Raw genomic sequence first — 229,541 nt, forward strand, 5'->3', positions numbered from 1 at the left:
GCAGGACGCGGATCGGATGCGCGCCGTCGCGCCCGCTGCTCGTCATCGGCCGCTCGCCGTCCCGACGGGCGTGATCGGCAGCCTCGCGTGCACCTCGAACCCGCCGCCCTCGAGCGGTCCGGCGGTGAACTCCCCGCCGAGCAGCTGGCAGCGTTCGCGCATGCCGAGGATGCCGCGACCCGCCGTCAGCGCCCGATCGGCCGCGCCGCCGCCCCGCTCGAGCGCCACGCGCGGGGACGTCGTCCGGGGGCCCTCGTCGGTCACGCGGACGTCGAGGACCTCCGCGCCGTAGTCGAGCGCGACCGTCACCCGGGTCGGCCCGGCGTGTCGGACCACGTTCGTGAGCGACTCCTGCAGGATCCGGTACGCGGCGCGGCCGACCGCGTCCGACACGGCGTCGGGCACCGCGACCGTCGCCGGGTCCACGGTCACCGCGAGGTCGAGCCCGGCGTCCCGTGCCCGGTCGGCGAGATCGTCGAGCTGGGCGAGCCCGGCGTGGGGCACGCGGCCCTCGTGCTCGTCGCGCAGCACGCCGAGGATCGTCCGCATCTCCTGCAGCGCCCTGGCGCTCGTCCGCTCGATCGCGGTCAGCGCCGAGCGGACCTCGTCGGGACGCCGGTCGAGCACGTGCGCCGTCACGCCCGCCTGGACGTTGATGATGGCGATGGCGTGGGCGACGGTGTCGTGGACCTCCCGGGCGATCCTCAGGCGCTCCTCGTCGACGCGCGCCCGCGCCTGCTCCTCCCTGGCTCGCTCGGCGAGCTCCGCACGCTCGAGCGCCTCGTCCGCGATCACCCGCCGCGATCGCACCGATTCGCCGAGCGCCGCGCTCATGATCGTCCCGCCGATGCGGAAGAAGACCCAGCCGATCGCGGCCCGCGGCTCGATGTCGATCGCGGCGACCAGCCACACCGCCGCGAGGACGGCGATGCCCGCGCCGGCGATCATCAGCGACCGCCGGCCGTCGCCCGAGGCGGTGAGCGTGTACGCGGCGACGAACAGGCAGAGCCAGCCGGGGCCGTCGGGGAAGTCGAGTCCGTAGTACAGGGCGCTCACCGCGGCCGTGACGACGAACACGGTGACGGGCGCGCGCCGACGGACGACCAGCGCGAGGCCGCCCACCACGAGCAGCGCGTAGCCGAGGTAGCCCGGGTCGTCGAGCGGTCGGACGACGGTCGCGGGATCGGCGGCCTGCCGGGCGACGGTGCCCTGCACCTGCATGACCGTCACGAGGAGGGCGAGCAGGACGTCCATCGCCCACGCGGGCGGGCGGTACGCCAGCAGGTTCCTGCCCATGCGACGATTCTAGGTTCGCGCCGTCGCGGCGGGCGTGGTGCGGCAGGCGTAGGCGACTACGTCGCCGAGCGCGATCACGATTCGCTGAACCCGCGCCCCCCGTCCCGGCGGCACGCGACCCTCCGCCGACGCCGCTCGTCGGGCGGCTCGGAACGATCGGCACCGTCATCCGATTCGAATGCACGGGAGGTCCGCAATCATGACCGCAACACGTTCCGAGCCGTCCACCGAGCCCACGACGCGTCCGTCGAGGATGGAGCGGCTCGCGACCTTCGCCCTGCGACGGAGTTGGGTGGCGATCACGTGCTGGATCGCGCTGCTCGTGGCCGTCACCGCCCTCGGGGGACTCGTCGGGAGCGCGTTCGACGACGACTACGCCCTGCCCGGCACGCAGTCGCAGCAGGTCTCGGAGCGCCTCGAGGCCAGGTCGCCCTCGACGGCCGGCGACCGCGTGACCGTCGTCCTGCACGACGAGCGGGGCTGGGACGCCGACACGATCGTGCCGGACCTCGTCGCAGATCTCGCGACGATCGACCACGTCGCGGCCGTCGTCCCGCCGGACGCGGGTCGCGGCACCGTCTCCGAGGACGGAAGCGTCGGACTCCTCGACGTCGCGCTCGACGGACCCCGCAGCGACATGGATCCGGACACGTACCGGCGGATCGTCGACGTCGCGGACGCCCACCGCACCGATGGCCTCGACGTGGAGCTCTCGGGTCGAGGCATCCGCCAGGCGACGAGGGGCGGCGGCTCGACGGCCGAGTTCGCCGGGCTGCTGGCCGCCCTGGTCATCCTCGTCCTCATGTTCGGCTCGTTCCTCGCGGCGAGCCTTCCCTTGATCACCGCCGTGCTCGCGGTCGGCTCGACCGTCGGCCTCGCCTCGCTGCTCTCGCACGTGCTGACCGTCCCCGGTCAGACCACCGCGATGCTGGTGCTCGTCGGGCTCGGGGTGGGCATCGACTACGCGCTGCTCATCCTGACCCGGTACCGGGCCGAGCTGCGCTCGGGCGCCGATCGCTCGGCCGCCACGAGGACGGCGCTCGACACCGCCGGCCGGTCGGTGCTGTTCGCCGGCACGAGCGTGATCATCGCCCTGAGCGGGCTGTTCACCCTCGGGGTTGCCGCGTACGAGGGCACGGTGACCGCCGTCGCGCTCACCGTGCTGATCACGATGCTCGCCTCGTTGACGCTGCTCCCGTCGCTGCTGACCGTGTTCGGCCGACGCATCGAGCGCCGCGCTCGTGCACGCGATGCGCGAGGCGCCGGCCGGGCCGACGCCTGGTGGCGCCGGTGGTCCGACCTCGTGCAGCGTCGGCCCGTGGTCTCGCTCGTCGCCGCCGTCGTGGTGCTCGGGTCGCTCGCCGCGCCCGCCCTCGGGATGCGCCTCGGGTTCGGCGACGCGGGCAACGACGATCCCGCCACCACCACGCGCGCGGCGTACGACCTGATCAGCGAGAAGTTCGGCCCCGGCGCGAACGGCCCGCTCGTCGTGCTGACGCAGGGCACCGAGGCCGACGCCCTGGCCGCGCGTGCGGTACTCGCCGATGCCCCGGGGGTGGCCGCGGAGCGCCTCGGCCCACCCGTCCGGATCGACGCCGACCTCTACCTGACCCGCGTCGAGCCGACGACCGGACCCCAGGACGCGGCCACGGCGGACCTCGTCCGGGCGTTGCGCACGGACCTCGGCGACCCGCACCTCGTCGGCGGGGCGACGGCGGCCAACGTCGACTTCGCCGACGCGATGGCCGCACGGTTCCCGGTCTTCCTGCTCGTCGTGGTCGGGCTGTCCGGCCTGCTCCTCCTGACCGTGTTCCGGTCGGTCGCCATCGCGGTCAAGGCCGCCGTGTTCAACCTGCTCTCGATCGGCGCGGCCCTCGGCGCCACGACGCTGGTCTTCCAGGACGGGCTCACCTGGGCGGAGCCGGGGCCGATCGAGGCGTTCGGTCCCGTGTTCATCTTCGCCATCGTGTTCGGGCTCTCGATGGACTACGAGGTGTTCCTGCTCTCCCGCATGCGGGAGGAGTGGGTGCGGACGCGGGACCCGCGGGCCGCCGTGCGCGAGGGACTGGCGCGGACCGGCGGAGTGATCACGGCCGCCGCCGCGATCATGGTCGTCGTCTTCGGCTCGTTCGTGCTCGCACCCGACCGGATGCTGCAGCAGCTCGGGTTCGCCATGGCGATGGCCGTGCTGCTCGACGCGCTCGTCGTCCGCTGCCTGGCGGTGCCGGCGGCCATGGCACTGCTCGGTGCACGCGCGTGGTGGCTGCCGCGCGCACTGCAGCGGGCCCTCCCCGACGTCCACGTCGAGGGGCGTGCACGCATGGCCCGGAGCGCCCCCGGATCCGCCGTCGTGCCGTCGTCGGAACCCGTGGCCGACTCGGCCCGCGAGCCGCGCCGCTGAGGCCCGTGACGCCGGAAGGCCGGCCCCCCGAGGGGACCGGCCTTCCGTTGCACCTGCAGCGCGGGGCTGCGTGGCGACTAGTTGCTCGAGAGCTTCTCGCGCAGTGCCGCGAGCGACGCGTCGTCGGCGAGGGTGCCCGCGCCGGCCGAGTCGCTCGAGTAGGTCGAACCCGTGAACGAGTCGTCCTCGGCCTGGGCCGCGATGGTGGCCGCGACCTGCTTCTTGTGCGCCTCCCAGCGAGCCTGCGCGGCAGCGTACTCCTGCTCCCACGCCTCGCGAGCGGCCTCGAAGCCCTCGCGCCACTCGTTGGTCTCCGGGTCGAAGCCCTCGGGGTACTTGTAGTTGCCCTGCTCGTCGTACTCGGTGAGCATGCCGTAGAGCGCCGGGTCGAACTCGGTGCCCTCGGGGTCGACGCCCTCGTTGGCCTGCTTGAGCGAGAGCGAGATGCGGCGACGCTCGAGGTCGATGTCGATGACCTTGACGAAGACCTCCTCGCCCACCGACACGACCTGCTCGGCGAGCTCGACGTGACGGCCCGACAGCTCCGAGATGTGCACGAGGCCCTCGATGCCGTCGGCGACGCGGACGAACGCACCGAACGGGACCAGCTTGGTGACCTTGCCCGGGGTGACCTGGCCGATGGCGTGGGTCCGGGCGAAGACCTGCCACGGGTCCTCCTGGGTCGCCTTGAGCGACAGCGAGACGCGCTCGCGGTCGAGCTCGACGGAGAGCACCTCGACGGTGACCTCCTGGCCGACCTCGACGACCTCGGACGCGTGCTCGATGTGCTTCCACGAGAGCTCCGAGACGTGGACGAGGCCGTCGACGCCACCGAGGTCGACGAACGCACCGAAGTTGACGATCGACGAGATGACGCCCTTGCGGATCTGTCCCGGGTGGAGGTTCTGCAGGAAGGTCGAACGCGACTCCGACTGGGTCTGCTCGAGGAGGGCACGGCGCGACAGGACCACGTTGTTGCGGTTCTTGTCGAGCTCGAGGATCTTCGCCTCGAGCTCCTGGCCGAGGTACGGCGTGAGGTCGCGGACGCGGCGGAGCTCGATGAGCGACGCGGGCAGGAAGCCGCGGAGGCCGATGTCGACGATGAGGCCGCCCTTGACGACCTCGATGACCTGGCCGGTGACGACGCCGTCGTTCTCCTTGATCTTCTCCACGTCGCCCCACGCGCGCTCGTACTGCGCGCGCTTCTTCGACAGGATCAGACGGCCTTCCTTGTCCTCCTTCTGGAGAACCAGGGCCTCGACGGTGTCGCCGACCTCGACGACCTCGCTGGGGTCGACGTCGTGCTTGATGGAAAGTTCGCGGGAGGGGATGACACCCTCGGTCTTGTAGCCGACGTCGAGGAGGACCTCGTCGCGGTCGATCTTCACGACGGTGCCCTCGATCAGGTCGCCGTCGTTGAAGAACTTGAGCGTCTTCTCGACCGCGGCGAGGAAATCGTCAGCAGATCCGATGTCGTTGATCGCGACCTGCTTGGGCGCCTTGGTCGTTGCGGTTGTCATGTAGTGGATGCTCCGTAATGGACAAAATCAGGCCCGACGCGGAAAGATCGTTGTCTTGGTTGATCCGCGACGGGCAGGCGGACAGGGATGTCACACGAGTGACACTCAATCCTAGTGGGTTCGCGGGGCAACCGGCAACCGCCGGGCGTGTCGCACCGTCTGCGACCCGCTCGACTCCTCGACGCGCGTGGGGCGTCCGCCCCGTTCAGCCCGCCAGGGCCGACCTCAGGGTGTCCAGCCCGACCCCGCCGAGGCCGAGCGCCCGCGAGTGGAACGCACGGATGTCGAAGGCGTCGCCCTCGCGCCGGCGGACGTCGTCGCGCAGCTGCTCCCAGATGCGCTGGCCGACCTTGTACGAGGGCGCCTGTCCGGGCCAGCCGAGGTAGCGGTGGACCTCGAACCTCACGAACTCGGGCGGCATGTTCACGTTCCGGCCCATGAAGTCGAACGCGTACTCCCCCGTCCACGTGCCCTGCCCGTCCGGGCGCGGCTTGCCGAGGTGCACGCCGATGTCGAGCACCACGCGCGCCGCCCGCATCCGCTGTCCGTCGAGCATGCCGAGCCGATCGGCGGGGTCGTCGAGGTAGCCGAGCTCCTGCATGAGCCGCTCGGCGTAGAGCGCCCATCCTTCCGCGTGGCCCGAGGTGCCGGCCAGCTGCCGACGCCACGTGTTCAGGTGGCCCCGGTTCACGACCGCCTGCCCGATCTGCAGGTGATGCCCGGGCACGCCCTCGTGGTACACGGTCGTCTTCTCGCGCCACGTGTCGAACTCGGTCACGCCCTCCGGCACCGACCACCACATGCGGCCGGGGCGGCTGAAGTCGTCGCTCGGGCCGGTGTAGTAGATGCCGCCCTCCTGCGTGGGCGCGATGCGGCACTCGAGCGTGCGGATCTCCTCGGGGATGTCGAACTGCGTCGCCCCGAGCTCCGCGACCGCGCGGTCGCTGGTCTCCTGCATCCACCGCCGGAGCGCATCCGTGCCCGCGAGCCGTCGCGCCGGGTCGGCCTCGAGGTGCGCGACCGCTTCCTCGACGCTCGCGCCCGGCAGGATCTCGTTCGCGACGGCCTCCTGCTCGGCCACCATCCGGGCGAGCTCCTCGACTCCCCACTCGTACGTCTCGTCGAGGTCGATCGTCGCGCCCAGGAAGTGGCGGGACCGCAGTGCGTAGATCTCGCGGCCCACGGCGTCCTCCGTACCCGCCCGCGGCGCCAGCTCGTCCTCGAGGAACCCGGCCAGCCGCCCGTACGCGGCGGCGGCCTCCGCGGCGCCGGCGTCGAGGTCGCGACGCAGCGCGTCGCCCGCCGTGCCCTCCGACCCGCCGACGAAGGTCGCGAAGAACCCGTCCGGCCGCGCGTGCCGGCGGGCCTGCAGCGCGACTTCGCGGACCTGGCGGACCGCCGGGACGACGTCGCGCTCGATGCCGAGGCGCAGCGTCCCGACGTAGCCGTCGATCGCGGCCGGCACGGCGCCGAGACGCGCCGCGATGCGCGACCAGTCCGCGTCGTCGCGGGTCGGCATCAGGTCGAAGACCTCGCGGATCTCCTGCGCGGGGCTCGCGATCACGTTGAGGTCGCGCAACTGGAGGCCCGCGGCATCCCCCTCGAGATCGAGTTCGAGTTCGCTGCCGAGGTCGGCGACCGTGATCTCATCGACCTCGTCGACCGGCGCAGCGCTGCGGAGCGCCGTCAGCACCTCGGACATCGCGGCGACTCGCGCGGCATGACCGTCGGGCGAGAAGTCCGGCAGTCGGTGGTCCTGGTCGGTCCGGCCGATGTACGTGCCGACGGTGGGGTTCAGCTCGACGATCGTGTCGACCCACCCCTCCGCGATGCGATCGACGTCCGTCGGGGTCCGGTCTGCGATGGCCATGCGGGTGAGCCTAGACGAGCGGATGCCGCGGCCGCGAGACGCCGAGGCGGGCTCACGTCTCGCGGCCGGGATCAGTGCGCGGCGTCCTCCCAGTCGCGTCCGCGCCCCACCTGCACGTCGAGGGGGACGAGCAGGTCGGCGGCGTGCGACATCCCGTCGTGGACGATCGACTCGAGCTCGTCGCCCTCGCCCTCGGCGACCTCGAAGATGAGCTCGTCGTGGACCTGCATGAGCATGCGCGAGCGCAGGTCTCGCGCCCGCAGCTCCTGCTCGACGCCGATCATCGCGAACTTCATGATGTCGGCCGCCGAGCCCTGGATCGGCGCGTTGAGGGCCGCCCGCTCGGCGTTCTCGCGCAGCACGCGGTTCGGGCTGTTCAGGTCTGGGAACGGGCGGCGCCGGCCGAAGATCGTCTCGGTGTAGCCGTCGAGCTTCGCCTGGGCGACGACGCCGCGCAGGTAGTCGCGGACGGCGCCGAACCGCTCGAAGTAGTCCTTCATGAGCTGGGTCGCCTCGGCGCGGTCGATGCGCAACTGCTTCGACAGGCCGAACGCGCTGAGCCCGTAGGCGAGGCCGTACGACATCGCCTTGACCTTCGTGCGCATGAGCGGCGTGACATCGGCGGGGTCGACGTCGAAGATCCGCGCGCCGACGAACCGGTGCAGGTCCTCCCCCGAGTGGAAGGCCTCGATGAGGCCGGGGTCCTCGGAGAGGTGCGCCATGATGCGCATCTCGATCTGGGAGTAGTCGGCCGTGAGCAGCTCGACGTAGTCGGCGCCGTGGGTGAACGCCGCGCGGATGCGGCGGCCCTCCTCGGTGCGGACCGGGATGTTCTGCAGGTTCGGGTCGGTCGACGAGATGCGCCCGGTCGTGGTGCCGACCTGCACGTAGCTCGTGTGCACGCGGCCGTCGGACTGGATGGACTTGTCGAGCGTCTCGACGATCTGGCGCAGCTTCGTCGCATCGCGGTGCTCGAGCAGGAGCCCGAGGAACGGGTGGGGGTTGGTCTCCTGCAGGTCGGCCAGCGCGACCGCGTCGGTCGAGTAGCCCGTCTTGGTCGCGCGGGTCTTCGGCATGCCGAGCTGGTCGAACAGCACCTCCTGGAGCTGCTTCGGCGAGCCGAGGTTTACCTCGCGGCCGATCTCGGCGTAGGCCGCCTGGGCGAGGGAGGCCGCACGCTCCCCCAGCTGCCCCGACAGCTCGGCGAGCTTCGCGTGCTCGACCGTGACGCCGCGCAGCTCCATCTCGGCGAGCACGCCGACGATCGGGATCTCGATGTCGGCGAGCACCCGCCGCGAACCCTCGGACAGTGCCGCGAGCACGACGGGGGCGACCCGGAGCGAGTACCACGCGAACTCGGGCGCCCCGGCCGTGCCGTCGGCGTCGGGCACGAGCTGTGCCGGGTCGGCCATCGGCACGTCCTCGCCGAGGTAGCGCGAGACGAGGTCGACGAGATCCTTCTCGGCGAGGCTCGGCCGGATCAGCCAGCCCGCGATGAGCGTGTCGACGACGAGCCCGTCGAAGACGAGACCGGACCGCCGCATGGCCTTCAGCTGGGGCTTGGCGTCGGTCATCACCTTCGGCGCCTCGCTCGCGAGCCAGGCCTCGAACGGCGCCAGGCCGGCGTCGCCGGCCGTCCACTCCAGCCGCACGCTCTCGGTCGTGCTCGCGACGCCGGCTCCGATCACGCGGCCGTCGAGGACCTCGAGGCTCAGCCCGAGCCCCGCGGGCTCCGCGGACGTCGCGCGCGCGAACCAGTCCGCGAGGGCATCGCCGCGGAGCGACTGCGAGGTCGGCGCGACGACGGCGGGCTCGGCCTCGGCCGCCAGCGCGGCGGTGCCGTCGGCCGTGAGGCCGTTGGACTCGGCGGCCATCTTGGTGACGCGCTCGAGCAGGGTCTTGAACTCGAGCCGGTCGAAGAGCTCGCGCACCGCCGCCTCGTCCATCGGCTTCGCCGCGAGGTCGGGCAGCTCGACGTCGAGGTCGAGGTCACGCACCAGCCGGTTGAGGCGGCGGTTGCGCACGGCGTTCTCGCGCTCGCGGCGCAGGTTGTCGCCGACGACCCCCTTGATCTCGTCGATGTGCTCGAGGATGCCGTCGAGGCTGCCGTAGAGGCCGAGCCACTTCACCGCGGTCTTCTCGCCGACCTTCGTGATGCCCGGGAGGTTGTCGCTCGTCTCGCCGACGAGGGCGGCGACGTCGGGGTACTGCTCGGGCCGGACGCCGTACTTCTCGACGACGGCGTCGGCGTCGTAGCGCTTCAGCTGCGAGACCCCCTGCACGTTCGGGTAGAGCAGCGTGATGTCGTCGTCGACGAGCTGGATGGTGTCGCGGTCGCCCGACACGACGAGCACCTCGTACCCCGCCTCGGCGCCGCGGGTCGCGAGCGTCGCGAGGATGTCGTCGGCCTCGAAGTCCTCCTTGGTCAGCACCGTGATCCGCATGGCCTCCAACGCGTCCTTCAGGAGCGGGATCTGCCCCTTGAACTCCGGCGGCGTCGCGCTGCGGTTGGCCTTGTATTCGCTGTAGTCGCGCGTGCGGAACGACTCGCGCGACGTGTCGAAGGCGACGGCCAGGTGGGTCGGCCGCTCGTTGCGCAGCAGCATGAGCAGCATCGACAGGAACCCGTGGATGGCGTTCGTGTGCTGGCCGTCGCGGGTGCTGAAGCTGTCGACGGGCAGCGCGTAGAAGGCGCGGTAGGCCAGCGAGTGACCGTCGACGATGAGCAGGGTGGGCTTCTCGGGGGTGGGGTCCGGCACCCACCAAGACTACAAGCGGGCACCGACACGGATGAGCCGGCGGGCGCTCCCCGATCGGGGCCCCGACGGGTCGCCGAGACGACGGATGCCGCGACGAACGAGTCGCCGCGCCATCCCTCGACGGGCCTGCGGCCCGAGTGGATCCGGGGTCAGGACTTCTTCGGCGCCAGCTGCTCGATGATCGCCTGCGACACGTCCTTCATGGTCAGTCGGCGGTCCATCGACGCCTTCTGGATCCAGCGGAACGCCTCGGGCTCGGTGAGGCCCATCTTCTCGTTCAGCAGGCCCTTCGCGCGGTCCACGAGCTTGCGGGTCTCGAAGCGCTCGACGAGGTCGCCGACCTCGGCCTCGAGCGCGATGATCTGGGCGTGGCGGGCGAGTGCGATCTCGATGGCGGGGAGCAGGTCGTTGGGCGTGAACGGCTTGACCACGTAGGCCAGTGCGCCGGCCTCGCTGGCGCGCTCGACGAGCTCCTTCTGGCTGAACGCCGTGAGGAGCACGACCGGGGCGATGTGGCCCTTCGAGAGCCGCTCCGCAGCCGAGATGCCGTCGAGCTGCGGCATCTTCACGTCCATGATGACCAGGTCCGGCCGCAGCTCGGTCGCGAGCTGCACGGCCGTCTCGCCGTCGCCGGCCTCGCCGACCACCTCGTAGCCGTGGTCGCGCAGGATCTCGACGATGTCGAGGCGGATGAGCGACTCGTCCTCCGCGACGACGACGCGACGCGGGGCCTGCGGCTGGGTGTCTTCGGTGTCTGTCACGCTGGAAAGCCTACGGTATTCTGGCCGGGGCCTTCAGGCCGGTGTGGCGGAATGGCAGACGCGGAGCACTCAAAATGCTTTGCCCGAGAGGGCGTGTGGGTTCGACCCCCACCACCGGCACCAGTCGCCGCCGTCGCACCCCCCGCCGGGTACGCCGACGGCCCGGCCGCCATCGCGACCGGGCCGTCTCAACGGGTCAGAGCACCTCGCCCACGATGTGCACGCGCACGTCGTTGGTGGTGCCGGGGATGCCGGGAGGCGAACCGGAGATGATCACGACCTTCTCGCCCGTCGTGGCCTTGCCGGTCTTCTCGAGCACGTCGTCGACCTGCCCGACCATCTGGTCGGTGTGGGTGACGCGATCGACCACGAACGACTCGACGCCCCAGTAGAGCGCCATGCGGCGACGGATCGCCGGGTCCGGCGTGAACGCCAGGATGGGGATGACCGAGCGGATGCGCGCCATCCGTCGCACCGACTCGCCCGTCTCGGTGAACACGCACAGGTACTTCGCCTGGACGAAGTCCGCGACCTCGACGGCCGCCAGCGTGATCGCGCCGGACTGCGTGCGCGGCTTGGTGCCGAGCGGGGCGATCCGGTCGAGGCCGTGCTGCTCGGTCGAGGCGACGATGCGCGACATCGTCTTGACGGTCTGCACGGGGTACTCGCCGACACTGGTCTCGCCCGAGAGCATGACGGCGTCCGCACCGTCGAGGATGGCGTTCGCGACGTCCGACGTCTCCGCACGGGTCGGCACGGGCGCGTGGGTCATCGACTCCAGCATCTGGGTCGCGACGATGACGGGCTTCGCGAGCCGGCGGGCGATCTCGACCGCGCGCTTCTGCACGATCGGCACGGCCTCGAGCGGCAGCTCGACGCCGAGGTCGCCGCGGGCGACCATGATGGCGTCGAACGCCTCGATGATCTCCTCGAGCGCCTCGACCGCCTGGGGCTTCTCGATCTTCGCGATGACGGGGAGCCGGCGTCCCTCCTCGTGCATGATCTCGTGGACGCGGTCGATGTCGGCCGCGTTGCGCACGAACGAGAGCGCGATCACGTCGGCGCCGAGCTGGAGGGCCCAGCGCAGGTCGGCCTCGTCCTTCTCGGACAGCGCCGGGACGTTCACCGCGACGCCGGGAAGGTTGATGCCCTTGTTGTTCGACACCGGGCCGGCGACGACCACCTTCGTGGTCACGACCGTGCCGTCGGTGTCGAGCACCTCGACGCGGACCTTGCCGTCGTCGATGAGGAGGTGGTCGCCCGGCTCGACGTCGTGGGGCAGGCCCTTGAACGTCGTGCCGACGATCTCCTTCGTGCCGAGGATGTCCTCGGTCGTGATCTTGAAGATGTCGCCCTCGGCGAGCTCGTGCGGTCCGTCGGCGAACTTGCCGAGCCGGATCTTCGGCCCCTGGAGGTCGACGAGCACCGCGACCGCGCGCCCCGAGTCGTTGGCGGCCTTCCGGACGTTCTGGTAGACGCCCTCGTGCACGTCGTAGCTGCCGTGGCTCAGGTTCATCCGGGCCACGTCGACGCCCGCATCGATGATGGCGCGGATCTGTTCATAGCTCGATGTCGCCGGCCCGAGGGTGGCGACGATCTTCGCTCTTCTCATGTGTGCTGTGCTCCAGGGGTTACGCGCCGAAGCGCTGGATCAGGGTCTGCAGGCGCCGGGGGGCGCGGGATCACACGGCGAAGGCTCGCGCCGTCGCGGGGATCGGGCTCGGCAGCTGCGTCTCACCTTCAAGGTACCGGTCGACGGATGCCGCCGCAGCCCGGCCCTCGGCGATGGCCCACACGATCAGCGACTGGCCGCGACCGGCGTCGCCCGCGACGAACACGCCGGGCTCCGGAGTCGCGTAGTCGTCGGTGCGCGCGAAGTTGCCGCGCTCGGTGGGCCGGAGGCCGAGCTGGTCCGCCGCGGCCTCGGTCTCGGGTCCGGTGAAGCCGAGCGCGAGCAGCACGAGGTCGGCGGGGATCTCGCGCTCGGTGCCGGCCTTCGGCACCCGGCGCCCGTCGACGTACTCGGTCTCGGCGACGCGGATGGCCCGCACCTCGCCCGCGTCGTTCGCGAGGAACTCGACGGTCGACGCCAGGTACTGGCGCTGCCCGCCCTCCTCGTGCGCGCTCTGCACCTCGAACAGGGTCGGGTGCATCGGCCACGGCTGGTCCGCGCTCCGGGTCTGGCTCGGCTGCTTGCCGATCGCGAGGTTCGTGACCGACAGCGCACCCTGCCGGTGCGCGGTGCCGATGCAGTCCGCGCCGGTGTCGCCGCCGCCGAGCACCACCACGTGCTTGCCCTCGGCGCTGATCTGGTCGAAGACGTCGTCGCCGGCCCCGACGCGGTTCGCCTGCGTCAGGAACTCCATCGCGAAGTGCACGCCGGGCAGGTCGCGTCCCGGGATGGGCAGGTCGCGCGGGACGAGCGCTCCGGTGGCGACCACGACCGCATCGTACCGACGGCGGAGCTCGTCCCAGGACAGGTCGACGCCGATCTCGACGCCGGCACGGAACCGCGTGCCCTCCGCGGTCATCTGCGCGAGCCGCTGGTCGAGGTGCTTCTTCTCCATCTTGAAGTCGGGGATGCCGTAGCGCAGCAGCCCGCCGATGCGGTCGTCGCGCTCGTAGACGGCGACGGTGTGGCCCGCGCGAGTGAGCTGCTGGGCGGCGGCGAGGCCCGCCGGGCCCGAGCCGACGACGGCCACGGTCTTGCCCGTGAGCCGCCCCGGAGGCTGCGGCTGCACCCACCCGCTGCCGAACGCCTGGTCGATGATCGACACCTCGACCTGCTTGATCGTCACGGCGGGCTGGTTGATGCCGAGCACGCACGCGGACTCGCACGGCGCCGGGCACAGGCGGCCCGTGAACTCCGGGAAGTTGTTCGTCGCGTGCAGCCGCTCGATCGCGGCCCGGCCCTCGCCGCGCCACACGAGGTCGTTCCACTCCGGGATCAGGTTGCCCAGCGGGCAGCCCTGATGGCAGAACGGGATGCCGCAGTCCATGCAGCGGCCGGCCTGCCGACGCAGCTGCGCGGGGTCGCCCTGCTCGTAGACCTCTTTCCAGTCCATGATCCGCACCGGGACGGGGCGGCGCTTGGGCAGCTCCCGCTCGGTGACCTTCAGAAAGCCCTTCGGGTCAGCCACCCGTCACCTCCATGCAGTCGTTGGTCGCAGTGCGCATCCGCGGCGTCGTCGGCTCAGCCACCGGTCACCTCCAGGATGCGGGACCAGACCACGTCGCCGTCGGGGTCGAGTCCCTCGTCGACGGCGGTCTGGCGCGTGCGGAGCACCGCGGCGTAGTCGCGCGGGAGCACCTTCGTGAAGCGGGCGAGCGCGGCGTCCCCCTCGGCGAGGAGGGTCGCGGCGACCGCGGAGTCGGTGTGCTCGAGGTGCTGCTCGAGCAGGTCGCGGACGATCTCGTGGTCGGCGCTGCCGAGCTCGTGCAGCTCGAGCTCGCCGCCGGAGAGCGACTCGCGGTTGACCTTCGCCTCGGCCAGGTCGAGCACGTAGGCGGTGCCGCCCGACATGCCGGCGCCGAGGTTGCGGCCGGTGCCGCCGAGGATGAGCGCGAGCCCGCCGGTCATGTACTCGAGCGCGTGGTCGCCCACGCCCTCGACCACCGCGGTCGCACCGGAGTTGCGGACCAGGAACCGCTCCCCCACGATGCCGCGGATGAACATGCTGCCCTGCGTCGCTCCGTAGCCGATCACGTTGCCCGCGATGACGTTGCGCTCGGCGACGAAGCCCGCCTCGGTCGACGGCCGGACGATGATCTGGCCGCCCGAGAGTCCCTTGCCGACGTAGTCGTTCGAGTCGCCCTCGAGCTTCAGGCGGATGCCGCTCGGCAGGAAGGCCCCGAACGACTGGCCCGCGCTGCCGCGCAGCGTGACGTCGATCGATCCGGTCGGCAGGCCCTGCGCACCGTGGCGGACGGTCACCTCGTGGCCGAGCATCGTCCCGACCGCGCGGGCGGTGTTCCTGACCGGCAGCTCGATCTCGACGCGGCCGCCCTCCTCGAGGACGATCCCGGCGCGTCGGATGAGCTCGTTGTCGAAGTGCTCGTCGAGCTCGTGGTCCTGCGGCCGGCCGTTGCGGCGGGGCTCCGACGTGGAGAAGTCCGGACCGACGAGCACGGGCGTGAGGTCGAGGCCCGACGCCTTCCAGTGCCGGACCGCGCGGTCGACGTCGAGCAGCTCGCGACGGCCGATCACCTCGTCGAGCGACCGGTAGCCGAGCTCGGCGAGGTACTCGCGCACCTCCTGGGCGATGAACTCGAAGAAGTTCACGACGAACTCGGGCTTGCCCGTGAAGCGCTTGCGGAGCTCCGGGTTCTGCGTGGCGACGCCCACCGGGCACGTGTCGAGGTGGCAGACGCGCATCATGACGCAGCCCTCGACCACGAGCGGCGCCGTGGCGAAGCCGAACTCCTCCGCGCCGAGCAGCGCGCCGATCACGACGTCGCGCCCCGTCTTCAGCTGCCCGTCGACCTGCACGACCACCCGGTCGCGCATGCCGTTCAGCATGAGCGTCTGCTGCGTCTCGGCCAGGCCGAGCTCCCACGGCGTGCCCGCGTGCTTCAGCGAGTTCAGCGGGCTCGCCCCCGTGCCGCCGTCGTGGCCGGAGACGAGGATGACGTCCGCAAGCGCCTTCGCGGTGCCCGCGGCGACCGCGCCGATGCCCGACTGGCTCACGAGCTTGACGTGCACCCGGGCGTTCGGGTTCGCGCGCTTGAGGTCGAAGATGAGCTGCTTCAGGTCCTCGATCGAGTAGATGTCGTGGTGCGGCGGCGGCGAGATGAGCCCGACGCCGGCCGTCGCGTGCCGGGTGCGCGCGACCCACGGGTACACCTTGGTCGGCGGCAGCTGCCCGCCCTCGCCGGGCTTCGCGCCCTGTGCGAGCTTGATCTGGATGTCGTCCGCGTGCGTGAGGTACATGCTCGTGACGCCGAAGCGGCCCGAGGCGACCTGCTTGATCGCGCTGCGCCGCTCTGGGTCGAGCAGGCGGTCCAGGTCCTCTCCGCCCTCGCCGGTGTTCGACTTGCCGCCGAGCCGGTTCATGGCGATCGCGAGCGTCTCGTGCGCCTCCTTGGAGATCGAGCCGTAGCTCATCGCACCCGTCGAGAAGCGCTTCACGATCGACTCGACCGGCTCGACCTCGTCGATCGGCACCGGCGGCCGCACGCCCGTGCGGAGCGCGAACATGCCGCGGAGGGTCATGAGCTGCTCGGCCTGCGTGTCGACCATCGAGGTGTACTCGCGGAAGACGTCGTACCGACGGTTGCGCGTCGAGTGCTGGAGCCGGAACACGGTCTCCGGGTTGAACAGGTGCGGGGAGCCGTCGCGCCGCCACTGGTACTCGCCGCCCGTCATCAGGCGCTCGTGGGCGCGCACCGCGACATCCGCCGGGTAGGCCACCTCGTGGCGCGACCGGTTCTCGGACGCGACGACGTCGAGCCCGACGCCGCCGAGCTTCGAGGTGGTGCCGGTGAAGAACTCGTCGATGAACTCCTGCGAGAGTCCGACCGCCTCGAACGCCTGGGCGCCCGCGTACGACGCGATGGTCGAGATTCCCATCTTCGACATGATCTTCAGCACGCCCTTGCCGAGCGCGGTGATGACGTTGCGGACCGCCTGCTCGGTGGTGACGCCCGTGAGCACGCCCGACCGGACGAGCTCCTCGCACGTCTCCATCGCCAGGTACGGGTTCACCGCCGATGCGCCGTAGCCGACGAGCAGCGCGACATGGTGCACCTCGCGGACGTCGCCCGCCTCGACGACGAGGCCCACCTTCATGCGGGTCTCGGAGCGGATCAGGTGGTGGTGCACGGCCGACAGCATGAGCAGCGACGGGATCGGCGCGAGGTCCTTCGTGGTGTCGCGGTCGCTCAGCACGATGAAGGACGCACCCTCGTCGATCGCCTCGTCGACCTCGCGGCACAGCTCGTCGAGGCGCTCGCGCAGCCCCTCCGGGCCCTCGTCGACGCGGTACAGGCCGCGAAGCGTGCGGGTCGCCCGCGCGCCCGACGGCGCCGTCATGTGCACGATCTTCGCCAGCTGGTCGTTGTCGATGACCGGGAAGTCGAGCGAGACCTGCCGCGCGTGCTCGGGGCCGGCGAGCAGCAGGTTCCGCTCCGGGCCGAGCGACGTCGACAGCGAGGTGACGACCTGCTCGCGGATCGAGTCGAGCGGCGGGTTCGTGACCTGCGCGAACTGCTGCGTGAAGTAGTCGAACAGCAGTCGCGGGCGCTGCGAGAGCACGGCGACCGGCGTGTCCGAGCCCATCGCGCCGATCGGCTCGGCACCGGTGCGCGCCATGGGGGTGAGGAGGATCTTGACCTCCTCCTCGGTGTACCCGAAGGTGCGCTGGCGGCGGTTGACCGACGCCGGCGGGTGCACGATGTGCTCGCGCTCGGGCAGATCGGTCAGGCGGATGCGGCCCTCGTCGAGCCATTCGCCCCACGGCTCGGATGCCGCGAGCTCGGCCTTGATCTCGTCGTCCTCGATCAGCCGGCCGGCCTCGGTGTCGACGAGGAACATGCGACCCGGCTGCAGGCGGCCCTTGCGCACGACCCGGCGCTGCGGCAGGTCGATGACGCCGATCTCGCTCGCGAGCACGACGAGCCCGTCGTCGGTCACGAGGTACCGGCCGGGGCGCAGGCCGTTGCGGTCGAGGGTGGCGCCGACGAGCGAGCCGTCGGTGAAGACGATCGCGGCGGGGCCGTCCCACGGCTCCATGAGCATCGAGTGGTAGTCGTAGAACGCCCGGCGGGCCGGGTCGATCTCCGCCTGCTTCTCCCATGCCTCGGGGACCATCATCATGACGGCGTGCGGGAGGCTGCGGCCGGCGAGCGTCAGGAGCTCCACGACCTCGTCGAACGACGCGGAGTCGCTCGCGCCGGGGGTGACGATCGGCATGAGCGGGGCGAGGTCGCCGAGCGCCTCTGACTCGAGCTGCGACTGGCGCGCCCGCATCCAGTTGCGGTTGCCCTGGATCGTGTTGATCTCGCCGTTGTGCGCGATCATGCGGAACGGCTGCGCGAGCGGCCACGACGGGAACGTGTTCGTCGAGTACCGCGAGTGCACGAGCGCGAGCTTGGAGGCGAAGCGCTCGTCGGACAGGTCGGGGTAGAACGGCTCGAGCTGGAGCGTCGTGACCATGCCCTTGTAGACGAGCGTGCGGCTCGACAGCGACGCGAAGTAGAGCTCGAGTTCGCGTTCGGCGCGCTTGCGCAGCCGGAAGGTCAGCCGATCCAGCGCGATGCCCGTCAGGTGCGCACCGTCGGCCGTGTTCGCCGAGCTCCGCACGTAGAGCTGCTGGACGACCGGCATCGCGGCGCGGGCGAGGGTGCCGAGCTCCTCCGGGCGAACGGGCACCTCGCGCCATCCGATGACCTCGAGGCCCTCGGAGGCGGCGATCCGCTGCAACTGCTGCTTGACCTGGCTGCGCCCGGTCGGGTCGACCGGCAGGAAGGCGTTGCCGACCGCGTACGCGCCGGCGTCGGGCAGCGGGAAGTCCACGACCTCGCGCAGGAAGGCGTCCGGCACCTGCGTGATGATGCCGGCGCCGTCGCCCGTGCCCGCGTCGGAGCCGACCGCGCCGCGGTGCTCCAGGTTGCGGAGCGCGTCGAGCGCGGCCGTGATGATGTCATGCCCGGCGGTGCCGCGTAGCGTCGCGACCATCGCGAGCCCGCAGGCGTCCTTCTCGGCGGCAGGGTCGTACATGCCCTGTGCGGGGGGCGTGAGTCCGAACCTGGAGTGGGGAGGGGGAAGCGACACGTTGGACCGTCCTCGGTATCTCGGTGGCAACGGGGGACGTCGTCGGCCCACGAAGGAGGATTCGCGGCGCAAGGTGCGGCGCCGCGGTGGAGAACGCGGTGGTGGCGAGGCCCCTGCTACGAGGCTGAGCGGCTCGAGCTTGTGGCAGCCGGCTCGCCGTGGTCGTTCTCACCCTCGACGCCATCGTCGAGAGAGTCGGAGTCGGACTCGGTGTCGTCAGAGTCTACCTCAGCATCGGCGGGCGTCCATTCGCGCCCGGGCCGGTAGACGCTCGGCTCGATGCCGGTGTGCCGGCGGGTCTGCACGAAGATGATGACGAGGCCGATCGCGATCGCGAGGAACGACGCCCACACGTTGGATCGGATGCCGAGGAACATCTCGCTCGGGTCGACGCGGATGGTCTCGAACACCGCACGTCCCGCGCCGTACCAGATGAGGTAGGCGCCGAACATCTTGCCCCAGCGGAGGCGGAACGCGCGCTCGAGGGCGAGCAGGACCACGACGCCGAGCAGGTTCCACACGATCTCGTAGAGGAAGGTCGGGTGGAAGAGGGTGCCCTCCGGCAGGCCGGCGGGGAAGGCCGCGTTGTCGGCCTCGATCTCGAGGCCCCAGGGCAGGTCGGTCGGCCAGCCGAAGAGCTCGTGGTTGAACCAGTTCCCGAGGCGGCCGACGGCCTGCGCGACGAGCAGGCCGGGGGCGAGCGCGTCGGCGAAGGACCAGAAGCGCAGGCCGGTCAGGCGGCAGGCGATGATCACGCCGATCGCGCCGCCGATCAGCGAGCCGTAGATGGCGTTGCCGCCCTCCCAGATCGCGAAGACCTTCCACCACTCCTGGCCGGCGAAGTAGTCGTCGGGGTGCGTGACCACGTGGTAGAACCGGGCGCCGATGATGCCGAGCGGCACGGCCCACAGCACCACGTCGAGCACGATGCCCGGCTCGGCGCCGCGCTTGGTGAGGCGGCGCGACGTGATGATCGTCGCGAGGATGATGCCCGCGAGGATGCACAGGGCGTACATCTGGATCGGGAGCGTGCCCCACGGCAGGGGGATCTCGAGGGTGCGCCACTCCGGGTCGGGGCTCGGGATGCTGAGCGGTGCGATCACGCCGGCGTCTGCCTTTCGTCGATGGTGCTGGGGTGCCGTGGGACGGCGGCCCCGTCGAGACTACTTCACTGTCGGGCGGTGCCGCGCGCGAGCTCCGCCGCGAGGGCGGCGACCCCGTCGACCCCGCCGTCGGCGAGGGCCTTCACGAGCGCCGAGCCCACGATCGCGCCCTCGGCGTACTCCAGCACCTCGGCGACCTGCGCCGCGGTCGAGATGCCGACGCCGACGCAGCTGGCTGGCGCTCCGGCATCGCGCAGCCGGCCGACGAGCGTGCGGGCCGCACGGTCGACATCGCTGCGCGCACCGGTGATCCCCATCGTGGAGACCGCGTAGACGAAGCCGCGGCTGGCGTCGACGGCCCGCCTGATGCGGGCGTCGGTCGAGGTGGGCGCCGCGAGGAACACGCGGTCGAGCCCGGTGCGCTCGGAGGCGGCGATCCAGTCCGCGGCCTCGTCGGGGATCAGGTCGGGCGTGATGAGGCCCGCTCCCCCGGCGGCGGCGAGGTCGTCCGCGAACCGGTCGACGCCGTACTGCACCACGGGGTTCCAGTACGTCATGAGGAGCACGGGGGCGTCGACGCGCTCGGTGACCCGCCGCACCGCCTCGAAGCCGTGGGCGAGCCGGAAGCCGTTCGCGAGCGCCTGCTGGGTCGCCGCCTGGATGACGGTGCCGTCCATGACGGGGTCGGAGTACGGCAGGCCGAGCTCGAGCGCGTCCACGCCCTGCTCGACGAGGGCCACGGCCGCCTCGACGCTCTCGTCGAGGGTCGGGAAGCCGACCGGCAGGTAGCCGATCAGTGCCCCGGCGGCCTCCTCGTTGCGCCGCGCGATGACGGGCCCGACGTTCCTCACTGCTCGCCTCCGTCGTAGAGCCCGAAGTAGCGGGCCGCGGTGTCCATGTCCTTGTCGCCGCGACCGGAGAGGTTCACGAGGATCGTCGCGTCGCGACCGAGCTCCCGGCCGAGTTCGAGCGCGCCCGCGAGGGCGTGCGCGGACTCGATCGCCGGGATGATGCCCTCGGTGCGCGTGAGCAGGCGCAGCGCCTGCATGGCGTCGTCGTCGGTGACCGCGCGGTAGTTCGCACGCCCGAGCGCCGCGAGCCACGAGTGCTCCGGCCCGACGCCGGGATAGTCGAGCCCGGCCGAGATCGAGTGCGACTCGATCGTCTGGCCGTCCTCGTCCTGCAGCAGGTAGCTCCGCGCGCCGTGCAGGACGCCCGGTCGGCCCATCGAGATCGTGGCGGCGTGGCGGGGCGTCTCGACGCCCTCGCCGCCCGCCTCGAAGCCGTACAGCGCGACGTCGACGTCGTCGAGGAACGCGTGGAAGATGCCGATCGCGTTGGATCCGCCGCCGACGCAGGCCGCCACCGCGGTCGGGAGCCCGCCGGTCAGGTCGAGGACCTGCTGCCGGGCCTCCTCGCCGATGATCTTCTGGAAGTCCCGCACCATCTCGGGGAAGGGGTGCGGTCCGGCGACCGTGCCGAAGATGTAGTTCGTGCTCTCGACGTTCGTGACCCAGTCGCGCATGGCGTCGTTGATCGCGTCCTTGAGGGTGCGCGAGCCCGTCTTGACCGCGATCACCTCGGCGCCGAGCAGGCGCATGCGGGCCACGTTGAGGGCCTGCCGCTCGGTGTCGACCTCGCCCATGTAGACGGTGCAGTCGAGTCCGAACAGCGCGGCCGCCGTCGCGGTCGCCACGCCGTGCTGCCCCGCGCCCGTCTCGGCGATCACGCGCTGCTTGCCGATCCGCTTGGTGAGCAGCGCCTGGCCGAGCACGTTGTTGATCTTGTGCGACCCGGTGTGGTTCAGGTCCTCGCGCTTGAGCAGCACGCGCGCGCCGCCGGCGTGCTCGGCGAAGCGCGGCACGTCGGTGAGGATCGAGGGTCGCCCCGTGTAGCTGCGGCCGAGCTCGGCGAGCTCCGCGCCGAACGCCGGGTCGAGCTTGGCGAGGTCGTACGCCTCCGAGAGCTCATCGAGCGCGGCGATCAGGGATTCGGGCACGAAGCGCCCGCCGAACTCGCCGAAGTAGGGACCGGTCTGGGCACGAAGGGCCATGTCACACCGCCAGGAATGCTGAGAGGTTCGAGATGGGGTCGCCCGTGACGAGGGCCTCCCCCACGAGCACTGCGTCGGCGCCCGCCGCGCGGTAGTGCGCGACGTCGGCCGCCGACAGCACCGCCGACTCGGCGACCTTGATCGCGCCCTCGGGGAAGCGGTCGACGATGCGCCCGAACAGGTCGCGGTCGAGCTCGAACGTCGTGAGGTCGCGGGCGTTCACGCCGATGAGCTTCGCGCCGAGCCGAGCGGCGCGGTCGAGCTCCTCGGCCGAGTGCGTCTCGACGAGCGGGGTCATGCCGAGCTCGGTGATGAGGCCGTAGAGCTCGGCGAGCGTCGCGTCGTCGAGCGCGGCGACGATGAGGAGGACCATGTCGGCGCCGGCGGCGCGCGCCTCGAAGACCTGGTACGCCGTCGCGATGAAGTCCTTGCGCAGGATCGGCAGCGAGACCGCCTGCCGCACCGATTCGAGGTCGGCGAGCGAGCCGCCGAACCTGCGGCCCTCGGTGAGCACGCTGATCGCGCTGGCGCCGCCCAGCTCGTAGGTCCGCGCGAGCGCGGCGGGGTCGGTGATCGTCGCGAGGGCGCCGCGCGACGGGCTCGAGCGCTTGATCTCGGCGATGACCTTGATCCGCTCGGCGGGCGCGAGGGCGTGCAGCGCGTCGAGTGCGTCGGGGCGCGCGAGGGCGGCCGCCTCGACTTCGGCCATGGGCCGGTCGGCGCGACGCGACTCGGCGTCGGCGACGGCGTTCGCGGTGAGCTCGGCGAGCACGCGTCAGTGCGCCCTGGGCGCGACCTTGTCGCCGTCCACGCCGTAGCCGGCCCGGGCGAGGGCCCAGCCGGTGACGAGGCCGACGACGAGCAGGCCGACGGACGCCCACACCAGCCACTGCACGTCGAAGAAGAACGCGACGGTGCCGATGGCGAACGCGAGGAGCATGATCACCACGGCCGTCCACGCCGCGGGCGAGTGTCCGTGGCCGGGGTCAACGTGCTGCTCAGTGCTCATGGTGCTCCTTCTGTGCGGGGTCGGGGAAGAGTCTAGCGGGTGCGGTCAGGGTCGTCCGTCGGCATCGCCGGGCGCCGGGGGCTCGGATGCCGTCGGCGGTTCGGGTGCCGTCGGCGGCTCTGGTGCCGTCGGGTCGTCGCCGCGACTGAGGTCGTCCCAGTCATCGACGGCGCGATCCGACGGGACGGCCTCGCCCCGTCCGTCCGCGGCGAGCCGCACGCCGCCGCCGTACCGGCGCGACGTCGGCCAGGCCTTCGCCGTCACGACGACCGCGAGGCCGGCCACGACGACGAGCGCGCCGCTCGCGACCGCGATCGCCGGCCACGCGGTCGCCGCGGTCGCGGCGACGAGTTCGGCGGTCGGTCCCGCGCCGGCGACGCCGGTCGCATCGGCCACCGCGGACGAGACGGCGGCCACGGGGTCGGCGATGGCGATCGACGCGGCGAGCACGACGCATCCGCCCAGGACCGCCGCGAGCAGGCCCAGCACGATCCGGATCGCCGGACCGGCGATCGCCAGCGCGCCCGCGAGCGCGAGACCCGCGAGGGCCAGCGCCGACAGCGCGGGCGACGCCGTCTGCCCGCCCACCTCGAGCGCCGCCGGCCCGGTCGCCGAGCCGGCCACGAGGGTCACCGAGTACCAGGGCCGGCTCCACGCCAGCAGCGCGAGCCCGGATCCGACGAGGATGCCGAGGATCGCGGCGAGCTTCAGGCGGCCTCCGCGCACGCTCACTCCGACCGGACGCGGCGCATCGCGTTCGCCACCGCGACCGCGCGCAACGGCGCGGCCGCCTTGTTGACCGACTCCTGGTACTCCGACTCGGGATCGGAATCGGCGACCAGGCCCCCGCCCGCCTGCACCCGGGCCACGCCGCCGATGATCGTGGCGGTGCGGATCGCGATGGCGAGATCCGCGTCGCCGCCGAACCCGAAGTAGCCGACGACGCCGCCGTAGACGCCGCGCTGGGCGGGCTCGAGCTCGTCGATGATCTCGAGCGCGCGCGGCTTCGGGGCGCCCGACAGGGTGCCCGCCGGGAAGGTGGCCCGGAACACGTCGACCGCGTTGGCATCCGGGGCGAGGTCGCCCTCGACCGACGAGACGAGGTGCATGATGTGGCTGAACCGCTCCACCCGCATGAACTCGGTCACCTCGACGGTTCCGGCCGTGCAGACCTTCGCGAGGTCGTTGCGGGCGAGGTCGACGAGCATGAGGTGCTCGGCCTGCTCCTTGGGGTCGGCGATGAGCTCGTCCTCGAGGTCGGCGTCGTCCTCCGGCGTCGCGCCCCGCGGCTTCGAGCCGGCGATCGGGTGCGTGTACACGCGGCCGTCCTCGACCTTGACGAGCGCCTCGGGCGACGATCCGACGATCCAGTAGGGCTCGCCCGTGACGTCCTCGAGGTGGAGCAGGTACATGTACGGACTCGGGTTCAGGCTCCTCAGCACGCGGTACACGTCGATCGGGTGCGCCGACGCGTCCTGCTCGAACCGCTGCGAGACGACGACCTGGAAGATGTCGCCCTCGCGGATGTACTCCTTGGAGCGCTCGACCGCGGCGAGGAAGTCGGCCTTCTCGGTGCGGTACCGCGGGTCCGGCATGCGGGACAGGTCGATCTCGGCGAGATACGCCTCGGCGGGTTCGGCGAGCGCCGCCTGCATCCGGTCGAGGCGCTGCTGCGCATCGGTCCAGAGCTGCTCGGCGGGCTCGTCGCGGTCGTTGAGCACCGACGCCACCAGCTGCACGGTGCCGGTCCGGTGGTCCATCACCACGAGCTCGGAGACGAACGCGAACGCCTGCCCCGGCACGGCGAAGTCTGCCGGCGGGCGGTTCGGCAGGTGCTCGATCTGCCGGATCGCCTCCCAGCCGATGAACCCGACGAGCCCGCCGGTGAGCGGCGGGGCGCCGGGGACGTCCTCGGTCCGCCAGCGCTCGTAGAGCGCCTCCAGCGCGGCGAGCGGCGCGAGGTCGGCGGCGTCGGCGCCGAGCGCCCGATCGCGCGACATCCCGTAGTCCAGCCACTCGACCCGCCCCTCGCGGTCGGTGAGCACGCCGTGCGAGCCGGCGCCGACGAACGAGTAGCGCGACCAGATGCCGCCCTGTTCGGCGGACTCGAGCAGGAAGGTGCCCGGCCGGCCGCCGGCGAGCTTGCGGTAGATGCCGACGGGCGTCTCGCCGTCCGCGAAGAGCTCCCGCACGACCGGGACGACCCGGCGACCGGGCAGCAGCGCGGCGAACTCGTCGAAGCGGGTGGTGGCGCTGCGGGCGGCCGTCATCGTGCTCCTCCGGCGGACTGGTCGGGGTCGGGGGCACCGGCGACGACCTCGAGCGGGTCGCCGTCGAAGCAGGTGCGCGTGCCCGTGTGGCAGGCGGCGCCGACCTGCTCGACGCGCACGAGCAGGGTGTCGGCGTCGCAGTCGAGCGCGGCCGAGCGCACGTACTGCGCGTGTCCGGACGTGTCGCCCTTGCGCCAGTACTCCTGCCGCGACCGCGACCAGAAGGTCACGCGACCCTCGGTCAGCGTGCGCCGCATGGCCTCGCGATCCATCCAGGCGAGCATGAGCACCTCGCCGGTGTCCCACTGCTGGATGACCGCCGGGATGAGGCCGTCGGCGTTGAACGCGGCCCGGTCGACCGCGGTCGCGTCGGGCGTCCAGGACTCGGCGTCGCGCTCGAGCTCCTCGTCCTCGCGGTAGGTCATCGCACCGTCCTCCCGTCCGCGGCGAGGGCCTGCTTGACCTCGCCGATCGTGAGCTCGCCGTTGTGGAACACGGATGCCGCGAGCACGGCGTCGGCGCCCGCGGCGATGGCGGGCGCGAAGTGCTCCAGTGCGCCCGCGCCGCCCGAGGCGATGACGGGCACCGACGACAGCTCGTGCATGAGCCGGACGAGCTCGAGGTCGAAGCCCGCCTTCGTGCCGTCGGCGTCGATCGAGTTCACGAGCAGTTCGCCCGCACCGAGTTCGATGGCCTGCCGCGCCCACTCGAGCGCGTCGAGGTCGGTCTCCGTGCGGCCGCCGTGCGTGGTGACGACGAAGCCCGAGCCGGTGCGGTCGGACCGCTTCACGTCGAGGGAGAGCACGCACACCTGCGCCCCGAACCGGTCGGCGATCTCGGCCACCAGGGCCGGTCGAGCGATCGCGGCGCTGTTGACGCCGATCTTGTCGGCCCCGTGGCCGAGCAGGCGGGCGACGTCCTCATCGGAGCGGACGCCGCCGCCGACCGTGAGCGGGATGAAGACCTGCTCGGCGACCCGGCGCACCATGTCGTAGGTGGTCGAGCGGTCGTCGACCGTCGCGGTCACGTCGAGGAAGGTCAACTCGTCCGCGCCCTGCGCGGCGTAGCGCGCGGCGAGTTCGACGGGGTCTCCGGCGTCCCGGAGGTTCAGGAAGTTGACGCCCTTGACGACGCGGCCGGCGGCCACGTCGAGGCACGGGATCACGCGGACGGCGAGGCTCATGGGGCGACCTACAACCGGGCCGCGTGGATCGCGCTGACGAGGATCGCCCGGGCGCCGAGCTCGTACAGCTCGTCCATGACGTGGTTCGTCTCGACGCGCGGGATCATGACGCGCACGGCGACCCACTCCGGGTCGTGCAGCGGCGACACCGTCGGCGACTCGAATCCGGGCGCCGCGGCGGTCGCCGCCTCGAGCCGGGCCACGGGCACGTCGTAGTCGAGCAGCACGTACTGGCGCGCGACGAGCACGCCCTGGAGGCGCCGCACGAGCGTCTGCGTGCCGGGCTGGTCGACGCCGGAGCCGATGAGCACAGCCTCGGAGTGCAGGATCACCGGACCGAAGATCTCGAGGCCCGCCTTTCGGAGGGTCGACCCCGTCGAGACGACGTCGGCGACCGCGTCGGCCACGCCGAGGCGCACCGCGGACTCCACCGCGCCGTCGAGCTTGACGAGGTTCGCGGTCACCCCGCGCTCGGCGAGGAAGTCGCCCACGAGCCCCGGGTAGCTGGTCGCGACGCGCACGCCGTCGAGGTCGCCGAGCTCGGCGTGCTCGCCGGGCGGGCCGGCGAAGCGGAAGGTGGAGTCGCCGAAGCCGAGCGGGGCGATCTCGATGGCCTCGCTGCCCGAGTCGAGCAGGAGGTCGCGACCCGTGATGCCGACGTCGAGGGCGCCGGAACCCACGTAGGTGGCGATGTCGCGCGGACGGAGGTAGAAGAACTCGACCCCGTTGCGGGGGTCGGCGACGACCAGCTCGCGCGAGTCGCGTCGGCCGGTGTACCCGGCCTCGAAGAGCATCTGCGCGGCGGTCTCGGACAGCGAGCCCTTGTTGGGCACGGCGATTCGGAGCATTCCCTGGCTTTCGTGTCGACGGAACTGATCTGCGGTCATGGCGCGATCAGAGATGTCGGTACACGTCGGCCGGCGCGAGCCCCTTGGCGAGCATCAGCACCTGCAGGTGGTAGAGCAGCTGCGAGATCTCCTCGGCGGTCTCGTCGTCGCCCTGGTACTCGGCGGCCATCCAGACCTCGGCCGCCTCCTCGACGATCTTCTTGCCGATGGCGTGCACGCCGGCGTCGAGCTGGCGGACGGTGCCACTGCCCTCTGGGCGGGTCCGGGCCTTGTCCTGGAGCTCGACGAAGAGGTCGTCGAAGGTCTTCACGCGTCCAGACTACCGGTGCCGTCGGGGTCGCCATGGCGGTGTGACGCGACGGCGGCGCGGAGGTCTTCGATCCGGCTCGCGGGGTCGCCGCCGTTGTAGACGGCCGAGCCCGCGACGAACGTGTCGGCGCCCGCCTCGGCGGCGATCCCGATCGTGTCGGCCGTGATGCCGCCGTCGACCTGCAGCCACACGTCGAGGCCGGCCGCCGCGACGGCGTCGGCGACGCGGCGGAGCTTCGGCATGGTCTCGTGGATGAAGGACTGCCCGCCGAACCCGGGCTCGACGGTCATGATCAGCACCTGGTCGAACTCGGGCAGGAGGTCGAGGTACGGGGTCGCGTCGGTGCCCGGCTTCAGGGCGATGCCGGCGCGTGCGCCGATCTCGCGCAGCCGGCGCGCGAGCGCGACCGGCTCGCCCACGGCCTCGGCGTGGAACGTGACGGATGCGGCGCCCGCCTCCGCGTACCCCGGCGCCCAGCGGTCGGGGTCGTCGATCATCAGGTGCACGTCGAGCGGGATGGGCGAGACCTGCTGCAGTCGCTGCACCATCGGCAGGCCGAACGTCAGGTTCGGCACGAAGTGGTTGTCCATGATGTCGACGTGCACGAGGTCCGCCGTCCGGATCCGTCCCAGCTCGCGCTCGAGGTTCGCGAAGTCGGCGGAGAGGATGCTCGGGTTGATGCGCGTCGCCATGCGGTCAGACTATCGGGGCGCGCGGCGGCGTCAGCGCTTGCGGACGAGCGCGATGAACATCGCGTCCGTCCCGTGCCGGTGCGGCCAGAGCTGCACCGTCCGGCCGTCCCCGGCGAGGTCGAGCGGATGCCGCGCCACGCCGCCGACGACGGCCGCGGTGTCGAGCGGCTCGGCCGCATCGCCCCACCGCGCGAGCGCGCCTCCGAGGCTGCCGAAGGTCTCCGCGGTGTGCGGCGAGCACGTGACGTAGGCGAGGATCCCGCCCGGTGCGAGCGCCGCGAACGCGGCATCCGCCAGCTCGCCCTGCAGCTCCGTCAGCTCGGCGACGTCGGTCGGCGACTTGCGCCACCGCGCCTCCGGCCGGCGGCGCAGCGCGCCGAGGCCCGTGCACGGCGCGTCGAGCAGGATGCGGTCGAAGCCGCCCTCGGCGCCGAGGACCGCCGGATCGAGCTCGCGCCCGTCGCCCACGTGGACCGGGACCTCGAGGGGCACCGGTGCGACGGCGCGGCGCACCAGCTCGGCCCGCGCGGGCACCACCTCGTTGGCGACGAGCGTCGCCCCGCCGGCGAGCGCCTCCGCGGCCAGCAGGGCCGTCTTGCCCCCCGGACCGGAGCACGCGTCGAGCCAGCGCTCCCCCGGCCGCACCGGCGCGACGCGGCTGAGGGCGAGCGCGGCGAGCTGCGAGCCCTCGTCCTGCACCCGGACGCGTCCGTCGTGGTCGGCGACGATCCCGAGCGGGTCCTGTGCCGTGAGGCCGGTCGGCGAGAAGAGGTCCGGCTCGCCGAGGTCGTCGGGCGCCGGGGCCAGGCCGGGCAGCGCGGCGAGGTTCACCCTCGGCGACGCGTTGTCGGCCTCGAGCAGCGCGACGAGCTCGTCCGCCCGCCCCTCGCGCTCGAGCGCACCGCGCAGCGCGCGCACGACCCACACGGGGTGCGAGTGCACCACCGCGAGGGCCTCGTCCGGGGATCCGGCCCGCTCCGCGATCGCGTCGAGCCAGTCGTCGGCCTCGCGCCGCGAGATCGCCCGCAGGACGGCGTTCACGAAGCCCGCGGCCGACGGCGCGACGCGGCGCGCGAGGGCGACGGATTCGTTGACGGCCGCGTGGGTCGGCACCCGGGTCGCCAGCAGCTGGTGCGCGCCGAGTCGCAGCACGTCGAGCACGGGCGGGTCGACGGCCCCCGCCGGGCGGCCGGCCGCGAGCTCGACGATGGCGTCGTACCGGCCGCGGAGCCGGAGCGTGCCGTACGTCAGCTCGGTGGCGAGGGCCGCGTCGGCCGCGCCGAGTCGCGCCCGCTCGATCCGCGACGGCAGCAGCAGGTTGGCGTACGCGTCGGACTCGCGGACCGCCGCGAGCACGTCGAACGCGACGAGCCGTGCGGGCGAGACGCGGTCCGGTCGGGGGCGCCCACCGGTCCCGCGTCGACGGTCTCCCCCGCCGGATCGTCGGCCGGCGCCGCCCCGGCCGGCTCCGCCGGAACCGCGGTCGCCGGATCGGCCGCTCCCCCGCCGCTCGTCGCTCATCGCGCCTCCGCACGCGCGACGCCGAGGCCGCGCCACCAGTCGGCGGCACCCATGCCGGTGCGACCGGCCGGCTGCACCCGACGGAGCTCCATCGCGCCGTCGGACGTGCCCGCGTACACCCGCTTGCCGTCCATCCGCAGCTCGCCCGGTTCCAGCGCGGGCGCGTGCGGCGCGGGCACGGCGTCGAGGACCTTCACCCGCACGCCGTCGACCTCGGTGTGGGCGCCCGGCTCGGGGGTCACGCCGCGCAGGTGCGCGTCGACCTCGACGGTGGTGCGGTGCCAGTCGAGGCGGCCGTCCTCGATCGAGAGCTTCGGCGCGAAGCTCGGCTCGCCGCGCTGCGGCACGGCGACGGCCGTGCCGGCGGCGATCGCGTCGACCACGTCCAGCACGAGGTCGGCCTCGGTCTCGGCGAGCGACTCGAGCGCCAGTCCGGCGGTCTCGCCGGGCGCGACCGCGCGCGACCGGCTCGCGTAGACGTCACCCGCGTCGAGCTCGGGCACGAGCCGGAACACGCTCGCGCCGAGCTCCGCGTCGCCGGCGATGAGCGCGCGCTGCACGGGCGCGGCGCCGCGCCACGCGGGAAGCGTCGAGAAGTGCAGGTTGATCCAGCCGTGCGTCGGGGTCGACAGCAGCGGCTCGCGGACGAGCCCGCCGTAGGCGACCACGACCCCCAGGTCCGGCCGGAGGGCGGCGATCCGCTCGGTCGCGTCCGCGTCCAGGCGCGCGGCGTCGATCACGGGGATGCCGAGGCGCTCGGCCGCCTGTGCGACGGGCGACGGCGTGAGCACGCGCTTGCGGCCGAGCGGCGCGGGCGGGCGCGTGACGACCGCGACGACCTCGTGGTCGGACGCGGCGAGCCGGTCGAGGGTGGGCACGGCGACGGCGGGCGTTCCCGCGAACACGATCCGGAGGTGGGGCACACCCCATTGTCGCAAGGTCACGGGAGGTCCGGGTCGTCCATGCGCACGCGCAGGACCGGGGGTCGACCGGGGCGACGACCCGCGACCGGCCGGCGACGCTCCGTGGCCGCCCGGATCGCCTCGCCCTTCAGCCGCTGCGCCACCTCGGCGCCCGCCGCATACCCGAAGCGGACGACCGCACGCTCGAGCCCGTCGTCCACCGGCGTCGGGCCGAGCACGTCCACGCCGTCCATGCCGCGCAGGCGTTCCAGCGCCCCGCCGAGCCGCTCGCGCGAGGAGACGAGCGAGGCCATGCGCACCGCCGGAGGGAAGCGGAGCGCGCGCCGCGCCTCGAGCTCCTCGGCCGCCCACGCGGGCTGCCGCCACGTCGCGAGCGCGGTGCCGATCGCGCCGCCGACCCCGACGAGGAACACGGGTGCGCCCGGCGCCGCCAGCGCGGCCGCGTTCGACCACCAGCGCAGGCAGTCCTCGGCGACGCGCAGCGACTCCCGGAGCAGCATCCGTTCGCCGTCCAGGAGCAGCACGGCCCGGTACCCGCCGTCGGCGAGCGGCTCGGCACCGCGCGTCGCCACGATGAGCTGCGGCTCGTGGCCGACCCGCACGATCGGGCGCTCCCCGTCGGAGACGACGACCCGGGCACGCGGGAACGCCCGCCCGAGCTCCTCGGCCGTGCGGGTCGCCCCGACCACCGCGGCGCGCAGCGACGTTCCCTCGCAGACCGGGCACCGCCACCCCGAGGCGCGGGTGCCGCAGAGCGTGCACGCGGGGGTGCCTCCGGCCCTCGGGACCGCGAGCGCACCCCCGCAGGCGGCGCAGCGCGCGGGTTCGCGGCAGCGGTCGCACACGAGCATCGGCGTGTGCCCCGGGCGGGCGACCTGCACGAGCACCGGCCCCTCGACGACGGCGGCCTGGGCCTCGCGCCACGCCGCGGACGGGATCCGGGCGCCACCGCTCTCCGGGGCCGCCTGCTGCTCGGTCAGCACGACCTTCGGCCGCGCGCCGCGACGCAGCGGCACGTCGTGCACCCAGCCGAGCCCGACGAGCCGCTGCACGTCGACACTGCGGCTGTGCGCCAGCAGCACGAGCGCGGCGCCGGACTGCTCCTGCCGGACGAGCGCGGCGTCGCGGCTGTGGACGCCGGGCGCGAGCGGCTCCGACTGCAGCGCGTCGCCGTCGTCCACGACCACGACGAGGCCGAGGCGCGCGGCGGGCGCGTACACGGTCGAGCGGTTCCCGATGACGACGCGGGCGGCGTCCCCCGTCGCATCGAGGAACGCGCGGTAACGGGCGGGCCCGGTCTGCCGGGCATCGGTCCGGAGCACGCGCCGCGGGTCCACGAGGTCGGCGAGGGCGGCCTCGAGCTGCTCCTGGTCGCGGTAGTCGGGCACGGCGACGACGGTCGAGCGGTCCTGCGCGAGGGCGTGGGCGGCGGCCTGCGCGACCGTGCGCGCCCATCCGCCCACCCAGGTGCCCGACGAGAGGCGCACCGGTCGGGCGTCGGCGGCCAGCGCCATCCGCTCGCCGGCATCGATGCCGCGTTCGACGCGACCGGGCTCGTACCCCTCGACCGGGCCCGGCGCCGTCGGCAGCGGACCCGGGTCGGGCTCGGCGGCACGCCACGCGCGCTCCGCGCGCACGTAGCGCGGCGGGATGGCCAGTCTCAGCACGTCGCTCGCGTTCCCGGCGGCGCGGTCCGCCGCCGCGCGCGCGAGCCGCCACACGTCCGGGGTGAGCACGGGCACGTCGGAGACGACGTCGTCGAGCTCGCTGAGCTCGCCCGCGTACTCGGAGCGCTCGGCGAGCTCGACGAGCCACCCCGCGGCGATGCGGCCGCCGGTGCGCAGCGGCACCCGCACGCGGGCGCCCGCGACCGCGTCGCCGGCGAGCCGGTCCGGCACGCGGTAGTCGAGCAGCTGGTCGAGCTGCGGCAGCGGCGAGTCCACGAGGACGCGCGCCACGGGCCGTTCGCCCACGTCAGCGCCCGTCCGCCACGTCAGAGCCCGGCGGCCGCGCGCAGGTCGTCGACGCGGTCGAGTCGCTCCCAGGTGAAGTCGGGCAGCTCTCGCCCGAAGTGGCCGTAGGTCGCCGTCTGCGCGTAGATCGGACGCAGCAGGTCGAGGTCGCGGATGATGGCCGCGGGGCGGAGGTCGAACACCTCGCGGATCGCCTCGGTGATCCGCTCCTCGGGCACCTGGGCGGTGCCGAAGGTCTCGACGTAGAGGCCGACGGGCGCCGCGGCTCCGATCGCGTAGGCGACCTGGAGCTCGAGGCGGTCGGCGAGGCCGGCGGCGACCGCGTTCTTCGCGACCCATCGCATGGCGTACGCCGCGGAGCGGTCGACCTTCGACGGGTCCTTGCCGCTGAACGCGCCCCCGCCGTGACGGCTCGCTCCGCCGTAGGTGTCGATGATGATCTTGCGCCCGGTCAGCCCGGCGTCGCCCTGCGGGCCGCCGATCTCGAATCGGCCCGTCGGGTTGATGAGGACCTTCATGTCGGGACGCGCCAGCTCGACGGCGTCGAGCACCGGACGGATGACGAGCTCCTCGACCTCGGCGCGCAGCTGCTCGGTCGAGACCTGGGGCGAGTGCTGCGTGGAGAGCACGACCGTCTCGATCGTCTGCGCCGTCTGCCCCTCGTAGCCCACGGTCACCTGGGTCTTGCCATCGGGGCGGAGGTAGTCGAGCTCGCCGTCCTTGCGGACCGCGGCGAGCCGCTCCGCGAGCCGGTGCGCGACCCAGATGGGCACGGGCATGAGCTCGGGCGTCTCGCGCACGGCGTAGCCGAACATGATGCCCTGGTCGCCGGCGCCCTGGCGGTCGAGCTCGTCGTGGCTCGCGCCCTCGCGGGTCTCGAACGCGTCGTTCACGCCCTGGGCGATGTCGGGCGACTGCCCGCCGATCGAGACGGAGACGCCGCAGGACCGGCCGTCGAACCAGACATCGGACGAGTCGTACCCGATCGACGTGATCCGGTCGCGCACGATCGCGGGGATCTCGACGTAGCCCTCGGTGGAGACCTCGCCGGCGACGTGCACGAGGCCGGTCGTCACGAGCGTCTCGACGGCGACGCGCGACCGCGGATCGACCCGCAGGAGCGCGTCGAGGATCGAGTCGGAGATCTGGTCGCAGATCTTGTCGGGGTGCCCCTCGGTGACGGACTCGGAGGTGAACTGGCGCAGGGCGCTCATGCGGGGTGGGTGTCCTTCGTCGTTGGTCCGGAGCCGGACGCGAGGCGCTCGGCGATGAGGTCGAGGATGACGTGGGCCACCGACATCTTGCTGCCCGAGGTCTCCGCGGCGACGCCGTCGGCGGCATCGAGCACGGTGACCGCGTTCTCGTCGCTCGCGAAGCCGTGGTTCCAGCCCACTCGGTTCACGACGAGCAGGTCCGCGCCCTTGGCGCGGCGCTTCGCGCGCCCGAGCTCGAGCAGTCGCTCGTAGTCGGCCTCGGTCTCGGCGGCGAAGCCCACGAGCAGGATGCCGTCGTGCGGAGCCGCCCCCAGCTCGGCGAGGATGTCGGGGTTGCGCACGAGCTCGAGCGACATCCGCTCCTGGCCGTCGACCTTCTTGATCTTGGCGTCGCTCACGCGCTCGGGGCGGAAGTCGGCGACGGCGGCCGCCATCACCACGGCGTCGGCGTCGGCCGCGGCGGCGGTGACCGCCTCCTGCAGCTCGAGCGCCGTCGAGACGGGCACGACGCGGCATCCGCCGGGCGAGGCCACCTCGAGGTTCGCGGCGATGAGCGTCACCTCGGCGCCGCGCGCGGCGGCGGCGTCGGCGATCGCGACGCCCTGCTTGCCGCTCGACCGGTTGCCCAGGAAGCGCACCGGGTCGAGGGGCTCGCGGGTGCCGCCAGCCGTCACGACGAGGCGTCGACCCGAGAGGTCGCCCGCCGTCCTTCCGGGCGCGTCGGCGGCGCCGACGTCGAGCCCGTGGCGCTCCGCGACCTCGAGGGCCGCGCGCACGATGACGTCCGGCTCCTCCAGCCGACCGGGACCGGAGTCCGACCCGGTGAGCTGGCCGACCGCGGGGCCCACGATCGTGGCGCCGCGGTCGCGCAGCGTCGCGATGTTCGCCTGCGTCGCGGGGTGTCGCCACATCTCGGTGTGCATCGCCGGGGCGATGACGAGCGGCGCCTCGCTCGCGAGGACCGTGTTGCCGAGCAGGTCGTCGGCGAGCCCGGTCGCGAGCTTCGCGATCGAGTTCGCCGTGGCCGGGGCGATCACGATGAGGTCGGCGGCCTGGCCGATCGCGACGTGGCGCACCTCGGCGACGCCCTCGAACAGGTCGGTGTGCACCGGGTTGCGCGAGATCGCCTCGAGCGTGGGCCGGCCCACGAACCGCAGCGCCGACTCGGTCGGCACGACGTGCACGTCGTGCCCGGCGAGCACGAGCGACCGCACGACCGAGACGGCCTTGTACGCCGCGATGCCGCCGGTGACGCCGACGACGATGTTCAGCGGCATCCGCGCCTGCCGGCTACTCGCCGATCGGGCGGAGGCGCAGCTTGTCCTCGTTGACCTCGTGGAGCGCGACCGACAGCGGCTTGTCGTCGATCGACGAGTCGACGAGCGGCCCGACGTTGTCGAACAGGCTGCCCTCGTGGAGGTCGGCGTAGTAGTCGTTGATCTGGCGCGCGCGCTTCGACGCGAAGATGACCAGCTGGTACTTCGAGTCGACCTTCGACAGCAGGTCGTCGATCGGCGGGTCGATGATGCCGGACAGCTTCTCAGCCATGCAGGGACTCCTTCGAGTGAGGCGCACCCCCGGTGCGCGGAAGATCGTGGCGCGGGGCAGCATGACGCCGGCCCCGCCGAGGCCGCATCAAGTCTACGACCTTTTGCGCGGCCTCGCGGACCTCGTGGTTCACGACCTGGTGATCGAACTCCTCCACGGCCGCCAGCTCGACCTTCGCGGTCTCGAGTCGGCGCTGCTGCTCGGCGGGGCTCTCGGTGCCGCGCCCGACCAGCCTGCGGACCAGTTCGTCCCACGTCGGCGGCAGCAGGAAGACGAGCGTCGCCTCCGGCATCGCCCGGCGCACCGACCGCGCACCCTGGATGTCGATCTCGAGCAGCACGCTGTTGCCGGCCGCGATCGCCTCCTCCACGGGCCCGCGCGGCGTGCCGTAGCGGTACGCGTTGTGGACGGTCGCCCACTCCAGCAGCTCGCCGGCGGCGATCATGCGGTCGAACTCGTCGTCGGAGACGAAGTAGTAGTGCTCGCCCTCCACCTCGCCCGGCCGGGGCGCGCGGGTCGTCGCCGACACCGAGAGCTTGACGTCCGGGTGGTGCTCGCGGATGTAACCGGCGACCGTGCCCTTGCCGACCGCGGTCGGGCCGGCGAGCACCACGAGCCGGTCGCCCGTGCCGCCGTGGTCGGAGACCCAGTCGGCCGTGAACTCGCGGAGTCGCCGCCGCTGCAGCCGGCCGAGTCCGCCGAGGCGCTTCGATGCCGCGATCTGGAGCTCGTCCATGATCCGCGCGCACTTGGTCTGGCCGATCGCGGGGATCGAGGTCAGGAACTCGGTCACGCGCAACCGGCCCTCGACGCCCTCGGGGTCGTCGTAGGCGACGCGCAGCACGTCGAGCGGGCTCCGAGCGCCGTCGGCGACGTCGTGCTTGACGGCGGCCCGCGCGCGGCGCGCGGCGACCGCGGCGCGGGAGGCGGCGACCCGGTCGACCTCGGGCGGGGCGGATGCCGCGACGCGATCAGACATCGAGCGCCCCCACCTCGTCGGCGCGCCGCACGATCGCCTCGGCGATGCCGTCCGGGCCGGCCGCGAGCAGGCCGCGGCTGTCGGTGAGGATGGCGCCGGGTGCGAGCGCGCCGAGGCGCGCGGGCACGTCGCGGAGCTCGCCGCCCTGGAAGCCGATGCCGGGCACCAGCACGGGCACGCGCGGTCGCGCGTCGGTCGCGATGTCGATGCCGAACTCCTCCGGCACGATCGTGGCGCCGACCACGACGCCGACCGAGCCGAACGCGCGCTCCGAGGCGCCCTCGCGGGACCGGTTCCACGCGTCGACGCCGGAGACGATCGCGCCGGCGACCGACGAGCCCTCACGGCTCGAGCCCTGGAGCACGGCCTGCTGGATGGCGGCGGCCTCGGGGTTCGACGTCGCCGCGACCACGAAGAGTCCCGCGTCCGCGGCCTCGGCCTGCCGCATGACGGCCTCGATCGACCCGAGGCCCTGGTAGGCGTAGATCGTCATCGCGTCGGCGCGGAGCGGCGAGCCCTGCGAGAGCCACGCCTGGCCGTACGCCTCGACCGTCGAGCCGATGTCGCCGCGCTTGACGTCGGCGATCACGAGCAGCCCGGCGTCGCGCGCGAGGTCGAGCACCCGCTCCAGGGCGGCGTAGCCGGCCGAGCCGTGGCGCTCGAAGAACGACACCTGCGGCTTCACGATGCCGACGCGGCCGGCCGCGGCATCCACCACCCGGAGGCCGAACTCGCGCACACCCGCGCCCGAGTCCGGCAGCCCCCACTCGTCGAGCAGCCACGCGTGCGGGTCGATGCCGACGCACAGCCTCCCGCGGGTCTCGAACGCCCCCTCGAGGCGGTCGCCGAACGTCGTGCCGTCCGTCACGCGACCACCTCGGCCGCGCGACGGCGCGCGTACTCCTGCAGGCTGGTCACGTCGAAGCCGCCCTCGTCGGAGCCGACCGCGGCGACCGCCGCCGAGAGCTCGGCGATGGTCGTGAACAGCGGGATGTCGGCGGCCACGGCCGCGGCGCGGATCTCGTAGCCGTCCGCGCGGGCGGACCGGCCGCTCGGCGTGTTGACGACCACGTCGATCTCGCCGCGGTGGATGAGCTCGACCACCGAGACCTCGTCGCCGTGCTTCTCGCTGAACTTCCGCACGACGTCGGAGGCGATGCCGTTGCGGCGCAGCACCTCGGCGGTGCCCTCGGTGCCCACGAGCTCGTAGCCGAGCTGCTGCAGCCGCAGCACGGGCAGGATCACGGCGCGCTTGTCGCGGTCGGAGACCGACACGAAGACGCGGCCCGAACGGGGCATGCCGCCGTACGCGGCCAGCTGGCTCTTCGCGAACGCCTTCGGGAAGTCGCGGTCGATGCCCATGACCTCGCCCGTCGAGCGCATCTCCGGGCCGAGCACCGAGTCGACCATGATGCCCTCGCGGGTCCGGAAGCGGTGGAAGGGCAGCACGGCCTCCTTGACGGCGACCGGGGCGTCGAGCGGCACGCGGGAGCCGTCGAGCTCCGGCAGCATGCCCTCCGCGACGAGCTCGCGGATCGACGCGCCGACCATGATCCGCGACGCGGCCTTCGCGAGCGGGATGCCGAGCGCCTTCGAGACGAACGGCACGGTGCGGCTCGCACGCGGGTTCGCCTCGAGGACGTAGAGCACGCCGGCGCCGATCGCGAACTGCACGTTGAGCAGGCCCTTCACGCCGATGCCCTGGGCGATCGCGCGGGTCGCGTCGCGCACGCGGTCGATCTCGGCCCGGCCGAGCGTCACCGGCGGGAGCGTGCAGCTCGAGTCGCCGGAGTGGATGCCGGCCTCCTCGATGTGCTCCATGACGCCGCCGACATAGAGCTCCTCGCCGTCGTACAGGGCGTCGACGTCGATCTCGATCGCGTCGTCGAGGAAGCGGTCGACGAGCAGCGGGTGGGTGGGCCCCACGATTCCCTGGTCCTCGATGCGCGCGAAGTAGTCCACGAGCGACGGGGTGTCGTACACGATCTCCATGCCGCGGCCGCCGAGCACGAAGCTCGGGCGCACGAGCACCGGGTAGCCGATCTGCTCGGCGACCTGGACGGCGCCGCCGAGGTCGATCGCGGTGCCGTTCCGGGGCGCGAGCAGGCCCGCGCGCTCGAGGATGCCGGCGAACTGGCCGCGCTCCTCGGCGAGGTCGATCGCCTCCGGGCTCGTGCCGAGGATCGGCACGCCGGCCGCCTCGAGGCCCTTCGCGAGCCCCAGCGCGGTCTGGCCGCCCAGCTGGACGACGACGCCGACGAGCTCGCCCGACTGCGACTCCGCGTGGATCACCTCGAGCACGTCCTCGAGCGTCAGCGGCTCGAAGTACAGCCGGTCGCTCGTGTCGTAGTCGGTGGAGACCGTCTCCGGGTTGCAGTTGATCATGATCGTCTCGAACCCGGCGTCCGACAGGGCGAACGACGCGTGCACGCAGGAGTAGTCGAACTCGACGCCCTGGCCGATGCGGTTCGGGCCCGACCCGAGGATGACGACCTTGCGACGGTCGCTCGGCTCGACCTCGGTCTCCAGGTCGTAGCTCGAGTAGTGGTACGGCGTGAGCGCGGGGAACTCCCCCGCGCACGTGTCGACCGTCTTGAAGACCGGGCGGATGCCGAGGATGTGGCGCACCTCGCGGGCGTCGGCCTCGCCGAAGCCCCGGAGCTGGCCGATCTGCGCGTCGGAGAACCCGTGGTCCTTGGCGAGCAGCAGCGTCTCGGTGTCGAGCGCCTCGGCCGAGGCGATGCGCTCGGCGACCTCGTTGACCAGCACGATCTGGTCGAGGAACCACGGGTCGATCTTCGTGGCGTCGAAGGCCTGCTCGATCGAGGCGCCCTTGCGCAGCGCCTGCTGCACGAGCACGATGCGGCCGTCGGTCGGCACCGTGGCCGCCTCGAGCAGCTCGTCGACCGAGCGCGACTCGTCGCCCCAGTGGAAGCTCGACCCGCGCTTCTCGAGCGAGCGCAGGGCCTTCTGCAGCGCCGTGGTGAAGTTGCGGCCGATCGCCATCGCCTCGCCGACCGACTTCATGGTCGTCGTGAGCGTGGGGTCCGCCGCGGGGAACTTCTCGAACGCGAAGCGCGGCACCTTCACGACGATGTAGTCGAGCGTGGGCTCGAAGCTCGCGGGCGTCACCTTGGTGATGTCGTTCGGGATCTCGTCGAGACGGTACCCGATGGCGAGCTTCGCGGCGATCTTCGCGATCGGGAAGCCCGTGGCCTTCGAGGCCAGCGCCGACGACCGCGAGACGCGCGGGTTCATCTCGATCACGATGATGCGCCCGTTCGACGGGTCGACCGCGAACTGGATGTTGCAGCCGCCGGTGTCGACGCCGACGGCGCGGATGATGTCGATGCCGATGTCGCGCAGGCGCTGGTACTCGCGGTCCGTGAGGGTCAGCGCCGGGGCGACCGTGATCGAGTCGCCCGTGTGCACGCCCACCGGGTCGACGTTCTCGATCGAGCAGACGACGACCGTGTTGTCGGCCGTGTCGCGCATGAGCTCGAGCTCGTACTCCTTCCAGCCGAGGATCGACTCCTCGAGGAGCACCTCGGTGGTCGGAGAGTCGTGGAGGCCCTGCGTCACGATGCGGACGAGGTCCTCCTCGGTGTAGGCGAAGCCCGAGCCGAGCCCGCCCATCGTGAACGACGGACGCACCACGAGGGGGTAGCCGAGGTCGAGCGCGAACTCCTTGGCCTGCTCGAGCGTCGTGGCGACGTGCGAGCGGGCGACGTCGGCGCCGGCCTCGATGACGAGGTCCTTGAAGAGCTGGCGGTCCTCGCCCTTGCGGATGGCGTCCACCTTGGCGCCGATGAGCTCGACGCCGTGCTTCTCGAGGATGCCCGTGTCGTGCAGGGCGATCGCGGCGTTCAGCGCCGTCTGGCCGCCGAGCGTGGGCAGCACGGCATCCGGCCGCTCCTTGACGATGATCGACTCGATCACCTCGGGGGTGATCGGCTCGACGTAGGTCGCGTCGGCGAAGTCGGGGTCGGTCATGATCGTGGCCGGGTTGGGGTTCACGAGGATGACGCGGACGCCCTCGGCCCGCAGCACGCGGCAGGCCTGCGTGCCCGAGTAGTCGAACTCGGCGGCCTGGCCGATGACGATCGGGCCGGAGCCGATGACGAGGACGGAGTTGATGTCGTCGCGCTTGGGCATTACTCGCCGGCCTCCTGGCTGGGGTCGTTCTGCTTCGCGGCGATCACCATGTCGCGGAAGCGGTCGAAGAGGTAGTTGGCGTCGTGCGGTCCGGCCGCCGACTCGGGATGGTACTGCACCGAGAACGCCGGGATGTCGAGGCAGTTCAGGCCCTCGACGACGTCGTCGTTCAGTCCGACGTGGCTGACCTCGACGCGGCCGAAGCCCTGGCTGGACTCGCTCACCGCGTCGGTGGGGGCGGCGACGGCGAAGCCGTGGTTGTGCGCCGTGATCTCGACACGGCCCGTGGCCCGGTCGAGCACCGGCTGGTTGATGCCGCGGTGCCCGAACGGCAGCTTGTAGGTGTCGAAGCCGAGCGCCCGGCCGAGCAGCTGGTTGCCGAAGCAGATGCCGAAGTACGGCAGGCCGGCGCGCAGCGCGCTTCGCAGCAGCTCGACGTGGCGCTCCGACGCGCTCGGGTCGCCGGGCCCGTTCGAGAAGAACAGCGCGTCCGGCTCGAGCGCGAGCACCTCCTCCGGTGTCACGGTCTGCGGCAGCACGTGCACGTCGAACCCGCGCTCGGCGAGGTAGTTCAGCGTCGACGTCTTCACCCCGAGGTCGAGCACGGCGACCGAGCCCACGCGGTCGCCCGTGGCCGCCATCGTGTACCGGTCGGCCGTCGAGACCGCGCCGGAGAGGTTGCGACCGGCCATCTGCTCGCCGGACTGCACCAGGTCGAGCTGCTCGCCGGGCGAGAGGAACGCCTCCTCGCCCGAGAAGACGCCGGCGCGCATGGCGCCGAGGGCGCGGATGTGCCGCGTGACCGCACGCGTGTCGATGCCGCTGATGCCGACGATGCCGGCGTCGGCGAGGTCGTCGTCGAGGCTCCGCTGCGAACGGAAGTTCGACACCACGCGGGAGGGGTCGCGCACCACGAAGCCGGCGACCCAGATGCGGGAGGACTCCATGTCCTCGTCGTTCATGCCGGTGTTGCCGATGTGGGGCGCGGTCATGAGCACGATCTGTCCCGCGTACGACGGGTCGGTGAGCGTCTCCTGGTAGCCGGTCATGCCGGTCGCGAACACGGCCTCGCCGAGCGTGCGGCCGCGCGCGCCGTAGGCGCGGCCCTCGTAGCGGGTGCCGTCCTCCAGGACGAGCACGGCACGGTCGAGGTCGACCGCGACCGTGCCGGCCCGCTCGTCGACCGGGGTCGGGGTCTCAGTCATCCGAGGCCTCGCTCTCTGCGTCTGCATCCGGCTGCGGCGCCTCGGGCGCCGCAGCGATCTCGTTCACGGCGGCGACGAGCCGGGCGGAGTCGCCCGGGTATCGGCACCGCAGGTAGCTGTCGACCCGGGTCGGCACTTCGGGCTCCGACCGGTCGTCGACGATCCAGGTGAGGGCCACGAGGCCCTCGGGCTCGACCCCGCGGTCGATCGCGTAGGTCGCTGTCCCGGCGGCGGCGATGGCCTCCGCCGGGATGAAGCTCGGCGCCTCGCCCGCGATGCGCAGCAGCACGCCGGAGGTGTGGACCTCGACGCGGGCCGAACCGCGGAACGCGAGCCCTTCGACGGCGAGCCGTTCGAGCGGCTCCGCCTCCGGGGTGGTCGCGACGTACAGCGCCTCGACCTCGAGCGTCAGGGTGCCCGGCGCGGCGGGGGGCGGGTACGAGGCCAGCGTCTCGTCGCGCACCGTGCGGCGGCGCCAGGAGCGCAGCATCAGCCAGGCGGCCGCGCCGACGATCACGACGGCGACGACGACGCCGATCCAGCGACTATCCACGCGTCGCCTCCTCGGTCGCGCGAGCGGATGCCGCGGCCACCTCGTCGGCGGGACGGACCGCGCCGTCGAGCACGGTCGGCACGCCGCGGTGGAAGGTCGCGACGACCCGGCCGGGCAGCGTGCGGCCGAGGTAGGGCGAGTTGACGCTCCGGCCGGCGAGCCGCTCGGTGCCGAACTCGGCCGACGCGCTGGGGTCGACGAGCGCGAGCTCGGCGGTCGACCCGGCGGCGACGGGCTCGCCGTGCCCGGAGATGCGGCCGATCCGTGCGGGCGCGGCGGAGAGCACGCGGGCGACGTCGGCCCAGCCCATGAGGCCGGAGTCGACCATGGCCTGCTGCACGACCGAGAGCGCGGACTCGAGCCCGACCATGCCGTTGGCGGCGGCGTCCCACTCGGACTCCTTCGCCTCGACCGGGTGCGGGGCGTGGTCGGTCGCGACGATGTCGATGGTGCCGTCGGCGAGGGCGGCCCGCAGCGCCTCGACGTCCTCCGCCCGACGCAGGGGCGGGTTCACCTTGAAGCGCGGGTCGTAGCCGGCGACGAGCTCCTCGGTGAGGAGCAGGTGATGCGGGGTGACCTCGGCGGTGACGTCGATGCCGCGGGCCTTCGCCCAGCGGATGACCTCGACGGATCCGGCCGTCGAGACGTGGCAGACGTGCAGGCGCGAGCCGACGTGCTCGGCGAGGAGCACGTCGCGCGCGATGATCGACTCCTCGGCGACCGCGGGCCACCCGGCGAGGCCGAGCTCGGCCGAGAGCGCACCCTCGTTCATCTGCGCGCCCTGCGTGAGCCGCGGCTCCTGCGCGTGCTGGGCGATGACGCCGTCGAACGCCTTCACGTACTCGAGCGCGCGCCGCATCAGCATCGGGTCGAAGACGCAGAAGCCGTCGTCGCTGAACACGCGCACGCGCGCACGCGAGGCGGCCATCGCGCCGAGCTCGGCGAGCTGCTCGCCCTTGAGGCCCACCGTGACGGCGCCGATCGGCTGCACGGTGGCGTAGCCGGCGGCCTCGCCGAGCGTGAGCTCCTGCTCGACGACGCCCGCGGTGTCGGCGACCGGGAACGTGTTCGCCATCGCGAAGACCGCCGTGAAGCCGCCGGCCGCGGCGGCCCGCGTGCCCGTGAGCACGGTCTCGCTCTGCTCGTAGCCGGGCTCGCGGAGGTGCGTGTGCAGGTCGACCAGGCCGGGCAGTGCGACGAGGCCGTCGGCGTCGACGACGGTCGCGCCGGCGGCATCCACCCCGCTGCCGATCTCGGCGATCCGGCCGTGCTCGAGCAGCAGGTCGGCGCGCTCGCCCGTCGGGAGGGCGGCGCCTCGGATGACGAATCGCTCGCTCATCGGGCCTCACCCCGTTCGCCGGACAGCAGCAGATACAGGGCGGCCATTCTCACTGATACTCCGTTCGCAACCTGCTCGCGCACCGTGGACTGCGTCGAGTCGGCGGCACGGGCGGCGATCTCGAGCCCGCGGTTCATGGGGCCCGGATGCATCACCATCGTAGTCTCGGGCAGCCGGGCGAACCTGGCGTCGTCCAGCCCCCAGGTGCGGGCGTACTCCCGGCTGTTCGGGAAGAACGCGCCATGCATGCGCTCCGCCTGGATGCGGAGCATCATGACCACGTCCGGCGGCCCGGCGAGCGCGCGGTCGAGGTCGAACTCGATCGTCGCGGGCCACCGCGAGACGTCCACGGGCACGAGCGTCGGCGGGGCGACGAGCGTGACGTCGGCGCCGAGCGTCTCGAGGAGCCACACGTTCGACCGGGCGACCCGCGAGTGCAGGATGTCGCCCACGATGACGACCCGGACGCCGTCGAGGTCGCGCCCGCGCGAGGCGGCGCCGTGGAGGCGGCGGCGCATCGTGAAGGCGTCGAGCAGCGCCTGCGTGGGGTGCTCGTGCGTGCCGTCGCCGGCGTTGACGACGCCCGCGTCGATCCATCCGCTCGTGGCGAGCGTGAACGGCGCGCCCGACGCGTGGTGGCGGATGACGACGCCGTCCGCGCCCATGGCCTGCAGCGTCTGCGCCGTGTCCTTGAGGCTCTCGCCCTTGGAGACGCTGGAGCCCTTCGCGCTGAAGTTGATCACGTCGGCCGACAGTCGCTTCGCCGCGGCCTCGAACGAGATGCGCGTGCGCGTGGAGTCCTCGAAGAACAGGTTGACCACCGTGCGGCCGCGCAGCGTCGGGAGCTTCTTGACCTCGCGCTCCTGGACGGCCGCCATGTCCTCGGCGACGTCGAGCAGGGCGATGGCCTCGTCGCGCGACAGGTCGCGGGTGCTGAGCAGGTGCCTCACTGGTCCTCGCCCCCCTCGATGGTGACGGCGTCCTCGCCGTCGACCTCCACGAGGTGCACGTTGATGCGCTCGCGCGCCGAGCTCGGCAGGTTCTTGCCGACGTAGTCGGCGCGGATCGGGAACTCGCGGTGACCGCGATCGACCAGCACGGCGAGGCGCACCGCGCGGGCCCGGCCGAGGTCGGCGAGCGCGTCGAGTGCGGCGCGGATGGTGCGGCCCGAGTAGAGCACGTCGTCCACGAGCACCACGACCCGGCCGTCGATGCCGTCGCCGGGCACGTCCGTGGGGTGCGTCTCGCGGATGGGGTTGCGGCCCAGGTCGTCGCGGTACATCGTCACGTCGAGGGCCCCTGCGGGCACCTCGACGCCGGCGATCCGGGAGACGATCCGGGCGAGTCGCTCGGCCAGCGCCACGCCGCGCGTGGGGATGCCGAGGAGGATGAGATCGTCGGCGCCGCGATTGGCTTCGAGGATCTCGTGGGCGATGCGGGTCAGTGCCCGCTCGAGGTCGGCCTGCTGGAGCACGGTGCGCACAGCGATGCAGACTCCCTTCTCCGCCTCACGGGACGGACTTCAAGGTTGTCGGTCGATCGATCCTACCAGCGACGGGGCGGGGTGCCCGGCACCCCGCCCCGCTGGACGAACTCGATCGCGTCAGCGCGCGCGCGTCGACGGTCCGCGCAGGGCGCGGGAGGCGACGACGAGGGCCGCGGCGATGAGCACGACGTTCTTCGCGACGTACTGGCCGAGCAGCGTCGGCCCGGTCTCGGTGAACAGCTCGCCGGGGAAGAAGGCCGCGGGCGAGAGGATGCCGACGAACGCGACGGCGAGCAGCACGAGCCCGATCCGGGCGAACACGCCGGAGATGAGCGCGAGCCCGGCGGCGGTCTCGATCACGGCGGTCAGGACCATCGCGAGCGGCCCGCCGACGAGCCCGAAGCTCAGCACGCCCCAGGTGGCCTCGACGAGCGGCTCGAGCGGGCTCGCGCCCGGGATGAACTTCAGGGCGCCGAAGACGACGAAGACGGCGCCGAGCGCGACGCGCAGCGCCGGGATGCTCCAGCGCTCGAGGAACGCCTTCAGCGTCGCCTCGGCGGCGGCGAGGCGACCGGACAGCGGGATGCGGCGGCTCGCCGCGGGGCGGACGCCGGCCTGCGGGAGGCCGTGCGCGGAGATGGTGGTCATGTCGGGTGCTCCTTCCAGAGCGTCGGATGCGGGTGGCGGAGGCCGCGGCGAGCGGCACAGCCCAGTGAACGACCCGCCGCGGCGGTCCGGATCAGTGCCCGCGCGGGATCCCGCGGAGGGATCTCCCCGTTTCCGCGGCGGTGCCCACCCGGCCCGTCCCTCCGGGTCCACCCGCAGTGCGCCCCCGAACGGGGGCATCCGCGGTCGGGGGCTGGCTGCCGCACCCGGCTCCGTGCTGCAATGGCCCATGGCCGACGTCATGATCGCCGTGATGCCCTTCGCGGGCCACGTCGCCCCGCTCGCCGCGGTCGCCGACGCATTCGTGGAGGCCGGCCACCGGGTCCGCGTCTACACGGGCCGCGCCTACGCCGACCGGTTCGCCACGCTCGGCGCCGAGGTCGTCCTCTGGTCGGTCGCACCCGACTTCGACGAGCACGACATTGCCGCGACCTTCCCCGCCCTGCGGGATCGGAAGGGTCCACGACAACTGCTCGCCAACGTCGAGCACCTGTTCGTCGGCACCGGCGCGGCGCAGGGCGACGACCTCGTCGCGGCGTACGGGCAGCGGCCATGGGACGTGATCGTCGCCGACGGGCTCAGCCTCGGCACGCACTTCGCCGCCGAGCGCACGGGGACGCCGTCCGTCACGGTCAGCATCGTCCCGCTCTCGATCCCGACGCCGGAGCTCCCGCCGCCGATCCTCCCGTTCCGGCCGGCCAGGGGGCCGCTCGGCCGGATCCGCGATCGGGTCCTGAACTCGACGCTCGCGCTGGCGGCCCGTGGCATCCAGCGCGCGTACGACGCGCAGCGCGCGGCATCCGGACTGCCGCCGACCGATGCGCCGCTCGACGCCGCATGGCACTCCCCCGACCTCGTCTGCGCCTCCGGCGTTCCCGAGCTCGAGTTCCCGCGATCCGGCTGGCCCGTGCGCATCGAGTTCGTCGGCGCGCTCGCCCCGACGGGATCGATCCGCCCCGATCCGCCCCACTGGTGGACGCAGCTGCCCGAGGACCGTCCGATCGTGCACGTCACGCAGGGCACGCTCAACGTCGACCCCGACGACCTCATCCGGCCGGCGTTCGCGGCCCTCGGCCGACAGCCCGTCTCGATCGTGGCGACGACCGGCCGCGCGGACGCGCCCGAACTGCCGTTCCCGGCTCCGCCGAACGCGTACGTCGCCGGGCTCGTCGACTACGCGGAGCTCCTCCCCCGGACCGGCGCGATGATCACCAACGGCGGGTGGGGCGGCGTGCTCGCGGCGCTCTCGCACGGCATCCCGCTCATCGTCGCCGGCGGCGACATCGACAAGCCCGTCATCGCCGCACGGGTGGCGTGGGCTGGGGCGGGCATCGACCTCCGCACCGGCAGGCCGTCGCCGCGGGCGATCCTGCGCGCCTGGCGACGGCTCTCATCGGCCCCCGGCTTCCGGGAACGTGCCGAGGCGATCGGGCGCGCGCTGCGCGCGCACGACGGGCCGCGCGAGGTCGTCGCCCACACGATGGCGCTCGTCGACCGCCGCCGAGCGCAGCGCCCGGTCACGCCCGGGGCCTGACGAGTGCCGTCGGGCTGCCCGTCAGCCCTTCGAGTGCGACACGGCCGCGAGCAGTCCGTTGACGAAGCCCGCGGAGTCGTCGGTCGAGAGCACCGTCGCCGCCTCGACCGCCTCCGCGATCGCGACGGGATCGGGCACCTCGTCGTTGTAGACGATCTCCCAGACCCCGATGCGCAGCAGGGCGCGGTCGACCGCGGGCATCCGCTCGATGGTCCAGCCGCGCGAGTGCGTCGTGATGAGCTCGTCGATCTCGTCGCGGTGGTCGACGATGCCGTCCACGATCTCGCGCGCGTACAGCCACGACGCCTGCCGCTCGGGCTCGTTCACCGCGCGCTCCGCCTCGGCGGCGAGCAGCCGCTCGACCGGGACCTGGCGCAGGTCGGCCGCGTAGAGCAGGTCGAGGGCGCGCTTGCGCGCCTTCGTACGGGCGCTCACTAGTCGTTCACGCGGCCGAGGTACTCGCCGGAGCGGGTGTCGACCTTGACCTTGGTGCCGGTCTCGAGGAAGAGCGGGACCTGGATCTCGTAGCCGGTCTCGACCGTCGCCGGCTTGGTGCCGCCGGACGACCGGTCGCCCTGGAGACCGGGCTCGGTGTAGGTGATCTCGAGCACGACCGAGGCGGGCAGGTCGACGTAGAGCGGGTTGCCGTTGTTCAGCGCGATCGTGACCGCCTGGTTCTCGAGCATGAAGTTCTTCGCGTCGCCCACGACCGCGGCCGGGACGGTGACCTGGTCGTAGTCGGTCGTGTCCATGAACACGAAGCCGTCGCCGTCGCTGTACAGGTAGGTGAAGTCGCGGCGGTCGACGTTCTCGATGTCGACCTTGGCGCCCGCGTTGTACGTCTTGTCGACGACCTTGCCGGACACGACGTTCTTGAGCTTCGTGCGCACGAACGCACCGCCCTTGCCGGGCTTGACGTGCTGGAACTCGACGACGCTCCAGAGCTGGCCGTCGATGTTCAGGACGACGCCGTTCTTGATGTCAGCGGTGGATGCCATGGAAGTGCTTTCCGTTCGATGGTGAGGGGAAGTCAGCGGGCACGCCGGACGGGCGTGCGACTGGTCGAGTGTAGTCGACTCAGCTGGGCGATCGCAGGAGCCAGTCCACCGCGAGGCGGTAGGAGTCCGACCCGAAGCCGGCGATGACGCCCGTCGCGACGCCCGAGATCACGCTGGTGTGCCGGAACGCCTCCCGCGCGTGCGGGTTCGACAGGTGCACCTCGACGAGCGGCACGCCCGCCGTCTTCAGCTGCGCCGCGGCATCGCGCAGCGCGTAGCTGTAGTGCGTGAACGCCGCCGGGTTCAGCACCACCGGGAGCCGGCGGTCCACGGCCTCGTGGATCCAGCCGATGAGCTCGGCCTCGTCGTCCGTCTGGCGCAGGTCGACCTCGACGCCGTCCGGGACGGATGCCGCGAGGCTCGCGCCGATGTCGGCGAGGGTCTCGGAGCCGTACACCTCCGGCTCGCGCGTGCCCAGCCGCCCGAGGTTCGGCCCGTTCAGGACGAGGATCGTGGTCATGCCGGAAGCCTATCGGCGCGGCATCCGCCGGCCGCGGCCGGGACTCGCCTCAGGACGCGATCTCCTGGTACGCGGCGAACAGCAGCGACTGGTCGGGCGCGAGCATGACCGTCGGCTTGGCGAGGTCGTCGAGCACGATGAAGCGCAGCTGGCCCGCGCGCGCCTTCTTGTCGCGCTGCATGGTCGCCAGCAGCGTGCTCCAGCGCCCGGCCGGGTACGACGTCGGCAGGCTCAGCAGGTCGAGCACGCGCCGGTGGCGGTCGGCGACCTCGTCGGAGAGCCGCCCGGAGAGGCGACCGAGCTCCGCGGCGAACGCCATGCCGACGGCGACCGCCGCGCCGTGGCGCCACTGGTACCGCTCGGCGTGCTCGACCGCGTGCCCCAGCGTGTGCCCGTAGTTGAGGATCTCGCGCAGGCCCGCCTCCCGGAAGTCCTCGCCGACGACCTCCGCCTTCATGCGGACCGCGAGCTCGACCACGCGCCGGAACTGCGGCGTCGACGGGTCGGTCGCGGCATCCGGGTCGGCCTCGATGACGTCGAGGATCTCCGGGTAGCGGATGAACCCGGCCTTCACGATCTCGGCGAAGCCCGCGAGGATCTCGTTGCGCGGGAGCGTGTCGAGCAGCTCCAGGTCGCACAGCACCTCGGCCGGCGCGTGGAAGACGCCGACGAGGTTCTTGCCCTCGTTCGTGTTGATGCCGGTCTTGCCGCCGACCGCCGCGTCGACCATGCCGAGCACCGTCGTCGGGACCTGCACGATGCGCACGCCCCGCAGCCACGTCGCCGCGACGAAGCCCGCGAGGTCGGTGATCGCTCCCCCGCCGAATCCGACGATCGCATCGGTCCGCGTGAAGTCGGCCTGGCCGAGGATCTGCCAGCAGAACGCCGCGACCTCCACGCGCTTGGCCTGCTCCGCGTCGGGCACCTCGGCGAGCAGCACCTCGAACCGGTCGCCGAGCGACTCGCGCAGCTCGGCGGCACGGGCCCCGAGCGTGGGCGGATGCACGACGAGCACCTTGCGCGCCGCCGACCCGATCGCCTCGCCGAGGCCGTCCAGGACGCCCCGGCCGATGCGCACGTCGTACCCGTCGTCGTCGCCGACCCGGATCACGGTCGCCTCGTGCTCGCTCATGCGCGTCCTCCAGCCCACTCGGTGATCTGCGAGACGATCCGCGCGACCGAGCGGCGCGAGGTGTCGATGGTGAGGCCGGCGACCTCGTCGTACAGGGGGCGTCGCTCGTCGCGGATCCGGATCCAGCGCTCGAGCCCGCCGTCCGCGAGGAGCGGCCGCGTGCCGCCCGACAGGCGGGGCGCGACGGCGCCAGGGGTCACGTCGAGGCGCACGACGGCGAGGTCCGCGAGATCGGCACGGGTGTCGGCGTCGAGCACCGCGCCGCCGCCGAGCGAGATCACGGCCTCCTCGCGGAGCGCCTCGGCGACGACCTCGCGCTCGAGCACGCGGAAGCCGGCCTCGCCCTCGCGGGCGAAGATCTCGTCGATCGGTCCGTGGCGCTCGACGATCCGCTGGTCGGTGTCGACGAACGGCGCGCCGACGGATGCCGCGAGCCGGGCGCCCACGCGCGACTTGCCGGCGCCCATGGGGCCCACGAGCACGATCGGCAGCGGGACGCGACGCGCACCGCCGCGCGGACCGACCGCAGGGGACGCGTCAGGCACGGACCGCGCCGTCGGCGACCTCGCTCGCGAGCGCGTCGGGGATCGCCGCGAGGTAGCCCTCGAGGTTGCGCCGGGTCTCGGCGACCGAGTCGCCGCCGAACTTCTCGAGCACCGCGTTCGCGAGGGTCAGGGCGACCATCGCCTCGGCGACGACGCCGGCGGCGGGCACCGCGCACACGTCGGAGCGCTGGTGGTGGGCGGGTGCGGGCTCGCCGGTGGCGACGTCGATCGTCGGCAGCGCGTGCGGCACGGTCGCGATGGGCTTCATGCCCGCGCGGACCCGCAGCACGGTGCCGGTCGACATGCCGCCCTCGGTACCGCCGGCGCGCTCGCTCGCACGCACGATGCGACCGTCGGCGAGGTGCAGCTCGTCGTGCGCGGCGGAGCCGCGGCGGGTGGTGGTGAGGAAGCCGTCGCCGACCTCGACGCCCTTGATGGCCTGGATGCCCATGAGGGCCGCGGCCAGCTGCGCGTCGAGGCGTCGGTCCCAGTGGACGTGCGAACCCAGCCCCGGGGGCAGGCCGTAGGCCAGTACCTCGACGACGCCGCCGAGCGTGTCGCCGTCCTTGTGCGCGGCGTCGACCTCGGCGACCATGCGGTCGCTCGTCGCCGCGTCGAAGCAGCGCAGCGGATCGGCGTCGAGCGCGTCGACGTCGGACGGCATGGGCAGCACCGCACCCTCGGGAACGTGGACCGGACCGATGGCGACCGTGTGCGACACCAGCCGGATGCCGAGCTCGCCGAGGAACGAGCGGGCGACGGCGCCGAGCGCGACGCGCGCGGCCGTCTCACGGGCGCTTGCGCGCTCGAGCACGGGGCGGGCCTCGTCGAAGCCGTACTTCTGCATGCCGACGAGGTCGGCGTGGCCCGGGCGCGGGCGCGTCAGCGGCGCGCCCCGGCCGCGGCCGAGCGTCTCCGGGTCGACCGGCTCGGCGCTCATGACCTGCTCCCACTTCGGCCACTCGGTGTTGCCGATGCGCAGGGCGACGGGACTGCCGAGGCTGAGGCCGTGGCGCACGCCGCCGGACACCGCGAGCTCGTCCTGCTCGAACTTCATGCGCGCGCCGCGCCCGTAGCCGAGCTTGCGGCGCGCGAGGTCGGCGCGGATGTCGTCGAGCGAGACTGGGATGCCTGCGGGGAGGCCTTCGAGGATCGCGACGAGTTCGGGGCCGTGCGATTCCCCGGCGGTGAGCCAACGGAGCATGCCCACCATCCTCCCACAGCGGCGTCAGACGCTCCGGCGCATGACGTCGAGCACGCCGGCCTCGTCGGGCAGGGGCTCGAACGGGTCGCCGGCGACGAAGACGCGCACCTGCAGGAGCGCCTGGTGCAGCAGCATCCCGAGCCCGTGCGCCACCCGCCCGCCGCGGTCGATCCATCCCGCCGCCAGCCGCGTCGGCCACGGGTCGTAGGCGACGTCCAGCAGGAGCGCCGAGCCGACGAGGTCGTCGGACGGCGCGATGCCGAGGTCGGTGCCGCCGGGCACCGTGCTCACGACGAGCTCCGCGGATGCCGCCGCCGCGAGCTCCGCGATGGGGCGCAGTCGCACGACGAGGCCGACCCGTCGGCCGAGCTCCGACACGGCGACGGCCCGTGCCGGGTCGCGCACGAACACGTCGACCTCGGCGGCACCGAGCTCGGCCATGGCCACGAGCGCCGATGCGGCGGTCGCGCCGCCGCCGACGAGCACGCCGCGGTGGACGCGCTCGAGGTCCGCCTCCGCGAGCGTGCGCACGATGCCGCCGATGTCGGTGTTGAAGCCCTGCAGGGTGCCGTCGCCCGCGAAGCGGACGGTGTTCGCGGCGCCCGCGAGGTCGACCAGCCGGTCGGCCCCGTCGAGGTGCGCGAGCACCTCGTGCTTGAGCGGCATCGTGAGCGAGAGTCCGCGCCACGAGGCGTCCGCGTCCGCTCGCAGGCGGTCGAGGAACGCCGCCAGCCCTCCGGACGGCACCTCCATCGCGTCGTAGCGCCAGTCCAGTCCGAGGCGGTCGTACGCGGCCCGGTGCAGGGCCGGGCTCTTCGAGTGCGCGATGGGCGAGCCGAGCACCGCCAGCCGGACCGGCCGAGCCGTCGCGTCGGCGCCCAGTGCCTCCCGGTCGATGGCGTCGCCCATGCTCACCCGTTCTCGTCGAGGTAGCGCAGGAACTGCTCCACCGCCGCCTCGTGCTCTTCGAGCGTGGCCGAGAAGACCGTCTCGCCGGTCTCCAGGTTGACGGTGACGAAGTACAGCCACGGGCCGTCGGCCGGATGCTGCGCGGCATCGATCGCGACGTCGCCCGGATTGCCGATGGGACCGGGCGGCAGACCGGGGTGGACGTACGTGTTGTACGGGTTCGACTCGTCCGCCCGCTCCGCGTCGGTCGTCGTCACCACGGTGTCATCGCCGGTGCCGTAGTGCACGGTGGAGTCGAACTGCAGGAGCTGCGAGGGGAACTGGTTCTCGTCGAGGCGGTTCCGGATGACGCGCGACACCTTGTAGGCATCCGTCTCAGACCCCGCCTCGCGCTCGATGAGGGAGGCGATGATGATCGTCTGCCAGCGGTCCTCCGGCGCGACGCCGGCTTCGTCGAGCGCCTGGAAGGATCGGTCGACGAGCGTCTGGACGACCTCCTGCGCGGTCACGTCCGGACCGAACGTGTACGTCGCCGGGAACAGGAAGCCCTCGACGCTGGTCGCCTGCTCTGGCAGCCCGAGCGCCTGCGGATCGGATGCCGCGGCCTGCAGGTCCTCGAGCGGGATGCCGGTCGCGGTCGACGCCGCAGCGAGGGCGTCGCGCGCCCACAGGCCCTCCTGGATCACGAACGTGTTCTCGAGCTTGTTGTCGGGATCCAGCAGGGCGTCGAGCGCATCGGCGGCGCTCATCTGGTTCGCCATCTGGTAGGCACCCGGGTAGAACACGGGTTCGGGCGAGCGGCTCGTGACCTCGTCGATGAAGGCCTCGGCCGACGCGACGATGTCCTGTCCCTCCAGGTTGGCGGCGATGGCCTCGCCGCCGTCGCCCTCGTTGATCATGAAGACGACCTCGCCCGTGCCCGCGCCCGAGTAGTCGGCGGGCGGCTGGAATCGCTCGACGAGCGAGGTGATCGGCCCCTGCAGGAAGAACGCCGCGCCCGCCACGAGTGCCGCGAGCACGAGCAGGGCGATGAGGCAGCCCCACGCACCCCGACGTCGGCGGTTGGGCTCGCGCTCGTGCTCCTCGAGCTCCCACGACGACGCCGAACGGCGATCGGAGCGCGAGGGGCGCGACGGGTCGTCGTCCCAGTCCGCGAACGGGTCGGCCTCGTGCGGGTCGGCCTGCGCGACCAGTCCGGCGCGACCGGACCTGACGGCGTCCTCGGCCGCGTGGGGATCGCCGGGCTCGGCCGCGCCCCGGCCGACCTCCGGGTACCCGACCCGGTCGTCGGTCGCGTACGGGGCGTCGGCGCCGGGATCGTCGTGCGCCCGGTCCGGGTAGCCCTGGTCCGGCTGACCGCGGTCGTCGTAGCCCCGGTCCGGGTAGCCCTGCCGGTCGTCGTAGCCGTAGCCCCGGTCCGGGTAGCCCTGCCGGTCGTCGTAGCCCTGATCCGGGTAGCCCTGCCGGTCGTCGTAGCCGTAGCCCCGGTCCGGGTAGCCCTGCCGGTCGTCGTAGCCCTGTTCCGGGTAGCCCTGTCGGTCGTCGTACCCGCCGGGTCGGTCGCCGTGGCGCGGATCGTAGCCGCGCTGTCCCACGTCCCTCGGGTCGTGGCCCGACTGCGCGTCGGAGCGCGGATCGTCGTACCCGGGCTCCGCACCGTAGCGCGGGTCGTCGTAGCCGCCCTGCGTCGAATACCCGCGGTCGTCGGAGCCCGGCTGCCCGCCGTAGCGGGGATCGTCGTAGCCCGGCTGCCCGCCGTACTGCGGATCGTCGTACCCGGACTGCCCGCCGTACCGCGCGTCGTCGTACCCGGACTGCCCGCCGTACTGCGCGTCGTCATAGCCCGGCCTGCCGGCATCGCGGGGATCGTAGCCCGGCCTGCCGGCATCGCGGGGATCGTAGCCCGGCCTGCCGGCATCGCGGGGGTCGTACCCGGGCGACTCGGCATTCCGCGGGTCGTGGCCCGCGGCGTATCCGCGCGCGTCGCGGGCCCCGTCGTTCGACGGCCCACCCTCGTGCGGATCGGGCGCCCCGGCATCCGCCCCCCAGGCGTCCGTCGGATCCTCCTGCGCTGCGGCCCTGCGCGCCTCCGCTTCAGCGGCCTGGCGCTGCTCCATCTCCCGGAGCTCGCGTCGCGTGCGGGGGGCGCGACCCCCGCCGGGCGATGCGTTCGATCCGTAGCCGGCGCGTCGGTCGTCCCAGCGCTGCGGGTCCGACGGCGGCTCGGCGCCGCGGCGTCGCTCTGGGGGAAGCTGGGTCACGAGGTCAGGGGCCTTCCTCGACGGAGATCGTGCGTCCGGGGGCGGTGCCCGATGCACGTTCGGCATCGATGGCGTGTTGCAGAATGATAACGGCTGCGGCTTGATCGATGATGGGACGCTGCTTCCGCGACGACTTCCCCGCCGAGCGCAATGCCTGCTGGGCGCTCACGGTCGACATCCGCTCGTCGACCAGGCGGACGGCCGCGCCGGTCGCCGCGAGGCGCTCCGCGAACCCCACGGCATCGGCCGTGGACGCCGTCGACCCGCCCGACAGCGACAGCGGGTTGCCCACGACGAGTTCGACGGCCTCGTGCTCCTCCGCGAGCTCGAGCACGCGCCGGACGTCGGCATCCTCGCCGTCCGGGCTCCGCGGCACGGTCTCGACCGGAACGGCCAGGATCGCCGACGGATCGCACCGGGCGACGCCGATGCGGGCCCGGCCGACGTCGATGCCGAGTCGCGCGCCCGAACGCATGCTCAGGCCCCCGATGCGTCCCGCGCCGCGCGGAGCGCGGCCGGGATGGCGGACAGGTCCGAGCCGCCGCCCTGGGCGAGATCCGGCTTGCCGCCGCCCCCTCCGCCGAGCGCCGCGGCCATCGCCTTCGCGATCGTGCCCGCGTTCGCGCCCGCGTCCCGCGCGGCCGGCGAGGTCGCGGCGATCGCGAGCGGCTTGCCGCCCACCTCGCCGACGAGCGCCACGACCGAGGCGGCGTCGCCCAGACGCCCGCGCACCGAGGTGGCGAGCGAACGGAGCTCGTCGCCGGAGCCGAGGGGGCCCACGGCCTCCGCGACGACGAGCAGGTCTCCGACGCGATCTGCCTTCGACGCGAGGTCCGGCACGCGATCGCTGAGGGCCTTGGCCTCGAACGCCTGGATCTTCTTCTCGGCGGCCTTGAGGTTCGCGACGAGCTCGCCGACGCGATCGACGAGCAGCTCGGGACGCGTCTTGAGCGTGCCCGTGAGCTCCTGCACGAGCGCGCGCTCGGCGGCGAACCGACGGAAGGCGTCCTGGCCGACGAGCGACTCGACGCGTCGGTTGGAGGCGCCGACGGACGACTCGCCGACGATGTTGATCATGCCGATCTCGGCGCTGCGCGACACGTGCGTGCCCGCGCAGAGCTCGCGCGACCACGGACCGCCGATGTCGACGACGCGCACGATGTCGCCGTACTTCTCGCCGAACAGCGCCATCGCGCCGAGCGCCTTGGCCTCGTCGATCGGCATCTCGCGCGTCACGACCTCGAGGTTCTCGCGGACGGCGCCGTTGGCGACCTCCTCGATCTCGCTCCGGGTCTCGGGCGACAGCGCCTGGTTCCACCCGTAGTCGAGGCGCAGGTAGCCCGCCTTGTTGAACGAACCGGACTGGTGCGCGGTGGGGCCGAGCACCTGCCGCAGTGCGGCGTGCACGAGGTGCGTGCCCGAGTGCGCCTGCGTCGCGCCGCGACGGTAGTCGTCGTCGACGACGCTGGTCGCGGGCACGCCCACGCCGACCTCGCCGGCGGTCACCTTCACCGTGTGGCTGATGAGGCCCTTGACGGGCTTCTGGACGTCGAGCACCTCGAGCTCGAACCCGTCGCCGACGATGCGGCCCCGATCGGGCGCCTGCCCGCCGGACTCGGCGTACAGCGAGGTCTCCGCGAGGATGACCTCCGCGGTCTGGCCCGCGGTCGCCGACGGAGCCGGACGGCCGTCCACGAGGATGCCGAGCACGGTCGAGTCGGTGACGAGGTCGGTGTAGCCGGTGAAGACCGTCTCGCCCTTCGCGCGGAAGTCGCTGTAGACCGAGAGGTCGGCGAGCACCTTCTTCTTCGACTTCGCGTCGGCCTTGGCGCGCGAGCGCTGGTCGGCCATGAGCGAGTCGAACGCGGGGCGGTCCACCGCGAGGCCCGCCTCCTCCGCCATCTCCAGGGTCAACTCGATCGGGAAGCCGTACGTGTCGTGCAGCAGGAACGCCGTGTCGCCCGGCAGCGCGTCCGCCCCGTCGGCCTTCGTCTTCGCGACGGCGGTGTCGAGGATCGTCGTGCCGGCGGTGAGCGTGCGGAGGAACGCCGCCTCCTCGCCGAGCGCGAGCTGCTCGATCTGCGCGTAGCTGGTCGCGACCTCCGGATACGCGGCCCTCATGGCGTCGCGCGAGGCCGCGAACAGCTCGCGGAAGGTCGGCCCCTCGACCCCGAGCAGGCGCATCGCGCGGATGCTGCGGCGGAGGAGGCGGCGGAGGATGTAGCCTCGGCCCTCGTTCGACGGCGTGACGCCGTCGCTCATGAGCATGAGCGACGAGCGGATGTGGTCCGCGATGACGCGCATGCGCACGTCGTCCTCGTGGTCGGCACCGTACCTGCGACCGGAGAGGCGGGCGGCGGCGTCGAGGACGGGCCGGACCTGGTCGATCTCGTACATGTTGTCGACGCCCTGCTTGATGAAGGCGACGCGCTCGAGGCCCATGCCGGTGTCGATGTTCTTCTTCGGCAGTTCCTTCACGATCGTGAAGTCGGTCTTCGACCGCACGTCGGCGATCAGGTACTGCATGAAGACCAGGTTCCAGATCTCGACGTAGCGGTCGTCGTCCGTGGCCGGGCCGCCGTCGATGCCGTACGCGGGTCCGCGGTCGAAGAAGATCTCGGAGCACGGGCCGGCAGGCCCGGGCTGGCCCGTGTGCCAGTAGTTGGTGTCCTTGCCGAGGCCCTGGATGCGCTCGTCGGGGAGGCCGGCGACCCGGCGCCAGATCTCGCGCGCCTCGTCGTCGTCCTCGTAGACGGTGACCCAGAGGTCCTTCGGGTCGAAGCCGTAGCCGCCGTCGGCCTCCGGCGTCGTCAGGAGCTCCCACGCGAACGTGATCGCCCCCTCCTTGAAGTAGTCGCCGAACGAGAAGTTGCCGTTCATCTGGAAGAAGGTGCCGTGGCGAGGGGTCTTGCCGACCTCCTCGATGTCGTTCGTGCGGATGCACTTCTGCACGCTCGTCGCACGGTCGTAGGGCGCGGGCACCACGCCGGTGAGGTACGGCACGAACGGGACCATGCCGGCGACCGTGAACAGCAGCGAGGGGTCGTCCGACACGAGCGAGGCCGACGGCACGACCGTGTGGCCGCGCTCGGCGAAGAAGTCCAGCCAGCGCTGGCGGATCTCGGCAGTCTGCATGGTTCCGTTCTCGGGGTTCGTGGGAATGGTGGAGCGTCCCGCGGCGACCGCGGGATGGTGGTCGGCCGCGGCGGCCTAGTCCTCGGCGGCGCGGAGTTCCGCCTCGCGGGCGTGGTACCCCTCGGCGACGGCGCGGCCGAACGCGCGCGCCTTGGCGTCGAGACCCTCGAAGAACTCACGGCCCTGCGCCGTGCGGTTGACCTGGTGCGCGACCGCGAACCCGGCCGCGACGCCGACGGTGAACCACAGGATGCTCTTCACGTCTCACTCCTCGAGGGGTCGTCGCGCCGCGCCGTGCGCACGCGTCCTCCCAGTCTAGGGCGTCCGACGGATGCCGCGGGGAGGCGACGGACGGGGCCGTCGGGAGACGACGAACGGGGCCGCGGCGAACCGCGACCCCGTCCGGGAGACCGACCGACTAGCGGGCGGCGTAGTACTCGACGACGAGCTGCACGTCACACGTGACGGGCACCTCGGCGCGCTTCGGGCGACGCACGAGCTTGGCCTGGAGCTTGTCGAGCTCGACCTCGAGGTAGCCCGGGACCTTGGGCAGCACGTCGACGTGGCCGCCGGCGGCCGCGACCTGGAACGGCTCGGTGCCCTCGGAGCGCTGCTTGACGCCCACGACCTGGCCCGGCTTCACGCGGAACGACGGACGGTCGACGATCTTGCCGTCGACGGTGATGTGGCGGTGCACGACGAACTGGCGGGCCTGCGAGATGGTGCGGGCGAAGCCGGCGCGGAGCACGAGCGCGTCGAGGCGCATCTCGAGGAGCTCGACCAGGTTCTCACCGGTCAGGCCGTCGGTGCGGCGGGCCTCGTTGAACGCGATGCGGAGCTGCTTCTCGCGGATGCCGTACTGGGCGCGGAGGCGCTGCTTCTCGCGGAGGCGGACCGCGTAGTCGGAGTCCTGCTTGCGCTTGGTGCGGCCGTGCTCGCCGGGAGCGTACGGACGCTTCTCCATGTAGCGGGCGGCCTTCGGGGTCAGGGCGACGCCGAGCGCACGCGAGAGGCGGGTCTTGCTTCGGGACTGGTTGGTCACGATGTCCTTTCGGAGGATTCTCAAACGATGTGTTCCGGGCGCGCTCGGCGCCGGAAAGACGATGTTCAGAGGGGTTCGCCACGGGGCGACCGGCTACAGGTCGCATCCCTTCGCCGTGGAGACCGCGCAGCCGCACGCGAGAATCCAGCTTCAGGCCAGCGATGATCCTATCACGGACACGGGATCAGCGTTCGCCGCGCACGATCCGCCGGAGCTTCGCGAGCCGCGCCGACACCTCGCGCTCGTTGCCGTGCTCGGTCGGCGTGTAGTACACCGCGCCGCGCAGCGGGTCGGGGAGGTACTGCTGCGGCACGACGCCGATCGGGTCGTCGTGCGGATAGGCGTATCCCTTGCCGTGCCCCAGCCGCTTCGCGCCCGGGTAGTGCGCGTCGCGGAGGTGCTTCGGCACCCGCCCCGCGCGTCCGGCGCGCACGTCCGCGAGGGCGGCGTCGATGCCGAGGTACGCCGCATTGGACTTCGGTGCCGTCGCGAGGTGCACCACCGCCTGGGCCAGCGGGATGCGACCCTCGGGCATGCCGATGTACTGCACGGCGTCGGCGGCCGCCACCGCGACCCCGAGCGCCGTGGGGTCGGCCATCCCGATGTCCTCCGACGCGAGGACGATGATGCGTCGCGCGATGAAGCGGGGATCCTCCCCCGCCTCGATCATCCGCGCCAGGTAGTGCAGGGCGGCGTCGACGTCGCTCCCGCGGACCGACTTGATGAAGGCGCTGATGACGTCGTAGTGCTCGTCCCCGTCGCGGTCGTATCGCAGGAGCGCCCGATCGACCGCCCGCGCGACCACCTCGGGCGTGATGACCGGGACCGCACGCACGGCGGCTCCGCCGTCCGCGCCGCCGCCGGCCTCCGCGCCCGCAGCGCCGTCGCCGGCCTCCGCTGCCGCGTCGCCGCGCTCCGTCGTGTCGTCGGCCGCCGCGGCATCCGTCGTCGACGTGGGTTCCGCCGCCGCGCCCAGTGCCGAGGTGGAGGCGGCCTCGAGGGCGGTCAGCGCCCGTCGCGCGTCGCCCGAGGCCAGCCGCACGATCGCCGCCCTCGCCTCGGGGTCGAGCGCCACGCGCCCGTCGAGGCCGCGCGGGTCGGCGACCGCGCGGTCGACGAGCATCGCGAGGTCGTCGTCGTCGAGCGTCTCGAGCGTGAGCAGCAACGACCGCGACAGCAACGGCGAGATCACCGAGAACGACGGGTTCTCGGTCGTGGCCGCGACGAGGATGACCCAGCCGTTCTCGACGCCGGGCAGCAACGCGTCCTGCTGGGCCTTCGTGAAGCGGTGGATCTCGTCGAGGAAGAGCACGGTCGAGACGCCGTAGAGGTCGCGGTTGGCGCGCGCCTCCTCCATGACCTGGCGCACGTCGCGCACGCCCGCCGTGACGGCGGACAGCTCGACGAACTTCCGGCCCGAGGAGCGCGCGATCGCCTGCGCGAGCGTGGTCTTGCCGGTGCCGGGCGGACCCCACAGGATCACCGACACGGCACCCGACTCGCCCGTGCGGTCGGCCGCGAGCGCCACGAGCGGCGAGCCCGGCGTCAGCAGGTGCCGCTGGCCGGCGACCTCGTCGAGGCTTCGCGGGCGCATGCGGACCGCGAGCGGGGTCGCGCCGGCACGCAGTCCCGCAGCCGTGTCCACCATGCCGACCAGCGTAATCGCGGCCGCCGACAGCTCCGGACGCGTCATCCGCCCCGCGAATTCGCCCCGGTCGGCCGCCGTTGCGTAGGCTCTCCCCCGCAGGATCCCCCCGAAGGAGCAGCGTGGCATCGAACGACCGGCAGGCGCGCGAGGAGCGCACGCGCCTGCGCACCTACCAGGCCCGTCAGGAAGTCCACCGGCGCGCGGTGCGCCGACGCACCCGCGACAACGTCATCGCGGGCGTCGCGTTGGTCGTCGCCCTCACGCTCGCGACGGGCGCGCAGCTCTTCTACTTCGGCGGCGGTCCCGGCACGCCCGAGGCCGAGCCGACCCCCACGGCCACGCCCACGCCCACCGCGTCGGCCGAGGTGCCCTCGCCCGACCTCGCCGAGGACCGCACCTGGGTCGGCGAGTTGGCGCTCGACGACACGACGCTGTCGATCGAGCTCGACGGGCAGGCCGCGCCGCAGGCGGTCGCGAGCACGATCAGCCTCGTCGACTCCGGCTTCTACGACGGCCTCACCTGCCATCGGCTCACGACCGAGGGCATCTTCGTGCTCCAGTGCGGCGACCCGAGCGGCGACGGCTCCGGCGGCCCCGGCTACTCCTACGGCCCGATCGAGAACGCGCCCGCCGACGACGTGTACCCGGCCGGGACGATCGCGATGGCCAGGGTCGGCGGCGACGACCAGAGCCAGGGCAGCCAGTTCTTCATCGTCTACGAGGACTCGACGATCCCCTCCGACGCGGCCGGCGGGTACACCGTGATCGGCCGCGTGACCGACGGGCTCGATGCGCTGCGCGCCGACATCACCGACTTCGGGGTGGCCGACGACGGCACCGACGGGGCACCCGTGGTCCCCGTGAGCATCACCTCGTTCGTCGTCGAATGACCCGGCCCGCGCCGGGCCGCGGCCGACCGTCGCGCCCGTCGGGGGTGCAATAGGCTTGATGCCGTCTATCCGCCGCGCATGCGGCATCCGACCGACGACAGGGTGAGTCCGTGACCGATTCAGCACAGCAACCGTGGGGCCGCGTCGACGAGACGGGCACCGTCTTCGTGCGGACCAGCGAGGGCGAGCGCGAGGTCGGGCAGTACCCCGACGCGACGCCGGAGGAGGCCATGGCCTACTTCGAGCGCAAGTACGCCGACCTGGCCGGCGCCGTGGGGCTGCTCGAGCAGCGCGTGCGACGCGGTGCGCCGGCCGCTGACGTCGCGAAGGCCGTCGCCACCCTCCAGGCGAGCGTCGCCGACGCCCACGCGGTCGGCGACCTCGAGTCGCTGGCACGCCGCCTCGACGCGCTCTCGGGCACGACGCAGGAGCTCACCGCGCAGCAGCAGGCCGAGGCGAAGGCCGCCCTCGCCGACGCCATCGTCGAGCGCACGCGCATCGTCGAGGAGGCCGAGTCCCTCGCCGCGCAGGACCCGGCGCGGACGCAGTGGAAGCAGACCTCCGCCGCGCTCGATGCGCTCTTCGCGCAGTGGCAGCAGCACCAGCAGGACGGCCCGCGCCTGCCGAAGGGCGAGGCGAACGAGCTCTGGAAGCGGTTCCGCGCCGCGCGCTCGACCATCGAGCAGCACCGCAAGGCGTTCTTCGCCGAGCTCGACGCGCAGCACCGCGAGGTGCGCCAGCGCAAGCAGCGGCTCATCGAGCGCGCCGAGGCGCTCGCGCCGCGCGGCGCCGACGGCGTGCCCGACTACCGCGCGCTCCTCGACGAGTGGAAGCAGGCCGGCCGTGCCGGCAAGAAGGTCGACGACGCGCTCTGGGCCAAGTTCAAGGCGGCCGGCGACGTGCTCTTCCAGGCCAAGGCCGAGATCGACGCCCGCGACGACGAGGAATACCGCGCGAACCTCGAGCAGAAGCTCGCGCTCCTCGACGAGGCCGACAAGCTGCTGAAGGCCACCGACTCCCGCGCGGCGCGCTCGGAGCTCAACGGCATCCAGCGCAAGTGGGACGAGATCGGCCGGGTCCCGCGCGACCAGGTCCGGTCGGTCGAGGACCGGCTCCGCAAGGTCGAGAACCACGTGCGTTCGCTCGAGGACGAGCGCTGGGAGCGCGACGACCCCGAGAAGAAGGCACGCAGCGAGGGCATGCTCGGCCAGCTGCACGACGCGATCGCCAAGCTCGAGGCCGAGCTCGCCGAGGCCGAGGCCGCCGGCGACGCGAAGGCCGTCGCCGAGGCGCGCGAGGCGCTCGACGCCCGTCGCGCCTGGCTCAAGGCCGTCGGCGGCTGACCCGCCGCTCGTAGCCGAGCTCACGACCCGTCGCCGCATCCGCGGCGGCGGGTCGTTCGCGTCGAGGGCTCCACCGCCGCAGGGTGGTCGCGACCGACCGACGGCTCGCCCCGGTCGGCGCCCCTCCACGGGAGACCGGGGCGTCCCGCCGTCCACAAGGCAGGGGCTTCCGGCCCTGCGGGGGCGACGGATGGCGCACCATTGGTGCCATGACCCGACTCCCCGCCGTCCTGGGCGACGGCGACCTGCCGCTCGCCGAACTCTGCGCCGCGCGCATCGACGGCGAGCTCATGCGCATCGGCGACGGCTGGTGCCCGGTCGACGAGCCCGACCTGCCCGCGCTGCGGGCCGCGGCGGCGGCCGCCGCCATCCCGTCCGGCCTGATCCTCGAGCGGCGGACGGCCGCGTGGGTGCACGGCGCGCTGCCGTCGCCTCCGCCCGTCGTCGAGTGCTGCGTGTCGCACAGCGATCGGGTGTCGATGCGCGGGCTCTCCCCCGCCCTGCAGCTGCGCGAGGTCGCGATCGAGGCGCACGAGGTCGCCGTCATCGGCGGCATCCGCTGCACGACGCCCGAGCGCACGATCCACGACCTCGTCCGGGATCCCACGGCGGCTCCGGGGGTCGAAGAGCTCGTCCGCGGCCTGCTCGCCATCGATGCCGACGCCGGCGACCGCGCACGACGTCGCATCGAGCGGGCGCACCGGATGCCGCACAAGGCGCTCGCGCTGGCACGGCTCGACGCCGCCGTGCGCGCCGTCCTCGATCAGCCGTCGCTGACGCGGTAGACGTCGTAGACGGCGTCGATCCGGCGAACCGCGTTCAGCACGCGGTCGAGGTGCGTGGTGTCGCCCATCTCGAACACGAACCGGCTGATCGCGAGGCGATCCGTCGACGTCGACACGTTCGCAGAGAGGATGTTCACGTGGTGCTCGCTGAGGACCCGCGTCACGTCCGACAGCAGGCCGGCGCGGTCCAGCGCCTCGATCTGGATCTGCACGAGGAAGACGCTCTTCGAACTCGGCGCCCACTCGACGTCGATCATCCGGTCGGGTTCGCGCAGGAGCGACTGCACGTTGTGGCACGACGCCTGGTGCACCGAGACGCCCGAGCCCCGCGTGATGAAGCCGACGATGTCGTCGCCGGGCACGGGCGTGCAGCACCGCGCGATCTTCACGAGGATGTCGGGGGCGCCGCGCACGAGCACGCCCGAGTCGCTGGTCCGCGGCAGCGGACGGGAGCGGACCGGGATGGCCGGCAGCTCCGGCTCCTCGGACTCGTCGTCGTCGCGGACGAGCGCCACGACCTTCTCGATGACCGACTGCGTGGAGACGTGGCCCTCGCCCACGGCGGCGTACAGCCCCGAGACGTCGTCGTAGCGCAGCTGCGCCGCGACCTCGGCGAAGGACTCCTGGCTCATGAGCTTCTGCAGCGGGAGGTTCTGCTTGCGCATCGCGCGCGCGATCGCGTCGCGTCCGTGCTCGATCGCCTCGTCGCGCCGCTCCTTGGTGAACCACTGGCGGATCTTGCTGCGCGCACGCGGGCTCTTGACGAAGTTCAGCCAGTCCTTGCTCGGACCGGAGTCGGGGTTCTTCGAGGTGAACACCTCGACGACGTCGCCGCTCGTGAGCTCGCTCTCGAGCGGCACGAGCCGGCCGTTGACCTTCGCCCCCATCGTGCGATGCCCGACCTCGGTGTGCACGGCGTACGCGAAGTCGACCGGCGTGGCACCGGCGGGCAGGCCGATGACGCGGCCCTTCGGCGTGAAGACGTAGACCTCCTTCGCGCCGATCTCGAAGCGCAGGGAGTCGAGGAACTCGCCGGGGTCGGTGGTCTCGGCCTGCCAGTCGGAGATGTGGGCGAGCCAGGCCATGTCGGCGTCGCCGCGGGTCGAGGCGCCGTCGGTCCGGGTGGTGCCGCCCGAGGCCATCCGCTCCTTGTACTTCCAGTGCGCCGCGACACCGTACTCGGCGCGCTGGTGCATGTCGTGGGTGCGGATCTGGATCTCGACCGCGCGACCCTTCGGCCCGATCACTGTCGTGTGCAGCGACTGGTAGAGGTTGAACTTCGGGGTCGCGATGTAGTCCTTGAAGCGTCCGGGCACCGGCGTCCAGCGGGCGTGGATCGAGCCGAGCACGGCGTAGCAGTCGCGCACCGAATTGACCAGGACGCGGATGCCGACGAGGTCGTAGATGTCGTCGAAGTCGCGCCCGCGCACGATCATCTTCTGGTAGATAGAGTAGTACTGCTTGGGTCGCCCGACCACCTTGCCGCGGATGCGCCCGGCCTTGAGGTCCTCGGAGACCAGGTCGATCACCGACTGCACGTACTCCTCGCGCTGCGGGGTGCGCTGCTTCACGAGGCTCTCGATCTCGGCGTACAGCTTGGGGTAGAGCACGGCGAACGAGAGGTCCTCCAGCTCCCACTTGATGGTCTGGATGCCGAGTCGGTGCGCGAGCGGCGCGTAGATCTCGAGGGTCTCGGTCGCCTTCCGCGCGGCCGACTCGGCCGGCACGAAGCCCCAGGTGCGGGCGTTGTGGAGCCGGTCGGCCAGCTTGATGATCAGCACGCGGATGTCCTTCGACATCGCGACGATCATCTTGCGGACGGTCTCGGCCTGGGTCGAGTCGCCGTACTTGACCTTGTCGAGCTTGGTGACGCCGTCGACGAGCATCGCGATCTCGTCGCCGAAGTCGACGCGGAGCTGGTCGAGCGTGTAAGCGGTGTCCTCGACCGTGTCGTGGAGCAGCGCCGCGGCGACCGCCTTGGATCCGATGCCGAGGTCGGCGAGGATCTGCGACACCGCGATCGGGTGGGTGATGTAGGGCTCACCGCTGCGGCGCTTCTGGCCCTCGTGCGCCCGCTCGGCGACCGTGTAGGCCCGCTCGATGACCGTCAGGTCGGCCTTCGGGTGGTGCATGCGGACCGTGCGCATGACGCCGTCCACCGCGCCCGCCGGAAGCGCTTTCGAGAAGATCCGAGGCACGAGGCGGCGCAGTGACGCCGTCGAGTTGACACCGGTCTCGGTCATGGGCCCCGCACCTCCAGACCTCAATTATCACCGCTTCCGAGGCATGCGGTGACCACGGGGCCCCATCGACCCGCTCAGCCGATGGTGACGGCCTCCGAGGTGGACCCGCCCGCGCGCTCGCGCTCCTTCAGGACCTTCTGGTCGTGGCGCTTGATCGCCGGCTCGCCCTCGCGCAGCTGCGAGTACAGCGGCGACGCGATGAAGACCGTCGACCAGGTGCCCACGATGATGCCGATGAGCAGTGCGAGCGAGATGTCACGCAGGGTGTCGGCGCCGAGCACGCCCGCACCGATGAAGAGGATGGCCGCGACCGGCAGGGCCGCCACGACGCTCGTGTTGATCGACCGGACCAGCGTCTGGTTGACCGCGAGGTTCACCGATTCGGCGAACGTGCGTCGCGACTCCTGACCGTCCTCCTTGGTGTTCTCGCGGATCTTGTCGAACACCACGACCGTGTCGTAGAGCGAGTAGCTGAGGATCGTCAGGATGCCGATCATCGCCGCAGGCGTGACCTCGAAGCCGACGGCGGCGTAGACCCCCGCCGTCACGATGAGGTCGCCGAGGAGCGAGAGGATCGCGGCGAGCGACATCTTCCAGGTCCGGAAGTAGAGCGCCATGATGATCGCCGCCAGCAGCAGGAACGCCAGGAGGCCGACGATCGCCTGTCTCGTGACGTCCGCTCCCCAGCTCGCGCCGATGAACGAGGACGTCACCTCGGTCTCCGGGACGCCGTAGGCGGAGGCGAGCGCCGACGTGAGCTCGCGGGCCTGGGCCTGCTCGAGCTGGTCGGTCTGCACCCGCACGCCGTCCTCGCCGACGATGGTCACGCGCGCGACGGTCTCGGGCGCGACGTCGGCGACGGCGTCGATCGCGGGCTGCTGCGTCGCCTCCTGCACGCCGGAGATCTGGAACTGCGAGCCGCCCCGGAACTCGATGCCGAAGTTGAAGCCGCGCACGACGGGCATGAGCAGCGACAGGATGATCAGCACCGCGGCGATCGCGTACCACTTGCGGCGGCCGCCGACGAAGTTGAACGAGCGCTTCCCGGTGTAGAGGTCGTTTCCGAACGTGGTGAGCCGGTTGGCCATCAGGACTCCTTGCCTTCGCCGGCGCCGACGGTGGCGTCGGCCTGTGCCGCCTTGCGCTCCGCGATCGTCTGTCGCTTCTGCGCCTCGCGCGAGCTTGACGCGACCTTCTTCGCCGGGACGGCGACGGGCCTGCGGAACTCGGCACGGCCGCGGTAGACGGCGCCGAGCGCCTGCGGGTCGAGGCCGGACCAGGGGTGGCCGCTCGAGAAGAAGCGCGTCTGCGCGAGCAGCTGCAGCATCGGGTGGGTGAAGAGGATCACGACGATGACGTCGATGACCGTGGTCAGACCGAGCGTGAACGCGAAGCCGCGCACGCTGCCGACCGCGAGGATGAACAGCACGACGGCGGCGAGCAGGTTCACGCCCTTGGACGCGAGCACCGTGCGCAGTGCGCGCTTCCAGCCCGCCTCGACGGCGCCGACGAGGGGTCGACCGTCGCGGAGCTCGTCGCGGACGCGTTCGAAGTACACGATGAACGAGTCGGCGGTGAAGCCGATGGCCACGATCAGGCCCGCGATGCCGGCGAGCGAGAGCCGGTAGCCCTCGCGCCACGACAGGATCGTGATCGTCAGGTAGGTGAGGATGCCCGCGATGATCAGCGACGCGATCGTCACGGTGCCGAGTGCGCGGTACTGGAACAGCGTGTAGATCACGACCAGGAGCAGGCCGATGATGCCCGCGATGAGGCCGGACTGGAGCTGCGAGGTTCCGAGCGTGGCCGAGATCGTGTCGGAGGACTGGACCTCGAAGCTGATCGGCAGCGCGCCGAACTTCAGCTGGTCGGCGAGGGCCTTCGACGACTCCTGCGTGAAGTTGCCGGTCACCTGCGGGCGGCCGTCGGTGATGACGCCGTTCATCTGCGGGGCCGAGAGCACGGCCCCGTCGAGCACGAACGCGAACTGGTCGCGCGGCGTCTGGCCGTTGAGGGCGAACAGCCGCTGGCTGACCTTCGCGAACTCCTCGGTGCCGCGGTCGTTGAAGACGATGTTGACCGCCCACTGGCCGGTCGTGGCGCCGGTCTGGGTCTGCACCATGCCGTTGGTCGCGTCGACGATGTCCTCGCCGCTGACCTCGACCGGGCCGAGCAGGTACTTGATCGTGCGCGTCGTGTCGCACGTCACGAGCGGCTCGTCGGACGGCGCGACGTTCGTGTCGCCCTCGTCGAGGCTGCCGCAGTCGAACGTGTCGAACTCGTCCTGCAGCGCAGGCGTGATCCAGTTCGGGTCGCTGCCGTCCGTCGGCTCGACGGTCGGCGTCGCCGACAGCTCCTCGTCGGCGCCGTCGGTCGGCTCGGGGCTCTCGCTCGGGTCGATCGACTGGTTGGTGGCGGCATCCGCCAGCAGCACCGGCCGCAGTTCGAGCTTGGCCGACGACTCGATGCGGTTGCGCGTCTGCTCGTCGAGCTCGCCGGGGATCGCGACGACGACGTTCTCGCCGCCCTGCGTCGTGATCTCGGCCTCGGACACGCCGGACGCGTCGACGCGCTGGCGGATGATCGACACGGCCTGGTCGAGCTGTTCCTGCGACACCGTCTCGCCGTCGGCGAGCTGCGGCGCGAGGATGATCTGCGTTCCGCCCTCGAGGTCGAGGGCGAGCTTCGGCGTCCAGGAGCCGCCGCCCCAGATCACGCCGGCCGCATTGATGCCGAACAGCGCGACGATCAGGACGCCGAGCCAGGTCAGGGAGCGCACCGCCTTGCGGACGGGCGTCGGTCGCGAGGACCGCTTGGATGGTGCAGCCACGGTTGTGCCTTCTCTGCAGGGAGCCCGCGCATCATCGCGCGGGCAGAGCGGTGGGTGTGCCTAGTCGTCCGACTTCTTGGCGTCGGGCGTCTCGTCGTTCGGCGCGTCGTCGACGCGCTCGCCGAACTCCGGCTCGCCCTCGACCGGCGTCGAGGACACCGTGGGCTCCTCGACGGGCTCGACGACGCGGGAGATCGTCTGGCGGTGCACGGTGAGCACGGTGCCGGGCGACGACTCGAGCTCGACCTGGTTCTCGTCCTCGTCGATCGCGAGGATGGTCCCGAACACCCCGAAGTTCGTCATGACCTTCGCCCCGGGCACGACCTTCGTCTGCAGTTCGCGCGCCTCGGCCTGTCGCCGGCGCGAGTTCCGGAACATGAAGAAGATCAGGACCGCCAGGACGGCGAGCATGATGAGAGTCAGCGGATCAAGGGCCATGGGGAGGGAAACCTTCCAGTGTGCGCGCGGCGCACGATCAGGGGCGGGGCGGCCGGAGCCTCAAAGGATTATAGGTCATCGATGGGCAGCGTCGCCCCGGCGTCCTCCGACTCGCGCACGAGCCCGAAGTGACGCCAGGCCATCGGCGTGGCCATGCGACCGCGCGGCGTGCGCGTGATCAGGCCGATCCGGACGAGGAACGGCTCCACCACGGCCTCGATCGTCTCGGCCTCCTCGCCGACGGACACCGCGAGCGTGTTGAGGCCGACGGGGCCGCCGCCGAACCGCGTGAGGATGGTGAGCATGACCGCCCGGTCGAGCCGGTCGAGCCCGAGCGCGTCGACGTCGTACAGGTCGAGCGCGGCGCGGACCGCCTCGACGTCGGCACGCCCGCCGTGGACGAGCGCGTAGTCGCGCACGCGCCGGAGCAGTCGGTTCGCGATGCGCGGCGTGCCGCGGCACCGGCCGGCGATCTCGGCGATGGCGGGCCCGTCGATGTCGAGCCCGAGCATGACGGCCGCACGACCGAGCACCTGCTCCAGCTCGGCCTCGTCGTAGAACTCGAGGTGGGCCGTGAAGCCGAAGCGGTCGCGGAGCGGATTGGGCAGCAGGCCCGCGCGCGTGGTGGCGCCGACGAGGGTGAACGGCGCGAGATCGAGCGGGACCGACGTCGCGCCGGCGCCCTTGCCGACCATGATGTCGATGCGGAAGTCCTCCATGGCGAGGTACAGCATCTCCTCCGCGGAGCGGGCCATGCGATGGATCTCGTCGATGAAGAGCACCTCGCCGGGCACGAGCGAGGACAGGATCGCCGCGAGGTCTCCTGCGTGCTGGATGGCGGGACCACTGGACATGCGCAGCGGTCGGCCGCCCTCGTGCGCGACGATCATCGCGAGCGTCGTCTTGCCGAGGCCGGGCGGTCCGGCGAGCAGGATGTGGTCGGGCGTGCGCTGCTGCATCGCCGCGGCGGAGAGCAGGAGCTGCAGCTGCCCCCGCACGCGTGTCTGCCCGACGAACTCCCCGAGGCTCTTGGGTCGCAGCGCGCCCTCGAACGCGAGCTCGGCCTCGGAGGCGAGCTGGGGATCGGTCAGGTCGTCGTCGCTCATCGGGCGCGGGCCCCCTGCTGCGCGGGGCCGAGTCGCGCGAGCGTCAGGCGGAGGAGCACGGGCACGGAGGCCGATGCGCTCTCGTCGGCGGTCTCGAGCGTCTCGGCGAGCGCCTCGCCGGCGAGCTTCTCGGACCAGCCGAGGCCCGTGAGCGCGGCGAGCACGTCGTCGGCGACGCCGCCGGTGGCGACGGGCGCGCCGGGCGCCGCCGCGACGGGCGCGACCACCTTGCCCGCGAGCGAGACCGTGATGAGCTTGGCCGTCTTCGGCCCGATGCCGCTCACCCGCCGGAAGGCCGCGTCGTCGTCGGCCTCGACGGCGCGCGCGATGTCGCTCGGAGACATGGCGGAGAGCACGCCCAGCGCCGACTTGGGGCCGACGCCCGTGACGCCGATCAGCAACTCGAACACCTCGAGCTCGTCGCGCGTCGCGAAGCCGAAGAGCGTGAGCGAGTCCTCCCGCACGACGAGGGACGTGTGGACGAGCACCTCGTCGCCCTCGCGGCTCGCGAGCACGAACGCGGGCGTCGCGTTCACGAGGTAGCCGACGCCGCCCACCTCGACCACGAGGGAACTGCCGGAGGCCTGGAGCACGCGACCGCGGAGGGAGGAGATCACTCCCTCACCCTACGGGCTGCCCCCGACACGGTCGCGGCACGCTCCGCGGCGAGCCACGCACGCTGCGCAGGCGTCAGCGGCGCGCCCGAGCCGTCCGATCGCGACCCGCGGGCGGACCCCGCCGCCGCGTCCGCGACCGCAGCGCCGGCCGCACCTCCCGTGCGCCAGGCATGGCAGATCGCGAGCGCGAGCGCGTCCGCGGCATCCGCCGGCTTCGGCACGGCCTCGAGCCCGAGGATGCGCGCGACCATGGCCCCGACCTGCTTCTTGTCGGCGCGCCCGTAGCCCGTGATCGCCGCCTTCACCTCGCTGGGCGTGTGCAGGGCCACCGGGAGCACGCGACGCGACGCGATCAGCATGGCCACGCCCGAGATCTGGGCCGTGCCCATGATCGTCGAGACGTCGCTGCGCGCGAACACCCGCTCGAGGGCGACCGCGTTCGGCCGGTGCTCCTCCATGATCGCCTCGAGCCCGTCCGCGATGCGTTCGAGCCGTGCGGGCGTCGCGAGGTCGGCGGGCGAGCGCAGCACGACGACGTCCACGAGGCGCGCCGAGCGGTCGGGCGCGACGTCGACCACGCCCACGCCGCAGCGGGTCAGCCCGGGATCGATGCCGAGGACCCGCACCGCCGCTACTCCGAGTCCGCCTCGAGCTCGGCCTGCACCTCGGCGGTGAGGTCGAAGTTGCTGTACACGTTCTGCACGTCGTCGCTGTCCTCGAGGGCGTCGATGATGCGGAAGACCTTCTTCGCGGTGTCGGCGTCGATCTCGACCTTGAGGTTCGGCACGAACTCGACGTCGGCGGACTCGTAGTCGAGCCCCGCGTCCTGCAGCGCAGTGCGGACCCCGACCAGGTCGGAGGCCTCGGTGACGACCTCGAAGCCCTGCGCGTGCGGCTCGACCTCCTCGGCGCCGGCCTCGAGCGCCGCCATCATGACGTCGTCCTCGGTCGTGCCCTCGCCCGAGACCACGATGACGCCCTTGCGCGAGAAGTTGTAGGCGACCGAGCCCGGGTCGGCCAGGGTGGCGCCGTTGCGCGAGAGCGCCGTGCGCACCTCGGCCGCCGCGCGGTTCTTGTTGTCGGTGAGGCACTCGACCATGAGTGCCACGCCGCTGGGACCGTACGCCTCGTACATGATGTTCATGTACTCGACGCTCTCGCCGGAGATGCCGGCGCCGCGCTTGATCGCGCGATCGATGTTGTCGTTCGGGACCGAGGTCTTCTTGGCCTTCTGCACGGCGTCGTACAGCGTCGGGTTGCCCGCCAGGTCGGCGCCGCCGAGCTTCGCGGCGACCTCGATGTTCTTGATGAGCTTGGCGAACGACTTCGCACGGCGCGCGTCGATGACCGCCTTCTTGTGCTTGGTCGTCGCCCACTTGGAATGCCCGGACATGCCTCTCCCGTCACGGTGATCAGTACCACGACAGTCTAGGCCAGCACGCCCGTCGGCCCGGGGCGCGCACGCGCGCGGCCCGGGCCGCGGGACGACGGACGCCGGTGCCATCGGGCTCACGCGATGGCCGGCATGCCCTCCGGGAACAGGGCCCGCTGCCAGGCGGCGTATCTGCGTCGGAGCAGGATCGCCCAGAGCAGCCGTATGGGCGCCGGCAGGTGCTCGCGGGGCCAGTCGGCACGATCCGCCTCGGGGACGGCGTCGATCATGAGTCCGAGCTGGATCGGGATGCCGTCCTTGGGGAAGCTCTCCCGTCCGTGCTCGCCGATCGCGTCCCACTCGCGCTGGCTGAGCACCTCGGCGGCGACGGGGACGACCTCGTCCTCCTCCTGCCCGAGGTGGACGCCGAGGGCGACGCCCACGTCGTCGAGCGCCGCAGCGAGCGCCTCGGCGGCGTCGGCGTCCGCGCGCTCGCGCCAGTCGACCACGCGCGGGCCCACGCGGCCGAGGAGCGCCGCGACGTGCCGGTGCTGCTCGCGCATGAGGCCGACGGTCAGCGCGCACGAGGGGCGTCGCGCCTCGATCGGATCCCAGAGCATGGCGTCCTCGCCCTCGTGGTGCACGTGGAGTCCGAGGGTGACGAGGTCGACCGCGTCCGCGACGACCGTGGTGCGCGCGAGGTCGCCGGGCGTCGCGTCGCGGACGAGCCGCGGCATCTCCCGGAAGCCCCACCGGAAGATGCGGTGGACGATGAGGATGTCGGAGGTGTCGCACCCGGGTGCCTCGCCGTCGGGCAGGGAGTCGGAGGTGCTGGGCAGTCGCGTGGTCATGACGGCGATGCAAGCCGACGGCGAGGGTCGCGGCATCCGTGGCGTCACTGATCGCCGACGCGCCGGACGGAGCCGATCGGCCCGCGGACCGGCGAGACTACGCCGCCGCGGCGACCGCCTCGCGCACCTTGCCGAGGAAGTAGGCGTGGAAGCGGTGGTCGCCGAGGATCTCGGGGTGGAAGCTCGTGCCGACGAGGTTGCCCTGCTCGACGGCGACGACGCGGCCGTCCTCGAGCGCGGCGAGCGGGGCCGCCCGCTCCCCCACGGATTCGACGACGGGTCCCCGGATGAACACCGCGCGCACGGGCGGCTCGCCGAGCACGGGGATGTCGAGGTCGGTCTCGAACGACTGGTTCTGCGATCCGAACGCGTTGCGGCGCACGACGACGTCGAGGCCGCCGAGGTTCTGCTGCCCGGGGATGCCGTCGAGCAGCGTGTCGGCGAGCATGATGAGGCCCGCGCACGTGCCGTAGACGGGCAGGCCCTCCGCGATCCGGCGCCGCAGCGGATCGGCGACGCCGAACGATCGGGAGAGCTTGTCCATCACCGTCGACTCGCCGCCGGGGATGACGAGACCGTCGATGCCCTCGACGTCCTCAGGGCGGCGCACCAGCACGATGCGCGCCCCGAGGCCGGCGAGCACGCGGGCGTGCTCGCGGAAGTCGCCCTGCAGCGCCAGGACGCCGACGGTCGGGCCGGCGGCATCCGTCAGGCCCTGCGACTCGTCGCGGAGGGTCACCATCCGCGCTCGGCGAGGCGGTGCGGCGCCGCGAGGTCGGCGACGTTGATGCCGACCATGGCCTCGCCGAGACCGCGCGACACCTCGGCGATCACCTTCGGGTCGTCGTAGAACGTGGTCGCCTTCACGATCGCGGCCGCGCGCTGCTCGGGGTTGCCCGACTTGAAGATGCCGGAGCCGACGAACACGCCGTCGGCGCCGAGCTGCATCATCATGGCGGCATCGGCCGGCGTCGCGACACCGCCCGCGGTGAACAGCACGACGGGGAGCTTGCCGGTCTCCGCGACCTCGAGGACGAGCTCGTACGGCGCCTGCAGCTCCTTGGCGGCGACGTAGAGCTCGTCGCGCGTCATCGACTTCAGCTGGTTGATCTCGCTCGTGATCTTCCGGATGTGCTTGGTCGCCTCGGAGACGTCGCCGGTGCCGGCTTCGCCCTTGGAGCGGATCATCGCGGCGCCCTCATTGATGCGGCGGAGGGCCTCGCCGAGGTTGGTCGCACCGCAGACGAAGGGGGTCGTGAACGCCCACTTGTCGATGTGGTTGACGTAGTCGGCCGGCGAGAGCACCTCGGACTCGTCGATGTAGTCGACCTCGAGCGCCTGCAGCACCTGCGCCTCGACGAAGTGGCCGATGCGGGCCTTCGCCATGACGGGGATCGAGACCTCGGCGATGATCGCCTCGATGAGGTCGGGGTCGCTCATGCGGGCGACGCCGCCCTGGGCGCGGATGTCGGCGGGCACGCGCTCGAGCGCCATGACGGCGACGGCACCGGCGTCCTCGGCGATGCGGGCCTGCTCGGGCGTGACGACGTCCATGATGACGCCGCCCTTCAGCATCTCCGCGAGGCCGCGCTTGACTCGGCTCGAGCCGATCTCGGCAGTGCTCATCGTGATTCCCTTTCGACGGAGGACGCGCGATCGCGCAACTTCTCGGACAAGGCGCTTGCTTGGCCTAGGCCAAAAGATAGCATGGAGCGGACCCTGCAGTTCGACCCGTATCGGATCGTGACATGACCCTCGAGATCACCGGCCGCTCAGCCGCCGACATCGCCGCGAGCGTCCGCGCGCTCATCGAGCGTGGCGCCCTCCGGCCCGGCGACTCGCTGCCGCCCGTGCGCAACCTGGCCGACCACCTGGGCGTGAACCGCAATACCGCGGTCGCGGCGTACCGGCAGCTCACGTCGGCCGGCGTCGTCGTCACCCGCGGCCGCGGCGGCACGCACGTGGCCGATCGCTCCGCCGTGGCCCAGGAGGGCTTCGCCGCCGACAGCGTGCTGCGGGACGTCGCCACCGGCAACCCCGACCCCGAGCGCATCCCCGACCCGTCACGCGCCCTCGCGGGCATGGCGGGCCGGCCGGTGCTGTACGGCGAGCCCCTCATCGACCCGGGCCTCGAGCGATGGGCGCGCGAGTGGATGTCGGCGGACCTCATGCCCACCGACGTGCGCCTCACCATCACGAGCGGCGCGGCCGACGCGGTCGAGCGGCTCCTCGCCCAGGCCCTCGTCCGCGACGACGCGGTCGCGCTCGAGGACCCGTGCTTCCTGACGAGCATCCACACGGTGCGCGTCGGCGGCTACCGGCCCGTGCCGGTCCCGGTCGACGACGAGGGCATGACGGTCGACGGGCTGCGCGCCGCGCTCGACCAGGGCGTGCGCGCCGTCGTGTGCACGCCGCGCGCGCAGAACCCGACGGGCGCGAGCCTGACCGAGCGCCGCGCGGAGGAACTGCGCGCGGTCCTGCGCGACCACCCGTACGTGCTCGTCATCGAGGACGACCACTTCTCGATGCTGTCCCGCAGCCCGTTCCGCTCCATCATCGGGCCGGAGCACCGACGGTGGGCGCTCGTGCGATCGGTGTCGAAGTTCCTCGGTCCTGACATGTGCCTCGCCGTCACGGCATCCGACCCGGAGACCGCCGACCGCCTCGCGATGCGCCTGAGCCCGGGCACGACGTGGGTCAGCCATCTCCTCCAGCGGCTCGCGCTCGCCCTCGTCACCGACCCCGAGGTGGTCGCCGGGATCGCCGACGCCGGCGCGCACTACGCCGCTCGCAACGCCGTGTTCGCCGCCCGCCTCACCGACCTCGGCGTGCCGGCGGAGGCCGGCGACGGCCTGAACCTGTGGGTGCCGCTGCCGGTTCCGGCGCGCGACGTCTCCGAGCAGCTCATGCGCCGCGGCTGGCTGGTGCGCGCGGGCGACGAGTTCGCCCTGGCCGAGGAGCCCGCCGCCCATCGACTGCGGCTGACCGTGCACGACCTGTCCGACGCCGACGCGGAGCGGCTCGCCGCCGACGTCGCGGCGGCCGTCCGCGCCGCGGGCGGCCGGCTCGTCGTCGCGGGGATGGAATGATCGTCGGGTGAAGGTCCTCTCCATCCAGTCCGCGGTCGCGTACGGCCACGTCGGCAACTCGGCGGCCGTGTTCCCCCTCCAGCGCATCGGCGTGGAGGTCATGCCGGTGTACACGGTGAACTTCTCGAACCACACCGGGTACGGCGCGTGGCGCGGCCCGATGATCAGCCCGGACCACGTCCGCGAGGTCATCGACGGGATCGAGGACCGCGGGGTGTTCCCCGAGGTCGACGTCATCCTCTCGGGCTACCAGGGCGGCGAGGGCATCGCCGACGTCATCCTCGACGCGGTGGCCCGCATCAAGTCCGTGAACCCCGACGCCGTGTACGCGTGCGACCCGGTCATGGGCAATGCGAAGAGCGGATGCTTCGTCGCGCCGGCCATCCCCGTGCTGCTCCGCGAACGCGTCGTGCCGGCCGCCGACCTGATCACGCCGAACCAGTTCGAGCTCGGCTACCTGACGGGAACCGAGCCGGGCTCGCTCGAGTCGACGCTCGAGTCCGTCGACCTCGTCCGTGCCTCCGGCCCCCGCACGGTGCTCGTGACGAGCGTCGAGCGGCCCGATCGCGAGGGCGGCACGATCGAGATGCTCGCGGTCGACGACGACGGCGCGTGGATCGTGCAGACGCCGCGACTGCCGATGAAGGCGAACGGATCCGGGGATGTCACGGCCGCGCTCTTCACGGCGCACTCGCGTCGCACCGGCTCGGTGGCCGACGCCTTGGCGATGACCGCGTCGAGCGTCTTCGACCTGCTCTCGAACACCCACGAATCGGGGCAACGCGAACTGCGACTCGTCGAGTCGCAGGAGGCGTACGCCAACCCGCGGATGCAGTTCGAGGTCCGGCAGGTGCGCTGAGCCGGACGCCTCAGCGGGGCCACGCCTCCGCGATCTCCTCGCGCACCTCGCCGAGCAGGCGCGGCAGCGCCTTCGTGCCCGCGATGATCGGGAAGAAGTTCGCATCGAGCGCCCAGCGCGGCACGATGTGCTGGTGCAGGTGCCCGGCGATGCCGGCGCCGGCGATGCGGCCCTGGTTCATGCCGATGTTGAAGCCGTCGCACCGCGCCACCTCCTTGACCGTGCGCATCGCGACCTGCGTCAGCTCGCCGATCTCGGCGACCTCCTCCGGCGTCGCCTCGTCGTAGGTCGCGATGTGGCGGTACGGGCAGACCAGCAGGTGTCCGCTGTTGTAGGGGAACAGGTTCAGCAGCACGTACGCATGCGTGCCGCGCGCGACGATGAGCGACTGCTCGTCGCTCAGCTCCGGCGCTCGGCAGAACGGGCAGGAGTGCTCGTCGGGCTGCTGGCCGTGCTGGATGTAGACCATCCGATGCGGGGTCCACAGGCGCTGGAACGCGTCGGGCACTCCGGCGAGGTCGGCTGCGTCATCCGTCGGCACGCCGTCGAACTCGTCGGGCTGGTACGCGCGGGTCATGCGAACAGGTCGTCCCGGGTGGTCACCTGGCGGCGATCGGCGATCGCGTCGAGGATGCGCCGCTCGGCGTCGGCGATCGCCACGCCGTTCTCCTGCGTGCCGTCGCGGAAGCGGAAGCTCACGGTCTCGCCGGTGCGGTCGTTCTCGCCGGCGATGAGCTGGATCGGCACCTTCTGGGTCGTGTGGGTGCGGATCTTCTTCTGCATGCGGTCGTCGCTCGTGTCGAGCTCGGTGCGCACGCCGGATCCGGCGAGCTGCGTGAGGATGCCGCCGAGGTAGGGCGCGTACTCGTCGGCGACGGGGATGCCGACGACCTGCACGGGCGAGAGCCAGAGCGGGAACGCGCCGGCGTAGTGCTCGGTGAGCACGCCGAAGAAGCGCTCGATCGACCCGAACTTCGCCGAGTGGATCATGACGGGCTGCTGGTGGCTGCCGTCGGCCGCGGTGTACTCGAGGCCGAAGCCCTCGGGCTGGTTGAAGTCGTACTGGATCGTCGACATCTGCCAGGTGCGGCCGATCGCGTCGCGCGCCTGCACCGAGATCTTGGGGCCGTAGAACGCGGCGCCGCCCGGATCGGGCACGAGCTCGAGGCCAGAGCGTTCCGCGACGTCGCGGAGCACGTTCGTCGCGACCTCCCACTGCTCGTCGGTGCCCTTGAACTTGTCGGAGTCGGCGTCGCGGGTCGAGAGCTCGAGGTAGAAGTCGTCGAGGCCGAAGTCGCGGAGCAGGCCCAGCACGAAGTTCAGCAGGTGCTCGATCTCGGCGGGCGCCTGCTCGGGGGTGACGTAGCTGTGCGAGTCGTCCTGGGTCAGGCCCCGCACACGCGTGAGGCCCTGCACGACGCCGGACTTCTCGTAGCGGTACACCGTGCCGAACTCGAAGAACCGCAGCGGCAGCTCGCGGTACGAGCGCCCGCGCGAGCGGTAGATGAGGTTCTGCATCGGGCAGTTCATCGCCTTGAGGTAGTACTCGCTGTTCTCGAGCTCCATCGGCGGGAACATCGTGTCCTTGTAGTACGGCAGGTGCCCGGACAACTCGAAGACGTGGGCCTTCGTGATGTGCGGCGTCGAGACGTACTGGAAGCCCTCCTCGATGTGCCGACGGCGGACGTAGTCCTCCATCTCGCGCTTGATCACCCCGCCCTTGGGATGGAACACGGGCAGGCCGGAGCCGATCTCGTCGGGGAAGCTGAACAGGTCGAGCTCGAGGCCGAGCTTGCGGTGGTCGCGGCGCGCCGCCTCCTCGAGCCGGTGCTGGTAGGCGCGGAGCTCGTCCTTGGTCGGCCACGCGGTGCCGTAGATGCGCTGGAGCTGCGGGTTCTTCTCCGACCCCCGCCAGTACGCGGCGGCCACGCGCATGAGCGCCCAGCCGTTGCCGATCATGCGGGTGTTCGGCAGGTGGGGCCCGCGGCACAGGTCCTTCCACGCCACCTCGCCCGACTTCGGGTCCACGTTGTCGTAGATGGTGAGCTCGGCGCCGCCGACCTCCACGGACTCGTTGTCGTCCTGGCTGCCCTCGCCGCCGGTGGGGTGACCCTTCAGCCCGATGAGCTCGAGCTTGTACGGCTCCGCGACCAGCTCGGCCCGCGCCTCCTCGTCGGTCACGACGCGGCGGACGAACCGCTGCCCCGAACGGATGATGCGCGCCATCTCCTTGTCGAGCACCTTCAGGTCCTCGGGCGTGAAGGGCTCGACGACGTCGAAGTCGTAGTAGAAGCCGTCGGTGACGGGCGGGCCGATGCCGAGCTTCGCGTCGGGGTTGACCTTCTGCACGGCCTGCGCGAGCACGTGCGCCGTCGAGTGGCGGAGGATCGCGAGCCCGTCGGGCGAGTCGATCGCGACCGGTTCGACGACGTCGGCGTCGGTCACCGTCGTCGCGAGGTCCGTGAGCTCGCCGTTGACGCGCATCGCGACAACGGAACGATCGGTGAAGAGCTCGAAGCCGTCGGCCAAGTGGATCCACTCCCCTGCTGTGTGAGACGCAACCCCTCAACTGTAGTCGGGCCCGCGGGGCCCCGGCGCGCGGACCGGATCGTGGGCCGCGGGGCGCGGGTCCGCTTGCGCGCACGCTGCGCAAGCGGCGCCCTGATCGCGTCATGGCTTGCGCCGGCTTGCGTGCGTCTCTGCAAGAACACGACTTTTCCCAGACATTTCCTCGCACCGGCTTGTGACGTTCTCACGCAGCGTCATAGCCTCGCCTCACCCGAGGGCACCGCGACGCCCCGCCGTGCCCGCCGGCGTGCACAACGAGAGGAATCGAGTCGACGATGACACGTCCCACCATCCCCGTCCCTCCGCCGCCGCGCGGACCGCACCCGAATGCGGGGCGCGCCCCGCTCGCCGTGGCCGCGACCGCGGTGCTCGCCGTCGGCGCCGCCCTGCTCGGCCCCACGCCGGCCTCGGCCGCACCCGATCCGGTCGTCACGCGGGCCGGGCTCGACCCGGTGCTCGTGGCCGGGCGCGGCGCCGACGTGCCGTTCCTCGAGCAGGAGGCCGAGCACGCGACCACGACCGGCGAGGTGATCGGACCCGACCGCACTGCGTACACGATCGAGGCCGAGGCATCCGGCCGCTCGGCCGTGCGACTCGACCCGGGCGAGTACGTCGAGTTCACCCTCCCCGAGGCCGCGAACGCCGTCACGGTCCGCTACAGCATCCCCGACGCCCCCGGTGGCGGCGGGATCACCGCGCCGCTCGAGGTCTCGGTCGACGGCGGCGAGCCCGCGACGATGACGCTCACCTCCGAGTACTCGTGGCTCTACAACCAGTACCCGTTCACGAACGATCCCGACGCCGACCTCCTGCACCCCGACTGGTGGATCACCGAATGCGGCTGCGTCCCCGGCGAGGGCTACGAGGTGGAGAAGCCCTTCCGCCCGATGCACTTCTACGACGAGCAGCGGATGCTCCTCGGTGCGACCCACGAGGCGGGCAGCGTCGTCCGCCTGGAGGCGCCCCCGGGCACGGATGCCGCGTGGACCGTGATCGACCTCCTCGACTCCGAGCTCGTGGCTCCGCCTGCCGCGCAGCCGGTCGGCTCGGTCAGCGTGGTGAGGTTCGGCGCCGACCCCACGGGCGTGCGCGACTCCGCCCCGGCGTTCCGCACGGCCATCCGCTGGGCCCAGCGCCACGACGTGGACGTGTTCATCCCCGCCGGCGGGTTCCGCGTCAGCGAGCACCTCGTCGTCGACGACGTCACGATCCGCGGCGCCGGCAACTGGCACTCGACGGTCTTCGGCGAGGAGGTCGCGTTGAAGCGGCCGAGCGCCGACGGCTCCGTGCACACCGGGGTCGGCTTCTACGGGAGGGATGCCGCCGACGGCGGCAGCTCGAACGTGCACCTCTCGGACTTCGCGATCCGCGGCGACGTGCGCGAGCGCATCGACACCGACCAGGTCAACGGGGTGGGCGGTGCGATGAGCGACTCGACGATCGAGCGCCTGCACATCGAGCACACCAAGGTCGGGCTCTGGTTCGACGGGCCGATGGACGGCGTCGTCGTCCGCGACAACCTGATCGTCGACCAGGTCGCCGACGGACTGAACTTCCACACCGGCGTGACCGGCTCCGTCGCCGAGGGCAACTTCGTCCGCAACACCGGCGACGACGGCCTCGCCATGTGGTCGGAGGGCGTCGCGAACGCGGGCAACGCGTTCGCCCGGAACACGGTCCAGACGCCGACCCTCGCCAACGGCATCGCGATCTACGGCGGCGCGGACACGACCGTCGAGGGCAACCTCGTCGCCGACCCGATCCGCGAGGGCAGCGCCCTGCACGCCGGGTCTCGTTTCGGCGCCGAGCCGTTCACCGGGTCGCTCGACTTCACCGACAACACGACCGTGCGCGCCGGTACCTACGAGCTCAACTGGAACATCGGGCTCGGGGCGATCTGGCTGTACGCGCTCGACCGTTCGATCGATGGCGCCGACATCCGCGTGACCGGCGACCACTACCTCGACAACACGTACAACGCGATCATGCTGGTCTCGGACTGGCCCGTGAAGGACCAGGTCTCGATCTCCGGCGTGCACGTCGCCGACGTGCGCGTCGACGGCACCGGGACGTCGGTCGTCAGCGCCCGCGTCGCCGGCTCGGCCTCGTTCGAGAACGTCGACGCGCGCAACGTCGGCGCGGTCGGCATCAACAACTGCGGGTCGTTCAACTTCACGGCCGCGGGCTCGGAGTTCTCGATCACCGACCTCGGCGGCAACGACTCGAGCGGCATGAACACGACGGGGCCGTGGATGGCGCCGTGGGAGCTGCCGAACACGATCACGTGCGACGACCGACCCCCGGTGGTGCCGCCGCCGGCGCCGTCCGCCTGGTGATGCGTCGGGGCGTGCGGCCGCCGCGCGCCCCGACCGTCGCCCGGTTCATCCGGCCGCGCCGATGCGCACTCGATCGGTGAACGCTCCCACCGCGGGGACGAACTCGAGCTCGAGCGCCGCGTCCGTGACGCGAACCACGAGGTTGCCCCAGCTCGGTGCCACGTTCGCCCCCGACCAGGTCGCGAAGTACGGCGCATCCGGATCATCGGCATGCACGTCCCGGAGGGTCGTCCCGCCGGTGCCCACCGTCACGAACACGGTTCCGGCTCCCTGCTCGAGTTGGTCGCCGCCGTCGACCACGCAGGCCGGCGTGACGGCGACCGGCGCCACCGACGCGCAGTCCGCCCCCAGCGCCAACTGCGCCGTCCGCTGGTAGAGGTGCTCATGGCCCCCGATGACCAGATCGACGCGGCGCTGCACCAGCAGGTCGACGAGGTCCGGACCCGGATCGCACTCGTAGTTCCCGACCGAGAGGCACGGCTTGTGCATGCCGACGACGACCCATCGGATGCCGGCGCTCCGGGCGTCGTCGATCGCGCTCCGCGTCCACTCGTATCGCTCCGACCCGCGGGCGTACGACCAGGTGCCGTCGGGGAAGGTGATCCCGGGCGAGATCATGACGAACCTGACCAGCGGCGAGCCTGCGGGCAGGTCCACGCGGTACTGGCGCGCGTAGTCGCCCACCAGCCCGTCGACGCGGTTGGGCAGGCACTCGGCGAACGCCCCGATGTCCCCGTTCGCGCCATCCGACTCGTGGTTGCCGCTCAGCAGCTCGAACGGCACCGTGCCGCCGACCTGCCGGGCGACGAACTCGCACCATTCCCGCTCGGTGCCGACCTCCCCGTAGGACAGGTCGCCGAGGGCGAAGTGGACGTCCGGGTCCAGGCGCCGGACGTCAGCCAGGGTCGCCGCGGACTCCCCGGTCATGCCGATGTCGCCGGCGGCGGTGAACATGACCGATGAAGGCGGCGCGGGCTCGGCTCGTCCGCCCCCGGCATCCACGCGGTCGCACGAGGTGAGCAGCAGCCCTGCCGCAGCCACGAGTGCGGCGCTCGCCTGCCACGCCGCGCTGCGCATCCGACGCCTCCTCCGCAGCGCCGCTCGCACGGTCGGCGGGGAGCGCCGCTCCCGTGCAGCGTACCCCGCCGACGCGACCCCCGAACCGGGACGTTGCGGCCCCAGAAGGAGAGGCCGCGCACGTACCGGGAGTGCAACGGCGACCTCCGGGGCCTCGCCTCGTGGTGGGCCGACTCGTACCACCAGTCGACGCCCCTCCAGGAGCTCGACGTCACCGACGTCCCCACGGCGAGAACGTCCTGACCCACCTCGCCGCCCCGGACGTGCACTGGATCGAGTCCGACGAGGCCAACAACGTCACCTGGGTGGAGTTCCGTCTCAGCCGGACGAGCTCGAACGCGAAGGTCGAGGTGCTCGACCACCCGCCCTGCGTGCCCCCGGTCAGCTGCGGCTTCGGTGGCAACCCGTGAGTCGCTGACGGCATCCGCACCGCGCGCGGTTCGTCGCGGGAGACGACGAAGGCCCCGGCGTCTGCCGGGGCCTTCGTGCTGGTGGGCGATACTGGGATCGAACCAGTGACCTCTTCCGTGTCAGGGAAGCGCGCTACCGCTGCGCCAATCGCCCGTGCTCTGAGTCGAGCCCTTGGGCTCTGCTCGAGGTGGATACGGGATTCGAACCCGTGTATACGGCTTTGCAGGCCGCTGCCTCGCCTCTCGGCCAATCCACCGTTGCTTGGGTTCACCACCGAACGAACAAGAACCGGCTTGCGCCGGTTGCTTGATCAGAGCGGATGACGAGACTCGAACTCGCGACCCTCACCTTGGCAAGGTGATGCGCTACCAACTGCGCCACATCCGCGTTTGCGATCCGCATTTCTGCGTGCAGAAAGACGATAACCCATCCGATGAACGAATGACAAACCGAGCGGGTCCCCCTGGTCGTTCGGCCCGGTCACGGGGCCAATCCGACCCTGCCATCCGGGCGTGTCGCCGACCCTCGCGCTCGCCGCCCGCCCCGACCGCCCGAGCGACGGTGCGTCGATGTGCATTCGACCCTGCGCGTGGGCTAGTATCGATCCGCGGTCGCGATCCGATCGGGCCGCGAATCCCACATGGGCGATTGGCGCAGCTGGTAGCGCGCTTCCTTCACACGGAAGAGGTCGTCGGTTCGAGCCCGGCATCGCCCACCATCTCGAACGCCCCCGGTTCCCCCGGGGGCGTTCGTCGTCTCAGCCCCAGCCGTACCGGGCCTCGAGCGCCTCGACCACGCGCCGGTACCTCGCTGCATCGAGCGATGCGGCCTCGCGACGCATGCCGTCGGCATGGATCCGGAAGACGCGGTCGATCCGGGCCCAGCTCGGCCGTCCGTCGCCGTCCCACGCGCCGGATCCGAGCGCGACCGCGTCGGGATCGCCGTCCTGCGGCCGGCTCGTCAGCGGCACGGCCAGGAACCGGTCGTCCTCCCCCGCCGCGACGACGACCACCGGGCGGTCCTTCCCGCGTCCGTCGCGTTCCTCGTAGGGGACCCACGTCCAGACGACCTCGCCCGGGTCGGGCTCCCCGTCGTGCTCGGGAGCGTACGAGAAGCGGACGCGACGCACCCGCGCCGGATCGAGCTCGACCGTCGCCGCCGGCCCGAACCGGCCCGGGGATGCCTCGAGGTCGGTCGCGACGGGTCCGGGCGCGGCATCCGCCCTCGCCGTCGACACCGGAGACGGGCCCGCACCGCGGGCCGGCGACGGGCGGATGACACGCCGAAGGGCGGTGAGGAAGCGGCGGGCGTCAGGCACACCCGCACACTACCCTCACCGCCCTTCGCGGTGATCGCAGGATCAGACGGACTCGAGCTTGTAGCCCTCCTCGCCGTGGACGATCGTGTCGATGCCCGCGAGCTCGTCCTCGTTCTTCACGCGGAAGCCGATGGTCTTCTCGATGGCGAAGCCGACCACGAAGGCCACGATGAACGAGTAGAGGAGGACGCCGATGGCCGCGATCGCCTGGACGGCCAGCTGACCGGCGTCGCCGCCGACGAAGAGGCCGGTGCCGGTGGCGAAGAAGCCGAGGTAGAGGGTACCGATGAGGCCGCCCACGAGGTGGATGCCCACCACGTCGAGCGAGTCGTCGAAGCCCCACTTGAACTTCAGCTCGATGGCGATGGCGCACACCGCACCGGCCACGACGCCGAGGACCGTGGCCCAACCCGGGGTGAGGTTGGCACAGGCCGGAGTGATCGCGACGAGGCCCGCGACGGCGCCGGACGCGGCGCCGACCGACGTCGGCTTGCCGTCCTTGATCTTCTCGACGATGAGCCAGGCGAGGATCGCCGCGGCCGTCGCGACGAGCGTGTTCACGGCGATCAGGCCGACGCCGGGCATGCCCTCGGCGAGGAACTCGGCACCGGCGTTGAAGCCGAACCAGCCGAACCACAGGATCGAGGCGCCGAGCAGGGTCAGCGGCACGTTGTGGGGCTTGTCCATGCCCTTCTGGAAGCCGACGCGCTTGCCGAGGACGAGCGCGAGGGCGAGCGCCGCAGCACCGGCGTTGATGTGCACCGCGGTACCACCGGCGTAGTCGATGACGGTCGGGAGACCGAGGTTGTCGCCGAGGGACAGGATCCAGCCGCCGCCCCAGACCCAGGCCGCGACCGGGAAGTAGACGAGGGTGGCCCAGACGCCCGCGAAGATCATCCACGCGCCGAACTTGGCGCGGTCGGCGATCGCGCCCGAGATGAGCGCCACCGTGATGATGGCGAACGTCGCGCCGAAGATCACACCGAGCAGGTCGGCGTTGGCCGACTCACCGGACGCGATGCCCGCGAGCCCGAAGTCGGCGAAGGGGTTGCCCGAGAACTCCCAGGCGCTGCCGACCGCGCTCATGTTGAAGCCGTACAGCACCCACAGGACGCTGATCAGTCCCATTGCGCCGAAGCTCATCATCATCATGCTGACGACGCTCTTGGCCTTGACCAGTCCGCCGTAGAAGAACGCGACGCCCGGCGTCATGAAGAGCACGAGCGCGGATGCCGTGACGGCCCACGCGATGTTGCCGCTATCCATAGGTAATCCTCACACCTCAGGGTTTGCAGGGGACGTACCGCGAGGGGGATGAGACTGGGGCTCGTCTCGAGGTACGGGGATCAGAATGGTGCGGCAACGTTTCGACGACGGGCCACGGAACGTTTCACGACGGTTACGGAATCGCCCTGAATGTAACGAGCGTGTTTCCGGATGCCGCGACGAGCCTCCGAAATCGCCCGGACAGGGGTGCGCGCCGGGTCGCCGCGTCGATCGCGGGCGGGCGCGCCGGGGGTGGTGACGGGCCTCAGTCGTGCGGCGGCAGCTCGCCGGTCGTGAGGGCGATCATGCGCGACATCGACCGCAGGTACTTCTTCCGGTAGCCGCCCTCGAGCATGTCGCCGCCGAACACCTCGTCGAGCGGGACGCCGCCCGCGACGATCGGCACCTCGGCGTCGTAGACGCGGTCGATGAACGCCACGAGGCGCAGGGCCGCGTTCTGGTCGGTCAGCTCGTGCACGCCCGTGAGCGCGATGACCTCGACGCCGTCGATCAGCTTGATGTACTTCGACGGGTGGACGGTCGACAGGTGCGCCATGAGCGCGTCGAACGAGTCGAGCGTGACCCGATGGCCGCGACCGGCGAGCGAGTTCGCCGCGTGCTCGACCGACGCGTCGTCGGCGATCGAGGCGGCGTGCCCCTCGGTGTCGCGCCGGCGGTAGTCCAGGCCGTCGATCCGGAGCGTCTCGAAGTTCGACGAGAGGGCGTGGATCTCGCGCAGGAAGTCCGCAGCGGCGAACCGGCCCTCGCCGAGCGCGTTCGGCGGGGTGTTGCTCGTCGCGGCCACGCGCGTGCCGCCCGCCATGAGCTCCCCGAGGAATCGCGTCATGAGCATCGTGTCGCCGGGATCGTCGAGCTCGAACTCGTCGATGCAGACCAGCCGCGCACCGCGGAGGAGCTCGACCGCGGGCGCGTACCCGAGTGCGCCCACGAGGGCCGTGTACTCGATGAACGTGCCGAAGTACTTCGGACCGTGCGCGACGTGCCAGAGCGACGCGAGCAGGTGGGTCTTGCCGACGCCGAAGCCCCCGTCGAGGTAGACGCCGGGCAGCTCGATGCGCGCCGGCCGCTTGCGCGAGAAGAACCCGCCGGGCCGCTGCGCGGCCCGCCACGCGCCCGCGAACGTGTTCAGCCGGTCGAGTGCGGCCTGCTGCGACGGGAAGTCCGGGTCCGGTCGGTACGAGTCGAACGACGCGTGCTCGAACTGCGGCGGCGGGACGAGCTCCGACGCGATCTCGGCGCCGGTGATCGTCGGGTTCCGGTCGACGAGGCGCTCGGGCGCGGATGCCGCTGCAGGGGTCATGTACGTGGGGCTCCTGTTGCACCTGATGACGGGCGCGGTGACTCGGACCGGCGCGCCGCGTAGATTCGATGGTGGACGGGTGACCAGCCTAGTCCGCCCCGTATTCCGCCTCGCCCGACCGGGCGACCACTGGAGGTACCCCATGTCCGTCGAGTCCGACCCCGCCGCCGAGCTGGCCGAGTACGCGCACCCCGAGCGCCTCGTCACCACCGAGTGGCTCGCCGAACGACTCGGCGAACCCGGGCTCGTGGTCGTCGAATCCGACGAGGACGTGCTGCTCTACGAGGTCGGGCACATCCCCGGCGCGGTCAAGGTCGACTGGCACACGGAGCTGAACGACCCGGTCGTCCGCGACTACCTGACCGGCGAGCAGTTCGCCGAACTGCTCGGCCGCAAGGGCATCGCCCGCGACGACACGGTCGTCATCTACGGCGACAAGAACAACTGGTGGGCCGCGTACGCGCTCTGGGTGTTCACCCTGTTCGGCCACGAGGACGTCCGGCTCCTCGACGGCGGTCGCGACAAGTGGATCGCAGAGGGCCGACCGCTGACCACCGACGCGCCCGACCGGGAGTCGGTCGAGTATCCCGTCTTCGAGCGCGACGACACGACCGTCCGCGCCTTCAAGGACGACGTGCTCGCGCACCTCGGGAGGCCGCTCATCGACGTGCGATCCCCCGAGGAGTACACGGGCGAGCGCACGCACATGCCGGCCTACCCCGAGGAGGGCGCGCTGCGCGGCGGCCACATCCCGACCGCGGCATCCGTGCCGTGGGCGCGCGCCGCCGCGGAGGACGGCACGTTCCGCCGCCGGGCCGAGCTCGAGGCGATCTACCGGGACGAGGTCGGGCTCCGCGAGGGCGACGAGATCATCGCCTACTGCCGGATCGGCGAGCGGTCCAGCCACACGTGGTTCGTGCTGACGCACCTGCTCGGCTTCGAGCACGTGCGCAACTACGACGGGTCCTGGACGGAGTGGGGCAGCGCGGTGCGCGTGCCGATCGCCACCGGCCCGGAGCGCGGCGAGGCGCCCGCGCGGTAGCCGGAGCGCGGGCGGCACCGCGCCGATCGATGGGAGAATGGGTCGGATGGATGCCACAGCCCTGCCCCCGGCGCTCGCCGAGACGCGCGAGGACTTCCTCGCGCTCGGCCTGAAGGACCGGCTCACGCTCCTGCTCGACTTCTCGAACGAGCTGCCCGAGCTCCCCGAGCGCTATCGCGACCACCCGGACCTGCTCGAGCGCGTCGAGGAGTGCCAGTCGCCGGTGTACATCTTCGTCGAGGTCGACGGCGACGGACTCGTGCACATGCACGCCACCGCGCCCGCCGAGGCACCCACCACGCGCGGGTTCGCCTCGATCCTCGCGCAGGGCCTCGAGGGCCTGAGCCCCGACGAGGTCATGGCGATCCCGGCCGACTACCCGCAGTCGCTCGGGCTCAACGAGGCCGTCTCGCCGCTGCGCGTGCGGGGCATGTCGGGCATGCTCGCGCGCGCGAAGCGCCAGCTCGCCGAGCGCCTGGCCGCGGCCTGAGCCCACGGCGCCGCCGACTCGGGACCGGTCCGCTCGACGCGGCGCCGACTCAGCGCGCCGCGAGCCAGTCGCGCACCAGCATCGTCCATCGGCGCGGGTCGTGGTTCCAGAGCTTGGTGTGGCGCGCGCCCTCGAAGACCTCGAACTGCACGAGGTCCGGCCGCACCTCGGCCAGCCGCCGGGATCCGTCGATGGGCACGAAGCCGTCGTCCTCGCTGTGCAGCAGGAGGATCGGCACGTCGAGCTCGTCCGCGCGGGCGACCGCGTCGAGCGCCTCCAGGTCGATCGGCGCTGCGAGGCCCGTGAGCGTGCCGGCGATCGGCGCGCTCAGCACGCGGGCCACGGCACCGCCCAGCTCGGACGGCAGGCCGAGCGCACGGCCCTGGAAGCGGAGGATGTCCGGCCAGTCGACCGCAGGCGACTCCAGCACGAGGCCCACGAGGTGCTCGCGCACCTCCTCAGCACGCAGCACGGTCTGCAGCACGATCGAGCCGCCCATCGACCAGCCCATGAGCACGATCCGCCGCGCGCCGCGCTCCACGGCGAAGCGCACGGCCGCGACGACGTCCTCCCACTCGGTGCCGCCGAGGCCGTAGCGCCGGTCCGCGCTCGCGGGCGCCTCGCCGTCGTTCCGGTACGACACGAGGAGGCTCGACCAGCCCGCCGCGACGGCCGGTTCCACGCCACGGAGCGCCTCGTGGCGCTTGGCCCCCCGCCCGTGCACCTGGATCACCCAGTCCGACGACACGGAACCCGAGGCATCCGCGGCCGGGACGAACCACGCCGGTGCGGGCCCGAGCGGGGTCGGCACGCGCACGTTCTCGTAGTGGGGCGCGACCTCCCATGGTCCGAGGTGCATCCAGCCGCTGATACGTCCGCGCGCGGCCCGGTCGAGGCGCCCGAACTCGACCGACTCGACCACGCGGCGCACTCGGTGGCCGTCGTCGTGCAGCACGTCGCCGACCCGCGCATAGCCGGAGTCGCGCTCGAACCAGAGGCCGAACCGGCCGCGCAACCGGGCGTCCTCCGAACCGGACAGCACCACCTCGCCCGCCGCCAGGTCCACGCGCTCGATCCGGACGTCGTCCTCTCGCGCCGGCTCCGGGATGACCACGCGACGGGCGAACACGACGGCGGTCGTCGCGGTGGCCGCCACCAGCGCCGCGCCCACGATCGCGAGCCCGCCGAGGACCGCGCCGACCGGACCCACCGTGCGCTCGAGCCGTGTCATCCTGCCTCCTGGTCGGTTCGCCTGCCGGGGCCGTCGCGTGCGGCGCGCCGCCGTCTGCCCCCGTGATCGAGACTCTAGTCTGCGAAGGTGTCCGACTCGGCGACCACGCCTCCCCCAGAGTTCGCCGCAGCGCTCGAGTCGCTGCGGTCCGCGACACCGCGATCGGAACTGCGCGTGTCGGAGATCACCGCGCCCTCCTCGCTCGCGCCGTGGGCGGTGGCGCTCGCGGCCGACCTGGTGCCGGGCCGGCACGCCGAGGACTCCGAGCTCGGCACCGGCCGGTTCGTGCTCCTCTACGATCCGACCGAACCGGAGTCCTGGGGCGGCCGCTTCCGCGTGGTCTGCTTCGCCCAGGCGCCGCTCGAGACCGACATCGGCACCGACCCGTTCCTCGCCGACGTCGCCTGGTCGTGGCTGGTCGACGCGCTCGACGCGCGCGACGCGCGCTACGTCGCCGCCTCCGGCACCGTGACCAAGATCCTCTCCACGGGCTACGGCGAGCTCGCCCGGCAGGGCGACGGCGCGGAGCTCGAGCTCCGCGCCTCGTGGACGCCGCTGGACGCCGCGATCGCACCGCATGTGGAAGGGTGGAGTGAGTTGCTGTGCATGCTGGCCGGCCTGCCTCCGGGTTCGGAGGGGGTGACGGCCCTTCCGACACGGAGGAGGAGACGTGGCTGACGAGTTCCACGTGATCGACTCCCGCGAGGCCTACGACGATGCGGTCGAGGCCATCACGGGCGGCGTGGGCCCGGTCGCCGTCGACGCCGAGCGCGCAAGCGGGTTCCGCTACTCGCAGCGCGCGTACCTGATCCAGCTGTTCCGGCGCGACGCGGGGACGTTCCTCTTCGACCCGACCCGCATCGAGGGGTTCGGCACGCTCCAGGACGCGATCCGCGACGAGGAGTGGGTGCTGCACGCGGCCAGCCAGGACCTCGCGTGCCTGCGCGAGGTCGGCCTCGACCCGGCGCACGTCTTCGACACGGAGCTCGCGGCACGGCTGCTCGGCATGCCGAGGGTCGGGCTCGCGTCGGTCGTCGAGGAGCTGCTCGGCATCAGGCTCGCGAAGGAGCACTCCGCGGCCGACTGGTCGACCCGTCCGCTCCCCCAGTCGTGGCTCCGGTACGCGGCGCTCGACGTGGAACTGCTCGTCGACGTGCGCGACCGCCTCGCCGAGCGACTCGTCGACGCGGAGAAGGAGGAGATCGCGCGGCAGGAGTTCGACGCGACGGTCCGCCGCGCGGCGAAGCCCCCGGCGGCCGAGCCGTGGCGGCGGCTGAGCGGCATCCACGCGCTCCGCTCCCCTCGCAATCTCGCGGTCGCCCGCGCGCTCTGGGAGGCGCGCGACGCGCTCGCGGCCGAGACGGATGTCGCGCCGGGGCGGCTCGTGCCCGACGCCTCGCTGCTCGCGGTCGCCAAGACCCTCCCGGAGTCCAAGCGCGCGCTCGCGGAGCTCAAGGCGTTCAACGGGCGCGCGAGCCGGACGGAGCTCGACCGCTGGTGGGCGGCCGTGGAGTCGGCCCGCACCGCGGAGCCCCCCGCCTCGCGCGTGCCCAGCGACGCTCCCCCGCCGCCGCGGGCGTGGGCGGCGCGGAACCCGGAGGCCGATGCCCGGCTGCGGCTCGCGAAGGCCGCTGTGGGCGATGTCGCGGAGCGCTACGAGATGCCGATCGAGAACCTGCTCACGCCCGACCACCTGCGGCGGCTGGCGTGGCATCCGCCCGCCGATGCGACGCCGGAGGCCGTCGCCGGTGCCCTCTCGGACCTCGGCGCGCGTCCGTGGCAGGTTGAGGCTACCTCACAGATAATCGCGGCTGCTTTTGTACAAGCGGCACAATCGCTCGAAGACGCCGCGCACGAGCCTTCGTAGGAACCGACAGCCGATTCTCCCCCCGTGCGGGGGCGTTCCTACGATCAGGTGATTCCTCACTCGAAAGGGAGCTGCAGCGTGGCTGAACGAGCTGACGTCGTGTTCGTCGACGGGGTCCGTACCCCCTTCGGCAAGGCCGGCGACAAGGGCATGTACTGGAACACCCGGGCGGACGACCTGGTGGTCAAGGCGATCGTGGGACTGCTCGAACGCAACCCGAACGCCCCCAAGGAGCAGATCGACGACGTGGCCATCGCGGCCACGACGCAGACCGGCGACCAGGGCCTCACGATCGGGCGGAGCGCCGCGATCCTCGCGGGCCTGCCGAAGTCGGTGCCGGGCTTCGCCATCGACCGCATGTGCGCCGGCGCCATGACCTCGGTCGCGATGCTGGCCGGATCGATCGGCTTCGGGCAGTACCGCCTGGCGATCGGCGGCGGTGTCGAGCACATGGGCCACCACCCGATGGGCTCGGGCGTCGACCCCAACCCGCGCTTCGTCGCCGAGAAGATGGTCTCGGAGGACGCACTCGTCATGGGCGCCACCGCGGAGCGCATCCACGACCGCTTCCCGCACCTCACGAAGGACCGCGCGGACCGCTACGCGATGGGCAGCCAGCAGAAGACCGCGGCCGCCTACGAGGCCGGCAAGATCCAGCAGGACCTGGTGCCGGTCGCGATCCGCAGCGCCGAGGGCTGGGGCCTCGCGACGCGTGACGAGGTCATGCGCCCCGAGACCACCCTCGAGGGCCTCGCGACGCTGAAGACGCCGTTCCGACCGCACGGCCGCGTCACGGCCGGCAACGCGTCGGGCCTGAACGACGGCGCCACCGCCGCCCTCCTCGCCAGCGGCGACGCGGCCAAGGAGTACGGCCTGGACGTCAAGATGAAGCTGGTCAGCTACGCCTTCGCGGGCGTCGACCCGGCCATCATGGGCATCGGCCCGGTCCCGGCCACCGAGAAGGCGCTGCGACTCGCCGGCCTGAAGATGAGCGACATCGGCATCATCGAGGTCAACGAGGCGTTCGCCGTCCAGGTGCTGTCGCTGCTCGACCACTACGGCATCGACGACGACGACCCCCGCGTGAACCCGTGGGGCGGCGCGATCGCGGTCGGCCACCCGCTCGCCTCCTCCGGCGTGCGCCTCATGAACCAGCTCGCCAGCCAGTTCGCCGAGCGCCCCGACGTGCGCTACGGCATCACCACCATGTGCGTCGGCCTCGGCCAGGGCGGAACGATGGTCTGGGAGAACCCGAACTACTCGCGCAAGGCCGCGAAGAAGGCCTGAGGAGAGGCTCGATGACCGACTACACCACGATCGACTTCAGCGAGCTCGCGGGCATGTTCGACGACGAGGTCGTCACGCACTCGTACGTGCGCGACATCCCCCTCTCGGAGGGCCGCACCCTCGCGCTCGTCACGCTCGACAACGGCCGCGACCACACGCGCCCGAACACGCTCGGGCCGAACACGCTGCTCGAGTACGCCGCGACCCTCGACCGGCTCGCCGAGCGCGCCGCCGCCGGCGAGATCCACGCCGTGGCGGTGACCGGCAAGCCGTTCATCCTCGCCGCGGGCGCCGACCTCTCGAAGGTCTCGCAGCTGCCGAACCGCGAGGCGGGGCTGCGGATCGCGCAGCTCGGCCATCACGCGCTCGGCAGGCTCGCGACCGTGGGCGTGCCCTCGTTCGCCTTCATCAACGGCCTCGCCCTCGGCGGAGGCGTCGAGATCGGCCTGCACGCCGACTACCGCACGGTCGACGCCTCGATGCCGGCGCTCGCGCTGCCCGAGGTGTTCCTCGGCATGATCCCCGGCTGGGGCGGCGCGACCCTCCTGCCGAACCTCATCGGCATCGAGAACGCGCTGAAGGTCGTCGTCGAGAACCCGCTCAAGCAGAACCGGACCATCAAGGCGCCGGAGGTGCTCGAGCTGGGCATCGCGGACGTGATGTTCCCGTCGGTCTCCTACCTCGAGGACTCGATCCGCTGGGCCGACGACGTGGTCTCGGGTCGCGTGAAGGTCAAGCGGCCGAACGAGCCCGGCAAGGTCGAGCGCCTCGTCAAGTGGGACGCGGCGATCGGCATCGCGAAGAAGATGCTGCAGAGCCGCATCGGCACGGTGCCGAAGTCGCCGTACGCCGCCCTCGAGCTGCTGAAGGCCGCGAAGTCCGGCACGCGCGAGGAGGGCTTCGCCCGCGAGGACGAGATGCTCGCCGAGCTCGTCGCCGGCGACCAGTTCCACGCGTCGATCTACGCGTTCAACCTCGTGCAGAAGCGCGCGAAGAAGCCGGCCGGGGCTCCCGACAAGGCACTCGCGAAGCCCGTCACCAAGGTGGGCGTGCTCGGTGCCGGGTACATGGCCAGCCAGTTCGCGCTGCTGTTCCTGCGCCGCCTGCAGGTGCCCGTGGTCATCACCGACCTCGACCAGGACCGGGTCGACAAGGGCGTCGCCTACATCACCGGTGAGATCGACACGCTGCTCGGCAAGGGCCGCATCTCGTCCGACGAGGCCAACCGGCTGAAGGCACTCGTGCACGGCACGACCGACAAGTCGGAGTTCGCGGACTGCGACTGGGTGATCGAGGCGGTGTTCGAGGAGCTCTCGATCAAGCAGGACGTCTTCGCCGAGATCGAGCCCATCATCTCGCCCGAGGCCGTGCTCGCGACGAACACCTCGTCGCTCTCCGTCGAGGAGATCGGCGCGAAGCTGGCGCACCCGGAGCGACTCGTCGGCTTCCACTTCTTCACCCCGGTCGCGGTCATGCCGCTCATCGAGGTCGTGAAGACCGGCAAGACGGATGACGCGACGCTCTCGACCGCGATGGTGACCGCCGCGAAGCTGAAGAAGAACGCCGTGATCACGGCGGACACCCCCGGCTTCGTCGTGAACCGCCTGCTCGCGGTCCTCCTCGGCGAGGCGATGCGCGCGGTCGACGAGGGCACGCCCTTCGAGACGGTCGACGAGGCCATGGCGCCGCTCGGCCTGCCGATGGCGCCGTCGGTGCTGCTCGACCTCGTCGGGCTGAAGGTCGGCGCGCATGTGCTCGATACGCACCACGCCGCGTTCCCCGACCGGTTCTACCGGTCGGAGAAGCTGCACGAGCTCGCCGACTACGGCACGCTCCTCGAGAAGGACGACAAGGGCAAGGTCAAGGGCTTCGACAAGGGCGCGCTCAAGATCATCGCGGGCGGCACCGACCCCTCGTCGCCCGAGGAGATCCTCACCCGCCTGCAGGACGGCCTCGCCCGCGAGACCAGGCTCATGCTGGACGGCCAGGTCGTCGCCGCTGCGGAGGACATCGACCTCTGCATGGTCCTCGGCGCGGGCTTCCCGTTCCAGATGGGCGGGCTGACGCCGTACCTCGACCGCGTGGGCGCGTCGGAGCGCGTCTTCGGCGACACGTTCCACCACCCGCCGATCCGGGGCGTCGAGTCCTGATCGCGGCCTGACCCGTGCGAAGCGGCCCCCGACGAGATGTCGGGGGCCGTTCGTATGCTCGCGGGGTGACGCGCTTCCAGTACTACGTGGCCTCCACCCTCGACGGGTTCATCGCCGACGAGCACGACGGGCTCGAGTGGCTCCTGCAGTTCGGCATGGCCGACTTCTCCGAGCACTACGAGCGGTTCTTCGCCGAGGTCGGCGCGCTCGTGCTCGGTGCGACCACCTTCGAGTGGGTGCTCCGCGAGGGCGGCGGGTGGCCGTACGACGCGCTGCCGACCTGGGTGCTCACCCACCGGACCCTCGAGGCGCCGGACGGCGCCGACGTCCGCTTCGCCTCGGGCGAGGTCGGGGTGGTGGCCGATGCCGCTGCCGCGGCGGCCGGCGACCGCAACGTGTGGATCATCGGCGGCGGGCCGGTCGCGGCGCAGTTCCTCGCCGCTGCGCGGCTCGACGAGCTGCTCGTGACCTACATGCCCGTCGCACTCGGCCGCGGTCGCCCCCTGCTCCCGGTCGCGGAGGTCACGCCGACGCTCGAGCTCACGAGCGTGACGCGGCTCGGCGATGCGGTCGAGCACGTGTATCGCCTCGGTTGAGGGCCGACGCCATCGAGCGCCCGAGGGATACTCGGCGCGCCCCGGCGGGCGGGCTCAGACCCGGGGCTGGGCGCCGGTGTCGGAGGGCACGTCGACGCCGGCGTTGCGGGCGTGGGGAAGCTTGCTGCCGAGCACCATGGCGGTCACGTCCCTCGCGATGTGCTGCGGGGTGAGGCCCACGCGCTCGAGGATGTCGCCGCGCGCGCCGTGGTCCAGGAATTCGTCGGGCAGTCCGACCTCGGTGACCGCCGTGTCGACGCCCGCCTCCCGGAGGTCCTGGCGGATGCGCGTGCCGATGCCGCCGACGCGGATGCCGTCCTCGATGCTCACCACGATGCGGTAGTCAGCCGCGAGCGACACCACGCTCTCCGGGACCGGCACCACCCAGCGCGGGTCGACGACCGTCGCGCCGATGCCCTGCGCCTCGAGCCGCCGTGCGACCTCGAGGCCGATGCCCGCCATCGGGCCGACGGTGACGATGAGCACGTCGCGCCGCTCGGACTCGACGAGCACGTCCACCCCGTCGTGCGTGCGCCGCACCGCGTCGTACTCCGTGCCCACCGTGCCCTTCGGGAACCGGAGCACGGTCGGGGCGTCCGGCACGCGCACGGCCTCGCCGAGCTCCTCGGCGAGGCGGACGGAGTCGCGCGGCGCGGCGATCCGGATGCCGGGGACGACCTGCAGGATCGACAGGTCCCAGACGCCGTGGTGGCTCGGGCCGTCGGGTCCGGTGACGCCCGCGCGATCGAGCACGAACGTGACGCCCGCCCGGTGCAGGGCGACGTCCATCAGCACCTGGTCGAACGCGCGGTTGATGAAGGTCGCGTAGACGGCGACGACGGGGTGCAGGCCGCCGAACGCCAGGCCGGCCGCGCTCGTCACGGCGTGCTGCTCGGCGATGCCGACGTCGAACACGCGCTCGGGGAAGCGCTCGGCCATGCGGTGCAGGCCGGTGGGTCGGAGCATCGCGGCCGTGATGCCGACGAGGCGTTCGTCCCGCTCGGCGAGGGTGACGAGCTCGTCCGCGAACACGCTCGTCCAGGACGGTGCCGAGGCGGTGACGAGCGACTCGCCCGTCTCGGGGTCGATCTGGCCGACGGCGTGGAACTGGTCGGCCGCGTCCCGGCGGGCCGGCTCGTAGCCGCGACCCTTCTCGGTGATCGTGTGCACGATGACCGGCGCGCCGTAGTCCTTCGCCTGGCGGAGCGCCTCCTCGACGGCGCGTTCGTCGTGCCCGTCGATGGGGCCGATGTACTTGATGTCGAGGTTGGAGTAAAGGGCCTCGTTGCCGGACACGCGGCTGAGGAAGCCGTGCAGCCCGCCGCGGACGCCGCGGTAGATCGCCCGACCGGGCGAGCCCAGGCGATCGAACGCGCTCCGGCTCTTCAGGTGGAGCGAACGGTACGACTGCTTCGTGCGCACCGAGTTCAGGAAACGCGCCATGCCGCCGATCGTCGGTGCATACGACCGCCCGTTGTCGTTCACGACGACCACGAGGTTGCGCGTGTTGTCGTCGGAGATGTTGTTGAGGGCCTCCCACGTCATGCCGCCCGTGAGCGCGCCGTCGCCGACGACCGCGACGACGTGGCGATCGCCCTGGCCCGTCATCTCGAAGGCCTTCGAGATGCCGTCGGCCCACGAGAGCGAGCTCGAGGCGTGCGAGCTCTCGACGACGTCGTGCTCGGACTCCGCGCGCTGCGGGTAGCCCGCGAGCCCCCCGGTCTGGCGGAGGGTCGTGAGATCGCGCCGCCCGGTGAGCAGCTTGTGCACGTAGGACTGGTGCCCGGTGTCGAAGATGATCGGGTCCCGCGGTGAGTCGAAGACGCGGTGGATCGCGATCGTGAGCTCCACGACGCCGAGGTTGGGGCCCAGGTGGCCGCCGGTCTTCGACACCTCGGAGACCAGCACCTCGCGGATCTCGCGGGCGAGTTCCTCGACCTGGTCGTCGGACAGCGCATCGAGGTCGCGCGGTCCGCGGATCGTGTCGAGCAGGCTCATCCGTCGTGCCTCCGGGTGCATTGGGCGCCGGGCGCCCGGTTTCGTTCGAGTGTACGCCGGGCGACCTGTGAGCCCGGGCAGAGATCGGGGGCGGCGAGCCGTAGCCCGCCGCCCCCGACGCGTGCCGTCGTCAGACGAGGCTGCGCAGCACGTACTGCAGGATGCCGCCGTTGCGGTAGTAGTCCGCCTCACCGGGCGTGTCGATGCGGACGACCGCATCGAACTCGACCGTCTGCTTGCCCTCCGGCGAGAACTCGCTGGGCTCGGCGACGACGCGGACGGTCTTGGGCGTGGCGCCCTCGTTCAGCTGCTCGAGGCCCGTGATGGAGACCACCTCGGTGCCGTCGAGGCCGAGCGAGTCGGCGGATTCGCCCGCCGGGAACTGCAGCGGCACGACGCCCATGCCGATGAGGTTCGATCGGTGGATGCGCTCGAAGCTCTCGGTGATGACCGCCTTCACGCCGAGCAGGTTCGTGCCCTTGGCCGCCCAGTCGCGGCTCGAGCCCGAACCGTACTCCTTGCCGCCGAACACGACGAGCGGGGTGCCCTGCGCCTGGTAGTTCATCGACGCGTCGTAGATGAACGACTGCGGGCCGCCCTCCTGCGTGAAGTCCCGCGTGTAGCCGCCCTCGACGCCGTCGAGGAGCTGGTTCTTCAGGCGGATGTTCGCGAAGGTGCCGCGGATCATGACCTCGTGGTTGCCGCGACGCGAGCCGTAGGAGTTGAAGTCCTTCCGGTCGACGCCGTGCTCGGTCAGGTACCGGCCTGCGGGGCTGTCGGCCTTGATCGAGCCGGCCGGCGAGATGTGGTCGGTGGTGACCGAGTCGCCGAGCTTGGCGAGGACGCGGGCGCCGACGATGTCGGTGACCGGGGTGGTCTCGAGCGTCATGCCCTCGAAGTACGGGGGCTTGCGGACGTAGGTCGACTCCGCGCTCCACTCGAAGGTCGCGCCGCTCGGCGTCGGCAGCGTCTTCCACCGCTCGTCGCCCTCGAACACGCTCGCGTACTGCTTGTCGAACATGTCCTTGTCGATCGACGAGTCGATCGTGGCCTGGACCTCGGACGCGTCGGGCCAGATGTCCTTCAGGTACACCTCGTTGCCGTCGCCGTCCGTGCCGAGCGGGTCGGACTCGAAGTCGAAGTTCATCGTGCCGGCGAGCGAGTACGCGATCACGAGCGGCGGGCTCGCGAGGTAGTTCATCTTCACGTCGGGGTTGATGCGGCCCTCGAAGTTGCGGTTGCCCGAGAGCACCGCCGTGACGGCGAGGTCGTTCTGCTGGACCGCCGCCGAGACCTCCTCGATGAGCGGACCCGAGTTGCCGATGCACGTCGTGCAGCCATAGCCGACCGTGTAGAAGCCGAGGTCCTCGAGGTCCTGCGTGAGGCCGGACTTCTCGTAGTACTCGGTGACGACCTTCGAGCCGGGGGCGAGCGTGGTCTTCACCCACGGCTTGGCCTTCAGGCCCTTCTTGACCGCGTTGCGGGCGAGCAGGCCGGCGGCGAGCATGACCGACGGGTTCGACGTGTTGGTGCACGACGTGATGGCGGCGATCGTCACGGCGCCGTGGTCCAGCGTGTAGTTGGTGCCGTCCGTCGCCTGCACCGCGGTCGGCTTCGACGCCGTCGCGGGCGCGTGGCTCCGGTGGTGGTGCACGTGGTGGCTGTGCTCGTCCTCCGGCGTGTTGCCGGGCGGGTCGGAGGCCGGGAACGACTCGGCGACCTCGAGGTCGACGAGGTCGTGCTCGACGTCGGCGTAGTTCGTGAGGTCCTTCTCGAACTGCGACTTGGCCTCGGAGAGGACGATGCGGTCCTGCGGACGCTTCGGTCCGGCGATCGACGGGACGACGGTCGCGAGGTCGAGCTCGAGGTACTCCGAGTAGACGGGCTCGTTGTCGGCGTCGTGCCAGAGCTTCTGCTCCTTGGCGTACGCCTCGACGAGGGCGAGCTGCTCGGCGCTGCGGCCCGTCAGGCGCAGGTAGTCGATGGTGACGTCGTCGATGGGGAACATCGCCGCGGTCGAGCCGAACTCCGGGCTCATGTTGCCGATCGTGGCGCGGTTGGCCAGCGGCACGGATGCCACGCCGGAGCCGTAGAACTCGACGAACTTGCCGACCACGCCGTGCTTGCGCAGCATGTCGGTGATCGTGAGCACGACGTCGGTCGCGGTCACGCCGGCGGGGATCGAGCCGGAGAGCTTGAAGCCCACGACCTTGGGGATCAGCATCGACACGGGCTGGCCGAGCATGGCCGCCTCGGCCTCGATGCCGCCGACGCCCCAGCCGAGCACGCCGAGGCCGTTGACCATCGTGGTGTGCGAGTCGGTGCCGACGCACGTGTCGGGGTAGGCACGCGTGACGCCGTCCACGTCGCGGTGGTAGATGACCTTCGCGAGGTGCTCGATGTTGACCTGGTGCACGATGCCGGTGCCCGGCGGGACGACCTTGAAGTCGTCGAAGGCGGTCTGGCCCCAGCGGAGGAACTGGTAGCGCTCGCCATTGCGCTCGTACTCGATCTCGACGTTGCGCTCGAGCGCGTTCTCGGTGCCGAAGAGGTCGGCGATGACGGAGTGGTCGATGACCATCTCGGCCGGCGAGAGCGGGTTGATCTTGTTCGGGTCGCCGCCGAGGGCGACGACGGCCTCGCGCATCGTGGCGAGGTCGACGATGCACGGCACGCCCGTGAAGTCCTGCATCACCACGCGCGCGGGGGTGAACTGGATCTCGGTGTCGGGGTCGGCGGTCGGGACCCACGAGCCGAGGGCCTCGATCTGCTCCTTCGTTACGTTCGCGCCGTCCTCGGTGCGCAGCAGGTTCTCGAGGAGCACCTTGAGGCTGAACGGGAGCTTCTCGTGCCCGGCGACCGTGTCGATCCGGTAGATCTCGTAGGACGCGTCACCGACCTGGAGCGTGTCCTTCGCCCCGAAACTGTTCACTGCAGACACGATGTCCTCTCCTTCGCGGATGCCGCCGTCGCGGCCGTTCCCGGCGTCGCCCGTCGCCGTGTTCGGGGAGCCGCCCCAGCAAGGCTAGCCCACCCGCGCACCGCCCGACAGGCTCGCGCCGGCACCCGTGATTTATCTTGATGTCGAGATAACTGTATCACTCGGCGGCGCGCTTCGCGGGGTACACCGCGCGCACGACGAGCCACGAGAACACGAGCAGCAGGGCGTAGAGCGGCACGCCCATGAGCAGGCGGGTCGCACCGAGCGCCTCGACGTTGCCCGCGAAGTAGAACGGCACCTGCACGAGCAGCCTGGCCACGAACATGCCGAGCCAGACCAGCGTGAGGAACTGCATCGCCCGGTACTTCCGGCGCTGCGTGCGCCACGCGGTGCCGTCGCCCATCAGGAAGCCCACGATGAGCCCGACCAGCGGCCAGCGCACGAGCAGCGACACGAGGATCGCCACCGCGTAGGCGGCGTTCGTGTAGAACCCGATCACGTAGTTGTCCTCGGCGCGCCCGGTCCACAGCGAGAGCGCGGCCGACGCCCCGACCCCGATGAGACCGGCGATGGCCTGCGTCGGCTGGCTGCGAGCGAACAGGCGGGCCGCCGTGAAGACGATCGCGAGCCCCACGGACGCGCCGAGCGCCCAGCCGAGCTCCCGCGTGAACGTGTAGACCACGAGGAACACCAGGCCCGGCAGGATCGCCTCGAAGAGGCCGCGGATGCCGCCGAGCGCGCCGACCAGGTCGGCCGGCGTCAGCGTCTCGTCACGCGCGATCCGGCCGAGCCCCGAACGTTCCGCCGCGGCCGCGAGCTGTCGGCCGAACTCGCCCCCGGCGTCATCCGTTCCCGCCTCGGGCGTCGCCGCAGCGTCCGCGTCGCCCTCGGGCGTCGCCTCGGCGTCGGCGCGCCGCTCGGCGTCGCCGTCGACGGCGTCGTCACGGCTCACGCGGGCTGACCGCCGGGCGAGGAGGCCGGCATCCGCAGCGGGATGAGGTCGCGCGGCGGCATCGGCGTGTTGCCGCGCACGACCACGATCGAGCGGAAGAGGTCCTCGACCTTCGCCGCGGCGGTCGGGTCGGCGGCGGCCTCGCCGGCGATCACTCCGCGGAGGAACCACCGCGGTCCGTCGACGCCGATGAAGCGCGCGAGGCGCATCTGGCCGGCCTGGCCCTCGGCCGTCGTGACCGGGATCTGCGCGAGCAGCTCCGGCCCGAAGGTGCCCTCGCGGACCTGCGTCGAGCCGCCCTGGCGGGCGATCTGCTCCGCGATCTGGCCGCGGATCTCGTGCCAGAGCCCGCTCGAGCGAGGCGCGGCGAACGGCTGCACCTGCAGCGTGGAGTTCGCGTAGTCGAGCCCGACCGCGACCACGCGCTTGGAGCCCTCCTCCACCTCGAGGCGGAGGTGCAGGCCCTCGCGCGGCAGCACCTTCACGCCGCCCAGGTCGACGTACGGGCGGACCGGGTTCGCCTCGGACTCGTCGAGGGGACCGTTCGTCGCCCGGTCCTCGGGCGCGGACTTGGGGTGGTCGGCGGGGATGTCGTCGATGTTCTCGATGTCGCTCACGCGTGTGCTCCTGACTGGTTCGCCCCGAATCCGGTCGAGCCGAATCCGCCCTCTCCACGAAGGCTGCCGGGCAGCTTCTCGACTTCGACGAACCGCGCGCGACCGACCGGCATGACGACGAGCTGGGCGATCCGGTCGCCCTCCTCGATGCGGTGCGCCTCGCGGGCGTCGGTGTTCAGCAGTGCGACCTTGATCTCGCCGCGGTATCCCGCGTCGACCGTGCCGGGGGCGTTCACGATGGTGATGCCGTGCTTGAAGGCCAGACCGGATCGCGGGACGACGAAGGCGACGTAGCCGTCCGGCAGCGCGATCGCGACGCCCGTGCCCACGGTCGCCCGCTCCCCCGGCTCGAGCACCAGGGACTCCGCGGCATGGAGGTCGGCTCCGGCATCGCCGGGGTGGGCGTACGAGGGGACGCGGTCGGCGGTGATCAGCACATCGACGGATTCGGTCACCGTTCGAGGGTAGTGCAGAAGTCTGGTCTGATAGTTCCATGCCCGACTACCGCGAACGGCTGTGGCCGACGCCCTGGATCTACCTGTCCAGCCTCCTCCTCATCCCGGCGAGCATCCTCGTGCTCGCCCCGGTCTCCCTGCCCGCGGGGATCGTCACCGGGGTGCTGCTCTACGTGGCGATCGCCGGGTCGCTCACGCTGACCTCGCCCGTGATCGAGGTCGCGGACGGGCGGCTGCGCGCGGGGCGGGCGGAGGTGCCCCTCGGGCTGACCGGCGAGGCCGTCGCCGCGCAGGGCGATGCGGCGCGGATCGAGCGCGGCACGGGGCTCGACGCCCGGGCCTTCCTGGTGATCCGCGGCTGGATCGCGGACGTCGTGCGCGTGCCGATCACGGATGCCGCGGACCCGGCGCCCTACTGGCTCGTCTCGACCCGCCATCCGCACGAAATGGCCGCCGCGATCAACGGATCGCGACGGCCTCGTGTCGAAGGGGAGCCGGCCTAGGCGGCGCACTCCAGGCAGATCGGCCCGAGCTTGGTCTCGTGGTCGATCTGCGAACGGTGCTTCACGAGGAAGCAGCTCACGCAGGTGAACTCGTCAGCCTGCGGCGGGAGCACGACGACGTCGAGCTCGACGTCGGACAGGTCGGCACCCGCGAGGTCGAAGCTGCCGGGGTTGTCGGCGTCCTCGACGTCGACGTTTCCCGACATCTTGTCGGGCACGCGCTCCTTGATGGCCTCGATCGACTCGGAGTCGTCGTCGGTCTTCCGCGGCGCGTCGTAATCCGTTGCCATTCCCATCCTTTTTTCCGGTGCCGTGGATTCGGCGGCCATAGTCTGCACGAAATCAAGTGCGTAAGCAAACCACTCGCGGCCCATCCGATCCGGTGGAATGCACAACTGACGGCACGCCCGAGGTATTCCCGCCCGCCGCGATGCGGGCGTGGCATCCTTGGGCGGAGATCAAGGGCACGGAAGGGCTTCTCGTCATGCAGGAACTGAAGGTGATCGGGGTCGAGAGCGGCGCCCTCATCGCGGCCTCCGACGACGGCGCGCGATTCCGGATCGAGATCGACGAGGTGCTGCAGTCCCGGATCCGCCAGGCGGCGCCCGAAGCACGCACCGGACCGAAGCTGTCCCCGCGCGAGGTGCAGGCGCACATCCGCTCCGGGCTGTCGGCCGAGGAGGTCGCCGAACTCACCGGCGCGTCGGTGGACGACATCCGCCGCTTCGAGGGGCCGGTGATCGCGGAGCGCGAACACATGGTCACGTCGGCGCTCGCCGTGCCGGTCCACGCCGCCGATCACGCGGATTCCGATGAGCCGGGCTCGTTCGGCAGCGTCGTGCGCGAGCGCCTCGCCGGCCTCGGCGCCCACGGCGAACGCTGGGCGAGCTGGAAGGACGAGGAGCGCGGCTGGATGGTCAAGCTCGAGTTCACGGCGGACGGCATCGACCACGACGCCCGCTGGTCCTTCGAGCCCCGCAAGCAGGCGCTGCACCCCGTGAACACGGATGCGACGACCCTGTCGTCGCACGGGGAGGTCCGCGGCGGGATGATCCCGCGCCTCCGGGCCGTATCGGCGTCGGCGGACGAGTCCTCGCGCTTCGACAGCGGGGCTTTCACGTTCGAGCCCTCGGACAGCGCCGAGCAGGACACGGCGCCGCAGCCCGAGCTCGCGACGGCCCGGCCGGCCGCGACCGCGGCCGCGCCGTCGAGCCCCGCCGTCGCGCGCGCGGCCATCAAGCGGGCCGACGAACCGACCCCGCCGACGGGCGAGACCGCCGACCTGCTCGAGGCACTCCGCCGCCGCCGAGGGGAGCGCGAGGTCGGCACGGCCGGCCAGCTGCCGGTCCCGCCGCCACTGGCGCCGCCGACGCTCCCCGACCTCGAGGTCGAGTCCGCGGCGGAGGCCGAGGAGGAGGCCGTCGAGGAGCAGCAGCGCGCCGGGGCTGCCGCCCGCGCGCTCTGGGGCGGTGCCGCGAAGCCCGGCCAGCCGGCGAAGTCGAAGAAGGGTCGCGCGGCGATGCCGAGCTGGGACGAGATCGTCTTCGGCGCCCGCAGCGACGACGACCTGGCCTAGGACCACCCCGGACGGACCCGCGGCGCCACGCCCCGACCTCCCGCGAGAACGCCGGTGGCCGGTTCCGTGCGCCGTCGCGCGGTGCGAGCATTCGAACACACGTTCGAATGCCGGAGGTCGCGATGCAGCAGACGATGGAACCCGTCGAGGTCTGGACCGGTCCGTCGGGCATGCCGGAGCGGCTGGTCTGGCGGTCGCGCCGCTTCCGCGTCGACGACACGCCCACTCCCCTGGTCGGGCCGGCCGACTGGTGGCTGCCGTTCGCCGGCGGCGAATCGGGCGCGGGGCGGGCGCCGCTCGCGATCACCGGGTGGCGGTTCCAGGCGTCGAGCGAGGCCGGAGAGTCGCACGTGTTCGACGTCGGGCACGACGGCGCGCACTGGCACGTCCTGCGCGTGTTCGACTGAGCGCCGCCCACGGCGACCGAGCACGGTCGCCCGGCGTCGCGCGGGCTCGGTGCCGGGTCAGGCCGACTTCTCGGCGCGCCGCGGCTTCGAGGGCACGATGGTCGGGGCGGCGTTGTCGATCACGGTCTCCTTCGTGACCACCACGCGGGCGACGCCGCTCGTGGACGGCACCTCGAACATGATCGGCCCGAGCACCTCCTCCATGATCGCCCGGAGGCCCCTCGCGCCCGTCTGACGGAGCACCGCCAGGTCGGCGATGGCTTCGAGCGCCGCGTGGTCGAAGTCCAGCTGGACCCCGTCGAGCTCGAACATGCGCTGGTACTGCTTGACCAGCGCGTTCTTCGGCTCGGTCAGGATCTCCATGAGCGCCTCGCGGTCGAGCGGCGTCACCGTCGCGACGACCGGCAGGCGCCCGATGAACTCGGGGATGAGCCCGAACTTGTGCAGGTCCTCGGGGAGCACCTCGCTGAACAGCTCGGCCTCGTCCTGCTTGGAGTGCAGCGGGGCGCCGAAGCCGATGCCCCGCTTCCCGGCGCGCGAGGAGATGATGTCCTCCAGGCCGGCGAAGGCGCCGGCCACGATGAACAGCACGTTCGTCGTGTCGATCTGGATGAACTCCTGGTGAGGGTGCTTGCGGCCGCCCTGCGGCGGCACCGACGCGACCGTGCCCTCGAGGATCTTCAGCAGCGCCTGCTGCACGCCCTCCCCCGACACGTCACGCGTGATCGACGGGTTCTCGGCCTTGCGGGCGATCTTGTCGACCTCGTCGATGTAGATGATGCCGGTCTCGGCCCGCTTGACGTCGTAGTCTGCGGCCTGGATGAGCTTGAGGAGGATGTTCTCGACGTCCTCGCCGACGTACCCGGCTTCGGTGAGGGCCGTGGCGTCCGCCACCGCGAAGGGCACGTTCAGCTGCTTCGCGAGCGTCTGCGCGAGGTAGGTCTTGCCGCACCCGGTCGGACCGATGAGCAGGATGTTCGACTTCGCGATCTCGACGTCGTCGTGCGCGCGATCGGCCGCCGTCAACGCACCCCGGGCGCGCACGCGCTTGTAATGGTTGTAGACGGCGACGGCGAGCGCGCGCTTCGCGGCGTCCTGCCCGATCACGTACTCCTCGAGGAAGCCGAAGATCTCCTTCGGCTTCGGCAGCTCGAACTCGCCCGACTCGGGCTCGCCCGCCTCGGCGAGACGCTCCTCGATGATCTCGTTGCAGAGCTCGACGCACTCGTCGCAGATGTACACGCCGGGACCGGCGATGAGCTGCTGCACCTGCTTCTGGCTCTTGCCGCAGAAGGAGCACTTCAAGAGGTCAGCACTCTCCCCGATGCGTGCCATCGCTTCCTCCCTCGAACCGAGTCTGCTCCGAGCCTAGCCCGATGCGGGCCGAGCGTGGCCGATCCGCCCCGGTTTGGCGGAATCGGGACGAACGAGGGGCGGATGCGCCATCCGCACCCGCCCCTCGCAGTGGCGTCCGGCTACCGGCTGAGCGCCGGGAGCGTCTTGCGCGACGTCAGGACCTGGTCGATGAGCCCGTAGTCGCGGGCCTCCTCGGCCGACAGGATCTTGTCGCGGTCGATGTCGGCGTTCACCTCGTCCTTCGACCGGTTCGAGTGACGCGAGAGCGTCTCCTCGAGCCAGGTGCGCATGCGGAGGATCTCGGCCGCCTGGATCTCGATGTCCGAGGCCTGGCCGTGGCCGGCCTCGCCCATCGCCGGCTGGTGGATCAGCACGCGCGCGTTCGGCAGGGCCAGTCGGCGACCCGGCGTGCCGGCGGCGGCGATCACCGCGGCGGCCGACGCGGCCTGTCCGAGCACGACCGTCTGGATCTGCGGGCGGATGTACTGCATCGTGTCGTAGATCGCGGTCATCGCCGTGAAGGAGCCGCCGGGCGAGTTGATGTACATCATGATGTCGCGGTCGGGGTCCATCGACTCGAGCACCAGCAGCTGGGCCATGATGTCGTCGGCCGACGCGTCGTCGACCTGCACGCCGAGGAAGATGATGCGGTCCTCGAAGAGCTTCGCGTACGGGTCCTGTCGCTTGTAGCCGTAGGCCGTGCGCTCCTCGAAGCTCGGCAGGATGTAGCGCGAGCCCGGGGCCTGCCGGCCACCGGGGAAGGCGGTGCCGCCGAAGGCGGGGATGTTCATGCTCACTGTCTCTCTCTTCCTACGCAGCCTGGTCGGTCCCGCCGCCGCCCGAGACATCGAGCGCCGACTCGCGGATGTGGTCGACGAAGCCGTACTCCAGCGCCTCCTGCGCGTTGAACCAGCGGTCGCGGTCGCCGTCGGCGTTGATCTGCTCGACGGACTTGCCGGTCTGTGCCGCCGTGATCTCGGCGAGCCGCTTCTTCATGTCGAGGATCAGCTGGGCCTGGGTCTGGATGTCGCTCGCGGTGCCGCCGAAGCCGCCGTGGGGCTGGTGGAGCAGCACCCGCGCGTTGGGGGTGATGTAGCGCTTGCCCTTCGTGCCCGCCGTGAGCAGCAGCTGCCCCATCGACGCCGCCATGCCGATGCCGACCGTGACGATGTCGTTCGGGACGAACTGCATGGTGTCGTAGATGGCCATGCCCGCCGTGATCGAGCCGCCGGGCGAGTTGATGTAGAGGTAGATGTCCTTCTTCGGGTCCTCGGCGGCGAGGAGCAGCAGCTTCGCGGCGATCTCGTTCGCGTTGTCGTCGCGCACCTCGGAGCCGAGCCAGATGATGCGGTCCTTCAGCAGTCGATCGAACACACTGGGCTGCAGTGTCGGTTCGGCCATGGATATCGCTCCGTTTCGTTGCGTTCGTTGTGTCGAATCTATCCGGTGCAACACACGCGATCGGGGCTGTTCGCCGTCGGCGGAGGGCGCGCCCGGCGCCGGGCCTCAGGCCGTGCGGCCCGGCGTGTCGGCCTGCGGCGCGACGACGAGGTCCCGCGCGTAGGCGTCGACCGCGCGGCGGTACTGGGGCAGGTGCGGGGCCAGGGCGACGAGCGCGACGGATGCCGCGGCATCCGCCTCGCCCAGCGACGCCAGCGCCAGGGCGCGGAACGCGGCGACCGGGTCGGCCAGGTCGCCGGCCTCGGGCGCGATCGCGTCGAGGAGCCCGAGCGCCTCGCGCGGACGACCGAGGTTTCGCAGCGTGGAGGCCAGCTGCACGTGCGCCTCGACGCGGGCGCGCCCGGCGAGGCCGAGTCCCAGTGCGCGCCGGTAGCGCGGCTCGGCGTCGGCCTCGAGGCCGGCGGCGTCGCGCGCCCCGGCCGTCTCGAAGGGTCCGCGCGGATCGCCGGCCGGGAGCTCCGCGGCCAGGGCGTCGATGCGCTCGATGACCTGCTGCTCCCCCAGTTCGGATGCCGCGTCCCAGACCGCGTCGACGCGCGCCTGCCAGTCGTCCATGACCCCTCCTCGTCCGGGCGACTCCGCCCGGAGACGGCGGACGGGGCCGGGCAGTGCTGCCCGGCCCCGTCCGTCGACGTTCCCGACGACCTACTCGGCGTCGGCCTTCTTCGCGGTGCGCTTGCGCGCCGGCTTCTTCTCGGCCGGCTCCTGCTCGCCCTCGGCGGCCGCCTCGGCGTCGGCCTTCTTGGTCGAGCGCTTGCGCGCCGGCTTCTTCTCGGCGGGCGCCTCCTCGGAGGCCTCGGCCGGAGCCGCCTCGGCGGTCTCGTCGGCAGGCGTCTCGTCGGCGACGGCGGTGAACTCGGAGAGGTCGACGGCGTTGCCCGCGGCATCCGCCACGGTCGCCTTGCCGAGCGCGATCGCGAGCGCCTTGTTGCGCGCGACCTCGCCGACCATGGCGGGGATCTGGCCGTTCTGGCTCAGGATCTGGACGAACTCGTTCGGGTCCATGCCGTACTGCGAGGCGCCCTGCACGAGGTACTGCGTGAGCTCCTCCTGGCTGACCTGGACCTTCTCGGCCTCGGCGATCGCGTCGAGCACGATCTGGGTCTTGAAGGCCTTGGTGCTGGCCTCGGTGACCTCGGCGCGGTGCTCGTCGTCCTCGAGGCGACCCTCGGACTCGAGGTGGCGGTGCACCTCGTCCTCGATGACGCTGTCGGCCACCGGGACCTCGACGAGCTCGAGGAGCTTGTCGACGAGGAGGTCGCGCGCCTGGGTGCCCTGGCCGAACGACTTGTTCTTGGCGACCTGCTCCTTGAGGCTGTCGGTGAGCTCGTCGAGCGTGTCGAACTCGCTCGCGATCTGCGCGAAGTCGTCGTTCGCCTCGGGCAGCTCGCGCTCCTTGACGGCGCCGACGGTGACGGTGATCTCCGCCGTCTCGCCCTCGTGGTCGCCGCCGAGCAGCTTGGACGCGAAGGTGGTGGTCTCGCCGGCGGTGAGCGATTCGAGCGCGTCGTCGATGCCCTCGAGCAGCTCACCCGAGCCGAGCTCGTACGACACGCCGCTCGCGGTGTCGACCTCGGTGCCGTCGATCGTGGCGACGAGGTCGAGGGTGACGAAGTCGCCGGTCTTGGCCGGGCGGTCGACCGTGATCAGGGTGCCGAAGCGCGTGCGGAGACGCTCGAGCTCCTCGGCCACCTCGTCGTCGGCGACCTCGACCGAGTCGACGGTCAGCTCGAGGCCCGCGTAGTCGGGCAGCTCGATCTCGGGGCGAACGTCGACCTCGATCGCGAGCAGGAGGTCGCCGGAGAAGTCCGCCTCGTTCGGCCACTCGACGATGTCGGCCGACGGGCGGCCGAGCGGGCGCAGCTCGTGCTCGGTGACGGCGGCGCGGTAGAAGCCGTCGAGGCCCTCGTTGACCGCGTGCTCGAGGACGGCGGCCTTGCCGACGCGCTGGTCGATGACGGGAGCGGGCACCTTGCCCTTGCGGAAGCCGGGGACGTTGATCTGCTCGGCGATGTGCTCGTAGGCGTGGGCGATGCTGGGCTTCAGCTCCTCGGGCGTCACCGAGATGGTGAGCTTGGCGCGCGTCGGGCTCAGCTTCTCAACCGAAGTGGTCGGCATGGGGAAGATTCTCCTGTTTGGTGGAAGTACGTGGTCGAGCCGATGCGACTCGTCGGGGCGACAGGATTCGAACCTGCGACCTCCCGCTCCCAAAGCGGGCGCTCTAGCCAAGCTGAGCTACGCCCCGAGTCGCCGGCTTGACTCGCCGGTCCGGCGCGACGGCGCGACGGAGCACGTCGAAGCGCGGATGGACCCCCGAAAGTCTACTGCACACGCCGCGGTGCCCCGTGGACGCGTGGGCGCGACCCGTCCGCGCGGACTGTGGACGGCCGGATCTCGGTGTGGACACCGAGTCCCACGGGCCGCCCGGCGTGCCAGAGTGTGCGCATGACCGAGCCGACGCCCCCCGCAGCGTCCGAACTCCGCCGCTGGCCCAGCCATCCCGACCTGCTCGTCGACACCGGCAGATGCCCGGCCTGCTTCACGCCGCTGCAGGGCCCGGTGTGCGGGGCGTGCGGCCTCCGCCTCGACGTCCCGGAGGCCGCCGAGCTCCTCGCGGCCGGAGCGCGCGTTCGCGATGCCGAGACGGCGCGGCAGGCGCTCATCACCCGCCTGCGCGCCGCGCAGGATGCGACGGCGGCGGCGAGGCTCGCGCCGGTCGTCGCCGCCGCGGCGCCCGCGGTGACGGCACCGGTCGCGAGCCTCGGGTCGGAGTCGCCGCCGACGATGCGGCCGGTCGCACCCGCTGCCGGAGCGGAGGCGCCGGCAGCGGAGTCGGCGTCGCCGCCTCCGCCGACGCCGGGTCGGGCCGCGTCCGTCGTCGGGGAGCGCGACGCCGCCCCGCCGCCGGAGACGCGCGACGCGGGCACGACGCCCGCCCCGCGTCGATCGGGCGTGCAGGTGCTGCTGCTGGTGCTCGGCGTCGTGCTGCTCTCGGTCGCCGCGATCGTCTTCCTGGTCGTCGCCTGGGTCATCGCGTCGCTCGAGGTCCGCTCGGTCGTGATCGCGGCCGCGAGCGTGGTCGTGCTCGGCCTCGCCTGGCTGCTCCGTGCGCGCGGGCTGCCCGGCACGGGCGAGGGGGTGGCCGCGGTGGCCGCGGTGCTCCTGCTGCTCGACGCGTGGATCGTGCGCGCGAACGACGTGTTCGGCGCAGCCGCCGTCGACGGTGCGTCGTACTGGGCGCTCGCCCTCCTCGCGGTCGCGGCGGCCCTCGCCGCCGCGGGCGCCGCCGGTCGACTCCGCCTCCCGCGCATCGCGGCAGCGGCGCTGGCCCCGACCGGCGCGTTCGTCGGCGGCGTCGCGCTCGCTCCGGACGACGAGCCCGGGACCGCGGCGTGGCTCGGCGGCATCCTGGTGCTCCTGCTCGCGACCGCGTCCCGGGCGCTGCCGGACGTCGAGCGGACGATCGTGCGCTCGTTCGGCGCGGCGGGCGGCGGCGCGGCGATCCTCGCTGCGGCGTTCGCCGTACCGGGCGCCGAACCCGTACCCGTCTGGTCGTTCCTCGCCGTCGCGCTGTCGTGGGCGGTCCTCCTCGTCGCGACGCCGGCGCCGAGCGCCTGGCGCGTCGCCGCCGCGGCAGCGGTGGGGCTCGCCGTACCCCTCGGGCCCGTGCTCTGGGTCGCGGCGGACCTCGAGGTGGGGCACGCCGTCTGGGCGGCGCCCGCGATCGCGGGCGCCGTCGCCGTCGCCGCCGCGCTGCTCACCCGCGTCGGGTGGGCGCGCCGCGACGCGCGCCCGGCGTTCCTCGCGTCCGCGGTCGTGCTCGCCGTCGCCGTCGTCCCGGCGCTCGTCGTCGCGGCGGGCACGGCCCTCGACCTGCAGGCGTTCGTCGTGCGCTCGTGGGGGTTCGCGGCGACCTTCCCGTCCCCGCGACCGTTCGACGACGCGGTGACGCTCGGGGCGACGATCGGGGTGCTCCTCGGCGCCGTCGCGACCACGGCCGTCCTGTGGGCGTTCCGGCGGATGCCGCGGCTCGTCGCCGCGGCCATCGCCGCGTGGCTCGTGGCGGGGCTGTCGGCGGCCGTGCTCGCTCCCTCGCCGATGGCCACCTCCGCCGTCCTCCTCGTCGTCGCCGCGGGCGCCCTCGCCACGGCGACCGCGCCCGTCGTGCGCACGGTGCCGGCGTCGACGCCGGTGCTGGCGTCGGGCGGCATCCTGGCGGCCCTCGCCGCCTGGGGGCTCGCCCACACCGAGGCGTCGCTGTGGTGGTGGACGATGCCCGCGGTGCTCGTCCTCGCCGTCGCCGGCCGCGGCCTCGCCGGAGCGGTCTGGCCGACGGCGGGCGTCGTGCTCGCCCGCGCCGCGCACGTCGTCGGCGCCGCCCTCATCGTGCTCGCGGCCGCGTGGACACTCCCCGGCTGGCTCGCCGCCACCGGCTCGAGCGTGGGAGCGCCGTGGGGTGATCCGCCGTTCGTCACGGGGCTCGTCGGCGCGCTCGGCCTCGCGGCGCTCGCGGTGCTCCGGCGGATGCCACGACCGGACCGCATCGCCGGCGGCCTCGTGCTCGTGGGTGGCGCGATGACCGCCGACACCGTGCAGGCCGCCGCGGCGGCGGGCGGCCTCGCGTGGGTCCCGCCGCTGGTGCTCGCGACGACCGGAGTCGCGTGGGTGCGCTCGGACCTGTCCGCGATGCGCATCGCCCTCGCGATGGCCACGCCGCTCGCGCTCGGATTCACGGCGGCCGGAGTCGTCGCGTCCCTCGACGGCGCGTCGGTCGCCGTCGGCCTCGCCATCGCCGCGCTCGTCGCGGCGGCGGCGGCGCACCTCGTGCTCGGACCCGATCGCGACGCTCGGGTGGCCTGGTCGGCCGCTGGGGCCCTGCTGACGCTGCTCGCCGTGCTCATGGTGGCACCGCCCGCGGCCGCGTCGGCGACCACCTGGGTCGCGCTGCTGCTGCTCGCGCCGGTCCCGGTGGTCCTCGCCGCCCTGTGGGGCGACCCGGTCGGCGGCCCGTCCCCCGCCCGTCACGCGTCATGGGGCACGCTCGTGCTCGGCGTGGGCAGTGCCTGGGCGTGGTCGGCCGAGCGCGGCGCGGACGCGCCGGAGTGGTACACCCTGCCCCTGGCCGCGGGCCTGCTCGCCGCCGGAGTGCTCATCGCATGGCGGCGTCCGGCCCCCGGCGTCGGGAGTTCCGGCCGAACCGTCGTGCTCGGGGCGGGCGCCGCCGTCGCCGTGCTCCCGAGCGTCGCGACGGCGGGAGCGTCCGAGCCGCGCACGCTGGTCCTGGTGGCCGTGGGTGCGATCCTCGTGATCGCCGGCGCGTTCCTGCCTGCGGACCTCCGCGGCGTGCCCGCCCGGCTGCTCGTCGTCGCGACCGGGTGGACGGCCGCGACCGGCGCGGCCCTGGTCCGCGGCACGGCCGTCGCAGGCGATGCCCCGAGCGGCCTCCCCGTCGAGTTCTGGCCGATCCTCGCACTCGCCGTCGGCGTGACCGCCGCCGTCCTCTGGAGCCGCCAGGAGGCACCGCCGGCCCAGGCGGCGGAGGCGGGCCTCGCGGTGTCCGTCGCGGTCGCGACGCTGCCGAGCTGGCTCGCGATGGCGGAGGGCTCGGAGTCCGTCGCCCGAGCGCTCGTCCTGTTCCCCGCCCTGGCCGTCCTGCACGTGCTCGCCACGGCGACCCGCATGCGGCCGCTCGGCGGGCCGTGGCTCGCGTGGACGAGCCTCGCGACCGCCGCCGCGCTCGGCGCCGTCGTGCTCGTGGCGGACGCGGTCCGTCCGTTCGACCTCGTGACCGTGCCGATCGGCGCGGCGCTGGTCGGCGCGGGCGCCATCCGGCTGCGTCGCTCGCCCTCGGCGGGCAGCTGGCCGACCCTCGGCCCGGGGCTCGCGGTCCTGCTCCTGCCGGCGCTGCTCGCGGACTGGACGGATCCGGTGCTCTGGAGGCTCGTCGCGCTCGGGGTGGTCGCCGCCGCTGCGGTCGTCGTCGGTGCCGTGCGCCGCCTGCAGGCCCCGTTGCTGCTGGGCGGTTCCGTGCTGCTCGTCCACGCCGTCGCCCAGCTCTGGCCGTGGATCAGCCTGCTCTACCGGGCGGTGTGGTGGTGGCTGTGGCTCGGACTCGCCGGTGCCCTGCTGATCGTGCTCGCGGCGACGTACGAGCGGCAGGTGCGGTTCGCGCGCGGCGCGGTGCGCACCATCGCCGCACTCAGGTAGCGGCCGGCGCCTCCCCGGCTCGCACCCGTGCGTCGGTGCGCGTCGGCCGATCGCCGACGTGTACGATGATGCAGTGCCCGCGACGCGGGTGCTCGGGGATGTAGCTCAATGGTAGAGCCTCAGTCTTCCAAACTGATGGTGCGGGTTCGATTCCCGTCATCCCCTCCGATTCCCTCACCGGCTCCGATCGCCTCCACCGGCGTCCGGTCTCCGGCCCTCGCGACGCACGGCTCCGCCCGGGAGATGGCCGATCCGGCCCCGGTTCACTCCGTCGCGGGCGCGGGCTGCGCACGGTGCCGGGGCACGAGCACGTTCAGGGCCACGCCGAACAGGATGAAGAGCACGCCGACACCTGCCGCGAACAGCGCGAGGCCGAACGAGACGACCGAGGTGAAGAGCGAGGCACGCAGGAACGACGCGGTCATGACCGTCTGGCGTGCCGGGTCGTCCCGGTCGAGCTCGGCGTAGGTCGAGCCGTCGGTCGCCTCGAGCGCGTGGTGGTTGATCACGTCGGCCTGGATGTACGCGGAGATCGGCCCGGTGACCTGCTGGCCCTGCATGGCCATCGCGTCGTCGGGGATCGTGATGTTCTCGGCCCGCAGCTGCGTGGACACCCCGATCCACGCGACGATGCCGACGACGATCAGGAGGATGCCGCCCACGATGCCGAGCCAGGCGATCACGCGGATCGTCCTTCCCTGGCCCTGGCTGAGGACGACGGTGGCGTTCGAGTCGGACATGATCGCTGGGTTCCCCTCGTTCGGATGCGTCTCGCGTTGCGACGCTAGCGAGCGGGGCGGCGCACGGATGGGGCCTTGGACCCATGCGCCCGGGTGCGCCCGCCCGACTGTCAAGCCCCTGCGAGTCCGGCGGGAATCCGGCGGCCCCGACGCGGGTTGGTCGTAGCGTGGCAACTACGTCACGAGTGGAAGGGGACCACATGACCGACTCGAAGACCACCGAGACCACCAACGCCCCGATGAGCGGCGCCGACCCCGAGGTCGCCTCCGGGGTCTCGCAGTTCTTCACCCCGCTCGTCCACGAGCTCACGGCGCTCGCGGTGAACGGCAGGCAGGCGCACTGGAACGTGCGCGGTCGCGACTTCCTCGAGGTGCACGAGTTCCTCGACACGGTCGTCGACCACGCCCAGGAGTGGGCCGACCTCGCCGCGGAGCGCGTCGTCGCCCTCGGCCTGCCGATCGACGCCCGCCTCGCGACCATCGCGAAGGAGAGCGGCGCCGTGAACCCCGCCGCGGGCTTCAAGCAGTCCGACGAGACGATCGCCGACGTCGTCGCGCAGATCGACGTCGCGACCGCACGCGTGAACGCGGCGATCGAGGGCCTCGAGGAGCTCGACCCCGCGAGCCAGGACGTCGCGATCGCGATCCGGCAGGGCCTGGACAAGGACCGCTGGTTCCTGGCGGCCCACGTGAGCGTGAAGTAGGGACGGGGACCGAGCCCCGAAACTCCGCGGCGAACGCTGCGGCAGCACGGGCCCGGGTGCAGAATGCCGACATGGCGGATGCGCCCGGGCCCGACCCGTCGCCGCCGGCCCAGGGGGAGCGCCCGTCGGCCGACGGGCTCAGCGACGCGCAGCGCTCACTCCGCGCGCAGATGCTCGCGACCGAGCACTGGAGCCTGCTCGCCTCGCGCAGCACGACGCAGAGCGAGGTGCTGACGCGCATCGCGATCTTCCTCACGCTCGTGTCGGCCGGGCTCGTGACGCTGGGCGTGCTGGGCAACGTGACGCGCTTCCAGGGATGGTTCGGCGTGGCCGCGCTCGGGGTGCTCCTGCTGCTCGTGCTGCTCGGCTTCATCACCCAGAAGCGCGTGCTCAACGCCTCGCTCGACGACCTCGTGTGCGTCATCGCCATGAACCGGCTCCGCGGCGCGTACCTCGACCTCGACCCCGGCCTCGCGCCGTACCTGATCTCCTCGGCGAACGACGACGAGGCCGGCGCCCACCGGACCTACTACCCGTTCAGCGCCCGTCCGGGGCAGATCTTCGCGAGCTCCGGGATGGTGATGACCGTGGTGGAGGCGGCGGTGCTCGGACTGTTCGTCGGCGGCGTCGTCGTCGGCGTCGACGGCCCGACCTGGCTGGCGGTCGCGCTCGGAGCCATCGCCGCGGTCGCCAACGTCGTCGTGTGGGCGGTCGTCGGATTCCGAGGCTATGTCGCGGTCTTCCGCCTGCACGCGCCGCTGCGGACGACGGAACCGGACGACTGACCCGGGCGGGTCCCGGGAGTCAGCGCCGCAGCCAGGCGAGCACGGCGAGCACGCGTCGGTGGTCGGTCCCCGAGTCCTCGAGGCCGAGCTTCTGGAAGATCGAGGTGACGTTCTTCTCGACGGCACCGACCCCGATGTAGAGCTGTGCGGCGATGCCGCCGTTCGTCCGGCCCTCCGCCATGAGCTCGAGCACCTCCCGCTCACGCGGCGTGAGGGAGGCGAGCGGGTCGCCGCGACGTGCGAGCAGCTCGCGCACGACCTGCGGATCGAGCACCGTGCCGCCGTCGCGGATCCGCAGCACGGCGTCCTGCAGGTCGTCGAGCGAGGCGACGCGGTCCTTGAGCAGGTAGCCCATGCCGCCGTCGGCCGACGACAGCAGTTCGTGGGCGTAGGTCCCCTCGACGTACTGGCTGAGCAGCAGCACGCCCGTGCCGGGACGCCGCCGACGCAGCTCGATGGCCGCCCGCACACCCTCGTCCCGGAAGGTCGGCGGCATCCGCACGTCGAGCACCGCGACCTCGGGTGCCGTGCGATCGAGGTCCGCCAGGAGCGCCTCGGCGTCGCCGTAGGCGCCGACCGTCTCGAACCCGGCCTCGTCGAAGAGCCGCACCAGGCCCTCGCGGAGGAGCATGGAGTCCTCCGCGAGCACGACGCGGACGGGCTGGTCGGGCTGGATCACGGGCCCACCCCATCGACGGGCGAGTAGGGGAAGTGCGCGCCGACGACGGTCGGACCGCCGACCGGACTGTCGACGATGAGCACGCCGCCGAGCCCGCGGACGCGGCCCTCGAGCCCGGCGAGTCCGTGACCCGGCGACGCGACCGCGCCGCCGCGACCGTTGTCGGTCACCCAGAGGTCGAGCCAGTGCCCCGTCGCCCCGGTGTCGCGCACCGAGATCCGCAGCCGGATGGCACTCGCGCCGGAGTGCTTCACGGCGTTGGTGAGCAGCTCGGCCGCGATGAAGTACGCGTTGCGCTCGATCGCCGCCGGCAGCGCGGCGCCCTCCGGCAGGCGCACCTCGAGGGCGACCGGCACGGGGCTCCGCCCGGCGAGCGACTCGAGCGCGCTGCCCAGCCCGCGATCCTGGAGCAGCGGGGGCGCGAACCCGCGCGAGAGTGCACGCAGCTCCTCGAGCGTGTCGCGGGCCTGATCCCGCGCCTCGCCGAGCAGGTCGCGGGCGGCATCGGGATCGGCGTCGAGCTTGCGCTCGATCGCGGCCAGGTCCATCTGCAGGCGGACGAGGCGCTGCTGCGGACCGTCGTGGATGTCGCGCTCGAGCCGGCGCAGCGCGGCATCCTCGGCCTGGACGGCCGCGCCTCGCGAGGCCGCCAGCTGCTCGACCTGGCGCTCGAGCGCCTCGGACCGCCACGCGCCGAGCATGCCGCGACCGACCGCGTCGTGGATCCACGTGAACCCCGCGGCGATGAACGGCAGCGTCAGCAGGAACAGGGCCCCGAGCACGAACTGGGCGATCGCCTCGAGCGCGACCGGATCGAGGCCGATCGCCGTCGAGCCGCCGGGCCACACCCGGTCGAGCAGCCACTCGGCGGGCAGGCTGTCACCGGCACGATCGGGGAGGAAGACCGCCCAGATCCAGTACGTCAGGCCGCCGAGCGCCACCGACAGCCAGACCACGGTGATGGTCCAGCTCACGAGCGCCACGATCGGCGCGACGACCATGCCGTGCAGCAGGTACAGCCAGTAGTGGCCGTCGACGAACGGGGCGAAGAAGGCTCGCCAGGGACCCTCGCCGACGGGTGCGGCGGCATCCCACCGCGGTCGGCGGATGGCGGGACGACCGGCCCACTCGAGGCGCACGAGCTCGAAGGTCCCGAATCCGCGCGCCGTGTAGAGCGCCGCCACGACGATGACGAGGCCCACCACGATGACGAGCAGGCTCGCCCCGGTCGAGAACAGCGTCACGAGGACCGTGAACGCCACGATCGCCACCGGGAGGCCGAGCAGGAGGTAGCCGAGTTCGCGCGGCAACGACGCCCAGAGTCCGCCGTAGCCTCGGCGTCGGGGTCGGACGGCGGCGGCCGACACGGTCGGGCCGGTCGGGGCCGCCTCGTGCGCGACCGCGGCGTCGGCGGCCGGTGCGGTCGCGCGCGGCTCGTCGGCGCCGGACGGCGTGCCCGCGGCATGCGGGTCGGTGCTGGTGGTCATGGTCGTTCGTCTCCTCGGTCATCGTCGCACGCCGGGCCGGCTCAGGGCACTCGGCTGCATCATGCCTTCGAGCCTCGCGGCCGGCGGCCCCCGTACCCACCCGACGCGCACCCGGATCGGATCGGGGGTTCGCCCCCCCTCCCGCACGGGCTCGAGGCGGGCGCTACAGCGCGTCGTGGGTCGCGCGCCCGGCGAGGAGCGTGAGCGCCACCGGCATCCGTCGCAGTTCGTCCGACGTCGCCGCGAGCGGGTCGAGCTCGACGACGGCGAGGTCGGCGACCATCCCCTCGCGCACCTCGGCGCCGGCGCCGTCCGTCGACGCGGCGAGCGCGAGCCGCGCGTCGATCGCCTGCTCCGGATGCCACGGCTCGCGGCCGTCCCGCGACCGCCCGACGGCGGCGGCGATCGCGATCCACGGGTCGAGCGGTGCGACCGGTGCGTCGGAGCCGAGCGCGAGCGCGACGCCGGCGGCGGCGAGGTCGCGCAGCATGAACGCCCGGTCGGTGCGGCCAGCCCAGTAGACCTCGGCGACGTCGCGGTCGTCCATCGCGTGCTCCGGCTGCACGCTGGCCACGACCCCGAGCGCCGCGAAGCGCTCCAGGTCGTCGCGGCGCAGCAGCTGGGCGTGCTCGATCGAGGCGCGGCCGCCCCAGCCGCCGGGGCGCACCGCGGCCAGCGCGTCGAGCGCGCGTCCGTTGGCGCGGTCCCCGATCGCGTGCACGGCCGGGGCGAGTCCGATGCGCTCGGCGTGCCGGAGGTGCGGGACGAGCTCGTCGTACGGCACGTTCACGAGTCCGTGCGGATGCTCGTCCGGGCCGAGCCCCGGGTACGGATCGACGCACCACGCGGTGCGGGTGTTGAGCGAGCCGTCGGTGATGACCTTGTAGGGGCCGACCCGGACGAGTCCGTGCGTGTCGACGGCGTCGCCCGTGCGCAGGCCCGCCGCCTCCGCACGGCCGAGGTCGCGGGTGTAGACGCCGAACCGGACGCGGAGCGCGTCGGCGCCGCCGACGGCGCGGCGCGCCCAGTCGTCGCGGTTCCAGCGCATCTCGAGGTCGACGACCCCGACCACGCCGCGCGCGGCGGCCCGGCGCGACGCCTCGTCGACCCACGCGTCGAGCACGTCGTCGGGCAGGTCGTCGAGCTCGCGGACCAGCCGGAAGCAGTCGTCCTCGCGGAGCACCCCCGACTCCCCCGCCGCGTCGAGTGCTCCGTGGCGGCGCGCGGCGGCCCGGTTCACCCAGCAGGAGTGCAGGTCGGCCGCGACGAGCACGACCGGGACCTCGCCGGCGGCGGCGTCCAGTCCGTCCAGGGTCGGTGCGTCGGGCCAGAGGCCGTCCCGGTAGCCGAAGCCGACGACCTCGGTCGCGCCGGCGGCGACGGATGCCGCGACGAGCGCGATCGCGTCGGCGGCCGACCCCGCCCTCCCGAGGTCGAGCCGGCGCGACACCATCGCCCACTGCGAGAGGTGCACGTGACGGTCCCAGAGCCCGGGAACGATCCAGCGGCCGGCGAGCTCGACGCGTCGTGCGCCTCGCGGGGCGGGCAGGCCTCCGGCCGGCGCGACGGTGCGCACGACGCCGTCGGCGACGTGGAGGTCGACCGGCAGCGCCTCGCCGGGGAGTCGTCCGCCGGCGAGCAGGAGTGCGCCAGGGGCGGCCGCGGCATCCGTCGTCGTCATGCGCCGGGGTGCCGGGCGGCCGCCGCCCTCGCCGCGCGGAGGAGCTCGTGGGTGCGCCGCATCTCCGCGGCGAGCGCGGGGCTCGCGTACGGACCGTCGCCCTCGAGCTCCCCGATGATGCGGTCGACGGTCGCGTCGGGCCGGTTCTGGCTCATCTTGTGCTTCGCCACGAACCGCGTGATCGGGATGCGGAGGCCGACCGTGCCCGCCGCCAGCCGTTCGGCGTACGCCGCGTCGTCCGGGTCCGCCCGCAGGGCTCGGGGCTCGGGCAGGCGCTGCTCGAAGTGGTCGACGAGCGCCTCGAGCACCCGCAGGTTCTCCGCAGGGTCGAGCAGCTCGGGCCTGCCGGTGAGGTGCGCGGCCGTGAAGTTCCAGGTGGGCACTGCCGGGTCCGGCCCGTACCATCCGGACGAGACGTAGCCGTGGGGGCCCTGCACGATCACGAGCACCTCGTGCCGGCCGAGCTCGTGCACGACCTCGTCGGGGCGCCCGACGTGCGTGAGCAGCACGATCCCGTCGGCGTCCTCGTCGAGCAGCACCGGGTAGTGCGAGGCCACGAGCCCGGAGGCATCCGTCATGCTCACGATGGTCGCCCACGGGTGCTCGCGGACGAGGCGCTTCACGCCGTCCTCGCTCGCGAGGGTGAAGCTCGGGTTCTGTCTCATGCCGCTCCTACGCCTGGTCGACCGGGCACCAGTACAGCTTCCGGGCGCCCATCTCCTCGAGCACGATGTTCGTGCCGCACACCCGGCACGGCAGGCCCTCGCGCTTGTACACCCAGTGCCGGTCCTCGCGGTTGGCCATGGCCTTGGTCCACGCCTCGCCCTCGAGGCCGTCCATGGTCATCATCTGCCCGGTCTCGACCCCGATCCGCAGGAGCCGTGACCAGTCCCGCCAGAGTCCGCGGACGGTCTCCTCCGGCACGAGGCGGCCGGGCGTGTGGGGGTTCAGCCGGGCGCGGAAGAGCAGCTCGGCGCGGTACACGTTGCCGATGCCGGAGACGACGTTCTGGTCCATGAGGAGCAGGCCGATCGGGGTCGGCTTGCGCCGGACCACGCTCGTGAAGCGCTCCTCGGCGTCGGGGCCGTCGTCGATGAGCGGGTCGGGGCCGAGCCGACCGACGACCTGCTCGACCTGCGCCGGGTCGAGCACCTCGCATGCGGTCGGCCCGCGGAGGTCGGCGACGACCGTGTCGGTGAGCAGCCGCACGCGGACCTGGCCGATCGGCTCGGGCGGGAACGACTCGAGCCCGTCGCCCTCCTTCTCGGACTCCGACATCCGCAGCCGCGTGCGCCGGGGCGCGCCGATCGAGGTGATCGAGTTCTCGCCGGCGGAGTCGAGGACCACCGCGTCGGGGTTCGGCCCGTCGAGGAAGGTGCCCTTCTGGTTCGTCTGGCCCATCCGCCCGTTCGCGGAGGCGATGGTCGCGTCCATGAGGATGTCGCCCGCGAAGTCCCACGCGCCGTACATGCCGAGGTGCACCCGGAGCCAGCGGTCGCCCTCGAAGCCGAGGAACATCTGCTTGCCGACGGCGCGTGCGTCCACCATCCGCCGGCCGTCGAGGTCGGCCGCGCCGTCGGCGAAGCGGCCCTGCGGGCTCGACGCGTGCACGACGCGGCCGACGAAGTTGCGCTCGAACTGGCGGGTGATGCGGTGGACGGAGTGGCCCTCGGGCACGCGCTACTCCGCGGGGGCCTCGACGACGCGGCCCGTCGAGCCGTCGACGTCGACGCCCTTGCCGGCGATGTCGCCCGTGCGCTCGTACTCGGCGAGCTGGCCGATGCGCCGGACGTGCCGCTCGTCGCCCGAGAACGGCTCCGCGATGAAGGCGTCGATGTATCGGATCGCCTCCTCGACGGTGTGCTGGCGGGCGCCGATCGAGATGACGTTCGCGTCGTTGTGCTGTCGAGCGAGGAGCGCGGTGTCCATGCTCCACACCAGCGCCGCGCGGATGCCCTCGACCTTGTTCGCCGCGATCTGCTCCCCGTTGCCCGAGCCGCCGAACACGACGCCGAGGGTGCGCACGCCCGCGGCCTGGTCGCGCGCCACGGCGAGCGCGGCGTTGATGCAGAAGGCCGGGTAGTCGTCGAGCGGGTCGTACCCGGTCGGGCCGTGGTCCACGACCTCGTGGCCGCCGTTGATCAGGTGCGCCTGGAGGGTCCGGCTGAACTCGAGGCCCGCGTGGTCGGTCGCGATGTGGATGCGCATGGGGCAAGTCTAGGGAGCCGCGGCCCCCTGCCGGGGCGGGGGTCGCACGACTAGGCTGATCGGGTTGTCCCGCGCCACGAACGCCGGGGCGACGCATCCGTTCGACGCAGATGGAGACCTGAGTGCCTGGAGAGAACCTCACCCGCATCGAGGCCGAGGAGCGCGCCGCGCTCGTCACGGTGCACGACTACGACGTCCGGCTGGACGTGACGACCGGGCCGGAGGTGTTCCGCTCCGAGACGACGGTGCGGTTCGCCGCCCGGAAGGGCGCGTCGACGTTCATCGACGCGATCACGGCAACCGTGCACTCGGTCACGCTGAACGGCCGCGAGCTCGACCCGGCCGAGGTCGGCGACGGGGTGCGGATCCAGCTGCCCGACCTCGAGGACGAGAACGAGCTCACGGTCGTCGCCGACGGCCGGTACATGCACACGGGCGAGGGGCTGCACCGCTTCGTCGACCCGGTCGACGACGAGGTCTACCTGTACACCCAGTTCGAGGTGCCCGACTCGCGCCGCATGTACGCGGTGTTCGAGCAGCCCGACCTGAAGGCCGCGTTCCGCTTCACGGTGACGGCGCCCGCGCACTGGCAGGTCGTGTCGAACTCGCCGACCCCGGAGCCCGTCGACGCGCACGACGGTGCGAAGACGTGGGCCTTCGAGCCGACGCCGCGCATCTCGAGCTACATCACCGCCCTGGTCGCCGGGCCCTACGACGTCGTGCGCGACGAGCTGACGAGCGCCGACGGCCGCGTCATCCCGCTCGGCGTGTTCGCGCGCAAGAGCCTCTCGCAGTACCTCGACGCCGACTACGTGTTCGAGAAGACCAAGCAGGGCTTCGAGTACTTCGAGCGCAAGTTCGGCGTGCCCTACCCGTTCGCGAAGTACGACCAGCTGTTCGTGCCCGAGTACAACGCGGGCGCGATGGAGAACGCCGGCGCCGTCACGTTCACCGAGGTGTACGTCTTCCGCTCGAAGGTGACGGACGCCATCCGCGAGCGCCGCGTCGTGACGATCCTGCACGAGCTCGCGCACATGTGGTTCGGCGACCTCGTGACCATGAGGTGGTGGAACGACCTCTGGCTGAACGAGTCGTTCGCCGAGTGGGCGTCGACGATCGCCACGGCGGAGGCCACCGAGTGGGAGGGCGCCTGGACGACCTTCAACGCGATGGAGAAGAGCTGGGCGTACCGGCAGGACCAGCTGCCGTCGACGCACCCGATCGTCGCGGAGATCCGCGACCTCGAGGACGTGCTCGTGAACTTCGACGGCATCACCTACGCCAAGGGCGGGTCGGTGCTCAAGCAGCTCGTCGCCTGGGTCGGCGTCGACGAGTTCTTCGCGGGCGTCTCCGCGTACTTCCGGAAGCACGCGTGGGGCAACACCACGCTCGCCGACCTGCTCGCCGAGCTCGAGGTCTCCAGCGGACGCGACCTGTCGGGCTGGGGTGCGCTCTGGCTCGAGACCGCGGGCGTGAACACGCTGCGACCCGAGATCGAGACCGACCACGACGGCCGGATCACCTCGTTCGCCGTGCTGCAGTCGGCCACCGACGAGTACCCGACCCTGCGTCCGCACCGGCTCGCGATCGGCTTCTACAACCTGACCGACGGCAAGCTCGTGCGCGAGCACCGTGTGGAACTCGACGTCGACGGCGAGCGCACCGACGTCGCCGAGCTGGTCGGCCTCGAGAAGCCTGACCTCGTGCTGCTGAACGACGAGGACCTCGCGTACGCGAAGATCCGCCTCGACCCGGCCTCGCACGGCGTCGCCCTGGCGAACCTGTCGGAGATCGAGGACCCGCTGGCTCGGGCGATCGTATGGAGCTCCGTCTGGGACGCCACGCGCGACGCCGAGACACGTGCGTCCGACTACCTGGCGCTCGTGCTCGGCAACATCGCGAGCGAGACCGAGTCGACGACGCTGCGGATCGTGCTGGCGAACTCGATCCTCTCGGCGAGCGCGTACACCGAACCCGGTCGACGCCACGACGCGCTGCGCCTGCTCGCCGATGGCTTCTGGGAGCTCGCGAGCGAGGCGGCGCCCGGCAGCGACGCGCAGTTCCAGTTCGTGAAGTCGTTCGCGGCGATCGCCGAGCACGGCTCGCACCTCGGCGACCTGCAGGGCCTGTACGCCGGCGACGTCGCCCTCGACGGCCTGTCGGTCGACACCGACCTCGGCTGGGAGTTGCTCATCGCGCTCGCTGCGGCGGGCCGTGCGGGCGACGACGACATCGACGCCCGACTCGCAGAGGACGACACCGTCACCGGCCGCGAGGCCGCAGCGAAGGCCCGCGCCGCGATCCCCACGATCGAGGCCAAGGAGCGCGCGTGGGCATCGATCGTCGACAGCGACGCCGCGACCAACTCGGTCGTGCGCGACACGGCGATCGGCTTCGTGCGGTCCGCCGACCCGGCCCTGCTCGAGGCGTTCGTCGACCGCTACTTCGACATGATCGGCCGCGTCTGGACCGAGCGCAGCTTCATGATCGCCGAGAAGCTCGTCGAGGGCCTGTACCCGTCGACCCTCGCGAACCGCACCCTGGCCGACGCGTCGCACGCGTGGCTCGACGCGAACCCCGAGGCGCCGGCGGCGCTGCGGCGCCTGGTGGTCGAGAGCGTGGCGGGCGTCGACCGCGCGCTCGCCGCGCAGGCGCGCGACGCCGAGGGCGCCTGATGTCGGGTCGTCCGGACCTCACCCGGGCCGAGGCCGAGGAGCGCGCCGCGCTCCTCGGCTCGCCCGCGTACGAGGTCACGCTCGACCTGACCGGCGACCGCCGCTTCCGCTCGGACACGCTCGTGCGGTTCACGGCGACCCCGGGCGCCTCGACGTTCATCGAGGCGACGACCGCCGAGCTGCACGAGGTGGTCCTGAACGGGCGCCCGCTCGAGGTCGCGACCGTCTCGGACGGCTACCGCATCCGCCTCGACGGACTCGAGGCGGAGAACGAGCTGCTCGTCGTGTCGACGCGCGAGTACACGAACACCGGCGAGGGGCTGCACCGCTTCGTCGACCCCGTCGACGGGGAGGCGTACCTCTACACGGAGTTCGCGGTCGCCGAGGCCAACCGCGTGTACGCCGTGTTCGACCAGCCCGACCTCAAGGCGTCGGTGCGCTTCACGATCACCGCACCGGATCACTGGAGCGTGCTGAGCAACGCGCCGTCGCCCGAGCCGCACCCCGCGGCATCCGGCACCGCGGTCTGGGCGTTCGAGACCGGGCCGGTCATCTCGAGCTACATCGTCGCCATCATCGCCGGGCCCTACGCCTCCTGGCGGTCGACGGCCGCGAGCCGCGACGGGCGCGAGGTGCCGCTCGGCCTGTTCACGCGCGCCTCGCTCGCGCAGTACGCCGAGCCCGACGTCATGTTCGGTCTGGTGCGCGACGGCCTCGCGTTCTACGAGGCGGCGTTCGGCGTGCCCTACCCCTACGGCAAGTACGACCAGATCTTCGTGCCCGAGTACAACTGGGGCGCGATGGAGAACGTCGGCGCGGTGACGTTCAACGAGGGCTACCTGTTCCGGTCGCGCGTCTCCGACGCCCGCCGCGAGCAGCGCGCGATCGTCGTGCTGCACGAGCTCAGCCACATGTGGTTCGGCAACTCGGTGACGATGCGCTGGTGGAACGACCTGTGGCTCAACGAGTCGTTCGCGACGTGGGCGTCGACCCTCGCGACCTCGCAGGTGACCGAGTTCACCGACGTCTGGGCGACGTTCGCGAGCGACGAGAAGACGCACGCGGCCGAGCAGGACCAGCTGCCGTCGACCCATCCGATCGTCGCCGTGATCGACGACATCGGCGACGTCGAGGTCAACTTCGACGCGATCACGTACGACAAGGGCGCGTCGGTGCTCAAGCAGCTCGTCGCGTGGGTCGGCCTCGACGCGTTCCAGCGGGGCGTGGGCGCGTACCTGGCGCGCAACGGCGGCGGGAACGCGACGCTGGCCGACCTGCTCGCCGAGCTCGAGGTCGCGAGCGGCCGCGACCTCGCGGGCTGGTCCGAGGCCTGGCTCGAGACGGCGGGCGTGAACACGATGCGGCTCGAGGTCGAGACGGATGCCGCTGGCCTCATCACCGGGGCCAGGGTCCGGCAGTCGGCCGCCGCCTCGCACCCGACGCTGCGCCCGCATCGCGTGGCCGTCGGCTCGTACGACGACGTCGACGGGCGTCTCGAACGCGTGCACCGCGTCGAGCTCGACGTGGACGGCGCATCGACGGACGTGCCCGAGCTGGTGGGGCGTCCGCGCCCGGCGCTGCTGCTGGTGAACGACGACGACCTGACGTACGCGAAGGTCCGTCTCGACGAGCCGTCGTTCCGCACGGCACGCGACCGGCTCGCCGAGATCGCCGACCCCGTGGCCCGCGCCGTGATCCTCGGTTCGGCATGGGACGGCGTCCGTGACGCCGAGCTGCCCGCGAGCGACTTCGTGCGCCTGGTGGTCGCGAGCGTCGGCCACGAGACGCAGTCCGCCGCGCGCGGGCTCGCGCTCTCGCGGCTCGAGCTCGCCGCCGGACGGTACCTCGCGGACCATCACCGCGACGAGCTCGCCGAGGAGGCCGCCGACGCCGTGTGGGCGCTCGCGGAGCTCGCTCCCGAGGGATCCGACGCGCAGCTGCAGTTCGCGAAGGCCTTCACGCGGCTCGCGTGCGTCCCGGCGCACGCGGACGTCCTCGGCGCCCTCGCGTCCGGCGAGACGCGCCTGCCGGGACTCGACGTCGACCTCGACCTGCGCTGGGAGATCACCATCGCCCGCGCGCAGCTCGGCGCCGCCGACGACGCGGAGATCGACGCCGCGCTCGCCGCCGACGACACGGCGAAGGGCCGCCAGCTCGCGGAGACCGCGCGTGCCGCGCGTCCCGACCAGTCGTCGAAGGATGCCGCGTGGCGGCGCGTCGCGACCGACGCGTCGCTGTCGAACGACCTCGCACGCGCGATCGCCGACGGCTGGCAGCGCACAGACGACCCGGCCCTGCTCGCCGGTTCCGTCGACGACTACCTCGGCATGCTCGAGGGCGTCTGGGGCGAGCGCAGCTTCACTATGGCGTCGCTCATCGTGCGACGGCTCTTCCCCGCACCCGTCGTCGACGCGGCGCTCGCCGACCGGGTCCGGACGTGGCTGGACGCGCACCCCGAGCCCGCGCCGCTGCACCGCCTCGTCGCGGAGCAGCTCAGCGAACTCGACCGGGCGCTCGCGGCCCGGGAGTGCGACGCCGCAGACGACTGACCCGGCCCGCCCGCGAGGCCCGTCGAACGCTCCGCTCCGGAGCGTCCGGCGGGCCTCGCGGCGTCCAGCGTCCGCCCGGGCGCGCGCCGATACACTTCGATCATCATGCGGCCGTTCGAAGAGCCCGACCCCGAGCAGGTCGACATCTCCATCCAGGTCGACGAGTTCTGGCAGACCTGGTACGGGGAGATCCTCAGCAACGTCATCCAGATCGCGTCGATCATCCTGGTCGCGCTCATGGTGCGCTGGATCCTGCACTTCGTCATCCGGCGAACCGTGAACCAGGTCGTGACGGGCGTGAAGCGCAAGCAGTCCGTGACGGACACGCAGGCGCTCGCGGCCGCGTCGCCGCTGGCCGCCGTGCGCGTCGTGCAGCGGACGCGCACGCTCGGCTCGGTGCTGACGAACATCGTGAACGTCACGATCGGCCTGCTCGTGCTCATCCTGGTGGTGCAGGTGCTCGCGCCCGACATCCTGGGCTCGTTCACGCTGCTGTCCGCGGCGATCGGCGCCGGCCTCGGCTTCGGCGCGCAGAACATCGTGAAGGATGCCCTGAACGGCATGTTCATGGTCGTCGAGGACCAGCTCGGCGTGGGCGACATCGTCGACCTCGGCCATGCGACGGGCATCGTCGAGGAGGTCCGCATCCGCGTGACCTCCATCCGCGACGTCAACGGCACGCTCTGGTTCGTCCGCAACGGCGAGATCACGCGGGTCGGCAACATGTCGCAGGGCTGGGCGCGCGTCATCATCGACCTCGCCGTGCCGTACGACGCCGACATCGACGAGGTCGAACGCCAGATGCTCGCGACCGCCAACGAGATGGCCCGCTCGGGCAAGTGGCGCTCGCGGGTGCTCGAGAAGCCCGAGGTGTGGGGGCTCGAGTCGGTCTCCGCCGACGCGGTGGTCATCCGCATCGTCATGAAGGTCCGCACCTCCGCGAAGGACGACGTCGCCCGCGAGCTGCGGATGCGCCTCAAGCGCGCGCTCGACGAGATGGGCCTCACGCTCCCGAGCCTCACGAGCGTCGTCCTGAGCGGCTTCGACGGCGTCACGCGCGTCAAGGGTGCGAAGCCGCCGAAGACCGAGCCGAACCCCGTGATGGAGCGGCAGCAGCCCAGCAAGCGCCTGCTGCGCGCGATGCGCGCCGCGAAGACCGTGACCGGCACCGGCAGCGTGCCCACCGTCGACGACGGCACCGCCGGCGCGACCGGCCCCGCCACCCCCGAGACCCCGGAGGACGCCCCGTGATGTCGCCCGACAGCCTTCCCTCGCCGAGCTTCTACGAGCAGGTCGGCGGCCACGAGACGTTCGCGAGGCTCGTGCACGAGTTCTATCGCGGCGTCGCCGACGACCCGGTGCTCCGCCCGATGTACCCGGAGCAGGACCTCGGCCCCGCGGAGGAGCGACTGCTGATGTTCCTGGAGCAGTACTGGGGCGGGCCGACGACCTACGGCGAGCGCCGCGGCCACCCCCGACTGCGGATGCGGCACCTGCCGTTCACGGTGAACCCCGACGCGCGCGACCGCTGGCTCGCCCACATGCGCGCGGCGGTCGACACGCTCGACCTGCCGCCCGTGCTCGAGACCACGCTGTGGGACTATCTCCAGCGAGCCGCCTTCGCGATGGTGAACACCTTCGAGGACTGACCGTCGCGGGCCGCTCACCCGCCCCAGCGCCGCCCCAGACGAAGGAGTCCCCGTGGCCGACCCGACCACTCCCCCCGCCCGCGCCCGCACCGAACTCGACGCCGTGATCGTGGGCGGCGGGCTCTCCGGACTGGTCGCGGCATCCGAGCTCGTCGACGCCGGCCGGCGCGTCGCCATCGTCGACCAGGAGCCCGAGGCGAGCCTCGGCGGGCAGGCGTGGTGGTCGTTCGGGGGGCTGTTCCTCGTCGACTCGCCCGAACAGCGCCGGCTCGGCGTGCACGACTCGCTCGAGCTCGCGCGGCAGGACTGGCTCGGCTCGGCGGGCTTCGATCGCGACGAGGACGAGTGGGGCCGCCGCTGGGCCGAGGCGTACCTCGAGTTCGCGGCCGGCGAGAAGCGCGAGTGGCTCCGCGGCAAGGGCCTGAAGTTCTTCCCCGTCGTGGGGTGGGCCGAGCGAGGGCACGGCATGGCCATCGGGCACGGCAACTCCGTGCCGCGGTTCCACATCACCTGGGGCACCGGCCCCGGCGTGCTCGAGCCCTTCATCGCGCGCGTGCGCGCCGGCGAGGCGGCCGGACTCGTCGACCTCCGCTTCCGGCACCGCGTCGACGAGCTCATCGTCGAGGGGGGCGCGGTCGTCGGCGTCCGCGGCGCGCGTCTCGCCCCGGACGACGCGGAGCGCGGCGTCGCGTCCAACCGGGACGTCGTCGGCGAGTTCGAGCTGCGCGCGCCGGCCGTCGTGGTCGCCTCCGGCGGGATCGGCGGCAACCACGACCTCGTCCGGGAGGCGTGGCCCGAGCGGCACGGCAGCCCGCCCGCGGAGATGCTCTCGGGGGTGCCCGCGCACGTCGACGGGCGCATGCTCGGCATCGCCGAGGCGTCCGGTGCGCGCCTCGTCAACGGCGATCGCATGTGGCACTACACCGAGGGCATCACCAACTGGGACCCGGTGTGGCCCTCGCACGGCATCCGGATCCTCCCCGGCCCGTCGTCGCTGTGGTTCGACGCGACAGGGAAGCGACTGCCGGCGCCCCTCTTCCCGGGATTCGACACGCTCGGCACGTTCGAGCACCTCATGCGGACCGGCCACGACCACTCCTGGTTCGTGCTCACCCAGCGGATCATCGAGAAGGAGTTCGCGCTCTCGGGCAGCGAGCAGAACCCCGACCTGACGAACAAGGACCTGCGCCTCCTCGCCGAACGCCTCGGCTCAGGGGCGCCGGGCCCGGTGGAGGCGTTCAAGCAGCACGGCGTGGACTTCGTGGTCGCCGACACCCTCCCCGAGCTGCTCGACGGCATGCGCCGGCTCTCCCCCGACGGCATCCTCGACGCCGACAACGTCGAGCGCGAGGTCGTGGCCCGCGACCGCGAGGTCGACCACGAGTTCTCGAAGGATCTCCAGCTCACGGCGGTGCGCGGCGCGCGGAACTACCGGGGCGACAAGCTCATCCGGGTCGCGCCCCCGCACCGCATGCTCGACCCCAAGGCGGGCCCGCTCATCGCGGTGAAGCTGCACATCCTCACCCGGAAGAGCCTCGGCGGCATCCAGACGGACCTCGACTCGCGGGCCCTCGGCGCCGACGGCGCGCCCGTGCCCGGCCTGTACGCCGTCGGCGAGGCGGCCGGGTTCGGCGGCGGCGGCGTGCACGGCTACCGCGCGCTGGAGGGCACGTTCCTGGGCGGCTGCCTGTTCACGGGGCGCGCCGCGGGGCGCGCGATCGCGGCCGGCTAGCCCGTCCGGACCGGCGGATGCCGCGGGCTACGCCTTGAGCGACCAGGCCTTCCGTCGCACGAGCACGTGCCCGCGCCGCGAGCTCAGCCGCGTCCACGGCCCGGTCTCGAAGACGGCGGTCGGGTCGTCCCCGAGGAAGCCGAGGCTGAAGGCGGCGAACGCCGCGCCCGCCGGCACGTACTCGAGTCCCTCGATGCCGCGACCCCAGACCTCGGACCGCACGCGCTGCACGAGCTGCTCGCCGGTGCCCTCGGGGATCGTCTCCGCCACCTCGTCGATGCCGGCACGTGCCGCGCGCTCGAGCGTCGCGGCATCCGTCTCGCCGAGGGGCCGCCAGCCGCCGCGCGGCGGCGAGATGCCCGCCCAGGTCACCGTGTTCACCTCGGGCGGACGGGTCATCGTGACGGGGCGCGACTCGTCGTCCTCGCCGAGCTCGCCGCGCGCCCGCACGATCCGGTCGACGACCGAGCGCATCGGCACGACGACGTCGAAGTCGTCGGTCTCGAAGAGCTGGAACGTGCGCAGGCCCAGCACCGTGGGACTCTCGTCGAGGATGCCGCGCGGATACAGGATCGCCGTGTACACGGCGAGGATGCCGTTCGCGGCGACGAGGCGCACCGAACCGTCCTCGACGCGCGCCGCGCGCTGGAGGTACGTGTGCAGGTCGCCGAGCGACAGGCTGTCGGCGAGCGTGAATTGCTGGACCATGGCCTGTCTAGACTACCGAGGGAGCGCCGCGGCCCCGCTCGCCGCGCGCCCGCCGGCGGGCGGCGGGAACGCGGACACCATCCGGACGGAGGAACGATGAGCGGTTCGATCGACGGCCTGCTGAGCACCCTGCAGCTCACCGACACGGGCGCACGCACGACGGAGGACATCTTCACGGGTCCCTCGCAGTGGATGCCGCTCGGGCGCGTGTTCGGCGGCCAGGTGCTGGCGCAGTCCATCGTCGCGGCGACGAACACCGTCCCCGACGACCGCCCGATCCACTCCATCCACGGCTACTTCCTGCGCCCGGGCGATGTGCAGCACCCGATCACGTTCTCGGTCGACCGCATCCACGACGGCCGGTCGTTCTCGACCCGGCGCACGCAGGCGTTCCAGCACGGCGAGCCGATCCTCTCCCTCATCGCCTCCTTCCAGACCGAGGACTCCGGCCTGGAGCACCAGCTCGAGATGCCCGACGACCTGCCCGACCCGGAGTCCCTGCCGTCGACGGCCGACGTGCTCGGCCACCTCGAGCACGACGTCGCCCGGTACTGGTCGAGCGAGCGCGCGTTCGACGTGCGGCACATCCCGTCGCCCGTCTACCTGAGCGTCGAGGGCGAGCGCACGCCGCGGCAGGCGGTCTGGATGAAGGCGTACGGGCGGCTGCCCGACGACCCGCGCCAGCACCGGGCGGCCCTGGCGTACGCGAGCGACTACTCGATCCTCGAGCCCGTCCTGCGCGCGCACGGCGTGGCGTGGGCGACGCCGGGCCTCAAGGTCGCGAGCCTCGACCACGCGATGTGGTGGCACCGCGACGCGCGGGTCGACGAGTGGCTGCTCTTCACGATGGACTCGCCGTCGGCCAGCGGCGGCCGCGGGCTCTCGCTCGGTCGCATCTACACGCGCGACGGCGTGCTCGTCGCGAGCGTGGCGCAGGAGGGCATGGTTCGTGCCCCCGCGGCCGGCTGACACGTCGGGTTCCTGAGCGATCGCGGCGAATGCGGCGCTCGACGCCCGAGGTGCCGCAGAATGGCACCACGCCGCGCCCCGGCGGCCCGAGGAGGAGGCAGCACATGGACGACGCCCGTGAACTCTCGCGCCGGACGGCGCTCGTGCTCGGCGGCGGGGGCGTCGCCGTGAGCGCGCTCACCCTCGCGGGGTGCGCGCCGTCCTCGGGCTCTGCCGGCTCCACCGGCTCCACCGGCGATTCGGGCGCCGGCTCCGACGGGTCGACCGGGTCGGACTCGGGCGGCGGCACGACGGACGCCGCGGGCGAGGAGGTCGCGGCGCTGTCCGACATCCCCGTCGGCGGCAGCATCGGCGCGACCATCGGCGGCGCACCGGTCCTGCTGTCGCAGCCCACCGAGGGCGACGTCGTCGCGTTCAGCGCGATCTGCACGCACCAGGGCTGCCAGGTCGGCGTGGAGGGCGGCGCGTTCGTGTGCCCGTGCCACGGCTCGGTCTTCGACGCCGCGACCGGCGCCGTCGAGCAGGGACCGGCGCTCGACCCGCTCCCATCGGTCGCGGTCATGGTCGACGGCGACCGCGTGATCGCCGGATGAGCGATCTCCTCGGATTCCAGGTCGCCGGGCTGCCGCTGCACATCCTCGTCGTCCACGCCGTCGTCGTGGGCGTCCCGCTCGTCGCGGTGGCGCTCGTGGTCATCGCCGCCTGGCCCGCCGCACGCCGCGTGCTGTGGCTTCCGACCCTGATCGGCGCCGTCGTCGTGCTCGGGCTCACGCTGCTCGCGGTCGAGGCCGGCGAGTGGCTGCAGGCCCGGGTCCGGGAGACGCCGCTCATCGAGGCGCATACCGAGCAGGGCGAGGATGTGACCCCGTGGGTCGTCGCACTGGTCGCGGTCTCCGCCGTCGTCGGCGTGCTCGCGATCCTCGAGCGGTCACGACGCCGTGCGGCGGCCGACCCGGACGTTCTCGAGCGCGCGGATGGCGCGGCGCGGTCCGAGACCACGCCGGCGCCGCCGCGCTCCGCCGCGACGATGGCCCTCGCGATCGTCGCGATCGTCGCCTCGGCGGTGGTCGGCGTCGGCGCGGTGTGGACGACCGTCCGCGTCGGCGAGGCCGGCAGCCGGGCGGTCTGGGAGGGCTCGTTCAGCGAGCAGCCGCTCGAGGACCGCTGACGCGCCCGGCCGACGTGCGTCGACCGCGGCTCGGCCTGCGCCGGTGCGGCTGCGCCGCTCAGCTGCGCCGGAACGCGATGGGCTCGCCGAGGAACGGCTCCCAGGCGGCGCGCTCCGCGTCGGTGATGCGCCGCGGACGCTCGCTGGCCGCGTCGACCAGCACGATGGTCGTGGCCGCGCGCGTGTACAGCGTCCGCGGTTCGGCCCCGACCGGGGAGAACACCTCGTAGCAGACCTCGAGGCTCGCGCCGCCCATCCGACCGATCCACAGCTCGACGTCGAGCGGCAGCCGCTGGTACGGGATCGGGGCGAGGTACTCGACCTCTTGCCGGGCGATGAGCGTGAGCGTGGCGGACCCCGGGGTGGCGTCGATCACGGCGGTGGATGCGCCGACGGCGTGCTCCGCCGTGCCCCTGTCGTCGACCCAGAACGCCTGGATGCGAGCCTCCTCGAGGAGGCTCAGCATCCTGGCGTTGTTCACGTGCCCGTAGGCGTCGAGGTCGCTCCACCGGAGCGGCGTCGGCACGTGGAGCCGCATCGTCAGTCCCTCGTGAGCTTGCGGTAGGTGGAGCGGTGGGGCTTGGCGGCCTCCGGGCCGAGCCGCTCGACCTTGTTGGCCTCGTACGCCTCGAAGTTGCCCTCGAACCAGTACCAGTCCGCGGGGCTCTCGTCGGTGCCCTCGTAGGCGAGGATGTGCGTGGCGATGCGGTCGAGGAACCACCGGTCGTGCGTGATTACCACGGCGCAGCCGGGGAACTCGAGCAGCGCGTTCTCGAGGCTCGACAGCGTCTCGACGTCGAGGTCGTTGGTGGGCTCGTCGAGCAGCAGCAGGTTGCCGCCCTGCTTGAGCGTCAGGGCGAGGTTCAGCCGGTTGCGCTCACCGCCCGAGAGCACGCCGGCCCGCTTCTGCTGGTCCGGACCCTTGAAGCCGAACGTGGAGACGTAGGCGCGACTGGGCACCTCGGTCTTGCCGACCTGGATGTAGTCGAGCCCGTCGGAGACGACCTCCCACAGGGTCTTGTTCGGGTCGATGCCCGTGCGCGACTGGTCGACGTACGAGATCTTGACCGTCTCGCCGATCTTCAGGTCGCCGCCGTCGAGCGGCTCGAAGCCGACGATGGACTTGAACAGCGTGGTCTTGCCGACGCCGTTCGGGCCGATGATGCCGACGATGCCGTTGCGCGGGAGCGTGAAGCTCAGGCCGTCGATGAGCACGCGGTCGCCGAAGCCCTTCTCGAGCTTCTTGGCCTCGAGCACGACGTCGCCGAGGCGGGGACCCGCCGGGATCTGGATCTCCTCGAAGTCGAGCTTGCGCGTGCGCTCGGCCTCGGCCGCCATCTCCTCGTAGCGCGCGAGGCGGGCCTTGGACTTCGCCTGACGCCCCTTGGCGTTGGATCGCACCCAGTCGAGCTCCTCCTTGAGGCGCTTCTGGAGCTTCGCGTCCTTCTTGCCCTGGACCTGGAGGCGCTCTGCCTTCTTCTCGAGGTAGGTCGAGTAGTTGCCCTCGTAGGGGTAGAGGCGACCGCGGTCGACCTCGCAGATCCACTCGGCGACGTGGTCGAGGAAGTACCGGTCGTGGGTGACGGCGAGCACCGCGCCGGCGTACTTGGCCAGGTGCTGCTCGAGCCAGAGGACGCTCTCGGCGTCGAGGTGGTTCGTGGGCTCGTCGAGGAGCAGCAGGTCGGGCTTCTGGAGGAGCAGCTTGCACAGCGCGACGCGGCGCTTCTCACCGCCCGAGAGGACCGACACCGGCGTGTCGCTCGGCGGGCAGCGCAGTGCGTCCATCGCCTGCTCGAGCTGCGAGTCGAGGTCCCACGCGTCGGCCGCGTCGATCTCCTCCTGCAGCGTGCCCATCTCGGCGAGGAGCGTGTCGAAGTCGGCGTCGGGGTCCGCCATCGCGGCGGAGATCTCGTTGAACCGGTCGATCTTCGCCTTGATCGGACCGACGCCCTCCTGCACGTTCTCGAGCACGGTCTTCGTCTCGTCGAGCTCGGGCTCCTGCATGAGGATGCCGACGGAGTAGCCGGGCGTGAGCCTCGCCTCGCCGTTCGACGGCTGGTCGAGTCCGGCCATGATCTTGAGGATCGTCGACTTTCCGGCGCCGTTCGGGCCGACGACGCCGATCTTCGCCCCGGGGAGGAACGCCATCGTCACGTCGTCGAGGATCACCTTGTCACCGACCGCCTTGCGGGCGCGGACCATCGAGTAAATGTAGTCAGCCACTGAGTTCCTCACGTCGGGAGTGCGCGGTTCAGCCCTCCAGCCTAGCGGGCCGCCGCGGGTCCGTCCGCCCGGCCGGTGCCGGTCGTCGAAGCTCGATCCGGTCCGGGTGCTACGGCTCGATCGGGACCGTGGCGCCGACGAGGCATCCGCCGGTGCCGAGGACGGGGGCGATGAGGCTGCGGTACCCGTCGGACTTCGCACCGAACTGGCCGATCAGGCAGGTGTCGCCGATGCGCACGGCGAACTGGATCGAGTCGGCGGGCTCTCCGAGCGTCGTGGTGTCGGACCCGACCTGCATGGCCGACGGGGCGAACCCCGCCGCGGCGAGCGCGGCCACGAAGTCGGCTCCGACCGGCGCGTCGTCGGCGGCGACGACCGCGAGGTTCGCCTCGTCGAACGTCGCGAGCGCCGCGGCGGCATCCGCCGCGGCCACGACCTCGTCCGCGTCCGCGCCCACGACCTCGTCCGCGTCCGCGTCCGCGGAGGGTGGGACGGTCGCCGGCGCGCTCTCCCCCGCCGTGACGGCCGGTCCGTCGGCGGCGGGACCCGCGGCCGACGTGCACGCCGTGAGCGCGACGGCCGCGGCCAGTACCACTGCCGCCATCGCCACGGCGGACCGCGCTCGGCCGCGGCGACGCCGTTCGGCGGTCGGCTCGCGATGGGTCCCCACGATGGCCGAGTCTACGGCGGAGCCGCACCGCGGCATCGCCGGTCGCGCTCACGGGCGAGCCTCAGGCGAGCACGCCGTCGGGCTCCAGCTCGTCGGATGCCACGGCGGCCGCGACCTCCGCTGGGTTCGCGGCCTCCTCGGGCCACCCGCTCGTCGTCCAGGTCGCGTCCGCCTCCGCGGCATCGAGGTCGGGCGAGGCCGTCACGGACGCCTCCGCCTCGCGTTCGACGCCGGCGCCCTCGCCGGCCGGATCGACGGCCCGCGCTCCGACGGTCTTGGTGTACACGGCGACGCCCCACGAGAGGTCGTGGCCGATCGAGTCGGCGTCGATTTCGATCGCCGTGCCCGAACGCTCGCCCGTCTCCCAGGCCCGCACGCGGAGACGCCCGTGCACCACCACGCGCTCGCCCTTGCGGAGCGAGCGCGCCGTGTTGAGCGCGAGCTGCCGGAACGAGGCGACGGTGAACCAGTTGGTGTCGCCGTCGGCCCACTTGCCGGTCTCCCGGTCGAAGTAGCGGCGGGTCGACGCCAGCCGGAAGTTGGTGATCGGCAGGCCCGTCGCGGTGACGGTGTGCCGCGGGTCACTGCCGACGACGCCGACGACGGTCACGAGATCGGTCATGGGATGGCTCCTCTGGGTTCGGCGCCGCCGCGGATCGGCGGCTCGCGGCATCCGGAGCCCTCGTGCCGGGACGACTCCGGATGCCGCTGCCACGAGCGTGCCGCCGCAGGCATGGACGCGTGCGGGCCCGGCGTGCATGCGGGGACGGTCGGAGGCCGAACGGAGGTGGTGAGGACGGGTCAGGCGACGATGTAGTCCGCGTAGGAGCGGCGGATCTTGTTCACCTTCGGCAGCGCGACGGCGAGGCAGTAGCCCTGCCCCGGGTTCTTCGCGAAGAAGTCCTGGTGGTACTCCTCGGCGCGGAAGAACTCCCCGAGCGGCTCGATCGTGGTGACGACGTCGCCCGGCCACCAGTCCGCGGCCCGGGCGCGCGCGGCCTCGAACAGCTCGCGCTGCCCCCCACCGGCGAAGAACATCGCCGATCGGTACTGCGTGCCGACGTCGGCGCCCTGCCGGTTCAGCTGGGTCGGATCGTGCAGCGTGAAGAAGACGTCGAGGATCACCTCGCGCGGGATCACATCGGGATCGAAGTCGACCCGGACCGCCTCGGCGTGCCCGGTCGCCCCGGTGCAGACGAGCTCGTACGACGGGTTCGGGGTCGCACCGCCCGTGTAGCCGGAGACGACGTCGTGCACGCCGCGCAGTGTCCGGTAGACGGCGTCCAGGCACCAGAAGCAGCCGCCGGCGAGAACGAAGCTTTCCATCACGGCCATAGGCTACCCGCATGACCTTCGCCGCCTCCCCGGACCGTTACGACCAGATGCCCTACCACCGGATCGGGCGGAGCGGACTGAAGCTCCCCGCCCTCTCGCTCGGGCTCCGGCACAACTTCGGGCACGACCGGCCGCTCGACACGCAGCGCGCCATCGTCCGGCGCGCCTTCGACCTCGGCATCACGCACTTCGACCTCGCGAACAACTACGGCCCGCCGGCGGGCAGCGCCGAGGAGAACTTCGGTCGACTGCTCGCGACGGACCTGGGGCCGTACCGCGACGAGCTCATCGTCTCGTCGAAGGCGGGCTACTTCATGTGGGACGGCCCGTACGGCGAGTGGGGCTCGCGCAAGAACCTGCTCGCGTCGCTCGACCAGAGCCTCGGGCGCCTCGGCCTGGACTACGTCGACGTCTTCTACTCGCACCGGCCCGACCCCGAGACGCCGATCGAGGAGACGATGGGGGCGCTCGCGCACGCGGTCCGCCAGGGGAAGGCGCTCTACGCGGGGGTGTCGAACTACTCGCCCGAGCAGACGATCGCGGCCGCCGAGGCGCTCGCCGCCGAGGGCGTGCCGCTGACCATCCACCAGCCCCGGTACTCGATGTTCGACCGTCACATCGAGGACGGCCTGTTCCCCGCCCTCGACGAGGTCGGCGCCTCGGCCATCGTGTTCTCGCCGCTCGCGCAGGGCCTGCTCACCGACCGCTACCTGTCGGGCGACGTGCCCGCGGGTTCGCGCGCGGCGACGAGTCACTTCCTCCCGGCCGAGCGGATCAGCGAGGACTACCTCGATCGCGCCCGCGCCCTGAACGCGATCGCCGCCGACCGCGGCCAGTCGCTCGCGCAGCTCGCGCTCTCGTGGGTGCTGCGCGTCCCGCAGGTGGCGAGCGCCCTCATCGGCGCCTCGAGCGTCGGCCAGCTCGAGCAGAACGTGGCGGCGCTCGACGCGGCGCCGCTGACAGCCGACGAGATCGCGGCGATCGAACCGTACGCCGCGCACGGCACCGCCCTCGGCTGAGCGGATGCCGCGGCCCCGCGGCATCCGACGGATCGGCGTCCTCGCCCGCCGACCGGGGCGTGGCGCGCCGACCCGGCTGCGTCCGGCCGGGTGCCCGCGGCGCTAACCTGCGCACATGCAGTGGTGGAATGACTTCGTCGACTGGCTCTTCTCGGACGACACCCGCCCGGTGCTGTTCACGGCCGGAGTGGTGTTCGTCTCCGTCCTCGTGGCCGGGCTGCTCTCGGCGTGGATCGCGCGCGGCGCGGTCCGCGGGCTGATCCGGCAGCGCGACCGCGAACTGCGGCGCGCGGCGATCGCGACGCTCATCGACGCCGCGACCGAGGCATCGGTGTGGAACTCGCTGACGCCCCAGGAGCAGGTGCTCGCCGATCGCGCCGTCGGCCAGGCCGACATCCAGGTCCGACTCCTGCCGGTGCGCGGTGCGGACGTCGCCGCGGACTGGGCCGCGCACCAGCTGCACGAGCTCAAGCGCGCGTCCGCGACCTTCGGCTACCAGCTCGATCCGGCGGTGGTCGAGTTCCGCGACCGCATGCTGGAGTGGCAGCGGCATCCGTCTCGGACCCGGCGCGACTTCCGGAACGACCTCGACCGGTGGCGCACGACGCGGGACGAGCCGGAGCAGGCGCTCGCGACCGACCAGGACACCTGGGTCGCCGAGCAGCACCACGAGCGCTACACGCCGACGCCGCTCGTGGAGGATCAGTCGACGCAGCCGGTCGCGGTCGCCGCACCCGCGGTCGCCGCTCCCTCCGACGAGGTCACGACCGACGACGAGCTGGCCGACGCCGACACCGACCGTCGCCCCGTCGCGCAGCGCGACTGAGTCGCCGGTCGCGGGCCACCGGGCCGCCTCGGTCCCCGGGTCGCGTCAGTCGCGCCACCACGCGTCGAACATCGTGACCGGCTCGGCGCGCTTGTGCCGCGTCTGCAGGAACCGCGCCTCGATCCGCTCCGCGATGCCGGCGTCGACGTCGCGGCCCTCGAGGAAGTCGTCGATGTCGCGGTAGGTCAGACCGAGGTTCGCCTCGTCGGCCTGCCCGGGGTCGTGGTCGAGGAGGTCGGCGGTCGGCGTCTTGAGGTAGAGGCGCTCGGGGGCGCCGAGGTGCTCGAGGAGCGCGCGGCCCTGCCGCTTGGTCAGCCCGGACAGCGGGAGGAGGTCGGCGCCGCCGTCGCCGTACTTGGTGAAGAACCCGGTCACGGCCTCGGCCGCGTGGTCGGTGCCGACGACGAGCAGGCCCTCGTCGCCCGCGAGCGCGTACTGCGCGACCATACGCATCCGCGCCTTGACGTTGCCCTTCGCGAAGTCGCTGATCGGCACGCCGACCGCGCTCTCGAACTCGGCCGCGAGCCCGTCCACTGCACGCTTGATGTTGAACTCGACGGAGGCCATGGGTCGGATGAAGCCGAGCGCGATGTCGGCGTCGTCGGCGTCGTGCTGGACCGCGTACGGCAGGCGCACGGCGACGAAGCGCACCGGCTGCCCCTCGGCGACGAGCTCCTCGACCGCGAGCTGGCAGAGCCGGCCGGCGAGGCTGGAGTCCTGACCGCCGCTGATGCCGAGCACGAGCCCGCGCGCCCCGGACGCGGCGAGGTAGTCCTTCAGGAAGTCCACGCGCCGACGGACCTGCTCGGCGGGGTCGATGGTCGGCTCGACGTTGAGTTCTTCGATGATCCTGGCCTGGAGGTCGCGCATGCCACGACGATACGGCACACGTGTGTCGGGCGGATGACGCATCCGACGCTCCACGGCGCGGGCGCGCTCGTCGGTTAGCATGCCCACGTACGAAGGGGGCTCCGCGTGCAGGTCGACGTCGCCACACTGGTGCTGATCCCGACGATCGCGGCGCTCGCGCCGCTGCTCACCCGCGCCGCCGGGCGGTGGATCGCGGTCCCCGTCGTGATCTTCGAGATCCTGCTCGGGATCGTCCTCGGCCCGTCGGTGCTCGGTTGGATCCGGACCGACGACTTCATCGAGCTGCTCTCCGACTTCGGCCTGGCGATGCTGTTCTTCCTCGCGGGACAGGAGATCGACTTCGTCGCGATCCGCGGCCGACCGCTGTGGCGGGCGACGATCGGCTGGGCCGTCTCGATCGTGCTGGGCCTCGCCATCGGCTGGATCGTCGACCCGGACGCCGGCGCGGTGTTCATCGGGATCGCACTGACCTCGACCGCGCTCGGCGCGCTCCTGCCGATCCTCCGCGACGCCGGGCAGCTGCGCACGCCGTTCGGCATCGCGGTGCTCGCAATCGGCGCCGCGGGCGAGTTCCTGCCCCTCATCGCGATCTCCCTGTTCCTCTCCGGGCGCTCCCCCGTGCACGAGGCGGTCGTGCTCGTCGGCTTCGCGGTCATCACGGGCGTCGCGATCTGGCGGGCGTCCCGGGGCGACGGGCGACGCCTTCACGGCATCATCCGCTCGACGCTGCACACGAGCGGGCAGTTCGCGATCCGGCTCGTGATCCTCGTGCTGCTCGCGCTGGTCGGACTCTCGATCGTCCTCGACCTCGACATGCTGCTCGGTGCCTTCGCCGCAGGCGTGATCTCGCGGCTGCTGCTCGAGGGGGCACCCGAGGAGGACCGGCGGACCATCGAGTGGAAGCTCGACGGCATCGGATTCGGGCTCTTCGTGCCGCTGTTCTTCATCTACACCGGCGTGACGTTCGACCTGGACTCGCTCGTGTCGGACCCGGTGACGCTCGCGCTGCTGCCGCTGTTCACGCTGCTGCTCGTCGTCGTGCGCGGCATCCCGTCGGCGTTCCTCGTCCCACGCGGGACGACCGCCCGCAAGCGCACCGCGACCGGCCTGATGGCGGCCACCGGCCTGCCCATCATCGTGGCGGTCACGACCATCGGCGTGGAGGCCGGCGACATGGACTCGGGCACGGCCTCGGCGCTCGTGGGCGCCGGGCTGCTCTCACTGCTGGTGTTCCCGCTCGTCGCGCTCGCGATCGAGCGCGGCGACGCTCGGCGCCCTCGGCAGGAATCGAACCTGCGACCAAGAGATTAGAAGGCTCCTGCTCTATCCGCTGAGCTACGAGGGCCGATCGGTTCCACGATACCGCAGCGCCCCTCCGCGCTCGCGGAGCGGGCACGGCGTCCGGGGTCGGCGCCCGGACGTGTCGGCGCGCGCGGCTAGACTCACCGCATGGCATCCTCGAGCGACCGACTCGTCTGGATCGACTGCGAGATGACCGGACTCGACCTCGAGGTCGACGAGCTGGTCGAGATCGCGGTCGTGATCACCGATTACGATCTCGAGCCGGTGGACGCCGGGCTCGACATCGTCATCAAGCCCGACGCGAGCGCGCTCGAGTCCATGGGGGACTTCGTGCGCGCCATGCACACGCAGTCGGGCCTCATCGAGGAGATCCCGAACGGCGTGTCGGTCGCCGACGCCGAGTACCAAGTGCTCGAGTACGTGCTGAAGCACGTGCCGGAGGAGCAGCGGGCGCCGCTCGCGGGCAATTCCATCGGCACCGACCGTGCGTTCATCTCCCGCTTCATGCCGCGGCTCGACGCCCACCTGCACTACCGCAACGTCGACGTCTCGTCGATCAAGGAGCTGTCCAAGCGATGGTTCCCGCGCGCGTACTTCAACGCACCGGCGAAGGACGGCGGGCACCGGGCGCTCGCCGACATCCTCGAGTCCATCCGCGAGCTGCAGTACTACCGCCGCGCGGTGTTCGTCGCCGACCCCGGCCCCACGAGCCAGGAACTGCAGGCGATCGCCTCCGACGTCGTCGCGTCGGCCGCCGACGTGTCATCGGGCACCTCGAACGTGGTGTAATCTCGTAGGGTTGCCACTCGCGAGAGCGCGTGGCGCATGGTGGGTATAGCTCAGTCGGTAGAGCGCCTGGTTGTGGTCCAGGAGGTCGCGGGTTCAAGCCCCGTTACTCACCCCAATCAGCCTCCCGATCGGAGCCGCCGTGGAACTCGACGCCGAGGCCTTCGAACAGCTCGTGGTCGACGAACTCGACGAGCTGCCCGACGACATGGTCGAGGGCCTCGAGAACATCGTGTTCGTCGTCGAGGACCGACCGGAGGACGGCTCACTCGACCTGCTCGGGCTCTACGAGGGCGTGTCCCTGACCGAGCGGGACCGGTACGGGTTCGGCGAGATGCCGGACCGGATCATCCTGTACCGCGAGCCGCTGCTGGCCGTCGCCGAGACCGAGGACGAGCTGCGCGACGAGATCCACGTGACCCTCGTGCACGAGATCGCCCACTTCTACGGCATCGACGACGACCGGCTGCACGAGCTGGGCTGGGCGTGACGATGGCCGCGCTAGCCTGTTCGGCATGAGTCCCTCCCCCGGACGCGTCGTCGGCATCGCCGTCGGCGCGCTCGCCATCCTCGGCATCGGCGTCTACGGCCCGGCGATGCTGCTCGGCCCGCTCCCCGACGTCACCGTCGACGCCGACCCCGCCCAGGCCGCGGCACCCGCGTCGGTCGCCGTCGCCCTGCCGGCGGACGACGCCTCGGCCGTCGCCCTGCTCGCCGAGGACGGCTCGGCCGTGACGGTGGCGTCGTCCGCCGACGACGAAGCCGTGCCGATCGGCGGTGCCGCGAAGCTCGTGACGGTGCTCACCGTCCTCGACGCCCTGCCGCTCGCCTCGGGTGAGGACGGACCGGCGATCCGGATCGGTCCGGAGGACTACACGGACTACCTGCGCTACTCCGGCGAGGGCTCCCGCGCCCTGCAGGTCTCCCCCGGTGACTCGTGGACCCAGCGCGACGTCGTGCGCGCGGTGCTCATGTCCTCGAGCAACAACCACGCCGACACGCTCGCGCGCTGGGCGTTCGGCAGCGTCGACGCCTACGTCGACCGCGCGAACGCGTGGCTCGAGGAGCAGGGCTTCACGGCGACGCGGGTGGCGGACACGACCGGCCTGTCCGGCGAGGATGTCGGCACGGCGACCGAGCTCACGCGCCTGGCCGCGCTCGTCCTCGATGATCCCGAGCTCTCGGCGATGCTCGACGGCCGCTCCGGCTCGTCGACGCCCACCGACGACCGATCGGTCCCCGACGTCATCGCGCACCTCGACGGCGACGGCGTCCGCGCACTGAGCCGCAGCTACACGGACCAGGCGGCGATCACGTTCGTCTGGACCTCGGTCATCGGGTCCGGCGACGACGAGCAGCGGATGATCGGTGCGATGACGGGCGTCGACGACTACGAGACCCTCGACCCGGCGGTGCTGGCCGCGGTCGAGGGCATGGCCGCGGCATCCGCCCCGATCGAGGTCATCGAGGCCGGCGCACCCTACGGCGACGTGCATTCGGCGTGGGGGGACCACGCGCGGCTGGTCGCCGCCGCCGGGCGCACGGATGCCGCGTACGGCGCGGTCGCCGACGACGCGGTCATCGACGTGGATCCGTTCACCACGGCCCCGGCGGGCCGTCCGGTCGGCACGGTCACCGTGCGCATCGGCGACCGCGAGGTCAGTTCGGCGCTCGAGCTCGATGCGCCGATCGAGGATCCCGGTCCGATCTGGCGGCTCACCCACCCGGGCGAGCTGATCGGTGCCTTCCTCGACGACGAGGCCTGATCGATCCTCGACCGGGCGCGGGCCGTCGTGCGCTCAGTCGTTCTCCTCGTCGGACTCCACCGGGTCGGAATCCCCCGCGTCGAACCGGAACTTCACCCGGACCTGCCCGTTGACCTCGCGCTGCTCGACGGCGTCGTACCAGAACAGCGACTCGAGGCCGTCGACGGCGGCGACCATGCCGACGCGCTGCTCCGGCTCACCGTGCACGAGGGAGCGCTGCTCGAAGTCGCCCTCGAGCGGACCGTCGATGAACTCCGCCACATACGTCGTCGCATCTGTCATGAGCCGAGCGTAGTCCCGGACGGCGGCGCCGGACACCCACCGCGCGGATCAACGGCCGAGCCGCACCCGGATCGCCGGCACTCGGGCGGCCCCCGACTGCCCGCGGTAGCGGCGCCAGTCGGCCTCCCAGGCGTCCCAGTGCGGGTCGAAGGCGCCCGCGTCGCGCACGAGCGCCCGCTCACGGCGGGTGGCGAGCGGCGCGTCCAGCCACACGCGGATCGCGTCCGGCCGTGCGCGTCCGGCGAGGAAGGCGCCGCATCCCTCGAGCACGAGTGCGGTGCCCGGCCGCAGCCTGCGGGTCGTCCCCCACCGGTCCTCGAACCAGTCCCACTGCTCGAACCCGCCGACGCGGCCCGCGGCGAGCGGCTCGAGCAGGCGCGGCCCGAGGTCGCTCGCGCCGCGCCGGAGGCCGTGCCATCCTGGGATCGCCTCGTCGACGCGGACGACTCGCGGCCGTCCGCCGGGCCAGTCGGCGACGAGCGACGCCGCGAACGTGCTCTTGCCCGCCCCGCTCGGCCCGTCGACGAGGACGAGCGGATGCCGCCGGGCGCAGGCCGCACGCCGGACGAGCGCGATCGCCGGCCGGAGCGCCAGCTCGGCGCCGCAGCTCACGCCCACACCGGGTGGAACGTGCCCGCCCAGAGCGCCCCGGCGATCGAGATCGCGGCGACGGCGGCCGCGAGGAGGACCAGGAGCGCGTCGGCCGATCCGACCTGCGAGGGCCTCGCCCACGTGCGCTCCGTCTCGGCGCCGAATCCGCGCGCCTCCATGGCGGTCGCGAGCTTCGAACCGCGCCGGATCGCGAGGACGAGCAGCGCGAAGGCCATCGTGGCGGCACGGCGCACGGCGCCGTGGTCGCCGATCCCCCGTGCGCGGCGCGACAGGGACATCGCACGCCAGTCCTCGACGAACAGGCCGACGAGCCGGGTCGCCGCGAGGGCGCCGAGCACGAACCTCGCGGGCAGGCGCCAGACCTGTGCGAGTCCGTCGGCGAGGTCGGTCGGGTCGACGCGGAGGAACAGGAGCGCCGCCGGCAACCCGATGGCGAGCACGCGCAGCGTGACCGCGAGCGCGAGCTGGATCGATCCGTCCGTGATCCTCGCGAGCCAGAACTCCCAGTACACCGTGCCGGAGGGGCGGCCGTAGAGCAGCATGCTGATGCCGGCGATCGGGGCGGCGATCAGGATCGGCCAGGTCCGCCGCACGAGCAGGCCCGGCGTGACGCCCGCCAGCGAGAAGAGCACGAGCTGGATGCCGAGCGCGATCGCGGCGCTCAGCCAGTCGACCGTGAGCAGCAGCGGCGTGGTCAGGACCATCGCGGCCGCGAGCCGCGTCGCCGGGTTCACCCGGTCGACGAAGCGCAGGGACGGTGCGTGACCGGACTCGGGCAGCTCGACGGCGCTCATCCGCGGCTCCCGCTGCCGACCCGGGCACCGCCGCGGGCGTCGAGCGCGATCCGGTGCCCGCCGAGCGAGTCGATGAAGGCCGCATCGTGCGTCACGGAGAGCAGCGTCGTGCCGTCGTGCACGAGCTCGTGGAGCAGCCGAACGAGTTCGACCCAGCCGAGCCGGTCCTGGCCGAAGGTGGGCTCGTCGAGGATGACGACCCCGGGCCTCGTGGCGAGGACCGACCCCACCGACAGCCGGCGCGCCTCGCCGCCCGACAGCGTGAACGGGTTCGCCGCCGCGAGGTGGTCCAGGCGCAGGCGGTGCAGGACCTCGTCCACGCGCGCGTCCACCTCCCGAGCGGCCAGGCCGAGTGCGCGGGGCGCGACCGCGACCTCGTCACGGACGGTCGCGGCGACGAACTGGTGCTCCGGCTCCTGGAAGACCGTGCCGATGCGGGTGAGCAGTTCGCGCGATCGCCACCGTACCGGCGACTCCCCCAGCCCGAGCGAGATGGTCGGTGCGGCCGCGACGCGGCCGCCGCGCGGCCGGAGGAGTCCGCCGAGCGTGAGTGCGAGCGTCGACTTCCCCGCGCCGTTCGGGCCGGTCAGCACCGTCGAGGCGGCTGCGGGGATCGCGAGGTCGAGCCCCTCGTGGAGCACGCGGCCGCGGGGCCGCCCGATCGCAAGGTCCGTCGTCGACAGCGCAGGCGGTGCGTCGTTCGCGACGACCTCCGCGTCCGGCACCTCGAGCGGCACGTCCGGAACCCAGACGCCGGCGGCGGCCAGTGCCTCCCGGCGGCGATCGAGCACCGCGTCCGGCCGGCCGTCGGCGATGAGCTCGCCGTCGGCGCCGAGGACGACGACGCGATCGACGAGGTCGAGCCAGACGTCGACCCGGTGCTCGACGACGACGAGCGTCGCCCCGGTTCGTTCGAGCACGCGGGCGACGGCGCGCCGGACCTCCGCGACGCCGTCGGGATCGAGGTTCGCGGTGGGCTCGTCGAGGAGCAGCAGGCCGGGCCGCATGGCGATGGCGCCGGCGAGTGCGAGGCGCTGCTTCTGCCCGCCGGACAACCGCGACGTCGGGTGGTCGAGCGGCAGGTCGAGGCCGACGGCGTCGACGGCGGCGCGGACGCGCTCCCAGATCTCCTCGCGCGGCACGCCGAGGTTCTCGCAGCCGAACGCGACGTCGTCGCCCACTCGGGCGAGGATGACCTGCGAGTCGGGGTCCTGCAGGACGAGTCCCGCCCGGCCGCGCGCCTCGGTCGGCGCCCGGCCGTCGACCCGCAGCGTCCCCCGGGACTCGCCCTCGTCGTCGCCGCCGAGCACGCCGGCGAAGGCGTGCAGCAGCGTCGACTTTCCCGAGCCGGACGGGCCGAGCAGGAGGACCCGCTCGCCCGGCTCGATCGCGAGGTCGACGCCCTGCAGCGCCTGGCGCCGGCGGCCGGCGTGCCGCCAGCCCCACCCGGTGGCGTCCACGCGGGCGGGGCGGACGGCGTGCGATGCACGGTCCACGCGTCAGACCCGCCCGGCGACGTCCCGTCCGGCACCGAAGCGGTGCAACGCGCCGGTCGCGGCGAGCGCACGGACCACGAGCCAGCCGAGCAGGCCCGCGAGCACGGCGCCGGAGAGCACCACGGTGCCGAAGTAGAGCGCCAGGAACTCGGCCGACTTCTGCAGGTTGCCCGAGAGGAAGAGCTCCAGCACCCAGGCGGCGGCACCGGCCGCGGCACCGGCCAGCATGGCGGTCACGACGCCGAACCGGCGGTAGCCGGTCGCGAGGAACACGAGCTCGGCGCCGAGGCCCTGCGCGAGGCCGGAGTAGATCGTCTCGATGCCCCACTGGTTGCCGACGAGCGCCGAGACGATCGCGGCGAGCAGCTCGACGTAGAGCGCGGCACCGGGCTTGCGGATGATGAGCCCGCCGAGCACGCCGCCGATGAGCCAGATGCCGACGGCGACGCCGCCGAGCCCGGGCGTCAGGGCGTCGGCCGCGCTGAACCACGCGTAGCCGACGTTGTTCCAGAAGAGGAACACCAGGCCTGTCGCGACGCCGATGACGCTCGCGACGACGATGTCGACGACGCGCCAGCGGCTGCTGCGTGCGACGGCGCGATCGGCGGCCGTTCCGGCCGTGGACTGCTGGTCGGTGGATGTCTCGTGCACTGTCGTGCCCTTTCGTCTCGTGGAAAGCGGCACGGGAAATGAGATGGATGCCCTCCCTGCGCTGGCATGACCCAGATCAGGTTCGACGGTCGAAGGTTGGAGAACCTTCCTCTCAGCCCGGCTCACCGGACTCCCGTGTTCGAGCACGAGTATACGCGCGACGTGAGGGCCGCGCGGCGGCGTTACTTCTTGAGCGCCTTGATGACCAGGCGCAGCGCCTTGCCGGTGACGGCGACCAGCGGGATGGCGACGATCAGCAGCCCGAGCACGTTCGGCTCGAACCGGACGTCGCCGCCGCGGCCGACGTAGGCGCCGAGCGGGACCGACCAGCCGCCGCCCCCACCGCCGGAGCCCTCGTTCTGCTCGTCGTCGGTGCCGGCACCGCCGCCGAAGCCGTACCCGGCGAGGGCGACCGGCACGACCTCGGTGCCGCCGATCTCGACCTTGTCGGCGTAGGAGGTGCGGACGCCGACGCCGGCGACCTTGTCTGCGAGCTCGAGCACGAAATCAGCCATGCCGCCACGCTACCGGCGCGCACCGGATCGCGGGAAGGGCGTTGACGGATGCCGCCGGCCGGGCTCGCGGTCGAGCCCGCGACTCGGCGAACCCGGTCACCAGAACGACCGCGGACCGGACGGCGTCTCCTCGTCGCCGCCGTCGCGGACGGTCGGGGCGGCCGACTCCGCGGCCGGGCGGACGAGCGCGGCGGGTCGCACGGCGCCCCGGCCGAAGCGGCGCACGACCTCGTCGACGGTGCGCTCGGCGTCGCGCCACTCCTCGTCCGGATCCCAGAGCGGCGCGCCGTCGCCGGCCGGGCGGAGGTGCTCGGCGCGCACGCCGATCAGCCGCACCCGGCGCCCGTCGCCGACGAGGTCGGCGAGCGGCACGAGCGCCTCCTCGTAGATGCGTCGGGCCACGTCGGTCGGCTCGGCGAGGGTGCGCGAGCGGGTGACGGTCGTGAAGTCGCCGTAGCGGAGCTTGAGCGTGACGGTGCGCGCCAGCACCCCCGCGCGGCGCAGCCGCACGCCGACGTCGGTGGCGAGCCGCAGCAGCTCCCGCGCGATGTCGGCGTGCTCCACCAGGTCGTGGTGGAACGTCGTCTCGTGGCCGATGCTCTTCTCGACGCGACGCGTCTCGACGTCTCGCGCATCGACGCCGTTCGCGAGACGCGACAGCTGCGCGGCGAGTGCGGGCCCGACGGCGCGAGCGAGCGCGTCGACGGGCATCTCGGCGACGTCGCCGACCGTGCGCAGGCCCAGCTTGAGCAGCGACTGCTCGGTGACGCGGCCAACGCCCCAGAGCGCCGAGACCGGCAGCGGGTGCAGGAACGCGACCGTCTCGGCCGCGGGCACCACGAGCATGCCGTCGGGCTTGGCGCGCGACGACGCGACCTTGGCGACGTACTTGCTCGCGGCGACGCCGACCGAGCAGGTCAGTCCGGTCTCGTCGTGCACGCGACGGCGGATGGTCCATGCGATCTCGGCGGGGCTGCCGTGCAGCCGGCGCGCCCCGGAGACGTCGAGGAAGGCCTCGTCGATCGACAGCGGCTCCACGAGCGGGGTGAGCTCGCGGAAGATCGCCATCACCCGTTCGGAGTACTCCGAGTAGCGCCGATGGTCGCCCCGGAGCACGATCGCGTTCGGGCAGCGCTGCAGCGCCACCGACATCGGCATCGCCGAGTTGACGCCGAATCGGCGCGCCTCGTAGCTCGCGGCCGCCACGACGCCGCGGCCCGCGGTGCCGCCGACGAGCACCGGCTTGCCGCGCAGCTCGGGCCGGCGGAGCAGTTCGACGGACACGAAGAACGCGTCCATGTCGACGTGCAGGATCGGCGTGGCCGAGTCGTCGACCGGCCCGGTCGTGACCTGGCGCGACGAGCCGTCCTGCTTGCTCACCCGGCGACCCTACCGTCCGCCGCCGACAGCGGCATCAGAACCCGAAGTCGCCGAAGTCACCGCCGCCGAAGTCACCGCCGCCGAGGTCACCGCCGAAGCCGCCCCAGTCGCCGCTCGAGGCGTCGGCCGAGCCGGCATCCGCTCCAGTCGCATCGGCGCCGTCGACGCCGCCATCGGCGGTGCCGAACGCATCCGGGCCCGGCAGGAACGCCTGGGCGATCGCCGAGCCGATCACGACGCCCGCGATGGTACCGAGCATCGAGCTGCCCATCATCGAGCCGAACGAGGGACCGGTCGGTGCGGCGCCCGCGGCGCCGGGCGCGCCCGCGAAGGCACGCTCCATCGATCCCGGATGGCGCAGCTCCTGCCGCGTCGCCGCGCGCGCGAGCGCGCCCGGCTCGTCGGAGACCAGTCGCTCGCCGGCCGGTGCCTGCTCCGAGAGCGAGCGGAACACCAGTTGCCGCTGCTCCGGAGTCAGCTTCGCGAAGGCCTCGGCGTGCACCGCCTCGATCGACTCGGGCGGCGCGGTGCGCAGCAGGTACCGGTATCGCTCGATCGCGAGCTCGTCCTCGCTCATCGGCCGCGCCTGCGGCACCGGCGGCGCGGGTCGGGCGGCGCGGTGGTCGCCGCCTCCGAAGAGTCGGTCCAGGAATCCCATGATGTCCTCGCAGGTGTTCGGGGTTCTCAGGCTACGGGCGTCCGCCACGAGCATGCTGGGAGCGGCGGCGGCCGCAGCCGGGTCCGGGGATGACGGATGCCGCGGCGCGATCCGCGCGCCGCGACATCCGTCGGTCGGGTCTCAGCCCTCGCTGCCGGCGCGCTCGAGCACCAGCTCGCGCACGCGGGCCGCGTCGGCCTTGCCCTGCATCGCCTTCATGACGGCGCCGATGACGGCGCCGGCCGCCTGCACCTTGCCGTCCCGGATCTTCGCGAGCACGTCCGGCTGCGCGGCGAGGGCCTCATCGATCGCAGCGACGAGCGCACCGTCGTCCGAGACGACCGCGAGCCCTCGGGCGTCGACGATCTCGCGCGGCGTGCCCTCGCCGGCGATGACGCCCTCGAGCACCTGACGCGCGAGCCGGTCGGTGAGCGTGCCCTCCTCGACGAGCATCGCGAGCTCGGCGACCTGCGCCGGCTCGGCCAGCGCCGCGGCATCCGTGCCCTGCGCGTTCGCGATGCGGGTCAGCTCGCCCGTCCACCACTTGCGTGCGGCCGCCGGGCTCGCGCCCGCCTCGATGGTCGCGGCGACCTCGTTGACCAGCCCGGCGTTCGCCACGCCCTGGAAGTCGAGGTCCGTGAATCCCCACTCGGCCTTGAGCCGGCGGCGCCGGGCGGCGGGCGGCTCCGGCAGGGCGGCCCGCAGTTCCTCGATCACGGCCGGGTCGGGCTCGACGGGCAGCAGGTCGGGCTCCGGGAAGTACCGGTAGTCGTCGGCGTCGGACTTCGGCCGGCCGGGGCTCGTCGTGCCCGTGTCCTCATGCCAGTGGCGGGTCTCCTGCGTGATCGTGCCGCCCTCGGCGAGGATCGCCGCCTGGCGCTGGATCTCGTGGCGGACCGCGCGCTCGACCGAGCGCATCGAGTTGACGTTCTTCGTCTCGGTGCGGGTGCCGAACTTCTCGGTGCCGCGCGGGCGGAGCGAGACGTTCGCGTCGCAGCGCAGGTTGCCGCGCTCCATGCGCGCCTCGGAGATGCCGAGCGAGAGCACGATGTCGCGGATCGTGGCGACGTACGCGCGCGCGACGGCCGGGGCATCCGCCTCGGCGCCCACGATGGGCTTGGTCACGATCTCGACGAGCGGCACGCCCGCCCGGTTGTAGTCGACGAGGGAGTACTCGGCGCCGTGGATGCGGCCGGTCGCACCGATGTGCGTGAGCTTGCCGGCGTCCTCCTCCATGTGCGCCCGCTCGATCGCGACCTGGAACGTGCGACCGTCCTCGAGCTCGACCTCGACCGACCCCTCGAAGGCGATCGGCTCGTCGTACTGCGAGATCTGGTAGTTCTTGCCGAGGTCCGGGTAGAAGTAGTTCTTCCGGGCGAACCGGCTCGAGGGCGCGATCGAGCAGCCGAGCGCGAGGCCCAGGGAGATCGACGAGCGGATCGCCGTCGCGTTCACGACCGGAAGCGCGCCGGGCAGGCCCATGTCGACCGGCGCGACGAGCGTGTTCGGCTCGGCGCCGTGGTACGCCTCGTTGGCCGGGTTCGGGGCAGGCGAGAACATCTTCGTCGCCGTGTTGAGCTCGACGTGCACCTCGAGGCCGATCACGGGCTCGAAGCGCTCGAGCGCCTCGTCGTAGTCCATCAATGCAGCGCGCGCCATCAGACCACGCCCTCCTCGGTCGCCATGAGTTCGTGGGTGGACAGGTCGGGCGCCTGCGACAGGATCGGGCCGCCCCAGCGGTCGACGAGCAGGTGCTCGAGCGCGCCGCCGACGTTGTAGAGGCGGGCGTCCTCGCGCGCCGGCGCGAGGAACTGGACGCCGACGGGCAGGCCGTCCTCCGGAGCGAGGCCCGCGGGCACCGAGATGCCGGGCACGCCCGCGAGGTTCGCCGGGATCGTCGCGACGTCGTTGAGGTACATCGCCAGCGGGTCGTCGAGCTTCTCGCCGAGGCGGAATGCGGTCGTCGGCGCGGTCGGGGTGGCCAGCACGTCGACCCGGTCGAACGCGGACGCGAAGTCCTGCTGCACGAGCGTGCGCACCTTCTGGGCGCTGCCGTAGTAGGCGTCGTAGTAGCCGGCCGAGAGGGCATACGTGCCGAGGATGATGCGGCGCTTGACCTCGGGGCCGAAGCCCGCCTCGCGAGTGGCCGCCATGACCTCCTCGACGGTGCCGCCGCCCTCGGGCACGACGCGGAGGCCGAAGCGCACCGAGTCGAACTTCGCGAGGTTGGACGACGCCTCGGCGGGCAGGATCAGGTAGTACGCGGCGATCGCGTACTCGAAGTTGGGCGCGCCGACCTCGACGATCTCGGCCCCGTTCGCGGCGAGCAGCTCGAGCGCTTCGTGGAAGCGCTGCCGGACGCCCGACTGGAAGCCGTCGGAGTCGAGCTCCTTCACGACGCCGATGCGCAGGCCCGAGACGTCCGCGTTGCGCACGGCCTCGGCCATCGACGGCCACGGGTCGGGGATCGACGTCTGGTCGTGCGGGTCGTGCCCGGCGATGACGTCGTGGAGGAGGGCCGCGTCGAGCACGGTGCGACTGACCGGACCGACCTGGTCCAGCGAGGAGGCCAGCGCGATCGAGCCGTAGCGGCTGACGCCGCCGTACGTCGGCTTCGTGCCGACCGTGCCGGTCACGTGCGCGGGCTGGCGGATGGAACCGCCCGTGTCGCTGCCGAGCGCGAGCGGCGCCTCGAAGGCCGCGACGGCCGCGGCCGAGCCGCCGCCCGAACCGCCCGGGATGCGCTCGAGGTCCCACGGGTTGTGCGTGGGGCCGTACGCGGAGTGCTCCGTCGAGGACCCCATCGCGAACTCGTCCATGTTCGTCTTGCCGAGCGGGACCATGCCCGCCTCGCGGACCTTGCGGACCGGCGTCGCGTCGTACGGGGGGATCCAGCCCTCGAGGATGCGCGAACCCGACGTGGAGGGCATGCCCGTGGTGACGAGCACGTCCTTGATCGCGATCGGCACGCCCGCGAGCGGGCCGAGCTCCTCGCCGGCGGCACGCCGCCGGTCGACGTCGGCCGCGGACTCGAGTGCGGCGTCGTTCACGTGCAGGAACGCGTGCACCGCGCCGTCGACGGCGGCGATGCGATCGAGGTGCGCCTGCGTGGCCTCGACCGACGAGACCTCGCCGGAGGCGAGCTTCGCGGCGAGGTCGGCGGCGCTCAGCCGGATGAGGTCGCTCACTGCTCCTCCCCCAGGATCGCCGAGACCACGAAGCGCGTGCCGTCGTGCTCGGGGGCGCCCGAGAGCACCTGGTCGACGGTCAGCACGTCGGACGGGACGTCCTCGCGCAGCGGGTTGTGCAGCGGGATCGGGTGGCTCGTGGCCGCCACGTCGGACGTGGCCACCTCGCTCACCTGCTCCACCGCCTGCATGATCTGGCCGAGCTCCGTCGTGAGGTGCTCGATCTCTTCCTCGGTGAGCGCGATGCGAGCGAGGTTCGCGAGATGCGCGACCTGCTCGGCGCTGATTTCAGACATGCTGCTCCGTGGTCCGGGAATGGGGATGCAGCGATTCTATCGAGGCGCGCCGAAGAGTCCGACGCCGTACTTCTGCAGCAGCTCGTACGCCTCGCCGTACGTCTGCGGCTCGGCCTCGCCGTCCCCGTACTTCGCGATGAGGAGCCCGAGCAGGCCCTTCGCCGGCGGGCTCAACGGGGCGCTGCGGCGAGCGTCCCCGGGATGGAGCGGCTCGGCCTCGGGGTTCGGCGGCGTGTACTGGGGCGTGGTCTCGGGCCAGGTGAGCGGATGCCGCGGCGCGTCGAGCGTCACGGCGTTGCCGAGCTCCGGTGCGCCGTCGTCCCGGTCCGTGAGCGGATCGAGCCCGTGCAGCGCGCAGAGCGTGGCGACCACGGAGCCGTGGTGCATGGCGTCGTGGATGATCGTCCCGGCCGGCGTGTACGCCGAGATCGCGATCGCGGGCACCCGGCAGCCGAGCCGGTCGAACGTGAAGCCCATCTCGCCCTCGCCGTCGTCGGAGGACGGCGGCACCGTCGCGGGGGGCGGCACGTGGTCGTAAGTGCCGCCGTGCTCGTCGAACGTGACGAGCAGCATGGTGTTCATCGCGTTCGACCCGGTCTTCGACGCACTCGACCGTACGGCGGAGTAGATGGAGTGGACGAGCGCCTCCCCCGCTCGCACGTCGGAGATCGCCCCGTCGGTCACCTCGTCGCCGTCGACGTCGGACTCCCGCAGCACCCCGACCGGCGGGTGGAAGTCGTTGTGGTCGTAGATCATCCGCGGCTCGACGAAGCTGTACGGGGGCAGCTTGCCGTCGGCCACGTCGCTCCAGAACTGCGACATCGGCGCGAAGTGGTCGGTGCGCCAGTGCTTCTCGAGGGCGGGCGCGTGGATGATCCCGGTCATCGACACGAGCTGCAGGTCGTCGAAGTAGATGCGCCAGTCGAGGCCGGCGTCCTCGAGGCGGTTGAAGATCGTCGGGCTCGCGTCGGCGTCGAGCCACTTCCGGTAGCCGCCGTCGCCGCGGTTCGTCACGAACCCGTGCGAGGTCGAGGCGTGGAAGAACGAGCGGTTGCAGAAGGTCTGCGAGGGCACCGCGCAGTGCCAGGCGTCGTAGACCGCGAATCCCTTCGCCAGCGTCGACAGCACGGGCAGCATCTCGGGTGAGAACGAGCCCATGATCTGCTCGATGTCGCGCTGCTCGGCCGCGCGACGGCGGTGCTCGGTGTGATTGGCGTAGTCGAGCACGAAGCCGTCCATGTCGGGCCGGGCACCGGCGTCGGGCGCGTTGTACGGCGCCTGCATGTCGTCGAGCTCGGCCGTCGCGTTCGCAGCCGGGCGGATGGTGCCGAACAGCTGCGTGTTGACGTGCGGGTACTCCTCGCCCGGGTCCGGGTCGGGTCGCCGCATGATCGCGTCGGTCGCTCCGGTGTAGACGTGCGCGGCGACGCGGCTGCCGTCGGGAGCGGTGTTCGCGTGCTCGCCGAAGGCGAGGCCCTCGAAGGTCGCGCCGTCGGGCAGGTCGTCGGCGTCGTAGAGCCAGCCGAGGAGATTGTCGAAGGAGCGGTTCTCGCCCATGACCACGACGAGGTGGTCGAAGCCCGGCGTGGACCGGGCGGGCGGTGGCGGCGGGAGCGGCTGCACGCCGGCGGCGCCCTCCTCGACGCCCGCCGTGTGTCCGACCGACGCGCCGATGGCCGCGGCCGCACCGCCGCCCACGACGGCGGCGGCGCCGGCGACGCCGCCGTACCGCAGGAAGTCGCGTCGGGTCGTGCCGTGCGAATCGCCGTCGACACTCGCGTCCTCGTTCGTCGCATCGTCGGCCCGTCGCGGTGGGCGGCTCCGACCGGCACGGGCGCCCTCGGGCGCCGCCCCCTGTTCCGCCGATGCCATCGCGCCCCCGTGGTCGTCACCCGTCGAGCGCGGCCGGACCCCGGGTCACGAGGATCGCGAACTGCGCCGCGTCGATGACCCGGACGCCGAGATCCTCCGCCTTCGCGAGCTTGGATCCTGCACCGGGACCCGCCGCGACGAAGTCCGTCTTCTTCGAGACGCTCGACGCCGCCTTGCCCCCTGCGGCGATGATAGCCTCCTGCGCGCCCTCGCGCGTGAAGCCATCGAGCGAGCCGGTGGCCACGACGGTGAGGCCTGCGAGCACGCCGCCGGCCTCCTCGGCCCGGCCCGGACCCGGATGGCCGGGGGTCGCGAACTCCACGCCGGCGGCACTCCAGCGATCGATGATCTCGAGGTGCCAGTCGACGTCGAACCAGTCGAGCAGCGAGTCGGCGATGATGCCGCCGACGCCCTCGACCTCGGCGAGCTCCTCCCGGCTCGCCGCGCGGACGGCGTCGAGCGAGCCGAAGTGGTCGGCCAGGGCGCGGGCCGCGACCGGTCCGACGTGGCGGATGTTGAGCGACACGAGCAGGCGCCAGAGGGGCTTGGTCCGCGCCTTGTCGAGCTCGGAGAGCAGCTTCGTCGCGGCCTCGGAGGGCAGCAGCTCGCGGTGGTCCTTGCGGATGCCCGCGGCGCGGCGCTCGGCCGCGGTCATGCCCTCGGCGCCGGGCGGGTAGGTCAGCCGCACCTTCTGGAACGGCGCGCGCCGGACCTCCTCGCCCGTGACCGGGTCGGTGCGCGGCTCGCCCGTCTCGGCGTCGCGGACGACGACCTCGATCGGGACGAGCTGCTCGAGCGTGAGGTCGAAGAGACCGGCCTCGGTGACGAGCGGCGGGGTCTCGGGGACGACGGGCTGGGTGAGCGCGGCGGCCGTCACCTCGCCGAGCGCCTCGATGTCGAGCGCGCCGCGCGACCCGATGTGCTCGACGCGTCCGCGCACCTGCGCCGGGCAGCTGCGCGCGTTCGGGCAGCGCAGGTCGATATCGCCCTCCTTCGCCGGCCGCAGCTCGGTGCCGCACTCCGGGCAGGTCTCGGGCATGTGCCACTCGCGCTCGCTGCCGTCGCGCAGTTCCTCGACGGCGCCGAGCACCTCGGGGATGACGTCGCCGGCCTTGCGCAGCACGACCGTGTCGCCGATGAGCACGCCCTTGGCCTTGACGACCTCCTGGTTGTGCAGCGTCGCCTGCTCGACCGTGCTGCCCTGCACCTTCACGGGCGCCATGACGGCGTACGGCGTGACGCGACCCGTGCGGCCGACGCCGACGCGGATGTCGAGGAGCGTGGTGTGCACCTCCTCGGGCGGGTACTTGTACGCGATCGCCCACCGCGGCGCCCGGCTCGTCGCCCCGAGCTCGTCGTGCAGCGCGAGCTCGTCGACCTTGACCACGATGCCGTCGATCTCGTGCTCGACGTCGTGTCGGTGCTCGCCGCGATCGGCGATGAACGCGGTGACCTCGTCGATGGTGTCGAAGACCCGCGAGTGCGGCGAGACCGGCAGCCCCCACCCGGCGAGGAGGCCGTAGATCTCGGACTGGCTGGATACCGGCGGGTGCTCCCACGCGCCGATGCCGTGCAGGTAGAGCGCGAGCCGGCCGAGCCGGTCCTTCATGAGCTCGAGCTGCAGCGCCGTCTTGTGCTCGCGCCGTTGGCGCAGGCTGCCGGCGGCCGTGTTGCGCGCGTTCGCGAACTCCGGGAACCGGGTCGGGATCGACTCCTCGGACCGGCCCTTGGCGCGCTGCTCGGCGGCGAACTCGGCCTGCAGCTCGTGCTGCCGCTCGTTGAGGGCCTCGAAGTCCTCCGATCGGAGGAACACCTCGCCGCGCACCTCGAAGAACGATGGGAAGCCCTCGCCGCCGAGCCGGCGCGGGATCGCCGGGATGAACTCGACGTTCTCGGTGATGTCCTCGCCGACGCGGCCGTCGCCACGGGTGGTCGCGGTCTCGAGCACGCCGTCGCGGTACGCGAGGCTGATCGCGAGGCCGTCGATCTTGAGCTCCGACAGCCACCGCACGGGTCGGCCGGCGGCCGCCTGCGCCTTCGCCGCCCACTCCGCGAACTCCTCGAGGCTGAACACGTTGTCGAGGCTCAGCATGCGCTCGGCGTGCTCGTGCGGCGGGAAGCCGGCCGACACCAGCGCGGCGCCCACCTGCTGGGTCGGGCTGTCCTGGCCTGCGAGTTCCGGGAAGGCCTGTTCGAGCGCCTCGAGCCTCCGGAAGTCGGTGTCGTACTCGGCGTCGCTGACGAGGCTCACGCCCTCCGAGTAGTACGTCGTGCGGAAGCGCTCGATGCGCTCGCGGAGCGCGTCGTACTCGATTCGGGCGTCGTCGAACTCGGTGGGGATGTCGCTCACGCAGTCATCCTAGGGACGACCGCCGACGTCGCGGGCGTGCGCGACCCGCGCACGCCCGCGTCCGTCGACCGCGGCGTCAGGCGCCGAAGCCGACCGCGTCGACCTTGCGGTGGTAGCGGGTGCCCGCCTTGCCGCCCAGGATCGCGCCGCCGAGCGTGACGAGCACGAGGAGGATCACCGTGATGATCCCCGCGAGCGTGAGCTCGCCCTCGGTGACCGGGATCCGCGGGAATGCGTTGAGGTTCGCGAGCAGGTCGTAGCGTCCGCCCGCGAGCGCGCCGATCGCCGCACCGACGATGGCCATCACGATGGCCCACAGCCACACCGCGACGCCCTGCTTGACGCCGTTGAAGCGCGCCATGCGGCCGGCGACGTAGCCGCCGGCGTAGTAGGCGACGAAGAGCGCGACGAGCAGGAGGATCGCGCCGAGGATGCCGATCGTCTGCGGGTCGCGGGCGACGGCCTCGTCGACCGCGTCGCCGACCGCACCGAGCCCGAGTGCCGCGCCGGTGGCCGCGAGCAGTGCGGTCAGCAGCGCGCCGAGGCCGACGGCGGTGAGCCAGCCGAGGAACGCCGCGCCGAACTTCCACCCGCCGAAGCGGTCGCGCTCGCGGTCGATCACCGCCGCACGCACGGCGGGGTCGGTCGCGGGGCGGTCGACCGCGCGCTCGCGGTCGTCGGGCTCGCCGTCGTCGTCGGGGTCGACCGGGCGTTCCCGGCGGTCGACGCCGTCGCGATCTGCGTCGACGGCGCGCTCCCGGTCGTCGGGGATGCCGTCGCCGTCGCGGTCGCGTACGACGTCGTCGCGGGTCGCCGTGCGCTCGTCGCGTGCGGCGACGGGGTCGTCCGTCGAGGCGGTCGTCGGGCGACGGTTGGGATCGTGACCCGGGCGATCGGTGGAGGTGCTCATGGTGTGTCCCCTCTCATCGTCGCGCCGCCGGCGACCTCCGCCGCGGCGCGACCCCGACCATACACACCGGGGCGCCTCGGTCCGGAGGCCTTGACAAGCGGCGCGCGAGCGCACTCGCAGCGGTCAGCGAACGTCCAGCGCGCATTCAGACGCCGACGTGATCGCGTCGGCGCACCATCCGGACTGCTCGGGCCGTCCGCCCCTACCCCTCCGTCCCGACGCGGTCGACGCGACGGTGGTAGCGGACGCCGACGACGCCGCCCAGCACCGCGCCGCCCAATGCCACGACGGCGACGGCGACCGCGGCGACGATGCCCGCGAGCACGAGGGAGCCGTCGGGCACGGGGAGTGTCGGAAGGGCCCCGGCGGCCGCCGCCAGGCCGTACCGGCCGTCCAGCAGCACCGCGGCGACGCCTGCGGCGACCAGGAGCACGATCGCCCACACCCACACGGCCAGCCCCTGCGCGATGCCGCTGAAGCGCGCCATCCGGCCCGCCACGTAGCCGCCGCAGTACGCGGCGACGAGCACGAACGCGAGCAGGAGGCCGACGACGACCCAGCCGACCGCGACCGCGTCGAGCGGGCCGATGCCGCCCGAGGCCCACGGATCCGGGATCACCCCCAGGCCCAGTGCGGCGTCCGCGACGACGAGGGCCGCGATGAGCAGCGTCCCCGTCGCCGCGGCGAGCAGCACGCCGAAGAAGGCCGCGCCGACCTTCGGGCCGCCGAACGCCTCGTGCTGGCGCTCGGCGATGTCCTCGAGGGTGAGGGGCGGCGGATCGACGCGCTCGTCGCGGGCGTCGGGGCCGGGATCGATGACGAGCGTCGATCGAGTCTGAGGTGCCGGGTCGAGGTTCCGGAAGGGGTCTGCGGTCTGGCCATCCGGGTCGGCGGGATACGTCGAGTAGGTCACGGGAACTCCTCACGCGGCGTCGCCCGGGGACGCGACGCCGCCTCTGCGACCTTACGCGATCCGACCCCCGAATGGGGTACAGAAGAGGATCAGGCCTCGACGGGGACGGCGCTGACCGTGCGGTCGATCGTGCACTGCCCGAGCACGCGCGTGCCGACGTAGACGACCGCGGTCTGGCCCGGAGCCACGCCGGCCAGGGGCGACTCCGGCGTGATCACGAGCTCGGCGGGCCCCGAGGCATCCGTCGCCACCCGCGCGACCGCGGGCACGGGGTCGGCGTGCGCCCGGATCTGCACCTCGCACGCGAACGGCTCCCCCTCGGCCCCGACGATGTCCGAGGCGACCGGGTCGGCGCCCGCCCACGAGAAGCGCGCACCCGCGATCTCGGCGACCGCGAGCGCCTCCTTCGGTCCGACGACGACCGTGCGCTCCTTCGGCCGCACCTCGAGCACGAACCGGGGCTTCCCGTCGGGTGCCGGGGTGCCGAGGCGGAGGCCCCGGCGCTGGCCGACGGTGTACGCGTGCGCGCCCTCGTGCTCGCCGACGACGGCGCCCGAGCGGTCGACGATGTCGCCGGGCGCGGTGCCGACCTTCTCGGCCAGCCAGCCCTTGGTGTCGCCGTCGGAGATGAAGCAGATGTCGTAGGAGTCGGGCTTCTGCGCGACCGACAGGCCGCGCCGCGCGGCCTCCTCGCGCACGAGCTGCTTCGACGGCGTGTCGCCGAGCGGGAAGTGGGCGTGCGCGAGCTGCTCGGCCGTGAGCACGCCGAGCACGTAGCTCTGGTCCTTCGCCTCCGCGCTCGCGCGGTGGAGCTCGCGGCGGCCCGCGGCATCCGTCACGACCTTCGCGTAGTGGCCCGTGCAGACGGCGTCGAAGCCGAGCGCGAGGGCCTTCTCGAGCAGCGCGGCGAACTTGATGCGCTCATTGCAGCGCATGCACGGGTTCGGGGTGCGGCCGGCCGAGTACTCGGCGATGAAGTCGTCGACGACGTCGGCCTTGAACCGCTCCGAGAAGTCCCACACGTAGTACGGGATGCCGAGCACGTTCGCGGCGCGCTGGGCGTCCATCGAGTCCTCGATCGTGCAGCAGCCGCGGCTGCCGGTGCGGAGGGTGCCGGGCATGCGGCTGAGTGCGAGGTGCACGCCGACCACGTCGTGGCCGGCCTCCACCGCGCGCGCCGCCGCGACGGCACTGTCGACGCCGCCGCTCATCGCTGCCAGGATCCGCATGCCCACCAGTCTACGAACCCGCCCCTGGACGCCGCCCGACCCCCGACAGCCCGCTCTTCTCAGGAGGCGGCGCGCCGAATGCGGCGTTGCTCAGGAAAACACGCCGCATGCGACGCCGACACGCCGGTTTCCTCCTGAGAAGGGCATGGCACCGGGAACGGTGCGGGGCGGGCGGATGCCGCGGAGCGGCGTCAGCGGTCGAAGCTCGTCGCGCGCCCGGCCATGCCGGCCAGCGCGGCGCGCTCGTAAGCGGACGGCAGCGCCGCGAGGAACGCGTCCACATCGGCGTCGGTGCTCGTGTGCCCGAGGGTGATGCGCAGCGCGCCGCGCGCCTCCGCCTCCGAGCGGCCCATCGCGAGCAGCACGTGCGACGGCTCCGGCACGCCCGCCTGGCACGCCGAGCCGGTCGACACCGCGACGCCCGCCGCGTCGAGCAGGAACAGCAGCGAGTCGCCCTCGCAGCCCGGGAACGTGAAGTGCGCATTGCCCGGCAGGCGCCCCGCGGCATCCGGCTCGCCCGACAGCACGGCGTCGGGCACGGCCAGCGCCACACCCGCCACGATTCGGTCCCGCAGCGCGGCCGTGCGGGCGTCCTCCGCGGCGCGCCCCGCCGCCGTCGCACGCGCCGCCGCCGCGAAGCCGGCCGCAGCCGCCACGTCCTGCGTGCCCGAGCGGATGCGACGCTGCTGGCCGCCGCCGTGCAGCAGCGGCTCGAGCCGGGTGGAGCGGTCGAGCACGAGCGCGCCGATGCCCACGGGCCCGCCGACCTTGTGCGCCGACACGCTGATCGCGACGAGTCCGCCGCCGGGCGGGGCGGCCGTCTCGCGGCGGACGGCGTGCAGGTCGATCGGCAGGTGCCCGTACGCGGCGATCGCGTCCACGTGCAGGGGCACGCCCGCCCGCGCGCACAGCTCGGCGACCTCGGCGACGGGCTCGATCGTGCCGACCTCGTTGTTCGCCTGCAGCATGGTCACGAGCGCGACGGACGCCGCGTCCCGCTCCAGCTCGGCGGCGAGGACGTCGACGCGGACGCGCCCCACCGCGTCGAGCGGAATCTCGACGAGCTCGGCGCCGGCGGTCGCCACGAGCCACTCGACCGTGTCGAGCGTGGCATGGTGCTCGCCGCCGGGCATCAGGATGCGGTGGGCGCCCGACTCGGCGTGCCGTCGCCAGAAGAGGCCCTTCACGGCGAGGTTCACCGCCTCGGTGCCACCGCCGGTGAAGACCACCTCGATCGGGTCGGCGCCCAGCGTGGCGGCGACCTGCTCGCGCGACTCCTCGAGCATCCGCTTGGCCGCCTGACCGGAACCGTGGATCGACGCCGGGTTGCCGACCACGCGGAGCGCGGCCGTCATCGCGTCGATCGCCTCGGGCCGCATGGGCGTCGTGGCCGCGTGGTCGAGGTAGACGGGGTCGCGGCCGGGCATCGAGCACCTCCTGACCGGGAACCGGTTCCCCACGAACTACTGTAGTTCGCATGTCCTCGGCCGATCCGCTCCACGACCTCGGCGTGCGCACCGGACCGGACGGCGGCACGATCCGCGTCTGGTCGGCGCACGCCACCTCGGTGGAGCTCGTCGTGTTCGACGCCGAGGACCTCGACTGGGCGGTCGAACGCGTGGCGCTGGAGCGCGACGCGCACGGCGTCTGGCAGGCGTCCTCCCGAGCCCTCGTCGCCGGCGCGCGGTACGGGATCCGGGTCGACGGACCGGCGGGCCTCGAGCACGCGTTCAACCCCGTGCACACCCTGCTGGACCCCTGGGCGCGCGGACTCCATGCGGCCGACGACGGCTCGTGGCGCGGGGTCGTGCTCGACTCGCTCGAGTCGGAGGGCTTCGACTGGGGCGGGGTCGGCGCCCCGCGCGTGCCGCTCGACCACACGGTCGTCTACGAGGCGCACCTCAAGGGCTTCAGCCGGCTGAACGAGCGGATCCCGGAAGCGCTGCGCGGCACGTACGCGGGTCTCGCCCACGACGCGTCGCTGGAGTACCTGACCTCGCTCGGCGTCACGACGGTCGAGCTCCTGCCGGTGCAGGCCTTCGTGCCCGAGGAGCGGCTCGTCCGGCAGGGCCAGGTCAACTACTGGGGCTACAACACGCTCGGCTTCTTCGCGCCGCACACGCCCTACGCGAGCCCGGCGGCGCAGGCCGCGGGTCCGTCCGCCGTGCGGCGCGAGTTCGCGGGCATGGTCAAGCGCCTCCACGAGGCCGGGCTCGAGGTGGTGCTCGACGTCGTCTACAACCACACGGCCGAGGAGGGCCGGCAGGGCCCGACCACGAGCTTCCGCGGCATCGACGACGCCGCGTACTACCGGCACGACGTGCACGGCCGCTACGTCGACACGACCGGCTGCGGCAACACGCTGGACTTCGGGCAGGATGCCGCGGTGCGGCTCGTGCTCGACTCGATGCGGTACTGGGCCGGCGAGCTGCAGGTCGACGGCTTCCGCCTCGACCTCGCCGCGACGCTCGGACGCGACGAGCACGGCGCCTACTCCCCCGACCACCCGCTGCCGCGCGGCATGCTCGAGGACCCCGTGATCGGCGCGGGCAAGCTCATCGCCGAGCCGTGGGACGTCGGCCCGTTCGGCTGGCAGACCGGGAACTTCGCCCCCGGCTTCAGCGAGTGGAACGACCGCTACCGCGACCGCATGCGCGACTTCTGGCTCGGCGACCTGCGCCGCGAACGCCACGGCGAGCACGGCAGCGGCATCGGCCGGTTCGCGACGCGACTGGCGGGCTCGTCGAACACGTTCGCCGCCGAGCGCGGCCCGCTCGCGAGCCTCAACTTCATCACCGCGCACGACGGGTTCACGCTCGCCGACCTCACCGCCTACGACGTCAAGCACAACCTCGGCAACGGCGAGCACAACCGCGACGGCGCCGACCACAACAACTCGTACAACCACGGCGTGGAGGGCCCCACCGACGACCGGGAGGTGGTGGCGGCGCGGCGCCGCAGCATCCGCAACCTGCTCGGCACGCTGCTGCTCTCGGCCGGCGTGCCCATGCTGACGGCGGGCGACGAGTACGGCCGCAGCCAGCGCGGCAACAACAACGCGTACTGCCACGACTCCGAGCTGACCTGGCTGGCGTGGACCGGCGACGAGCGCGACGCGGCGCTCGAGGCGACGACGAGGCACCTGCTGCGCCTGCGGCGCGAGAACCCGGCGCTGCGGCCCGTGCACTACGGGCGCTTCGGCGAGCACGTGCCGAGCGCCTCGCAGATGGACTGGTACAACGCCGACGGCGAGACGATGACGATCGAGCACTGGCACGACCCCGCCCAGCGCACCCTGCAGTTCCTCGCGGCGTCGACCCCCGAATTCGAGGCCTTCAACCGGATCCTGCTCGTCGTCCACGCGTCCGAGACGGTCGCCGAGGTCCTGCTGCCGGAGCACCCGGGCGTCGAGGACTACGAGCTGCTCTGGGACTCGGCCGCGGAGGGCCCGGCCGACGGGCTCGGCGCCCGGCTCGCGCCCGGCAGCACGATGGCCATGTCGCCGCAGTCCATGCGGCTCTACCGCGCGCACGGCGATCCGGCGCCGGTGCTCGTCGACGCCGCGGCCGGATCGGTCGGTGCGGGCGCCGACGCGGCGGACGTGGCCGAGGACGGCCGGCGCGCACCCGGAGCCCCCGAGGTCGATGCGAGCGTGGTCGACCCGGACGTGGTCGCCGCCCCCCGACCCGACGCGCGTTCGGGCGACGCCTGATGGCCAGGCGGGCGGACGCCTCGGCCGGAACGCCGGCGACGCTCGCGCTCGCCAGGGCCGGCATCCGCTTCACCGCCCATCCCTACGCGCACGACCCGCGCGCCGCGGCCTTCGGGCTCGAAGCCGCCGAGAAGCTCGGCATCGAGCCCGAACGCGTCTTCAAGACGCTGCTGGCGACCGTCGACGGCGCCCTCGCCGTCGGCATCGTGCCGGTCGCCGACCAGCTCGACCTCAAGGCGCTCGCCGCCGCGCTCGGCGGCAAGCGCGCCGAGATGGCCGACCCGGCGGTCGCGGAGCGGAAGACGGGGTACGTGGTCGGCGGGATCAGTCCGGTCGGGCAGAAGGTCGCCCTCCCGACCGTGCTCGACGAGACCGCGATCCTGTTCGAGACGATCCTCGTGTCGGGCGGGCGCCGCGGCCTCGACCTCGAGCTCGCGCCGGACGACCTGCTCGCCGTCACCTCCGGTCGCTACGCCCCGATCGCCCGAGCCCGCTGATGGCGTTCATCGTCGCGTTCCTCGAGTGGAGTGCGGCCGTCGGCGTCGCGCTGTGCGTCCCGCTCCTCGTCCGTGCCTGGCGTGCCGAGGTGCTGCGCGGCGACGATCCGCAGTTCCGCCCCACCGGCGTCTTCCCGAGGCTCGTCCGGGCGCTCCGAGGATCGCGCGACCGGTCCGAGGAGGCCTGACGCCGCGGCCGTCGGCCGACGGCCGGTCGGCGATGTGGGCGCGGCGTCAGTCGGCGACGGCCACCAGCCCGAGCTCGGCCGGCGACACCAGCAGCGGATGCCGCGGCACGACGCGCACGGTGTAGCCGAACGCGCCCGCCCGATCGAGCCGGATCGTGCCCGTGTACACGCAGGTCGCGGCATCCGTGGTCGAGGCGCCGTCCGGGTCGAGCCGCGCGATGCGGGCGTCCTGGATCCGGTCGTCGCCGTGCGTGTGGCCGGAGACGACCTCGACGGCGACGTCGTCCTCGTGCAGCGCGCCCAGCGCGACGTGCGCACGGAGGTGGAGCTCGTCGCCGACGTGGGGCGTCGACTCGAGGCCGCCGGACTCGACGTGCACGACCTGCACCCCGGGCCAGGCGTCGCGCACGCGAGCGGTCCACGCCGCGAGCTCCCGGGCGGGCTCGGCGCCGTCGGCGCCGACGCGGGCCGCCTGCTCGGCCGCGGGCCGGTACATCTCCTCGACGTACTGGCGGACCATGCGGTCGGCGCCGAGCTCCGGCGAGAGGTGCGCGAGCGTGCGCCGCACGCGCGACATCCACTCGGTCGGCACCCCGTCGCGATCGCGGTCGTAGAAGAGTCGCGTGATGCGGTGCTCGATGAGGTCGTACAGCGCCGCGGCCTCGAGCCGGTCGCGCGCGGCCTGGTCGTCCGCGGCATCCGCCGTCGGGATCACCCAGCCGTGGTCGTCGGCGGCGTACTCCGCCCACCACCCGTCGAGGATCGACAGGTTCAGCGCGCCGTTCATGGCCGCCTTCATGCCGGACGTGCCGCACGCCTCGAGAGGGCGCAGCGGGTTGTTCATCCACACGTCGCAGCCCGGGTACAGCCGCTGGGCCATGCCGATGTCGTAGTCGGGCAGGAACACGATCCGCTCGCGCAGGTCCGGCCGCTGCGCGAACTGCACCAGCCGCTGGATGAGCCGCTTGCCCTCGTCGTCGGCCGGGTGCGCCTTGCCCGCCACGACGAACTGGACCGGCCGGTCCGGATTCGTGAGGATCGCGGCGAACCGGTCCGGGTCCTGCAGCATCAGCGTGAGCCGCTTGTACGTCGGCACGCGCCGAGCGAACCCGATCGTCAGCACGTCGGGATCGAGCACGCGGCGCAGCCAGTCGGGGGCCACGGCGCCGCCGTGCTGGGCCGACCACGCCGCGGACAGCCGGCGACGCGCGTCCTCGACGAGCTGGAGCCGCATGCCCCGCTTCACGCCCCAGAGCTCGGCGTCGCTCACCGCCGCGCTCAGCCAGTCGGCGTGCTCGGTGTCGCCGGTGCCGAGCCGTTCCTCGGCGAGCGCGAGCAGTGCCGGATCCGTCCAGGTCGGGGCGTGCACGCCGTTGGTGACCGAGGTGATCGGCACGTCGTCGGCGTCGAACCCCGGCCAGAGGTCGTTGAACATGCGTCGGCTCACCTCGCCGTGCAGCTTCGAGACGCCGTTGGCGTGCTGCGCGAGGCGCAGGCCCATCATGGCCATGTTGAACGCGCTGTCCTCCGGGGGCACGCCGGGCTCGAGCCCGAGCGGCAGCGCGTCGGCGGGGTCGATGCCGGGCAGCAGCCCGGACTCGAGGTAGGTCGCGACGAGCCCGCGGTCGAAGCGGTCGATGCCGGCGGGCACGGGGGTGTGGGTGGTGAACACCGTGCCGGCGCGCACGAGCTGCAGCGCCTCGGCGAACGAGAGGCCGTCGCCGATGCAGGCCGAGATGCGCTCGAGCCCGAGGAACCCGGCGTGGCCCTCGTTCATGTGGAACACGTCCGGGAAGTGCCGCCCCGTCAGCTCGCTCCACGCGCGCAGCGCGCGGACGCCGCCGATGCCCAGCAGGAGCTCCTGCTGCAGGCGGTGCTCTCCCCCGCCGCCGTAGAGCCGGTCGGTGACATGGCGCAGGTCGTCGTCGTTGGCCGGGATGTCGGTGTCGAGCAGCAGCAGCGGCACGCGGCCGACCGCGGCCTGCCAGACCCGCGCGTGCATGCTGCGCCCGCCCGGCACGGCGAGGGTCACCTGGACGGGCGTGCCGTCGGCGCGCCGCAGCACCGACAGCGGCAGGCCGTCGGGGTCGAGCGCCGGGTAGCGCTCCTGCTGCCAGCCGTCGGGTGCGATCGACTGCGAGAAGTAGCCGGCCTTGTAGAACAGGCCGACCGCGACGAGCGGGACGCCGAGGTCGGAGGCCGCCTTGAGGTGGTCGCCCGCGAGGATCCCGAGGCCGCCTGAGTACTGCGGCAGCGCCTCGGTGATGCCGAACTCGGGCGAGAAGTACGCGATCGTCCGCGGGGCCTCGATGCCCTGGGCCTCGTACCACCGCGGCTCGGCGACGTAGGCGCGCAGCGACTCCCGCTCCCGCTCGGCCCATGCGACGAAGCCGTCGTCGGCGGCGAGCTCGTCCAGCCGCCGCGGGTCGACGTCGCCGAGGAACGACACCGGGTCGCGGCCGGATCGGTTCCAGCCGACGGGGTCGATGTGCTCGAACAGCCGGCGGGTCGGCTCGTGCCACGACCAGCGCAGGTTCGCGGCGAGCTCCTCGAGCGCGCCCAGCTGCGGGGGGACGACGGCGCGGACGGTGAACTTGCGGATGGGCTTCACGGGGTCAACCCTACGCAGCACCGTGTGTCCGGAAGATGAACGCCGGTCGGGACCGACGTCGCGCCGCGACCCGCTCGCAACCGGTGCCGTTCGGCAGCCATCCGCGCTACGGTCGGAACGTGACCAGCCGACCCGTTCGTGCCGGCCGGATCCCAGTGACCCGGCTCACGCCAGCTCTGCCCGATCCCCGTTGGAATCCGAAGGCGTTCAGCGGGGAGGTGGTCCCGTTCCGCGCCACGGTGTTCCGCGAGGGGCACGACCTGGTGGGAGCGATGCTGGTGCTCACGAGCCCGTCGGGCGTGCGCCAGCGGCACCGGATGCGGCCGCTCGCCGCCGGCACGGACCGCTGGGAGGCGCAGGTCCGACTGGACGAGGTCGGCACGTGGCGCTGGCGCGTCACCGGGTTCGGAGACGAGATCGCCACCTGGGTGCACGACGCCGAGCTGAAGATCGACGCGGGCGTCGACGTCGAGCTCATGTACGAGATCGGGGCCCGGCTCGCCGATCGCGCCGCGAAGGAGGCGGGACGCCCGGCCGCGGTGCGCAAGCGCCTGCGTGCGTACGCGACCGCGCTCCGCGACGCGGACGCCGCAGCCGCCGACCGACGCGCCCTCCTCGAGGACCCGGTGCTCGAGGAGTTCCACGTCCGCCCGCTGGCGCGCCTGACGACGGACTCCGAGGAGCAGGAGCTCCTCGTGGAGCGTCGACGCGCGGGCGTGGGCTCCTGGTACGAGTTCTTCCCTCGGTCGGAGGGCGCCCGCAGGTTGAAGAAGGACGGCTCGTGGAAGTCGGGCACGTTCCGCACCGCGCAACGCCGGCTCGACGGGGTCGCGGCGATGGGCTTCGACGTCGTCTACCTGCCGCCCATCCACCCGATCGGGTTCGCCTACCGGAAGGGCCCGAACAACACGCTCGAGCCCGGCCCGTTCGACCCCGGCTCGCCCTGGGCGATCGGCGCCGCATCCGGCGGGCACGACGCGGTCCACCCCGACCTCGGGTCCGTCGCGGACTTCCGCGCGTTCGTGCGCCGCGCCGCCGCGCTGGGCATCGAGATCGCCCTCGACCTCGCCCTGCAGGCCTCGCCCGACCACCCGTGGGTCGCGGAGCACCCGGAGTGGTTCACGGTGCTGCCCGACGGGACCATCGCCTACGCCGAGAACCCGCCGAAGAAGTACCAGGACATCTATCCCGTGAACTTCGACGAGGACTTCGAGGGACTCGTCGACGAGGTCACCCGGATCGTCCGGTACTGGATGAAGCAGGGCGTCCGGATCTTCCGCGTCGACAACCCGCACACCAAGCCGCTGATGTTCTGGGAGCGGCTCATCGGCGACATCAACGCGACCGACCCCGACGTCGTCTTCCTCGCCGAGGCGTTCACGCGCCCGGCGATGATGCAGGCCCTCGCGATGGTCGGGTTCCAGCAGTCGTACTCGTACTTCACCTGGCGCAACACCAAGGAGGAGCTCGAGGAGTTCCTGACCAGCGTCTCGCAGGAGACGGCCGACTTCATGCGGCCGAACCTCTTCGTGAACACCCCGGACATCCTCACCGAGTACCTGCAGTTCGGCGGACCGGCGGCGTTCACGGTGCGGGCGACGATCGCCGCCACCGCGGCCCCGACGTGGGGCGTGTACTCCGGGTTCGAGCTGTTCGAGTCGGTCGCCCGCCCGGGCGCCGAGGAGGCCATCGACAACGAGAAGTACGAGTACAGGCCTCGCGACTTCGCCGCCGCGGAGGCGGAGGGCGCGTCGCTCTCGCTCTACCTCGGGATCCTCAACCGCATCCGCAACGACCACCCGGCACTCCAGCAGCTGCGCAACATCCGCTTCCACTACAGCGAGGACGACTCGGTGCTCGTCTACTCGAAGCACCTCGAGGGCCGGTTCATCGAGGGCCACGGTCCCGACGAGCACGACACGATCATCGTCGTCGCCAACGTCGACCCGCACTCCGTGCGGGAGACGACCGTGCACCTCGACCTCGGCGCGATCGACCTGCCCGGCGAGGGCACGTTCGGCGTCGAGGACCTCGTGACCGGCGAGCGCTGGGAATGGGGCGAGCACAACTACGTCCGACTGGATGCCTTCACGCAGCCGGTGCACATCCTCCGAGTGATTCGAGGCGCCGAATGACCGACACGACCCCCGTCCAGGCCCCGTCCGTGCCCGACGAACTGCTGCGCGCGGTCGCGGAGGGCCGATACCACGATCCGCACCAGGTGCTCGGGCAGCACGGTTTCGAGGCGCCCGGCGAGGGCGGCGCGCACACCGTCATCCGGGTGCGGCGCCCGCTCGCGGCATCCGTGGTCGCGATGCTCGACGACGGCACCGAACTCCCGCTGGGACACGTCGGCCACGGCGTCTGGGCCGGCGCCGGCGCGTTCGGACCGACGGGCTACCGCGTGCGCGCACGCTACGACGACGGCACGGAGTGGACCGCCGACGACCCGTACCGGTACGCGCCGACGATCGGCGAGCTCGACCTGCACCTCATCGAGGAGGGCCGGCACGAGGAGCTCTGGCGCGTGCTCGGCGCGCATCACCGCGAGTTCCCGTCGGTCACGGGCCCGCTGCGCGGCGTCTCGTTCACGGTGTGGGCGCCTCGGGCGCGCGCCGTGCGCGTCGTCGGCGACTTCAACCGCTGGGACGGCGTTGGCCACGCCATGCGCAACATGGGCTCCAGCGGCATCTGGGAGCTGTTCGTGCCCGAAGTCGAGCCGGGTTCGTCGTACAAGTTCGAGCTGCTCGCACCCTCCGGCGAGTGGCTGATGAAGGCCGACCCGATGGCCCGGCGCGCCGAGGTCGCGCCGGCGACCGCGTCGGTCGTCGAGGCGAGCCACCACGACTGGGCCGACGGCGAGTGGATGTCGCAGCGCGGGCACCGCAACCCGCACGAGCTGCCCATGAGCATCTACGAGCTGCACCTCGGATCGTGGCGGCCGGGCAAGGGCTACCGCGACATCGCCGACGAGCTCATCGAGTACGTCCAGTGGCTCGGCTACACGCACATCGAGTTCCTGCCGCTCGCCGAGCACCCGTTCGGCGGGTCCTGGGGGTACCAGGTCACCGGCTACTACGCGATCACGAGCCGCTTCGGCTCGCCGGACGACCTGAAGTACCTGATCGACCGACTGCACCAGGCGGGCATCGGCGTGATCATGGACTGGGTGCCCGGGCACTTCCCCAAGGACGAGTGGGCGCTCGCCCGGTTCGACGGCGAGCCGTTGTACGAGCACCCCGACCCCCGCCGCGGCGAGCAGAAGGACTGGGGCACGCTCGTCTTCGACTACGGCAACCCGCGCGTGCGGAACTTCCTCGTCGCGAACGCGCTGTTCTGGCTGGAGGAGATGCACGTCGACGGCCTGCGCGTCGACGCCGTGGCCTCCATGCTCTACCTCGACTACTCGCGCGAGGAGGGCGAGTGGCTGCCCAACTGGTACGGCGGGCGCGAGCACCTCGAGGCGATCGGCTTCCTGCAGGAGGCCACCGCGACGGCGTACAAGCGCAATCCGGGCATCGTCATGATCGCCGAGGAGTCGACGAGCTGGCCGGGCGTGACCGCGCCGACGAGTTCGGGCGGGCTCGGGTTCGGCTACAAGTGGAACATGGGGTGGATGCACGACACGCTCCAGTACCTGCACCGCGACCCGATGTACCGCTCGTACCACCACGGGGAACTGACGTTCTCGTTCCTGTACGCCTTCAGCGAGCACTTCATCCTGCCGATCAGCCACGACGAGGTCGTGCACGGCAAGGGCTCGCTGGTGCGCAAGATGCCCGGCGACCACTGGCAGCAGCTCGCGAACACGCGCGCGTACCTGGCCTACATGTGGGCCCACCCCGGCAAGCAGCTGCTCTTCATGGGCCAGGAGTTCGGGCAGCTCTCCGAATGGAGCGAGGAGCGCGGCCTGGACTGGTGGATCCTCGACCAGCCGAGCCACCGCCAGCTCGCCGAGCTGGTGGGCCGGCTGAACCGCGCGTACGCGAGCACGCCGGCGCTGTGGCAGCTCGACGACGACTCCGCGGGCTTCGACTGGGTGGAGGGCGGCGCGTCCGACCTCAACGCGCTCGCCTTCCTCCGCTACGACCGCGAGCGCCGCCCTCTGCTGTGCATCGTGAACTTCGCGGGCCAGCCGCACGAGAACGTGCGGCTCGGCCTGCCGTTCGCCGGCCGCTGGCGCGAGGTGCTCAACACGGATGCCTCGGAGTACGGCGGCTCGGGCGTCGGCAACCTGGGCGGGGTCGACGCCACCGAGGAGCCGTGGGGCGGCAAGCCCGCGTCGGCGGTGTTCACGCTGCCGCCGCTCGGCGCGCTCTGGTTCCAACCGGAGTAGTCCCCGAGGGATACGGCGCAGCCCGCCGGCCACGCGCGGCGGGCCCGCCCGTCAGTACAGCAGCATCGCGAGGCGACGGCGCGCCGCGCTCACACGCGGGTCCTCGACGCCGACGACCTGGAACTGCTCGAGCAGGCGCTCGCGAACGCGGTTCTTCCCCTCGGCGTCGAGCGTCGGGAACAGCTGCAGCAGGCGATCGAACGCGTCGTCGACGTGGCCGCCCGAGAGGTCCAGGTCGGCGACGTCGAGCTGCGCGTCGAGGTCGTCCGGTGCCGCCGCGGCGCGGTTGCGGATGTCATCGAGCGTCTTGCCCTGCAGCCGGCCGAGCAGGTTCGCCTGCGCGAGCCCGGCCACCGCGAGCTCGTCGCGCGGATCCTGCGCGATGGCCGTGCGGTACGCCGAGGCCGCCGCGTCGTAGTCGCCGCGCGAGATCGCGTCGAAGGCCTCCTGGTGCAGGGGCGGCAGCGGCTCCTCCGCCTCCTCGGCGGCTTCCTCGCCCTCGCCCTCCTCGCCCTCGGCGGCGGGCACGCGACCGGTCACGCCGTTGCGCTCGGCGACCTCGAGCAGCTGGTCGAGGACCTGGTCGATCACGTCGTCGGGCTGGACGCCCTGGAACAGCGGCACGGGCTGGCCCGCGACGAGCGCGACCACGGTCGGGATCGCCTGCGCCTGCAGGGCCTGCACCAGCTGGGGACTCCGGTCGGCGTCCGCCGGCGCGAGCACCAGGCGCCCCTCGCGGGCATTCACGAGCCGCTCGAGCGCGGCGACGAGCTGCGTCGACTGCTCGCTCCACGAGGCCCACAGCGCGAGGACGACCGGCACCGAGCGCGACAGCTCGAGCACCTGGCCGAAGCTCTGGTCGTCGACTGCGGCGACGTACCCGCCGCCGGATGCTCCCGGTGCGGCGCCGGCGGGACCGGCATCCGTCGCCCGGCGCTCGTCGCGGTTGACGAGCGAGGACAGGTCGACCGCGCCGCGCAGGTTCGCGGGCTCGTTCGGCGGGTACGGGTTCGTCACTTGACCTCCGATGCTCCGATCAGGGACTCGGACCAGCCCAGCAGGCGGATCTTCTCGTCGGATCCGACCGCGGGCACGTAGAACATGAGCTGGATGCCCACGACGCGCTGCACGCCCTTCGCGCTCTTCTCGTCGAAGCCCGACAGCGCCGCGCCCGGCTGGCCCTCCTGGAATCCCACGGTACCGCCGTCGTTGGGCGTGACCTTCTCGGTCTGGTTGATCGAGACGGTCACCAGCGCGCCCGAGTCGTTCGTCGCGAGGGCCACGGTCGGGCTGTCGCCGACCTCGTTCGAGAACGAGGCGTCCGCCGTCTCCGGCAGGTCCTCCGAGGTCTTCTTCTGGCCCTCGACGCCGAGGTTCTGACGGATGGTGTCGCCCTCGGGGTCGAAGAACTCCGCGAACTCCGACTCGTCGCCCTTCAGCAGCACGTCGGCGTAGGCCGGCGCGACCTGGCCGGTGGGCATGATGAGGCCCTTGAACTCCGGGTTGATCGGCGGCGCGCCGATCGAGGCGGGTGCCACCTCGGGCACGTCGGCGTTCGGCACGAGCGCGGTCGCGTACATGATCTTGTAGTTCTCGCGCGGCGACTCCTGCCGCAGGACGAGGGCGGTCGGCGCGACCGTCTCGTCGTCGTTGTTCTTCGCGATCGTGAGGACGGTGCGCGGCCAGCCGGTGACCTGCTGCGGGAGCGTGAGCGTGAGCGGGGCGGCCGGGATCGCCGGCAGCGCGGCGTGGTCGGGCAGCGACTTGCGGATCGCGTAGTTCGCCTTCCGCGCCTCGAACGCGGGGCCCGTGAAGCGCTCGGCCAGCCGCTGCGAGTCGGCGTCGGCGTCGACCTCGGTCGTGAACACGGCGACGCGGCGCATGATGCGCTCCATCTGCGGGACGCTCACCGCCGGGACGACCTCGGGCGCAGCGGGCTCGTCGGCCTCCACCTCGTCCTCGCCGGCGGGCGCCGTCTCGACGGGCGTCGCGGGAGCGGTCGTCTCGGGCGCCGACGTCAGGTCGGGCCAGTAGTCGGCCGAGCACGCCGAGAGCGCGATGGCGGGCACGAGCAGCACGGGCAGCAGTGCGACGCGTCGGGCGCGGCCCGACGATCGGCGCGGGCCCGAGCCGGAGAGCGCCGCACGCTGCTCGCGCGGCGGGCGCGGGGCACGCATGAGCTTGCCCTTCGGCCCCTTGGGCAGGTTGCGGCGCGGGCCGCGGGAACGGCGGTGCGCCATGACGCCCGAGATCACGAGCACGATGCCGATGAGGAACAGCAGGCCGCCGCCCGCCATGAGCGGACCGGCCCACGGAGTGGCGTTGTCGAGGGGCCACGACACGACGATGCGGCCCGGTGCCGGCGCGGTGCCGTCCGAGGCGACCAGCACCGAGATGCCCTCGGGCACGTCGATCGTGGTCGTGAGGGTCCGGTCGCCGGTGAACTCGTCGAACCACAGGTCGCTGCCGGCGGGCGAGGCGGCGGGGTCGGGCTCGGCCTCGCCGTCCTCCGACGGCTCCTCGGTCGCCTCGGGCTCCTCCGTCGACGGCGTGCCGGGCGTCGAGTCGTCGACGGGGTTCGCCACGACGACCTCGCTGGTCAGCTCGTCGGTCTCGGCGTCGTGTCCGACGGACACGTAGGGGTCCTCGCCGATCCAGGCGAGCACGTCCGCGGTGCGCCCATAGGAGAGGTACACGGGACCGCCGCCGGAGAGCGTGATGGTCTGCTTGCCCTCGTGCGCGGCGAGGGCGTCGGGCGTGATCACGGTGTAGCTCGCCTGGTTCTCGACGACCGTTCCGAGCGAGACCTTGTCCGGCTCGAGGAAGACGGTTCGCTGGGCGATGCCGAAGCCGACCATCACGGCGGCAGCGGCGAACGCCAGAATGGCGAGGACGAATCGCACTCGGGGCACCTCCAGGCCGCGGTTCGCGGCATCCGACAAAGACACCCAACACTACCGACGCAGTCTGGGAGTCTCCTAACCGGAGTCTGGATGACACCGGCTCCCCGCCGGAGGGCCTCGGGCCGTATGATCGGATGCGACCCGCGCGCCCCCACACAACCCCCCACAACGCGGGACACGGACCCCGGAGGAAGAATTGGCCGTCGAAGAGACCGAGTTCACACAGGTATTCCGCGGATACGACAAGGACGAGGTCGATCGGAGCCTCAACCAGCTGCGCCGCGAGATCATCACCGCGAACAATGCGACGGGCGACCTCCAGAAGGAGAACAAGCGCCTCCTCGCGCGCATCGAGGAGCTCACCGCGGAGCTCGAGGAGGTCGGCAGCCCGACCTTCTCCGGCCTCGGCACGAAGCTCGAGAACACCCTGCGCGTCGCCGAGGAGCAGTCGACCCGGCTCATCGCGCAGGCCGACATCGACGCCGAGAAGCTGCGCCGCGCCGCGGAGGACGAGGCGCACCTCATGCGCTCCGACGCGCACGAGCTCGCCGAGCGCACGCTGAGCGAGGCCCGCGCCCAGGCCAACCGCCTGCTCGAGAACGCCCGTGCCGAGGCCGACGACATGGTCGCCCGCGCGCACGAGGCCAGCGAGCAGCTGCGCGACGACGCCAACCGCGACGCGGCGACGATCCGCGGCACCGCCTCGACGGAAGCGGCCGAGGTCCGGGCCACCGCCAAGCGCGAGTCCACCGCCGTGGTCGCCGAGGCCGAGCGCAAGGCCGCCGAGATGCTCGTGGCCGCCAACACCGAGGCCAACGAGGCCCGCGCCGCCGCTGCCGGCCTCCAGGAGGAGACCGAGCAGACCCGCGCCGAGGTCGCCGTCGAACTCGACCAGAAGCGCGCCGAGCTCGCGAAGGAGACCGAGCAGGCCCGCATCGACCTCGCCAAGCAGACCGAGCAGGCCCGCCTCGACCTCGAGCGCGAGACCGCCGAGGGCCGCGCCGACATCGAGGCCGAGATCGCCGAGCGCCGCACCGCACTGGAGAACGAGCTCGAGCAGGCCCGCACCGACCTCGAGCACGAGATCGAGGCCGAGCGCGTGAAGCTCGAGCAACAGCGCGAGCAGGTCGTCGTCGACCTCGAGCGCGAGGCGAAGGGCGCCCGGCAGAAGCTCGAGCACGAGCTCGAGCGCATCCGTGCGAAGCACGCCGCCGAGCTCGACCAGATGCGCGCCGACCTCGCCCTCGAGCAGGAGCAGGCCCGCGCCGACTTCGAGGCCGAGGCCGAGCAGGCCCGCATCGACCTCGACAACCAGCTCACGTCGATGAAGAAGAAGACCACCCACGAGGTCGACCGGATGCGCCGCGAGATCGAGCGCGCCCGTATGGACCTCGACGCCGAGCTCGCCACCAAGCGCGACGAGGCCGAGCAGGAGCTCCTCGCCGCGCAGCAGGAGGCGGCGGAGCAGACCAAGAAGTTCCTCGACGACGCGAACGCCGAGCTCACCGAGGCCGTCGCCCGCACCAACGAGGCTCGGGCCGAGGCCGACCGCCTCGAGACCGAGGCCCGGTCCGAGATCGGCGACGTGCGCGACAAGGCCGACGAGGAGGCCCGCGAGCGGGTCGCCGCGGCGCACGCCCAGGCACGCAAGCTCATCGCCGACGCCGAGGAGCGCACCCGCGCCCTCGTGGCGGACGCGGAGGACCGCCTGGCCCAGATTAGGATCGAGCGTGACGCGGTCGCCGGCTACTTCGAGAGCCTGCGCGGCGTGCTGACCCAGGCGGAGCAGGTGGCTGGCAAGTAGCCCGAGACGAGGGAGCGCGGTCGGTGAGGATCCAGAACGCGTTCCGCATCGCCCTCGTCGGCACCCTGGGTGTCGGCGTGGGCCTCGTCATCCTCTCGGCGCTGTCGAGCCTCTCGACGATCCTGACCTACATCGGAGCAGCGCTGTTCCTGGCCCTCGGCCTCGAGCCCGCCGTGAGCGGGCTCGAGCGCCGGGGGCTTCCGCGTTGGAGCGCCATCGTCCTCGTGATCGTCGGCGTCGCGGCCGTCGTCGCCGCACTGCTCATCGCGGTGATCCCGATCATCGTCGACCAGGTCGCGGAGCTCATCGCCCAGCTCCCCCGGATCGTCGACCAGATCAACCGGGTGGACTGGATCGCGTGGCTGCAGGAGCAGTTCCCGCTGCTGAAGATCGAGGAGATCAGCGAGCAGGCCGGCGCCGCCCTCACCGACTTCTTCACGAACCCCGACAAGCTGAGCGAGCTGCTCGGCGGCGTGTGGGCGGTGGCGCTCGCGATCGGCGGCGGCGTCTTCGCGGTGATCGTCGTCGCCGTGCTGACGATCTACTTCACCGCGTCGCTCGACGCGATGAAGCGGGCGACCTACCAGCTCGTCCCCGCGTCGCGTCGCGCACGCTTCGCCGACCTGACCGAGCAGATCACGCAGTCCGTCGGGCGCTACGTGATCGGCCAGGTCTCGCTGGCGGCCGTGAACGGCTTCCTCAGCTTCACGTTCCTGTCGATCATCCGCGCGCCGTTCCCCGCGGTGCTGGCGTTCATCGCCTTCCTGTTCTCGCTCGTGCCGCTGGTGGGCACGCTGACGGGCTCGGTCATCATCATCCTGCTCTGCCTCATCCCGGGGATCGGATCGCCGCTCACGGCGCTCGTGGCGGCCGTCTACTACCTGATCTACATGCAGGTCGAGGCGTACGTGCTGTCGCCGCGCATCATGAGCCGGGCGGTGAAGGTGCCCGGGGCCCTCGTCGTGGTCGCGGCGCTGGCCGGCGGCGCGCTGCTCGGCATCCTCGGCGCGCTCGTCGCGATCCCGATCGCGGCCGCCGTCCTGCTGATCATCAAGCAGGTCGTCATCCCGCGCCAGAACGAGCGCTGACCGGCGCGCCGGCTCCTCGGCGCCTCAGTCCTGCGTCGGCGCGAGGGATGCCGCGGGCCACTCCGTCGGCAGCGGGAGCGCGGACGGGTTCACCGCGCGCACGATCTCGTCCAGCACGCGCCGCGTCTGCGACTCCCCCACCCAGAGGTGCTTGCCGCCCTCGACGTCGATGCGGGTGAGGTTCGGCAGGCCCTCGAACCGCTGCGCCGCCTCGGCCGGCTTCAGGTAGTCGTCGTGCTCGGGGATGAGCGCGACCATCGGCACCGTCGCCGAACGCCACCTGGCGAGCTCCTCCTCGCTCGTGCGGTGCAGCGGCGGCGAGAGCAGGATCGCACCGGCGATGCCGTGCTCGAGCCCGTACTTCAGGGCGAGCTCCGTGCCGAACGACCAGCCGACCAGCCACGGGTTCGGCAGCCCGCGCTCCGCGACGAAGCGCATGGCCGCCGCGACGTCCGCGCGCTCGCTCACGCCGTGGCCGAACTCGCCGTCGCTGGTGCCGCGCGGTGACGACGTGCCCCGCGTGTTGAAGCGCAGCACTGCGAGGTCGGCCAGCGCGGGCAGCCGGGCGGCCGCCTTGCGCAGGATGTGCGAGTCCATGAACCCGCCGGCGGTCGGCAGCGGATGCAGCGTCACGAGCGTCGCGACGGGGGCGCGGTCGGCCGGCTGCGCGAGTTCGCCGACGAGCCGCAGCCCGTCGTCGGTGCGCAGCTCGACCTCCTCGCGACGGGCGGGCAGCTCGACGCCCGCGCGGATCTCGATCATGGTGTCGTCGGTCACGTCGGTCCGATCCTCCAGCAGTGCGTGTGCCAGTGCCTCCGCGAGGCCAGGTCCGCGGCGTCGCCGAGGACCCCGTCCGCGCGCCACGCCACGAGGTGGGCGACACCGGGTTCGATCTCGAGCCCGCACCCGGGGCAGAGGTAGGCCTTGACGGCCTGCGCCTCGGTCACCGGCTGCACGTACCACTCGCGGCCGCCGCGCACCTCGGTACGCTTCCAGCCCGAGGTCAGCCGCGCGACGTCGAGCTCGGGATGCGGCTCGCGCGACCGCGCCGCACGACCACGGGAGCGGTTCGAGCGGGGCATCGGTCCAGTCTACGGTGCGCGGTCGACGCGCGGCTCAGTACCAGCCGACGCTCTGCGAGTGCGCCCAGGCGCCGCAGGGCGTGCCGTAGCGGCCCTGGATGTAGCCCAGGCCCCATTCGATCTGCGTGGCGGCGTTGGTCGCCCAGTCCGCGCCGGCGGTCGCCATCTTCTCACCGGGCAGGGCCTGCGGGATGCCGTAGGCGCCGCTCGAGGCGTTGTACGCGTTCACGCGCCAGCCGGACTCCTTGTTCCAGAGCGCGACGAGGCAGTCGAACTCGGTCGACGGCCAGCCGCGGGCGGCCACCGCCTGCGCCCCGTAGGCCTGCGCCGATCCCGGGTCGGGCACGATCGCGGGCGGGGCCCAGCCGGCCGCCGAGGCGGGCTCGGGCTCCTCGGGCTTGGCCTCGACCACGTAGCCCTCGGACGCCACTGCGACCGAGGCGTAGCCGTCGTCCGGGGCGATCTCCTGCGTCGCCTCGCCTCCGAAGCGGTCGACCGGCGTGTACGTCGAGGTGGCCGTGGCGCCCGAGTACGGGTCGACGACGTTGACGAGCAGGAAGCTGACGGCCGCCGCGAACGCGAAGACCACCGTCACGGCCTGCTTCACGGGCCCGGCGACGGCGCGACGCGGCCCGGTCGACGCCGGCGACGGCGGCGGTGCCGCGGCGACGGCGTGCTGGCGCCGCACGGGCGGCGCGGTCGCGACTGCGGGGGCGTCCTGCGCGCGGCGGGACGGTTCCGACGCGGTCGTCCCGGGGCGCTGCGGGCGCACGGGCGACCTCGGGTCGGCACGTGGGTCGGGCGCGCGCCGCGCGGACGCCGCAGCGCGACGCGACCGTGACTCGGCCTCGGCGTCGTCGCGGGCCCACCGTTCGCGGACGGCCTCCATCGGCATGTCGTCGAATCCATCCGAATGCCTGCCCACGATTGGACGAGTGTATCGGAGGGACTCCCGCCGGGCGAAGTCGGACTCGCTCATCGCACCGCCAGCATCACGTCGACGACGGCGTCGAGCACGAGGTCGACCTGCGCCTCGCGGTAGCCGCCGCGCTGGGCCGAGAAGACGACCGAGCGGACGTCCTCGATCGCGATCGGCCAGCCGTCGCGGAAGTAGCGGGTGAGCTTGTCGGCGAACGCGTCGACCTCGTGCACGTCGTACCCGACCGCGAGCTTGCTCACGCGGTCGAACCGGGCGCGCTCGGGCCGCGCGAGCCGGTTCGCGATCACCTGCGCGGTGGTCCGGGCCTCGGTGAGCCATGCCTCGTCGCCGTGGAGCCGCGACGCGATCTGGCGCTCGCGGAACGCGAACGCGTCCTCCAGGCGCTCGAGCGCGGCGTCGACGTGCGCCGTGCTGTAGCCGCCCTTCTGCATCGAGAACGCGGTCAGGCGGATCCGCTCGGCGTCGAGGGCCTCGTCGCCGGACGACGGCCGGCCGTCGTACGCGCGGCGGGCGCGCTGGAGGAAGTCCTCGACCTCGGCGGTCTTGTAGCCCAGCTGGTTCTTGCGGGCCCGGGGGAACGTGGCATCCACCGCACCAGTATCGCGCACGCCCGGCCGAACCGGCGCACGCTCAGCCGAAGAGGTGGAACGCGGCGAACGCGACCGCCGCAGAGGGCAGGATCGAGTCGAGGCGATCGAGGAACCCGCCGTGCCCCGGCAGCCACGAGCTCATGTCCTTGATGCCGAGGTCGCGCTTGATCAGCGACTCCGCGAGATCGCCGAGCGTCGCCGTGAGGAAGATCGCGGCGCCGAACGCGAGGCCGAACCACCACGGCTGGCCGAGCATGAAGAGCGCGAGGATCACGCCGGCGACGAGGCTCGCGGCCGCACCGCCCGCGAAGCCCTCCCAGGTCTTCTTCGGACTGATCACGGGCGCCATCGGGTGCTTCCCGAACGCCAGTCCCGACGCGTACGCGCCGGTGTCGGCCGATACCGCGAGGATGATGAACGCCAGCGTCCACCACTGGCCGCCGTCGGCGGCCGTCAGCACGACGGCGAACGTCGCGAGGAACGTGACGTACCCCTGCACGAACAGGGCGGCGCCGAGGTCGGCCGCGAGACTGCCCGACTCCGCGCGCACCGAGGCGGACGCCTGCTCGGCGAGTCGCCATAGGACCACCAGGAGCATGCCGACGAGCACGGCGACGAGCTGGCCGGCCGCGCCGCCGTAGTACGCCGCCGGCACCGCCGCGACGGCGCTGATGACCGTGGGGATGCGCGGCACCCGGTAGCCGCCGTGCCGCAGCGCCGCGGCGAGCTCGGAACTGGAGAACCCGGCCATGACGACCGCGAACACCATGAAGAGCTCCTTGAAAACGAGCAGGCTCAGCAGGAGCGCCCCGCCGAACGCGAGCCCGATCAGGATCGCGACCAGGAGGTTGCGGCCGGTCCGCGCGTTGATGCGCTCCTGCGCCTCGTCGAACTGCGCCCGCGACGCCTCGAACTGGCGCTCGAGGTCGACCCGGCGCGCGTGGATCTGCGCACGGAGGTCCTCTCGCGCCGGATGCCGCTCGTCCTCGGCGTCCGACCGTTCCCCCTCAGGGACGCCCGTCATCGTCCTGCCTCAGACCTCGAGGAGCTCGGCTTCCTTGCGCTTGAGGGCCTCGTCGATCTGGTCGACGTGCGACTTCGTGATGTGCTCGAGCTCCTTCTCACCGCGCGCCACCTCGTCGTCGCCGACCTCGCCCTTGAGGGCCTCGAGGTCGTCCTTCGCCTTCCGGCGGATGTTGCGCACCGAGACCCGGCCGTCCTCGGCCTTGGCCTTCACGATCTTCACGAACTCCTTGCGGCGCTCCTCGGTGAGCTCAGGGAGCGTCACGCGGATGAGGTTGCCGTCGTTGGTCGGGTTCGCGCCCAGGTTCGGCGTGTCGCGGATGGCCTGCTCGATGTCCTTCATCGCGCCCTTGTCGTAGGGCGTGACGACGAGCGTGCGCGCCTCGGGGTTGTTGAGCGAGGCGAGCTGCGCGAGCGGCGTCGGCGTGCCGTAGTAGCTCACCATGATCTTCTGGAAGAGCTGCGGGTTGGCGCGACCGGTGCGCACCGACGCGAACTCGTCCTTCGCGACCTCGACGGCCTTCTGCATGCGGTCACTTGCTTCGGACAGTACATCCGCGATCACGGGGGACTCCTTCTCTCGGGCTCGGGACAGTCTATCGATCGGCGTCGGACTCGCCGTTGCTCACCACGGTGCCGATGCGCTCGCCGAGGATCGCCTTGGTGACGTTGCCGGCCGGCTCCATGCCGAACACGATCATGGGCATGCCGTTGTCCATGCAGAGGCTGAACGCCGTCGAGTCGACGACCTTCAGGCCGCGCTGCAGCGCCTCCTGGTAGCTGATCCGGTCGATCTTGTGCGCGTCGGGGTTCGTGCGGGGGTCGTCGGAGTAGACGCCGTCGACGCCGTTCTTGGCCACGAGCACCTCGTCGGCGCCGATCTCCAGCGCACGCTGCGCCGCCACGGTGTCGGTCGAGAAGTACGGCAGGCCTGCTCCGGCCCCGAAGATCACGACCCGGCCCTTCTCGAGGTGCCGCTCGGCGCGGCGCGGGATGTAGGGCTCGGCGACCTGGGTCATCGAGATCGCGGACTGGACCCGCGTCTCGGCACCCGCCTGCTCGAGGAAGTCCTGGAGGGCGAGCGCGTTCATCACGGTGCCGAGCATGCCCATGTAGTCCGCCCGACCGCGGTCCATGCCGCGCTGGCTCAGCTCCGCGCCGCGGAAGAAGTTGCCGCCGCCGACCACGATCGCGACCTCGACGGTGCGTGCGGCATCCGCGATCTCACGGGCGAGCGAGCTGACGACGTCGGGGTTGACCCCGAGCGCACCGCCACCGAACGCCTCACCCGACAGCTTGAGCAGCACCCTGCGCTGGTGTTCCATCCCCGACCGATCCTTCCCCTCTGGGAGTCAAAACTAGTGGTTCCCGGTCGTCGGCGCAGTGCCGACGGGCCGGTGCCGTGCGCGGCGTCGACGGACGTCCGCGCACAGCAAAGGAGTCCGGACCGCGGGATGCGGTCCGGACTCCCCTGTCACGTGTTACGCGCCGACCTTGAAGCGGGCGAAGTCGGTCACGGTGAGACCGGCGTCCTGCACGACCTTGCCGACGGACAGCTTGTTGTCCTTGGCGTAGTCCTGCTCGAGCAGCGCGACCTGCTTGAAGAACGCGCCGAGGCGACCCTCGACGATCTTCGGGAGGGCGGCCTCGGGCTTGCCCTCCTCGCGGGTGATCTGCTCGACGAGCGCGCGCTCCTTCTCGACGGCCTCGGCCGGGACGTCCTCACGGGTGAGGTACTCCGGCGCGGCGAACGAGATGTGCTGCGCGATCGAACGCGCGGTCTCCGCGTCGTCGCCCGCGTAGCCCACGACGACGCCGACCTGCGGGGGCAGGTCCTTCGAGGTCTTGTGCAGGTAGATCGAGAACTGCTCGCCCTTCACGAGGCGGACGCGACGGAGCTCGACCTTCTCGCCGAGGATCGCGGCCTCGCCGTCGATGAGCTCGGCGACGGTCCCGCTCTGGGCCGGCGCGGCCAGTGCGGCCTCGACGGTCTCGGCGCGGGCGGCGGCCACGGCCGCGAGCACGCGGTCGGCGAGGCCGACGAACTTGTCGCCCTTGGCGACGAAGTCGGTCTCGCAGGCGAGCTCGATGAGGGTCGCGGTGCCGTCGCCGTTGTCGGCGGCGGCGACGAGTCCCTCGGAGGTCGAGCGGTCGGCGCGCTTGGCGTTGCCCTTCGCACCCTTCAGGCGCAGGATCTCCGTCGCCTTCTCGATGTCGCCGTCGGCCTCGACGAGCGCGTTCTTGGTGTCGGTCATGCCGGTCCCGAGCTGCTCGCGGAGCGCCTTGATGTCGGCGATGCTGACGTTGGCCATGTGGAATGGACTCCCTGTCGTTTCGGAGTGGGTGTGGGGGTGCCGATTACTCGGCGGCGGCAGCAGCCGTGGCGTCGGCCTCGGACTCGGTCGCGGCGACCTCGGTGGCCGCCTCGTCGACGACCTCGGCAGCCTCGGCCTTGGCCTCGGACTCCGTCTCCGCGACCTTCTCGGTCTCGGCGGAGGCCTGCTCCGGGGTGGTCTCCGAGCCGGCGTTCAGGAGCTCCTGCTCCCACTCGGCCAGCGGCTCCGACTCCTGGCCCTCCTCGGGCTTCTGGTGGCGCTGGATGAGGCCCTCGGCCGCGGCGTCGGCGACGATGCGGGTGAGCAGGCTCACCGAGCGGATGGCGTCGTCGTTGCCCGGGATCGGGTACTGGACCTCGTCGGGGTCGCAGTTGGTGTCGAGGATGGCGATCACGGGGATGCCGAGCTTCTTCGCCTCGTCGATCGCGAGGTGCTCCTTCTTGGTGTCCACGACCCAGAGCGCCGACGGCGTCTTCGAGAGGTTGCGGATGCCGCCGAGCGACTTGTGGAGCTTGTCGAGCTCGCGCTTCTTGAGGAGGAGCTCCTTCTTCGTGAAGCCGGAGGTCGTGCCCTCGAAGTCGAGCTCCTCGAGCTCCTTCATGCGGGCGAGGCGCTTCGACACCGTCGAGAAGTTGGTGAGGAGGCCGCCGAGCCAGCGCTGGTTGACGTAGGGCTGGCCGACGCGGGTCGCCTGCTCGGCGATCGACTCCTGCGCCTGCTTCTTGGTGCCGACGAAGAGGATGGTGCCGCCGTGGGCGACCGTCTCCTTGACGAAGTCGTAGGCCTTGTCGATGTAGGCGAGCGACTGCTGGAGGTCGATGATGTAGATGCCGGAACGCTCGGTGAAGATGAACCGCTTCATCTTCGGGTTCCAACGGCGGGTCTGGTGCCCGAAGTGCACGCCGCTGTCGAGCAGCTGGCGGATGGTGACGACGGCCATGGCCGTACTCCTTTGTTCTCAGTTGATGCCCCGGCCGGCGGCCGGGAGCCCTGGTGCCCGGCACGGCTCCGCCGGCTCTTGCGAGCGGGACTGAGTGGAGTCGGTGGCCGAATGGGCACGCGTAGTCGCCCCGACATGCGGGACGCTCCGGACATGCTATCACGGCGGGTCCGGACGACCGGTCCTCCCCACCCGACTGCGGAGCGCCTCCGACCGCCGGATCCCCGGTCGCCCCGGAGTGTCGGATTCCGCGCCGACACGCTGGTGGGATGCCGCGCACGCACCGCATCCGACCGCCCCGGCCACCCGTCCTCGCCGGCCTCGCCGTCCTCACCACCGTCCTCTTCGCCTCCGGGGCCGGCGCAGCCGTCGCGACGCCGCCTCGAACTGCACCGTCCCGCGCGGCCGGTGCGTCGGCCGAGGCGGTCGCCGCGTGGACCTGGCCCGTCGGACCGCCGGTGCTCATCACCGAGCCGTTCCGCGCGCCGGCGACGCCGTACGGGCCCGGCCATCGCGGCATCGACCTCCTCGCCGCGTCAGGGTCGGTCGTCGTCGCGCCCGCGGACGGCGTCGTGTCCTTCGCGGGCTCGGTCGCCGGCCGCGGCGTGCTGTCGATCGACCACGGCGACGGGGTCATGAGCTCGATCGAGCCGGTCGCGGCGGGCGTCGCCGCAGGCGACCCGGTCTTGCAGGGTGGACCCGTCGCGACCGTCGCGGGCGGCGGGCACTGCGACGCCCGGTGCGTCCACTTCGGGGTGCGGGTCCACGGCGCCTACGTGTCGCCGTTGCGCTGGCTCGGCGGCGTCCCGCGAGCCGTGCTGCTGCCGATGGGCGGCTGATCGCCCGGCGCGTGGGCCGTCGCTCAGGCGCGCGGGTGGGCCGTCCGGTACGACTGCTTGAGCCGCTCGGCCGTGACGTGCGTGTAGATCTGCGTCGTGCCGAGGCTCGCGTGGCCGAGGAACTCCTGCACGGCGCGCAGGTCCGCTCCGCCGTCGAGGAGGTGCGTCGCCGCGCTGTGCCGGAACGCGTGCGGACCGGCGGGCCCGGATCCCGGAAGGTCGGCGAGGAGGGCGGCGACGAGCCGGTGCACGCTCCGCACGCCGAGGCGACCGCCGCGGACGCCGAGGAAGGCCGCGTGCGTCGCGGTCGCACGCGGCTCGGTTCCCCCCGCCCCGGCGAGGAGCGCCGGACGGGCGCCGGCGAGGTAGCGGTCGAGCGCCGTCGCGGCGGGCGCGCCGTACGGCACGACCCGCTCCTTGGCGCCCTTCCCGGTGACCCGCACGGTGCGATTCCCTCGGTCGATGTCGTCCACGTCGAGTCCGACGAGCTCGGAGACGCGCAGGCCGCAGGCGTAGAGGAGCTCGACGACGGCGACGTCCCGAACGGCGACGGGGTCCCCGTCCGCCGCACGCGTGGCCAGGCGTTCGAGGAGTTCGCCGACGGCGGGCGCGGTCACCACGCGTGGGAGGGTGCGCTTGGCGCGCGGCGCGCGCAGTCGCGCGGCGGGGTCGGCCTCGAGTCGACCGGTGCGTTCGAGCCAGGCGCAGAACCCTCGTGCCGACGCCGCCCGTCGTGCGACGGTGGCCCGCGCGAGGCCGCGTTCGGTGGACTCCCACAGCCAGTCGCGGAGGAGGTCGAGGTCGAGCTCCCCCGCTGCGCCGACGCCCCGGCCGCCTGCGAACCGGGTCAGTTCGGCGAGGTCCGAGGCGTACGCGGCGACGGTGTGCTCGGAGTACCCCCGCTCGTGACGCACGTGCGCCAGGTAGCCGTCGACGACCTCGTCCAGGTCGCCGCGCCGGTCCGCGGGCGACGTGTCCGCGGCGGCGGCTTCAGCCATCCGTCACCCATTCGCGCTTGCGCGAGAACTTGTCGAGGCGGCCGGCTTCGTCGAGCGCCTCGACCTCCGCGAGGAACTGCTCGCCGAAGCTCGTGATCTCGCGGTGGTCGCCGACGGGCACGACCGACGTGACGACCGCGTCGTCGAAGCAGTTCACGAGGGAGAACGATCGTCCGCCGTCGATGCCGACCAGGTGGCGCGGCGGTGCGGAGAGGTCCATCGTGTAGGCGAGCGCGCCCGCGACCGACACGGGGACTCCGGCGAAGGTGCCCTGCGTCGGGTAGTGCAGGTGGCCGCCGAGGATGAGGCGGACGTCGCGGTCGCGGAGCACCTCCTCGAACTGCTCCTGCCTGCGGAGTTCGAGGATGTCCATGAGCGCGAGCGGCGTGGCGATCGGTGCGTGGTGGAGCGCGACGATCGTGCCGTGCGGGGCCGGCTCCGCGAGCACCTCGTCGAGCCAGTCGAGGGTGTTCGGCTCGAGCACGCCGTGGTGGAAGCCGGGGACGCTGGAGTCGACGGCGATGATACGGAGCCCGTCGAGGTCGATGACCTGGTTCACGGGACCGTCGCCGCCGTCGGGGTCGTCGAGGAGGATGGCCCGGAACGGCTCACGCTCGTCGTGGTTGCCCATGACCCAGATGAGCCGCGCCCCGGTCGCCTCGGCCACGGGCTCGAGCACGGCCCGCGCCCGGCGGTACGCGTCCTCCTCGCCCATGTCGGCGACGTCGCCGCTGATCAGGATGGCGTCGAGCCCTCCGGACATCCGCATCATCTGGGCGGCGGCGCGTTCGAGGTGCGCGACGGTGTCGGCTCGCCCGCCGAGCGGCGCACCGCCCTCGAGGAGATGCGTGTCGCTGAGGTGCGCGATGACGTGACGCGCGGCGGGATACCGGCCGAGCCGAGGATGGTCCATGTCTGCCTCCCGCCGCCAGCCTAGGACCACCGTCCGCGGCGTGCGTAGCCTCATTCGGGGCGTCGTCGAACCCAGCCGTCGGCCGCGCGCGCGACGAGCCCCGTCGCATCGAGTGCGCCGAGCGCTCCGAGCACGGGGCCGGACGCCATGCCCGTCGCCCGGATCAGCTCGTCGACCGAACGTGATCGCCGCACGGAGAGCGCATCGAGCACGCGCCGTTCGTGCGACGTGAGCGCCTCCAGAGCGCGTTGCGACGAGTGGGTCGAGCCCGGCGCGTCGTCGCCCGCCGGTCCGGGCCGATGGCCGCGGACGAGCTCGGCCATCTGCGCGGCATCCGTCACGCACAGCGCGTCGAACTCGCGCAGGAGTCGGTGGCATCCCGCTGATGCGGGGCTCGTGACCGGTCCCGGCACCGCCCCGAGGGGCCGCCCGAGCGTCGCGGCGTGCCCCGCGGTGTTCAGTGATCCGGAGCGCACGCCGGCTTCCAGGACGACGGTCGCACCGGCGGACGCGGCGATGAGCCGGTTCCGCTGGAGGAACCGCCAGCGAGTGGGTGCCGCCCCGCACGGCAGTTCGGACGCGACCGCGCCCGTGGCGGCGATCCGGCCGAGCAGCGCCTCGTGCCCGGCCGGGTAGAACCGGTCGACCCCGCCCGCGAGGAAGGCGACGGTCGTTCCCCCGGCGGCGAGCGCGGCGCGATGGGCCGTGCCGTCGATCCCGTAGGCACCGCCCGAGACGATCGCGACTCCCCGGTCGACGAGCCCGGCCGCGGCCTCCACTGCGACGTGCTCGCCGTACCCGGTCGCGGCCCGGGCGCCCACGAGCGCGATCGACGGCGACGCCACGACCGCGCTCGATCGCCCCCGCACCCAGAGCGCGAGCGGCGCGTGCGGACCGAGGTCGGCGAACCCGACCGGCCAGTCCGGGTCGCCGGGCAGCACGAGTCGCGCGCCGACACGGGCGGCCTGCGCGAGCGAGCGCGCCAGCGCCGCATCGTCGATCCGCGGCCTCCACCGTGCGGCGCCAGCCGTCAGTTCGCGCGAACTCGGCGCGGACTCCTGGCGCAGCGCGTCGACGAGTTCGGTCGCACCACGCCCGGACAGGATCCACCCGGCCGACTCCGCCGCGCCGAGCGACTCGACCATCCGGCCGAGCACGCCGTCGCCCGGTTCGGCGACCGCACCGAGCACGACGCGCGCCACGGCGTCGTGCGGCGCTCCCGCCGCGCCGGGACGAACGGCGATGAGGTCCTCCCGCAGGCGATCGACCAGTCGCTCGAGCCCCCCGCGGTTCATGCCACCGCCCCCATCCGCAACCCGAGCGCTCGGCCGACGTGCTCGGCGGTCGGCCGGGTCGCGCCGTCGAGGTCGGCGACCGTCCATGCCAACTTCAGCACGCGGTCGTAGCCGCGCATGGTCACGCCGCCGCGCTCGAGCGCATGGTCGAGCGCCCGGGTCGCCTGCGAGCCGGGATGCAATCCGCCCTCGCCGCGGAGCCACGGCCCGGGCATCTGCGCATTCGTCCGCCACGGCGTCCCGGCGAGCCGGTCCGCAGCGGCCTCGCGCGCCTCGATCACCCGTCGCCGAGCATCCTCGGTCCGCATCGCGGGCACGTGCTCCGGGTCCTGCCGCATCATGACCTGCGCGGGCGTCACTCGCGGCACCCAGAGGCGAAGGTCGACCCGATCCAGCAGCGGACCGGAGATGCGCGCGAAGTAGCGGCGCTTCGCCGCCGCCGGGCACGAGCAGCCGTCGCCGGGCGTGTCACCGCCTCCGCACGGACACGGATTGGCGGCGAGCACGAGCTGGAAGCGCGCCGGGAACGTGGCGACCGCATTCGCGCGGTGGATGCTGAGCTCGCCGGACTCGAGCGGCTGCCGCAGCGCGTCGAGCACCGCTGCCGGGAACTCCGGCGCCTCGTCGAGGAAGAGGACGCCGTGGGAGGCGCGCGCTGCTGCGCCGGGTCGGATGACCCGGCTGCCGCCACCGACCATCGCCGCCGCGCTCGTGGTGTGGTGCGGCGACTCGAACGGCGGCCGGACGGAGAGCGTCTCGCCGAGACGGTGCCCGGCGAGCGAGCGGAGTGACGCGACCTCGAGGGCGGAATCGGCGGTGAGGTCGGGCAGCAACCCGGGCAGCCGTGAGGCGAGCATGGTCTTTCCCGCCCCCGGCGGTCCGACGAGCATCAGGTGGTGTCCTCCCGCCGCGGCGATGAGGAGGGCGCCGACGGCGTCGACGTTGCCCACCACGTCCGCCAGGTCGCCGGCGGGCGGAGACGCCGGATCCTCGGCCTCCGCTTCCCCGGCTCCGCTGGCGGCGGGAGCCGACGGCGTCGCTCCTGCGGGAGGCCCCTCGGGCTCGCCGCCGTGCCGGCGCACCGCGTCGCCGAGGCTGTCGACCGCGACGACCTCGATGCCGGGCACGAGCCGCGCCTCCGGAGCGTTCTGAACGGGCACCATCACCCGCTCGCACCCCGCCCGAGCCGCGGCGAGGACGGCGGGAAGGATCCCGTGCGTCGGGCGCAGGCGCCCGTCGAGCCCGAGCTCGCCGAGGTGGACGCACTGCGAGACCGACGCGGCATCCACTGCGCCCGCCGCCGCGAGGCAGGCCACGGCGATGCCGAGGTCGAAGGCGGAGCCGTGCTTCGGCAGCGCCGCCGGCGACAGGTTCACGGTCAGCCGGCGAGCCGGGAGCGGACACCCGGCATTGGTCGCCGCGGACCGGACGCGTTCGCGCGCCTCGCCGAGCGCCGCATCGGGCAGGCCGATGATGACGAATGCCGGGAGCTGGCTCGACAGGTCGGCCTCGACCTCCACGATCGAGCCCGACAGCCCGACGAGCGCGACCGACCGGGTGTGCGCGACCGGCATCAGCCCACGCCCTCGAGGTGCTCGACGATCGCCGGCGCATCGGCGGGGGCGTGCACGGCGACGGCGTCGATCCTGAGGCCCGCGGCGGAGCGCTCGTGCGCATCGCACCAGGCGAGCGCGAGACGGCGGAGGCGCGCGAGCTTGACGGGCGTGATCGACTCGAACGGGTGCCCGTACCGGACGCCGGTCCGGGTCTTCACCTCGACGAAGACGAGCACGCTCCCGTCTCGGAGGACGAGGTCGATCTCGCCGTGGCGGCAGCGCCAGTTCCGGTCGACGACGCGCATGCCGCGCGCCTCGAGGTGCTCGGCCGCGACCTGCTCGCCGCGGCGCCCGAGTTCGATGTTGTGGGCCATGCCCCCAGCGTTGCGCGGACGGCCGGCGTTGCCATCCGAGGGAGCCTCGAGCGCGACGGAACGGGGCGCGACCGGCTTGTGGAGGACGGTTTCAGCGGACCGCTCGGCCCGCGCGGGACCGCATCCTCAACGCCGACCCGCCCGGGTCAGGTCACCGGGCACCCGCGTCAGCCGCCGCGCACCCCAGAGCAGCGCGAGCTGGATGAAGCTGGCGAAGACGGCACCGGCGGCGTCGTTCGAGTCCGCACTGAACACGGGGATGATCCCGATGAGCGACAGCAACGGGATCACGACCCCCAATGCTCGGTTCCGGAGTCCCGTCGTTCCGGCGGCGATCGCGCCGAAGACCCCGCCGGCGCCCCAGCCGAGGAACCACATGCCGATGAGGAAGTCGGGCGGCGTCGACGACTGGACGGTCGCGGCGTAGATGAGGATCAGCAGCGTGGCGACCCACGCACTCGCGAACGCGGTCCCCCACAGGAGACGCCGCGAGACGACGTCGCGGGCCGGCGGAGTCGCGGCAGGCGCCGGCTGACGGTCCCCCCGACGCGCATCCGGCGGGACGGGTGCCACCTGAGCCGGCGGCGGTGCCGGTGCGCGTGGCTGCGGCGGATCCGGCTCCCGCACCACGGGTTCCCGCACCTCCGGCTCCGGCGCGGGCTCCGGCTCCGCCTTCGGCGCCTCCGGCTCCGTCACCACCGGCACGGCTTCCGCGTCCGCGCGCTCGCCCGGACCCGTCACCACGGGCTCCGCCGCATCCGGCTCGGGCACCGCCGCCTCGGGCACCGCCGCCTCGGGCTCCTCCGCCGCGTCGACCGCCGGCGCCTGCGCGACCGGCTCCCCCACCATCTCGAACAGCCGGCTCTCGTCGCCGCGCAGGTAGAGCACGGGGGTCACCCACTCCAGCGTTCCCGGGCCCAGGCCGAGGATGCCGATGCGGCCGCTGCGGGCGGCGAGGTCGACCGTCCGGCCGCTCCCGAGCGAGGTGTAGAAGCCGTTCGCGAACTCGATGGCCGCGTCGTCGCTGATCGAGAACTGCATCGCGACGACCGCGTCGATGCCGCTGCGGACGAGGGCCGCCGCCGTGCCCGAGAACAGGTCCGTCGACCCGGCGGCGGCGGACGCGCACGAGTTGAGCACGACCAGGCGCGGGGTCGGGTCCGCCTCGTCGAGGAGGTCGGCGAGGCTTCCCGCCGCGACGAACTCCGCACGGCCGTCGCGTCCGACGAACGCGAGCATGCCCTCGTCGCGAGCCTCGTCGAACAGGCCGTGCCCGATGAAGTGCAGCACGTGCCAGCGGCCGGAGAGCAGTGCGGCGTGGAGGCCGCGCCACGACACGTCCTCGAGCCAGTGCACCTCGACCTGCCCGGCGGCGATCGGCGCGGCGAGGGCCTGCTCGAGACGTTCGCGCTCCTCGGCGACGTCGATCGGCACGAGGTTCGCGGGAGCGGCGACCATGGCGAGGACGCGCAGCGGTGGCTCGACCTCGAGCGGGTCGCGGACGTGCCGCGCGGGCACGACGCGCACGAGCGGGTCGCGTCGCGACACGTAGGTTCCGGCCTCCGGGTCGAACAGCGTCTCCCACGGGAGCGCCGCGAGCTCGGGCACGCGCGTGCGCAGCCGCAGCTGCAGCTCCCGGCCGCGCTCGGCGGCGACCGCCCGGCTCGTCCGGTACGTCTCGCCGATCCCGCCGTCGAACACCCGCTCGAACAGTTCCCGGCCGACCTCCCGGATAACGGACTCCTCGGGTCCGACGACCCGCCTGGCCCGCACGGCCGCGGCGAGGATGTTCGCCTCGACGGTGCGCCGCCGCGCGAGCAGGTCGTCGACGTCGAGCGACACGACGGCACTCGGACGGCCTCCGCCGACGGCGCGCGACACGCGCACGAGGTACGTCCCCGGGTCCGGACCGGGTTCGATGTCCAGCTCGATCAGCGCCTGCATGATGCCCCGGCGCGCCCCGACGGCTGTCGACGACGCGACCGTCCTGTCAGGGCCCACGATAGCCCGAGCGGCGCGAGCCCGTCATCAGGGCTCGCCCCGACCGCCGCGCCTACTCCTCGAGCGCGAGGTCCTTCGGCAGCTCGAACTCGCGCGTCGCGAGCTCTTCCACGTTGACGTCCTTGAAGGTCAGCACGCGGACCGACTTCACGAACCGGTCGGCACGGTAGACGTCCCACACCCAGACGTCCTTCATCGTGAGCTCGAAGTAGAAGTCGTGCTCGGTGTCGCGTCGCACGAGCTCCACCTCGTTCGCGAGGTAGAACCGCCGCTCGGTCTCGACCACGTACTTGAACTGCGTCACGATGTCGCGGTACTCGCGGTACAGCGCGAGCTCCACTTCACGGTCGTAGTCGTCGAACTCGTCCTCATCCATCGTGGATCATCCTACTTCGAGGTCGAACAGCGACGGCGCCACCTCGGGCGTGCGATCGTGCAGCCAGGTGCGCCGGTGCAGGTCGCTCGGGCCGTGCTCCGCGATCGCCGCGAAGTGCGCCGGACTCGAGTACCCCTTGTTCTCGTGCCAGTGGTACAGCGGGGTCTCGTCGTGCGCGCGCCGCATGCCGCGGTCGCGGTGCACCTTGGCGATGACGGATGCCGCGGAGACCGACGCGCAGTCGCGGTCGGCCTTGATCCGCGTGATGACCTGGGCGCGGTGCTCGATCGACTGGCTGAGCCAGTCGTAGTTGCCGTCGAGGAGCAGCGGTGCGCCCGCGACGACGCCGCGGTCCACGCCGAGCTCGGCGAACGCCCGAGCACCGGCGAGCCCGAGGCAGGCCATGATGCCGAGCCGGTCGATCTCGTCGGCCGAGGCCTCGCCCACGGCCGACGCGAGCACCCACGACGCGGCGCGGGGCGCCAGCAGTTCGCGCTTGGGCTCGGGCAGCATCTTGGAGTCGCGGAGGCCGGCCGGCATCCGCCTGATCGTGGCGTCGATGACGACGATGCCGACCGTCACCGGGCCGGCGAGCGCACCGCGCCCGACCTCGTCGCACGCGAGCACGACCGGCGCACCGCCGGCCATGAGGTCGCGCTCGATCCTGAGCGTCGGCACGCCGGCGGGGCTCACGTCAGCCGGTCCCCTCGTCGACGCCGGAGAACACCTGCGGGTAGTTGTCGAGCCATGCCCAGTGGGCGATCGGCCAGCTCACGACCACGGCGCGGCCGACGACGTTCTCGATGGGTACGAAGCCCTCGAGCGGCGTCTCGGTGTTGTAGCGCGAGTCCTTGGAGTTGTAGCGGTTGTCGCCCATGACCCACAGCGAGTCGGCGGGCACCTCGACGTCGAAGTCGTCGCGCGACACCTTGGACTCGCCCGGCGGCAGCGCGACGTACGGCTCGTCGAGCGGGATCCCGTTGACGGTCATCTGCCCGAGCGCGTTGCAGCACGCCACGTGGTCGCCGGGCAGGCCGATGACGCGCTTGACGAGGTGGTCGTTGGAGTCCGGCGCCGACAGGCCGACGAACGCGAGGAAGCCGTCGACGATGGCCACCAGCGGCGGTCGCGACTCGTCGGCGCGCGCGGGCAGCCACCCGCCCGGGTCCTTGAAGACCACGACGTCGCCGTGCTCGATCGGAGTGACCTCCGGGACGAGCTGGTTGACGATGATGCGGTCGTCCTGCATGAGGGTCTGCTCCATCGACTGCGACGGGATGAAGAACGACCGGATCAGGAACGTCTTGATGAGGAACGAGACGAGCACGGCGACCAGGAAGATCACCACCAGGTCGCGCAGGAACAGCAGGGCGCTCCGGCGACGCGACGGCGCCCCGGAGGTGGCGCGATCGTCGCGCTCGGTACGTGTGTCTTCAGTCATGAAAAAGGTCGAGCTCCCCGACCCAGTCTAGGGGTGGGGAGCTCGAGCGGATGACGCGTGTGGAACGGCGTTGGGCCGATCAGTTCTCGCGCTTCTCCTTGATCTTCGCCTTCTTGCCGCGGAGCTCGCGCAGGTAGTAGAGCTTGGCGCGACGGACGTCACCGCGGGTGACGACCTCGATGTGGTCGATCACCGGCGAGTGCACCGGGAACTTGCGCTCGACGCCCACCTGGAAGCTCACCTTGCGCACGGTGAAGGTCTCGCGCACGCCCTCGCCGGAGCGGCCGATGACGACGCCCTGGAAGACCTGGATGCGCGAACGGGTGCCTTCGACGATGTTGACGTGCACCTTGACGGTGTCGCCCGGGCGGAAGTCCGGGATGTCCGAACGCAGGCTGGCCGCGTCGACGTGGTCGAGGATGTGCATGATGGTTCGCTCTCTGCGCCCGCCACCGGTCGAACGCGGATCATGGAATGGAAAGTGTTCGGCGCCGTTCGCGCGATTCCTCGCGGCGTGCGGGCTCCCCGGAGGCAGAGCCATGCGACGGCACAAACAACCATTCTGCCAGATGGCCGCCTCACCGGCCAAAACCGCGCGGATGCCGCGGCGTCGGCGCACGCACGACGCGGTGCGTCAGTCGCGCCGCTGCTCCCAGCGCCGCTCCTCGCGGACCACGATGACCTCGCCCGCGTCCTCCGCGGAGCGCGTGCGGCCTTCGGCGCCGCCGGCACCCGGGGCGCCGGCCGCGACGATGCGCTCGTACTCGTCCATGGTCGCGCGAACGCGCCGGGCGCCGTCGCTGACGAGCCGCCACACGGCGTACCAGAAGGCGACGATCGCGCCCACCATCGCGAGCACGGCGAGGGTGATGCCGGCGGGGCCGTAGAACCCCGCGCCGATGATCAGGAGGTGCCAGACGCCGAGCACGGCGACGTCGGACCAGGCGACCGCGCGATCCTGGCGCACGTCGGGTCGGGCCGCGACGATGAGGGCCACCACGCCGAGGGTGATGAACGCGATCGGCGTGGCGAACATGAGCCCGAGCACGCCCCAGCCGCTCGAGCCGAAGATCGCGTAGCCGATCAGCAGCCACAGCGGCAGCACGACGGCGGCTGCGAACTGCCACCGGTAGAACCCCCGTCGGATGAGCATGACGCCAGCGTACTTCGCAGGGCTGGGCACGGGCCGGGTGTTCACTCAGGGCGGAGCCGCCACAATGGACTGCGGAGAGGATGAGCGTGATCGAACTGAGGACCCCTGCCGAGATCGAGGAGATGCGACCCGCCGGTCGCTTCGTGGCCGGCGTGCTGGAGGCGACGTCGAAGGCCGCGGCCGTCGGCGTGAACCTCCTGGAGCTCGACGCCCTGGCGCACGAGATGATCCGGAAGGCCGGCGCGGAGAGCTGCTACATCGACTACCACCCGTCGTTCGGCGCCAGCCCGTTCGGCAAGGTGATCTGCACCTCCGTCAACGACGCCGTCCTGCACGGCCTCCCCCACGACTACCGGCTGAAGGACGGCGACCTGCTGAGCCTGGACTTCGCCGCCTCGGTCGACGGCTGGGTCGCGGACTCGGCGATCTCGGTCGTCGTCGGCACGCCGCGCGATGAGGACGTGCGCCTGATCGAGACGACGCGCCGCGCGCTCGACGCGGGCATCGCCGCGGCCCGCCCGGGCAACCGCATCGGCGACATCTCCCGCGCGATCGCGGACGTCGCCAAGGCCGAGGGGCTGTCGATCAACACGGACTTCGGCGGCCACGGCGTGGGCCGCACCATGCACGGCGACCCGCACATCCCCAACAACGGGCGGCCGGGACGCGGCCTGCCGCTGAAGCCGGGCCTCGTGGTCGCGATCGAGCCGTGGTTCCTGCAGACGACGGACCGGATCTTCACCGACCCCGACGGCTGGACCCTGCGCAGCGTCGACGGCTCGCGCGGGGCGCACTCCGAGCACACGGTGGCGGTCACCGAGGGCGACCCCATCGTGCTCACGCAGCGGGGCTGACCGCCGCGAGGGTCTCGGGCGCTGCGATCGCGGCCCGTTCGAGCACGAGCTCGACGAGGCGCGGCGAGGGCGGGCCATCCGCCCGCAGCAGCGGAGCCGTCGTGACGTCCGCGCCCGCGGCGACCGCGAGGTCGTGGAAAAAGCCGGGCGCGAGCAGGTAGGTCGACACCACGACCCGCGAGACCGGATGCGTGGCGCGCACGAACCCGATCGCCTCGGCGAGCGCCGGCCGTGCCGCCGACAGGAACCCGATCGCGACGGGGCGCCCGAGGCGCTCGCCGAGCCCGCGCGCGACCGCCCGGCAGTCCTCGACGGCGCGCGGATCGCTCGAACCCGCAGCGGCGAGCACCACGCGGTCGTCGGGGCGCAGCCCGGATTCGCGCGCCCGCTCGACGAGCACGTCGAGCAGGCGGCCGTCCGGACCGAGCGCCGGCGCGAGTCCGGCGCGACGGCCGTCCACGGCCTCGGCGAGGTCGACGTGCACGTGGTAGCCCGCGGAGAGCAGCAGCGGCACGACGGTCGCCTCCGCGCCGTCGCCGAGCGCCTCGAGGACCATGGCCACGTCGGGCTCCTGCACGTCGACGAACGCGTCGACGACGTCGCACCCGACGGGCGCGGCGGCGCGTACCGCGGCGACGAGACCGGCGACGGCGGCACGACCCTCGGCCGACGACGTGCCGTGCGAGGCCGCGACGACCGCCGTGCGGCTCACGCGTCGACCTCCACCTCGATCATGCCGCCGACGATGCGCGTGCGGTACGTGCGCAGGCCGAGCGCCGGGTCGGTGAAGCACTCCCCCGTCCCGAGGTCGTAGACCTGCTTGTGCAGCGGCGACGCGATCGTCGGCCGCTCGCCACGCGAGCCGACGATGCCGCGCGCCATGACGGGCGCGCCCGTGTGCGGGTCGTGGTGGTCCACGGCGTACACCTCCTCCTCATCGAGCCGGACGAGCGCGACGAGGCGCGAGCCGACGAGCGCCACCTCGCCCCAGCCGGGCTCGAGGTCGGCGACCCCGCACGTGGGGATCCAGCTGGTCGTGACTGCGACGGTCGACGTCATCTGCGGCTTCCTCTCCTCGATGGCAGCGACGCTACGGACGGCATGTTTCCCCTGCCGCGCCGACGGTGTTTCGCCGGGGTGAAACCCCCCTCACACGACGCACGGCGTCATGCGAGGTCTCCGAGCACTTGTGTTACGGCGGCGAAACAGGGGCGAAACCGCGCCGCCGTACGCTCGCCGTCAACCCAGGCCGGAGCATCGAGCGGAGGAGCCATGAACGACACCGGGATCGACCCCGTCGCCCAGCGCGACGTCCTCGTCGTCGGCGGCGGCCCCGCCGCGCACCGGCTCGCGGAGAGCCTGCACGCCCGCGACGGCGGGCGCACGCTGCGCGTGACCGTGGTCGCCGACGAGGTCCACGCCCCGTACGACCGCGTCGCGCTCAGCACGAGGCTCGCCGATCCGACCGCCGACCTCGCCCTGTCCGCGACGCCGTGGGCGGACGGCTCCGTTCGCCTCGTCACCGGCGAGCGCGTCACCGAGGTGGATACCGCGACCGGCGTCGCCACGACGGCGAACGGCCTCGGGCTCCGCTTCGACGAGCTCGTGCTCGCGACCGGCTCGAGCGCACCCGTGCCGGCGATCCCCGGCAGCGAGCACATCCGCGTCTACCGCACGATCGACGACGTCGACGCCCTCGTCGCCGAGACCCGCGACCTCGCCGAGCGCCTCGGCCGTGCCCCGCGCGTCGTCGTCGCCGGGGGCGGCCTGCTCGGCCTCGAGGCCGCGGGCGGGCTCGCGAAGCTCGGCGCGGACGCCTCGATCGTGCACTCCGGCTCCTGGCTGATGTCGGCGCAGCTCGACGAGGGCGCCGGGCGCGCGCTCGGTCGCATCATCGCCGGCCAGGGAATCGACCTGCACCTCGGGGTCCGCCCCGCGAAGGTGCTCACGGGCAGCGGCGGCGTCGTGGGGGTGGAGCTCACCGACGACCGCCGCGTCGACGCCGATCTCGTCGTGTTCGCGATCGGGATCACGCCGCGCGACGAGCTGGCTCGGGCGATGGGGCTCGAGCTCGGCCCGCGCGGGGGCGTCGCGATCGACACCAGCTGCGCGGCATCCGTCCCGAACGTCTGGGCGATCGGCGAGGTCGCGAGCTTCGAGGGACGCTGCACCGGACTCGTGGCCCCGGCGAACGCGATGGCCGAGGTCGTCGCCGACCGCCTGCTCGGCGGCGAGGCCGAGTTCACGACGGTCGACGACGCGACGAAGCTGAAGCTCGCCGGCGTCGACGTCGCGAGCTTCGGCGACGCGCTCGCACGGACCGACCGGTCGCTCGAGATCGTCTACGCCGACCCCGCCCGCGGCCTGTACCAGAAGCTGGTCACGACCGACGACGCGAAGACGCTGCTCGGGGGCATCTTCGTGGGCGACGCCTCGCCGTACGCGTCGCTGCGTCCCCTGCTCGGCACCGCGCTGTCGGGCGAGCCCGCCGCGTACCTGTCGGCGTCGGGCATGGAGGCGCCCGCGGGCGACGAGCTCCCGGCATCCGCCCTCGTCTGCGCCTGCAACAACGTCGCGGCCGGCACCATCCGCGACGCGGTGAACGGGCCGCACGGCGAGCACGCCGAGGGCTGCGACGAGCTCGGGCCGCTGAAGGCCTGCACGCGCGCGGGCACCCAGTGCGGCTCGTGCGTGCCCCTGGTGAAGAAGCTGCTCGAGGACGAGCTCGTGAAGTCGGGCCAGGCGGTCTCGCGCGCGCTCTGCGAGCACTTCCCGATCTCGCGGCAGGAGATCTTCGAGTCGGTCAGGGTGCTCGAGCTGTCGTCGTTCGAGGAGATCATCGGCCGGCTCGGCACCGGGCGCGGCTGCGACGTGTGCAAGCCCGTGGTCGCGTCGGTGCTCGCCGCGCAGCACGGCTCCTACATCCTCGACGGGGGCCGGGGCGCCCTGCAGGACACCAACGACCGCGCCATGGCCAACATGCAGAAGGACGGCACCTACTCGGTCGTGCCGCGAATCCCGGCCGGCGAGATCACGCCGCAGAAGCTCGCCGTGATCGCGCAGGTCGCGACCGACTTCGGCCTCTACACGAAGATCACCGGCGGCCAGCGCATCGACCTCTTCGGCGCCCGACTCGACCAGCTGCCCGAGATCTGGAAGCGGCTCATCGACGCCGGCTTCGAGTCGGGCCAGGCGTACGGCAAGGCGCTGCGGAACGTGAAGAGCTGCGTCGGCTCGACGTGGTGCCGCTACGGGGTGCAGGACTCCGTCGCGATGGCGATCCGCCTGGAGCTCCGGTACCGGGGCCTGCGGTCGCCGCACAAGCTGAAGTTCGGCGTCTCGGGCTGCGCGCGCGAGTGCGCCGAGGCGCGCGGCAAGGACGTCGGCGTCATCGCCACGGACCAGGGGTGGAACCTCTACGTCGGCGGCAACGGCGGCTTCCAGCCGGCCCACGCGCAGCTGCTCGCGGGCGACCTCGACGACGAGACGCTCATCCGCTACATCGACCGCTACATGATGTACTACATCCGCACCGCCGACCGGCTGCAGCGCACCGCGCGCTGGATGGAGGACCTCGACGGCGGGCTCGACCACGTCCGCGACGTCGTGGTGCACGACTCGCTCGGCCTCGCCGGCGAGCTCGAGGCGGCCATGGCCACGCACGTCGACACGTACGAGGACGAGTGGGCGGCCACGCTGGCCGATCCCGAACGGCTGCGGCGCTTCCGCCCGTTCGTGAACGCGCCGGACCCCGACGACCCCGCCGGCGCCGCCGTCACCGCCCTCGCCCGGGTCGAGGAGCGCGGGCAGCTCCGACCGGCGCGGCCGGACGAGATCGCCCGCGGCGACGCCGTCCTCGTCGCCGGCCCGACGATCCCGGTCAGGGGGGTCGAGGCATGACCGGCCGCGTCACGCTCGTCGGCGGCGGTCCCGGGCGGGAGGAGCTCCTCACCGTCGCGGCCGTCCGCGCGCTGGGCTCGGCCGACGTCGTCCTCTACGACCGGCTCGCCCCGCACGCGCGCCTCGCCGAACTCGCACCCGACGCCGAACTGGTCGACGTCGGCAAGCAGCCCGGCCACCACGCGCTGCCGCAGCAGGAGATCGAGGCGCTGCTCGTCGCGCACGCGCTCGCCGGACGGCACGTCGTGCGACTGAAGGGCGGCGACCCGTACGTGTTCGGCCGGGGCGGCGAGGAGGTGCTCGCCTGCCATCGCGCCGGCGTGCCGGTCGAGGTGGTGCCGGGCGTGACGAGCGCCGTCGCGGTGCCGGCCGCCGCAGGCATCCCCCTGACCCATCGCGGCATCAGCCGCCTGTTCACCGTGGTCTCCGGGCACGTCCCGCTCAGCGACGACGAGCTCCGCCACCTCGCGGGCCTCGGCGGCACGATCGTCGTGCTCATGGGCGTGAACACCCTGCCGCAGCTCGCCGCCGGGCTCGCCCGCCACGGCATGCGCGGCTCGATGCCGGTCGCGGTCGTGGAGCGCGGCTTCCGCGGCGACCAGCGGACGACCCTCGCCGACCTCGCGGGCATCGTGCCCGCCGCCGGACTCGCCGGGGTGACCTCGCCCGCCGTGATCGTCGTCGGCGAGGTCGTCCGGCTCGCGCACGACGGCGACCGCACGGCGACCGAGCTCATGGAACGCGCGGCCGGCTTCGCGGCGGTGGCGACATGACCGACCAGGCCGAGGCGACGATCGGGTTCCGGCCCGACCAGCTCGAGGGGTTCCGGATCGGCGTGACCAGCGACCGTCGGTCCGCGGACCTCATCGACGCGTTCGTGCGCCGCGGCGCGCAGGTCGTCCATGCGCCGACGATCCGCATGGCCAACGCGAGCTCCGACGAGCCCGTGATCGCCGACACGCGCGCGATCATCGCGGCCCGGCCCGACGTGCTGCTGGCGACGACGGCCTACGGCGTGCGGCGCTGGTTCGAGGTGGCGGATGCCGCGGGGCTCGGCGACGACCTCCTGTACGCGCTCGGGCGCACCGCCATCCTCGTGCGCGGCCCGAAGGCGCGCGGCGGCATCCGCGCCGCCGGCCTCGACGACGTCGGCATGAGCGCGGAGGAGACGACCGAGTCGCTCATCGACGAGGTGCTGGCGACGCATCCGCCGGGCCTGACGGTGGCGGTGCAGCTGCACGGCTACCTGCCGCCGGAGGCCCTGGACCGCCTGCGCGACGCGCACGACCGCGTGCTCACCGTGGAGCCGTACCGCTGGATCGATCCCGACCTCACCGACGAGCGCGTGGACCGACTGATCGAGGCCGCCTGCACGGGCGGCCTCGACTGCATCACCTTCACGAGCGCGCCCGCCGTGCACGCGCTCCTCATGGCCGCCGAGGCCCGCGGGCGATACGACGACCTCATCGACGCGATGCGCGGTCCCGTGGTCGCCGCGACCGTCGGGCCCGTGACCTCCGCCCCGCTCGTCGCGGCGGGCATCAGGCCCCTCCAGCCCGACCGCTTCCGGATGGGCGCGATGATCCGCCAGGTGTGCGAGCACCTCGAGGACGCCCGCGTCGTCCGCGTCGAGACGCAGCACGGCCCCGTCGCGCTGCGCGGCTCGGTCGTCGAGGTCCGCGGACGCCGCGTGGCGCTGCCGCCCGTCGCGCTCTCGATCCTCCGCCCGCTCGTGCACGCACGGGGCTCGGTCGTCGCGCGCGAGCGCCTCGCCGCGGGCATGCCGGGCGGCGCCGACGAGCGGGCGCTCGAGGTCGCGCTGAGCCGCCTGCGGCAGACCCTCGGCGTCCCCGGACTCATCTCGACCGTGGTCAAGCGCGGGTACCGGATCGACGTCTGACCATGACCTCACATCGGCCCCGCGGACAGGTGAGCAGGTGGGAACACGAAGTTCACCGCCCGCGCCGGTCGGGGAAACACGCCGTGGATAGCGTCGCCTCACCAGCTCGACGAGAGCCCGACATCCACTGGAGGCGACGATGACCGAGACCCTGTCCGCACCGACGGCAGCGGCCCCCGCGGCCCCTGCCACGCACGCGCCGCCCACCGGCGCGCTCACCCACCGACCCGGCCGCTGGATCGACGGCTGGGACCCCGAGAACCCCGTCCAGTGGGAGCGGGAGGGTCGCCGGATCGCGTCCCGCAACCTGCGCTGGTCGATCTTCGCCGAGTTCCTCGGCTTCGTCGTGTGGCAGCTGTGGTCGATCGTGGTGGTCGCCCTGCCGGCCGCCGGGTTCGCGTTCGACACGGGCCAGGTCTTCTGGCTCATCTCGATCCCCGCGCTCGTCGGAGCGACGCTCCGGATCCCGTACACCTTCATGGTCCCGCGCTTCGGCGGCCGCAACTGGACGATCGTCTCGGCGGGCCTGCTGCTCATCCCGGCGATCGGCCTCGGCATCGCCGTCTCGAACCCCGAGACGCCCTTCGGCGTCATGCTCGCGATCGCGGCGCTCGCCGGCTTCGGCGGCGGGAACTTCGCCAGCTCCATGGCCAACATCACGTACTTCTACCCGCAGCGGGAGAAGGGGTGGGCGCTCGGCCTGAACGCCGCGGGCGGCAACCTCGGCGCGTCGGTCGCCCAGTTCGTGGTGCCGATCGCCATCACGATCGGCGCGGCCGTCACGCTGAACCTGCCCCTGGCGGGCTGGATCTGGGTGCCGTTCATCCTCGTCGCAATGGCGGGTGCTGCGATCGGCATGGACAACCTGTCGAACGCGAAGGCGGATGTCGCCGCCTCGCTCGCCGCGCTGCGGGAGCCGCACCTCTGGATCCTCGCCGTGCTGTACATCGGCACGTTCGGCTCGTTCATCGGGTTCGCGGGCGTCTTCCCGAAGCTCATCGCCGACCAGTTCCCCGACTTCTCCGCGTTCCACGTGGGGTCGGCGACCCTGTCGCTCGCCTTCATGGGCGCACTCGTCGGCTCGCTCGCCCGCCCCTACGGCGGCCGGCTCGCCGACCGCTTCGGCGGCACGCAGATCACGATCGCGGCGTTCGCCGTGATGGCGCTCGGCGCGCTCGCCGTGGTCTGGACGCTCCCGCTCGGCAACTTCTGGGTCTTCCTCGGCCTCTTCCTCGTGCTGTTCACCGCATCGGGGGTCGGCAACGGCTCGACCTACCGGATGATCCCGACCGTGTTCGCCCTCCGTGCCGGCGCGCACAACGCACACGAGTCGGCCGGCGATGTCAGCTCGCAGCGGAAGTCCGCGGCGGCGCTCGGCATCATCTCCGCGGTCGGCGCGTACGGCGGGTTCGTCATCCCGCAGCTGCTCGGCTACTCCAAGACCACGTTCGGCGACTACACGACGGGTCTCGGCTGGTTCGTGTGGGCGTACGCGGGAATGCTCGTCCTCACCGCGGGCGTGTACCTGACCCTGGCGAAGCGCTCCGGACACCGGATCTGACCGGGGCGGGTCGGGCGACCTCACCGCCCGACCCGCTCCCACACCCCACGACGAATCCTGGAGGACGACATGGCGGCCGACACCCACTGCCCCTACTGCGCCCTCCAGTGCGCGATGACGCTGACGCCGACGGATGCCGCGACGCCGCCCGGCACGACGGATGCCGCGGGGCCGCCGGTGACGGTGGCCGGTCGCGACTTCCCCACCAACCGCGGCGGTCTCTGCAAGAAGGGCTGGACCTCCGCCGAGCTCCTCGCCGCGCCGTCACGGCTGACCGCGCCGCTCGTGCGCGACGCCGACGGGTCGCTGCAGGAGACCACGTGGGACGCGGCCCTCGACCTCGTGGCCGACCGGCTCCGCGGCATCCGCGCGCAGCACGGCGCCGACGCCGTCGGCGTCTTCGGCGGCGGCGGCCTCACGAACGAGAAGGCGTACCTCCTCGGCAAGTTCGCCCGGCTCGCGCTCGGCACGAGCCGCATCGACTACAACGGCCGCTACTGCATGTCGTCGGCCGCCGCGGCGGGCAACCGCGCGTTCGGCATCGACCGCGGTCTGCCGTTCCCGCTCACCGACCTCGACGACGCCACGACCATCCTCCTGCTCGGCACGAACGTGGCCGAGACCATGCCGCCCTTCATCGGCCACCTCGCGGGAGCGCAGGCGGCGGGCGGCCTCGTCGTGGTCGACCCGCGACGCACCGCGACCGCGCGGCTCACCGACGACGGCCGGGGCCTGCACGTGCAGCCGGCGCCCGGCACCGATCTCGTGCTGCTCCTCGGCCTCATCCACGTCGTGATCGCCGAGCGGCTCGTCGACGAGCCGTACGTCGCCGATCGCACGACCGGCCACGCCGCGCTCCGTCGGAGCGTCGCGCAGTGGTGGCCCGAGCGCGTGCAGTCGGTCACGGGCGTGCCGGCCGCGACGGTCCGGGCGCTCGCCCGACGGCTCGCCGCGAGCGAGCGGGCCTACGTCCTCACCGGTCGCGGCGTCGAGCAGCACGTCGACGGCACCGACACCGCGACGGCCGCGATCAACCTCGCGCTGCTGCTCGGCCTCCCCGGTCGCCCCGGGAGCGGCTACGGCACGCTGACCGGCCAGGGCAACGGCCAGGGCGGGCGCGAGCACGGCCAGAAGTGCGACCAGCTGCCCGGGTACCGGAAGATCACCGACCCCTCCGCCCGCGCCCACGTCGCCCGCGTGTGGGGCGTCGACCCGGAGGAGATCCCCGGCCCGGGCCTGCCCGCGATCGAACTGCTCGGCTCGCTCGGTCGGCCCGACGGCGTCCGGGCGCTGCTCGTGCACGGCTCGAATCTCGTGGTGTCCTCCCCCAACGTCGCCGAGGTCCGGCGCGGCATCGAGCGGCTCGACCTGCTCGTCGTCTGCGACTTCGTGCGCTCCGAGACAGCCGCGCTCGCCGACGTCGTGCTGCCGGTCCTGCAGTGGGCCGAGGAGGCGGGCACGATGACCAACCTCGAGGGCCGCGTCATCCGTCGGCGACCGGCGCTCGCGCCGCCGGAAGGAGCGCGCGACGAGCTGTGGATCCTGCACGAGCTCGCCCGCCGGCTCGGGTCGACCGCGCGATTCGACACCGACCCTGAACAGGTGTTCGAGGAGCTGCGCCTCGTCTCCGAGGGCGGTATCGCGGACTACTCGGGCATCGACTACGCGCTGCTCGACTCCGGGGCCGAGGCGTTCTGGCCCTTCCCGCGCGGGAGCAGCGGCACCCCGCGGCTCTTCGCCGACCGGTTCCACCACGACGACGGACTCGCCCGCCTGGTCGCCGTCGCGCCCCGCACCGGGGCCCGCCCGGCACCGTCGCCGGACGAGCTGACGCTCGTCACCGGCCGCCTCCTGGAGCACTACCAGAGCGGGGCGCAGACGCGCCGCGTCCCCGAGCTCCTCGACGCCCAGCCCGACGCGCGTGCGGCGATCCACCCGGCCACCGCGGCGCGACTCGGCATCGCCGACGACGAGCCCGTGGAGGTCGCGAACGAGCGCGGCACCGTGCGCTGCCGTGCACGGCTGACGACCGACATCCGCACCGATGCGGTGTTCCTGCCGTTCCACTACGGCGACGAGCAGGCGGCGAACCTGCTCACGTCCGACGCGGTCGACCCGATCTCGTCGATGCCCGAATTCAAGGCCAACCTCGTGCGCGTCACGCGCCTCGTCGAAGCGGGAGCCGGATCATGACCCCACTGCGGATCGTCCTCATCGGCTACGGCCCCGTCGGCGCCCGGTTCGTCGAGGAGCTGCTGCCGGCCGTCCGCTCCGGCGCCGTCGCGCTCACCGTCGTCGCCGGCGAGCCCGTGGAGGCCTACAACCGCGTCCTCGTCGCCGAGTACGCCGTCGGCAACGCCGACCTGGACGCGATGCTCGTCGGCGACCGCGACACGGCGGAGGCGGCAGGCGCCGCCGTGATGCTCGGGGTGCGGGCGACCCGCATCGACCGGGACGCGCGCGTCGTCCGCCTCTCGACGGGCGAGGGACTCCCCTACGACCGCGTGGTGCTCGCGACCGGGTCGCGCGCCAACGTGCCGACCCTCGACGGTGTCGACCGTCCCCGGCGCGACCTCGCGGCCCTCGAACGCCACCCCGCCACGCTGGTCGCCCGCGACGACGAGCTCCCCGCGGGGGTCACCGCGCTCCGCGACCTCGACGACGCCCGGCGCGTGCTCGACGCCGTGCGCGGCCGCCGCCGCATCGTCGTCCTCGGGGCCGGCGTCCTCGGCCTCGAGCTCGCGCTCGCCGCGGCCCACGCGGGCGCGCAGGTCTGCGTCGTGCACCACGGACCGCACCCGATGCCGCGGAACCTCGATCGCGGCGCGGGCCACGTGCTGCGCTCCGCGATCCGTCGCACCGGGATCACGGTCATCGCGCACAGCCGCGCCGAGGCGATCGGGTTCCGCACCGACGACGACGGCACGCGACGGTTCGACATGCTCGTCACCGCCGACGGCAAGCAGGTGCGCGGCGACCTCCTCGTGCTGTCGTGCGGGGTCAGCCCGCGCAACGAGCTGGCGACGCTCGCGGGGCTGCGGACGGCGACCGGGGTCGTCGTCGGTCCCGACCTGCGCAGCTGGAGCGACCCCGACGTGTTCGCCATCGGCGACTGCGCCCAGGTCGTCGAGCGGACCGAGGAGACGGCGGGGCGCCGCGTGCTGCCCGGCGCGCCGTCCGGACTGATCGGTCCCGGCTGGCGGCAGGCCGAGTGGCTGGCCGCGGCGTTCGCGGCGGAGGCCACCGCGCCGCAGGAGGACGGCGGCCACGGACCGGAGGGCGGGCTCCCCGAGGAGCGCGAGCCGATCGTCATGCTCAAGGCCGAGCACGTCGACGTCGTCGCGGTCGGCGACGTCTCCGCCGATCCGTGGGACGACGACGCGCTCGCGCCGCGCCGGCGCGTCGCGCAGTGGGCCGACCCCGAGCACCTGCGGTACGTGAAGATGGTCACCGAGGACGGCGTGCTCACCGGCTTCGCGAGCGTGGGGATGCCGCGCACGGCCGCCGAGCTCACGCTGCTGTTCGAGCGGCGTGCGGAACTGCCCGCCGACCGCTCGCTCCTGCTGCGCTTCGACGGACCCGACGACGACCCGTCGGCCGGCGCCGACGCCTTCGCCCCGGACGCGACCGTGTGCTGGTGCAACGGCGTCACCGTCGCGCGCATCGAGGACTCGGCGGCGTGCGGCAACACGACCGTCGAGTGCGTCGGACGTGACACGCGTGCGGGCACCGGCTGCGGCGGCTGCCGCGGCCGCATCGCCGACGTGCTGGCGCGCGCCGCGGCATCCGGCGCCGAGGAGCCGGACGGCGCCCCGAGCCTGGCCTGACGCCGGGCGCCCTGCGCGGCACCGCCCCGGTGGCTCAGGCGCGCTCGCCCGGTGTCTCAGGCGCGCTCGCGATGCTCCTGCTCGACGGCCGCGTAGCGGTCGAGCACGAGCCCGACGAGCGCCGCGGGCGGGGCGGAGTCCGGCAGCAGCAATGGATCCGCGATGGCGTCGGCGCCGGCCGCGACCGCCTGGTCGTAGAAGGTGCCGGGCGCGAGCAGGTAGGGGCCCACGACGATGCGCGACCCCGGGTGGACCTCGCGGATCATCTCGATCGCGTCGGGCAGGCGCGGGATGGCGGCGGCGATGAACCCGACCGTCACGGAGCGGCCGAGGTGCTGCCCGAGACGGCGGGCCGTCTCGAAGCACTCCCGCACCGCACGCGGGTCGTTGGAGCCCGCGGCCGCGAGGAGCACGGTGTCGCCCTCGCCGAGGCCCTGGGCGAGCAGCCGCTCGGCGAGCACCTCCACGATGCGCTCGTCCGGGCCGAGCTCGGGCGCGAGCCGCGCCGAGCCGCCGATGCGGTCGAGGCCGAGCGAGAGTCCCGTGCGCACGTGGAAGCCGGCCGAGAGCACGAGCGGCACGATCACGGCGTCCGGTTCCGCCGCCGCCTCGAGGGCGGCGCCGATGTCGGCGTTGCTCGCGTCCACGAAGGTGATCGACACGTCGAGCTCGGGTCGGGCCGAGGCGACACCGTCGACCAGCCGGATCACGGCCTGGCGGTTGGCTGCGGAGGGGGTGCCGTGGGTGACGGCGACGAGCCGGAGCGGCGGTCGGCGGTCCGGTGCCGACGCATCTCCGGAACCGTTCGTCCGACCCATCTTGCGACCCGCGCTTTCCGGCGGAATCCGGTCTCGCCCGCCGATCCGAACGTATTCACGGCGTGTTTCGCGGAGCACACCCGGGTGTTTCCGGCGCGTGAAGAGTGCCTCACTCGGGGGTCGGTCGAGTCGCGTCGCCGGCGCCGTCGCCGTCCTCCGCGGGGGCCCGTCCGGCGGGGTCGACCGGCGTCTCGCCGAGCAGTTCCGGGCGCACCCGACGGGTCCGCTCGACCTGCTGCTCGCGGCGCCACTCGGCGACCCGCCCGTGATGGCCGGAGAGGAGCACCGGCGGCACGTCGAGCCCGCGCCAGACGGCGGGCTTGGTGTAGCTCGGGTACTCCAGCAGGCCGTCCTCGTGCGACTCCTCGACGAGGCTCTCCGGATTGCCGACGACGCCCGGAACGAGGCGTCCGGCCGCTTCGATCATCGCCATCACGGCGACCTCGCCGCCGTTCAGCACGTAGTCGCCGAGGCTGATCAGGCGCACGCGCATGCGCGTCGCGTAGTGGTCGACGACGCGCTGGTCGATGCCCTCGTAGCGACCGCAGGCGAACACGAGGTGCTCCTCGCCCGCGAGCTCGCGCGCCGTGGCCTGGGTGAAGGGCTCGCCCGCCGGGGACGGCACGACGAGCAGCGCGTCGGAGTCGCCGTCGCCCACGATCGCGTCGAGCGCCTCGCCCCAGGGCTCGGGCTTCATGACCATGCCGGCGCCGCCGCCGTAGGGCGTGTCGTCGACGGTGCGATGGCGGTCGTGGGTGAAGTCGCGGAGGTCGTGCGCGACGACCTCGATGAGGCCCGACTGGCGCGCCTTGCCGAGCAGCGACAGGTCGAGCACGTCGAAGAACGACGGGAAGATCGTGACGATGTCGATCCGCATCGTCGTAGCCTAGGCGCCGGAGGGCTCGTCGGACGCCTCGCCGTCGGCGACGGCGGACTCGGGGACACCGGCCTCCTCGGTGCCGGCCGCTTCCTCGGGCAGCTCCTCGAAGAGCCCCGGCGGCGGGGTGACGGTGAGCGTCCCGGCCTCGACGTCGACCTCGGGCACGAACGCGGAGACGAACGGGACCATGACGTCGCCACGCTTCGTCTTCACGATCAGGAGGTCCTGGGCGGGCAGGTGGTCCACGTGGGCGACCTCCCCGATGCGCTCGCCGTCGCGGACGACGGCGAGGCCGACGAGCTGGTGGTCGTACCAGGCGTCGGGTTCGGGCTCCTCGTCGGCGGGCTGGTCGACCCAGAGGATCGCCTTCACGAGGCTCTCGGCCGCGGTGCGGTCGTCGACGCCCTCGAAGAAGCCGACGGGCTGGCCGTTGTACCAGCGCAGCTCGCGGAAGGACAGCGTCCGGCCGTGCCAGGGCGACGAGTCGGGCACCTGGAGCGAGAAGACCGCGCCGGGCACGAAGCGCCGCTCTGGGTCGTCGGTGTAGAGCTCCAGCTTGATGGCGCCCTTGAGGCCGTGCGCCTTGGTCAGGCGACCGACGCGCAGCTGCTGGGGGCGGGGTGCCGCAGCCACGTCAGTCGTCGGTGTCGACGACGTCGACTCGGACTCGGCGGCCGTCGGCGAGGGCGGCGACGATCGTGCGCAGCGCCTTCGCCGTGCGACCGGACCGCCCGATGACGCGGCCGAGGTCCTCGGGGTGCACGTGCACCTCGAGGACCTCGCCGCGCGCGCTCGACGCGGAGACGACCTTCACCTCGGACGGGTGATCGACGATCCCCTTGACGAGGTGCTCGAGCGCGGAGGTGAGCAAGGCCTACGCCTCGTCCGACGCGGTCTCGTCGGAGGCCTCGGCGGGCTCCTCGGTCTTGGCCGGCTTCTCGGCCTTCGGCTTGACGACCGACTTCTTGTTCTCGTCGACCTGGTACTCGGTCTTGGCCTCGGCGGTCTGGACGGTGGACTTCGCGTCCTTCTCGCCCTTGAACGTGCCCCAGTCGCCGGTGAGCTTGAGGATGGCGAGCACCTGCTCGGTCGGCTGCGCGCCGACGCCGAGCCAGTACTGGGCGCGGTCCGAGTCGACCTCGATGAACGAGGGGTTCTCGGTGGGGTGGTACTTGCCGATCTCCTCGATCACGCGACCGTCGCGCTTGGTGCGCGAGTCGGCGACGACGATGCGGTAGTACGGGGCACGGATCTTGCCGAGCCGCTTGAGGCGGATCTTGACAGCCACGATTCTCCTGGAGGTGTTGTGAGGTAGGCGAACTGACAGCCGTGAGCGTGGGGTGCACACTCGGCGGAAGCTCAAAGGGTGTCCTGCGCGCCGGATAGAGGGTCGGGCGGTACAGAACTCGACTGACCATTCTTGCAGATTTCGGCCCGGGAGGATAATCCGACCGGTCCGTCCTGCGAGGTCGCGCCCGCGGCGCACCTGCGTGGGAGGATGGGCGCACGCCGTGGCCGCGGCGCCGGGGACGATGGGGGCCGCCCATGGAGATCGAGTTCGCACGATCCGAGCGCTCGACGGTGGGCATCGAGTGGGAGCTCGCCATCGTGGACCGCTCGACCGGCGAGCTCGCATCCGTGGGCGACCGCGTGCTCGCCGACCTGGGCGGCGCCGACGGCACTCCGCACCCGTTCATCACCTCGGAGCTGCTCACCAACACGGTCGAGCTGGTCAGCAGCGTCCACGACCGGGTCGCCGGAGCGGTCGACGACCTCACGGGCCAGGTCGCCGAGGTCCGCGCGGTGCTCGACCGCCTCGGCGAGTACGAGCTGATCTGCAGCGGCTCGCACCCGTTCAGCCGGTGGTACGACCAGCGCCTGACGGACAAGCCGCGCTACCGCAAGCTCGTCGAGCGCACGCGGTGGTGGGGCCGCAACATGATGATCTGGGGCATCCACGTGCACGTGGGCATCGAGGAGCGCGACAAGGCGCTGCGGATCCTCGACGCGATGCTCGCGTATGTGCCGCACCTGCAGGCCCTGTCGGCGTCGAGCCCTTTCTGGGCGGGCGTGGAGACGGGTTACGCCTCGAACCGGGCGCTCATGTTCCAGCAGCTCCCCACGGCCGGGCTCCCCTACCAGCTGCCCGACTGGACCTCGTACGAGCGCTACGTCGACGACCTGGTCCGCACCGGGGTGATCGAGGACCACACCGAGGTGCGCTGGGACATCCGACCGTCGCCGCGATGGGGCACGGTCGAGGTGCGCGTCTGCGACGGCGTCTCGTCGGCCGACGAGATCGGCGCCATCGCGGCGCTCATCCAGTGCCTCGTCGAGTGGATGTCGACGCGCCTCGACGAGGGCGAGACGCTGCCGACGATGCAGACCTGGTACGTCCGCGAGAACAAGTGGCGTGCGGCGCGCTACGGCATGCACGCGGAGGTCATCACGGATGCCGCCGGCAACGAGCGCCCCGTCGCCGACGACATCGCCGACCTGCTCGCCACGCTCGCGCCGTTCGCCGAGCGCCTCGGCTGTGCGACGGAGCTGCAGCGGATCCGGCGCACGCTCGAGGACGGCGCGGGCTACCAGCGCCAGCTCCGCGTCGCGGAGGAGCACGGCGGCGACCTCACGGCCGTCGTCGCGCACCTGGCTCGCGAGCTCCGAGAGGGCACGGCGCGCCCGGCCTGAGCCGCTGCACGACACCCGCGGCGCCGGCCTGCGCGCGGCGGACGGTCGCGGCTAGGCCGGGATGCGGCGCGTCCGGATGAGCTCTGCGAACCACCGGGCGCTGGCCTTCGGCAGTCGCTCGAGGGTGTCGTAGTCGACCCGGACGATGCCGAACCGCTTCGAGTAGCCGTAGCCCCATTCGAAGTTGTCCATGAGCGACCACACCTGGTAGCCGCGCAGGTCGACGCCGCGGGCCATGGCGCGGTGCGCGGCCGTGAAGTGCCGGCGCAGGTAGTCGATCCGGTCGTCGTCGCGGACCTCGGGCCCGTCGGCGCCGTCGGTGACGACGTCGTCGAAGGCCGCGCCGTTCTCGGTGATCATCAGTGGCACGTCGGGGTAGGCTCCGGCCAGCGCGACCAGGAGGTCCTCGAGTCCGGACGGGTCGATGTTCCAGCCCATGGCCGTGTACGGACCGGGCTGCTCGAGGAACTCGACGTGCTCCGATCCCGGCCAGGGCGTACCGCCCATGTCCTTGTGGCCGTCGGCGTTCACCCGCGGGGACACGCCGTCCCAGAGGCGGACGGTCACGGTCGAGTAGTAGTTCACGCCGAGCAGGTCGATCGGCTGCGCGATGAAGTCGGTGTCGCCGGGCCTGACGAACGCCCAGTCGGTGACCGCGGCCGTGTCCTCGATGACGTCGGCCGGGTACCCGTCGCCGAACAGCGGACCGAGGAAGACCCGGTTGGCGAGTCCGTCGATCCGCCGCGCCGCCTCGTGCCCGGTCTCGCCGGAGGGGCGGATCACGTGCAGGTTGAGCGTGATCGAGAAACCGGGGTCGTTCGTCACGACCTCGCGGAGCGCGCGGATCGCGAGCCCGTGCGCGAGGTTCAGGTGGTGCACCGCCGCGAGGGCCTTCGCGCCGTCGAGGAGCCCGGGCGCGTGCGCCCCGGAACCGTAGCCGAGGTAGGCCGAGCACCACGGCTCGTTGAGCGTCGTCCAGACCGCGACCCGATCGCCGAGCCGCTCCCCCACGATCCGCGCGTAGTCGGCGAACGCCTCCGCGGTCGCACGGTTGGTCCATCCGCCCTCGTCCTCCAGCGCCTGCGGGAGGTCCCAGTGGTAGAGCGTGGCGATCGGGCGGATGCCTCGGGCGATGAGCCCGTCGACGAGCGCCTCGTAGAACGCGAGTCCGGCCTCGTTCGCGGGGCCGCGACCCGTCGGCTGGATCCGCGGCCAGGCGATGGAGAACCGGTACGCCTCGAGCCCGAGCTCGGCCATGAGGTCGAGGTCGGACTCCCACCGGTGGTAGTGGTCGCACGCCACGTCGCCGGTGTCGCCGTTCGTGACCTTGCCCGGCGTGTGGCTGAACGTGTCCCAGATCGACGGACCGCGGCCGTCCTCGGTCGCCGCGCCCTCGATCTGGTACGACGCGGTGGCCGAACCGAGGAGGAACTCGGGTGCGAACTCGAGTCCGGAGTCGCGGTAGTCGGGGTCGCCGGTCGTCATCGTGGCTCCGTCCTGGTGGGCTGCGGGGAATGCCGCTCCAACCCTACGCCGGAGCGATGACGGGCGTCAGCGGCCGGGCTCGCGCGTCAGCGGCCGAGCATCTTCTGCAGCGCGGCCATCTCCTCCTCGGTGGGAGCGCCCTTCGCGCCGCCGCCGAGGCCGAAGCCCGAGCCGGCGGGGGCGTTCGAGGCCGCGCCGGGCACCTGGCCGGCCGCGATCGCGGCGTTCTCGGCCGCGCGCTTGGCGGGGTTGCCCGAGCGCGAGCCGCCCGACTTCTTCTTGCCCTTCGCCGACTGGCGCTTGCCGCCGCCGTGTCCGCCGCCGCCGGGGATCGGGCCCATGCCCGGCACCTGCGGCACGCCGCCGCGCGCGACGGTCTTCATCATCTTCGCGGCCTGCTCGAAGCGTTGCACGAGCTGGTTCACGTCGGTCACGGTCATGCCCGAGCCCTTCGCGATGCGCAGGCGCCGCGAGCCGTTCAGGAGCTTGGTGTTCTTGCGCTCGGCGGGTGTCATCGACTGGATGATCGCCTCGGTGCGCACGATCTCGCGCTCGTCGAAGTTCTCGAGCTGCTGCTTCATGCCGCCGGCGCCGGGCAGCATGCCGAGCATCTTCTTGATCGAGCCCGCGCCGCGCAGCTGCTGCATCTGGGCGAGGAAGTCCTCGAGCGTGAACTGCTCCGAGGCGAGCTTCTCGGCGACCTTGAGCGCCTCCTCCTCGTCGAAGGCCTGCTGGGCCTGCTCGATGAGGGTGAGGATGTCGCCGAGGTCGAGGATGCGACTCGCCATGCGGTCGGGGTGGAACGGCTCGAAGTCGTCGAGGGTCTCGCCCGTCGACGCGAAGATGATCGGGCGGCCCGTGACGGAGGCCACGGAGAGCGCGGCACCGCCGCGCGCGTCGCCGTCGAGCTTGGAGAGCACGACGCCCGTGAAGTCGACACCGTCCTGGAACGCCTTCGCCGTGGTGACCGCGTCCTGGCCGATCATCGCGTCGATGACGAAGAGCACCTCGTCGGGGTTCGTCGCCTTCCGGATGTCGGCGGCCTGCTTCATGAGCTCGGCGTCGACGCCGAGGCGGCCGGCGGTGTCGATGATCACGACGTCGTGCTGGGCGCGCTGCGCCTGCGCGACGGCGTCCTTCGCGACCCGTACGGGGTCGCCGACGCCGTTGCCCGGCTCGGGCGCGAAGACGGCGACGCCGGCCTGGTCGCCGACGACCTGAAGCTGGTTCACGGCGTTCGGCCGCTGGAGGTCGGCCGCGACGAGCATCGGCGTGTGCCCGTCCTTCTTCAGCCACTTGGCGAGCTTGCCCGCGAGCGTCGTCTTGCCGGCGCCCTGGAGGCCCGCGAGCATGATGACGGTCGGCGGGGTCTTCGCGAACTGCAGCCGACGCTGCTGCCCGCCGAGGATGCCGACGAGCTCCTCGTTGACGATCTGCACGACCTGCTGCGCGGGGTTCAGCGCCCGGTTCACCTCGTCGCCGAGCGCGCGCTCGCGCACGGCGGAGGTGAAGGACTTGACGACGTCGAGCGAGACGTCGGCGTCGAGCAGCGCGCGCCGGATCTCGCGGACGGTGCCGTCCACGTCGGACGCGGTGAGCTTGCCCTTGGTGCGGAGGTTCTTGAACGTCTCGGTCAGACGGTCAGAGAGGGTGCCGAACGTAGCCATGATGCCCTCAAGTGTAGAGGGCGACGGACGGACGCCCGCTCCGTGCGGTCACTCCTCGAAGCGCACGTCGACGATCTCGCGCTCGAGGTCGATCGAGACGACGAGCCGCTCGTCGGTGTCCTCGGGCGCGAGCCCGTACTCGAACTCGGCGAACGCGTCGCCGGGCTCGTCGGCGTCGGGCCGCAGGTCGACCCGGACGAGCGACATCGACCGCAGCGCGTCGATCTGCCGGTCGCCGGAGTCCCGGCCGATCGCCGCCTCCACCTCGTCGGCCTCCGCCGAGTCGGGGTCGAGCACCGTGAGGAGGAAGCGCACGACCGGCGACCCGCCCGAGTCGAGCTGCGTCACGAAGGCGGTGCGGAGCTCGTCGTCGACGAGCTCGAGCTCGCCGACGAGCGTGGCCGCGACGTCGAGCGCCGCCGAGGCGACGGTGTCGGCGTCCGCGTCGAGGACGACCTCGACGCGCTGGTCGGCGTACTCGACGTCCTCCGACCAGTAGTCGCCGACCAGTCCGAAGTAGTCGTGCTCCATCGACATCCGTCCGTCCCCCTCCTCAGCCGACCAGCTGCTGCGCGAACACGTGCGGCGTGAAGCCGGTCAGGTCGCCGATGCCCTCGCCCTGGCCGATGAGCTTGATCGGCAGGCCCGTCTTCTCCTGCACCGCGATGACGAACCCGCCCTTCGCGGAGCCGTCGAGCTTGGTGAGCACGAGGCCCGTGACTCCGCCGTGCCGGATGAACGCCTCGGCCTGCGCCAGCCCGTTCTGCCCCGTCGTCGCGTCGAGCACGAGCAGCACCTCGCTGATCGGCGCCTGCTTCTCGACGACGCGCTTGATCTTGCCGAGCTCGTCCATGAGCCCGCCCTTCGTGTGCAGCCGGCCGGCGGTGTCGATGATCACCATCTCGGTGCCGGTGCGCTTGGCGTACTCGACCGTCTGGAAGGCGACGGAGGCCGGGTCCTGGCCCTCGCGCTCGGGACGCACGACCTCGGCGCCCGCGCGCTCGGCCCAGGTCGCGAGCTGGTCGACCGCCGCGGCGCGGAAGGTGTCGGCCGCGCCGACGACGACCGTCCGGCCGTAGTTGCGCAGGAAGCGGGCGAACTTGCCGATCGTGGTGGTCTTGCCGACGCCGTTGACGCCGACGACGAGCACGACGGCCGGGCGCTCGGTGAGCTTGAGCGTGGGGTCGTACTTCGCGAGCCGCTCCTCGACGGTCTCGCGCAGCATCCGCTGCACGTCGCGCGGATCGGTCGTCTTGTACCGCTCGACCTGCGCCTGGATCGACTCGACGATCTCCTCGGTGACCGCCGGTCCGAAGTCGGCGCGGATGAGGGCGGCCTCGAGGTCCTCCCAGGTCTCCTCGTCGATCGTCTTCGCGCCGAACACGTTGCGGAGGGCCGATCCGAGCGACCACGATGCGCGTTCCACCATGCCGTCCAGCCTACGGGTGGCGGATGCCGCGGCCACCCGCAGCCGGACGCGCCGACGCCGCGAGGAGCACGTGCTCGGCCGCGTACCCCGCCGCGCCCGCCGAGGGCAAGGCCTTGCCGGTGGGGGTGCGCTGCCGGAAGCATCGGGCGCTGACGGAAGGAGACCTCCATGCCCCTCGTCGGATTCCACGCGTCGCACGAGCAGCTCCCCCCGAGCGCGCTCCTCGACGCCGTCGTCCACGCCGAGCAGGCCGGCTTCGGCGCCGCGATGTGCAGCGACCACTGGGCGCCCTGGAGCGTGCGGCAGGGCCACTCGGGCTACGCCTGGACGTGGCTCGGCGCCGCGCTGCAGGCCACGTCGTTCTCGCTCGGCGTGGTGACCGCGCCGGGGCAGCGCTACCACCCCGCCGTGGCCGCGCAGAAGATCGCGACGCTCGGCGAGATGTTCCCGGGCCGGTTCTGGGCCGCCATCGGCAGCGGAGAGGCCGTCAACGAGCACATCACGGGCGAGCCGTGGCCCGAGAAGGAGCACCGCGACCTCAGGCTGGCCGAGACGATCGACGTGATGCGCCGCCTGCTCGCCGGCGAGACGGTCACGCACGAGGGCACGGTCAGCGTGCACGAGGCGCGGCTCTGGACCCGGCCGGACGAGGCGCCGCCGCTCATCGCCGCGGCGGTGAGCACCGAGACCGCCGCCGAGACGGCGGAGTGGGCCGACGGCCTCATCACCGTCGACCAGGACCCGTCATCGCTGCGCGACGTCATGGACGCCTACCGCGGGGCCGGCGGTCGCGGACCCGTGTGCGTTCAGGTGCACCTGAGCTGGGCGCCCACCGACGACGAGGCCGTGGCGATCGCCCACGACCAGTGGCGCCAGAGCCTGGTGCCGCCGAACCTCGCGTGGGAGCTCGCGACGCCCGAGGCGTTCGACGAGCGCACCGCGGACGCGTCGCCCGGCGAGGTCGCCGAGACCCTGCTCGCCTCGGCCGACACCGAACGCCACCTCGACGCGCTCCTCGAGCTCGCCGACCTCGGCGTCGACCGGATCTACCTGCACCACGTGGGCCGGGAGCAGCGCGGCTTCGTCGACGCGTTCGGCGAGCACGTCCTGCCGCGGCTCGCGACCGCCGGAGCGACCGCCACCGCGAGTCCGGGGAGCTGACCGATGCGTGCGACCGCCCGCGGCGACCTCTGGTGGAAGACCGCGGTCGTCTACTGCCTCGACGTCGAGACCTTCATGGACTGGAACGACGACGGCTCCGGCGACTTCGAGGGCCTCGCCAACCGGCTGGACCACCTCGCCGAGCTCGGCATCACCTGCATCTGGCTCATGCCGTTCCAGCCCTCCCCCGACCAGGACGACGGCTACGACATCACCGACTACTTCGGCGTCGACCCGCGGCTGGGCTCGCTCGGCGACGTCGTGGCGTTCGTCCGTGCGGCGCGGGACCGCGGCATCCGCGTGATCATGGACCTCGTCATGAACCACACCTCGGACCGGCATCCGTGGTTCACCTCGGCCAAGCGCAGCCGCAACTCGCCGTACCGCGACTTCTACGTGTGGCGGGACGAGATCCCGCCGAACCCGCCCGAAAGCGTCTTCCCCGGCGAGGAGGACGGCGTGTGGGAGTGGCACGAGGGCACGGGGCAGTACTACCTGCACTCGTTCTACCGCCACCAGCCCGACCTGAACATCGCCAACCCCGACGTGCGCGACGAGATCGCGAAGACCGTCGGGTTCTGGCTGCAGCTGGGGATCTCGGGCTTCCGGGTCGACGCCGTGCCGTTCCTCATCGAGCCGCCCGAGGGCGTCGACGTCGGCGACCCGCACGAGCTCATGCGCGACCTGCGCCGCTACCTGCAGCGGCGGGCGAGCGAGGCGATCCTGCTCGGCGAGGTCAACCTCCCGTACGAGCAGCAGCTCGAGTACTTCGGCGCCGAGGGCGACCCGGCCGAGCTGACGCTGCAGTTCGACTTCGAGGCGATGCAGCGGTTCTACCTCGCCCTGGCCAGGCAGGACGCCACGCCGTTGCGGGACACGCTCGCGCGGCGGCCGCAGTTGGAACCCGAGAAGCAGTGGGCGAACTTCGTGCGCAACCACGACGAGCTGACGCTCGACAAGCTGTCCGACCCCGAGCGCGAGGAGGTCTTCGCGGCGTTCGCGCCCGAAGAATGGATGCGCGTCTACGGCCGCGGCATCGTGCGTCGCCTGCCGACGATGCTCGAGGGCGATCCGCGGCGCATCCGGATGGCCTACAGCCTGCTGTTCTCGCTGCCCGGCACGCCCGTGCTGTTCTACGGCGAGGAGATCGGGATGGGCGAGAACCCCGAGCAGGAGAAGCGGCAGGCCGTGCGGACGCCGATGCAGTGGACGGGCGGACGCAACGGCGGCTTCTCGCGCGCGGCGCCGAGCCGGCTCGCCGCGAGCCCGCCGGGCGACGGCTTCGCGCCGGAGCACGTCAACGTCGAGGCCCAGATGCACGACCCGGAGTCGCTGCTGTCGGGCATGCGGGGGCTCATCGCGCGGTACCGGAGTTCGCCCGAGATCGGCTGGGGCCGGTTCGAGCTGCTCGACGTCGGCGCGCCCGAGGTGCTCGCGCACCGGATCACCGAGGACCACCTGCGGTTCGTGGCGCTGCACAACTTCGCGCCCCGGCCGGCCCGGGTGACCCTGGAGCTCGGCGAACTGCCGGAGGAGGCGGTCCTGTCCGACCTCTTCGCCGTCGACGCCGATCCGATCGACGGGCGCGGGCGGGTCGAGGTCGAGCTCGGCGCCTACGGCTACCGGTGGTTCCGGGTGCTGGCGCCGAGCGACCGGCGGCTCACCTAGCGCGGCGCCGCGGAGGTCGGGCCGGCGCGGTGGGTCAGGCGCTCGCGAGCTCCTGACGCACCCGCTGCCCGACGACCGCCGACACGCCGTCCTGCCGCATCGAGACGCCGTAGAGCGCGTCGGCGATCTCCATCGTGCGCTTCTGGTGCGTGATGACGATGAGCTGGCTCGACTCGCGCAGGTCCTCGAACGTGGTGAGCAGGCGCCCGAGGTTCGCGTCGTCGAGCGCCGCCTCGACCTCGTCCATGATGTAGAACGGGCTCGGCCGCGCCTTGAAGATCGCGAGCAGGAGCGCGACGGCCGCGAGCGAGCGCTCGCCGCCGGAGAGCAGCGAGAGCCGCTCGATCTTCTTGCCGGCCGGCTTCACGCTCACCTCGATGCCCGTGGTCAGGAGGTCGTCCGGGTTCGTCAGCGCGATCCGGCCCTCGCCGCCGGGGAAGAGGATCGGGAACACCTCGGCGAACGCGGTCCGCGTGTCCTCGAACGCCGACCGGAAGATCGACTCCATGCGGCCGTCGATCTCCTCGATGATCGTGAGCAGGTCCTTGCGGGTGTTCGCGAGGTCGGTGAGCTGCTCCTGCAGGAACTGGTGGCGCTGCTCGAGCGCCGCGAACTCCTCGAGCGCGAGCGGGTTCACCCGGCCGAGCTGCGCGAGCTTGCGTTCGGACGCCTGGAGGCGCTTCTGCTGCTCGGCCCGCTCGAAGGGCCGCGGCTCGGCCTCCGGATCGCCGTCGACGGGGATCGGCTGGTCGGGGCCGTACTCGGCGACGAGCACCTCCTCGCCGAGCCCGAGCTCGCTCTCGGCGCGCTCGATCAGCGAGCCGACGTGGAGCTTCTTCTCGTAGATGCGCAGCTCGAGGCCGTGCACGTCCTCGGTGACGGCCTGCAGGCGCTCCCGGGCGGATGCCTCGGCACGCCGGGCCGCCTGGACCTCCTCGTTGCGGCTCGCCCGCTCGGCCTCGGCGGCGGCGAGGGCGACGCGCGCCTCGGCGACGGACCGGCCCACGGACGCCAGGACGGGCGGAAGCACGTCGGCCACCCGCTGCGCGGACGCGAGCTGGGCCCGGCGGATGACGGTGCGTCGGGCCGCCTCCTCCGCGGCGCGTCGCTCCGCGTCGTGCTGGCGCTCCATGGCGACGATGCGGGCCTCCTCGGCGCGCACGCGCTCACGAGCGGTCTCGAGTCGGAGTCGCGCCTCGACCTCGCCCTCGCGGGCGCGCTCGAGGGCGGCGACGGCGCCGTCGCGACGAGCCGCCTCGAGCACCGGGCGGGGCTCGGCACGTGCAGCCTCGACGGCGTCCTTCGCCTCGGTCCCGGCGCGCTCGGCCTCGGCGATGCGCTCCTCGGCCGTGCGCAGCGCGTCGGCCAGCCGCTCCGTCTCGGCCTCAGCGGCCTCGGCCTGCACGCGGGCGCGGTTGAGCGACTCGGTGCGCTGGGCGAGCTGGGCGTCGAACTCCCGCAGTGCGGTGAGCGCGAGCTTGGACTGCGCGCGAGCGTGCTCCGCGGCGCCGCGCTGCTCGTCGAGGTCGAACCGGGCGCGCTCGATCTCGGAGCGCACCTCCTCGAGCCGGGCGCCGGCGCGGTCGCGCTCGGCGAGCAGCTCGATGCGGCTCTGGGTGCGGCCGGAGCCGCCGTGCACGACGTACCGGCCGACCACGGTGCCGTCCCGCGTGATGACGGTCGCCGGGCGGTCGGTGCCGGCCAGCGCGGACTCCGCGGCGCGGACGGCGTCGACGTCCTCGGCGACGAGCACCTCGGCGAGCAGCGCGAGGATGCCGGGCGGCGCGGTCACGACGTCCGCGGCCGGGACAAGCCCCGGCACGCCGAGCGGTTCCGGCGCGGCCCCGCCCGCGTCCGCGATCGTGAGCGCGACGCGGCCCAGGTCGTCGGTCGCGGCCGTGTCGACGGCCCGCAGCGCGGCCGCGCGGTCGTCGACGAGCACCGACTCGGCGAGCGGGCCGAGCGCCGCGGCGACGGCCACCTCGTACCCGGGCTCGACGCGCAGGTGCTCGGCGAGCAGGCCGCGCACCCCGTCCGTGCCCGACGCGGCGAGCGCGGCCGAGCCGTCCTTCTGGTCGAGCGCGAGCGAGAGCGCCGACACGCGCGCGCCGAGGGCGTCGCGTTCGCGCTCGCGCTCGTGCAGCGCCTCGCGGAGGCGTTCGATCTCGCCCTCGGCCTCGAACACGGCGGCCTGCGCCAGCTCGTACGCCTCATCGAGGTCGGTCTGAGAGCCGGGGTCCGCGTCGGACTCCGCCTCGACCCCGGCGAGGTCGGCACCCGCCGCCTCGCGCCGCAGCTGCGCGGCCTCGAGCGCGTTCCGGTGGCGCAGCACCTCGCCGCGCACGGCCGCGAGACGGGACGCCGCGGCATCCGCCCGGCCCGAGAGCTGCGAGGCGCGCAGGTCGTACTCGCTCACGCGGGCCGCCTGGGCCGCGATCTCCTCGTCCACCGCGTCCAGCGCGGAACGCGCGTCGCGCGTCGCGGCCGACGCCTGCTCGAGGCCCGTGGCGGCCGCACCGACGCTCCCGCGGATGCCGTCGAGCTCGGCGCGGGCGGCGTCGATGTCGGCGAGCGTGACGGTGGGCGCGGCATCCGCCCCGTCGTCGGCCGCCGACAGCAGCGCGATCCGCTGGCGCGCGAGCGAGTCGAGCGAGCGGAGCCGCGCCTCCGACTGCTCGAGCGCGAAGCCGGCGGCGCGAGCCCGGTCGACGTCGTCGCCGCCCTGGGCCTGCTCGAGCCGGGCGATGTGCGCCTGATGCCGCTCGAGCTCCTGCTGCAGCACGAGCCGCTCGGCGTGCCGTTCGTGCTCGGTGCGGCCGGCGGCGTCGAGCGCGCGCCGCAGTTCGACGACCTCGTCGGCCACGAGCCGCGCCTTCGCGTCACGGACGACGGCGGCGATGCCCGCGGCCTCGCGGGCGACCTCGGCCTGGCGGCCGAGCGGCTTCAGCTGGCGGCGGAGTTCGGAGGCGAGGTCGGTCAGTCGCGTGAGGTTGGCCTGCATGGCGTCGAGCTTGCGGAGCGTCTTCTCCTTGCGCCGACGGTGCTTGAGGATGCCGGCCGCCTCCTCGATGAAGCCGCGCCGGTCCTCCGGGCTCGCGTGGAGCACCTGGTCGAGCTGGCCCTGCCCGACGATGACGTGCATCTCGCGGCCGAGGCCGGAGTCGCTGAGCAGCTCCTGCACGTCGAGCAGTCGGCACTGCTCGCCGTTGATGGCGTACTCGCTGCCGCCGTTGCGGAACAGCGTGCGCGAGATCGTGACCTCGGTGTACTCGATCGGCAGGGCGCCGTCGGCGTTGTCGATCGTGAGCCGCACCTCGGCACGCCCCAGCGGCCCTCGCGTGGAGGTGCCGGCGAAGATGACGTCCTCCATCTTGCCGCCGCGCAGCGTCTTCGCGCCCTGCTCGCCCATGACCCAGGCCAGCGCGTCCACGACGTTGGACTTGCCGGAGCCGTTCGGCCCGACGATGCAGGTGACGCCCGGCTCGAAGGCGAAGGTGGTCGGCTGCGCGAAGGACTTGAAGCCCTTGAGGGTGAGGCTCTTGAGGTACATGTCCCCCCGGGGTCGCGGCGTGATGGTGCGGATGCCTCGGATGAGCGTACCCGAGCGGGTGGCGCTCGCCCGCGCTCCCCCGCCGCCGGGCGGTCATCCGGTCGCCGCCGGGCATTGCCGCGCGCCCTCCGGCGCCGTACGCTGGCAGGCTGCCCGGAGGGCGGCGGAGGGAGGGCACCGTGGCCATCGACATCCGGCCGATCCGGGTCCCCGAGGCCGGCGCGGGCGCCGCGCGACCCGACGCGCTCGACGAACTCGAACGGCTCGCGCGCTTCGAGTCCGACGTCGACCTCGACATCTGGGGCCACGACCACTTCGCGATGTCGGCGACCGAGCTCGCGACGAACTACCGGCCGTCCGACTACCGCGGTCGCGCGATCATCGGCGCCTGGGAGGGCGACGACCTGATCGGCGCCGCGCGCATGGCCTGGGAACTCCGGGACGGCGCCCGCGCGGCCGAGACCGTCCTCGCGGTCGCGCCGGGCCGCCGCCGTCGCGGCGTCGGCACGGCGCTCCTCGCCGAAGCCGAGCGGATGGCGCAGGAGGCGGGACGTCCCACCATCGTGGCGTGGTCCGACCACGCGCGCGACGAACTCGCCGTCGGCGACGACGTGCTGCGCCCGCCGGACGGCGACGCGGAGCTCCGGGCGGACCTGCCGACCTCCCGTTTCGCCGCCGCCCGGGGCTACGAACTCCAGCAGCTGGAGCGCGTCAGCGGCCTGACCGTGACCGGGCGCGCCGACGGGTTCCGCGGCATGCTCGCCGAGCGCCGGGACGCCGCCGCATCCGCCGGCTACCGCCTCGTGGCCTGGACGGGCCCGGCTCCGGACGACCTCGTCGACGCGTACGCCGCCGCCCGCGCCAGGATGGCGCTCGACGTGCCCGCGGGCGGATCGACGATCGACGAGGAGACGTGGGACGCCGGACGGGTGCGCGCGCACGAGGCCGAGCACGCGGACGGGGCGACGGGACTGCTCGTCGCCGCGGCGGTCGCGGAGGACGGCACCGTCGCCGGGTACACCGAGCTCGAGCTGCCCGCGGGCAAGCGCATCGCGTACCAGTCCGACACGCTCGTCGTGCTCGCGCACCGGGGTCACGGGCTCGGCATGCTGCTGAAGCTGCACAACCTCGTCCGGCTCGCCGAGGCGGCGCCGGAACGCACCGACGTCTACACCTGGAACGCCGACGAGAACGCGCACATGCTCGCGATCAACGTCGCCCTCGGGTTCGAACCACGGGGGCTGTCCGCCTGCTGGCAGCGACCGCACGACCGAGGGGGAACGTCATGACCGTCGAGGTCCGGCCGATCCGGCTGCCGGGGAGCGTCGACGGGCCGGACGCCGGGGAGCTCGTCGCGTACGCGGACCTCCTCCGTCGACTCGACGTCGAGTCGCTCGGGACGGCGGACCTGACCCGTCGGCCCCTCGAGGTGCTGCACGAGCTGCGCCGCGCCGAGTTCGCGAAGCAGACCGGGATCGGCGCGTTCGACGACGGGCGGCTCGTCGGGCTCGTCGAGGTGCAGTGGGAGCGCGACGACGCCGAGTCCACGTCCCACGTCGACGTGCTCGGCGTCGACCCCGAGCATCGTCGCAGGGGCGTCGGGTCCCGCCTGCTCGGCGCCGCGGAGGACCTCGCGCGATCGGCCGGGAGGCCGAGCATCGTGCTCGCCGCCGATCACCCGATCGATGCGGGCGACCCGTCGGGTCCCCGGCTGCGCGCGCCCCAGGGCGACGCCGACATCCCGGCGGACGCACCGGCCGCGCGGTTCGCGCTCGCGAACGGCTATGCGCTCGGCCAGCTGTACCGCATCAGCTCCGTCGACGTGACCGGACGCGGTTCGGAGTTCCGACGCCGCCTCGCGGCGGCGGTCGCGGACGCGGAGGACGACTACCGCCTCGTGGCGTGGCGCGACCACGCCCCGGACGAGCTCGTCGACTCGCTCGCGATCGCGCACGAGCGGATGTCGACCGACCCGCCCACCGGAGCCATCGCCTGGGGACTCGAGCACTGGAACCGCGAGCGGATCCGCGACGGCGAGCGTCGCACGCGCGAGGTCGGCCGTGTCGCGCTCGTGGTCGCCGCCGTCGCGCCCGACGGCGCGGTGGCGGGCTTCACCGAGCTGTCGCTGCCGCCCGGCTCGCGCTCCGTGGAGCAGTGGGACACCATCGTGCTCGAGCCGCACCGCGGCCACCGGCTCGGCCTGCGGCTGAAGCTCGCGAACCTGGTCGCCCTCGCCGCGGCCGATCCGTCGCGGGACCGGGTCGTGACGTGGAACGCGGACGAGAACGACCACATGCTCGCGATCAACGTGGCGCTGGGATTCCGCCCGTTCGCGCTGGAGTCGACGTGGCAGCGTCCGGCGACCGACGCGGCGTCCGCAGTCGCTGGCAGCGCGGGCAGCGGTGCGAGGAGCGGTTCATGAACGCCTCGCGGACGATGGGCGTCCCGCAGCGAGGACAGGGCCGGCCGGTGCGCCCGTAGGCGTTCAGCGAGTGCGCGAAGTAGCCCGACGCGCCGTTGACGTTGACGTACTGCGCGTCGAAGCTCGTGCCGCCCTCCACCAGCGCCTTGCCGAGCACCTCCCTGACGGCCTGCAGCAGGTCGCGCACGCGACGCCGGCGCAGGCTCGACGCCGGCTGCTCGCCGTGCATGCGGACCGCCCAGAGCGCCTCGTCGGCGTAGATGTTGCCGATGCCCGACACGACCCCCTGGTCGAGCAGCACGCGCTTGATGCCGGCATCACGGCGCTCCAGGGCCCGGGCGAACCGGTCGTCGCGGAACGCGGGATCGAGCGGATCGCGGGCGATGTGCGCCACCTGCGACGGGATCGATCGCGCCCACGCGCCGGTCACGTCGGCCGAGAAGCCCGCGGGCTCGCCGTCGGGCGTCGGCACCATCCGGTCGACGGCCATCGAGCCGAAGATCCGCTGGTCGACGAAGTCGACGCGGAGTTCGCCGTGCTCGGGGTGCTCGAGGTGCAGGCGGATGCGCGCGTGCCGGTCGTCGCCGGGATGGTCGGGCGTGCGCAGCAGCAGCTGTCCGCTCATGCCGAGGTGGCCGACGAGCGCCTGGCCGCCCGCGAGCGGCATCCACAGGAACTTGCCTCGGCGCACCGCGGCCTCGATCCGCTCGCCGGTGAGCAGGGCCTCGAAGTCGCCGGACACCGCCTCGTGGCGCTTGAGGGATCGGACGTCGAGAACCTCGACCCCGGCGACCCGCGCACCGGTCACGGCCGGCGCGAGCCCGGCCCGCACGACCTCGACCTCGGGCAGCTCGGGCACGTCAGCGGTCGCTCAGGATGGTCCACGCCTCGAGCGCGGCCGCCATCTCGGCCTGCTTCTTGCTCGAGCCCTCGCCCGTGGCCTGGACGAGGTCGCCGACGACGACCGTCGCGACGAAGTGCTTGTTGTGGTCGGGTCCGCTCTCGCTCACCGAGTACGCCGGGGCGGGGGCGCTGCGGCGCGCCGCGATCTCCTGCAGGCTCGTCTTCGGGTCCATCGCGGCACCGAACCGGTCCGGATCCTCCATGAGGGGGGTGATCAGCCGCAGCACGAAGTCGGTCGCGACCTCGCCGCCGCGCGAGAGGTAGACCGCGCCGATGATCGCCTCGACGGTGTCGGCGAGGATCGACGGCTTGTCGGCGCCCCCGGTCATGGTCTCGCCACGACCGAGCCGGATGTACGGTCCGAGCCCGTTCGTGCGAGCGACCTCGGCCAGCGCGACACTCGACACCAGGCTCGCGCGCCGCTTGGCGAGCTCGCCCTCGTCGAGGTCGGGGTGGTCAGTGAACAGCTTCACGGTGACGGCCTGCCCGAGGATCGAGTCGCCGAGGAACTCGAGGCGCTCGTTCGTCGGGATGCCGCCGTTCTCGTACGCGAACGACCGGTGCGTGAGCGCGAGGAGCAGGAGGTCGGGGTCGAGCTCGACGCCCAGCGTGCGCTGCAGCGCGGCGAGCTCCTCAACCCCGGTGTCCGTACGCTCTGCGCGCCTCACGACCGGTCGTTCGTCGTCACGGGCCGACTAGACGTCGGCGACCTTGCGGCCCTTGTACTCGAGGAAGAGCGGGGTGCCCGCCGAGTCCTCGACCACGCGGGCGCGGTGCGGGAGGCTGTAGGTGACCTTGCCGTTCTCGACGGTCTTGACGAGCGTGGGGGCCTCGGCCTTCCACTGCGAACGGCGCGCGTGGGTGTTGGCGCGTGACTTCTTCCGCTTGGGAACAGCCATGACTCTCTCTCAATCTCTCTGCTGGTCGGCGTCGGATCCCTGATCCGCGCCTTCGTCTTCGGAAGCCTGGTACCCGGCGAGCGCAGCCCAACGCGAATCGGACGGCTGCTCATGGGTGACGAGCTCCGGATGATCGGCCAGACGAAGCCCGGTCTCGGGGTCGAGACCCGGGCAATCCGGCCGGCACACCGGCTGGAAGGGCAGTGCCAGCACTACCGCATCCCTGATGAGCGGTTCAAGATCCACGTGGTCGTCTTGAACCTCATACTCGAAAGCTTCCCCAGAATGATACGCGAAAAGCTCCTGGAACTCGACTCGGACGGGCAGCGCGATGTCCGTCAGGCACCGGCCGCACTCGCCCTCGGCCGTCGCGTCGACGTCCGCGGTCGCGAGGATCCCCTCGTGCACGGACTCGAGGCGCAGGTCGATCTCGAGCTCGGATCCCTCGTGGATGGACACGAGCCCCTCGCCGAACCGGTCGGATGCGGGGACGTCGAGGCGCTGCTCGCGCATCTCGCCGGGACGGTTGACGAGGTCGCGCACGTTGACGCGGAACGGGGAGTGCTGATCGGCCACGGTCGAGCAGTCTACGCGCCGGGAGGTGCGCTGCGGCCGAGGACCGACCGCATCGACGGCCGGAGCGACGCCGGCAGGAGCACCGCCGCGGCGCGGCGCACCGGTGGCGCGTCCGCCCGGAGCGCATCGGAGGCCGCGCCGAGGTCGGCCTGCATCGCGCTCCGGCGCTCGTGCTCGGCGACGTGGGCGGCGCGCCCGTCGCCGCCGGACGCCGGGGCGCCCCGGACCCGACCGTAGCGCTCGCGCTCGACCGCGTCGCGCAGGCGCTCCAGCGAGGCGCGTGCGCCCGCGCCGTCCACGCGGGCGTCGCCCACGTCGTCGCCGACGTCCGCTGGGCGGAACGCCGGGCGCGAGGCGAGATCGGCCGCGAGCGTCCGCACCGTCCTCCGGCCGTCGACCGGCAGGCCGAGGTCGATCGCGGTCGCCACGAGCTCGCGCCATGCGGCCTCGGCCGGACGCTCCCCCGCCCGCACCGCGGCACGGCG

The 229,541-nt window shown here is 72.6% G+C and carries 205 protein-coding genes, 9 tRNA genes and 1 riboswitch (2 of these 215 only partly in view); of the genes, 60 read left to right on the forward strand and 154 right to left on the reverse strand.

Annotation, left to right across the window (positions count from 1 at the left end; translation table 11 throughout):
* Positions 1-46: the start of a response regulator gene (locus tag ABD230_RS01895; protein ID WP_344369052.1), read on the reverse strand. Its footprint begins 635 nt before the window's first position; 46 of the gene's 681 nt are visible here — the first part of the coding sequence; its start codon is at positions 44-46; the stop codon falls past the left edge of the window.
* Positions 43-1,296, reverse strand: coding sequence for a sensor histidine kinase (locus tag ABD230_RS01900; protein ID WP_344369053.1), 1,254 nt, complete (start codon positions 1,294-1,296; stop codon positions 43-45). Before ABD230_RS01900 ends, ABD230_RS01895 begins: the two co-directional genes overlap by 4 nt.
* A 199-nt stretch (positions 1,297-1,495) precedes the next feature.
* On the opposite strand from ABD230_RS01900, the gene ABD230_RS01905 reads away from it, so the two are divergent.
* Positions 1,496-3,697 (forward strand): MMPL family transporter, encoded by a 2,202-nt coding sequence (locus tag ABD230_RS01905; protein ID WP_344369054.1) that lies wholly within the window; start codon positions 1,496-1,498, stop codon positions 3,695-3,697.
* Positions 3,698-3,774: 77 nt separating this feature from the next.
* Here ABD230_RS01905 and rpsA read toward each other — a convergent pair whose 3' ends face one another.
* The 4 genes from rpsA to ABD230_RS01925 form a co-directional block, all read right to left on the reverse strand.
* Complete coding sequence (rpsA, locus tag ABD230_RS01910; RefSeq protein WP_344369055.1) at positions 3,775-5,217, reverse strand: 30S ribosomal protein S1; 1,443 nt, start codon at positions 5,215-5,217, stop codon at positions 3,775-3,777.
* A gap of 205 nt (positions 5,218-5,422) precedes the next feature.
* Positions 5,423-7,087, reverse strand: coding sequence for a DUF885 domain-containing protein (locus ABD230_RS01915; RefSeq protein WP_344369058.1), 1,665 nt, complete (start codon positions 7,085-7,087; stop codon positions 5,423-5,425).
* A 71-nt stretch (positions 7,088-7,158) separates the two neighbouring features.
* Entirely contained in the window at positions 7,159-9,846 is a 2,688-nt protein-coding gene (gene polA / locus ABD230_RS01920) for a DNA polymerase I (RefSeq protein WP_344369059.1), read from the reverse strand.
* A gap of 149 nt (positions 9,847-9,995) precedes the next feature.
* The gene (locus ABD230_RS01925; RefSeq protein ID WP_344369061.1) at positions 9,996-10,607 is read right to left on the reverse strand and encodes an ANTAR domain-containing response regulator; all 612 of its coding nucleotides are present in this window, start codon (positions 10,605-10,607) and stop codon (positions 9,996-9,998) included.
* 37 nt (positions 10,608-10,644) lie between these two features.
* Between ABD230_RS01925 and ABD230_RS01930 the strand changes: the two genes are divergently transcribed.
* Positions 10,645-10,730, forward strand: a tRNA-Leu gene (locus ABD230_RS01930).
* Between the two features lie 73 nt (positions 10,731-10,803).
* Here ABD230_RS01930 and pyk read toward each other — a convergent pair.
* From pyk to ABD230_RS02080, 30 genes are all read right to left on the reverse strand, one after another.
* On the reverse strand, positions 10,804-12,219 hold the full coding sequence (gene pyk, locus ABD230_RS01935) for a pyruvate kinase (protein ID WP_344369062.1): 1,416 nt from the start codon (positions 12,217-12,219) through the stop codon (positions 10,804-10,806).
* A gap of 70 nt (positions 12,220-12,289) precedes the next feature.
* Complete coding sequence (locus ABD230_RS01940) at positions 12,290-13,747, reverse strand: glutamate synthase subunit beta (RefSeq protein ID WP_344369064.1); 1,458 nt, start codon at positions 13,745-13,747, stop codon at positions 12,290-12,292.
* Positions 13,748-13,800: 53 nt separating this feature from the next.
* Complete coding sequence (gene gltB, locus ABD230_RS01945; protein WP_344369066.1) at positions 13,801-18,324, reverse strand: glutamate synthase large subunit; 4,524 nt, start codon at positions 18,322-18,324, stop codon at positions 13,801-13,803.
* A 170-nt stretch (positions 18,325-18,494) separates the two neighbouring features.
* Positions 18,495-19,481 carry a prolipoprotein diacylglyceryl transferase gene (gene lgt, locus ABD230_RS01950; protein WP_344369067.1) on the reverse strand — a complete coding sequence of 329 codons (987 nt, stop codon included), beginning with the start codon at positions 19,479-19,481 and terminating at the stop codon, positions 18,495-18,497.
* Between the two features lie 65 nt (positions 19,482-19,546).
* Entirely contained in the window at positions 19,547-20,332 is a 786-nt protein-coding gene (gene trpA / locus ABD230_RS01955; RefSeq protein WP_344369068.1) for a tryptophan synthase subunit alpha, read from the reverse strand.
* Complete coding sequence (gene trpB / locus ABD230_RS01960) at positions 20,329-21,534, reverse strand: tryptophan synthase subunit beta (protein ID WP_344369069.1); 1,206 nt, start codon at positions 21,532-21,534, stop codon at positions 20,329-20,331. Before trpB ends, trpA begins: the two co-directional genes overlap by 4 nt.
* A gap of 1 nt (position 21,535) precedes the next feature.
* The gene (gene trpC / locus ABD230_RS01965) at positions 21,536-22,306 is read right to left on the reverse strand and encodes an indole-3-glycerol phosphate synthase TrpC (RefSeq protein ID WP_344369070.1); all 771 of its coding nucleotides are present in this window, start codon (positions 22,304-22,306) and stop codon (positions 21,536-21,538) included.
* A 3-nt stretch (positions 22,307-22,309) separates the two neighbouring features.
* The gene (locus tag ABD230_RS01970) at positions 22,310-22,543 is read right to left on the reverse strand and encodes a DUF6704 family protein (RefSeq protein ID WP_344369072.1); all 234 of its coding nucleotides are present in this window, start codon (positions 22,541-22,543) and stop codon (positions 22,310-22,312) included.
* A 45-nt stretch (positions 22,544-22,588) separates the two neighbouring features.
* The gene (locus ABD230_RS01975) at positions 22,589-23,269 is read right to left on the reverse strand and encodes a Trp biosynthesis-associated membrane protein (RefSeq protein ID WP_344369074.1); all 681 of its coding nucleotides are present in this window, start codon (positions 23,267-23,269) and stop codon (positions 22,589-22,591) included.
* Between the two features lie 2 nt (positions 23,270-23,271).
* Positions 23,272-24,813, reverse strand: a complete 1,542-nt coding sequence (locus ABD230_RS01980) for an anthranilate synthase component I (RefSeq protein ID WP_344369076.1) — start codon at positions 24,811-24,813, stop codon at positions 23,272-23,274.
* The gene (gene hisI, locus ABD230_RS01985; RefSeq protein WP_344369077.1) at positions 24,810-25,238 is read right to left on the reverse strand and encodes a phosphoribosyl-AMP cyclohydrolase; all 429 of its coding nucleotides are present in this window, start codon (positions 25,236-25,238) and stop codon (positions 24,810-24,812) included. The genes ABD230_RS01980 and hisI overlap by 4 nt, the downstream gene beginning before the upstream one ends.
* The gene (hisF, locus tag ABD230_RS01990; protein ID WP_344369078.1) at positions 25,235-25,996 is read right to left on the reverse strand and encodes an imidazole glycerol phosphate synthase subunit HisF; all 762 of its coding nucleotides are present in this window, start codon (positions 25,994-25,996) and stop codon (positions 25,235-25,237) included. The genes hisI and hisF overlap by 4 nt, the downstream gene beginning before the upstream one ends.
* 8 nt (positions 25,997-26,004) lie before the next feature.
* Positions 26,005-26,844, reverse strand: coding sequence for an ATP phosphoribosyltransferase (gene hisG, locus ABD230_RS01995; RefSeq protein ID WP_344369079.1), 840 nt, complete (start codon positions 26,842-26,844; stop codon positions 26,005-26,007).
* Between the two features lie 46 nt (positions 26,845-26,890).
* Complete coding sequence (locus ABD230_RS02000) at positions 26,891-27,154, reverse strand: phosphoribosyl-ATP diphosphatase (RefSeq protein ID WP_324613541.1); 264 nt, start codon at positions 27,152-27,154, stop codon at positions 26,891-26,893.
* Positions 27,151-27,846 carry a ribulose-phosphate 3-epimerase gene (rpe, locus tag ABD230_RS02005; RefSeq protein ID WP_344369080.1) on the reverse strand — a complete coding sequence of 232 codons (696 nt, stop codon included), beginning with the start codon at positions 27,844-27,846 and terminating at the stop codon, positions 27,151-27,153. The genes ABD230_RS02000 and rpe overlap by 4 nt, the downstream gene beginning before the upstream one ends.
* A gap of 30 nt (positions 27,847-27,876) precedes the next feature.
* Positions 27,877-29,367, reverse strand: coding sequence for an RsmB/NOP family class I SAM-dependent RNA methyltransferase (locus tag ABD230_RS02010; protein WP_344369081.1), 1,491 nt, complete (start codon positions 29,365-29,367; stop codon positions 27,877-27,879).
* Positions 29,364-30,290 (reverse strand): methionyl-tRNA formyltransferase, encoded by a 927-nt coding sequence (gene fmt, locus ABD230_RS02015; protein ID WP_344369082.1) that lies wholly within the window; start codon positions 30,288-30,290, stop codon positions 29,364-29,366. Before fmt ends, ABD230_RS02010 begins: the two co-directional genes overlap by 4 nt.
* 17 nt (positions 30,291-30,307) lie before the next feature.
* On the reverse strand, positions 30,308-32,263 hold the full coding sequence (locus ABD230_RS02020) for a primosomal protein N' family DNA-binding protein (RefSeq protein ID WP_344369083.1): 1,956 nt from the start codon (positions 32,261-32,263) through the stop codon (positions 30,308-30,310).
* 20 nt (positions 32,264-32,283) lie between these two features.
* Positions 32,284-33,477: a methionine adenosyltransferase gene (metK, locus tag ABD230_RS02025; RefSeq protein ID WP_344369084.1), complete on the reverse strand. Its 1,194-nt coding sequence runs from the start codon at positions 33,475-33,477 to the stop codon at positions 32,284-32,286.
* Entirely contained in the window at positions 33,474-34,748 is a 1,275-nt protein-coding gene (gene coaBC / locus ABD230_RS02030; RefSeq protein ID WP_344370100.1) for a bifunctional phosphopantothenoylcysteine decarboxylase/phosphopantothenate--cysteine ligase CoaBC, read from the reverse strand. Before coaBC ends, metK begins: the two co-directional genes overlap by 4 nt.
* A gap of 19 nt (positions 34,749-34,767) precedes the next feature.
* Positions 34,768-35,025, reverse strand: a complete 258-nt coding sequence (gene rpoZ / locus ABD230_RS02035; RefSeq protein ID WP_092669843.1) for a DNA-directed RNA polymerase subunit omega — start codon at positions 35,023-35,025, stop codon at positions 34,768-34,770.
* Complete coding sequence (gmk, locus tag ABD230_RS02040; RefSeq protein ID WP_344369085.1) at positions 35,018-36,004, reverse strand: guanylate kinase; 987 nt, start codon at positions 36,002-36,004, stop codon at positions 35,018-35,020. The genes rpoZ and gmk overlap by 8 nt, the downstream gene beginning before the upstream one ends.
* A complete protein-coding gene (pyrF, locus tag ABD230_RS02045; protein ID WP_344369087.1) occupies positions 35,997-36,872 on the reverse strand; it encodes an orotidine-5'-phosphate decarboxylase in 876 nt (291 codons plus the stop codon). The genes gmk and pyrF overlap by 8 nt, the downstream gene beginning before the upstream one ends.
* The gene (gene carB / locus ABD230_RS02050) at positions 36,869-40,159 is read right to left on the reverse strand and encodes a carbamoyl-phosphate synthase large subunit (RefSeq protein ID WP_344369089.1); all 3,291 of its coding nucleotides are present in this window, start codon (positions 40,157-40,159) and stop codon (positions 36,869-36,871) included. The genes pyrF and carB overlap by 4 nt, the downstream gene beginning before the upstream one ends.
* Positions 40,159-41,364: a glutamine-hydrolyzing carbamoyl-phosphate synthase small subunit gene (gene carA / locus ABD230_RS02055; RefSeq protein WP_344369090.1), complete on the reverse strand. Its 1,206-nt coding sequence runs from the start codon at positions 41,362-41,364 to the stop codon at positions 40,159-40,161. Before carA ends, carB begins: the two co-directional genes overlap by 1 nt.
* Complete coding sequence (locus ABD230_RS02060) at positions 41,357-41,917, reverse strand: PH-like domain-containing protein (RefSeq protein WP_344369092.1); 561 nt, start codon at positions 41,915-41,917, stop codon at positions 41,357-41,359. Before ABD230_RS02060 ends, carA begins: the two co-directional genes overlap by 8 nt.
* Entirely contained in the window at positions 41,910-43,256 is a 1,347-nt protein-coding gene (locus ABD230_RS02065; RefSeq protein ID WP_344369094.1) for a dihydroorotase, read from the reverse strand. The genes ABD230_RS02060 and ABD230_RS02065 overlap by 8 nt, the downstream gene beginning before the upstream one ends.
* A complete protein-coding gene (locus ABD230_RS02070) occupies positions 43,253-44,206 on the reverse strand; it encodes an aspartate carbamoyltransferase catalytic subunit (RefSeq protein ID WP_344369095.1) in 954 nt (317 codons plus the stop codon). The genes ABD230_RS02065 and ABD230_RS02070 overlap by 4 nt, the downstream gene beginning before the upstream one ends.
* Positions 44,203-44,745, reverse strand: coding sequence for a bifunctional pyr operon transcriptional regulator/uracil phosphoribosyltransferase PyrR (gene pyrR / locus ABD230_RS02075; protein ID WP_344370101.1), 543 nt, complete (start codon positions 44,743-44,745; stop codon positions 44,203-44,205). The genes ABD230_RS02070 and pyrR overlap by 4 nt, the downstream gene beginning before the upstream one ends.
* Before the next feature lie 114 nt (positions 44,746-44,859).
* Complete coding sequence (locus ABD230_RS02080; protein WP_344369096.1) at positions 44,860-45,390, reverse strand: DoxX family membrane protein; 531 nt, start codon at positions 45,388-45,390, stop codon at positions 44,860-44,862.
* 247 nt (positions 45,391-45,637) lie between these two features.
* Between ABD230_RS02080 and ABD230_RS02085 the strand changes: the two genes are divergently transcribed.
* A complete protein-coding gene (locus ABD230_RS02085; RefSeq protein ID WP_344369097.1) occupies positions 45,638-46,942 on the forward strand; it encodes a glycosyltransferase in 1,305 nt (434 codons plus the stop codon).
* A 21-nt stretch (positions 46,943-46,963) separates the two neighbouring features.
* Here ABD230_RS02085 and nusB read toward each other — a convergent pair whose 3' ends face one another.
* The 13 genes from nusB to ABD230_RS02150 form a co-directional block, all read right to left on the reverse strand.
* On the reverse strand, positions 46,964-47,377 hold the full coding sequence (gene nusB, locus ABD230_RS02090) for a transcription antitermination factor NusB (protein WP_344369099.1): 414 nt from the start codon (positions 47,375-47,377) through the stop codon (positions 46,964-46,966).
* Positions 47,377-47,940 carry an elongation factor P gene (gene efp, locus ABD230_RS02095; RefSeq protein ID WP_344369100.1) on the reverse strand — a complete coding sequence of 188 codons (564 nt, stop codon included), beginning with the start codon at positions 47,938-47,940 and terminating at the stop codon, positions 47,377-47,379. The genes nusB and efp overlap by 1 nt, the downstream gene beginning before the upstream one ends.
* Before the next feature lie 79 nt (positions 47,941-48,019).
* On the reverse strand, positions 48,020-48,460 hold the full coding sequence (locus tag ABD230_RS02100) for a type II 3-dehydroquinate dehydratase (RefSeq protein ID WP_344369101.1): 441 nt from the start codon (positions 48,458-48,460) through the stop codon (positions 48,020-48,022).
* Positions 48,461-48,509: 49 nt separating this feature from the next.
* Positions 48,510-49,592, reverse strand: coding sequence for a 3-dehydroquinate synthase (gene aroB, locus ABD230_RS02105; RefSeq protein WP_344369103.1), 1,083 nt, complete (start codon positions 49,590-49,592; stop codon positions 48,510-48,512).
* Entirely contained in the window at positions 49,589-50,137 is a 549-nt protein-coding gene (locus tag ABD230_RS02110; protein WP_344369104.1) for a shikimate kinase, read from the reverse strand. Before ABD230_RS02110 ends, aroB begins: the two co-directional genes overlap by 4 nt.
* Positions 50,130-51,341: a chorismate synthase gene (gene aroC, locus ABD230_RS02115; protein WP_344369105.1), complete on the reverse strand. Its 1,212-nt coding sequence runs from the start codon at positions 51,339-51,341 to the stop codon at positions 50,130-50,132. Before aroC ends, ABD230_RS02110 begins: the two co-directional genes overlap by 8 nt.
* 24 nt (positions 51,342-51,365) lie before the next feature.
* Entirely contained in the window at positions 51,366-52,250 is an 885-nt protein-coding gene (locus ABD230_RS02120) for a shikimate dehydrogenase (RefSeq protein WP_344369107.1), read from the reverse strand.
* Between the two features lie 2 nt (positions 52,251-52,252).
* The gene (mltG, locus tag ABD230_RS02125) at positions 52,253-54,511 is read right to left on the reverse strand and encodes an endolytic transglycosylase MltG (RefSeq protein WP_344369109.1); all 2,259 of its coding nucleotides are present in this window, start codon (positions 54,509-54,511) and stop codon (positions 52,253-52,255) included.
* Positions 54,512-54,515: 4 nt separating this feature from the next.
* Positions 54,516-54,986 (reverse strand): Holliday junction resolvase RuvX, encoded by a 471-nt coding sequence (gene ruvX / locus ABD230_RS02130; protein WP_344369111.1) that lies wholly within the window; start codon positions 54,984-54,986, stop codon positions 54,516-54,518.
* Between the two features lie 2 nt (positions 54,987-54,988).
* Positions 54,989-57,646, reverse strand: a complete 2,658-nt coding sequence (gene alaS, locus ABD230_RS02135; RefSeq protein ID WP_344369112.1) for an alanine--tRNA ligase — start codon at positions 57,644-57,646, stop codon at positions 54,989-54,991.
* A gap of 75 nt (positions 57,647-57,721) precedes the next feature.
* Entirely contained in the window at positions 57,722-57,907 is a 186-nt protein-coding gene (locus ABD230_RS02140) for a hypothetical protein (RefSeq protein WP_344369113.1), read from the reverse strand.
* Between the two features lie 157 nt (positions 57,908-58,064).
* A complete protein-coding gene (rpsD, locus tag ABD230_RS02145; protein ID WP_344369114.1) occupies positions 58,065-58,688 on the reverse strand; it encodes a 30S ribosomal protein S4 in 624 nt (207 codons plus the stop codon).
* 184 nt (positions 58,689-58,872) lie between these two features.
* Positions 58,873-60,336, reverse strand: coding sequence for a replication-associated recombination protein A (locus ABD230_RS02150; protein WP_344369116.1), 1,464 nt, complete (start codon positions 60,334-60,336; stop codon positions 58,873-58,875).
* Positions 60,337-60,455: 119 nt separating this feature from the next.
* Between ABD230_RS02150 and ABD230_RS02155 the strand changes: the two genes are divergently transcribed.
* From ABD230_RS02155 to ABD230_RS02165, 3 genes are all read left to right on the forward strand, one after another.
* Positions 60,456-61,226 (forward strand): peptidylprolyl isomerase, encoded by a 771-nt coding sequence (locus ABD230_RS02155; RefSeq protein ID WP_344369117.1) that lies wholly within the window; start codon positions 60,456-60,458, stop codon positions 61,224-61,226.
* A 110-nt stretch (positions 61,227-61,336) separates the two neighbouring features.
* Positions 61,337-62,569 carry a DUF349 domain-containing protein gene (locus ABD230_RS02160; protein ID WP_344369118.1) on the forward strand — a complete coding sequence of 411 codons (1,233 nt, stop codon included), beginning with the start codon at positions 61,337-61,339 and terminating at the stop codon, positions 62,567-62,569.
* A gap of 209 nt (positions 62,570-62,778) precedes the next feature.
* Positions 62,779-63,354: a type IV toxin-antitoxin system AbiEi family antitoxin gene (locus ABD230_RS02165; protein WP_344369119.1), complete on the forward strand. Its 576-nt coding sequence runs from the start codon at positions 62,779-62,781 to the stop codon at positions 63,352-63,354.
* Here ABD230_RS02165 and ABD230_RS02170 read toward each other — a convergent pair.
* The 11 genes from ABD230_RS02170 to pdxS all read right to left on the reverse strand — a co-directional run bounded on the left by ABD230_RS02170 (position 63,333) and on the right by pdxS (position 74,437).
* Positions 63,333-65,597 carry a RelA/SpoT family protein gene (locus ABD230_RS02170; protein ID WP_344369120.1) on the reverse strand — a complete coding sequence of 755 codons (2,265 nt, stop codon included), beginning with the start codon at positions 65,595-65,597 and terminating at the stop codon, positions 63,333-63,335. The genes ABD230_RS02165 and ABD230_RS02170 overlap by 22 nt on opposite strands.
* A 74-nt stretch (positions 65,598-65,671) precedes the next feature.
* Complete coding sequence (secF, locus tag ABD230_RS02175; RefSeq protein ID WP_344369121.1) at positions 65,672-66,685, reverse strand: protein translocase subunit SecF; 1,014 nt, start codon at positions 66,683-66,685, stop codon at positions 65,672-65,674.
* The gene (gene secD, locus ABD230_RS02180; RefSeq protein ID WP_344369122.1) at positions 66,685-68,427 is read right to left on the reverse strand and encodes a protein translocase subunit SecD; all 1,743 of its coding nucleotides are present in this window, start codon (positions 68,425-68,427) and stop codon (positions 66,685-66,687) included. The genes secF and secD overlap by 1 nt, the downstream gene beginning before the upstream one ends.
* Positions 68,428-68,487: 60 nt before the next feature.
* Positions 68,488-68,865 carry a preprotein translocase subunit YajC gene (gene yajC / locus ABD230_RS02185; protein ID WP_344369124.1) on the reverse strand — a complete coding sequence of 126 codons (378 nt, stop codon included), beginning with the start codon at positions 68,863-68,865 and terminating at the stop codon, positions 68,488-68,490.
* Between the two features lie 68 nt (positions 68,866-68,933).
* Entirely contained in the window at positions 68,934-69,971 is a 1,038-nt protein-coding gene (ruvB, locus tag ABD230_RS02190; protein ID WP_344369125.1) for a Holliday junction branch migration DNA helicase RuvB, read from the reverse strand.
* On the reverse strand, positions 69,968-70,588 hold the full coding sequence (gene ruvA, locus ABD230_RS02195; protein ID WP_344369127.1) for a Holliday junction branch migration protein RuvA: 621 nt from the start codon (positions 70,586-70,588) through the stop codon (positions 69,968-69,970). Before ruvA ends, ruvB begins: the two co-directional genes overlap by 4 nt.
* Entirely contained in the window at positions 70,585-71,214 is a 630-nt protein-coding gene (gene ruvC, locus ABD230_RS02200; protein ID WP_344369129.1) for a crossover junction endodeoxyribonuclease RuvC, read from the reverse strand. Before ruvC ends, ruvA begins: the two co-directional genes overlap by 4 nt.
* Before the next feature lie 5 nt (positions 71,215-71,219).
* Positions 71,220-71,981 (reverse strand): YebC/PmpR family DNA-binding transcriptional regulator, encoded by a 762-nt coding sequence (locus ABD230_RS02205; RefSeq protein WP_344369130.1) that lies wholly within the window; start codon positions 71,979-71,981, stop codon positions 71,220-71,222.
* A gap of 116 nt (positions 71,982-72,097) precedes the next feature.
* Positions 72,098-72,811 carry a hemerythrin domain-containing protein gene (locus ABD230_RS02210; RefSeq protein WP_344369131.1) on the reverse strand — a complete coding sequence of 238 codons (714 nt, stop codon included), beginning with the start codon at positions 72,809-72,811 and terminating at the stop codon, positions 72,098-72,100.
* Between the two features lie 97 nt (positions 72,812-72,908).
* A complete protein-coding gene (pdxT, locus tag ABD230_RS02215) occupies positions 72,909-73,553 on the reverse strand; it encodes a pyridoxal 5'-phosphate synthase glutaminase subunit PdxT (protein WP_344369132.1) in 645 nt (214 codons plus the stop codon).
* Positions 73,547-74,437: a pyridoxal 5'-phosphate synthase lyase subunit PdxS gene (gene pdxS / locus ABD230_RS02220; RefSeq protein ID WP_344369133.1), complete on the reverse strand. Its 891-nt coding sequence runs from the start codon at positions 74,435-74,437 to the stop codon at positions 73,547-73,549. Before pdxS ends, pdxT begins: the two co-directional genes overlap by 7 nt.
* 122 nt (positions 74,438-74,559) lie before the next feature.
* Between pdxS and ABD230_RS02225 the strand changes: the two genes are divergently transcribed.
* Entirely contained in the window at positions 74,560-75,900 is a 1,341-nt protein-coding gene (locus tag ABD230_RS02225; RefSeq protein ID WP_344369134.1) for an aminotransferase class I/II-fold pyridoxal phosphate-dependent enzyme, read from the forward strand.
* A 7-nt stretch (positions 75,901-75,907) separates the two neighbouring features.
* On the forward strand, positions 75,908-76,759 hold the full coding sequence (pdxY, locus tag ABD230_RS02230; RefSeq protein ID WP_344369135.1) for a pyridoxal kinase PdxY: 852 nt from the start codon (positions 75,908-75,910) through the stop codon (positions 76,757-76,759).
* Between the two features lie 10 nt (positions 76,760-76,769).
* Here pdxY and ABD230_RS02235 read toward each other — a convergent pair whose 3' ends face one another.
* Both ABD230_RS02235 and thrS read right to left on the reverse strand, forming a co-directional pair.
* Entirely contained in the window at positions 76,770-77,336 is a 567-nt protein-coding gene (locus ABD230_RS02235; RefSeq protein WP_344369137.1) for an HIT family protein, read from the reverse strand.
* Complete coding sequence (gene thrS / locus ABD230_RS02240) at positions 77,333-79,243, reverse strand: threonine--tRNA ligase (protein ID WP_344370103.1); 1,911 nt, start codon at positions 79,241-79,243, stop codon at positions 77,333-77,335. The genes ABD230_RS02235 and thrS overlap by 4 nt, the downstream gene beginning before the upstream one ends.
* A 359-nt stretch (positions 79,244-79,602) precedes the next feature.
* Here thrS and ABD230_RS02245 point away from each other — a divergent pair, with 359 nt between their 5' ends.
* Positions 79,603-81,663 (forward strand): glycosyl hydrolase family 28-related protein, encoded by a 2,061-nt coding sequence (locus ABD230_RS02245; RefSeq protein WP_344369139.1) that lies wholly within the window; start codon positions 79,603-79,605, stop codon positions 81,661-81,663.
* A 45-nt stretch (positions 81,664-81,708) separates the two neighbouring features.
* Here ABD230_RS02245 and ABD230_RS02250 read toward each other — a convergent pair whose 3' ends face one another.
* Positions 81,709-82,740, reverse strand: a complete 1,032-nt coding sequence (locus ABD230_RS02250) for a metallophosphoesterase (protein ID WP_344369140.1) — start codon at positions 82,738-82,740, stop codon at positions 81,709-81,711.
* A 263-nt stretch (positions 82,741-83,003) separates the two neighbouring features.
* On the opposite strand from ABD230_RS02250, the gene ABD230_RS02255 reads away from it, so the two are divergent.
* On the forward strand, positions 83,004-83,150 hold the full coding sequence (locus tag ABD230_RS02255; protein WP_344369143.1) for a hypothetical protein: 147 nt from the start codon (positions 83,004-83,006) through the stop codon (positions 83,148-83,150).
* 79 nt (positions 83,151-83,229) lie between these two features.
* On the opposite strand, the gene ABD230_RS02260 is transcribed toward ABD230_RS02255, so the two are convergent.
* The 3 genes from ABD230_RS02260 to ABD230_RS02270 form a co-directional block, all read right to left on the reverse strand.
* A tRNA-Val gene (locus ABD230_RS02260) sits at positions 83,230-83,304 on the reverse strand.
* 32 nt (positions 83,305-83,336) lie between these two features.
* A tRNA-Cys gene (locus ABD230_RS02265) sits at positions 83,337-83,407 on the reverse strand.
* Between the two features lie 58 nt (positions 83,408-83,465).
* A tRNA-Gly gene (locus ABD230_RS02270) sits at positions 83,466-83,538 on the reverse strand.
* Between the two features lie 255 nt (positions 83,539-83,793).
* Here ABD230_RS02270 and ABD230_RS02275 point away from each other — a divergent pair.
* Positions 83,794-83,869 (forward strand) — tRNA-Val (locus tag ABD230_RS02275).
* Between the two features lie 39 nt (positions 83,870-83,908).
* Here ABD230_RS02275 and ABD230_RS02280 read toward each other — a convergent pair.
* The 3 genes from ABD230_RS02280 to zapE form a co-directional block, all read right to left on the reverse strand.
* Complete coding sequence (locus ABD230_RS02280) at positions 83,909-84,469, reverse strand: type II toxin-antitoxin system PemK/MazF family toxin (protein ID WP_344369144.1); 561 nt, start codon at positions 84,467-84,469, stop codon at positions 83,909-83,911.
* A 42-nt stretch (positions 84,470-84,511) separates the two neighbouring features.
* Positions 84,512-85,735 (reverse strand): ammonium transporter, encoded by a 1,224-nt coding sequence (locus ABD230_RS02285; RefSeq protein WP_344369145.1) that lies wholly within the window; start codon positions 85,733-85,735, stop codon positions 84,512-84,514.
* A gap of 265 nt (positions 85,736-86,000) precedes the next feature.
* The gene (zapE, locus tag ABD230_RS02290; protein ID WP_344369147.1) at positions 86,001-87,056 is read right to left on the reverse strand and encodes a cell division protein ZapE; all 1,056 of its coding nucleotides are present in this window, start codon (positions 87,054-87,056) and stop codon (positions 86,001-86,003) included.
* Between the two features lie 142 nt (positions 87,057-87,198).
* On the opposite strand from zapE, the gene ABD230_RS02295 reads away from it, so the two are divergent.
* On the forward strand, positions 87,199-88,098 hold the full coding sequence (locus tag ABD230_RS02295; RefSeq protein ID WP_344369148.1) for a sulfurtransferase: 900 nt from the start codon (positions 87,199-87,201) through the stop codon (positions 88,096-88,098).
* A gap of 46 nt (positions 88,099-88,144) precedes the next feature.
* A complete protein-coding gene (locus ABD230_RS02300; protein WP_344369150.1) occupies positions 88,145-88,588 on the forward strand; it encodes a SufE family protein in 444 nt (147 codons plus the stop codon).
* A 49-nt stretch (positions 88,589-88,637) separates the two neighbouring features.
* Here ABD230_RS02300 and ABD230_RS02305 read toward each other — a convergent pair whose 3' ends face one another.
* Positions 88,638-89,819, reverse strand: a complete 1,182-nt coding sequence (locus ABD230_RS02305) for an alpha/beta hydrolase family protein (RefSeq protein WP_344369152.1) — start codon at positions 89,817-89,819, stop codon at positions 88,638-88,640.
* An 87-nt stretch (positions 89,820-89,906) separates the two neighbouring features.
* Between ABD230_RS02305 and ABD230_RS02310 the strand changes: the two genes are divergently transcribed.
* The 5 genes from ABD230_RS02310 (at position 89,907) to ABD230_RS02330 (ending at position 95,719) form a co-directional block, all read left to right on the forward strand.
* Complete coding sequence (locus ABD230_RS02310; protein ID WP_344369153.1) at positions 89,907-90,497, forward strand: DUF3000 domain-containing protein; 591 nt, start codon at positions 89,907-89,909, stop codon at positions 90,495-90,497.
* The gene (locus ABD230_RS02315) at positions 90,490-91,686 is read left to right on the forward strand and encodes an HRDC domain-containing protein (protein ID WP_344369155.1); all 1,197 of its coding nucleotides are present in this window, start codon (positions 90,490-90,492) and stop codon (positions 91,684-91,686) included. Before ABD230_RS02310 ends, ABD230_RS02315 begins: the two co-directional genes overlap by 8 nt.
* Positions 91,687-91,764: 78 nt before the next feature.
* On the forward strand, positions 91,765-92,973 hold the full coding sequence (locus tag ABD230_RS02320; RefSeq protein WP_344369157.1) for a thiolase family protein: 1,209 nt from the start codon (positions 91,765-91,767) through the stop codon (positions 92,971-92,973).
* A gap of 11 nt (positions 92,974-92,984) precedes the next feature.
* Positions 92,985-95,123, forward strand: a complete 2,139-nt coding sequence (locus ABD230_RS02325; RefSeq protein ID WP_344369158.1) for a 3-hydroxyacyl-CoA dehydrogenase NAD-binding domain-containing protein — start codon at positions 92,985-92,987, stop codon at positions 95,121-95,123.
* 65 nt (positions 95,124-95,188) lie between these two features.
* Positions 95,189-95,719, forward strand: a complete 531-nt coding sequence (locus ABD230_RS02330) for a dihydrofolate reductase family protein (RefSeq protein WP_344369159.1) — start codon at positions 95,189-95,191, stop codon at positions 95,717-95,719.
* Between the two features lie 54 nt (positions 95,720-95,773).
* On the opposite strand, the gene dxs is transcribed toward ABD230_RS02330, so the two are convergent.
* From dxs to dut, 5 genes are all read right to left on the reverse strand, one after another.
* Positions 95,774-97,717 (reverse strand): 1-deoxy-D-xylulose-5-phosphate synthase, encoded by a 1,944-nt coding sequence (dxs, locus tag ABD230_RS02335; protein ID WP_344369160.1) that lies wholly within the window; start codon positions 97,715-97,717, stop codon positions 95,774-95,776.
* 130 nt (positions 97,718-97,847) lie between these two features.
* Positions 97,848-100,658 carry an aconitate hydratase AcnA gene (acnA, locus tag ABD230_RS02340; protein WP_344369161.1) on the reverse strand — a complete coding sequence of 937 codons (2,811 nt, stop codon included), beginning with the start codon at positions 100,656-100,658 and terminating at the stop codon, positions 97,848-97,850.
* 157 nt (positions 100,659-100,815) lie between these two features.
* Positions 100,816-101,610, reverse strand: a complete 795-nt coding sequence (locus tag ABD230_RS02345; protein ID WP_344369162.1) for a DUF3159 domain-containing protein — start codon at positions 101,608-101,610, stop codon at positions 100,816-100,818.
* Positions 101,607-102,227 (reverse strand): DUF3710 domain-containing protein, encoded by a 621-nt coding sequence (locus ABD230_RS02350; protein WP_344369163.1) that lies wholly within the window; start codon positions 102,225-102,227, stop codon positions 101,607-101,609. The genes ABD230_RS02345 and ABD230_RS02350 overlap by 4 nt, the downstream gene beginning before the upstream one ends.
* On the reverse strand, positions 102,224-102,682 hold the full coding sequence (gene dut, locus ABD230_RS02355; RefSeq protein WP_344369164.1) for a dUTP diphosphatase: 459 nt from the start codon (positions 102,680-102,682) through the stop codon (positions 102,224-102,226). The genes ABD230_RS02350 and dut overlap by 4 nt, the downstream gene beginning before the upstream one ends.
* A 38-nt stretch (positions 102,683-102,720) precedes the next feature.
* On the opposite strand from dut, the gene ABD230_RS02360 reads away from it, so the two are divergent.
* The gene (locus ABD230_RS02360) at positions 102,721-103,185 is read left to right on the forward strand and encodes a DUF3093 domain-containing protein (RefSeq protein ID WP_344369165.1); all 465 of its coding nucleotides are present in this window, start codon (positions 102,721-102,723) and stop codon (positions 103,183-103,185) included.
* On the opposite strand, the gene ABD230_RS02365 is transcribed toward ABD230_RS02360, so the two are convergent.
* Complete coding sequence (locus ABD230_RS02365) at positions 103,182-103,475, reverse strand: DUF4193 domain-containing protein (RefSeq protein ID WP_344369166.1); 294 nt, start codon at positions 103,473-103,475, stop codon at positions 103,182-103,184. The two genes, ABD230_RS02360 and ABD230_RS02365, sit on opposite strands and share 4 nt — an antisense overlap.
* Before the next feature lie 194 nt (positions 103,476-103,669).
* Between ABD230_RS02365 and sepH the strand changes: the two genes are divergently transcribed.
* Together sepH and ABD230_RS02375 are read left to right on the forward strand one after the other, a co-directional pair.
* On the forward strand, positions 103,670-104,761 hold the full coding sequence (gene sepH / locus ABD230_RS02370) for a septation protein SepH (protein WP_344369167.1): 1,092 nt from the start codon (positions 103,670-103,672) through the stop codon (positions 104,759-104,761).
* 122 nt (positions 104,762-104,883) lie between these two features.
* Positions 104,884-105,168, forward strand: coding sequence for a hypothetical protein (locus ABD230_RS02375; protein WP_344369168.1), 285 nt, complete (start codon positions 104,884-104,886; stop codon positions 105,166-105,168).
* Positions 105,169-105,225: 57 nt separating this feature from the next.
* Here ABD230_RS02375 and clpX read toward each other — a convergent pair whose 3' ends face one another.
* From clpX to ABD230_RS02405, 6 genes are all read right to left on the reverse strand, one after another.
* Positions 105,226-106,503 (reverse strand): ATP-dependent Clp protease ATP-binding subunit ClpX, encoded by a 1,278-nt coding sequence (gene clpX / locus ABD230_RS02380; protein WP_344369169.1) that lies wholly within the window; start codon positions 106,501-106,503, stop codon positions 105,226-105,228.
* Between the two features lie 140 nt (positions 106,504-106,643).
* Positions 106,644-107,315 carry an ATP-dependent Clp protease proteolytic subunit gene (locus tag ABD230_RS02385; protein ID WP_344369170.1) on the reverse strand — a complete coding sequence of 224 codons (672 nt, stop codon included), beginning with the start codon at positions 107,313-107,315 and terminating at the stop codon, positions 106,644-106,646.
* A 19-nt stretch (positions 107,316-107,334) separates the two neighbouring features.
* Positions 107,335-107,925, reverse strand: a complete 591-nt coding sequence (locus ABD230_RS02390) for an ATP-dependent Clp protease proteolytic subunit (RefSeq protein WP_344369172.1) — start codon at positions 107,923-107,925, stop codon at positions 107,335-107,337.
* Positions 107,926-108,030: 105 nt separating this feature from the next.
* Complete coding sequence (locus ABD230_RS02395) at positions 108,031-108,540, reverse strand: tetratricopeptide repeat protein (protein WP_344369174.1); 510 nt, start codon at positions 108,538-108,540, stop codon at positions 108,031-108,033.
* Positions 108,541-108,630: 90 nt separating this feature from the next.
* The gene (gene tig, locus ABD230_RS02400) at positions 108,631-110,103 is read right to left on the reverse strand and encodes a trigger factor (protein WP_344369175.1); all 1,473 of its coding nucleotides are present in this window, start codon (positions 110,101-110,103) and stop codon (positions 108,631-108,633) included.
* 52 nt (positions 110,104-110,155) lie between these two features.
* Positions 110,156-110,230, reverse strand: a tRNA-Pro gene (locus tag ABD230_RS02405).
* A gap of 200 nt (positions 110,231-110,430) precedes the next feature.
* On the opposite strand from ABD230_RS02405, the gene ABD230_RS02410 reads away from it, so the two are divergent.
* Both ABD230_RS02410 and ABD230_RS02415 read left to right on the forward strand, forming a co-directional pair.
* Positions 110,431-114,192, forward strand: coding sequence for an SCO7613 C-terminal domain-containing membrane protein (locus tag ABD230_RS02410; protein WP_344369176.1), 3,762 nt, complete (start codon positions 110,431-110,433; stop codon positions 114,190-114,192).
* 94 nt (positions 114,193-114,286) lie between these two features.
* Positions 114,287-114,357, forward strand: a tRNA-Gly gene (locus ABD230_RS02415).
* Between the two features lie 98 nt (positions 114,358-114,455).
* Here ABD230_RS02415 and ABD230_RS02420 read toward each other — a convergent pair.
* Complete coding sequence (locus ABD230_RS02420; protein ID WP_344369178.1) at positions 114,456-114,932, reverse strand: aromatic ring-opening dioxygenase LigA; 477 nt, start codon at positions 114,930-114,932, stop codon at positions 114,456-114,458.
* A 200-nt stretch (positions 114,933-115,132) separates the two neighbouring features.
* Here ABD230_RS02420 and ABD230_RS02425 point away from each other — a divergent pair, with 200 nt between their 5' ends.
* Positions 115,133-115,636 (forward strand): Dps family protein, encoded by a 504-nt coding sequence (locus ABD230_RS02425; RefSeq protein ID WP_344369179.1) that lies wholly within the window; start codon positions 115,133-115,135, stop codon positions 115,634-115,636.
* 71 nt (positions 115,637-115,707) lie between these two features.
* Positions 115,708-116,421 carry a hypothetical protein gene (locus ABD230_RS02430; RefSeq protein ID WP_344369180.1) on the forward strand — a complete coding sequence of 238 codons (714 nt, stop codon included), beginning with the start codon at positions 115,708-115,710 and terminating at the stop codon, positions 116,419-116,421.
* Positions 116,422-116,440: 19 nt separating this feature from the next.
* Here ABD230_RS02430 and ABD230_RS02435 read toward each other — a convergent pair whose 3' ends face one another.
* The 6 genes from ABD230_RS02435 to ABD230_RS02460 form a co-directional block, all read right to left on the reverse strand.
* On the reverse strand, positions 116,441-117,100 hold the full coding sequence (locus ABD230_RS02435; RefSeq protein WP_344369181.1) for a response regulator transcription factor: 660 nt from the start codon (positions 117,098-117,100) through the stop codon (positions 116,441-116,443).
* The gene (locus ABD230_RS02440; protein ID WP_344369183.1) at positions 117,097-118,587 is read right to left on the reverse strand and encodes a sensor histidine kinase; all 1,491 of its coding nucleotides are present in this window, start codon (positions 118,585-118,587) and stop codon (positions 117,097-117,099) included. The genes ABD230_RS02435 and ABD230_RS02440 overlap by 4 nt, the downstream gene beginning before the upstream one ends.
* A gap of 163 nt (positions 118,588-118,750) precedes the next feature.
* Complete coding sequence (locus ABD230_RS02445) at positions 118,751-120,268, reverse strand: amidohydrolase (protein WP_344369185.1); 1,518 nt, start codon at positions 120,266-120,268, stop codon at positions 118,751-118,753.
* Entirely contained in the window at positions 120,265-120,933 is a 669-nt protein-coding gene (locus ABD230_RS02450; protein ID WP_344369186.1) for an FMN-binding negative transcriptional regulator, read from the reverse strand. The genes ABD230_RS02445 and ABD230_RS02450 overlap by 4 nt, the downstream gene beginning before the upstream one ends.
* 7 nt (positions 120,934-120,940) lie before the next feature.
* A complete protein-coding gene (locus ABD230_RS02455) occupies positions 120,941-121,945 on the reverse strand; it encodes an Fpg/Nei family DNA glycosylase (protein ID WP_344369188.1) in 1,005 nt (334 codons plus the stop codon).
* 3 nt (positions 121,946-121,948) lie between these two features.
* Complete coding sequence (locus ABD230_RS02460) at positions 121,949-122,476, reverse strand: ribose-5-phosphate isomerase (RefSeq protein ID WP_344369190.1); 528 nt, start codon at positions 122,474-122,476, stop codon at positions 121,949-121,951.
* 122 nt (positions 122,477-122,598) lie between these two features.
* Here ABD230_RS02460 and pepN (ABD230_RS02465) point away from each other — a divergent pair, with 122 nt between their 5' ends.
* The 5 genes from pepN (ABD230_RS02465) to ABD230_RS02485 all read left to right on the forward strand — a co-directional run bounded on the left by pepN (ABD230_RS02465) (position 122,599) and on the right by ABD230_RS02485 (position 131,081).
* A complete protein-coding gene (gene pepN / locus ABD230_RS02465) occupies positions 122,599-125,151 on the forward strand; it encodes an aminopeptidase N (protein ID WP_344369192.1) in 2,553 nt (850 codons plus the stop codon).
* Positions 125,151-127,700 carry an aminopeptidase N gene (pepN, locus tag ABD230_RS02470; RefSeq protein WP_344369194.1) on the forward strand — a complete coding sequence of 850 codons (2,550 nt, stop codon included), beginning with the start codon at positions 125,151-125,153 and terminating at the stop codon, positions 127,698-127,700. The genes pepN (ABD230_RS02465) and pepN (ABD230_RS02470) overlap by 1 nt, the downstream gene beginning before the upstream one ends.
* Before the next feature lie 105 nt (positions 127,701-127,805).
* A complete protein-coding gene (locus tag ABD230_RS02475; protein ID WP_344369196.1) occupies positions 127,806-128,951 on the forward strand; it encodes a mechanosensitive ion channel family protein in 1,146 nt (381 codons plus the stop codon).
* Complete coding sequence (locus ABD230_RS02480) at positions 128,951-129,349, forward strand: globin (protein ID WP_344370104.1); 399 nt, start codon at positions 128,951-128,953, stop codon at positions 129,347-129,349. The genes ABD230_RS02475 and ABD230_RS02480 overlap by 1 nt, the downstream gene beginning before the upstream one ends.
* A 52-nt stretch (positions 129,350-129,401) precedes the next feature.
* Positions 129,402-131,081 (forward strand): FAD-binding dehydrogenase, encoded by a 1,680-nt coding sequence (locus tag ABD230_RS02485; protein ID WP_344369198.1) that lies wholly within the window; start codon positions 129,402-129,404, stop codon positions 131,079-131,081.
* Between the two features lie 27 nt (positions 131,082-131,108).
* Here the strand turns inward: ABD230_RS02485 and ABD230_RS02490 are convergent, their stop codons facing one another.
* Positions 131,109-131,789, reverse strand: a complete 681-nt coding sequence (locus ABD230_RS02490) for a DUF8185 domain-containing protein (protein ID WP_344369199.1) — start codon at positions 131,787-131,789, stop codon at positions 131,109-131,111.
* Positions 131,790-131,885: 96 nt separating this feature from the next.
* On the opposite strand from ABD230_RS02490, the gene ABD230_RS02495 reads away from it, so the two are divergent.
* From ABD230_RS02495 to ABD230_RS02505, 3 genes are all read left to right on the forward strand, one after another.
* Entirely contained in the window at positions 131,886-132,758 is an 873-nt protein-coding gene (locus ABD230_RS02495) for an acyl-CoA thioesterase (RefSeq protein WP_344369201.1), read from the forward strand.
* 104 nt (positions 132,759-132,862) lie between these two features.
* Complete coding sequence (locus ABD230_RS02500) at positions 132,863-133,351, forward strand: Rieske (2Fe-2S) protein (protein ID WP_344369202.1); 489 nt, start codon at positions 132,863-132,865, stop codon at positions 133,349-133,351.
* The gene (locus ABD230_RS02505; protein WP_344369203.1) at positions 133,348-133,926 is read left to right on the forward strand and encodes a hypothetical protein; all 579 of its coding nucleotides are present in this window, start codon (positions 133,348-133,350) and stop codon (positions 133,924-133,926) included. Before ABD230_RS02500 ends, ABD230_RS02505 begins: the two co-directional genes overlap by 4 nt.
* A 58-nt stretch (positions 133,927-133,984) precedes the next feature.
* On the opposite strand, the gene ABD230_RS02510 is transcribed toward ABD230_RS02505, so the two are convergent.
* From ABD230_RS02510 to msrA, 5 genes are all read right to left on the reverse strand, one after another.
* A complete protein-coding gene (locus ABD230_RS02510; RefSeq protein ID WP_344369204.1) occupies positions 133,985-134,464 on the reverse strand; it encodes an acyl-CoA thioesterase in 480 nt (159 codons plus the stop codon).
* 2 nt (positions 134,465-134,466) lie between these two features.
* Positions 134,467-136,149: an energy-dependent translational throttle protein EttA gene (gene ettA, locus ABD230_RS02515; RefSeq protein ID WP_344369205.1), complete on the reverse strand. Its 1,683-nt coding sequence runs from the start codon at positions 136,147-136,149 to the stop codon at positions 134,467-134,469.
* A 109-nt stretch (positions 136,150-136,258) separates the two neighbouring features.
* Entirely contained in the window at positions 136,259-136,819 is a 561-nt protein-coding gene (locus tag ABD230_RS02520; RefSeq protein ID WP_344369206.1) for a DUF6993 domain-containing protein, read from the reverse strand.
* A 61-nt stretch (positions 136,820-136,880) separates the two neighbouring features.
* Complete coding sequence (locus tag ABD230_RS02525; RefSeq protein ID WP_344369207.1) at positions 136,881-137,441, reverse strand: single-stranded DNA-binding protein; 561 nt, start codon at positions 137,439-137,441, stop codon at positions 136,881-136,883.
* Between the two features lie 179 nt (positions 137,442-137,620).
* Complete coding sequence (gene msrA / locus ABD230_RS02530; protein ID WP_344369209.1) at positions 137,621-138,145, reverse strand: peptide-methionine (S)-S-oxide reductase MsrA; 525 nt, start codon at positions 138,143-138,145, stop codon at positions 137,621-137,623.
* 20 nt (positions 138,146-138,165) lie between these two features.
* Between msrA and ABD230_RS02535 the strand changes: the two genes are divergently transcribed.
* Positions 138,166-139,173, forward strand: coding sequence for an aldo/keto reductase (locus tag ABD230_RS02535; RefSeq protein WP_344369210.1), 1,008 nt, complete (start codon positions 138,166-138,168; stop codon positions 139,171-139,173).
* Positions 139,174-139,288: 115 nt separating this feature from the next.
* Positions 139,289-139,999, forward strand: a complete 711-nt coding sequence (locus ABD230_RS02540; protein ID WP_344369211.1) for a cation:proton antiporter — start codon at positions 139,289-139,291, stop codon at positions 139,997-139,999.
* A gap of 45 nt (positions 140,000-140,044) precedes the next feature.
* On the opposite strand, the gene nadE is transcribed toward ABD230_RS02540, so the two are convergent.
* Positions 140,045-140,869, reverse strand: coding sequence for an ammonia-dependent NAD(+) synthetase (nadE, locus tag ABD230_RS02545; RefSeq protein WP_344369212.1), 825 nt, complete (start codon positions 140,867-140,869; stop codon positions 140,045-140,047).
* A gap of 129 nt (positions 140,870-140,998) precedes the next feature.
* Between nadE and ABD230_RS02550 the strand changes: the two genes are divergently transcribed.
* Positions 140,999-142,180 (forward strand): cation:proton antiporter, encoded by a 1,182-nt coding sequence (locus tag ABD230_RS02550; protein ID WP_344370105.1) that lies wholly within the window; start codon positions 140,999-141,001, stop codon positions 142,178-142,180.
* On the opposite strand, the gene ABD230_RS02555 is transcribed toward ABD230_RS02550, so the two are convergent.
* Positions 142,142-142,214 (reverse strand) — tRNA-Arg (locus tag ABD230_RS02555). The two genes, ABD230_RS02550 and ABD230_RS02555, sit on opposite strands and share 39 nt — an antisense overlap.
* 104 nt (positions 142,215-142,318) lie before the next feature.
* On the opposite strand from ABD230_RS02555, the gene orn reads away from it, so the two are divergent.
* From orn to ABD230_RS02575, 4 genes are all read left to right on the forward strand, one after another.
* A complete protein-coding gene (gene orn / locus ABD230_RS02560) occupies positions 142,319-142,960 on the forward strand; it encodes an oligoribonuclease (RefSeq protein ID WP_344369214.1) in 642 nt (213 codons plus the stop codon).
* A 39-nt stretch (positions 142,961-142,999) separates the two neighbouring features.
* A tRNA-His gene (locus tag ABD230_RS02565) sits at positions 143,000-143,075 on the forward strand.
* Between the two features lie 24 nt (positions 143,076-143,099).
* Positions 143,100-143,447, forward strand: coding sequence for a metallopeptidase family protein (locus tag ABD230_RS02570; protein WP_344369215.1), 348 nt, complete (start codon positions 143,100-143,102; stop codon positions 143,445-143,447).
* Between the two features lie 25 nt (positions 143,448-143,472).
* Complete coding sequence (locus tag ABD230_RS02575; RefSeq protein WP_344369217.1) at positions 143,473-144,723, forward strand: D-alanyl-D-alanine carboxypeptidase family protein; 1,251 nt, start codon at positions 143,473-143,475, stop codon at positions 144,721-144,723.
* Between the two features lie 33 nt (positions 144,724-144,756).
* Here the strand turns inward: ABD230_RS02575 and ABD230_RS02580 are convergent, their stop codons facing one another.
* The 17 genes from ABD230_RS02580 to ABD230_RS02660 all read right to left on the reverse strand — a co-directional run bounded on the left by ABD230_RS02580 (position 144,757) and on the right by ABD230_RS02660 (position 163,296).
* Complete coding sequence (locus ABD230_RS02580) at positions 144,757-145,005, reverse strand: hypothetical protein (RefSeq protein WP_344369218.1); 249 nt, start codon at positions 145,003-145,005, stop codon at positions 144,757-144,759.
* A gap of 48 nt (positions 145,006-145,053) precedes the next feature.
* A complete protein-coding gene (locus ABD230_RS02585; RefSeq protein WP_344369220.1) occupies positions 145,054-145,617 on the reverse strand; it encodes a nucleoside/nucleotide kinase family protein in 564 nt (187 codons plus the stop codon).
* Positions 145,614-146,411, reverse strand: coding sequence for an energy-coupling factor transporter transmembrane component T family protein (locus ABD230_RS02590; RefSeq protein ID WP_344369222.1), 798 nt, complete (start codon positions 146,409-146,411; stop codon positions 145,614-145,616). The genes ABD230_RS02585 and ABD230_RS02590 overlap by 4 nt, the downstream gene beginning before the upstream one ends.
* Complete coding sequence (locus ABD230_RS02595) at positions 146,408-147,907, reverse strand: ABC transporter ATP-binding protein (RefSeq protein WP_344369223.1); 1,500 nt, start codon at positions 147,905-147,907, stop codon at positions 146,408-146,410. Before ABD230_RS02595 ends, ABD230_RS02590 begins: the two co-directional genes overlap by 4 nt.
* Positions 147,908-147,910: 3 nt before the next feature.
* Entirely contained in the window at positions 147,911-148,558 is a 648-nt protein-coding gene (locus tag ABD230_RS02600) for an ECF transporter S component (RefSeq protein ID WP_344369225.1), read from the reverse strand.
* A 36-nt stretch (positions 148,559-148,594) separates the two neighbouring features.
* Positions 148,595-148,705: riboswitch (TPP riboswitch) on the reverse strand.
* A 35-nt stretch (positions 148,706-148,740) separates the two neighbouring features.
* Positions 148,741-149,073: a hypothetical protein gene (locus ABD230_RS02605; RefSeq protein ID WP_344369226.1), complete on the reverse strand. Its 333-nt coding sequence runs from the start codon at positions 149,071-149,073 to the stop codon at positions 148,741-148,743.
* Between the two features lie 96 nt (positions 149,074-149,169).
* Positions 149,170-150,453: a DNA polymerase IV gene (locus ABD230_RS02610; RefSeq protein ID WP_344369227.1), complete on the reverse strand. Its 1,284-nt coding sequence runs from the start codon at positions 150,451-150,453 to the stop codon at positions 149,170-149,172.
* Positions 150,454-150,487: 34 nt separating this feature from the next.
* On the reverse strand, positions 150,488-151,111 hold the full coding sequence (locus ABD230_RS02615) for a hypothetical protein (protein WP_344369229.1): 624 nt from the start codon (positions 151,109-151,111) through the stop codon (positions 150,488-150,490).
* 141 nt (positions 151,112-151,252) lie between these two features.
* A complete protein-coding gene (gene gatB, locus ABD230_RS02620) occupies positions 151,253-152,770 on the reverse strand; it encodes an Asp-tRNA(Asn)/Glu-tRNA(Gln) amidotransferase subunit GatB (protein ID WP_344369230.1) in 1,518 nt (505 codons plus the stop codon).
* Positions 152,770-154,299 carry an Asp-tRNA(Asn)/Glu-tRNA(Gln) amidotransferase subunit GatA gene (gene gatA, locus ABD230_RS02625; RefSeq protein WP_344369231.1) on the reverse strand — a complete coding sequence of 510 codons (1,530 nt, stop codon included), beginning with the start codon at positions 154,297-154,299 and terminating at the stop codon, positions 152,770-152,772. The genes gatB and gatA overlap by 1 nt, the downstream gene beginning before the upstream one ends.
* Positions 154,296-154,595 (reverse strand): Asp-tRNA(Asn)/Glu-tRNA(Gln) amidotransferase subunit GatC, encoded by a 300-nt coding sequence (gene gatC, locus ABD230_RS02630; protein ID WP_344369233.1) that lies wholly within the window; start codon positions 154,593-154,595, stop codon positions 154,296-154,298. The genes gatA and gatC overlap by 4 nt, the downstream gene beginning before the upstream one ends.
* A gap of 36 nt (positions 154,596-154,631) precedes the next feature.
* A complete protein-coding gene (locus ABD230_RS02635) occupies positions 154,632-156,467 on the reverse strand; it encodes an alkaline phosphatase family protein (RefSeq protein WP_344369235.1) in 1,836 nt (611 codons plus the stop codon).
* A 16-nt stretch (positions 156,468-156,483) separates the two neighbouring features.
* Complete coding sequence (gene ligA, locus ABD230_RS02640) at positions 156,484-158,817, reverse strand: NAD-dependent DNA ligase LigA (protein ID WP_344369236.1); 2,334 nt, start codon at positions 158,815-158,817, stop codon at positions 156,484-156,486.
* Between the two features lie 76 nt (positions 158,818-158,893).
* Positions 158,894-159,727, reverse strand: coding sequence for a hypothetical protein (locus tag ABD230_RS02645; protein WP_344369237.1), 834 nt, complete (start codon positions 159,725-159,727; stop codon positions 158,894-158,896).
* Between the two features lie 202 nt (positions 159,728-159,929).
* On the reverse strand, positions 159,930-160,640 hold the full coding sequence (locus tag ABD230_RS02650; RefSeq protein ID WP_344369238.1) for a hypothetical protein: 711 nt from the start codon (positions 160,638-160,640) through the stop codon (positions 159,930-159,932).
* A gap of 89 nt (positions 160,641-160,729) precedes the next feature.
* Entirely contained in the window at positions 160,730-161,869 is a 1,140-nt protein-coding gene (gene mnmA / locus ABD230_RS02655; protein ID WP_344369240.1) for a tRNA 2-thiouridine(34) synthase MnmA, read from the reverse strand.
* Between the two features lie 191 nt (positions 161,870-162,060).
* A complete protein-coding gene (locus ABD230_RS02660) occupies positions 162,061-163,296 on the reverse strand; it encodes a cysteine desulfurase family protein (protein WP_344369241.1) in 1,236 nt (411 codons plus the stop codon).
* A 50-nt stretch (positions 163,297-163,346) separates the two neighbouring features.
* Here ABD230_RS02660 and glgX point away from each other — a divergent pair, with 50 nt between their 5' ends.
* Genes glgX through ABD230_RS02675 form a run of 3 tightly spaced genes read left to right on the forward strand, consistent with a single transcriptional unit; the run spans position 163,347 to position 166,266 of the window.
* Positions 163,347-165,581 (forward strand): glycogen debranching protein GlgX, encoded by a 2,235-nt coding sequence (glgX, locus tag ABD230_RS02665; protein ID WP_344369242.1) that lies wholly within the window; start codon positions 163,347-163,349, stop codon positions 165,579-165,581.
* Entirely contained in the window at positions 165,581-166,078 is a 498-nt protein-coding gene (ybaK, locus tag ABD230_RS02670; protein ID WP_344369243.1) for a Cys-tRNA(Pro) deacylase, read from the forward strand. The genes glgX and ybaK overlap by 1 nt, the downstream gene beginning before the upstream one ends.
* The gene (locus ABD230_RS02675) at positions 166,078-166,266 is read left to right on the forward strand and encodes a hypothetical protein (protein ID WP_344369244.1); all 189 of its coding nucleotides are present in this window, start codon (positions 166,078-166,080) and stop codon (positions 166,264-166,266) included. The genes ybaK and ABD230_RS02675 overlap by 1 nt, the downstream gene beginning before the upstream one ends.
* 46 nt (positions 166,267-166,312) lie before the next feature.
* Here ABD230_RS02675 and glgP read toward each other — a convergent pair whose 3' ends face one another.
* Positions 166,313-168,877 carry an alpha-glucan family phosphorylase gene (gene glgP / locus ABD230_RS02680; protein ID WP_344369245.1) on the reverse strand — a complete coding sequence of 855 codons (2,565 nt, stop codon included), beginning with the start codon at positions 168,875-168,877 and terminating at the stop codon, positions 166,313-166,315.
* Between the two features lie 176 nt (positions 168,878-169,053).
* Here glgP and ABD230_RS02685 point away from each other — a divergent pair, with 176 nt between their 5' ends.
* Both ABD230_RS02685 and glgB read left to right on the forward strand, forming a co-directional pair.
* Positions 169,054-171,012: a maltotransferase domain-containing protein gene (locus tag ABD230_RS02685; RefSeq protein WP_425546189.1), complete on the forward strand. Its 1,959-nt coding sequence runs from the start codon at positions 169,054-169,056 to the stop codon at positions 171,010-171,012.
* Positions 171,009-173,213, forward strand: a complete 2,205-nt coding sequence (gene glgB, locus ABD230_RS02690; RefSeq protein ID WP_344369248.1) for a 1,4-alpha-glucan branching protein GlgB — start codon at positions 171,009-171,011, stop codon at positions 173,211-173,213. Before ABD230_RS02685 ends, glgB begins: the two co-directional genes overlap by 4 nt.
* Before the next feature lie 51 nt (positions 173,214-173,264).
* On the opposite strand, the gene ABD230_RS02695 is transcribed toward glgB, so the two are convergent.
* Together ABD230_RS02695 and ABD230_RS02700 are read right to left on the reverse strand one after the other, a co-directional pair.
* Positions 173,265-174,230, reverse strand: coding sequence for a tetratricopeptide repeat protein (locus ABD230_RS02695; RefSeq protein WP_344369249.1), 966 nt, complete (start codon positions 174,228-174,230; stop codon positions 173,265-173,267).
* On the reverse strand, positions 174,227-176,116 hold the full coding sequence (locus ABD230_RS02700) for a DUF8094 domain-containing protein (RefSeq protein WP_344369251.1): 1,890 nt from the start codon (positions 176,114-176,116) through the stop codon (positions 174,227-174,229). Before ABD230_RS02700 ends, ABD230_RS02695 begins: the two co-directional genes overlap by 4 nt.
* Before the next feature lie 196 nt (positions 176,117-176,312).
* Between ABD230_RS02700 and ABD230_RS02705 the strand changes: the two genes are divergently transcribed.
* Together ABD230_RS02705 and ABD230_RS02710 are read left to right on the forward strand one after the other, a co-directional pair.
* On the forward strand, positions 176,313-177,920 hold the full coding sequence (locus tag ABD230_RS02705) for a DivIVA domain-containing protein (protein WP_344369252.1): 1,608 nt from the start codon (positions 176,313-176,315) through the stop codon (positions 177,918-177,920).
* 23 nt (positions 177,921-177,943) lie between these two features.
* Positions 177,944-179,008, forward strand: coding sequence for an AI-2E family transporter (locus tag ABD230_RS02710; protein WP_344369253.1), 1,065 nt, complete (start codon positions 177,944-177,946; stop codon positions 179,006-179,008).
* A gap of 24 nt (positions 179,009-179,032) precedes the next feature.
* Here ABD230_RS02710 and ABD230_RS02715 read toward each other — a convergent pair whose 3' ends face one another.
* The 9 genes from ABD230_RS02715 to rpsB form a co-directional block, all read right to left on the reverse strand.
* Positions 179,033-179,770: an alpha/beta hydrolase gene (locus tag ABD230_RS02715; RefSeq protein WP_344370106.1), complete on the reverse strand. Its 738-nt coding sequence runs from the start codon at positions 179,768-179,770 to the stop codon at positions 179,033-179,035.
* A gap of 11 nt (positions 179,771-179,781) precedes the next feature.
* Positions 179,782-180,090, reverse strand: a complete 309-nt coding sequence (locus ABD230_RS02720; RefSeq protein WP_344369254.1) for a hypothetical protein — start codon at positions 180,088-180,090, stop codon at positions 179,782-179,784.
* A 34-nt stretch (positions 180,091-180,124) separates the two neighbouring features.
* Entirely contained in the window at positions 180,125-180,778 is a 654-nt protein-coding gene (locus tag ABD230_RS02725; protein WP_344369255.1) for an aggregation-promoting factor C-terminal-like domain-containing protein, read from the reverse strand.
* 287 nt (positions 180,779-181,065) lie between these two features.
* Positions 181,066-181,620: a DivIVA domain-containing protein gene (locus tag ABD230_RS02730; RefSeq protein WP_344369256.1), complete on the reverse strand. Its 555-nt coding sequence runs from the start codon at positions 181,618-181,620 to the stop codon at positions 181,066-181,068.
* A gap of 40 nt (positions 181,621-181,660) precedes the next feature.
* The gene (locus ABD230_RS02735) at positions 181,661-182,644 is read right to left on the reverse strand and encodes a phosphatidate cytidylyltransferase (protein WP_344369258.1); all 984 of its coding nucleotides are present in this window, start codon (positions 182,642-182,644) and stop codon (positions 181,661-181,663) included.
* A 9-nt stretch (positions 182,645-182,653) separates the two neighbouring features.
* Positions 182,654-183,208, reverse strand: coding sequence for a ribosome recycling factor (gene frr, locus ABD230_RS02740; protein WP_344369260.1), 555 nt, complete (start codon positions 183,206-183,208; stop codon positions 182,654-182,656).
* A 31-nt stretch (positions 183,209-183,239) separates the two neighbouring features.
* Positions 183,240-183,968, reverse strand: a complete 729-nt coding sequence (gene pyrH / locus ABD230_RS02745) for a UMP kinase (protein ID WP_344369261.1) — start codon at positions 183,966-183,968, stop codon at positions 183,240-183,242.
* Between the two features lie 156 nt (positions 183,969-184,124).
* Positions 184,125-184,955 (reverse strand): translation elongation factor Ts, encoded by an 831-nt coding sequence (gene tsf, locus ABD230_RS02750; protein WP_344369262.1) that lies wholly within the window; start codon positions 184,953-184,955, stop codon positions 184,125-184,127.
* A gap of 46 nt (positions 184,956-185,001) precedes the next feature.
* Positions 185,002-185,919 (reverse strand): 30S ribosomal protein S2, encoded by a 918-nt coding sequence (gene rpsB / locus ABD230_RS02755; RefSeq protein ID WP_344369263.1) that lies wholly within the window; start codon positions 185,917-185,919, stop codon positions 185,002-185,004.
* Between the two features lie 269 nt (positions 185,920-186,188).
* On the opposite strand from rpsB, the gene ABD230_RS02760 reads away from it, so the two are divergent.
* Complete coding sequence (locus tag ABD230_RS02760) at positions 186,189-186,758, forward strand: murein hydrolase activator EnvC family protein (RefSeq protein WP_344369264.1); 570 nt, start codon at positions 186,189-186,191, stop codon at positions 186,756-186,758.
* 23 nt (positions 186,759-186,781) lie between these two features.
* On the opposite strand, the gene ABD230_RS02765 is transcribed toward ABD230_RS02760, so the two are convergent.
* From ABD230_RS02765 to ABD230_RS02815, 11 genes are all read right to left on the reverse strand, one after another.
* Positions 186,782-187,756: a tyrosine recombinase XerC gene (locus ABD230_RS02765; protein ID WP_344369265.1), complete on the reverse strand. Its 975-nt coding sequence runs from the start codon at positions 187,754-187,756 to the stop codon at positions 186,782-186,784.
* Positions 187,749-188,669: a phosphodiesterase gene (locus ABD230_RS02770; RefSeq protein ID WP_344369266.1), complete on the reverse strand. Its 921-nt coding sequence runs from the start codon at positions 188,667-188,669 to the stop codon at positions 187,749-187,751. Before ABD230_RS02770 ends, ABD230_RS02765 begins: the two co-directional genes overlap by 8 nt.
* Before the next feature lie 50 nt (positions 188,670-188,719).
* Positions 188,720-189,964 (reverse strand): DNA-processing protein DprA, encoded by a 1,245-nt coding sequence (dprA, locus tag ABD230_RS02775; protein WP_344369267.1) that lies wholly within the window; start codon positions 189,962-189,964, stop codon positions 188,720-188,722.
* Complete coding sequence (locus ABD230_RS02780) at positions 189,961-191,538, reverse strand: YifB family Mg chelatase-like AAA ATPase (protein WP_344369268.1); 1,578 nt, start codon at positions 191,536-191,538, stop codon at positions 189,961-189,963. The genes dprA and ABD230_RS02780 overlap by 4 nt, the downstream gene beginning before the upstream one ends.
* Positions 191,538-191,894: a YraN family protein gene (locus ABD230_RS02785; protein ID WP_344369270.1), complete on the reverse strand. Its 357-nt coding sequence runs from the start codon at positions 191,892-191,894 to the stop codon at positions 191,538-191,540. The genes ABD230_RS02780 and ABD230_RS02785 overlap by 1 nt, the downstream gene beginning before the upstream one ends.
* 126 nt (positions 191,895-192,020) lie before the next feature.
* Positions 192,021-193,838 carry a CHAT domain-containing protein gene (locus tag ABD230_RS02790; RefSeq protein WP_344369272.1) on the reverse strand — a complete coding sequence of 606 codons (1,818 nt, stop codon included), beginning with the start codon at positions 193,836-193,838 and terminating at the stop codon, positions 192,021-192,023.
* 109 nt (positions 193,839-193,947) lie between these two features.
* Positions 193,948-194,271, reverse strand: coding sequence for a DUF2469 family protein (locus ABD230_RS02795; RefSeq protein ID WP_129234496.1), 324 nt, complete (start codon positions 194,269-194,271; stop codon positions 193,948-193,950).
* Between the two features lie 6 nt (positions 194,272-194,277).
* Entirely contained in the window at positions 194,278-194,964 is a 687-nt protein-coding gene (locus ABD230_RS02800) for a ribonuclease HII (protein ID WP_425546181.1), read from the reverse strand.
* 1 nt (position 194,965) lies between these two features.
* The gene (gene lepB, locus ABD230_RS02805) at positions 194,966-195,712 is read right to left on the reverse strand and encodes a signal peptidase I (protein ID WP_344369274.1); all 747 of its coding nucleotides are present in this window, start codon (positions 195,710-195,712) and stop codon (positions 194,966-194,968) included.
* Between the two features lie 79 nt (positions 195,713-195,791).
* Entirely contained in the window at positions 195,792-196,139 is a 348-nt protein-coding gene (gene rplS, locus ABD230_RS02810) for a 50S ribosomal protein L19 (RefSeq protein WP_344369275.1), read from the reverse strand.
* 207 nt (positions 196,140-196,346) lie between these two features.
* Positions 196,347-196,865, reverse strand: coding sequence for a hypothetical protein (locus tag ABD230_RS02815; protein WP_344369277.1), 519 nt, complete (start codon positions 196,863-196,865; stop codon positions 196,347-196,349).
* A gap of 86 nt (positions 196,866-196,951) precedes the next feature.
* On the opposite strand from ABD230_RS02815, the gene map reads away from it, so the two are divergent.
* Positions 196,952-197,719: a type I methionyl aminopeptidase gene (gene map / locus ABD230_RS02820; protein WP_344369279.1), complete on the forward strand. Its 768-nt coding sequence runs from the start codon at positions 196,952-196,954 to the stop codon at positions 197,717-197,719.
* On the opposite strand, the gene ABD230_RS02825 is transcribed toward map, so the two are convergent.
* Positions 197,703-198,431 (reverse strand): sirohydrochlorin chelatase, encoded by a 729-nt coding sequence (locus tag ABD230_RS02825; RefSeq protein ID WP_344369281.1) that lies wholly within the window; start codon positions 198,429-198,431, stop codon positions 197,703-197,705. The genes map and ABD230_RS02825 overlap by 17 nt on opposite strands.
* Complete coding sequence (gene nirD, locus ABD230_RS02830; protein ID WP_344369283.1) at positions 198,428-198,778, reverse strand: nitrite reductase small subunit NirD; 351 nt, start codon at positions 198,776-198,778, stop codon at positions 198,428-198,430. Before nirD ends, ABD230_RS02825 begins: the two co-directional genes overlap by 4 nt.
* Before the next feature lie 213 nt (positions 198,779-198,991).
* Between nirD and nirB the strand changes: the two genes are divergently transcribed.
* The 6 genes from nirB (at position 198,992) to ABD230_RS02860 (ending at position 208,907) form a co-directional block, all read left to right on the forward strand.
* Positions 198,992-201,619 (forward strand): nitrite reductase large subunit NirB, encoded by a 2,628-nt coding sequence (gene nirB / locus ABD230_RS02835; RefSeq protein WP_344369284.1) that lies wholly within the window; start codon positions 198,992-198,994, stop codon positions 201,617-201,619.
* A complete protein-coding gene (gene cobA / locus ABD230_RS02840) occupies positions 201,616-202,392 on the forward strand; it encodes a uroporphyrinogen-III C-methyltransferase (protein ID WP_344369285.1) in 777 nt (258 codons plus the stop codon). The genes nirB and cobA overlap by 4 nt, the downstream gene beginning before the upstream one ends.
* Complete coding sequence (locus ABD230_RS02845) at positions 202,389-203,519, forward strand: uroporphyrinogen-III synthase (RefSeq protein ID WP_344369287.1); 1,131 nt, start codon at positions 202,389-202,391, stop codon at positions 203,517-203,519. The genes cobA and ABD230_RS02845 overlap by 4 nt, the downstream gene beginning before the upstream one ends.
* A 139-nt stretch (positions 203,520-203,658) precedes the next feature.
* Complete coding sequence (locus ABD230_RS02850; protein ID WP_344369288.1) at positions 203,659-205,080, forward strand: MFS transporter; 1,422 nt, start codon at positions 203,659-203,661, stop codon at positions 205,078-205,080.
* 69 nt (positions 205,081-205,149) lie between these two features.
* Positions 205,150-207,273: a molybdopterin oxidoreductase family protein gene (locus ABD230_RS02855; protein WP_344369289.1), complete on the forward strand. Its 2,124-nt coding sequence runs from the start codon at positions 205,150-205,152 to the stop codon at positions 207,271-207,273.
* The gene (locus tag ABD230_RS02860) at positions 207,270-208,907 is read left to right on the forward strand and encodes an NAD(P)/FAD-dependent oxidoreductase (protein ID WP_344369290.1); all 1,638 of its coding nucleotides are present in this window, start codon (positions 207,270-207,272) and stop codon (positions 208,905-208,907) included. The genes ABD230_RS02855 and ABD230_RS02860 overlap by 4 nt, the downstream gene beginning before the upstream one ends.
* Before the next feature lie 56 nt (positions 208,908-208,963).
* Here ABD230_RS02860 and ABD230_RS02865 read toward each other — a convergent pair whose 3' ends face one another.
* The 5 genes from ABD230_RS02865 to rpsP all read right to left on the reverse strand — a co-directional run bounded on the left by ABD230_RS02865 (position 208,964) and on the right by rpsP (position 211,893).
* Positions 208,964-209,725 carry a sirohydrochlorin chelatase gene (locus ABD230_RS02865; RefSeq protein WP_344369292.1) on the reverse strand — a complete coding sequence of 254 codons (762 nt, stop codon included), beginning with the start codon at positions 209,723-209,725 and terminating at the stop codon, positions 208,964-208,966.
* 109 nt (positions 209,726-209,834) lie between these two features.
* Positions 209,835-210,602 (reverse strand): tRNA (guanosine(37)-N1)-methyltransferase TrmD, encoded by a 768-nt coding sequence (gene trmD, locus ABD230_RS02870; RefSeq protein WP_344369294.1) that lies wholly within the window; start codon positions 210,600-210,602, stop codon positions 209,835-209,837.
* Positions 210,603-210,611: 9 nt separating this feature from the next.
* Positions 210,612-211,238 carry a ribosome maturation factor RimM gene (gene rimM, locus ABD230_RS02875; RefSeq protein WP_344369295.1) on the reverse strand — a complete coding sequence of 209 codons (627 nt, stop codon included), beginning with the start codon at positions 211,236-211,238 and terminating at the stop codon, positions 210,612-210,614.
* Position 211,239: 1 nt separating this feature from the next.
* Positions 211,240-211,476, reverse strand: a complete 237-nt coding sequence (locus ABD230_RS02880; RefSeq protein ID WP_344369297.1) for an RNA-binding protein — start codon at positions 211,474-211,476, stop codon at positions 211,240-211,242.
* A gap of 3 nt (positions 211,477-211,479) precedes the next feature.
* Positions 211,480-211,893, reverse strand: coding sequence for a 30S ribosomal protein S16 (gene rpsP, locus ABD230_RS02885; RefSeq protein ID WP_344369298.1), 414 nt, complete (start codon positions 211,891-211,893; stop codon positions 211,480-211,482).
* 257 nt (positions 211,894-212,150) lie between these two features.
* Between rpsP and ABD230_RS02890 the strand changes: the two genes are divergently transcribed.
* Entirely contained in the window at positions 212,151-213,296 is a 1,146-nt protein-coding gene (locus ABD230_RS02890) for a glutamate--cysteine ligase (protein ID WP_344369299.1), read from the forward strand.
* 51 nt (positions 213,297-213,347) lie between these two features.
* Here the strand turns inward: ABD230_RS02890 and ABD230_RS02895 are convergent, their stop codons facing one another.
* The 4 genes from ABD230_RS02895 to ftsY all read right to left on the reverse strand — a co-directional run bounded on the left by ABD230_RS02895 (position 213,348) and on the right by ftsY (position 217,877).
* Complete coding sequence (locus ABD230_RS02895) at positions 213,348-214,781, reverse strand: GH1 family beta-glucosidase (RefSeq protein ID WP_344369301.1); 1,434 nt, start codon at positions 214,779-214,781, stop codon at positions 213,348-213,350.
* An 86-nt stretch (positions 214,782-214,867) separates the two neighbouring features.
* A complete protein-coding gene (gene ffh, locus ABD230_RS02900; protein ID WP_344369303.1) occupies positions 214,868-216,448 on the reverse strand; it encodes a signal recognition particle protein in 1,581 nt (526 codons plus the stop codon).
* A 48-nt stretch (positions 216,449-216,496) separates the two neighbouring features.
* Positions 216,497-216,985 (reverse strand): DUF2004 domain-containing protein, encoded by a 489-nt coding sequence (locus tag ABD230_RS02905; protein ID WP_344369305.1) that lies wholly within the window; start codon positions 216,983-216,985, stop codon positions 216,497-216,499.
* Between the two features lie 16 nt (positions 216,986-217,001).
* Complete coding sequence (gene ftsY / locus ABD230_RS02910) at positions 217,002-217,877, reverse strand: signal recognition particle-docking protein FtsY (RefSeq protein ID WP_344369306.1); 876 nt, start codon at positions 217,875-217,877, stop codon at positions 217,002-217,004.
* Positions 217,878-218,045: 168 nt separating this feature from the next.
* Here ftsY and ABD230_RS02915 point away from each other — a divergent pair, with 168 nt between their 5' ends.
* Both ABD230_RS02915 and ABD230_RS02920 read left to right on the forward strand, forming a co-directional pair.
* A complete protein-coding gene (locus ABD230_RS02915) occupies positions 218,046-219,038 on the forward strand; it encodes a TIGR03885 family FMN-dependent LLM class oxidoreductase (RefSeq protein WP_344369308.1) in 993 nt (330 codons plus the stop codon).
* Between the two features lie 3 nt (positions 219,039-219,041).
* Positions 219,042-220,706, forward strand: a complete 1,665-nt coding sequence (locus ABD230_RS02920) for an alpha-amylase family protein (protein WP_344369310.1) — start codon at positions 219,042-219,044, stop codon at positions 220,704-220,706.
* A 34-nt stretch (positions 220,707-220,740) separates the two neighbouring features.
* Here ABD230_RS02920 and smc read toward each other — a convergent pair whose 3' ends face one another.
* Entirely contained in the window at positions 220,741-224,256 is a 3,516-nt protein-coding gene (gene smc, locus ABD230_RS02925) for a chromosome segregation protein SMC (protein WP_344369311.1), read from the reverse strand.
* A 179-nt stretch (positions 224,257-224,435) separates the two neighbouring features.
* Between smc and ABD230_RS02930 the strand changes: the two genes are divergently transcribed.
* Positions 224,436-225,545, forward strand: coding sequence for a GNAT family N-acetyltransferase (locus ABD230_RS02930; RefSeq protein ID WP_344369313.1), 1,110 nt, complete (start codon positions 224,436-224,438; stop codon positions 225,543-225,545).
* Positions 225,542-226,678: a GNAT family N-acetyltransferase gene (locus ABD230_RS02935; protein ID WP_344369314.1), complete on the forward strand. Its 1,137-nt coding sequence runs from the start codon at positions 225,542-225,544 to the stop codon at positions 226,676-226,678. The genes ABD230_RS02930 and ABD230_RS02935 overlap by 4 nt, the downstream gene beginning before the upstream one ends.
* Here ABD230_RS02935 and mutM read toward each other — a convergent pair.
* The 5 genes in view from mutM to ABD230_RS02960 are tightly spaced (at most 27 nt apart) and all read right to left on the reverse strand, a layout consistent with a single transcriptional unit that may run on beyond the window.
* A complete protein-coding gene (gene mutM, locus ABD230_RS02940) occupies positions 226,560-227,537 on the reverse strand; it encodes a bifunctional DNA-formamidopyrimidine glycosylase/DNA-(apurinic or apyrimidinic site) lyase (protein WP_344369315.1) in 978 nt (325 codons plus the stop codon). The genes ABD230_RS02935 and mutM overlap by 119 nt on opposite strands.
* Position 227,538: 1 nt before the next feature.
* Entirely contained in the window at positions 227,539-228,249 is a 711-nt protein-coding gene (gene rnc / locus ABD230_RS02945) for a ribonuclease III (protein ID WP_344369316.1), read from the reverse strand.
* A gap of 27 nt (positions 228,250-228,276) precedes the next feature.
* Entirely contained in the window at positions 228,277-228,480 is a 204-nt protein-coding gene (rpmF, locus tag ABD230_RS02950; RefSeq protein WP_092669520.1) for a 50S ribosomal protein L32, read from the reverse strand.
* A gap of 9 nt (positions 228,481-228,489) precedes the next feature.
* A complete protein-coding gene (locus tag ABD230_RS02955) occupies positions 228,490-229,056 on the reverse strand; it encodes a YceD family protein (RefSeq protein WP_344369317.1) in 567 nt (188 codons plus the stop codon).
* Positions 229,057-229,067: 11 nt separating this feature from the next.
* Positions 229,068-229,541 carry the final stretch of a transglutaminase TgpA family protein gene (locus ABD230_RS02960; protein ID WP_344369318.1) on the reverse strand. 1,935 nt of this gene lie beyond the right edge of the window, so the window shows 474 of its 2,409 coding nt (coding positions 1,936-2,409); its start codon lies off the right edge, out of view; it ends in the stop codon at positions 229,068-229,070.

The organism is Agromyces tropicus, from assembly GCF_039531345.1.
GTDB classification, from domain to species: Bacteria; Actinomycetota; Actinomycetes; order Actinomycetales; family Microbacteriaceae; genus Agromyces; species Agromyces tropicus.

Bases quoted from the DNA above. Each gene is read 5' to 3' on its own strand.
- ABD230_RS01900 (WP_344369053.1), bottom strand. From the start codon at position 1,296: ATGGGCAGGAACCTGCTGGCGTACCGCCCGCCCGCGTGGGCGATGGAC.
- ABD230_RS01905 (WP_344369054.1), top strand. From the start codon at position 1,496: ATGACCGCAACACGTTCCGAGCCGTCCACCGAGCCCACGACGCGTCCG.
- rpsA (WP_344369055.1), bottom strand. From the start codon at position 5,217: ATGACAACCGCAACGACCAAGGCGCCCAAGCAGGTCGCGATCAACGAC.
- ABD230_RS01915 (WP_344369058.1), bottom strand. From the start codon at position 7,087: ATGGCCATCGCAGACCGGACCCCGACGGACGTCGATCGCATCGCGGAG.
- pyk (WP_344369062.1), bottom strand. From the start codon at position 12,219: ATGAGAAGAGCGAAGATCGTCGCCACCCTCGGGCCGGCGACATCGAGC.
- gltB (WP_344369066.1), bottom strand. From the start codon at position 18,324: ATGTACGACCCTGCCGCCGAGAAGGACGCCTGCGGGCTCGCGATGGTC.
- trpB (WP_344369069.1), bottom strand. From the start codon at position 21,534: ATGGCCCTTCGTGCCCAGACCGGTCCCTACTTCGGCGAGTTCGGCGGG.
- ABD230_RS01970 (WP_344369072.1), bottom strand. From the start codon at position 22,543: ATGAGCACTGAGCAGCACGTTGACCCCGGCCACGGACACTCGCCCGCG.
- ABD230_RS01980 (WP_344369076.1), bottom strand. From the start codon at position 24,813: ATGACGGCCGCCCGCAGCGCCACCACCCGCTTCGACGAGTTCGCCGCG.
- hisI (WP_344369077.1), bottom strand. From the start codon at position 25,238: ATGACCTACCGCGAGGACGAGGAGCTCGAGCGCGACGCCGAGTCCTGG.
- hisF (WP_344369078.1), bottom strand. From the start codon at position 25,996: ATGAGCCTCGCCGTCCGCGTGATCCCGTGCCTCGACGTGGCCGCCGGC.
- hisG (WP_344369079.1), bottom strand. From the start codon at position 26,844: ATGCTCCGAATCGCCGTGCCCAACAAGGGCTCGCTGTCCGAGACCGCC.
- rpe (WP_344369080.1), bottom strand. From the start codon at position 27,846: ATGGCGACGCGCATCAACCCGAGCATCCTCTCCGCCGACTTCGCGAAC.
- ABD230_RS02010 (WP_344369081.1), bottom strand. From the start codon at position 29,367: ATGAGCGACGAGCGGCGGGGGAGCGGCCGATCCGGCGACCGCGGTTCC.
- metK (WP_344369084.1), bottom strand. From the start codon at position 33,477: ATGAGCGCCCTGCGCCAGTTCACCTCCGAGTCCGTCACCGAGGGGCAC.
- rpoZ (WP_092669843.1), bottom strand. From the start codon at position 35,025: ATGGCTGAGAAGCTGTCCGGCATCATCGACCCGCCGATCGACGACCTG.
- gmk (WP_344369085.1), bottom strand. From the start codon at position 36,004: ATGTCTGATCGCGTCGCGGCATCCGCCCCGCCCGAGGTCGACCGGGTC.
- carB (WP_344369089.1), bottom strand. From the start codon at position 40,159: ATGCCCAAGCGCGACGACATCAACTCCGTCCTCGTCATCGGCTCCGGC.
- carA (WP_344369090.1), bottom strand. From the start codon at position 41,364: ATGACTGAGACCCCGACCCCGGTCGACGAGCGGGCCGGCACGGTCGCG.
- ABD230_RS02065 (WP_344369094.1), bottom strand. From the start codon at position 43,256: ATGAGCGAGCGATTCGTCATCCGAGGCGCCGCCCTCCCGACGGGCGAG.
- ABD230_RS02080 (WP_344369096.1), bottom strand. From the start codon at position 45,390: ATGACCACCATCTCCGCGCACGGCCTCCCGCAGGCCGGCGTCCGCCCC.
- ABD230_RS02085 (WP_344369097.1), top strand. From the start codon at position 45,638: ATGGCCGACGTCATGATCGCCGTGATGCCCTTCGCGGGCCACGTCGCC.
- efp (WP_344369100.1), bottom strand. From the start codon at position 47,940: ATGGCATCCACCGCTGACATCAAGAACGGCGTCGTCCTGAACATCGAC.
- ABD230_RS02100 (WP_344369101.1), bottom strand. From the start codon at position 48,460: ATGACCACGATCCTCGTCCTGAACGGGCCGAACCTCGGGCGGCTGGGC.
- aroB (WP_344369103.1), bottom strand. From the start codon at position 49,592: ATGAGCGAGCACGAGGCGACCGTGATCCGGGTCGGCGACGACGACGGG.
- aroC (WP_344369105.1), bottom strand. From the start codon at position 51,341: ATGCTCCGTTGGCTCACCGCCGGGGAATCGCACGGCCCCGAACTCGTC.
- ABD230_RS02120 (WP_344369107.1), bottom strand. From the start codon at position 52,250: ATGGGCGACGCCATCGACCGGGAGGCACTGGGCGCCGACGCGACGGCT.
- ruvX (WP_344369111.1), bottom strand. From the start codon at position 54,986: ATGCGTTCGGGCGCGCGACTCGGCATCGACGTCGGCCGGGCCCGCATC.
- alaS (WP_344369112.1), bottom strand. From the start codon at position 57,646: ATGCAGACTGCCGAGATCCGCCAGCGCTGGCTGGACTTCTTCGCCGAG.
- ABD230_RS02150 (WP_344369116.1), bottom strand. From the start codon at position 60,336: ATGGTGGACACGGCTGCGGGACTGCGTGCCGGCGCGACCCCGCTCGCG.
- ABD230_RS02165 (WP_344369119.1), top strand. From the start codon at position 62,779: ATGACCCGACTCCCCGCCGTCCTGGGCGACGGCGACCTGCCGCTCGCC.
- ABD230_RS02170 (WP_344369120.1), bottom strand. From the start codon at position 65,597: ATGACCGAGACCGGTGTCAACTCGACGGCGTCACTGCGCCGCCTCGTG.
- secF (WP_344369121.1), bottom strand. From the start codon at position 66,685: ATGGCCAACCGGCTCACCACGTTCGGAAACGACCTCTACACCGGGAAG.
- yajC (WP_344369124.1), bottom strand. From the start codon at position 68,865: ATGGCCCTTGATCCGCTGACTCTCATCATGCTCGCCGTCCTGGCGGTC.
- ruvB (WP_344369125.1), bottom strand. From the start codon at position 69,971: ATGAGCGACGACGACCTGACCGATCCCCAGCTCGCCTCCGAGGCCGAG.
- ABD230_RS02205 (WP_344369130.1), bottom strand. From the start codon at position 71,981: ATGTCCGGGCATTCCAAGTGGGCGACGACCAAGCACAAGAAGGCGGTC.
- ABD230_RS02210 (WP_344369131.1), bottom strand. From the start codon at position 72,811: ATGACCACGCGACTGCCCAGCACCTCCGACTCCCTGCCCGACGGCGAG.
- pdxT (WP_344369132.1), bottom strand. From the start codon at position 73,553: ATGGTGACCCTCCGCGACGAGTCGCAGGGCCTGACGGATGCCGCCGGC.
- pdxS (WP_344369133.1), bottom strand. From the start codon at position 74,437: ATGAGCACTGCCGAGATCGGCTCGAGCCGAGTCAAGCGCGGCCTCGCG.
- ABD230_RS02225 (WP_344369134.1), top strand. From the start codon at position 74,560: ATGACCCTCGAGATCACCGGCCGCTCAGCCGCCGACATCGCCGCGAGC.
- ABD230_RS02235 (WP_344369137.1), bottom strand. From the start codon at position 77,336: ATGACCCGCGCGTACCAGCCCGACGAGTTCGACGGCGTGCCGACGGAT.
- thrS (WP_344370103.1), bottom strand. From the start codon at position 79,243: ATGCGCGTCAACGGCGAGCTCACGGACCTCGCGACGACGGTGACCGAC.
- ABD230_RS02245 (WP_344369139.1), top strand. From the start codon at position 79,603: ATGACACGTCCCACCATCCCCGTCCCTCCGCCGCCGCGCGGACCGCAC.
- ABD230_RS02250 (WP_344369140.1), bottom strand. From the start codon at position 82,740: ATGCGCAGCGCGGCGTGGCAGGCGAGCGCCGCACTCGTGGCTGCGGCA.
- ABD230_RS02285 (WP_344369145.1), bottom strand. From the start codon at position 85,735: ATGGATAGCGGCAACATCGCGTGGGCCGTCACGGCATCCGCGCTCGTG.
- zapE (WP_344369147.1), bottom strand. From the start codon at position 87,056: ATGACCCCTGCAGCGGCATCCGCGCCCGAGCGCCTCGTCGACCGGAAC.
- ABD230_RS02295 (WP_344369148.1), top strand. From the start codon at position 87,199: ATGTCCGTCGAGTCCGACCCCGCCGCCGAGCTGGCCGAGTACGCGCAC.
- ABD230_RS02300 (WP_344369150.1), top strand. From the start codon at position 88,145: ATGGATGCCACAGCCCTGCCCCCGGCGCTCGCCGAGACGCGCGAGGAC.
- ABD230_RS02305 (WP_344369152.1), bottom strand. From the start codon at position 89,819: ATGACACGGCTCGAGCGCACGGTGGGTCCGGTCGGCGCGGTCCTCGGC.
- ABD230_RS02325 (WP_344369158.1), top strand. From the start codon at position 92,985: ATGACCGACTACACCACGATCGACTTCAGCGAGCTCGCGGGCATGTTC.
- dxs (WP_344369160.1), bottom strand. From the start codon at position 97,717: ATGAGCCTGCTCGACACGATCCGCGGACCGCGCGACCTCGATGCGCTG.
- ABD230_RS02360 (WP_344369165.1), top strand. From the start codon at position 102,721: ATGCCCGACTACCGCGAACGGCTGTGGCCGACGCCCTGGATCTACCTG.
- ABD230_RS02365 (WP_344369166.1), bottom strand. From the start codon at position 103,475: ATGGCAACGGATTACGACGCGCCGCGGAAGACCGACGACGACTCCGAG.
- sepH (WP_344369167.1), top strand. From the start codon at position 103,670: ATGCAGGAACTGAAGGTGATCGGGGTCGAGAGCGGCGCCCTCATCGCG.
- ABD230_RS02375 (WP_344369168.1), top strand. From the start codon at position 104,884: ATGCAGCAGACGATGGAACCCGTCGAGGTCTGGACCGGTCCGTCGGGC.
- clpX (WP_344369169.1), bottom strand. From the start codon at position 106,503: ATGGCACGCATCGGGGAGAGTGCTGACCTCTTGAAGTGCTCCTTCTGC.
- ABD230_RS02385 (WP_344369170.1), bottom strand. From the start codon at position 107,315: ATGAACATCCCCGCCTTCGGCGGCACCGCCTTCCCCGGTGGCCGGCAG.
- ABD230_RS02390 (WP_344369172.1), bottom strand. From the start codon at position 107,925: ATGGCCGAACCGACACTGCAGCCCAGTGTGTTCGATCGACTGCTGAAG.
- ABD230_RS02395 (WP_344369174.1), bottom strand. From the start codon at position 108,540: ATGGACGACTGGCAGGCGCGCGTCGACGCGGTCTGGGACGCGGCATCC.
- tig (WP_344369175.1), bottom strand. From the start codon at position 110,103: ATGCCGACCACTTCGGTTGAGAAGCTGAGCCCGACGCGCGCCAAGCTC.
- ABD230_RS02410 (WP_344369176.1), top strand. From the start codon at position 110,431: ATGACCGAGCCGACGCCCCCCGCAGCGTCCGAACTCCGCCGCTGGCCC.
- ABD230_RS02420 (WP_344369178.1), bottom strand. From the start codon at position 114,932: ATGTCCGACTCGAACGCCACCGTCGTCCTCAGCCAGGGCCAGGGAAGG.
- ABD230_RS02425 (WP_344369179.1), top strand. From the start codon at position 115,133: ATGACCGACTCGAAGACCACCGAGACCACCAACGCCCCGATGAGCGGC.
- ABD230_RS02430 (WP_344369180.1), top strand. From the start codon at position 115,708: ATGGCGGATGCGCCCGGGCCCGACCCGTCGCCGCCGGCCCAGGGGGAG.
- ABD230_RS02440 (WP_344369183.1), bottom strand. From the start codon at position 118,587: ATGACCACCAGCACCGACCCGCATGCCGCGGGCACGCCGTCCGGCGCC.
- ABD230_RS02445 (WP_344369185.1), bottom strand. From the start codon at position 120,268: ATGACGACGACGGATGCCGCGGCCGCCCCTGGCGCACTCCTGCTCGCC.
- ABD230_RS02450 (WP_344369186.1), bottom strand. From the start codon at position 120,933: ATGAGACAGAACCCGAGCTTCACCCTCGCGAGCGAGGACGGCGTGAAG.
- ABD230_RS02460 (WP_344369190.1), bottom strand. From the start codon at position 122,476: ATGCGCATCCACATCGCGACCGACCACGCGGGCCTCGAGTTCAGCCGG.
- pepN (WP_344369194.1), top strand. From the start codon at position 125,151: ATGTCGGGTCGTCCGGACCTCACCCGGGCCGAGGCCGAGGAGCGCGCC.
- ABD230_RS02475 (WP_344369196.1), top strand. From the start codon at position 127,806: ATGCGGCCGTTCGAAGAGCCCGACCCCGAGCAGGTCGACATCTCCATC.
- ABD230_RS02480 (WP_344370104.1), top strand. From the start codon at position 128,951: ATGTCGCCCGACAGCCTTCCCTCGCCGAGCTTCTACGAGCAGGTCGGC.
- ABD230_RS02490 (WP_344369199.1), bottom strand. From the start codon at position 131,789: ATGGTCCAGCAATTCACGCTCGCCGACAGCCTGTCGCTCGGCGACCTG.
- ABD230_RS02495 (WP_344369201.1), top strand. From the start codon at position 131,886: ATGAGCGGTTCGATCGACGGCCTGCTGAGCACCCTGCAGCTCACCGAC.
- ABD230_RS02500 (WP_344369202.1), top strand. From the start codon at position 132,863: ATGGACGACGCCCGTGAACTCTCGCGCCGGACGGCGCTCGTGCTCGGC.
- ABD230_RS02505 (WP_344369203.1), top strand. From the start codon at position 133,348: ATGAGCGATCTCCTCGGATTCCAGGTCGCCGGGCTGCCGCTGCACATC.
- ABD230_RS02510 (WP_344369204.1), bottom strand. From the start codon at position 134,464: ATGCGGCTCCACGTGCCGACGCCGCTCCGGTGGAGCGACCTCGACGCC.
- ABD230_RS02525 (WP_344369207.1), bottom strand. From the start codon at position 137,441: ATGACCGATCTCGTGACCGTCGTCGGCGTCGTCGGCAGTGACCCGCGG.
- msrA (WP_344369209.1), bottom strand. From the start codon at position 138,145: ATGGAAAGCTTCGTTCTCGCCGGCGGCTGCTTCTGGTGCCTGGACGCC.
- ABD230_RS02535 (WP_344369210.1), top strand. From the start codon at position 138,166: ATGACCTTCGCCGCCTCCCCGGACCGTTACGACCAGATGCCCTACCAC.
- ABD230_RS02540 (WP_344369211.1), top strand. From the start codon at position 139,289: ATGCAGTGGTGGAATGACTTCGTCGACTGGCTCTTCTCGGACGACACC.
- nadE (WP_344369212.1), bottom strand. From the start codon at position 140,869: ATGCGCGACCTCCAGGCCAGGATCATCGAAGAACTCAACGTCGAGCCG.
- orn (WP_344369214.1), top strand. From the start codon at position 142,319: ATGGCATCCTCGAGCGACCGACTCGTCTGGATCGACTGCGAGATGACC.
- ABD230_RS02575 (WP_344369217.1), top strand. From the start codon at position 143,473: ATGAGTCCCTCCCCCGGACGCGTCGTCGGCATCGCCGTCGGCGCGCTC.
- ABD230_RS02580 (WP_344369218.1), bottom strand. From the start codon at position 145,005: ATGACAGATGCGACGACGTATGTGGCGGAGTTCATCGACGGTCCGCTC.
- ABD230_RS02590 (WP_344369222.1), bottom strand. From the start codon at position 146,411: ATGAGCGCCGTCGAGCTGCCCGAGTCCGGTCACGCACCGTCCCTGCGC.
- ABD230_RS02605 (WP_344369226.1), bottom strand. From the start codon at position 149,073: ATGGCTGATTTCGTGCTCGAGCTCGCAGACAAGGTCGCCGGCGTCGGC.
- ABD230_RS02615 (WP_344369229.1), bottom strand. From the start codon at position 151,111: ATGGGATTCCTGGACCGACTCTTCGGAGGCGGCGACCACCGCGCCGCC.
- gatB (WP_344369230.1), bottom strand. From the start codon at position 152,770: ATGGCGCGCGCTGCATTGATGGACTACGACGAGGCGCTCGAGCGCTTC.
- gatC (WP_344369233.1), bottom strand. From the start codon at position 154,595: ATGTCTGAAATCAGCGCCGAGCAGGTCGCGCATCTCGCGAACCTCGCT.
- ABD230_RS02635 (WP_344369235.1), bottom strand. From the start codon at position 156,467: ATGGCATCGGCGGAACAGGGGGCGGCGCCCGAGGGCGCCCGTGCCGGT.
- ABD230_RS02645 (WP_344369237.1), bottom strand. From the start codon at position 159,727: ATGAGCACCTCCACCGATCGCCCGGGTCACGATCCCAACCGTCGCCCG.
- mnmA (WP_344369240.1), bottom strand. From the start codon at position 161,869: ATGCGGATCCTGGCAGCGATGAGCGGCGGCGTCGACAGTGCCGTCGCG.
- ABD230_RS02660 (WP_344369241.1), bottom strand. From the start codon at position 163,296: ATGCCCGGCCGCGACCCCGTCTACCTCGACCACGCGGCCACGACGCCC.
- glgX (WP_344369242.1), top strand. From the start codon at position 163,347: ATGTCCTCGGCCGATCCGCTCCACGACCTCGGCGTGCGCACCGGACCG.
- ybaK (WP_344369243.1), top strand. From the start codon at position 165,581: ATGGCCAGGCGGGCGGACGCCTCGGCCGGAACGCCGGCGACGCTCGCG.
- ABD230_RS02675 (WP_344369244.1), top strand. From the start codon at position 166,078: ATGGCGTTCATCGTCGCGTTCCTCGAGTGGAGTGCGGCCGTCGGCGTC.
- glgB (WP_344369248.1), top strand. From the start codon at position 171,009: ATGACCGACACGACCCCCGTCCAGGCCCCGTCCGTGCCCGACGAACTG.
- ABD230_RS02715 (WP_344370106.1), bottom strand. From the start codon at position 179,770: ATGATCGAGATCCGCGCGGGCGTCGAGCTGCCCGCCCGTCGCGAGGAG.
- ABD230_RS02720 (WP_344369254.1), bottom strand. From the start codon at position 180,090: ATGCCCCGCTCGAACCGCTCCCGTGGTCGTGCGGCGCGGTCGCGCGAG.
- ABD230_RS02735 (WP_344369258.1), bottom strand. From the start codon at position 182,644: ATGACGGGCGTCCCTGAGGGGGAACGGTCGGACGCCGAGGACGAGCGG.
- pyrH (WP_344369261.1), bottom strand. From the start codon at position 183,968: ATGGAACACCAGCGCAGGGTGCTGCTCAAGCTGTCGGGTGAGGCGTTC.
- tsf (WP_344369262.1), bottom strand. From the start codon at position 184,955: ATGGCCAACGTCAGCATCGCCGACATCAAGGCGCTCCGCGAGCAGCTC.
- rpsB (WP_344369263.1), bottom strand. From the start codon at position 185,919: ATGGCCGTCGTCACCATCCGCCAGCTGCTCGACAGCGGCGTGCACTTC.
- ABD230_RS02760 (WP_344369264.1), top strand. From the start codon at position 186,189: ATGCCGCGCACGCACCGCATCCGACCGCCCCGGCCACCCGTCCTCGCC.
- ABD230_RS02765 (WP_344369265.1), bottom strand. From the start codon at position 187,756: ATGGCTGAAGCCGCCGCCGCGGACACGTCGCCCGCGGACCGGCGCGGC.
- ABD230_RS02770 (WP_344369266.1), bottom strand. From the start codon at position 188,669: ATGGACCATCCTCGGCTCGGCCGGTATCCCGCCGCGCGTCACGTCATC.
- dprA (WP_344369267.1), bottom strand. From the start codon at position 189,964: ATGAACCGCGGGGGGCTCGAGCGACTGGTCGATCGCCTGCGGGAGGAC.
- ABD230_RS02780 (WP_344369268.1), bottom strand. From the start codon at position 191,538: ATGCCGGTCGCGCACACCCGGTCGGTCGCGCTCGTCGGGCTGTCGGGC.
- ABD230_RS02785 (WP_344369270.1), bottom strand. From the start codon at position 191,894: ATGGCCCACAACATCGAACTCGGGCGCCGCGGCGAGCAGGTCGCGGCC.
- ABD230_RS02790 (WP_344369272.1), bottom strand. From the start codon at position 193,838: ATGCAGGCGCTGATCGAGCTGGACATCGAACCCGGTCCGGACCCGGGG.
- ABD230_RS02795 (WP_129234496.1), bottom strand. From the start codon at position 194,271: ATGGATGAGGACGAGTTCGACGACTACGACCGTGAAGTGGAGCTCGCG.
- lepB (WP_344369274.1), bottom strand. From the start codon at position 195,712: ATGACTGAAGACACACGTACCGAGCGCGACGATCGCGCCACCTCCGGG.
- rplS (WP_344369275.1), bottom strand. From the start codon at position 196,139: ATGCACATCCTCGACCACGTCGACGCGGCCAGCCTGCGTTCGGACATC.
- ABD230_RS02815 (WP_344369277.1), bottom strand. From the start codon at position 196,865: ATGCTCATCCGACGGGGGTTCTACCGGTGGCAGTTCGCAGCCGCCGTC.
- nirD (WP_344369283.1), bottom strand. From the start codon at position 198,778: ATGACGTCGACCGTCGCAGTCACGACCAGCTGGATCCCCACGTGCGGG.
- nirB (WP_344369284.1), top strand. From the start codon at position 198,992: ATGAACGACACCGGGATCGACCCCGTCGCCCAGCGCGACGTCCTCGTC.
- cobA (WP_344369285.1), top strand. From the start codon at position 201,616: ATGACCGGCCGCGTCACGCTCGTCGGCGGCGGTCCCGGGCGGGAGGAG.
- ABD230_RS02845 (WP_344369287.1), top strand. From the start codon at position 202,389: ATGACCGACCAGGCCGAGGCGACGATCGGGTTCCGGCCCGACCAGCTC.
- ABD230_RS02850 (WP_344369288.1), top strand. From the start codon at position 203,659: ATGACCGAGACCCTGTCCGCACCGACGGCAGCGGCCCCCGCGGCCCCT.
- ABD230_RS02855 (WP_344369289.1), top strand. From the start codon at position 205,150: ATGGCGGCCGACACCCACTGCCCCTACTGCGCCCTCCAGTGCGCGATG.
- ABD230_RS02860 (WP_344369290.1), top strand. From the start codon at position 207,270: ATGACCCCACTGCGGATCGTCCTCATCGGCTACGGCCCCGTCGGCGCC.
- ABD230_RS02865 (WP_344369292.1), bottom strand. From the start codon at position 209,725: ATGGGTCGGACGAACGGTTCCGGAGATGCGTCGGCACCGGACCGCCGA.
- trmD (WP_344369294.1), bottom strand. From the start codon at position 210,602: ATGCGGATCGACATCGTCACGATCTTCCCGTCGTTCTTCGACGTGCTC.
- ABD230_RS02890 (WP_344369299.1), top strand. From the start codon at position 212,151: ATGGAGATCGAGTTCGCACGATCCGAGCGCTCGACGGTGGGCATCGAG.
- ABD230_RS02895 (WP_344369301.1), bottom strand. From the start codon at position 214,781: ATGACGACCGGCGACCCCGACTACCGCGACTCCGGACTCGAGTTCGCA.
- ffh (WP_344369303.1), bottom strand. From the start codon at position 216,448: ATGGCTACGTTCGGCACCCTCTCTGACCGTCTGACCGAGACGTTCAAG.
- ABD230_RS02905 (WP_344369305.1), bottom strand. From the start codon at position 216,985: ATGTCGATGGAGCACGACTACTTCGGACTGGTCGGCGACTACTGGTCG.
- ftsY (WP_344369306.1), bottom strand. From the start codon at position 217,877: ATGGTGGAACGCGCATCGTGGTCGCTCGGATCGGCCCTCCGCAACGTG.
- ABD230_RS02915 (WP_344369308.1), top strand. From the start codon at position 218,046: ATGCCCCTCGTCGGATTCCACGCGTCGCACGAGCAGCTCCCCCCGAGC.
- ABD230_RS02920 (WP_344369310.1), top strand. From the start codon at position 219,042: ATGCGTGCGACCGCCCGCGGCGACCTCTGGTGGAAGACCGCGGTCGTC.
- smc (WP_344369311.1), bottom strand. From the start codon at position 224,256: ATGTACCTCAAGAGCCTCACCCTCAAGGGCTTCAAGTCCTTCGCGCAG.
- ABD230_RS02935 (WP_344369314.1), top strand. From the start codon at position 225,542: ATGACCGTCGAGGTCCGGCCGATCCGGCTGCCGGGGAGCGTCGACGGG.
- rpmF (WP_092669520.1), bottom strand. From the start codon at position 228,480: ATGGCTGTTCCCAAGCGGAAGAAGTCACGCGCCAACACCCACGCGCGC.